The organism is Streptomyces sp. NPDC090108, assembly GCF_044747185.1.
GTDB lineage: Bacteria > Actinomycetota > Actinomycetes > Streptomycetales > Streptomycetaceae > Streptomyces.
This window is the reverse complement of sequence record NZ_JBIVDQ010000005.1, coordinates 400,591-630,086: the sequence shown is the minus strand read 5'-3', so window position 1 is coordinate 630,086 and position 229,496 is coordinate 400,591. Positions and strand designations below refer to the sequence as shown.

Here is a 229,496-nt window from a genome sequence, read left to right as displayed (position 1 = left end):
TGGCGGCGGCGAGGTCTGCCGCGGCGGCGACGGCGAGGGGCGGGCAGTGGAGGTGGGCGGCGCAGAGCGGGTCGGCGGGGTCGGCGGCACCTTCGGCGAGGGCGTGGACCAGGGTGCGCAGGGCGTCGGGGTCGCCGTGTTCGGGGAGGAGGTCGCCGAGGGCGCCGGTGAGTCGCGCGGTGACGACGTCGGGGCCGCCGGCGGGGAGGGGGCCGCCCCGGGCATGGGTGCCGGTGGTGAGTGCGTCGAGGACAGTGTCGAGCAGTGGCCGGAGCGCGTGGGGGCCGTGGGGTCCCGAGGCGAGGGGCGGGGTGGTCATGGGCTCTCCTCCGTGGCGCGGGGCGTGGGGGTCTCCATGGGGGTGGTGCGGGTGCGGGGCGGGTGCTGTCCGGCGGGTTCCCGGTGGGGCGTGTGCGGATGTTTCCGTAGGTTTCTTCCGTGTTGCGGTGGAAGGTCGCTGTGCGTCCGGAAAGCCCAACGACGGTAGCCCGTTGGGGGCACTGCCGTGCGGGGAAAACCCGCTCGAAGGGGGCGAGCGGGTATGGGTGCGGCCGGTCCGCCGCGGGACGGCGGACCGGCCGTGGGGTCGGACCGGCCGTGGGGTCGGACCGGCCGTGGGGTCGGACCGGCCGTGAGGTGACGGACCGATCGTGGAGTGACGGACCGGCCCCCGACCGGTGGTGGACCGCTGGTCGGGGGTGGTGAGCGGGGGGCGGACCGGTGGTGTCAGGCGCCGCGTACCCGCAGGGCCCGCGCGAGGTCGTCGAGTTCGTCGCCGAGGGTGCGGCGCAGGGCGGGTACGGGGTCGGACGCGTCGAGGCAGGTGCGGCCGAGGGTGAGGTGTGCGCCGTCGACGGCGTGACGGGGGAACGCCCAGCGGCCGGCGGCCATGGCGATGGCGGGGCCGCGGCGGGCGGCGACGGGGAGGGCGTCCTCGTAGTAGCGGGGCACGTACTCCGCGACGAGGTCGGCCTGTTCGGGCTGCCAGAAGCCCTTGGCGGTGGCGGCGAAGAGGTAGTTGGAGAGGTCGTCGCCGTGGAACATGGCGTCCCAGGCGGCGCGCTTGGCCTCGGGGTCGGGCAGGGCGGCGCGGCAGTGGGCGGCGCCTTCCTGGCCGCTGGCGGAGGGGTCGCGGGCGAGTTCGGCGGCGATGGCGGCCTCGTCGGCGGCGCCGAGGACGGCGAGCCGGGCGAGGATGCGCCAGCGCAGTTCGGGGTCGAGTTCGGGCCCGCCGGGCACGGTGCCGTCGGCGAGCCAGGCGGCGATGGTGTCGGGGTGGGCGGCGACGTCGATGAAGTGGCGTACGGCGATGAGGCGCAGGCCGGGGTTGTCGCCGTCCTCGGTGCGGCGCAGGAGGTCGCGGCAGAGGTCGCTGAGGGTGGCGAGGGCGGCCGGGCGGTCCTCGGGGGTGAGGTAGCGGTCGGCGATGTGGGCGGAGGCGAAGGCGAGGACGCCCTGGACGAGGGCGAGGTCCGTTTCGAGCGGCAGGTGGGCGCGGGCGGTGTCCAGGTAGGCGGCGGGCGGGAGTTCGCCGTCGCGGACGGCGTCCCGGAGGGCGTTCCAGACCACGGCGCGGGTGAGCGGGTCGGGCAGTGCGGACAGTCCGGTGCGGATCGCCTCGGAGGAGTCGGCGTCGAAGCGGATCTTGGCGTAGGTGAGGTCGCCGTCGTTGAGCAGGAGGAGGGCGGGGCGCTTGCCGAGGGGCTGGGGGGCGGCCTGGGGGATGTCGAGGTCGATGCGCTCGCGCAGGGTGAGGCGGCCGTCGTCGGTGAGGTCGCGGTCGTAGAGGCCGGCGGTGACGCGGTGGGGGCGGCTGCCGGCGCGGTCGACGGTGAGGGTGCGGGTGCCGTCGGTGCCGTCCGCGGTGAGGACGGGGGTGAGAGTGTCGACGCCGGTGGTGCGCAGCCAGGCGTCGGCCCAGGCGTGGACGTCGCGTTCGGTGGCGGCGGCGAGGGAGTCGATGAAGTCGGCGAGGGTCGCGTTGCCGAAGCGGTGGCGCTGGAAGTGGATGTTGATGCCCGCGAGGAAGTCCTTCTCGCCGAGCCAGGCGACGAGCTGGCGCAGGGCGGAGGCGCCCTTGGCGTAGGAGATCCCGTCGAAGTTGAGGAGGGCGGAGGCGGTGTCGTCGACTGCTTCGGGTGCGACGGGGTGGGTGGTGGGGCGCTGGTCGGCGTCGTAGCCCCAGGCCTTGCGGGTGACGCCGAACTCGACCCAGGGCTGGGTGAAGCGGGTGGCTTCGAGGGTGGTCTGGTAGCCCATGTACTCGGCGAAGGACTCGTTGAGCCAGATGTCGTCCCACCACTGGAGGGTGACGAGGTCGCCGAACCACATGTGGGCCATCTCGTGGGCGATGACCATGGCGCGGGTCTGGCGCTCGGTGTCGGTGACGGCGGAGCGGTAGACGAAGTCGTCGCGGAAGGTGACGAGTCCGGGGTTCTCCATGGCGCCGGCGTTGAACTCGGGGACGAACGCCTGGTCGTAGGAGTCGAAGGGGTACGGCTCCTCGAACTTCTCGTGGTAGCGGTCGAAGCAGGCGCGGGTGATGTCGAGGATCTCGTCGACGTCGGCGTCGAGGTGGGGGGCCAGCGAGCGGCGGCAGTGGATGCCGAAGGGCAGGCCGCGGTGTTCGGTGGTCACGGAGTGCCAGGGGCCGGCGGCGACGGCGACGAGGTAGGTGGAGATGAGCGGGGTGGTGGCGGCGCGCCAGCGGCCCTGTCCGAGGTGTTCGGTGACGCCGTTGGCGAGGACGGTCCAGCCTTCGGGCGCGGTGACGGAGAGGTCGAAGACGGCCTTGAGGTCGGGCTGGTCGAAGGCGGCGAAGACGCGCTGGACGTCGTCCATGAACATCTGGGTGTAGACGTAGGTCTCGCCGTCGGTGGGGTCGGTGAAGCGGTGCATGCCCTCGCCGGTGCGGGAGTAGCGCATGCGGGCGTCGACGCGCAGTTCGTGCTCGCCGGCGGTGAGGCCGTCCAGGGCGAGCCGGCCGTCGTGGAGGGCGGCGGGGTCGAGGGGGTGTCCGTCGAGCGTGACGGTGCGCAGCTCGGCCGGCTTCAGCTCGACGAACGTGTTCCCGTCGGTCCGTGCGGTGAACCGGATCGTGGTGCGGGAGTCGAAGGTCTCGTCGCCGGTGGTGAGGTCGAGTTCGACCGTGTAGCGGTGGACGTCGAGGAGCTGTGCTCGGAGCTGCGCTTCGTCGCGCGTCAGTACGGACATGCACGCCATGCTGCCTGATCAGGGCGATGGCGGACAGGGGTGGACCGGTAGTTGCCGTATGTCCGGTTGTGCGGGTGTCTGGGCGGGGCGCGGGCCGGGCGCCGGCTCAGTCGGTCTGCGCGGGCTGCCCGTTGGCGGTGTCCTCGGCGATGCGCTCGTGGTGGCGGATGACCTCGGCGACGATGAAGTTCAGGAACTTCTCGGCGAAGGCGGGGTCGAGCCGGGCGTTCTCGGCGAGGTCGCGCAGGCGGGCGATCTGGCGGGCCTCGCGGGCGGGGTCGGCGGGCGGGAGCCGGTGGAGGGCCTTGAGGCGGCCGACCTGCTGGGTGGCCTTGAACCGTTCGGCCAGCATGTGGACGACGGCCGCGTCGATGTTGTCGATGCTCGCGCGCAGCCGTTCGAGTTCCTGGCGCACCGCGGGGTCGACGTCACCGGTACCGGTGTTGCTGTGGGTCATGGGCCTCAACCCTACGGGGCCGGGGGCGCCCTTTCACCGGCGGCTCCGGCGGCCGCCCCGGCGGGGGGCGGTGTGCCGCGCGGGGCGGGGCGGGGCAGTCATACAGTGGACGGGGACTCCGGCGTCTTTGGGGGTGCGGGCGTGGCGAACGGCGGACCGGTCGAGCACGGCTTCCCGCATCTGGAGACGGTGCGGGCCGCGGTCACGGCGCTGTACCGGCGGCTGTCGTACGACGTGCTGCGGACGTTCTCCACGAGTGTGGCCCCGGCCGACGTGGCGTTCGGCGACGCGGACGATCTTCATCTGGGCGCGCAGCGGGTGGCCCGGGAGATCGTGGGGCACTTCCGGCTGCCGGATGCCCGGCTGATCGTCGGTTTCCGGGAGATGACGCACGCGGCGCATGTGGAGCTGGCATCGGGGCCGGAGTACTTCGTCGAGCTGAACGACCGGTTCCGGGAGCATCGCCGGGACATCGGGGCGGCGCTCGCGCACGAGGTGGCACATGTGTATCTGCACCGTCTGGGGCTCGCGTTCCCGACGACGGCGGAGAACGAGATCCTCACGGACACGGTGACGGCGTACCTCGGCGCGGGCTGGCTGCTGCTGGACGCCTACCGCGAGCAGGGGGGTGCTTCGCAGAAACTGGGTTATCTCACCCCGGAGGAGTTCGGCTACGTGCTGGCCAAGCGCGCCCTGTTCTTCGGTGAGGATCCGTCGGTGTGGTTCACCAGTGCCCAGGCGTACACGGCGTACGGCAAGGGCATGGAGCGGGCGCGGCGGGACGGGCGGCAGCCTCCGCTGACGGCGGCGGGCTGGGCGGGGCGGCGCCGGTACGCCCACGACCGCCGGCAGGCGCAGGGGCCGGCGGAGGGTGCGGGGAGCACTGGGGGTGCGGGGAGCGCGGCTTACGGCTTCTCGTCGGCTCCCGGGGGCGCCCTGCGGGTGGACTTCCCCTGCCCCACCTGCCATCAGCGCATCCGGGTACCGGTACGGGGGCGGGTGCGGGCGCGGTGCGGGCTGTGTACCTCGGTCCTGGAGTGCGACACGTAGGTGTCCGGCGGATCGGCCGGCCGGTGTTGCCGGTGCGGCCGATCCTGCGGGTGTTGCCGGTGCGGCCGATGCTGCCGGTGCGGGCGGTCCTGCCGGTGTTGCCGGTGCCGCCGGCCTGCGGTGCCTGCGGTGGCCCTCCTTGCCCCGCTGTCACCGCCGTTCGCTATTTTGTTCGCCGCCGCCCCCACCGGCTCTCCCCCCGTTCTCCGTCCCACTCTCCAGAGGAGCCGGCCGTGACCGCCGAGTCCGCCGTGACCACGTGCTTCCGTCATCCCAAGGTGGAGTCGCACGTCCGCTGCACCCGCTGCGACCGCTACATCTGCCCCGACTGCATGCGCGAGGCGGCCGTCGGCCACCAGTGCGTGGAGTGCGTGAAGGAGGGGGCGCGGACGGTACGGCAGGCGCGGACGGCGTTCGGCGGCCGGATCTCCACGGTGCCGCTGGTGACGTACGTCCTGGTCGCGCTGAACGCGCTCGCCTATCTCGCACAGCTGGTCCGGCCGTCGGTCACGGACCGGTTCGAGATGCTGGGCGCGGGCCTCAAGGGCCCTGACGGCGGGCACTACTTGTGGCAGTACCCGTACGACCCGGTCCTGCGGCCCGAGGGGCTGGCGGGCGGTGAGTGGGAGCGGCTGCTGACCGGAGCGTTCCTGCACATGCCGCCGGGCGACGGCATAGGGGTGCTGCACATCGTGATGAACATGGCGTCGCTGCTGAGCATCGGCAAGGTGGTGGAGACCCAGCTGGGCCGGGTGCGCTACCTCGCGCTGTATCTGCTGTCGGCGCTCGGCGGTTCGGTGCTGGTCCTGCTGATCGCGCCGGACCAGCCGACGCTCGGCGCGTCCGGGGCCGTGTTCGGTCTGGGCGCGGCGTACTGGGTGATGGGGCGCCGCCTCGGCTACGACATGCGGGCGGTCAACCAGTACATGACGGGTCTGCTGCTGTGGCTGGTGATCTCCGCGTGGATGACGTCCTGGGAGGGGCATCTCGGCGGTCTGCTGGCGGGCGGCGTCGTCACGCTGGCCTACGCCTACGCGCCCCGCGACGGACGCCGGGCGCTGGTCCAGGCCGGAGCGTGCGCGGCACTGCTGGCGCTGCTGGTGGTCCTGGCCGTGGTGAAGGTGTCGTCGTTCACGGGCGGTCCGGCCGCCTAGACGGGTCACGGCCCGGCCGTGCGGTCCGGCCATGGCCCGGCGGCCTCGCGCGCCCGGCGGGTCGCGGGTGTGCGACGGCACCTGCCCGGGCGTCCGGTCGGGGACTGTGGGGCAGGTGCCGTCGGTGTTCGTCCGTACGCCGTTGTACGGAACGTGCGGGGGGAGCCGCGGGGCTCCCGGGCGGGTCAGACCGCGAGGGCGCGGTCGGTCGGGCGGATCGGCGCCGGCAGGTCGCTGGAGCCGGTCAGGTGGCGGTCGACGCCGCGGGCGGCGGAGCGGCCCTCGGCGATCGCCCAGACGATGAGGGACTGGCCGCGGCCCGCGTCGCCGGCGACGTACACGCCGGGGACGCTGGTGCGGAAGTCGGCGTCGCGGGCGATGTTGCCGCGCTCGTCGAGTTCCAGACCGAACTGCTCGACCAGGCCGTTGTCGCGGTCGGTGCCGGTGAAGCCCATGGCGAGGGTGACCAGCTGGGCGGGGATCTTCCGCTCGGTACCGGGCTTCTGGGTGAGCCGGCCGTCCACGAACTCGACCTCGGCGAGGTGCAGCCACTGCACGTTGCCGTCCTCGTCGCCCTCGAAGTGGGTGGTGGAGACGGAGTAGACCCGCTCGCCGCCCTCCTCGTGGGCGCTGGTGACCTTGTAGAGCATCGGGAAGGTCGGCCAGGGCTGGTTCACCGGGTGCCGCTCGTCGTTCGGGCGGGGCATGATCTCCAGCTGGGTGACGGAGGCCGCGCCCTGGCGGTGGGCGGTGCCCACGCAGTCGGCGCCGGTGTCGCCGCCGCCGATGACGACGACGTGCTTGCCCTCGGCCGAGACGGGCGGCGCCACGAAGTCGCCCTCCTGGACCTTGTTGGACAGCGGGAGGTACTCCATCGCCTGGTAGATGCCGGACAGTTCGCGCCCGGGGACGGGGAGATCGCGGGCGGTGGTGGCGCCGACGGCCAGGACCACGGCGTCGTACCGCTTCTTCAGGTCGGTCGCCTTCAGGTCGCGGCCGATCTCGACGCCGGTGCGGAAGCGGGTGCCCTCCGCGCGCATCTGCTCGATGCGGCGGTTGATGTGCCGCTTCTCCATCTTGAACTCGGGGATGCCGTACCGGAGAAGACCTCCGACGCGGTCCGCGCGCTCGTAGACGGCGACCGTGTGGCCGGCCCGGGTGAGCTGCTGGGCGGCGGCGAGGCCGGCGGGGCCGGAACCGACGACCGCGACCGTCTTGCCGGAGAGGCGCTCGGGGATGCGCGGGGCGACGTCCCCGGTCTCCCACGCCTTGTCGATGATGGAGACCTCGACGTTCTTGATGGTGACCGCGGGCTGGCTGATGCCGAGCACGCACGCCGACTCGCAGGGCGCGGGGCACAGCCGGCCGGTGAACTCCGGGAAGTTGTTCGTCGCGTGCAGGCGCTCGGAGGCGGCGGCCCAGTCCTCGCGGTAGGCGTAGTCGTTCCACTCGGGGATGAGGTTCCCGAGCGGACAGCCGTTGTGGCAGAACGGGATGCCGCAGTCCATGCACCGGCCGGCCTGCTTGCTGATGATCGGCAGCAGGGAGCCGGGGACGTAGACCTCGTTCCAGTCCTTGACGCGCTCACCGACGGGACGGGTCTTGGCGACCTCGCGGCCGTGGTTCAGGAAGCCCTTCGGGTCAGCCATTGATCGCCGCCTCCATCATCTTCTCGGTGATCTCGGTCTCGGAGAGACCGGCTCGCTCGGCGGCGTCCTTGGCGGCGAGCACTGCCTGGTAGGTGCTGGGGATGATCTTGCTGAAGCGGGCCGCGGCCGCGTCCCAGTCGGCGAGCAGCTTCTCGGCGACGGTCGAGCCGGTCTCGTCGGCGTGGCGGCGCACCGTGTCGTGCAGCCACTGCCGGTCGGTGTCGTCCAGGGGCTGGACGGCACCGGCGTTGCCGGCGTTGACGTGGTCGGGGTCCAGGTCGATGACGTACGCGATGCCGCCGGACATGCCCGCCGCGAAGTTGCGGCCGGTGGGTCCGAGGACGACCGCGCGGCCGCCGGTCATGTACTCGCAGCCGTGGTCGCCGACGCCCTCGGAGACGACCGTGGCGCCCGAGTTGCGGACGCAGAACCGCTCTCCGGTACGGCCGCGCAGGAACAGTTCGCCGCCGGTGGCGCCGTAGGCGATGGTGTTGCCCGCGATCGTCGAGTACTCGGCGAGGTGGTCGGCGGCGCGGTCGGGGCGGACGGCGATCCGGCCGCCCGACAGGCCCTTGCCGACGTAGTCGTTGGCGTCGCCCTCCAGGCGCAGGGTGATGCCGCGCGGGAGGAAGGCGCCGAAGGACTGGCCCGCGGAGCCGGTGAAGGTGATGTCGATGGTGTCGTCGGGCAGGCCGGCGCCGCCGAACTTCTTCGTCACCTCGTGGCCGAGCATGGTGCCGACCGTGCGGTTGATGTTGCGGATGGCGACCTGGGCGCGCACGGGGTGCGCCTCGGTGGCGTCGGACGCGGCGAGCGCGTCGGCGGCGAGCTTGATCAGCTCGTTGTCCAGGGCCTTCTCCAGGCCGTGGTCCTGGGCGACGAGCTGGTGGCGGACGGCGCCCTCGGGCAGATCGGGCACGTGGAGCAGGGGCTGCAGGTCCAGGCCCTGTGCCTTCCAGTGGTCGACGGCGCGGGCCACGTCGAGCACCTCGGCGTGCCCGACGGCCTCCTCGATGGAGCGGAAGCCCAGCTCGGCGAGGAGCTCGCGGACCTCTTCGGCGATGAACCGGAAGAAGTTGACGATGTGCTCGGCCTTGCCGGTGTAGCGCTCGCGCAGGGCCGGGTTCTGGGTGGCGATGCCGACCGGACAGGTGTCCAGGTGGCAGACGCGCATCATGACGCAGCCGGAGACGACGAGCGGGGCGGTGGCGAAGCCGAACTCCTCGGCGCCGAGGAGCGCGGCGATGACGACGTCACGGCCGGTCTTGAGCTGGCCGTCGGTCTGGACGACGATGCGGTCGCGCAGGCCGTTGAGGAGCAGGGTCTGCTGGGTCTCGGCCAGGCCGAGCTCCCAGGGGCCGCCCGCGTGCTTGAGCGAGGTGAGCGGGGAGGCGCCGGTGCCGCCGTCGTGGCCGGAGATCAGGACGACGTCGGCGTGCGCCTTGGAGACGCCCGCGGCGACCGTGCCGACACCGACCTCGGACACCAGCTTCACGTGGACGCGGGCGGCCGGGTTGGCGTTCTTGAGGTCGTGGATCAGCTGGGCGAGATCCTCGATGGAGTAGATGTCGTGGTGCGGCGGCGGGGAGATGAGGCCGACGCCGGGCGTGGAGTGCCGCGTCTTCGCGACCCACGGGTAGACCTTGGGTCCGGGCAGCTGGCCGCCCTCGCCGGGCTTGGCGCCCTGGGCCATCTTGATCTGGATGTCGTCCGCGTTGACGAGGTACTCGCTCGTCACGCCGAAGCGGCCGGAGGCGACCTGCTTGATCGCCGAGCGGCGTGCGGGGTCGTACAGCCGCTCGGGGTCCTCGCCGCCCTCACCGGTGTTGGACTTGCCGCCCAGCTGGTTCATGGCGATGGCGAGGGTCTCGTGCGCCTCCTGGGAGATGGAGCCGTACGACATGGCGCCGGTGGAGAACCGCTTGACGATCTCGGAGACCGGCTCGACCTCCTCCACCGGGACCGGCTGCCGGCCGGAGTCGAGGCCGAACAGGCCGCGCAGCGTCATCAGGCGCTCGGACTGCTCGTTCACGCGCTCGGTGTACTTCTTGAAGATGTCGAAGCGGCCGGAGCGGGTGGAGTGCTGGAGGCGGAAGACCGTCTCGGGGTCGAACAGGTGCGGTTCGCCCTCGCGGCGCCACTGGTACTCGCCGCCGATGTCGAGGGCGCGGTGGGCGGGCGCGATGCCGCTGGCCGGGTAGGCCTTGGCGTGGCGGGCGGCGACCTCGCGGGCGATGACGTCGATACCGACGCCGCCGATCTTGGTGGTGGTGCCGTTGAAGTACTTCTCGACGAAGGCGTCGTCCAGGCCGACGGCCTCGAAGACCTGGGCGCCGCGGTAGGAGGCGACGGTGGAGATGCCCATCTTCGACATGACCTTGAGGACGCCCTTGCCGAGGGCGTGGATCAGGTTGCGGATGGCCTTCTCGGGCTCGATGCCGTTGATGAAGGTGCTGGCGCGCAGCAGGTCCTCGACGGACTCCATGGCGAGGTAGGGGTTCACGGCGGCCGCGCCGAAGCCGATGAGCAGGGCGACGTGGTGGACCTCGCGGACGTCGCCGGCCTCGACCAGCAGGCCCACGTGGGTGCGCTGCTTGGTGCGGATGAGGTGGTGGTGGACGGCCGCGGTGAGCAGCAGCGAGGGGATCGGCGCGTGCTCGGCGTCGGAGTGCCGGTCGGACAGGACGATCAGGCGGGCGCCGTTGCCGATGGCCGCGTCGGCCTCGGCGCAGATCTCCTCGATGCGCGCGGCGAGGGAGTCGCCCCCGCCGCCGACCCGGTACAGGCCGGACAGGGTCGCGGCCTTGAAGCCGGGCATGTCGCCGTCGGCGTTGATGTGGATGAGCTTGGCGAGCTCGTCGTTGTCGATGACGGGGAAGGGCAGCACGACGGACCGGCAGGAGGCGGCGGTCGGGTCGAGGAGGTTGCCCTGCGGGCCCAGCGAGCTGCGCAGCGAGGTGACCAGTTCCTCGCGGATGGCGTCCAGCGGCGGGTTGGTGACCTGCGCGAACAGCTGGGTGAAGTAGTCGAAGAGCAGCCGGGGGCGCTCGGACAGCGCGGCGATGGGCGAGTCGGTGCCCATCGAGCCGATCGGCTCGGCGGCGGACTTGGCCATCGGCGCGAGGATGACGCGCAGCTCTTCCTCGGTGTAGCCGAAGGTCTGCTGGCGGCGGGTGACCGAGGCGTGGGTGTGGACGATGTGCTCGCGCTCGGGCAGGTCGCCCAGCTCGATCTCGCCCGCCTCCAGCCATTCGGCGTACGGCTGCTCGGCGGCGAGGGACGCCTTGATCTCGTCGTCCTCGATGATGCGGCCCTCGGCGGTGTCGACGAGGAACATCCGGCCGGGCTGGAGGCGGCCCTTGCGGACGACCCGGGCGGGGTCGATGTCCAGGACGCCGACCTCGGAGCCGAGGACGACGAGGCCGTCGTCGGTGACCCAGTAGCGGCCGGGGCGCAGTCCGTTGCGGTCGAGGACGGCGCCGACCTGGGTGCCGTCGGTGAAGGTGACGCAGGCGGGTCCGTCCCACGGTTCGATCATCGTGGAGTGGAACTGGTAGAAGGCGCGCCGGGCCGAGTCCTTGACGGTCATCGACTCGTGGTTCTCCCAGGCCTCCGGGATCATCATCAGCACCGCGTGGGGCAGGGAGCGGCCGCCGAGGTGCAGGAGTTCCAGGACCTCGTCGAAGGAGGCGGAGTCGGAGGCGTCCGGGGTGCAGACGGGGAAGGTCCGCTCCAGGGAGCCCGGTCCGAAGAGGCCGGAGGCGAGCTGGGACTCGCGGGCGCGCATCCAGTTGCGGTTGCCCTTGACGGTGTTGATCTCACCGTTGTGGGCGACGAACCGGTAGGGGTGCGCGAGGGGCCACGACGGGAAGGTGTTCGTGGAGAACCGGGAGTGCACGAGCGCGATCGCGGAGGCGAAGCGGCGGTCGGACAGGTCCGGGAAGAAGGGTTCCAGCTGGCCGGTGGTCAGCATGCCCTTGTAGACGATGGTGCGGGCGGACAGCGACGGGAAGTACACGCCGCCCTCGCGCTCGGCGCGCTTGCGCAGCGCGAAGGCCTTGCGGTCGAGGGCGATGCCCTCGCTCGTGCCGTCCGCGACGAAGATCTGCCGGAAGGCCGGCATGGTGGAGCGGGCGGTGGCGCCGAGCAGTTCCGGGGCGACCGGGACCTCGCGCCAGCCGAGGACGTTCAGTCCTTCCTCGGCCGCGATCGCCTCGATCGCGGAGACGGCTTCGCCGGTGCCCTCGGGGGGCAGGAAGGCGATGCCCACGGCGTACGACCCGGCGGCCGGGAGGCCGAATCCGGCGACCTCGCGGAAGAAGGTGTCGGGGACCTGGGAGAGCAGACCCGCGCCGTCCCCGGAGTCCGGCTCGGAACCGGTGGCGCCGCGGTGTTCGAGATTGCGCAGAACGGTCAGCGCCTGCTCGACCAGCGCATGGCTCGCCTCACCGGTGAGGGTGGCCACGAAACCGACACCGCAGGCGTCGTGCTCGTCGCGGGGGTCGTACATACCCTGCGCGGCAGGGCGAGCATCCATGAACGACCAGTTCTGGCCATTCGCGGAATGCTGGGACGGCTGGCGCGTCGTACGCATCGGCTCTCCCGTCGTCGTCAACAAGTGGCATATGGGGGTGCCGAGGGACGACGCTGGCCCTCTGCGGGGTGCAAAATTTCGTGCAGGTTACATGATGGGGCGGTTCTCGGAAACTGGATACAGCGTTCCAATATGCGGACACCGCAGGGGTTGTCGCGGGTGCCCCGAAGAGACGGCGAGGGCCGTCCACCGGTGGCTGGAAATCATTGAAGATCATGGGGCCCGAGGCGGACGCGATCGGTCTGACCGTCGCCCTGTCGGGCCGTGAAAGCAGGCGGGGGAGCGTCTTCGCCCGTCCCGCGGGTGCGCCACAGGCGTCATTGCCCGCAGCGCTTACGGCTCATGCCCGTTCATCGAGCATTCGAAACCAGCGAGTAACGGGAACTTATACGGTCGATTGCATAAATTCCATACCCAGGCCCGATCATCCTAGAGCGGTTCCGAACAGCGCGCCCAGGGCGTACGTCACACCGGCCGCCGCGCCGCCCAGCGCGAGCTGACGGAGCCCGCTGAACCACCAGCTCCGCGCGGTCACCTTGGCCACCACGGCGCCGCAGCCGAAGAGCCCGGCGAGCGCGAGCAGCAGGGCGGGCCACAGGACGGTCGCACCGAGCAGGTACGGCAGGACGGGCAGCAGGGCGCCCAGCGCGAAGGAGCCGAACGAGGAGACGGCGGCGACCAGCGGGGACGGCAGGTCGCCGGGGTCGATGCCGAGCTCCTCGCGGGCGTGTATCTCCAGGGCCTGCTCGGGGTCTCTGGAGAGCTGCCGGGCGACCTCCTTGGCCAGCGCGGGCTCGACACCGCGGGCCGTATACAGCGCCGCGAGCTCGTCCTGCTCGTCCTGCGGGTGCTTGCGCAGCTCCCGGCGCTCCACGTCGAGCTCGGCCTCGACGAGCTCCCGCTGGGAGGCGACGGAGGTGTACTCGCCGGCCGCCATGGAGAAGGCTCCGGCGGCGAGCCCGGCCAGCCCGGTGATCACGATCGTCTGGTGGCTGACGGCGCCGCCCGCGACACCGGTCATCAGGGCGAGATTGGAGACCAGGCCATCCATCGCGCCGAACACGGCGGGGCGCAGCCAGCCGCCGTTCACGTCGCGGTGCGTGTGGTTGTCGCGGTGCGCCTCGTGCAGCGCGGCCTCGGTTTCGATGATGGCCATACGGACCCCCAGGGAAGCTTAGCCAAAGCTAACTTTGGACCAGTTCTATTTTTCGACGTACCCAAACGTACGCCGTGTCCTTCTACCCCGCCAGCAAGGAAAGGCTCCACTAACCTGCGGCTTTACCTTTTCTTGCTCATTCGTGCTTGTATCCGCTCAGATGCCGAGCGGGTGATGCTGGGCTCTCGCAGGCTGGTGCGGGGCCGTCCCGTGGGACACATCCGCAAAGGGGCCCGGTGGCCCCGCTGAAGGAGAGGCCCCATGGCATCGATCGCCTGCACTCCCCCGGTCCCGGCTCCCGGGGACGTTGCCGGACCGCGCGAGCGGGCGCGCGGCGCGCTGCTCGGCCTGGCGGTCGGCGACGCGCTCGGGGCGCCCGCGGAGAACCTCAAGCCCTCCGAGATCCGCGCCCGCTGGGGCCGCATCACCGGGTACGTCAGCGAGAACCCCTCGGGCACCGACGACACCGAGTACGCGATCTTCTCGGGACTGCTGCTGGCCCGGCACGGCTCGGCGCTCACCCCGGCGCATGTCGAGGCGGCCTGGCACCGATGGATCGCCGGTCACGCCGACGGCCCCTTCCGGGGCGCCGGGTTCAGCGAGCGCGGCACGCTGGAGAACCTCCGCCGCGGGCTGGCCGCCCCCATCTCCGCCCAGCACCGGCACGCCTGGAGCGACGGCCTGGCGATGCGCGCGGCCCCCTTCGGGGTCTTCGCCGCGGGGCGCCCCGCGGAGGCGGCCCGGCTGGTGGCGATCGACGGCTCGGTCAGCCACGAGGGCGAGGGCATCTACGGCGGCCAGGCGGTCGCGGCGGGAGTGGCGGCGGCGATGGCGGGCGCGGCGCCCGCGGTGGTGGTCGCCGCCGCGCTCGCCGCGGTCCCCGACGACTCCTGGACCGCCCGCTCCCTGCGCCGCGCGGTCACCGTCGCCCACCGCGGCGAACGCGCGGTCCGCTCCGCGGTGGTCATCGGCGGCTACCCCTGGACCGACCTCGCCCCCGAGGCCGTCGCCCTCGCCTTCGGGGCGTACGCGGCGGCCGACGGCGACTTCCGCGAGGCCGTCCTCACCGCCGTCAACATGGGCCGCGACGCGGACACGACGGCGGCGGTCGCGGGCGCCCTGGCCGGCGCCACCCAGGGCGCCGGGGCGATCCCCGCGGAGTGGGCCGCCGCGATCGGCCCCGCCCGGGGCCGCTGCCTGCCCTCCATGACCGGCCACCACATCCTCGACGTGGCGGAACTCCTGGTCCCGGAGGAGGGCGGCAAATGGGGCGCGGGCGTGGTCACCCCGGACTTCCTGCCCCTCAAGGCCACCGCGGAGATCCTCCCCACGGCCGGCCCCGGCAACGACCAGCCCCCACTCCCCCAACCGAGTGACACACCCCCCATCCCCCCGGGTGGCACACCCCCCATCCCCCTCCCCCCGTCACCGGCCATCCCCCTCCCCCCAGCCACCCCACAACCACCCCCGCCCCCCGCCCTCCCCAAACGACCGACGGATCCGACCCAACCCCCTGCCCCGGCCTCCCAGCCGACGGACCCGACCCAACCCCCTGCCCTCACCTCCCAGCCGACCGAACCACCCCGCCCCCCTGCGCCCCACCCCGTTGCCGTGACCTCACAGCCGACGGATCCGGCCCAACCCCCTGCCCTCACCTCACAGCCGACCGAGCCACCCCGCCCTCCTGCGCCCCACCCCGTTGCCGCGACCTCACAGCCGACGGATCCGGCCCAGCCCCCTGCCCTCACCTCACAGCCGACAGTTTCGGGTGGTGGGTGGGCAAAGGAGCGGGGGTCCAGGGGGCGCAGCCCCCTGGTGGACGCGGCGGACCCCGGGCAAGGACCCGGCGAAGGCCCCCTGCAGGGCCCAGGGAACCCCGGGTACGGAGACAGCACAGGCCCACTGCAAGGCCCAGGGAACCCCGGGTACGAACCCAACGCAGGCCCCCACCCCCAAAGCGCCGCAGGCACCCGCCTCGGACAAGAAGAGGCCCCCCAGTGACCCGCCGCATCGAGGGACTCCTCCTCGGCCTGGCCGCAGGCGACGCCGCCGGCTGGCCCGCCGCCCGCCACCGAGCCGCCCGCATGCCCGAGTGGACCCGCCGCCTCACCCGCGAACTGGACACCTTCGCCGAGCACAACGCCACCACCACCCTCCCCGTACCGATCGCCCTGAACCAGCCCCCCGAGCCCCTGCGCCTCGGCCCCTCGGACGACGCCGAGTGGGCGGCCTTCGCCGCGGAGGCGGTGCTGCGGGCCGGCGACGACGACGTCCTCGGCGACCTCAGCCGCGACCGCCGCATGCGCGCCGCGATCGACCTCACCTGGACCGCCGTGGCCGCCGAGGTCTCCGCCGCCGCGGACCGCGCCCCCGAGATCGAGTCCGCCGTACTCCCCCTGCGCGCCCGCATCTCGGTCCGCGCCGGCCTCGGCAACCTCGCCGCCGGACTGCGCCCGCCCGCCACCGGGCACGACAACCCGCACTACTTCGACGACGCCGCCTGCGTCCGCGCCTGCGTCCTCGCGGTGGCCCACCCCGGCGACCCCCGGTGCGCCGCGGACCTCGCCGAGTTCGACGCCCGCTACACCCAGGACGGCGACGGCGTGCACGGCGCCCGCGCCATGGCGGCGGCCCTCTCCCTCGCCCTCGACGGGTCGGACCCGGACGCGTGCGTGGCGGCCGCGCTGGCCGAACTCCCCGCGGAGACGGAGATCGGCCGTAACGCACGCCACGCGCTGGCCCTGGCCGAGCACGCCGGCCCGGCGTTCGCGCTGGTCCCCCTCCTGGAACACCAGATCGTCGACCACGTCTACAGCTACGGCATCGCCGCCGCCGAGACGGTCCCGGTCGCGCTCGCGCTGACCGCCGCCGCCGGCGGCCGGATCGCGGAGGCGGTGCCGGCCGCCGCCTGTCTGTCCCGGGTAGCCGACTCCGCCCCCGCCCTCGCCGGCGCCCTCACCGGGGCGCTGGGCGGCGGCGACTGCGTCCCCGCGGCCTGGCGGGAGGCCTGCCGCACCCTGTCCGGCTGCGCGCTGCCCCGCCTCACCGGCACCGATCTGGTGGAACTCGCCGGACTCCTGGAAACCGCGCAACGGGCCCGACCAGGAGGATGATTCGGGGCATGACGCCCACAAGAGAAGAAAGCGGCGAAACGTGCCCGACCGGTCTCGGTGAACGGATCGCCGGGGCCCTGGTCGGGGCCGCCGTCGGCGACGCGCTCGGCGGCCCCGTCGAGGGGTACTCCCCCGAGCAGATCACCGAGCGGCACGGTGGCCGCGTGCACGGCGTCGTCGGCCCCTGGCACGGCGACGCCTGGCGCACCGCCCGCCCCATCGCCCCGTACCACAAGGGCGACGGCCACGTCACCGACGACACCTTGATGACCCACGCGCTGGTCCGGGTCTACTCCCGCGTCCGCGACCACCTCGACGCCTACGCCGTCGCCGAGCACCTGGTCCCGGACCTGATGACGACCCCGCGCTGGATCCCCGAGCTGGAGGCGGAGGCGCTGCCGCTGCAGCGCCTCTTCCTCGCCGAGAAGTGGCTGGTCGCCCGGCTGGCCTACGGCCACGCCGACCCCCGGGAAGCGGGCACCGGCAACATCGTCAACTGCGGTGCGGCGATGTACATGGCGCCGGTCGGCCTGGTCAACGCGGCGAACCCGGCGGCCGCGTACGCCGAGGCCCTGGACGTCGCGGGCGCGCACCAGTCGTCGTACGGCCGGGAGGCTGCCGGGGTGTTCGCCGCGGCCGTCGCCGCCGCCGCGACCCCTGGCGCGACCCCGGACTCGGTGGTGACGGAGTGCCTCGCCCTGGCCAAGGACGGCACGCGCGAGGCGATCGAGAAGGTCTGCGAAGCGGCCGTGTCCTTCGGCGACTTCGAGTCGGCGCTGGTCCCGCTCAGGGAGGCGGTGGCCCCGTACGACACGGTCGGCCCCGACTACCGCGCCCCCTCGCTCGGCGCCCGGCGCCCCTCCCGGCTGCACTCCATCGAGGAACTCCCCGTCGCGCTCGGCATGTTGCTGGTGTCCGGGGGCGACTTCCGGCACGCGGTCCTCGGCTCGGTCAACTACGGCCGCGACTGCGACTCCATCGCCACCATGGCCGGGGCCCTCGCGGGCGCCCTCGGCTCGCCCGTGCCGGAGGAGTGGTCGAAGACGGTGGCCGAGGCCAGCCGTCTGGACCTGTGGGCACCGGCCCGCGAGCTGACCGAGGTGACCGTCGAGATCTTCGCCCGGGACGTGCGGCGCCACCGCGCCCACGAGCGGGCCTTCGCACGACTGGGAGGCACGGCATGCTCCGACTGACCTGGGTCCAGCCCGAGGACCTGCTCGGCCACGAACTCCGCCAGGCCCTGCTGGACGGCCGGGAACCGTCGCGCATCGCGGCGCGCTGGCGCGCGGCCGGCGGACTGGACGCCCCGGAGCGGGCCGGCGCCTCCCCCGACCGGGCCTCGCGCTATCTGCGGCTGCTGGCGGAGGACCTCCTGGACGAACTCGCCGACCTGCCCAGCACGCTGGCCGACGACGAGCCCGCGGACCTGACGGGGATCAGGGCCGCCTGCCCGGACTGGCCTGCCGCCCTCACCCCGGCGACCGCCCCGCACCCCGGCACCGCCGACGGCACCTCCGCCGCCCCGCACGCCTGCGCGGAGCACACCGCCGCGCCCTCCTCCGCACGGACGACCCCGCGCGCCCTGGAGGCGGCCTGGCTCGGCCGGGCCGCCGGCTGCCTGCTGGGCAAGCCGGTGGAGAAACTCCCGCTGGACGCCATCCGAGAGCTGGCCCGGGCGACCGGCAACTGGCCCCTCACCACGTGGTTCACCGCGAAGGGCGTCCCCGCGGACCTGCTCGCCCGGCACCCGTGGAACCGCCGCTCGGCAGCCACCTCGCTCGCCGAGAACATCGACGGCATGCCCGAGGACGACGACCTCAACTACCCGCTGCTCAACCTCCTGCTGCTCCAGCGCCACGGCCGCGCCTTCACCACCGACGACGTGGCACGGCTCTGGCTCGACGAGCTTCCGCCCGGCCGGACCTTCACCGCCGAGCGCGTCGCCCACCGCAATCTCCTCAACGGCGTCGAACCCCCGCAGACCGCCCGCCACCGCAACCCCTTCCGCGAGTGGATCGGCGCCCTGATCCGGGCCGACGTGCACGGCTGGACCAACCCCGGCGACCCGGCGGCCGCGGCCGAGCAGGCGTACCGCGACGCGACCCTCACCCACACCGGCAACGGCGTGTACGCGGCGATGTTCACGGCCGCGGTCATCGCCGCGGCGGCCACCGGCACCGCGGACGTCCACGCCTGCCTGCGCGCCGGACGCGCGGTGGTCCCGGCGCGCTCCCGGCTGGCCGGGGCCCTCGGTCACGCCCTCGAACTGGCCTCCCGGCACACGGACTTCGACGACGTGGTGGACGGGCTCCACGCCGTCTACTCCGCCACCCACCACTGGGTGCACGCCCTGCCCAACACCGCCCTCACCGTCGCCGCCCTCGCCCACGCGGACGGCGACTTCACCGGCTCTGTCTGCCGTGCGGTGTCGGGCGGCTGGGACACGGACTCCAACGGCGCGACCGCCGGCAGCGTCGCCGGTCTGCTCGCGGGCTCCCCGGACGCGCTGCCCGAGCGCTGGCGTGCCCCGCTGAAGAACCGGCTCGCCACCTCCGTCGCGGACTTCGACGGCAGCGGCTTCGACACCCTCGCCCACCTCACCCACCTGGAGGCGACCCGCCCATGACCCACATCGCCGTCCTCGGCAGCACGAACATGGACCTCGTCACCTTCGTCGCCAAGGCCCCGCAGCGCGGTGAGACGGTGACGGGACGGGAGTTCCGTACGATCCCCGGCGGCAAGGGCGCCAACCAGGCGATCGCGGCGGCCCGCGCCGGCGCCACCGTGTCGATGATCGGCGCGGTCGGCAACGACGCCTACGGCGTGCGCCTGCGCGACACCCTCGAACACTCCGGCGTGGACACCGACTCCCTGCGGACGGTCGAGGGCCAGTCGGGCACCGCGCACATCGTGGTGGACGACGAGGGCGGCAACGCGATCGTCGTCGTCCCCGGCGCGAACGGCACCGTCGACCACCTCTCCCCGGGCGACGAGGGCGTCATCTCCTCCGCCGACGCCCTGCTGCTGCAGCTGGAGATCCCGCTCGACGCGGTCGTCGCGGGCGCGGAGGCGGCCCGCAGGCACGGGGTCCGTACGATCCTGACGCCCGCCCCCGCCCAGCCGCTGCCGCCCGAGCTGTTCGCGGCGGCCGACCTGCTGGTCCCCAACGAGTACGAGGCGGTCACCCTCACCGGGCGCACCGACCCGCGCGAGGCGGCCGCCGCCCTGCTGGAGGTGGTCCCGGCGGTCGTGGTCACCCTGGGCGAGGCCGGAGTCCTGTACGTCGCCCGGGGCGCCGAACCGCTGGCCGTCCCCGCGCCGCGGGTCACCGCGCTGGACACGACCGGCGCGGGCGACACCTTCGTGGGCGCGCTCGCGGTCGCCTTCGCCGAGGAGAAGCCGGTGCGCGAGGCACTGACCTGGGCCGCCGCCGCGGCCGCGGTGTCCGTGCAACGGGAGGGGGCGTCGGCGTCGATGCCGTACCGCCCGGAGATCGAGGCGCAGTACACCGCATGAACACGAGCCCGCTCCCCGGGGACACCCCCCGCACTCCCCCGTCCCCCGCCGCTCCCGCGCACCCCCTCTCCTCCGCGCGCCCCTCTCCTCCGTCCCCCGTCTCCCCCGCGCGCCCCTCTTCTCCGTCCCCCGTCTCCCCCGCGCGCCCCTCTTCTCCGTCCTCCGTCTCCCCCGCGCATCCCGCTTCTCCGCACCCCGTCTCCTCCGCACACCCCACTTCTCCGTCCCCGAGTACCTCCGCCTCCTCCGCCTCCGTCCCCTCTGCTTCCCCGGCGCCCCCTGCTTCCCCGGCATCCCCTGCTTCTCCGGCGCCCCGCCCCGCCGCCGCTCCGGCGGGATCCGCGCCCGTCCGGCCTCTGGACGGGCTGCGGGTGCTCGACCTGGCCACGCTCTTCGCCGGTCCGATGGCGGCCACGCTCCTCGGTGACTTCGGCGCCGAGGTGATCAAGGTGGAGCATCCGGGGCGGCCCGACCCCTCGCGCGGCCACGGCCCGTCCAAGGACGGGGTGGGCCTGTGGTGGAAGGTGCTCGGCCGCAACAAACGGACGATCACCCTCGATCTGTCCAGGCCCGGCGGCCGGGCCACCCTGCTGCGGCTCGCCGCCACCGCCGACGTGGTGATCGAGAACTTCCGCCCCGGCACCCTGGAGAAGTGGGACCTGGGCTGGCCGGAGCTGTCCGCCGTCAATCCACGGCTGGTCCTCGCCCGGGTCACGGCGTTCGGGCAGTTCGGCCCGTACGCGCACCGGCCCGGCTTCGGCACCCTCGCCGAGGCGATGAGCGGCTTCGCGGCCCTCACCGGCGAACCGGACGCGCCCCCGACGCTCCCGCCGTTCGGGCTCGCCGACTCGATCGCGGGCCTGACGACCGCCTACGCCGTCATGACGGCGCTGGCGGCGCGGGAGCGGACCGGCGAGGGCCAGGTCGTGGACATGGCGATCATCGAGCCGATGCTCGCGGTCGTCGGACCCCAGCCGACCTGGTACGACCAGCTCGGCTACGTCCAGGAACGCACCGGCAACCGCTCGGCGAACAACGCCCCGCGCAACACCTACCGCACCGCCGACGGCTCCTGGGTCGCCGTCTCCACCTCCGCGCAGTCGGTGGCGGAGCGGGTCGTACGGCTGGTGGGCCGGCCGGAGCTGGCCGAGGAGCCGTGGTTCGCCACCGGCGCGGAGCGCGCCGCGCACGCGGACGTGCTCGACGGGGCGGTCGCCCCGTGGATCGCGGCCCGCACCCGCGAGGAGGTCCTGGCGGCCTTCGAGAAGGCGGAGGCCGCGGTGGCCCCCGTCCAGGACGTCCGGGACGTGCTGGACGACCCGCAGTACCAGGCGCTGGACACGGTCACCACCGTGCCCGACCCGGAGCTGGGGCCGCTGCGCATGCAGAACGTCCTCTTCCGGCTCTCCGCCACCCCCGGCGCGATCCGCTGGGCCGGCCGTCCGCACGGCGCCGACACCGAGGCCGTCCTCACGGAGCTGGGCCTGACCCCGTCCGACCTGCACGCCCTGCGCGAGGAGGGTGCCCTGTGACCGAGCTCCCGAAGTCCCCCCTCACCTGGCTGTACGTCCCCGGGGACCGCCCGCACGTGGTGACCAAGGCGCTGGCCGCGGGCGCCGACGTGGTGGTGATCGACCTGGAGGACGCGGTCGGCCCGGACCGCAAGGAGTACGCCCGCGCCGCCACCGCCGAGCGCCTCGCCGATCCGCAGCAGGTCCCCGTGCACGTCCGCCTCAACGCCCTGGACAGCGAGCGGGCGGCGGCGGACCTCGCCGCGCTGGCCGGGCTGCCGGGAGTGGCCGGGCTGCGGCTGCCCAAGGTGTCGTCGGCGGCCGAGATCCGGCAGATCGCCGTGGCCACCCCGCTGCCGCTGTACGCGCTGCTGGAGTCGGCCCTCGGCATCGAGCACGCCTACGCGATCGCGACCGCCCACCCGTCGCTGCGGGGCATCTCGCTGGGGGAGGCCGATCTCCGGGCCGATCTCGGGGTGCGGGCCGACGCGGGGCTCGACTGGTCGCGCTCCCGGGTGGTCGTCGCCGCCCGCGCGGCCGGCCTGGCGCCGCCGGCCCAGTCCGTCCACCCCGACATCCGCGACCTGGACGGCCTCGCCGCCTCCTGCGCCCACGGCCGCACCCTCGGCTTCCTGGGCCGCGCGGCGATCCACCCCCGCCAGCTCCCCGTGATCGAACGCGCCTACCTCCCGACCTCCTACGAGATCGAGGAGGCCGAGACGGTCCTGAAGGCGGCGGCCGCGGACCAGGGCGCCCAGGCGCTGCCCGACGGGCGTTTCATCGACGCGGCGGCGGTCGCGCAGGCTCAGCGGATCCTGTCCCTGACCCGGAGGGGCTGAGGCGTCCCGGCGGCGGGGCCGCCGTTCACGCGCCGCACACGCCGAAGGGCGCCCGGTACGGTTCCGGGCGCCCTTCGGCAGATGTACGACGGGGTCGTCAGCTCTTCTTCGCCGGCTCCGCGGCGTCCTTCGCCGCCACGGGAGCGGTCCCGGAGCCGGCCTCGGCGTCGTTCGCCGCGTCCGTCTCGTCCGTGCCGCCCTCGGGCGCGGCGTGGTCGGCGGCCTTGCCGGTGTCCACGGTCCCGGCCCTGCCCTCGGACTTCGTCCCGGCCTTGGTCCCGGTCTTGTCCTCGGACTTTGTCCCGGCCTTGGTCTCGGCCTTGGTCTCGGACTCGGTTCCGCTCTCGGCCTCGGCCGCGGTCTCGTCCTCGGCGCGCTCGGCCCCGGCGTCGGAGGCGTCCTCCGTGCCGGCGTCGGGGCCGGCCGGTTCGACCTCGGCCTCGATGCCGGGCCGCAGCCTCGCGGACAGCACCATGTAGACGACCGCCAGCAGGAAGACGATCAGGGCGGTCCAGTCGTTGAGGCGCAGGCCCAGGATGTGGTGGGCGTCGTCGACGCGCATGTACTCGATCCAGCCGCGGCCCACGCAGTAGGCGGCGACGTACAGGGCGAAGGTCCGCCCGTGACCGAGCTGGAAGCGGCGGCCGGCCCAGATGGTGAGGAAGCCGACGCCGATGCACCACAGGGACTCGTACAGGAAGGTCGGGTGGTAGTAGCCCGGCACCCGGCCGCCCTCGGAGGAGGTGATGTGCAGCGCCCACGGGACGTGGGTCGGGCGGCCGTACAGCTCCTGGTTGAACCAGTTGCCCCAGCGGCCCATGGCCTGCGCGAACGCGATGCCGGGGGCGATGGCGTCGGCGTAGGCGGGCAGCGGGATGCCCCGGCGGCGGCAGCCGATCCAGGCGCCGACCGCGCCGAGGGCGATCGCGCCCCAGATGCCCAGGCCGCCCTCCCACACCTTGAAGGCGTTCACCCAGTCACGGCCCTCGCTGAAGTACAGCTCGTAGTCCGTGATCACGTGGTAGAGGCGGCCGCCGACGAGACCGAACGGCACGGCCCAGACCGCGATGTCGGCCACCGTGCCGGGGCGGCCGCCACGGGCGATCCAGCGCTTGTTGCCGAGCCATACGGCGATGAAGACGCCGATGATGATGCAGAAGGCGTAACCGCGCAGCGGAACGGGGCCGAGGTACAGCACCCCGTGCGACGGGCTGGGAATGTAGGCAAGTTCCATGGCAGGGTCGACGCTACCGTGCCGGGCCGGGTGGACGGCAGGCGGACCGGCTACGGCTCCATAACGGGCGCGTGAGAAAACACGCTTACCCTCGGTCGGCCTCCTCCACCATCTGCTTGAGCTTGTCGGGCGTCATGGTCTGGTCCGCGTAGATGTTCTTCCCGCCGAACAGCACGGTCGGTGTCCCGGTGAAGCCGCCGGCCTGGAAGGCCGCGTGGGACTTGTCGACCCAGCTGTTGTGCGTGCCGTTCTTCACACACGCCCGGAAGGCGGGGGTGTCCAGGCCCGGCACCTTGCCGGCCAGCTGGATCAGCTTCGCGTCGTCGAAGGCGTCGCTGCTCTCCGGGGGCTGGTTGGCGTACAGCACGTCGTGGTACTCGCGGAACTTCCCGGCGTCCTGGGCGCAGGCCGCCGCGTTGCCTGCGCGCAGCGAGCCGGTGCCGCCGAGGTTGCCGTCGATCAGCCGGACCAGGTGGTAGTCGATCCGGAGCTTGCCCGCGTCGGTCAGTTCGTGCAGGACCGGGCGGTAGCGCGTCTCGAAGTCCTGGCAGGCCGGGCAGCGGAAGTCCTCCCAGACCGTGAGCGTGGCCTTGGCCCCGTCCTTGCCGACCGGGATCGCGAGGCTGTCCTTGCCCTGCGCCCCGGAGGGCGCGACGACGGGCCCGGAGCCGGTGCTCGCCTTCTTCTTGCCCGCGTTCGCGGCGACCACGCCGATCACCGCCGCGAGCCCGAGGACGCAGACCACGCTCGCGCCCACGATCAGCGCGCGCCGGCGCTTCTCCGCGGACTTCTGCTTCTCGCGCTCGACCGCCAGCCGCTCGCGGGCGGTCCGCTTTCCGTCACGGTTCTTCTCGCTCACACCCCCAGAACGAACCGGGGAGGCGCAGCGCGCCTCCCCGGCCGGAGGTCCACCCGTTCGAGTGACCGGGCACACGGAGTGACGGAGCGCCGGGCGCTCCCGTACGGCTACGCCCGGCGGCGCACGCCCTTCGCCAGATCGGCGGCGAGCTCGCGGACCGCCTCGACACCGGCGGCGTCGTCGGGCGCGTCCAGCATCCGCTTGACGAACGCCGAGCCGACGATGACGCCGTCGGCGAAGCCCGCGACCTCGGCGGCCTGGGTGGCATCGGAGACGCCGAGGCCGACGCAGACCGGGAGGCCGCTGCCGGTGGCCCGGGTGCGGTCCACCAGGTCGTGGGCCTGCGCGCCGACGGACTCACGGGTGCCGGTGACGCCCATCAGCGAGGCGGCGTAGACGAAGCCGCTGCCCGCCGCGGTGATCTCGGCGAGCCGTGCGTCCCTGCTGCTGGGGGCGACGACGAAGACCGTGCCGAGACCGTGCTTCTCGGCATGCTCGCGCCACAGCGCCGACTCCTGGACGGGGAGGTCGGGCAGGATGCAGCCCGCGCCGCCCGCCTCGGCCAGCTCGGCGGTGAAGCGCTCCACGCCGTAGCGGTCGATGGGGTTCCAGTAGGTCATGATCAGCACCGGCTTGCCGGTGGCCTCGTGGGCCTCGCGGACGGTGCGCATGACGTCGGCGATCTTCACGCCGCCGCGCAGCGCGATGTCGTCGGCGGTCTGGATGACCGGGCCGTCGAGGACCGGGTCGCTGTGCGGCAGGCCGACCTCGACGACGTCGGCGCCGCCGTCGAAGGCGGCCTTGATCGCCTCGATGCCGCCGTCCACGGTCGGGAACCCGGCCGGGAGGTAGGCGATGAGCGCGGCGCGCCCCTCCGCCTTCGCGGCGGCGAGGGTGTCCGACAGCAGCTGGATGTTCCCGCTCACTTGGCGTCTCCCTCGATCTCGGCGGTGCCGGCTTCGTCGGCGGGTACCTCGGCGTCGGTGTCGTAGAGGCCGAAGTAGCGGGCGGCGGTGTCCATGTCCTTGTCACCGCGGCCCGAGAGGTTGACGACGATCAGGCCGTCCGGGCCCAGCTCCCTGCCGACCTCCAGGGCGCCGGCGAGGGCGTGGGCGCTCTCGATGGCCGGGATGATGCCCTCGGTGCGCGACAGCAGGCGCAGGGCCTGCATGGCGGCGTCGTCGGTGACCGCGCGGTACTCGCCGCGGCCGGAGTCCTTGAGGTAGGCGTGCTCGGGGCCGATGCCGGGGTAGTCCAGGCCGGCCGAGATCGAGTACGGCTCGGTGATCTGGCCCTCCTCGTCCTGCAGGACGTAGGAGCGGGAGCCGTGCAGGATGCCGGGCTCGCCCGCGGTCAGGGTGGCCGCGTGCTCGCCGGTCTCCACGCCGTGTCCGGCGGGCTCGCAGCCGATCAGGCGGACGTCCGCGTCGGGGATGAAGGCGTGGAAGAGGCCGATGGCGTTGGAGCCGCCGCCGACGCAGGCGATGGCGGCGTCGGGCAGCCGGCCGGCCTGTTCGAGGATCTGGCGGCGGGCCTCCACGCCGATGACGCGGTGGAAGTCGCGGACCATCGCCGGGAACGGGTGAGGTCCCGCGACGGTGCCGAACAGGTAGTGGGTGCTGTCGACGTTGGCGACCCAGTCGCGGAAGGCCTCGTTGATGGCGTCCTTCAGCGTGCGGCTGCCGGACTTCACCGCGACGACCTCGGCGCCGAGCATGCGCATGCGGGCCACGTTGAGGGCCTGGCGCTGGGTGTCGATCTCGCCCATGTAGATGGTGCATTCGAGGCCGAACAGGGCGCAGGCGGTGGCGGTGGCGACGCCGTGCTGGCCGGCGCCGGTCTCCGCGATGACGCGGGTCTTGCCCATGCGCTTGGTGAGCAGGGCCTGCCCGAGCACGTTGTTGATCTTGTGGGATCCGGTGTGGTTGAGGTCCTCGCGCTTGAGGAACACCCGTGCGCCACCGGCGTGTTCGGCGAACCGCGGCACCTCGGTGAGGGAGCTGGGGCGGCCGGTGTAGTGGACGAGCAGGTCGTCGAGCTCGCGGGCGAACTCGGGGTCGGCCTTCGCCTTGTCGTACTCGACGGCGACCTCGTCCACGGCGGCGACCAGGGCCTCCGGGATGAACTTGCCGCCGAACGCGCCGAAGTAGCCCTCGGCGGTGGGGACGTGACCTTCCGGGTCAGGGAAGAAGTAGTTGCTGGGCATGCCAGTACCTCACGGTGAGTGTGTGGAAAGAACACTGTTCGCCGTGGGGGCGGGGTGTGGTGTGTCGGCCGCGGACCGTCAGTGGGCGATCGCGCGGTTCCCCGCGCCCCTGAAGGGCGACCGCTGCCATCGCATGCCGTTGATCTGACCGGGCTCGGCGCCGATGTGGTACCGGACCCTGCGGCCGTGGACCCTGCGGGCCGGGGCACGGCAGCCCCGCGGCCGGCAGCCGCGCGCGAGGCGGGCGTGCCGGTCGACGGTGGTGAGGGTCCGGTTCATCGGCGTCAGCTTACCGGCTGGTCAGCTGCGGCCGTGCCGGAGCGCGGGGTGCTCCCCGGCCGCGACCAGGTCGGCGACGGCCGTCTTGGGGTCGCGTCCGGTGACGAGGGACTCGCCGACCAGGACCGCGTCGGCGCCCGCGTTCGCGTAGGCGATCAGGTCGTGCGGTCCGCGCACGCCGGACTCGGCCACCTTGACGATGTGGTCGGGGATCTCCGGGGCGACCCGCTCGAACGTGCCGCGGTCGACCTCCAGGGTCTTGAGGTTGCGCGCGTTGACGCCGATGATCTTCGCGCCCGCGTCCACGGCCCGCTCGACCTCGTCCTCGTCGTGCACCTCGACCAGCGGGGTGAGGCCGATGGAGACGGCACGCTCGATCAGCGACTCCAGGGCGGGCTGCTCCAGGGCGGCCACGATCAGCAGCGCGAGGTCGGCGCCGTACGCGCGGGCCTCCCACAGCTGGTACGACGTGACGATGAAGTCCTTGCGCAGCACCGGGATGTCGACCCGGGCGCGGACGGCCTCCAGGTCGGCCAGCGAGCCGCCGAAGCGGCGCTGTTCGGTGAGGACGGAGATGACGGCGGCGCCGCCCGCCTCGTAGTCGGCGGCGAGGCCGGCCGGGTCGGCGATGGCGGCGAGCGCGCCCTTCGACGGGCTGGAGCGCTTGACCTCGCAGATGACCTTGACGCCGTCGCCCTTCAGGGCGGCCACGCCGTCCTTGGCCGCCGGCGCCTTGGCCGCGCGCTCCTTGAGCTCGTCGAGGCTGACGCGTGCCTGCCGCTCCGCGAGGTCGGCCCGGACTCCGTCGATGATCTCGTCGAGCACACTCACGCGAGCGGCCCCCTTTCAGACGGTGGTACCTACGGTGGTTCCTGACGGGTTCGAAAACCCGTGGTCACTGCGATGGTATCCGGAGCGGGGCCGAGGGTTCACCTTCACGGTCTTCGCTCCCTATACCCGGACACGCCCGGTTCGATCAAGGGTGGAGCCAGCCACCGAACGGCAGGTTCCGGACAACCGTGAAGACCAGCAGCAACGCGCCGGCGACGGCGGCCGGTACCCGTCCCGGATCCAGCCGCACGGGCCTGCCGCGCACCTCCTGGACCACCCAGGCGGTCCACAGCGCCGCGAAGGCCACATAGGCGGCCACGCCACCCGCGTTGTCGTGGAGGGCGGTGAGGAGGTCTCCGTGGACGAACGCGTGCGCGCTGCGCAGGCCGCCGCAGCCCGGGCAGTACAGGCCGGTGAACCGGTACAGGGGGCACACCGGATAGTGGCCCGGCTCGTTCGGGTCGACGGCACCGACGTAGGCGAACGCCGCGGCCACGGCCGCGAGGGTGGCGGCGGGAACGGCGAGACGCCGCCACAGCGGGCGGGGCGGGGCGGCCGCCCCCGGTGCGGCGGGCGGGGCGGGCTGGACGGGCACGGGACCGCGGTCGGCGTTCACGCGGGCATTCTGCCCGGCCGGGCCCCGTGACGCGCGCGAGGGGCGGCCCGGCACCGGTGGGGTGCGCGGGCCGCCCCTCGCGGGACGTGCGGGGCGGTCGCTCAGCTCTCGGCGCCGGCCGGCTCGCGGACCGCGGCCGGGGTGGCCGGGGCGGCCTGGTAGGTGAGGATGCCGGCCTGCTTCGGCATGCCGAGGCCCATGGCCCGCATGACGGCGCCCACGACGCCGCCGAGGGCCACGATCACCATGCCGGCCCAGAAGCCGAGCGGCTGGGCCATCACCATGAAGGCGCCCGCGACGCAGAACCCGATGAAGGCGATGGTGACGCCGGTCCAGGCGGCCGGGGTGTGACCGTGGCTGCTGCCCGCCATGACATGCTCCTCGTTGCTGTGTACGTGTCGTAGTTGGCGACGTACGTGTCGTACGTTTCCGAGCCCGTCCGTCACTGTCCGAGCCGGACGCTCGCCGTCCATTGTCCCGTACGCGTGCGGGTGCCGGACGCGGGGGTGGGGTCTGCTTCGCCACACTCCGCGCGGCCTGCCGCGGAGGGCCGGACCTGGGCCGCGGGAAGGCACCGGGGACGGCGGCCACAGGGCGGGTGCGGGGCGGGCAGCGGACGGCTGCGAGGCGGACACCGGGCGGCTGCGGGACGGGCGGCGGGGCCCGGCGGGCGGGCCCCGGGGCTCAGGCTCCGGTGGGGTCCTCGCCGCGGTCCAGGGCCTTCCAGATCTCCTCGGGACGCTCGGGGTCGACGGGCCGGGCCGTGCGCCGCGGACGCTCGCCGCCGCGCTCGTAGCGCCCGGACATCGCGGGCCACAGGCTGCCGTAGCGCAGGGCGAGCAGTCCGGCGAGCAGGATCAGCACACCGCCGGCGGCCGCGACGTACGGCCAGCCGGTGTGGGTGAGCGCGGCCACGGTGGCGGAGGCGTCGCCGGTGGCCTCGGCGGCCTTGTCGTCCAGCGCGGTGCTGTCCGAGGCGCCGGAGAGCGCGGCGGCGACGATGCCGGCGCCGGAGAGCGCGAGCAGGGCGGCGACGAGGAGGCGGCCCGCCCGGCGCACGGCGAACACGGCGACGAGCGCGGCGAGGCCGACGACGGCGAGGGCGGCGGGGACGCCGGTGACGTCGCTGCCCTTGGCGATCAGCGGGAACGCTCCGCCGGCCACCGTCGTGGTGCCCTCCGACCAGCGCTGCCGGGTCGCGAGCAGGGAGACGGCCGCGCCGAGCGCACCGAACAGCAGGGCCAGGGCGAGGCTGCGCCGGCCGGACCGGACGGGTGCGGCGGCCGTCGAGGAGTCTGCACGGGGGTGGGGTACGGCAGTAGTCACGCCCTCCACTATCGCCTGAACCCCGGGCGAAGTGTCACCCGGGGTTCGTCACGGCTCCGCTCAAGGCCGTCCCAGCCGGTTGGCGGTGTGCACCGCGCGCAGCACGGCGGCCGCCTTGTTGCGGCACTCGTTGTCCTCGGCGACCGGGTCGGAGTCGGCGACGATCCCGGCGCCGGCCTGCACGTACGCGGTGCCGTCCCGGAGCAGGGCGGTGCGGATGGCGATGGCGGTGTCGGAGTCGCCGGCGAAGTCGAGGTAGCCGACGCAGCCGCCGTACAGGCCGCGGCGGGAGGGTTCGAGTTCGTCGATGATCTGCATGGCGCGGGGCTTGGGGGCGCCGGAGAGGGTGCCCGCCGGGAAGCAGGCGGTGAGCACGTCGAAGGCGGTGCGGCCGTCGGCGACCTTGCCGGTGACCGTCGAGACGATGTGCATCACGTGGGAGTAGCGCTCGATCGACATGAAGTCGACGACCTCCACCGAGCCGGGTTCGCAGACCCGGCCGAGGTCGTTGCGGCCGAGGTCGACGAGCATGAGGTGCTCGGCGCGCTCCTTGGGGTCGGCGAGCAGTTCCTCGGCGAGCGCCTGGTCCTCCTGCGGTCCGGCCCCGCGGTGCCGGGTGCCGGCGATGGGGTGGACCATCGCGCGCCCGTCCTCGACCTTGACCAGCGCCTCGGGCGAGGAGCCGACGACGTCGAAGCCGTCGAAGCGGAACAGGTACATGTACGGGGAGGGGTTGGTGGCCCGCAGGACCCGGTACACGTCCAGCGCGCTCGCGGTGACCGGGGTCTCGAAGCGCTGCGAGGGCACGACCTGGAAGGCCTCGCCGGCGCGGATGCGCTCCTTGACGTCCTCGACGGCCTGCTGGAAGTCGGGGCCGCCCCACAGCGCGGTGTAGTCGGGCAGTTCGGAGGGCGGCAGGACGGCCGGGGGCTGGGCGACCGGGCGGGCCAGGTCGGCCTCCATGGCGTCCAGGCGGGCGACGGCGTCGGCCCAGGCCTCGTCGACGCCGGTGTCGAGGTCGTTGTGGTTGATCGCGTTGGCGATCAGCAGGACCGAGCCCTCCCAGTGGTCCATCACGGCGAGGTCGCTGGTGAGGAGCATGGTCAGCTCGGGCAGCTTCAGGTCGTCGCGCTCGCCGGGGCCGATCTTCTCCAGGCGGCGGACGATGTCGTAGCCGAGGTAGCCGACCATGCCGCCGGTGAAGGGGGGCAGGTCCTCCTGGTGCGGGGTGTGCAGGGCCTGGAGGGTGGCGCGCAGGGCGGCGAGCGGGTCGCCGTCGACGGGGACGCCGACGGGCGGCGTGCCGAGCCAGTGGGCCTGGCCGTCGCGCTCGGTCAGGGTCCCGGCGGACCGGACACCGACGAAGGAGTAGCGGGACCAGGAGCGGCCGTTCTCGGCGGACTCCAGCAGGAACGTGCCGGTGCGCTCGGCGGCGAGCTTGCGGTAGAGGGCGACCGGGGTGTCGCCGTCGGCGAGGAGCTTGCGGGTGACCGGGACGACGCGCCGGTCGGCGGCGAGCTTGCGGAAGGTCTCGAGATCCATGGCGGCAGACCTTACTGATCCGAGGCGGGGGTGCCGGGAACGCCGGAGGCGCTGCCGTCCTTCAGCAGGACGTCGGCGTCGAAGCAGGTGCGGTCGCCGGTGTGGCAGGCAGCGTCCACCTGGTCCACCTTGACCAGCAGGGTGTCGGCGTCGCAGTCCAGGGCGACGGACCTGACCCACTGGTAGTGCCCGGAGGTGTCGCCCTTGACCCAGTACTCCTGCCGGCTGCGGGACCAGTACGTGCAGCGGCCGGTGGTCAGGGTGCGGTGCAGTGCCTCGTCGTCCATCCAGCCGAGCATGAGCACCTCGCCGGTGTCGTACTGCTGGGCGATGGCGGGGACGAGTCCGTCGGCGTCGCGCTTGAGGCGGGCGGCGATCTCGGGATCGAGGCTGGTGGGGCGGGGGCTGCCGGTCGTACGGGTCATGGGTGCCATTGTGCCGCGTGAGAGCGGCGGTCACGGTGCGTGTCCGCTGGGCAGACGTTTTGTATGGTCGTACGCTGGCCCCATGTCGACCTTCGCCAAGCGTGAACGGCTGCTGCTCGCCGACCTTTTGGAAACCGTCGGACCAAACGCCCCGACCCTGTGCGAGGGGTGGCGCACGCGGGACCTGGCCGCGCACGTGGTGGTGCGCGAGCGGCGCCCGGACGCGGCCGGCGGCCTCGTCATCAAGCAGCTCGCGCCGCGGCTGGACCGGGTGATGGCGGAGTACGCGGAGAAGCCGTACGAGGAACTGGTGCAGCTGATCCGCACGGGGCCGCCGCGGTTCTCACCGTTCAAGCTGAAGCAGATCGACGAGGCGGCGAACACGGTCGAGTTCTACGTCCACACCGAGGACGTCCGCCGGGCGCAGCCCGACTGGAGCCCGCGCGAGCTGGACCCGGTGTTCCAGGACGCCCTGTGGTCGGCGCTGGAGCGTTCGGCCCGGATGATGGACCGGGGCGCGCCCACCGGCCTGGTGCTGCGCTGCCCGGACGGCCGCACGGCGGTGGCGCACCGGGGCACCCCGGTGGTCACGGTGACCGGCGAGCCCTCGGAGCTGCTGATGTACGCGTACGGCAGGCAGGGCGTCGCCCGGGTGGCCCTGGAGGGGGACGCGGACGCGGTCGAGAAGATGAACGAGTCCAGGCAGCTGGGCATCTGAGAGCCCCGGGAACGGCGCCGCCATGATCAAGGTCGCGATGACCCATGTGTACGTGGAGGACGTGGCGAAGGCGCACGCCTTCTACACCGAGGTCCTGGGGTTCGAGACGCGGCTGCACATGGACCTCGGCGACGGCACGCTGTTCGTCACGGTCGGCGCGCCGCACGGGGCCCAGCGGGACGTGCAGTTGCTGCTGGAGCCGGGCCAGGGACCCGTCGCCGAGCCGTACCGGACGGCGCTGTACGACGCCGGGATCCCCTGCATCGTCTTCTCGGTGACCGACCTGCCCGGGGAGTACGAGCGGCTGCGCGGCCTGGGCGTCCGCTTCACGCATCCCCCGCAGGCGCAGGGGCCGGTACTGGCGGCGGTGTTCGACGACACGGTCGGCAACCTGGTCCAGCTGACGGAGCCGCTGGGCTGAACACCGGCGTGCGGACGGGGAGTCCGGCCGCGCCCGCGGACGGCCGCCGTGTCCGTGCTGACGGACGGCCGCCGTGGCCGTGCTCGCGGACGGCCGCCGTCGCCGTGCTCGCGGACGGCCGCCGTCGCCGTGCTCGCGGACAGCCGCCGTCGCCGTGCTCGCGGACGGTCCGTCAGGCCGGGAGTTCGGCGCGGCGCAGGGCCGGGAAGCACAGGAAGACGAGTCCGCCGAGCCCGCAGACGGCCGCGCTGACGGCGTACACCGGGCCGAGTCCCCAGGCCCCGATCGCGGCGGCGGCGAACGGCATGCTCAGCGGGGCGAAGCCGAGGCTGACCAGGCCGGCGACGGAGCTGACCCGGCCCAGGTAGGCGGGGTCGCCCTGGGTCTGGAGCAGGGCGCCGCACATGGCGCCGCTGAGTCCGGTGGCCAGCCCGATAAGCAGGGCGGTGCCGACGGCGGCGGGGAGACTGCCGGCCTGGCCGAGGAAGCCGACGGCGACGGCGCCGGTGGTGCAGGCGCACCCGGCCACGAGTCCGGCGCGCGGCAGTCTGCCCCGCACGGTCAGCAGCAGCGAGACCGCGCCCGCTCCCACGCCGAACCCGGCGAGCACCCAGCCCATTCCGGTGGCTCCCCAGCCGCGGTGGTCGGCGAGCAGGGTCAGGCCGACGTTGAGGGGTCCGACGAAACCGAGGTCGCCGAGGGCTATGGCCAGCATCAGCGGGGCGAGGACGCGGTGGCCTCGGATGTAGGAGAGCCCGGCCTTCAGATCCCGCCAGGCCCCCGCGGCGAGACGCTCCCCTGCGGGAGCGGAGGGCGCAGTGGGCGCGGCGGGAGTGGCGGGAGTGGCGGGAGCCTCGGAGGCCGAGGGAGCGGGGGAAGCCGCGGGACCGGCAGGAGCGGCCGCCACGGCGTCGGCGGAAGCGGCGGAGACGGCCGCCACGACGTCGGCGGAAGCGGCGAGGTCCGCCGCCACGGCCTCGGCGGCTCCGGCGGCCCCCGCCGGGACGGCCGGGCCGACCCCGCCGGACAGCCCCTCCAGGGCCTCCGCGGAGCCCGCCCCGGAGACCTGCCCGGAAGCCTCCTCGCCGGGCAGGTCCCGCATCGGTACCGAGATCAGCAGCGGCAGCGACACCGCGATGAGCAGTCCGGCCAGGCCGAACGCGGCCGCCGCGCCGCCCGCCGCCACGCCGAGCCCGCCGAGCGGGGCGCCGACCACACTGGCGAAGCGGATGGAGAGGCCCCGCATGCCCTGGACCCGGGCGAGCTGGTCCGGGCCGGTGATCCGGGCGGGCAGCGCGCCCACCGCGGGCATGAACACGGCGTCGACGGTGCCGAAGAGCAGCGCCAGCAGCGCGAGCGGCCACAGCCCGGGACGGGTGAGGAGGAGCAGGGCGGCCACCGCGAGCACCGCCGCGCAGCGCACGGCGTCGCTGGCTATGACGACCCGGCGCGGACCGAACCGGTCGGCGATCACGCCTCCGCCGAGCATCAGCACGGCCCTCGGCAGCGCGCTGACCGACAGCACGAGCCCGGCCTGCGCGGGGGTGCCCGCCTGGACGGCGGCCCAGGACAGGGCGAGGTAGTAGACGTTGTCGCCGAGCATCGAGGACGTGTAGGCGCCCAGCCAGCGCAGGACACGGGGGTCACGGTGGGCGTGCCGCTGCGCGACGGATGCGGCGGTGACGGTGGTCAAGTCAGCAGTCCTTCTCAGACACGGGACGGGAAGCCGTACACGTGCGGCGCGACGTGCGCGCGTCCTCGGGCGGGAGCCGGCGGCCGGGGCACGCCGGCTCGCCGCGTCGTACCTCCCCGCCGGCGCGGGCCGGTTCCTCACATGGCCGGCAGGTCCGGCCGCACCGGGAGCTCCCCGGCCGGTACGGCGGAACGCCGCCGGGCGCGGCGCACCACGCCCGGCGGCGTCACATACGGTGCGGTGCACGCACGGCGCGGCGCACCGCACCCGGCGATGCCACCGCGCCGGACGGCGTCAGCGCACCGGGTGGCCCGCTTCCCGCAGGGTCCGCTTCACGTCGCCGATGCGCAGGTCGCCGAAGTGGAAGACGGAGGCGGCCAGGACCGCGTCCGCTCCGGCGGCGACGGCCGGCGGGAAGTCGGTCAGCCGGCCCGCGCCGCCGGAGGCGATCACGGGGACGGACACGTGCGCCCGGACGGCGGCGATCATCTCCAGGTCGTAGCCGTCCTTGGTGCCGTCGGCGTCCATGGAGTTCAGCAGGATCTCCCCGGCGCCCAGTTCGGCGGCCCGGTGCGCCCACTCGACGGCGTCGATGCCGGTGCCCCTGCGGCCGCCGTGCGTCGTCACCTCGAACGAGCCCGAGTCCGTACGACGCGCGTCCACCGACAGCACCAGCACCTGGCGGCCGAAGCGCTCGGCGATCTCCTGGATCAGCTCGGGACGGGCGATGGCCGCGGTGTTGACCCCGACCTTGTCGGCGCCGGCGCGCAGCAGCTTGTCCACGTCCCCGGCGGTGCGGACGCCGCCGCCGACCGTGAGCGGGATGAACACCTGCTCGGCGGTGCGGCGCACCACGTCGTAGGTGGTCTCCCGGTCGCCCGAGGAGGCGGTGATGTCCAGGAACGTCAGCTCGTCGGCGCCCTCGGCGTCGTACACCTTGGCCATCTCGACGGGGTCGCCCGCGTCGCGCAGGTTCTGGAAGTTGACGCCCTTGACGACCCGGCCGTTGTCCACGTCCAGGCAGGGGATGACTCGTACGGCCAGGGTCATGCGGGTGCTCCTCGGAACGCCTCGACCTCGATCTCGACGACCAGACCGGGGTCCACGAAACCGGAGACGATGATCATCGTTGCGGCGGGCCGGACGCTGTCGAACAGCTCCTTGTGGGCGCGCCCGACCTCCTCCACGTCCCGTGCGTGGGTGATGTACATGCGGGTCCGCACGACGTCGTCGCGGCCGAGGCCCAACTGCTGGAGCGCGTCCAGCGCGACGTTGAAGGCGTTCACCGCCTGCTCGTACGGGCCGCCCCCGGCGATCTGCCCGTCCACGACGGACGTGCAGCCCGAGACCAGCACCAGGCCGCCGGGCAGTTCCACCGCGCGGGAGTAGCCGAACTGCTCCTCCCAGGGCGCGCCCGTGCTCACGCGTCGTACGTCGCTCACCGGGCCACAGCCTCCAGCGCCTCTTCCAGCGTGAACGCCTCGGCGTAGAGGGCCTTGCCGACGATGGAGCCCTCGACACCGAGGGGGACCAGTTCGGCGATGGCGCGCAGGTCGTCCAGCGAGGACACGCCGCCGGAGGCCACGACCGGGCGGTCGGTGGCGGCGCAGACGCCGCGCAGCAGCTCCAGGTTGGGGCCCTGGAGGGTGCCGTCCTTGGCGATGTCGGTGACGACGTAGCGAGCGCAGCCCTCCTTGTTCAGGCGCTCCAGCGTCTCGTAGAGGTCGCCGCCGTCGCGGGTCCAGCCGCGGCCGCGCAGGGTGGTGCCGCGCACGTCGAGGCCGACGGCGATCTTGTCGCCGTGCTCGGCGATGACCTTGGCGACCCACTCCGGGGTCTCCAGCGCGGCGGTGCCGAGGTTGACGCGGGTGCAGCCGGTGGCGAGGGCGGCGGCGAGGGTGTCGTCGTCGCGGATGCCGCCGGACAGCTCCACCTTGATGTCCATCGCCCCGGTGACCTCGGCGATCAGGTCCCGGTTGTCACCGGTGCCGAACGCGGCGTCCAGGTCGACCAGGTGCAGCCACTCGGCGCCGGCGCGCTGCCAGGCGAGGGCGGCCTCCAGCGGGGAGCCGTAGGACGTCTCGGTGCCGGACTCGCCGTGCACGAGGCGGACGGCCTGGCCGTCGCGGACGTCGACGGCGGGGAGCAGTTCGAGCTTGGCCATGGTCTACAGGGTTCCGATCCAGTTGGTGAGGAGCTGGGCGCCGGCGTCGCCGGACTTCTCGGGGTGGAACTGGGTGGCCGACAGGGCGCCGTTCTCCACCGCGGCCACGAAGGGCTTCCCGTACGTCGACCAGGTGACCTTCGGCGGCACCATGGCCGCGTTGAGCTGCTCGAAGGCCCAGTCCTGGACGGCGTAGGAGTGCACGAAGTAGAAGCGGTCGTCCGGGGCGAGGCCGGCGAACAGTTCCGAGTCGGCGGGCGCGTCCACGGTGTTCCAGCCCATGTGGGGGACGACGGGGGCGTCGAGCGGGCCGACCGTGCCGGGCCACTCGTCCAGGCCCTCGGTCTCCACGCCGTGCTCGATGCCGCGCTCGAACAGGATCTGCATGCCGACGCAGATGCCCATCACGGGCCGGCCGCCGGCCAGCCGGCGGTCCACGATCCAGTCGCCGCGGGCCGCGCGCAGGCCCTCCATGCAGGCCGCGAACGCGCCGACGCCGGGCACCAGCAGGCCGTCGGCGTTCATCGCCGCCTCGAAGTCACGGGTGATCTCGACGTCCGCGCCGACGCGGGCGAGGGCGCGCTCGGCGGAACGGACGTTGCCGAAGCCGTAGTCGAAGACGACGACCTTCTTCGCGCCGCTCAACTCCACACCCCCAGCCGCATGACGCCCGCGACCAGGCACATGCCGGCGCCGATCGAGAGCAGGACGACGAGGCTCCTCGGCATGCCCTGCTTGACGAAGGAGATGATGCCGCCGACCAGGAAGAGGCCGACGACGATGAGAACGGTGGACAGACCGGTCATGGGTTACAGCGCGCCCTTCGTGGAGGGGAGGATTCCGGCCGCGCGCGGGTCGCGCTCGCTGGCGTAGCGCAGCGCCCGGGCGAGCGCCTTGAACTGGCACTCCACGATGTGGTGGGCGTTGCGCCCGTAGGGCACGTGGACGTGCAGCGCGATCTGCGCCTGGGCGACGAAGGACTCCAGGATGTGCCGGGTCATCGTGGTGTCGTACTCGCCGATCATCGGCGCCATCTTCTCGGGCTCGGTGTGCACGAGGTAGGGGCGGCCGGAGAGGTCGACGGTGACCTGGGCGAGGGACTCGTCCAGCGGGACGGTGCAGTTGCCGAAGCGGTAGATGCCCACCTTGTCGCCGAGCGCCTGCTTGAAGGCGGCGCCGAGCGCGAGGGCGGTGTCCTCGATGGTGTGGTGGGAGTCGATGTGCAGGTCGCCGTCGGTCTTCACGGTGAGGTCGAACAGACCGTGCCGGCCGAGCTGGTCGAGCATGTGGTCGTAGAAGCCGACGCCGGTGGCGATGTCGGTCTTCCCCGTGCCGTCGAGGTCGATCTCGACCAGGACGGAGGTCTCCTTGGTGGTGCGCTCCACGCGCCCGACGCGGCTCATGCGTCCAGCTCCTTCTTCAGTGCCCGTACCGCGTCCAGGAACGCGTCGTTCTCTTCGGGGGTCCCGGCGGACACCCGCAGCCAGCCGGGCACGCCGTTGTCCCGGACGAGGACGCCTCGGTCGAGGATCCTCCGCCAGGCCCCATGGGTGTCGTCGAACCGCCCGAACTGCACGAAGTTCGCGTCGGACTCGACGACGTCGTAGCCGGCCGCGCGCAGTTCGGCGACCAGCCGGTCCCGCTCCGCCTTGAGCTGCTCGACGTACTTCAGCAGCGTGCCGGTGTGCTCCAGCGCGGCCAGGGCGGTCGCCTGGGTGATCGCGGAGAGGTGGTACGGCAGCCGTACGAGCTGTACGGCGTCCACGACCGCCGGGTGCGCGGCGAGGTAGCCGAGCCTGAGGCCGGCCGCGCCGAACGCCTTGGACATCGTCCGCGAGACCACCAGGTGCGGGCGGCCTTCGAGGAGCGGCAGCAGCGAGTCGCCGTGGCTGAACTCGACGTACGCCTCGTCCACGACGACCATCGACGGCTTCGCCGCCTGGGCGGCGTCGTACAGCGCGCGGACCGTCTCGGGCGGGACCGCGTTGCCGGTGGGGTTGTTGGGGGTGGTGATGAAGACGACGTCGGGCCGGTGCTCGGCGATGGCGCGCTCGGCCGCGGCGAGGTCGATGTCGAAGTCCTGGTCGCGCGGCCCGGAGATCCAGCCGGTCCCGGTGCCGCGCGCGATGAGCGCGTGCATCGAGTACGACGGCTCGAAGCCGATGGCGGTGCGGCCGGGTCCGCCGAAGGTCTGCAGCAGCTGCTGGATGACCTCGTTGGAGCCGTTGGCCGCCCAGACGTTCTCGATGCCGAGCGGGTACTTGCCCGTCTTCGTCAGGTACGCGGCCAGCTCGGTGCGCAGCTGGACCGCGTCCCGGTCGGGGTAGCGGTTCAGGTCGCGGGCGGCCTCGCGCACCCGCTCCGCGATCCGCTCGACGAGCGGCTCGGGCAGCGGGTAGGGGTTCTCGTTGGTGTTCAGCCGTACGGGGACGTCCAGCTGGGGCGCGCCGTACGGGGACTTGCCGCGCAGCTCGTCGCGGATGGGGAGCTCGTCCCAGGGGGACGGGGAGGAGTTGCCGCTCACTTGCTCGTCGGTACCTTCCAGCCGAACCTCGCCTTGACCGCCGCGCCGTGCGCGGGCAGGTCCTCCGCCTCCGCCAGCGTCACCACGTGGTGCGCGACGTCGGCCAGCGCCTCCCGGGTGTAGTCGACGATGTGGATGCCCCGCAGGAAGGACTGCACGGACAGGCCCGAGGAGTGGCACGCGCAGCCGCCGGTGGGCAGCACGTGATTGGATCCGGCCGCGTAGTCGCCCAGCGAGACGGGCGCCCAGGGGCCGATGAAGACCGCGCCCGCGTTCTTCACGCGGTCGGCCACGGCGGCGGCGTCGGCGGTCTGGATCTCCAGGTGCTCGGCGCCGTAGGCGTCGACGACCCTGAGGCCCTCGTCGATACCGTCCACGAGGACGATCGCGGACTGCCGGCCGGCCAGCGCCGGGCGGATGCGGTCCTCGATGTGCTTGGTGGCCGCGATCTGCGGCTCCAGCTCCTTCTCCACCGCGTCGGCCAGTTCCGCCGAGTCGGTGACGAGGACGGCCGCCGCGAGCGGGTCGTGCTCGGCCTGGCTGATGAGGTCGGCGGCGATGTGCACCGGGTCGGCGGTGTCGTCGGCGAGGACCGCGATCTCGGTCGGGCCGGCCTCGGCGTCGATGCCGATCTTGCCGGTGAAGTAGCGCTTGGCCGCGGCCACCCAGATGTTGCCGGGGCCGGTGACCATGTTCGCGGGCGGGCAGGACTCGGTGCCGTGGGCGAACATCGCGACGGCGGTGGCGCCGCCGGCGGCGTAGACCTCGTCCACGCCGAGCAGCGCGCACGCGGCGAGGATCGTGGGGTGCGGCAGTCCGCCGAACTCGGCCTGCGCCGGGGAGGCGAGGGCGATCGACTCGACACCGGCCTCCTGCGCGGGCACCACGTTCATGATCACGGAGGACGGGTAGACGGAGCGGCCGCCGGGGGCGTAGAGCCCGACCCGCTCGACCGGCACCCACTTCTCGGTAACCGTGCCGCCGGGCACGACCTGGGTGGTGTGCGTCGTACGGCGCTGGGCGCGGTGGACCAGGCGGGCCCGGCGGATGGACTCCTCCAGGGCCGCGCGGACGGCCGGGTCCAGCGTCTCGAGGGCGTCGGTGAGCGCCCGGGCCGGGACACGGACGGATTCCAGCCGTACTCCGTCGAACTTCTCGGCGAAGTCGATCAGCGCCGCGTCGCCACGATGATGCACGGCCTCGCAGATCGGACGCACCTTCTCGAGGGCGGCCGAGACGTCGAAGTCGGCTCGGGGCAGCAGGTCGCGCAGGGCGGGGCCCTCGGGGAGGGTGTCGCCGCGCAGATCGATTCGGGAGATCACAGTCCCAATTCTCTCAGACCGGCCGCGGGACCCGTCCGCACGTATCAGTGGCTGATACAGAACGTGGGACAACGGACGGCACAGAGGGTGGCCGGAACCCGGAAGATCGCGTTCACGTCTTGTGTTGCGGAAGTCACTCAGCGGGCATGACCGGCTGTACCGGGGCGGTGACCGGCGAGTAGCCGGGTCACGAGCGCGCCGAGCGGCCCAAGGGCCCGGAAGAGCGAGAGACACGCGAGAGACGAGAGAGAAGGACTGCGGTGACCGAGGGGACCGGCATCCACGCCGGGGACCTGCCGGACGACCTGACCGCGGCCGAGGCGGGCATGTGGCAGGCCTTCCGCAACGGCAGCGTGTACGACCTGAGCAGCGGGGACCGGGTCGTGGACGATCCGCACGGCGGGCACCCGTGGGGGCCCGGGCGCAGTGTCCGGGCCCGTATCGTCTGCTGGCTGCTGCTGGACGGGCCGCCGGCGCTCGCCGGCCGGGTGCCCGCGCTGAAGCTGGCCGGCGTCCGCGTCACCGGCGTCCTGGACCTGGCGGGCGGCACCGTCACGCCGTACGCGGAGCTGCGCGGCTGCCGCTTCGACGCGCAGGTCCTGGTGCCGGAGGCCCGCTTCACGACCCTGCGCCTGGTGGACTGCGCGGTGCCGCGCCTGGAGGCGGCCCGGGTGCACACCGAGGGCGATCTGCATCTGCCGCGCTGCCGTTTCCAGAACGGGGTGCGGCTGACCGACGCGCACATCGGCACGGACCTGCTGCTCAACCAGGCGGTCGTGTACCGCGACCGCAGCGGCCGCTCCATCGCCGCGGACGGCCTGACCGTCGGGCAGGACCTCCAGGCGGAACTGCTGGAGTCGCACGGGGAACTGAGCCTGCGCAGCGCCAAGGTCGGGGTCTCGCTGAGCCTGCGCGGCGCGCGGCTGGCCAACCCCTACGCGCGCCTCGCGCTGAACGCCCCGCAGCTGACGGTGGGGCGGACGCTGTACCTGACCCCGGCCGCCGTGGGCAGTCCGCAGCTGAGCGGGACCACGCCCGCGCGCGGGACGCGGATCCGGCGGTTCGAGTGCCGGGGCGGGATGCGGCTGGACGACGGGCGGTTCGGGGACGCCGTGGACCTGGAGCGGGCCCGGTTCGCCCTCTCGGACGACCAGGAGCTGTCGCTGCGCCGGATCCAGACCCCGGAGCTGCGCTTCCTCGGGGACAGGCCGCAGCGCGGCAAGGTGGTGCTGTCGGGCGCCCGGATCGTCAACCTGGTGGACCACGCGGGCAGCTGGCCGGAGCCCGGGAACCTGCACATGGGCGGCTTCGCGTACGAGAGCCTGGTGCCGCAGGGCCCGTTCCCGCTGACCCGGCGCCTGGACTGGGTCGCGGCGGCCACCGCCGAGTACCACCCGGAGCCGTACGAGCGGCTGGCCGCGGTGCTGCGGGCGGCCGGGGAGGACGAGGACGCCCGCGAGGTGCTGCTCGCCAAGCAGCGCCGGCGCCGCGAGACCCTGCCGCTGGCCGCCAAGCTCTGGGGGTACGCCCAGGACTGGACGGTCGCGTACGGCTACCGGCCGGGCCGGGCCGCGGTGTGGATGGCGGTGCTGTGGGCGGCGGGCACGCTGGCGTTCGCGCACGCCGCGCATCCTCCGGTGAACGCGAGCGGCCATCCGGCCTGGAGCCCGGCCCTGTTCACGCTGGACCTCCTGCTGCCGGTGATCGACCTCGGCCAGGTGGGCCAGTGGCAGCTGCGCGGAGGGTGGCAGTGGCTCGCGGCGGTGCTGATCCTGCTCGGCTGGATCCTCGCCACGACGGTGGCGGCGGGAGCGACCCGGCTGCTGCGGCGCGGGTGAGCCGCGTCGGCGGCGGACGGGCACGGCACGGGTGGGGCGCCGGGGGCCCGAGGGGCGGTCGCGCCCGCCGGGCCCCCGAGGGGCGATACCGCCCGCCGGGGGCCCGAGGGGCGGTACCGGCCGCGGGGGGCCAGAGGGGCGGTGCAGCGGGGTCTCCGCGGGGCCGGCGGCGGGGGTGTGGCCCGTGATGCCGGGGTTGCCGTGTCCGGCCGCCGATGCCCGAGTGGCGACAGCTGCCCGACAATGATTGAACAATCAAGCTTTACGCTGTCTTGACCACCCGCCGTACAACTTTCCACAACTTGGCCGGACCCTCTGGCGCAGCCCCGACCTGCGGACTTTCAATGGTCGACACCATGGCATTGCTGTCCGCGCTTCTCCGCACCGCCCGGATGACACGACGCGCCTCGCTCCCCGACGCACCCCCGCCGGCCGACGACGAGGCCGTCCTCGACGCGCCCGACGACCGGCTGGCCCCGGCACTGGTCGCGGCGGCCCGCGGTGAGTACACCGCCGCCCGCGATCTGCTCGACGCCACCCGCGCGGCCGCCGAGTGGGAGGACCGCGACCGGTACGTGACCGGCCTCGCCGCCTTCGCCCGGTCGCGCCCCGGGTGGCTGGACGCGTGGCGGGCCGCGGCCCCGGAGGACCAGGGCGCGCTGCTCGTGGCGGCCCAGCTGGCCGTGGACCGCGCCTGGCCCTCGCCGGCCAGGTCCGAGCTGCTGCGCGAGGCCAGCCCGCTGATCACGGCGGCCGCCCGCGCCGACGACCGGGACCCGGTGCCGTGGCGGATAGCCCTGGACCACGCGCGCGGCTCCAGCGCGGGCCACCGGTACTTCGAGGAACTGTGGGAGGCGGCCGTCCGCCGCGCCCCCCATCACCACGGCTGCCATGTCGCCGCCCTGCGCTACCTGGCGACCTTCTGGCACGGCTCGCACCACGAGTGCTTCGACTTCGCCGAGCTGGCCGCGCAGGACGCCGCGCCGGAATCGCTGGTCCAGGGCCTGCCGGTCCGGGCGGCCTTCGGCTACCTGGCGGACGTCTGCGGGCCCGACGTGCCGCGCGAGCGCCTGGACGCGGCGGCGGACCGGGCCGTGGCGCTCTCCGGCCGGCTCCCGGCGGCCGACCCCCGGGCCGCCGAGTTCCGCAACCAGCTGCTCTACGTCCTGCTGCGCCTGGAGCGCTGGGAGGACGCCCGCGCCCAGCTGCCCCTGATCGGCCCGTACGCCACGTCCTCGCCCTGGAGCCGGATGTCCGAGGACGCGCTCGGCCTCTTCCTGGGGCTGCGCGAGAGCCTGCGCGGACAGGCCCCGAAAGCCGCCGTGGCGCGGCTGCTGCCGGCCCCGCCACGGCCGGGCGGCGATCTCCGCGGGCGCGGCACCGCCCCCGACCATTAGGCTGGGGCGCCGTGACCACCGTCCGTCTGCCTCTCTTCCCGCTGAACTCGGCGCTGTTCCCGGGCCTCGTGCTGCCGCTGAACATCTTCGAGGAGCGCTATCGCGCCATGATGCGCGAGCTTCTGAAGACCCCCGAGGACGAACCGCGCCGCTTCGCCGTCGTGGCGATCCGTGACGGCCACGAGGTGGCGCCGAGCGCCCCGGGCATGCCGGACCCGACGGCGCGGCCCGAACACGGCCCGTCCGCCGGTTTCGGTCCCGACCCGCGCAAGGCCCTCCACGGGGTGGGCTGCGTGGCCGACGCGGCGAGCATCCGCGAGCGGGACAACGGCACCTTCGAGGTGCTGGCGACCGGGACGACGCGGGTGCGGCTGGTCTCGGTGGACGCCTCGGGGCCGTTCCTCGTGGCGGAGCTGGAGGAGCTGACGGAGGAGCCCGGCGACGAGGCGGGCGCGCTGGCGGAGGGCGTCCTGCGGTCCTTCCGCCAGTACCAGAAGCGGCTGGCGGGGGCGCGCGAGCGGTCCCTGTCCACCGGCGCGGACCTGCCGGACGACCCCAGCGTGGTCTCCTACCTGGTCGCGGCCGCCATGGTCCTGGACACCCCGACCAAGCAGCGGCTGCTGCAGGCCCCGGACACCGCCTCCCGGCTGCGGGACGAGCTGAAGCTCCTCCGCTCGGAGACGTCCATCATCCGCAGCCTGCCGTCGCTGCCCGCGTTCGAGCTGACGCGGACCCCGACCAGTCTCAACTGAGGAACCGAGGCAGACACCTTCCGATGGCGAAGAAGTCCGGCAAGAAGCAGCAGGCGGGCGGTACGCCCGCGACGGTCGCCCTCACGGCGGCCGGCATGGACCACACGGTCCACGCCTACGAGCACGACCCGGCCCACCCGTCGTACGGCGAGGAGGCGGCCGAGGCGATGGGCGTCTCCCCCGACCGCGTCTTCAAGACCCTCGTGGCCGACGTCGACGGCGCGCTGACGGTGGCGGTGGTCCCGGTCTCGGGCAGCCTCGACCTCAAGGCGCTCGCCACCGCCGTGGGCGGCAAGCGTGCCGCCATGGCCGACCCGGTGCTCGCCGAGCGCACCACGGGCTACGTCCGGGGCGGCATCTCCCCGCTCGGCCAGCGCAAGCGGCTGCGCACCGTGCTCGACGACTCGGCGGCCGCCCACACCACGATCTGCGTCTCCGCGGGACGCCGTGGCCTGGAGGTCGAGCTCTCCCCGGGAGACCTCGCGAAGCTGACGGACGCGGTCCTGGCGCCGATCGGGCGGGGCTGAGAACCCCCTTCCAGGCCCAGGTCGGGCACAGCCTCCCAGGTCCAGGTCGGGCACAGCTGAGAGACCCCGTCCCCACCGGTCGGGCACGGCTGAGGCACCCCGTCCCCGGCCCCGGTCGGGCGGAGGGCCACGGAAAGGCCCCCGGTCAGGCCTGCGGTGCCCCGAACCCGTCGCCGGGCAGCTGCTCGTGCGGGTACGGCGGCTCGGGGTCGCGGGGCCCGAACAGCGCCGTGAGACCGAGGTGCACCACCAGCGCGGCCAGCGGCCACGCCAGCAGCGCGCCCTTCGCGCCCAGCTTCAGCGGCGCCGCGAAGGTGACCCCCTTGCCCACCGCCCTGGCGTGAGCGATCACGTCGGAGGTGGGTCCGAGCCACACCCCGAGCCGCCACGCCAGCAGGGAACCGAGCAGGCCGCCGACGCCGAGGGCGACGACCAGCGGCACGCCGCCGCGCCTGCGCCACAGGAAGACGGGCACCGCGGTGAGCAGGCCGAAGCCGAGACCCAGCAGAGTGAACGTTCCGTCGACACCCGCCGACTGCTCGCCCTCGGAGTCCTTGAGGTAGACCACCCAGCTCCGGTCGACCTCGTCCCCCACCAGCGGCACGTGCGGCGCCAGCCACCACCACAGCACCCCGAGCAGCAGCCCGAGCACCGTCAGACCCAGCGTGACCACGACGGCTTCCCGCACCTCGGTCCTCATCCCGGGGCCGTCCTGTTCCTGGCCGTCCGCGGTCTCCCCGGCGGGCGGAACCCGCCGGACCTGGTGCGCGGAGTCGTCGTGCGGCGGCGGGGGCGGCGTCAGCGGTGCGGTCACCCTGACATCGTGCCAGGTCGCGCCGCGCGCCGCGTCACCGGACGGCGGCCCTGCGGTACGCCCGGGCCGCGGCGGCCAGCGAGACCACCCCGACGCCGGCGCAGACCCCCAGGTCACCGAGGACGGCGGCCCAGTCCGGGTGCGCCGCGAAGGTGCGCGCGTACGCCTCCACGCCGTAGGTGGAGGGCAGCAGATCCCGGGCCAGCCGGATGATCCCCGGCATCCGGTCGGCCGGCAGCACGCCCAGCAGCAGCGCCGCCGACATGCCCAGCTGCCCGAGGAGCGTGGCCAGTTCGGGCCGGGGCGCGAGCAGTCCGAAGGCGGCGCCGAGCCCGGACAGCGCGGCCCCGGCGAGCGGGATCACGGCGAGCAGGACCCACAGGTTGGCCAGCGGCAGGCCGAACAGCACACAGCCGAAGACGGCGGTCACCAGCGTCCCGGGCACGGTGAAGGAGGCGTACGCCGCGGCCGCGCCCAGCACCACCGCCGCCGGGGGCACCGGCAGGGTGGCGTAGTGGTCGAGGCCGCCGCTGGCCCGCAGCTGCCCGAAGTACTGGGAGAGCAGGTTCAGCGCGACGTACGCGACCACCAGCACCGACGATCCGGCCACCACGGACCGGGCCTCGCCGCCGCTGTCGACGACGCCCCGCATCATCACGGTGATGCCGACGGACTGGAAGGTCGCCACGAAGAGCAGCGGGATGCGCGCCACCCGGGCCCGGGACAGCTGCGCCCGGTAGACGGCCGCCAGGGACGGCCACAGCCGCGCGGGCGGCCCGAGTTCGGCCGCGGCCAGGGCCTGTCCCGGCACGGTCCGGCCGGCGTCCGCCGCGGCCTGCGCGGGTACGACACTCACGACGAGCTGCTCCTCTTGCCGACGGCGGCCGGGCCGCCGTTCCTCGGGGACCACGGGGTCCGGACGCGCGGGGAACGGGAGGGCCCCGCGGCCGCGCTGGACCGTTCCCTCACGCCTTCACCAGTCCCTGCCGCGCCGCGCCGCCCAGCGCCAGGTACACGTCCTCCAGGCTGGGCGTGGTGAGGGTGAAGTCGTCCAGGGCGGCGAACGCGGCGCCGCCGGTCACCGTGGCGACGGCGGCGCGGGCCTCCTCGGGCACGAGCCGCAGCGTCCAGCGCCGGCCGGACTCCACGGCCCGCTCGCGCAGCGCGGCGACCTCGGGCACCTCCAGCGGCGCCCGTTCCCGCCAGACCAGTTCCACCCGCACCTCGCCGGACACCCGTTCCTTGAGTCCGGCCGGGGTGTCGCAGGCGATGACCCGGCCCCGGTCGAGGACGGCGACCCGGTCGAGGACGGCCTCGGCCTCGATGACGTTGTGGGTGACCAGCAGCACGGTCGTCCCGCGCTCGGCACGCCTGCGGTCCACGGCCGCCCAGACCGCGCGCCTGGCCACCGGGTCCATGCCGGTGGTCGGCTCGTCCAGCACGAGCAGCGGGCGCTCCCCGACGAGCGCGGCGGCGAAGCAGGCGAGCCGGCGCTGTCCGCCGGACAGCCTCTTCAGGGCGCGCCCGGCTATCTCCGTGAGCCCCAGTTCCTCCAGGACCGCGTCCCGTTCGGCCCGCGCCCGCCTGACGTCCAGGCCGCGCAGGCGTCCGGTGGTCTCGGCGGCGAGCGCCACGGTCAGCTCGTCCAGGGCGGAGGACTCCTGGCCCAGGTAGGCCAGCAGCCGCGCGGCCCGCTCGGGGTGGCGCACGATGTCGTGGCCGAGGATCTCGACGCTGCCGGTGTCCGGGCGCTGCAGTCCGGTGAGCTGGCGCACGAGGGTGGACTTGCCGGCGCCGTTCGGCCCGAGCAGCCCGAAGATCTCTCCGCGCCGCACCTGGAGGGTCACGTCGTCGGTGGCGCGCACCTCGGGTGTGCCGGGGGTGCCGCGCCGCTGCCCGACGGGGGGATAGGTCTTGCTGAGCCCGCGTACGCGGACGGCCTCGCTCTGCCGAAGTGCCTGTCCCGCGCCCGTACTCACAAGGGACGAGGGTACGGGGTGCGAACCCTCCGCTCGCCCTCGGGGCCGCTTCTCACGTCCCGGGGGTCACGGCCGGCGGGGCGGTGTCCGGCGTGCCGTGTCCCGCCCGCCTCCGCGTTCCGGCCGGGTGCGCGTCTCACTCCCCCGCGGAGACGTTCTCGGCGGCCGCGGGTACGTCGACCTCACGCCAGAAACCCGCCCGGATGGCGTAGCGGTCGTGCTCGTCGATCTGGTCGTCCTTGTGGGCCAGCAGCCCGAAGCGCGCGGCGTAGCGCAGCAGCTCGCCGTCGATGCGGTGCGGGATGCGCGGGTACATCGTGGACAGCCGCTGGAGCTGGCCCTGGTCGGCGAGCCGGGAGATCCAGCGGCGGGCGAAGACCTGCCCCACCTCGTAGGGGTCGCCGCCGACGGTGGTGATGTCCTCCTCGCGGTCGGCCCACCGCTGTTCGGCGGTGGTGAGCTGGGCCAGCGTCGGCATCGCGGCGACCTCGGGCGGCTCGGACACCGCGCCGGGGCGGTCCACCCAGCCCTTGTCGGACGACCAGCGCAGGGTCGCCGTCGCGGGATGCTGGGCGGGCGGCGCGCCGGGCGCGCGCAGCCCGGCGAGGTCCTTGGGGGTCGGGACGCCCTTGGGGGCGGGCAGCCGCTCCGGGACGCCGGCGTCGGCGGGGGCGGGCGCCGGACCCGCGCTCTCCTGGGCGCCCTGCTCGGCGGCGGCCGCGAGCGCGGAGTCGGGCAGCGGCGCGGAGAGGATCGCCGCGATCTCGGGGCGGGGCACGGGCGGCGGCGCGCAGACGCCGGTCAGCTCCTTGGCGCGGACGGCCTGGGTGATCCAGGCCCGGTCCAGCACGCGCCGCTCGTCGGCCTCGGCGACCAGGTCCTCGGACTGGTTGTAGTCGCCGTCGGCGGCCTGGACGGCCCACAGGTGGACGGCGACGCCGTGCTCCTTGGCGGCCATCATGCCGGGCAGCAGGTCGCCGTCGCCGGTGACGAGGACGACGTCGGAGCAGGCGCGGTTGCGGGCCAGCTCGGTCAGCTCGGCGTGCATGGCGGCGTCCACGCCCTTCTGCGCCCAGCGGCCGTCGCTGCGGGTCAGGGCGCCGAGGCGGACCGTGACCCGGGGCATCACGCGCAGCCGGCGATGCTCCGGCTGGGGGACCCGGTCGGGGGCGCCGTCGAACCAGTAGATGCGCAGCAGGGGGCGCTCGGTGTCCGACTCGGCGCGCTCGCGCAGGGCCTGGATCAGGGCGGCGTGGTCGACGGTGATCCGGGACCGCGAGGGCTCACCGGCGAGGAGGCTGGCGGCGGCCCCCAGCAGATATCCGGCGTCCACCAGGACGATGCAACGGTCCACGCGACTCACCCTCTTCCCGGGAGGTTTTGCTTCGGACTTCCTTCGAGTCTGCCCGACCGCGCGGGGGTTAACGGCCGGAACTCGATCTTCGGCGTGGCGTTTGCGCGTTCTCCGCGCCCAGTTCCCCTGTCACAGACGGTAATTATCCGACATGCGCCTGTTGTCGGCGTATGTGAATCTGAATCCGGCCCTGGCCCCTAGATCCCCCTCAGGAGGCAGATCACCATGGCCAAGAACAAGAACCAGAACCGTAAGCAGAGTGGTGCCCCGCAGAGCCGCGCTTCCCAGGCCGAGTCCCCGGAGCAGCGCTCCGGGGAGTCGCACGAGACCCCGGCACACGTTCCGGGCAGCCCGTCCGACGTGGCCCGCAAGAAGCAGAAGAGCTTCGGGCACAACTAAAGGGCAGTTGAGGCCCAGGCACGCGGAAGGGGCGCACCCGCCCGGGGTGCGCCCCTTCCCGCGTCATCGGCTCAGCCCGCCAGGCAGGACGGGCCGAGCAGCACCTTCAGATCGCCGAAGAGCGCGGGATCGGGCTTGACCCGGTGCCGGTCCAGGCGGAGCACGGTGGTCTTGCGCGGGCCCTGGAGCCTGATGCGGACCTCGCTGTCGCCCTTGTGGTGGCTGAGGATCTCGCCGAGGCGGCTGATCATGGGCGGGGTGACCCTGGTGGCCGGGATGGTGAGGATCACCGGGGCGTTGGTGCCCGCGTTGGACAGGTCGGGGACCATCAGCTCCATGGCGACGAGCCGGGGCACGTCCTCGCGCTTGTCGAGGCGGCCCTTGACGAACACCACTGCGTCCTCGACGAGTTGGGTCGAGATCAGCTGGTAGGTGGCCGGGAAGAACATGCACTCGATGGAGCCGGCGAGGTCCTCGACGGTGGCGATGGCCCAGGCGTTGCCCTGCTTGGTCATCTTGCGCTGGAGGCCGGAGATGATGCCGCCGATGGTGACGACCGCGCCGTCGGCGTGCTCGCCTCCGGTGAGCTGGGAGATGCCCGCGTCCGCCTTGTCGGACAGCACGTGCTCCAGTCCGAAGAGCGGATGGTCGGACACATACAGACCGAGCATCTCGCGCTCCTGGGCGAGCAGATAGGTCTTGTCCCACTCCTCGGTGGTGAACTCCACGTCGAGTCCGAAGCCGGGCTCGTCGCCGCTCTCCTCGCCCATGCCGCCGAAGAGGTCGAACTGCCCCTCCGCCTCCTTGCGCTTGACCGCGACCACGTTGTCGATCATCGGCTCGTACTGCGCGGTGAGGCCCTTGCGGGTGTGGCCCATGGTGTCGAAGGCGCCGGCCTTGATCAGCGATTCCGTGGTGCGCTTGTTGCAGACCACCGCCTCGACCTTGTCGAGGTAGTCGGGGAAGGAGGCGTACTTCCCCTTGGCCTTGCGGCTGCGGATGATCGCCTCGACCACGTTGGTGCCGACGTTGCGGACGGCGGAGAGGCCGAAGAGGATCACGTCGTCGCCCTGGGCGGCGAAGTTGGACTGGGACTCGTTGACGTTCGGCGGGAGCACCTTGATGCCCATGCGGCGGCACTCGTTGAGGTAGACCGCCGACTTGTCCTTGTCGTCCTTGACGGAGGTGAGCAGTCCGGCCATGTACTCGGCCGGGTAGTTCGCCTTCAGGTACGCGGTCCAGTACGAGACCAGGCCGTACGCGGCCGAGTGCGCCTTGTTGAACGCGTAGCCGGCGAACGGGACCAGCACGTCCCACAGGGCCTGGATGGCCTCGTCGCTGTAGCCCTTGTCCCGCGCGCCCTTCTGGAAGAGGACGAAGTTCTTCGCCAGTTCCTCGGGCTTCTTCTTGCCCATCACGCGGCGGAGGATGTCGGCCTCGCCGAGCGAGTAGCCGGCGATGATCTGGGCGGCCTTCTGCACCTGCTCCTGGTAGACGATCAGGCCGTAGGTGACGGCCAGGACCTCTTCCAGGGGCTCCTCCAGCTCCTTGTGGATCGGGGTGATCTCCTGGAGCTTGTTCTTGCGCAGCGCGTAGTTGGTGTGCGAGTCCATGCCCATGGGGCCGGGACGGTAGAGCGCCGACACGGCGGAGATGTCTTCGAAGTTGTCGGGCTTCATCAGGCGCAGCAGGGAGCGCATGGGGCCGCCGTCGAACTGGAAGACGCCGAGGGTGTCGCCGCGCTGGAGGAGTTCGAAGGTCTTCGGGTCGTCCAGCGGGAGGCTCAGGAGATCGATGTCGATCCCCTTGTTGGACTTCACCATCTTGACGGCGTCGTCCATGATCGTCAGGTTGCGCAGGCCGAGGAAGTCCATCTTCAGCAGGCCGAGCGACTCGCACTGCGGGTAGTCCCACTGCGTGATGGTCACGCCGTCCGTGTGCCGGACCCAGATCGGGGCGTGGTCGACGATGGGCTCGCTGGACATGATCACGCCGGCGGCGTGCACACCCATCTGCCGCACCAGGCCCTCCACACCGCGCGCGGTGTCGATGACCTTCTTCACGTCCGGCTCGTTCTCGTACATCGCGCGGATCTCGCCCGCCTCGCTGTAGCGCGGGTGCGAGGAGTCGGTGATGCCGTTGAGGTCGATGCCCTTGCCCAGGACGTCGGCGGGCATGGCCTTGGTGAGGCGGTCGCCCATGGCGTACGGGTAGCCCAGCACGCGCGCGGAGTCCTTGATCGCGTTCTTGGCCTTGATCTTGCCGTAGGTGCCGATCATGGCGACCTTGTCGGCGCCGTACTTCTCGGTCACGTACCGGATCACCTCGACGCGCCTGCGCTCGTCGAAGTCGATGTCGACATCGGGCATGGAGACGCGCTCGGGGTTGAGGAAGCGCTCGAAGATCAGGCCGTGCGGGATCGGGTCGAGGTCGGTGATGCCCATGGCGTAGGCGACGATCGAGCCGGCCGCGGAGCCTCGGCCGGGGCCGACGGCGATGCCGTTGTTCTTGGCCCACATGATGAAGTCGGCGACGACGAGGAAGTAGCCCGGGAACCCCATCTGGATGATGACGTCCATCTCGTACTCGACCTGCTTCTGGCGGTCGTCGGGGACGCCGCCGGGGAAGCGGCGCTCCATGCCGCGGCGCACCTCCTCCTTGAACCAGGTGATCTCCGTGTAGCCGTCGGGGATGTCGAACTTCGGCATGAGGTTCTTGGCCTCGAACATGCCGGCGGTGTCGACCATCTCGGCGACCAGGAGGGTGTTGGCGCAGCCCTCCTGCCAGGCGTCCGAGGAGTCGATGGCGTACATCTCGTCCGTGGACTTCAGGTAGTAGCCGGTGCCGTCGAACCTGAAGCGGTCGGGGTCGGAGAGGTTCTTGCCGGTCTGGATGCACAGCAGCGCGTCGTGGGCCTGCGCCTCGTGGGCGTAGGTGTAGTGCGAGTCGTTGGTGACCAGCGGGGGGATGCCGAGCTTCTTGCCGATGTCGAGCAGGCCCTCGCGGACCCGGTGCTCGATCTCGATGCCGTGGTCCATCAGCTCCAGGAAGTACCGGTCCTTGCCGAAGATGTCCTGGTAGTCGGCGGCCGCCTTCAGGGCCTCGTCGTACTGGCCGAGGCGCAGCCGGGTCTGCAGCTCGCCCGAGGGGCAGCCGGTGGAGGCGACGATGCCCTCCGACCACTGGGCGATGGTCTCCTTGTCCATCCGGGGCCACTTCTGCAGCCAGCCCTCGGCGTAGGCGTCCGAGGAGAGCCGGAAGAGGTTGTGCAGGCCGGTGCTGTTCACGGCCCACATCGTCTTGTGGGTGTAACCGCCGGAGCCGGAGACGTCGTCGCGCTTCTGGTGCGGCTGGCCCCACTGGATCTTGCGCTTGTTGCGCCGGGACTCGGGGGCGACATACGCCTCGATCCCGATGATCGGGGTGACTCCGGCCTTCTTCGCGGTGTGGAAGAAGTCGTACGCCCCGTGGAGGTTGCCGTGGTCGGACATGGCAATGTGCGTCATGCCCATTTCATTGCAGGCATTGAACATGTCCTTGAGCCGCGCGGCACCGTCCAGCAGCGAGTACTGGGTGTGGACGTGCAGGTGCGTGAAGGGCGGCTTGGACACGGTTTCGGCCTCCTGGGAGAACGGCGGACAGCGGGCGTGCGACCGGCTGCGGACCGTTCGGCGGCGGGCGGGGGGACAGCTCGGAAGTCTATGCCCCGCCACTGACACCCGAGGGCTCTGGCCACTGACACCGGAGGGCTTTGGCCGCGTACCTTCATGCGGGAACCGGGCACTCCCGCGTGGCGTCGCCCGTTGGAGACGGCGGACGTGCCGCCGTGCACGGTCCCGCACATCCACGCACCACTCCAGCACCACTCCAGCACCAGGAGGCACCCCGCGATGCCGGTCCCCCAGCTCAGCGACGAGCAGCGCGGCGAGGAGATCCTCGCCGTCTTCGACACCGCCTTCGGCCGGCTCCTGGCCGCCGACCCCGCCGCCTTCCGGGTGAAGTTCCGCAAGATGGCGGCGTCGGCGTTCGCGTTCTACCGGGGCACGGCGGCCCTCTTCTACCACGACCTGGACGCCGAGAAGCGCGGCGGCCCGTACCTGGACGAGCGCACCTCGCGGGTGTGGATCCACGGCGATCTGCACGCCGAGAACTTCGGCACCTACATGGACTCCAACGGCCGCCTGGTCTTCAACGTGAACGACTTCGACGAGGCCTACGTCGGCCCGTTCACCTGGGACCTCAAGCGCTTCGCCGCCTCCGTCGCGCTGATCGGGTACGCGAAGGCACTCGGCGACGAGCAGATCACCGAGCTGGTGACGGTCTACGCGGAGGCCTACCGCGAGCGCATCCACGCCCTGGCCACCGGCGCCAAGCGCGACGAGGTGCCCCCGTTCACCCTGGACTCCGCGCAGGGCCCGCTGCTGGACGCGCTGCGCGACGCCCGCGCGCTGACCCGCTTCGAGCTGCTGGACTCGATGACCGAGATCCGCGACTTCGAGCGCCGCTTCGCGGCCGGCGGCGGCTCGATCGAGCTGGACGCGGCCACCCGCTACAAGGTCCTCGCCGCCTTCGACGGCTACCTGGAGACGCTGCCCGACTCCTCGCTGGCCCGCCCGGACTCCTACCGGGTCAAGGACGTCGTCGGCCGCCGCGGCATCGGCATCGGCTCGGCGGGGCTGCCGTCGTACAACATCCTGCTGGAGGGCGCCACCGACGCCCTGGAGAACGATGTCGTGATCTACATCAAGCAGGCCCAGACGCCGGCCGTGTCCCGGCACGTCACCGACCCGGAGATCGCCGGATACTTCCAGCACGAGGGCCACCGCACGGTGATCTCCCAGCGCGCCCTGCAGGCGCACGCCGACCCGTGGCTGGGCTGGACCGAGCTGGACGGCGCGGGCCAGCTGGTCGCCGAGGTCTCCCCGTACGCCGTCGACCTGGACTGGGGCGACATCGACGACCCGGAGGAGATCGCGGCGGTCGTCGCCGACCTCGGCCGGGCCACGGCCACGATGCACGCGGCCGCCGACGAGACCTCCGGCGAGTCCCTGGTGCCGTTCTCCACCGAGCGGGCCATCGACGCGGCGCTCGCGGCCGACGAGGAGGGCTTCGCGCCGGTGCTGGTGGAGTTCGCGCACGCCTACGGCGCACGCGCGCGTGCCGACCACCAGATCTTCGTGGACCTGTTCCGCAACGGCCGCATCCCGGGCCTGTGAGCGCGGGCGGACCCACAGCGACCCTTTAGGGGTTCTTTACTCGCGTACGTGACAGACTCTCGTCTCGCTATGGACATATCCGGGATCCCGCTCAGAGCCGCGCGCGCGGTGCTGTTCACGGCCTTCGTCGTGACGCTCGGCACCGCGTCGCACGTGCTGCTGTCGCGGGCCCCGCTGCCGGCGGCGACCGTGCTCACGGTCGCCGCCGGGGTGTTCGTCACCGCGTACGCGCTGGCGGGCCGCGAGCGCGGCTTCGGCCGGATCGCGGCCCTGCTGATCCCGCTGGAACTGGCCGCGGACACGGTGTTCACCACCGGCCAGCACACCTGCTACGGCCCGGCGGGCGGCCCGGTCACCGGACCGCTGCGCGCGGTCGGCCTGGACCTGCTGTGCCAGGGCGGCTCCGTGGGCGCCCCGCTCGCCCCGCTCGCCCGGGTGGCGGGCGGCACCGGCCGCACCGGCGCCCTGCTCGCGCCCGCGCACCCGGCCGCCGTCTGGCTGCTGCTCGCCGCGCACGTCGGGGTGGGGCTGCTGGCCGCGGCCTGGCTGCGGCGGGGCGAGCGGGCGCTGGCCGAGCTGCTGCGCGCGGTCGCCACGACCACCTTCCGGCCGCTGCTGCTGGCCGTCTCCGCGGTCACCGCCGGGCTGTCCCCGGCCCGCCGGCTGCCGCGGCCGGCCCCGCGCCCGGCCGCCGTCCGCGACCTGCTGCGCACGCACTCCCTGGGACGCCGCGGACCGCCGCGCCCGTCCGTCCTCGCCTCCGCCTGACCGACGGCACCGGCCCTCGCCGGGCGGCGGACCGCGCACGACCGGTCCGTACCCGCACGTCCCCACACACGTCCCGCGCACGACAGATGCGCGTCCCACAGGGAGATCACCAGCATGAGCCAGCGCAACAGCCAGTCGGCGAAGACGGCGGCCCGGGAGCGGCTGCGCGAGGAGCGCGAGCGGCAGGCCAGGCGCGACAAGACCAAGCGCCAGCTCGTCGTGGCCGCCTCGGTCGTCGCCGTGCTGGCCGCGGCCGGCGGCATCGGCTACGCCGTCGTCCAGGCCAACAAGCCCAGCCACTGGGAGGCCATGAAGAAGGCGAAGGTCGTCGCCCCGGCCAACACCACGGGCACGAACGGCACCACCGTCGTCATCGGCAAGGACACCGCCAAGAAGACCCTCAAGGTCTACGAGGACCCGCGCTGCCCGATCTGCGCCCAGTTCGAGCAGACGGTCGGCTCGACGGTGAAGAAGGACCTGGACGCCGGCAAGTTCAAGATCCAGTACGTCGGCGCCACGTTCATCGACAGCCACGACAACGGCGAGGGCTCCAAGAACGCGCTGAGCGCCCTGGGCGCCGCGCTGAACGTCAGCCCCGAGGCGTTCGCCGAGTACAAGACCGCGCTGTACTCGACGAAGTGGCACCCGGACGAGACGACCGACAAGTTCAAGGACGACAGCTACCTGCTCAAGGCGGCCGACACCGTCCCCGCCCTCAAGAACAACGCCACGTTCAAGAACGCGGTCGAGAAGGGCACCTACGACGCCTGGGCGATGGCCATGTCGAAGACCTTCGACGACAACAAGGACGGCGTGAGCGGCACCCCGAGCTTCGTCATGGACGGCAAGAAGCTCAGCGCCGACGCCCAGGGCAACCCGCCCATGACGGTGGCCGACTTCGAGAAGGTGGTGGGCGCGGCCCTCAAGGGCTGACGGCCCGTCCGGACACCGGCCGACGTCGCGGGACCGGTCACCGCGTGAAGAGCGGGCGAACTTTCGGAGTTCGCCCGCTCTCGTGCGTACCGATCAGTAACCTGATCGCTCGTGACCAGTCGACAGCATTCGCCCCGGGCTTCCCAGGGGCTCAACCCGCCTGCCCCCAGCCGCCGTACGGTCGTGAAGGCCGCGGCGGCCACCGCGGCCCTGGCCGGACCGCTGGCCGCCGCGCTCCCGGCCCGCGCGGCCGCGGACGCCCCCGCGTTCCTGCACGGTGTGGCCTCCGGCGACCCCCTTCCCGACGGCGTCCTGCTGTGGACGCGGGTGACCCCCACCCCCGATGCCACCCCCGGCTCCGGGACCGGCCCGGACACCGAGGTGACCTGGACCGTCGCCCGGGACAGGGCGCTGACGAACGTCGTGGCCCAGGGCTCCACCACCGCCACGGCCGCCGCCGACCACACCGTGAAGGCGGACATCCGCGGCCTGCAGCCGGCCAGCGACTACTACTTCCGCTTCTCGGCCGGCACCGCCGTCTCCCCGGTGGCGCGCACCCGCACCGCGCCGGCGGCCGACGCGGCCGTGCCCGGCCTGCGCTTCGGCGTGGTCTCCTGCGCCAACTGGGAGGCGGGCTGGTTCTCCGCCTACCGCCACCTCGCGGCCCGCGGCGACCTCGACGCCTGGCTCCACCTGGGCGACTACATCTACGAGTACAAGTCCGGCGAGTACGCGGCCCGGGGCAAGGTCGTCCGCCCGCACGCCCCGGCCCACGAGATCCTCACGCTCGCCGACTACCGGATCCGGCACGCCACGCACAAGACCGACCCCGACCTCCAGGCGCTCCACCTGAAGGCCCCGGTCGTCGCGATCTGGGACGACCACGAGTTCGCCGACAACGCCTGGTCGGGCGGCGCGGTCAACCACACCGAGGGCGCCGAGGGCACCTGGACGGCCCGTCAGGCCGCCGCCAAGCAGGCCTACTTCGAGTGGATGCCGGTCCGCCCCGCGATCGCCGGCACCACCTACCGCCGGCTGCGCTTCGGCAAGCTCGCCGATCTGTCCCTGCTGGACCTGCGTTCCTTCCGCTCCCAGCAGGCCGCCACGGCCAGCGGCGCGGTGGACGACCCGGACCGCACGATCACCGGGCGCGCCCAGCTCGACTGGCTCAAGGCGGGTCTGAAGGCCTCCGACACCCGGTGGCGGCTGGTCGGCAACTCGGTGATGATCTCGCCGGTCGCCTTCGGCTCGCTCTCCGCGGACCTGCTGAAGCCGCTGGCCAAGCTGCTGGGGCTGCCGCAGGAGGGCATCGCCGTCAACACCGACCAGTGGGACGGCTACACCGACGACCGCCGCGAACTGCTGGACCACCTGCGCGCCAACGCCATCGGCAACACCGTCTTCCTGACCGGTGACATCCACATGGCGTGGGCCAACGACGTGCCCTACGACGCGGGCACCTACCCGCTGTCGGCCTCGGCGGCCACCGAGTTCGTCGTCACCTCGGTGACCTCCGACAACCTCGACGACATCGTGAAGGTCCCCGAGGGCACGGTCTCGGCGGTCGCCTCGCCGGTCATCAGGGCGGCGAACCGGCACGTCCACTGGCTGGACACCGACCGTCACGGCTACGGCGTCCTGGACATCACGGCCGACCGGGCGCAGATGGACTACTACGTGCTGTCCGACCGCACCGACCCCGCCGCGACCTCGGCCTGGGTCCGGTCGTACCGCACCGCGAGCGGCAGCCAGCGCGTCGAGCGGACCTACGACCCGGTGTGAGGCGCCGGTCCGGCCTGCCGGGTCAGTCCAGGCTGTCGAGGAAGCCGAGCGCCACCCGCCAGGTGGCCTCGGCGGCCTCCCGGTCGTAGTCCGGCAGCTCGGGGTCGGTGTAGAGGTGGCCGGCCCCCGGGTAGCGGTAGACCTCCACGTCGGCGCCGGTCCGGCCCATCTGCAGGTACCAGGCGCTCAGCCAGTCGTCCGTCTCGAACGGGTCGGGCTCCGCCACGTGCAACTGCACCGGCAGGTCCTCGGCCTGCGCGTTCGGCGCGATGTCCGAGGTGCCGTGCAGGAGCAGCAGACCCTTCGCCTTCTCGTCGCCGAGGGCCAGGGTCTGGGCGACGGAGGCGCCGACCGAGAGGCCCGCGTAGACCAGTCCCCGGTCCGAGTAGGGCGCGGCGGCCAGCACCGCGCGCTTCAGCAGTTCCTCCTTGCCGAGCTGCTCCTTGAACTCCATGCCCTCCTCGGCCGTGCCGAAGGTGCGCCCCTCGAAGAGGTCCGGCGTCCACACCTCGTGCCCGGCCGCACGCAGCCGCTCGGCGGCCTCGCGCACGGCAGGGGTGAGCCCGTAGACGGAGTGAAAGAGCATGATGTTCATGGACCCATGGTGCCAGCAGCCTCCGCCGCCCGGGCACCTCGGCCCCGTGTGGACGGGTGTGTCGCCCGGCCGCCGACATGCGCGGATGCCGGGGCGGGCCGTCAGCGCAGGCTGCGTACGTCGAGGTGGCGCAGGACCCGGTCCACGATCTCCGGGTCCGCTCCCGGCTCGCTGCGGGCGGCCAGCACCTCGTGCCGGGCCGCGCTCATCAGCTCCCCCTGGATCTTCCGCACCCGCTTCAGCCGCAGCGCCCTCTTCTCATGGGCCTCCCGCCGTTCCTCCTCCCCGAGTTCCGGGCTGATCCGGATCCCGATGTCGTAGGCCCGCCGCAGCATCTGCTCGGACAGTTCCTCCGGCAGCTCCTCCACCTGCTCGATCTCGCGCAGCTTCTGCCGGGCGGCCTTCATCGCCCGGCCGGCCAGCTCCTTCTCGAACTCCTTCTCGCGCTCGGAGTCGGCCCTGACCCCCAGGCGCTTCACCAGCCACGGCAGGGTCATCCCCTGGAGCACCAGCGTCGCGGCGATCACCCCGAACGCGATGAACACGATCTCGTTCCGGTCGGGGAAGGGCGTCCCGGCGTCGGTCTCCAGCGGGATGGCCAGCGCGAGCGCCACCGAGGCCACCCCGCGCATCCCGGACCACCACATCACCAGGGTCTCCCGCCAGCCCAGCGGGATCTCCTCCTCGTAGTCCCGGCTGGCGTGCAGCCGCCTGGTCAGCCAGGTCGCGGGCATCAGCCACACCAGGCGTACGACGACGACCACGGCCGCGACCGCCGCCGCGTAGCCGAGGAGCGTGCCCCAGCGTCCGGGCGCGGTGGTGATCGCGTTGTGCAGTTCGAGGCCGATCAGCCCGAAGGCCACCCCGGTGACGAGCGTGTCGACGATGTCCCAGAAGGTGTAACCGGCCAGCCGGGTCAGCACGTCGTCGGCGTCGGTGGCGTACTCGGCGAGGTAGAGGGAGACGACGAGCACGCTGAGCACCCCGGAGCCGTGCAGTTCCTCCGCGAGCACGTAGGAGGCGTACGGAACCAGCAGGGTCAGCCCGATCTGCAGGGTCGCGTCGCCGAGCAGGTCCAGCAGCCGGTTCGCGCCCCAGCCCAGGGCGAGTCCGACGACGACGGCGACCACGGCCGACAGCACCAGGTCCAGGCCCGCGCGCCAGGCCGAGAACTCGCCGCTGACGGCGGCGGCGATGGCCACGTGGTAGAGCACGATCGCCGTGACGTCGTTGAAGAGGCCCTCGCCCTCCAGGATGGACACCAGGCGGCGCGGCAGCCCGAGCTGTCCGGCCACGGCGGTCACGGCGACCGGGTCGGGCGGGGCGATCAGGGCGCCCAGCGCCACCGCGGCGGCGACCGGCAGGCCCGGCACCATGGCGTGGGCGGCCGCCGCCACGCACACCGTGGTGACGAACACCAGGGCGACGGCCAGCAGGAAGATCGGGCGTACGTTCGCCGCGAACTGCCGCCAGGAGGTGCGGCGCACGGCGGCGTAGAGGAGCGGCGGCAGCACCGTGGGCAGGATCAGCGAGGGCGGAACCGTCACCTCGGGCACGAAGTCGGCCACCGCGAGGACCCCGCCGAACAGGGTCATCAGCACCGGCGCCGGAAGCCCGAACCGGTCTCCCACCGGAACGCTCACCACGGCCCCGAGCAGCAGCAAGAACAACAGGCCCAACTGATCCACGGCCGGCACTTTCGGAGTCGACGATCACGCAGGGGCCCCAGCCTGCCATGCGACCGTGCCGACCGGTCCGCTCCGCGCCCGGGGCGCGGAGCGTGCCGCGGCGGACCTACAGCGTGCGGCGCATCCCCTGGTGCGGGATGCCGGCCTCGGGGTATTCCGGGCCGTACGGCTCGTAGCCGAGGCGCTCGTAGAAGCCGAGGGCGTGCGTCTGGGCGTGCAGGTCGACGGTCTTCAGCCCCAGCGCGCGGGCCGCGTCCTCGATGGCCCGCACCAGGGCCACCCCGACGCCCAGGCCGCGTGCCTCCCGGGCGACGGCAAGCCGCCCGAGGGAGCCGACGGCAGGGTCGCCGCCGGTCTTCCCGGCCGCGGCCTCGCCGTACAGCAGGCGCCCGGTGCCCAGCGGCACACCGTCCTCGCGGACCGCCAGCACGTGCAGGGCGACGGCGTCGTACACGTCGTACTCGATGTCCTCGGGGACGCGCTGCTCGGCGACGAAGACCTCCTTGCGCAGGCCGAAGCAGGCCTCGCGGTCGGCGGGGTCCTCGGCGACGCGGACCGTGTACGGCGCGCTCACGCGTAGGTCTCCTCGCGGACCTGGTCGAGCGCCTGCCGGAGGTCCTCGGGGTACTCGCTCTCGAACTCGACCCACTCGCCGTCCGCGGGGTGCTCGAAGCCGAGCCGTACGGCGTGCAGCCACTGGCGCTGCAGGCCCAGCCGCTTGGCGAGCGTGGGGTCGGCGCCGTAGGTCAGGTCGCCGACGCAGGGGTGGCGGTGGGCCGACATGTGGACGCGGATCTGGTGGGTGCGGCCGGTCTCCAGCTTCACGTCGAGCAGGGAGGCGGCGCGGAAGGCCTCGATGAGGTCGTAGTGGGTCACGGAGGGCTTGCCCTCGGCGATGACCGCCCACTTGTAGTCGTGGTTCGGGTGGCGGCCGATGGGCGCGTCGATCGTGCCGCTCGTCGGGTCGGGGTGGCCCTGGACGAGGGTGTGGTAGCGCTTGTCGACCGTGCGCTCCTTGAACTGGCGCTTGAGCGAGGTGTACGCGCGCTCCGACTTGGCGACGACCATCAGGCCGGAGGTGCCGACGTCGAGGCGGTGCACGATGCCCTGGCGCTCGGCGGCGCCGGAGGTGGAGATCCGGTAGCCGGCGGCGGCCAGGCCGCCGATGACGGTCGTGCCGGTCCAGCCCGGAGAGGGGTGCGCGGCCACGCCGACCGGCTTGACGATGACGACCACGTCGTCGTCGTCGTACACGATCTCCATGCCCTCGACCGGCTCGGCCACGATCTGCACGGGCGCGGGCGCCTGCGGCATCTCGACCTCGAGCCAGGCACCGCCGTGCACCCGCTCGGACTTGCCGACCACGGCACCGTCGACCTGGACCTTGCCGGCCGCGGCCAGCTCCGCCGCCTTCGTGCGGGAGAAGCCGAACATGCGGGAGATGGCGGCGTCGACGCGCTCGCCCTCCAGGCCGTCCGGCACGGGCAGGGTACGGATCTCGGGAATCGTGCTCACCCGTCGAGTATGACGGACGGCCCCGACCGCGCCGAACGAGCCTGTGGACAACCCGGTCCGCCGGGCCCGCGCCGGGCCGGCGGCGGCCGTCGCGGGCCCGTCGTCAGTCCTTGTGGACGGTGCCGTCCGGGTCGAGGCCGCGGAAGGACAGCAGCACGATCAGGATGCCGCCGCACACGATGGCCGAGTCGGCGAGGTTGAAGACGGCGAAGCCCTTGGGCGCGATGAAGTCCACGACCTTGCCCTCGAAGAGGCCGGGCGAGCGGAAGACGCGGTCGGTGAGGTTGCCGAGCGCGCCGCCGAGCAGCAGGCCGAGCGCGATGGCCCAGGGCGTGCTGTAGAGCTTGCGGGCCAGCCGGATGATCACCACGATCACGATGGCGGCGATCAGGGTGAAGATGACCGTGAAGGCCGCGCCGAAGCCGAAGGCGGCGCCCGGGTTCCGGATGGCGTTCAGCTCCAGCAGGTCGCCGATCACCTTGATCGGCGCGTGGTTCTCCAGCTTGGCGACCACGAGCATCTTGCTGATCAGGTCGAGGGCGTAGGCGAACGCGGCCACCGCGAACAGCACGGCGATCCGGCGCCCGCGCCGGCCCTTGCGCTGCGGCTCCGGACCCTGCTCCCCCGCGCCTGGCGTGCCGGATCCCTGGGGCGCGCCGGACCCGGCGGGCACTCCGGCCGCCCCCGTCCGCTCGCCGCCGTCCCCCGGGATGTCCGGCGTACCGATGATGCGCTCCGCCTCTGTCACGTGAGTCCCTCAACCTAGGTGCCTGACTGGGGACGAGACTACGGCACGCCCCGTCGGTCACTCCTGCTCAGGAGCGACGTTCCTGCTTCTGTTTGCACTCCACGCACAGGGTGGCCCGCGGGAACGCCTGCATGCGGGCCTTGCCGATGGGATTGCCGCAGTTCTCGCACAGGCCGTAGGTGCCGGCGTCCAGCCGTTCCAGGGCGCGCTCGGTCTGGGTCAGCATCTCGCGCGCGTTGGCGGCCAGCGCCATCTCGTGCTCGCGCGTGATGTTCTTGGTCCCGGTGTCGGCCTGGTCGTCGCCGGCTCCGTCCCCGGAGTCCCGCATCAGACCCACCAGGGACGCCTCGGAGGAACTGATCTCCTCCGACAGGCGCTCGGCCTCGGCCGTCAGCTCCGCACGGGCCTCCTCGACCTCCTCGGTGGTCCAGGGGTCCTCGCCGGGGCGCACCGCGAGTTCGCCGGGCTCCACCGCGGCGGCGCGCGCCTTGGGTACGGCGGTCTGCGCCGCCGTGGCCGTGCCAGGAGTCTTCTTCGCAACCACTGTCGTGGCTCCCGTCTGCTCCGCGGCCCGCGCCGCGCCCGCCTTGTCGCCCGTGCTCTTCGCCGCGCTCGCGGCCGCCTTCTTACCGGCCGCGGTCCTGGCGGCGACCGGCGTCTTCGTGGCTGCGCCCTTCTTCTCGGCGGCCGTCTTCCCGGTGTCCTTGTGGCCGGCGGCTCTCTTCGCGGCGGCCGTCTCAGCGGCGGCCGTCTTAGCAGCGGCCGTCTTCGCGGTGGCCTTCCGGCCGGTGGTCTTCTCCGCGGATGCCTTCCGGGGGGTGCTCTTCTCCCCGGGGGCCTTCTCCTCGGGGGCCTTCTCCCCAGGGGCCTGCTGGGAGGTGGCCTTCTCCGCGGCGGTCTTGCGGGCAGCGGTTTTCCTCGCGGCCGTCTTCGTCCCGGCCGTAGTCCCGGCCGCCGTCTTCGTCGCCGCCGTCTTCGGTGCCGCCTTCGTCGCCGTCGACTTCTTCGGCGCCGTCTTCTTCGCGTCTCCCGCGGCCGCCGCCTTCCCGGCCGCCGCCTTGCCGCCCGCCGCCTTCTTCGCCGCCGCCGTCCCGGCCGTCGTCGTCCCGGCCGCGCGGCCGGCCGCTCGTCCGGCGGAACCCGCACGCGCGCGCGTGGTCTTCGTGCCGTCGGCCTCACCGGCCTCGGCGACGGCGGGACCGGAGCCCGTGGCAGAGGCGACCGCGCCCCTGGACCGGCCGGTCGCCGGGTGCTCCGGGTGCTGTACGGCGGTCTTCTTCGCCACCATGGCCGCGGCCCCTTCACATACTGTGATCTTGCTCGCGAATCGTGCTGGGACGATAAATCGACTTGAGTCCCGCGGCAACGGGGCACGCCGCCCGATCCGGTCGTCCCGCACCCCCCGCGCAGCGGACCTGCATCCGTTGTGCCCAGCTCCCCGCCGGGTAATCCGCCCGTGCGGCCCGCTCCCGGACGAAACCCACCGCCACCCTCGCCATTCGGGTCACTCCCGCCCCTTCCCGGCACCGGTCCGGAGCCTTGCGGCGCCGGGCGGAAATGCGGTCGGCCGCTGTCCGCGTGGCGCCGTACACTGGGCGGAGCGAAAAGCATGGATGGGGACGAGTAGCGTCGTACGCAGCCAAGAGCGACCCGGGGACGGTGTGAGCCCGGGGGCCAGCGCGAGGTGAAGATCACCCCGGAGCCGCCGGAAGAAAGCCGTGAGGGGCCGCGAGGAGCCTCACGGGGAGTAGAACCGGATTCGCGACCCCAATGAGGGGGCTCACCGGCGTGTACGGCGCGGCGGGGGGCCAAGGAGGGTGGTACCGCGGGAGCGCGCCGCACAAGGCGTCCGCAGATGGAAGGCTCTCGTCCCTCCGACGGAAGGCAGCCAGTTCCGTTGGAGGATGCTCGCAGATGACAGAGCCGACGTACCGCCAGGTGCCCGCCCAGGTCGACCTGCCCGCGCTGGAGCACGCGGTGCTCGACTTCTGGCGCGACCAGAAGATCTTCGCCAAGACCCTGGAGCAGTCCGAGGGCCGCCCCGAGTGGGTGTTCTACGAGGGCCCGCCCACCGCCAACGGCATGCCCGGCGCCCACCACATCGAGGCACGCGTCTTCAAGGACGTCTTCCCCCGCTTCCGCACCATGCGCGGCTACCACGTGGGCCGCAAGGCCGGCTGGGACTGCCACGGCCTGCCCGTGGAGCTGGCGGTCGAGAAGGAGCTGGGCTTCTCCGGCAAGCAGGACATCGAGGAGTACGGCATCGCGGCGTTCAACGCCAAGTGCCGCGAGTCGGTGACCCGGCACACGGACGCCTTCGCCGAGCTCACGACCCGCATGGGCTACTGGACCGACCTCGACGACCCGTACCGCACGATGGACCCCGAGTACATCGAGTCGGTCTGGTGGTCGCTGAAGGAGATCTTCGGCAAGGGCCTACTGGTCCAGGACCACCGCGTCGCCCCGTGGTGCCCGCGCTGCGGCACCGGCCTGTCCGACCACGAGCTGGCGCAGGGCTACGAGACGGTCGTCGACCCCTCGGTCTACGTCCGCTTCCCGCTCACCTCCGGCCCGCTGGCCGGCGAGGCCTCGCTGCTGGTGTGGACGACGACCCCGTGGACCCTCGTGTCCAACACGGCGGTCGCCGCGCACCCGGACGTCACCTACGTCGTGGCGACGAACGGCGAGGAGAAGATCGTCGTCGCCGAGCCGCTGCTCGCCAAGGCGCTCGGCGAGGGCTGGGAGACCACCGGCCAGAGCTTCACCGGCGCCGAGATGGAGCGCTGGACCTACCAGCGCCCGTTCGAGCTGGTCGAGTTCCCGGAGCCGGCGCACTACGTGGTGAACGCCGACTACGTCACCACCGAGGACGGTACGGGTCTGGTCCACCAGTCCCCCGCCTTCGGTGCGGACGACCTCCTGGTCTGCCGCGCCTACGGCCTGCCCGTGGTCAACCCGGTCCGCCCCGACGGCACCTTCGAGGAGGACGTCCCGCTGGTCGGCGGCGTCTTCTTCAAGAAGGCCGACGAGAAGCTCACCGAGGACCTCCAGGAGCGCGGCCTGCTCTTCCGGCACCTGCCGTACGAGCACAGCTACCCGCACTGCTGGCGCTGCCACACCGCGCTGCTCTACTACGCGCAGCCGTCCTGGTACATCCGCACCACGGCCGTCAAGGACCGGATGCTCGCGGAGAACGAGAAGACCAACTGGTTCCCGGAGACCGTCAAGCACGGCCGCTTCGGCGACTGGCTGAGCAACAACATCGACTGGGCGCTCTCCCGCAACCGCTACTGGGGCACCCCGCTGCCCATCTGGCGCTGCGACGACGACCACCTCACGGTCGTCGGCTCCCGTGCGGAGCTGACCGCGCTGACCGGCACCGACCAGTCGGAGCTGGACCCGCACCGCCCGTTCATCGACGAGGTCACCTTCCCGTGCCCGGAGTGCGGCGACACCGCCACGCGCGTGCCCGAGGTGATCGACGCCTGGTACGACTCGGGCTCGATGCCGTTCGCGCAGTGGGGCTACCCGCACAAGAACAAGGAGCTGTTCGAGAGCCGTTACCCGGCGCAGTTCATCTCCGAGGCGATCGACCAGACCCGCGGCTGGTTCTACACGCTGATGGCCGTCGGCACGCTCGTCTTCGACGAGTCGTCGTACGAGAACGTGGTCTGCCTCGGTCACATCCTGGCCGAGGACGGCCGGAAGATGTCCAAGCACCTGGGCAACACCCTGGAGCCCATCCCGCTCATGGACCAGCACGGCGCGGACGCGGTGCGCTGGTTCATGGCGGCCGGCGGTTCCCCCTGGGCGGCCCGCCGCGTCGGTCACGGCACCATCCAGGAGGTCGTGCGCAAGACGCTGCTGACCTACTGGAACACGGTCGCCTTCCAGGCGCTGTACGCCCGTACGGCGGACTGGGCGCCCAGCGCGGCGGACCCGGCCCCGGCCGACCGCCCGGTCCTGGACCGCTGGCTGCTGTCCGAGCTGCACGCCCTCACCGACCAGGTGACCGAGGCCCTGGAGTCGTACGACACCCAGCGCGCCGGCAAGCTGCTGTCCGCGTTCGTCGACGACCTGTCGAACTGGTACGTGCGCCGCTCGCGCCGCCGGTTCTGGCAGGGCGACAAGGCCGCGCTGCGCACCCTGCACGAGGTGGTGGAGACGGTCACCAAGCTGATGGCCCCGATCACCCCGTTCATCTCCGAGCGGGTCTGGCAGGACCTGGTGGTGCCGGTGACCCCGGGCGCCCCGGAGTCCGTCCACCTGTCCTCCTGGCCCGAGGCGGACCTGTCCGCGATCGACCCGGAGCTGTCGAAGCAGATGGTCCTGGTGCGCCGGCTGGTGGAGCTGGGCCGTGCCACGCGCGCGGAGTCGGGCGTCAAGACGCGCCAGCCGCTCTCCCGCGCCCTGGTCGCCGCGAACGGCTTCGACAGGCTCGACCCCGAACTGCACGCGCAGATCACGGAGGAGCTGAACGTCGAGGCGCTGGCGTCGCTGTCCGAGGTCGGCGGCTCGCTGGTCGACACCACGGCCAAGGCCAACTTCCGCGCCCTCGGCAAGCGGTTCGGCAAGCGGGTGCAGGACGTGGCGAAGGCCGTCGCCGCCGCCGACGCGGCCGCGCTATCCCTCGCGCTGCGCGAGGGCACGGCGTCGGTCGAGGTCGACGGGGAGACCGTCACCCTCGCCCCGGACGAGGTGATCATCACCGAGACGCCGCGCGAGGGCTGGTCGGTGGCCTCGGACTCCGGTGCCACGGTGGCGCTGGACCTGGAGATCACCGACGAGCTGCGGCAGGCGGGCCTCGCCCGTGACGCGATCCGGCTGATCCAGGAGGCCCGCAAGAACAGCGGCCTGGACGTCGCCGACCGCATCGCGCTGCGCTGGTCCTCCGCGGACCCGGCGGTCACCGCCGCCCTGTCCGAGCACGCCGGCCTGATCGCCGAGGAGGTCCTCGCGACCGACTTCGGCCAGGGCGACGCGGACGGCACCTACGGGGACGCCTTCACCGACGAGGGGCTGTCGCTGACGTTCCGCCTACGCAAGGCGTAGTCCTCACCGGACGCCAAACGGCGGCCGCCCACGGGCCTGAGGCTCGCGGGCGGCCGCCGTCGCGTTTCCCGCCCCCGGTCCGCCCCCTGTCCGCCCCTCGTCCGTTCCCCCGTCCGGACAACCCGTCCGGACAACCCGTCACGGGCCGCCGGACCGCTCCGCCTTCGGCACACGGCCCCACGGGCCCGTCGGCGGGCCGGGCGGCCGTCCTCTCACCGGCGACCGGACACGAGCCACCACGGGCGTCGGCCCCGCACATCCCACGCCCGCCTCTGTCAACACGCGTAAATAGGGCGGGGCCCCGGATCAGGAGATCCGGGGCCCCGCCCCTCAGCGCTGCCGACGCCTATGGCGTACTGCTCAGTTGTCGTCCTCGTCGATCAGGAACCCGCGCATCGGCGAGGGAGCCTGGCCCATCGGGGACGGACCCTGCGGACGGACCGGAGCCATCGGCTGGGTCATGGCCGGGGTCATCTGCTGCTGGCCGCCGTAGGACGGGCCCGCAGGGGCCGGGCCGCCGCCCATGCCCTGGTTGCCGCCGTACGACGGGGCTCCCGCACCGGCCGGCGCCATGGACGGCGACGGGGACGGCGGAAGGGACGCGGCGGCCGGGGTGCGCGGCGGAGCGAGCGAGTCGTCGGCCTGGGTCTCCAGCTGACGCAGCTGGGACTCGAGGTACGACTTCAGACGCGTGCGGTACTCGCGCTCGAAGCCGCGCAGGTCCTCGACCTTGCGCTCCAGCGTGGCGCGGGCGGACTCCAGGGAGCCCATCGCGACGCGGTGCTTCTCCTGCGCGTCCCGCTCCAGGGCGTCGGCCTTGGCACGGGCGTCACGCTCCAGACCCTCGGCGCGGCTGCGGGCCTCGCCGACGATCTTGTTGGCCTCGGAACGGGCCTCGGCGATCGCCTGGTCGGCGGTCTGCTGGGCCAGCGAGAGGACGCGGGCGGCGCTGTCGCCACCGGGACCCTGACCGGGGCCGCCCATCGGACCGCCCATGGGGCCGCCCATCGGGCCACCCATCTGCTGCGGCATGGGGGGCTGACCACCCATAGGACCCTGGCCCATCGGACCCTGACCCATCGGACCCTGGCCCATCGGACCCTGACCCATCGGACCCTGGCCCATGGGGCCCTGGCCCATCGGACCGGGACCCATGGGGCCCTGGCCCATCTGACCCTGACCCATCGGACCGGGACCCTGCGGACCACCCTGACCACCGGGACCGGCGGGCAGCTGCGGGGCGCCGCTCGGCAGCTGCGGCGGGCCGCCCATGGGGCCGCCCATCTGCTGCTGCGGCGGGCCCGATATGCCGGCGGGCACGGGGGCGCCCGGGCCTCGCATGCCCTGCTGCTGCGGCGGCTGCTGCTGCTGGTCCTGCTGCTCCGGGGGCTTGCGCATGTTCTGCTGGTTCTGGGCAGCAGCGCGCGTGGCCGCGGCCAGCTTGGCGCGCAGGTCCTCGTTCTCGCGGAGCAGTCGCGTCAGTTCGGCTTCGACCTCGTCGAGGAAGGCATCGACCTCGTCCTCGTCATAGCCTTCTCGGAGGCGGACGGTCGTGAACTGCTTGTTCCGCACGTCCTCGGGGGTCAACGGCATCTCTTCACCTCAACGTAGTCATCGGCAGTCGGCAAGACCGTATCGTCCACTGTCATCTCGCGAAGTTCTGCGCGACGGTGATGAGAATGTAGACGATGATCATCAGTACGAAGAAGGACAGGTCGAGTGCCACTCCCCCGAGACGCAACGGCGGGATGAAACGCCGCAGAAGCTTCAACGGTGGATCGGTGACAGTGTAGGTGGCCTCCAGTACGACCACCATCGCCTTGCCGGGTTGCCACGAGCGGGCGAACTGGAAGACGTAGTCCATGACCAACCGGAAGATCAGCACGACGAGGAACACCATCAGCGCGATGTAGATCACCTGCGCGAACACGCTCATGGTCTGCGCTTCCCTCTCCCCTGTTTCGTGCTTCCTACCGGTGGAACGTCTCAGCTCTGGTTGAAGAACCCGCCCTCTGCGATGCGGGCCTTGTCCTCCGCCGTGACATCGACGTTAGCAGGAGACAACAGGAACACCTTCTGCGTCACCCGCTCGATGCTGCCGTGGAGACCGAAGACCAAACCGGCCGCAAAGTCGACAAGTCGCTTGGCGTCGGTGTCGTCCATCTCCGTGAGATTCATGATCACCGGAGTGCCCTCACGGAAGTGTTCCCCGATGGTACGGGCCTCGTTGTAGGTCCGCGGGTGGAGGGTGGTGATCCGGTACGGCTCTCGTTCGGACACGACCTTGGGCATGATCACCGGCGCGTTCTTCTCCAGGGGCTGACGTTCTTGTGTGATGGACGCCACGGGCGCGATCCGCGCCGGGCGCCCCGATTCGGCGCCCAGTGAGGCGGAATGGGAGACCGGGTCACGAGGCGCGGGGGGCTGAACCACTCGCACCGATTCGTCCCTTTGGGGCTGATGTGCACTGTGCGACTGGTGCGACGGCTCGTGCCGCCGGTGGTCCCGCTCGGGTTCCGGGTCCAGTTCGGGCTCGAAGTCGTCGTCGGGATCGAATCCCCGGCCGTCGTACCCATCGTCCTCCACGAGGCCGAGGTAGACCGCCATCTTGCGCATCGCGCCGGCCATGCTCTGAGTCCTCCGCTCTGTGGTGGATCGGGTGACGACTGCCAAGTTCCCGCGATCCACGTGGTCGTTGTGCCCGTCTTCGGTGGCACTGACCATATTTTCTGCTGTGGTCCGACTTCCTGGCGACGTTACCCGAGCCTGGGGCGGACTCCGAGTACCGCAGTGCCGACGCGCACATGTGTCGCTCCGGCCGCCACGGCCTGCTCGAGGTCCGCACTCATCCCTGCCGACACCATGGTTGCAGTCGGATGGGCTCGGCGCAGGTCAGTCGACAAATCCATGAGCCGTTCGAACGAGGCCCGTTCGTCTCCCGCGTACTCCCCGGTCAGGGGTGCGACGGTCATCAGTCCGTCGAGCCGCAGTCCGGGTGCCCCGGCGACGAGCGCGGCCAACTCCTCGATCCCGGCGGGAGCCACGCCGCCCCGCTCGCCGCGCGCGCTCTCGCCCGCGTCGAGGGCGACCTGGACGAGGCATCCCACCTCGCGCCCGGCCCGCACGGCCTCCCGGGAGAGCGCCGACACGAGCCGGTCCCGGTCGACCGACTGCACGAAGTCGGCGTAACCGACCACGGAACGGACCTTGTTGGTCTGCAACTGCCCCACGAAATGCCAGTTCAGCGACAGGTCCGCGCAGGCGGCGGCCTTCGGCGCCGCGTCCTGGTCGCGGTTCTCGGCGACATCGCGCACGCCGAGTTCGGCCAGGATCCGCACATCACTCGCCGGGTAGGTCTTGGTGACCACGATCAGGGTCACGTCCCCCCGGTCGCGCCCCGCCGCCGCACAGGCGGCCGAGATGCGCTCCTCCACGCTCGCCAGGTTCGCGGCGAGTTCGGTCCTACGGTCCGTCATACCCCATCAGTCCAGCCACACATAGCTCGCGAGGCGCCCGGTGGCGCGGTCGCGGCGGTAAGAGAAATGATCGTCCGACTCCAGCGTGCACACCGGGGACTGCGCCCGGTCGTCCACCCCGAGCCGTTCGAGCTGCGCGTGCACTCCGGCGCTCACGTCGACCGCCGGTGTGCCCCAGCTCGTCACCGCGTGCGCCGCGGGCTCCACGGCCGCCACCTCGGCGCGCATCGGTTCCGGGACCTCGTAGCACCGGCCGCACACGCAGGGTCCGGTCCGGGCGACGATCCGCCCCGGCTCGGCCCCGAGCGCGGCCATCGCCTCGACGGCGGCGGGGACGACGCCCGCGACCATCCCGGGCCGTCCGGCGTGCGCCGCCGCGACGACACCGGCGACCGGGTCGGCGAGGAGCACGGGGACGCAGTCGGCGGTGAGCACGGCGAGGGCGAGACCGCGGCGGGCGGTGACGAGCGCGTCGACCTCCGGCACCGGCTTCTCGCCCCAGGGCCCGTCCACCACGGCGACACCCGCGCCGTGCACCTGGTTCATCCACACGACCCGCTCCGGGTCCAGGCCCAGGGAGCCCGCCGCGATGTCGCGGTTGGCACGCACCGCGGCGGGGTCGTCGCCGACCGCGCCGCCGAGGTTGAGCTGAGCGTACGGAGCGGCGCTCACCCCGCCCCACCTGTCGGTGAAGGCGAAGTGCGCGCCGCTCGCGCTTTCGCGCTGTCCTATCACTTCAGGAAGTCCGGCACGTCCAGCTCCTCGATCCCGCTGTCCGCGTAGGAGCGGGACTGCGGCACCGGCGGGGCGACCGGGATCTCGGCCGCCGGCTCGGGGACCGGGGCGGGTGCCGGCTCCTCCTTGGGCGTCACGCTGCCGAGCGAGCCGAACGACGGGCGCTCGGGCTGGTGCCGGGCCGGAGCGGGCTCCTCGCGCCGCGCGGACGCCGAGGACCCGGAGGACGAACCGGAGGCCGAGCCGAGGACGTTGTCCCGGCGGGCCGGCGGCTGGCCGCCGTCGAAGCCGGCCGCGATGACGGTGACCCGCACCTCGTCACCGAGGGCGTCGTCGATGACGGCGCCGAAGATGATGTTGGCCTCGGGGTGGGCGGCCTCGCTGACCAGCTGGGCGGCCTCGTTGATCTCGAACAGGCCGAGGTCGGAGCCGCCGGAGATGGAGAGCAGGACGCCCCGGGCGCCGTCGATGGACGCCTCGAGCAGCGGCGAGGAGATCGCCATCTCGGCGGCGGCCACCGCGCGGTCGTCGCCGCGGGCGGAGCCGATGCCCATCAGGGCCGAACCGGCCTCGGACATGACCGACTTGACGTCGGCGAAGTCGAGGTTGATCAGACCGGGGGTGGTGATGAGGTCGGTGATGCCCTGGACACCGGAGAGCAGGACCTGGTCGGCGGACTTGAAGGCGTCCAGGACCGAGACCTGGCGGTCCGAGATGGACAGCAGCCGGTCGTTGGGGATCACGATGAGGGTGTCGACCTCTTCGCGCAGCTCGGCGATGCCGTCCTCGGCCTGGTTCGCGCGGCGCCGTCCCTCGAAGGTGAACGGGCGCGTGACCACGCCGATGGTCAGGGCGCCGAGGGAGCGCGCGATGTTGGCCACGACGGGCGCGCCGCCCGTTCCGGTGCCGCCACCCTCGCCGGCCGTCACGAAGACCATGTCGGCCCCCTTGAGGACCTCCTCGATCTCTTCGCGGTGGTCCTCGGCGGCCTTCCGGCCGACGGCCGGGTTGGCGCCGGCACCGAGTCCGCGGGTGAGTTCACGGCCGACGTCGAGCTTGACGTCGGCGTCGCTCATCAACAGCGCCTGAGCGTCGGTGTTGATGGCGATGAACTCGACACCCTTGAGACCGACTTCGATCATCCGGTTGATGGCATTGACACCACCGCCGCCGACACCGATGACCTTGATGACTGCGAGGTAGTTCTGCGGTGCTGCCACGTCGAAGGCCTCTCGCCTCGAATTACGTTGTCGTCGCCGGGCGGTTGCCCGTACCGGGACGACGGATGCCGAATGGGACGGTCCGAACGCCGACCCGAACCCTGAACCTGAAGTTTAGGGTTACCAGTGTGTCTGTTCCCTGGAGTCTTCTGAACAGGACACTAAGTCGACAAGCGGCGCCCGTTCAACGAACACGCCGAACCTCCCGTTTTTCTTTTCACCCTATGTGATCAGCCGTAGCAGTGCCCAACCAGGGTGCTGGCCTGCGCTGATGTGCGTCAACTCCCGGCTGACGCAGGGGCGGTGGGAACGCTGACATCGAAGTGCCGTGCGCCGGGAGATGCTTTCATGAGAGCTGTGAGGGCCCGTGCCTTGGCACGGCCGTCCTCGCCGCTCCCCCACGCCACCGTGCGGCCGTCGCCGAGCTCCAGTGAGATGTCGTCGTAGGAACGGACCTTGACGGCCCGTGCGCTCTTCGCGACCGCCGCCGGCAGGTCTCCGGCGACCCGTACGGCCTCCCGCACCAGCCGGTCGGTGCCGAAGCGCCGGAAGCTCGCGGCGCCCGGACCGGACCGGGACGCGGCCATCTCCAGCGCGGGCACGCCGGCGGGCGCCCGGACGACCGTGGCGAACCGGACGCCGTCGTGGTCGACTTCGGTGAAACCGCCGCCCCGGCGTACGAGGAGCACCGGGGTGCGCTCGGTGACCTTCAGGGTGATGGCACGCGGCCAGGACCGGACGACATCGACCGTGTCGACCCGGTGCAACGTGCGCCGGACACGGGCCGCGACGGCGTCGGTGTCGACGGAGACCAGGGGCGCGCCGACCGGTACGGCGGCGGCCGCGCGCACCTCGGCCGGGGTGAGCACGCGGGTGCCCGACACCGGGACGTGCCGCACCCGCAGCCACTCGGAGCCGTACAACACCCAGACGGAACCGGCTCCGAGGAGGACGAGCGCCACGGCCAGGACGACGATCCCGCGAAGGCGCGGCCGTAGCGGGCGCCGGACCGGCGGGGGTCCGGACGACTCCTGCTGGCGTTCACCGCGCTCGGCGGTCGTCGGTCCGGCCACGCGTGCTCCCTTTCCTGGCCGGGGCCGCCTCCGGGGCGCCCCGGCCGGTGCCGGGAGCCCGGCGGCGCGCGGCGCTCCGTGCCTTCGCGCTCCCCGGGCTCCTCGTTGCGTCCGAGCGGGAAAGGCGCGGCCGCGGCCTTCCGGCCGCGGCGCGCTCCTCCGGCTCATCCGCCGATGCTAGTGCCGGTTGGCGGCGATCGCCTCGTACACCATGCCGACGAGCAGGTCGTCGGCGTCCCGGCGGCCGAACTCACCGGCGGCACGGGACATCTCGTACAGCCGGTGCGGGTCGGCGAGGACGGGCAGCACGTTCTGCTGAAGCCACTCGGGGGTGAGTTCGGCGTCGTCGACGAGGAGTCCGCCGCCGGCCTTGACCAGCGGCTGGGCGTTGAGCCGCTGTTCGCCGTTGCCGATGGGCAGCGGGACGTAGGCGGCCGGGAGTCCGACGGCGGAGAGCTCGGCGACGGTCATCGCGCCGGCGCGGCAGAGCATCATGTCGGCCGCGGCGTAGGCGAGATCCATCCGGTCCAGGTAGCTCACCGGGATGTACGGGGGCATCCCCGGCATCTGGTGCACCTGCGGCAGCTCGTTCTTCGGGCCGACCGCGTGCAGGATCTGGATGCCGGCCTGCTGGAGCCAGGGGGCGACCTGCTGGACGACCTCGTTGAGGCGCCGGGCGCCCTGGGAGCCGCCGGAGACCAGCAGCGTGGGCAGGTTGGGGTCGAGGCCGAAGCGGGCGCGTGCCTCCTGGCGGACCGCGGCACGGTCCAGGGTGGCGATGGAGCGGCGCAGCGGGATGCCGATGTAGCGGGCGTCGCGCAGCTTGCTGTCCGGCGTGGAGACGGCGACCCGGGCGGCGTACCGCGAGCCGATCTTGTTGGCCAGGCCGGGGCGGGCGTTCGCCTCGTGGATGACGATGGGCACACCGAGGCGCTTGGCGGCCAGGTAGCCGGGCAGGGCGACGTAGCCGCCGAAGCCGACCACGGCGTCCGCCTTGGTGCGCTCCAGGATCTGCTCAGCGGCCTTGATCGTGCCGCGCAGCCGGCCCGGGACGGTGATCAGCTCAGGCGTGGGCTTGCGGGGCAGCGGCACCGCGGGGATGAGCGCCAGATCGTAGCCGCGCTCCGGCACGAGCCTGGTCTCCAGCCCCCGTTCCGTGCCCAGGGCCGTGATCCCCACGGTCGGGTCCTGCCTGCGCAGGGCGTCCGCGAGGGCGAGCGCGGGCTCGATGTGGCCCGCGGTTCCCCCGCCGGCGAGTACGACATGCACCGAAATTCACCGCTCTCCGGACGAGCGCGCCGCCGAGGCACGCCGTCGCATCGTGTTCCATCTCCGGGACCCCGTGGGGCCCCCGGCACTCCGCTTTCTACCAAAGCGGGGTTGCCGCATCGCAAGCGCCGCCCGCGCAGCGGGCTCGTCGCGTGCGAAGGCGATCAGCAGCCCGATGGCGAACATGGTCGGCAGCAGGGCTGACCCTCCGTAGGAGAACAGCGGGAGCGGGACCCCGGCGATCGGCAGCAGGCCGAGCACCGCACCGATGTTGATCACCGCCTGGGCGGTGATCCACGTGGTCACGCCTCCCGCGGCGTACCTCACGAAGGGGTCCTCCGTGCGTCCGGCCACGCGGATACCCGCATAGCCTAGAGCCGCGAACAGGGCGAGCACCGACAGCGTCCCCGCGAGGCCCAGTTCCTCACCGGTGACCGCGAAGATGAAGTCGGTGTGGGCTTCCGGGAGTTGGCCCCATTTTTCCACACTGGCACCGAGGCCGGATCCGAACAGTCCGCCGGATGCCAGCGCGTAGATCCCGTGCACGGCCTGCCAGCAGTCGGTGACTCCGGCCTTGGGTTCGGTGGCCCCGATGCAGGCCAGGCGCGCCATCCGGTTGGGGCTGGTCTTGATGAGGATCACACCGATCGCGGCCGCGATCGACAGCACGCCGACGAACAGCCGGGTCGGGGCGCCGGCCAGCCACAGCAGGCCGAACAGGATCGCCGTGAGGATGATCGCGGTGCCCATGTCGCCGCCGAGCATGATCAGTCCGAGCAGCAGGAAGGCCACCGGCACCAGCGGCACGAGCATGTGCTTCCACTGGGCCAGCAGCCGCTTCTCCTGTTTGCGGGCGATCAGGTCCGCGCCCCACAGCACCAGCGCGAGCTTGCCGAACTCGCTGGGCTGGACCAGGAAGGAGCCGCCGAGGGAGATCCAGTTCTGGTTGCCGTTGATCGACACGCCTATCCCCGGGACCTGGACCAGGGCCATCATGAAGACGGCGCCGGCCAGGATCGGATAGGCCAGGGCGCGGTGCAGCTTCACCGGCATGCGGGCGGCGGCGAACATCAGGGCGCCGCCCATGAGCGCGGCCAGGAACTGTTTGCGGAAGAAGAACGAGCCGGGCAGGGAGAGCTGCAGCGCGGTGATCTGGGAGGCCGAGTAGACCATCACCAGCCCCAGCACGGTGATCAGCAGGCTGCCGCCGAGGATCAGGTAGTAGGCGGTCAGCGGGCGGTCCCAGGCCTTCTGCGCACGCGTGTGGAGCCGGCGCAGGGGGTTGTCCCGCACCGGCCGGGCGGCGGGCCGGCGGGGCGCCCGCTGCACGGGTGGCCCGCCGGTTCGGCTACCGGGCATCAACGCCTCCACTGAACGTCGACCGTCCCACGCGTCCCTCCCAAGATCCGCCCGGCGGGCGGCCGGGGTCAGGCGCCGAGTCCGCGGACCGCCTCCGCGAACGCGTCACCGCGCTGGTTGTAGTTGGTGAACATGTCCATGGAGGCACAGGCCGGGGCCAGCAGCACCGTGTCGCCGGGCCGGGCCAGCCGCCGCGCCTCCGTCACCGCCTGGAGCATCGCCTCAGTGTCGGTCCGGTCGAGGTCGACGACGGGTACTTCCGGGGCGTGTCGCGCCAGGGCCTCGCGGATCAGCCCGCGGTCGGCGCCGATCAGGACGACACCGCGCAGCCGCTTCGCGGACCTCGCGACCAGCTCGTCGAACTCGGCGCCCTTCGCCAGACCGCCGGCAATCCATACGATCTGCTCATAGGACGCCAACGAGGCTTCCGCGGCATGGGTGTTGGTCGCCTTGGAGTCGTCGACGTACGCCACGCCGTCGATGTCGGCGACGTGCGCGATGCGGTGCGCGTCGGGCCGGAAGGCCCGCAGACCGTCGCGTACGGCGCTCGCGGGCACCCCGAAGGAGCGCGCGAGGGCCGCCGCGGCAAGGGCGTTGGCGATGTTGTGCGGGGCCGGCGGGTCGACGTCGGAGACCTCGGCCAGTTCCTGCGCGTTCTTGTGCCGCATCTCCACGAAGGCCCGGTCGATCAGGAGGCCTTCCACCACGCCGAGTTGGGACGGTCCCGGAGTGCCGAGGGTGAACCCGACGGCCCGGCAGCCCTCTTCGACGTCGGCCTCGCGCACCAGGTCCTCGGTGCGCCCGTCGGCGACGTTGTAGACGCAGGCGACCTTGTTGCCCTCGTAGATGCGGCCCTTGTCGGCGGCGTAGGCCTCCATCGAGCCGTGCCAGTCGAGGTGGTCGGGCGCGAGGTTGAGGACGGCCGCGGAGTACGCCCGTACCGAGGGCGCCCAGTGGAGCTGGTAGCTGGACAGCTCCACGGCGAGGACGTCGTACTCCTCCTCGCCGAGGACCGCGTCCAGCAGGGAGACGCCGATGTTGCCCACCGCGGCCGTGCGCAGGCCCGCCGCCTTCAGGATGGAGGCGAGCATCTGCACGGTCGTGGTCTTGCCGTTGGTGCCCGTGACGGCCAGCCAGGGGGCCGCGCCGGGACCCCTGAGGCGCCAGGCCAGCTCGACGTCGCCCCAGACCGGCACGTCCGCTTCCGCGGCCGCGAGGAACAGGGGCTTGTCGGGCTTCCAGCCGGGCGCGGTGACGATCAGCTCGGTGCCGTCGGGCAGGGTGTCGCCGTCGCCGAGGCGCACGGTGATGCCGAGCGCCTCCAGCTGTGCGGCCTGCTCGCGGGCGCGGGCGTCGTCGCCGTCGTTGACGACGGTGACGATCGCGCCGCGCTCGTGCAGCGCCCTGGCGGCCGGGACGCCGGAGACGCCCAGACCCGCGACGGTGATGTGCTTGCCCTGGAAGTCGGAAGACCCAGCCGGCACCGAGGAGGTCACTTGTCCGCTGCCCATCCTGCGTAGAAGAGGCCCAGTCCGACGATGACGCAGATGCCCTGGATGATCCAGAAGCGGACCACGACAAGGACTTCGGACCAGCCCTTGAGTTCGAAGTGGTGCTGGAGCGGTGCCATCCGGAAGACGCGCTTCCCGGTGAGCCGGAAGGAGCCGACCTGGATGACCACCGACATGGTGATGAGGACGAACAGGCCGCCCATGATGGCCACCAGCAGCTCCGTGCGGGAGAGGATGGCCAGGCCGGTGAGGACACCGCCGAGGGCGAGTGAACCGGTGTCGCCCATGAAGATCTTCGCCGGCGAGGTGTTCCACCACAGGAAGCCCAGGCAGGCGCCCATCAGCGCGGAGGCGACCACGGCGAGGTCGAGCGGGTCGCGGACCTCGTAGCAGGCGGCCGGGTTGGTCAGGGTCTGCGCGTTGGCGCAGGACTCCTGGAACTGCCAGACGCCGATGAACGTGTAGGCGCCGAAGACGAGGACGGAGGCGCCGGTGGCGAGGCCGTCCAGACCGTCGGTCAGGTTCACGCCGTTCGACATCGCGAGGATCATGAACAGCGCCCAGACGACGAACAGCACCGGGCCGATCGACCAGCCGAAGTCCGTGATGAACGACAGCTTGGTGGAGGCCGGGGTGTTGCCGCGGTTGTCGGCGAACATCAGCGACAGCACCGCGAAGGAGATGCCGACGATCAGCTGGCCGGCCATCTTCGCCTTGGCCCGCAGACCCAGCGACCGCCGCTTGACGATCTTGATGTAGTCGTCCAGGAAGCCGACCAGGCCCATGCCGAACATCAGGCCCAGGACCAGCAGTCCGGAGTAGGTCGGGGGGTAGCCGGTGATGAGCTTGCTCAGGAAGTACGCCGCGATCGTCGCCAGGATGAAGGCGATGCCGCCCATGGTCGGCGTACCGCGCTTGCTGGCGTGCTCGCGCGGGCCGTCGTCACGGATGTACTGGCCGTAGCCCTTGCGGGCCAGGAGCTTGATCAGCAACGGGGTGCCGATCAGGGTCAGGAAGAGACCGATGACTCCTGAGAACAGGATCTGCTTCATCATCGGGCGGCAACCTCACCCTCGGTACCGTTCTCGACCAGCGCCTGCGCCACGCTCTCGAGCCCGATCGACCGGGACGCCTTCACGAGTACGACGTCTCCCGGGCGCAACTCGCTGCGCAACAGGTCGACCGCCGCCTGTGCGTCGGACACGTGCACCGACTCCTCACCCCACGAACCCTCGTTATATGCGCCCAGTTGCAGCCAGGAGGCCTCGATGCCCCCGACCGCGACGAGCTTGCTGACGTTGAGCCGGACGGCGAGCCGTCCGACGGCGTCGTGCTCGGCGAGCGCCTCGTCCCCCAGCTCGGCCATCTTGCCGAGCACGGCCCACGTGCGGCGCCCCTTGCCCATGGCCGCGAGTGCCCTGAGGGCGGCCCGCATGGACTCGGGGTTGGCGTTGTAGGCGTCGTTGACGATGGTCACGCCGTCCGGTCGCTCGGTGACCTCCATGCGCCAGCGGGAGAGGGAGCCCGCCTCGGAGAGCGCGGTGGCGATCTCGTCCACGGGCATGCCCAGCTCATGGGCGACGGCGGCCGCGGCGAGCGCGTTCGACACGTGATGCTCACCGTACAGGCGCATGGTCACATCGCTTGCACCGGAGGGTGTGTGAAGCCTGAAGGAAGGCTGTCCGCTGTCCGTGAGTCGCACGTTCTCGGCCCGAACGTCCGCTTCGGCCGACTCTCCGAAAAGGACCACCTTCGCCTTGGTACGGGAGGCCATCGCGCGGACCAGCGGGTCGTCGGCGTTGAGGATCGCCGCCCCGTCCGCGGGGAGCGACTCGACGAGCTCGCCCTTGGCCTGGGCGATCTGCTCGCGGCCGCCGAACTCGCCGATGTGGGCGGAGCCGACGTTGAGCACCAGGCCGATCCTCGGCGGGGTGAGGCCGGTGAGGTAGCGGATGTGCCCGATGCCGCGGGCGCCCATCTCCAGCACGAGGAACTTCGTCTCCTCGGTGGCGGACAGGGCGGTCAGCGGCAGCCCGATCTCGTTGTTGAGCGAGCCGGGCGTGAACACGGTCGGCGCGTGCCGCTGGAGCACCTGGGCGATGAGGTCCTTGGTGCTGGTCTTGCCGGCCGAGCCGGTCAGCGCCACGAGGGTCGCGCCGAGCCGCTGGACGACATGGCGGGCGAGGGCGCCGAGCGCGCTCTGCACGTCGTCGACGACGATCGCGGGCACGCCGACGGGGCGCGACGCCAGTACGGCGGCCGCGCCCGCGTCCACGACGGCGCGCGCGTAGTCGTGGCCGTCCACGCGCTCACCGGTGAACGCGGCGAACAGGCTGCCGGGCACCACCTCACGTGAGTCCCGGACGACGGGTCCCGTGACCTGCGCGGACGGATCCGGTATGTCGTGTGTCTGCCCGCCGACGACAGCTGCGATCTCGGCGAGGGAGAGGGCGATCACAAGTTCATCCCTGGGTCTTCTGGATAGCTTCGCGAAGCACCTGGCGGTCGTCGAAGGGACGGATCACGCCGGCGATGTCCTGGCCCTGCTCGTGACCCTTGCCCGCGATCAGCACGGTGTCGCCGGGAGCGGCCCGGCCCACGACGGCGGCGATGGCGGCGGCGCGGTCCTCGAAGAGGAGCACCTCGCCACGCTCGTGCGCGGGCACGTAGGCCGCGCCCTGGAGCATCGTCGCGAGGATCGCGAGGGGGTCCTCGGAGCGGGGGTTGTCGGAGGTGAGCACGGCCGTGTCGGCGAGCCGGGCCGCGGCGGCGCCCATCGGGGCGCGCTTGGTCTGGTCGCGGTCGCCGCCGCAGCCCAGCACGATGTGCAGCCGGCCCTTGGTCACCTTGCGCAGCGCCTTGAGCACCGACTCGACCGCGTCGGTCTTGTGGGCGTAGTCCACGACCGCGAGGTAGGGCTGCCCCGCGTCCACGCGCTCCAGACGGCCCGGGACACCGGGGACGGCGGCGATGCCGTCGGCGGCGGCCTGCGGGTCGAGCCCGGCGACGGCGAGGGCGACCAGCGCGGCGAGGGTGTTCGCCACGTTGAACGGGCCCGCCAGCGGCGATCTGGCGTGCACGCGCTCGCCGTTCGGGCCGAGCGCGGTGAACGTCGAGTCCATGGGCCCGATCTGGACGTCCTCGGCGCGCCAGTCGGCGTCCGGGTGGCCCTCGGCGGAGAAGGTGACGACGGGGACGGTCGCCTCCTTCGCGAGCCTGCGGCCGTACTCGTCGTCCGCGTTGACGACGCCGAGCCTGCTGCGCCGCGGTGTGAACAGCTGCGCCTTGGCCTGGTAGTAGTCCTCCATCCCGGAGTGGAACTCCATGTGTTCCGGGCTGAGGTTGTTGAACACGGCGATGTCGAAGACGCAGCCGTCGACGCGGCCGAGGACCAGGGCGTGGCTGGAGACCTCCATGGCGACCGCCTCGGTGCCGCGCTCGCGCATGACCGCGAACAGGGCCTGGAGGTCGGTGGCCTCGGGGGTGGTGCGCTCGGACTTGATGCGCTCCTCGCCGATGCGCATCTCGACGGTGCCGACGAGGCCGGTGGCGCGGGTGGTCTTCAGACCTCCCTCGACCAGGTAGGCGGTGGTGGTCTTGCCGGAGGTTCCGGTGATGCCGATCTGGAGCAGATCGCGGCCGGGCCGGCCGTAGATCGTGGCGGCCAGCTCGCCCATCACCGCGCGCGGGTCGGCGGCCACGAGGACCGGCAGTCCGGTCGCCCCGGCGCGCTCGGCGCCCGCCGGGTCGGTGAGCACGGCGACCGCGCCGAGGCCGGCGGCCTGGGTGACGAAGTCGGCGCCGTGCGCGCGGGCGCCCGGCAGGGCGGCGTACAGGTCACCGGGCCGGACGGCGCGCGAGTCGTGGGTGATCCCCGTGACGTCGGCGGATCCGGCAGGAGCGGCGGCACCCAGCTGATCGGCCAGTTCCGCGAGGGGGGTGGCGGAGACCTGAACCGGTCGCGGCGGTCCCGGATATGTCACGGAAGCGCCCTTCTGGGTGGTTTGGGACTGATCAGCGTGTGGCACGGCGGTGAGCGTACCGGGCGCACCCGCCTGCGAGCGAAGCGAGGGGCTCGGGGCGCCCTGGTTCCCGGGGTCCGGGGTGATCGTTGTCACGGGTTCGTTCCTGGGTCTCTCAGGGGGCGCTGATCAGGGCTTGTAGTCGACGGGGAGGTTGGCGGCCTTCGCGCCGGTCGGCGGGATCTGGAGGGTCTTGAGCGCGAACTCCATCACCTGCTTGTAGATCGGGCCGCAGATCTGGCCGCCGTAGTAGCTGCCGCTGGTGGCGTTCTGGATGGCGCAGTAGACGGTGATGCGCGGCTTGTCCGCGGGGGCGAATCCGGCGAACGAGGAGGTGTAGCCGTGGTAGCGGCCGGTGGCCGGATCCACCCGGTTGGCGGTGCCGGTCTTTCCCGCGACCCGGTACCCGGGGATGCGGGCCTTGATGCCGGTGCCCTGCTCGTCGTCGACGACCGACTCCAGCATCTGGGCCAGGGTCCGGGCCGTCTTCGCGCTGACCACGCGGGTGCCGGCGGGCCGGGGCGCGGGGGTGAAGCGGCCGTCGGCGCCCTTGGTGCCGCGCACCAGGGTCGGCGCGACGCGCACGCCGCCGTTGGCGATCGTCGAGTAGACGGAGGCGGCCTGCATGGCGTTGATGGAGAAGCCCTGGCCGAAAGGGATCGTGTACTGCTGCGAGGTGGACCACTTGCCGGGGGCGGCGAGGATGCCGGGGGTCTCGCCGGGGAAGTGGAGCCCGGTGTAGCCGCCGATGCCGAACTTGCGCAGGTAGGAGTAGAGGACCTTGTTGGCCTCGGGCTGGGTCCTGCCGAGCTGGCCGGTGGCGAGGATGGTGCCGATGTTGCTGGACTTGGCGAGCACCCCGTTGAGGGTGAGGTGCCAGGTGCCGTGGTCGACGTCGTCCTGGAAGAGCCGGTCGCCGCGGTGCAGCCGGTTGGGTACGACGACATGGGTGAGCGGGGTGGCCGCGTTCTCCTCCAGTACGGCCGCCATCGACATCACCTTGGCGGTGGAGCCGGGTTCGTAGGCGTCCTGGAGGGCCGCGTTGCCCATGGCGTCGGCGTGCGCCTTGGTCAGGTCGTTGGGGTCGAAGCCGGGCGAGTTGGCCATGGCCAGGATCTGGCCGGTGCGGGTGTCCTGGACGACGACGTAGCCGCGGTCGGCCCTGGACTTCTTCACCTGCTCGGAGATGGCGCTCTGCGCGGCCCACTGGATGTCGCGGTCGATGGTCAGCTCGATGTCCGAGCCGGGCACGGCCGGTGTCTCGGTGGAGCCCGCGGTGGGCACCTCGCGGCCGCCGGACTGGGCGTAGCGGATCTTGCCGTTCTTGCCGGACAGCTGCTTGTCCAGCTCCTGCTCGATGCCGCCGCCGCCCTGACCCTCGGAGTTGACCCAGCCGAGCAGTCCCGCGGCCAGTTCGCCGCCCGGGTACACGCGCTGGCTGCTGGGGTCGGCGAAGACCCCGGCGAGCACGTTGGCCGACGCGGGGTCCTGCTCGGCCTTCTTGGCGAGCGCGGCCTTGAGGTCCTTGATCTGCTTCCAGACCTGCGGGGTGCGCCGGGTGGCGAGCCGGGCGTAGCGGGAGGCCGTGTTGGCGGGCCTGAGCTTGCGCACGAGGTCGGCCTGGTCCTGGTCCAGGATCGGCGCGAGCAGCGCGGCGGCCTGCTCCGGACCGTCGGCGATCTTCAGCTGCTCCTTGGAGAACATCATCGGGTCGGCCGTGATGTCGTACGCGTCCTCGCTGACGGCGAGCGCGACGCCGTCGCGGTCGGTGATCCCGCCGCGCTCGGCGGTCAGGGTGTGCACCACGTACCGGTTCTGCTCGGCCTTGGCCGCGTAGGTGCTCGCGTCGACCGCCTGCACCTGGAGCAGCCGTACGACGAAGGCGAGCATCACCAGGGTGAGCGCGAGGCCGACCAGCCGCAGCCGGGGCCGGGGGCTGCCCAGCCGGAGGGTGCGCTGCGCCGGGGGCCTGGGGCCGGACGGGCGGCGGGCGGGGCGGGCCCCGGGGCCGGGCTGCCGCCGCACGGCGTTGCGCGGCCGGGGAGGCCGGGCGGGCCCGGGCACGCGGCGGCGCGGCGCTTGCCTGTCGGACACTTCCGTCACCTGCCGGGGGTCGTCGGGGTGGAGGCGGGCTTGAGCGTGGCGGGCGGTGCCGCCGGGGCGGCGCCCGGCGCGGAGGCCGCGGGCCGCTCGGCCCGGGGGGCCTGCGGGGCCGCGGGCCGCGGGAGCCTCGGGGAGGCGGACCCCGGCGCGGCGGGTGCGGCAGGGGCGGCGGGGCCGCTCGGTGATCCCGGCGCCGGGGAGGCCGGCGGTGGTGCGGTGGCGGAGCCCGGGGCCGGGGAGGCGGCGGCGTGGCCGGCGCCGGGGGTGAGCGCCTCGGGGGCGAGCGGGCCGGTGAGGGCGGCGGACTCGGGGGCGGCGCTGGGCACGCCCTTGACGGTGCCGCCGGGGCCGAGGAACGCGGGGTCGCCGCCGGGGACCATGCCGAGTTCCCGGGCGCGGCGCTGGAGGGCGTCGGGGGACGAGTAGGCGTCGATGTCCCGCTGGAGCGCCTGTTCCTCGTCGGTCAGGCTCTTCGTCCGCCGCTGGAGGTCGTCCAGCCGGAACGAGCCTTCGCTGAGCGCGGAGTTGAGCACGAGCAGGCCGATGAGACCGCCGCCGAGGAGCAGGACGACGAGGAGCACGAACGGGGTGCGGGCCGCCCGGGCGCGGCCGGCCGGCAGGAGCCGGGCCAGCCGGGCCGCCCTCCCCTTCAGCGCGGGTTTCCTGCTCACTGGCCCTCCGGCGGGTCGCACGGGCCCCTCCGGAGGGTTCGGTCGTCCAGCAGGCACCGTTCGCTCACTCGGCGTCCTCCCTGATCCGCTCGGCCCCGCGCAGTCGCGCGGGGGCGGCCCGGCGGTTCTCGGCGATCTCTTCCTCGGTGGGAAGTTCGGCACCGCGGGTGAGCAGCTTGAGCCGGGGCTGGTAGCGCTCGGGCACGACGGGCAGCCCGGGCGGCGCGGTGTTGGCGGCGCCGGCCGCGAACACCTGCTTCACCAGCCGGTCCTCCAGCGAGTGGTACGACAGCACGGCCACGCGGCCGCCGACGGAGACCGCCTTCACCGCGGCCGGAATGGCCCGCTCCAGGACGGACAGCTCGCCGTTGACCTCGATGCGCAGCGCCTGGAAGGTGCGCTTGGCCGGGTTGCCGCCGGTGCGCTTGGCGGCCTGCGGCAGGGCGTCCCGGATCAGCTCGACGAGCCGCGCGCTGTTGCTGAACGGCTCCTTGTCACGCTCACGGACGATCGCGGAGACGATCCGCTTGGCCTGCTTCTCCTCGCCGTAGGCGCGCAGGATCCGTACCAGCTCACCGGCCGGATAGGTGTTGAGGACCTCGGCGGCGCCGATACCGGACGTCTGGTCCATGCGCATGTCGAGGGGGGCGTCCTGGGCGTAGGCGAACCCGCGGTCGGCCTCGTCCAGTTGCATGGAGGAGACACCGAGGTCGAACAGGATGCCCTGCACACGGGGGATGCCGAGGCGGTCCAGGACCTCGGGCAGTTCGTCGTAGACGGCGTGCACGAGGGTGGCGCGCTCGCCGAAGGGGGCGAGCCGCTCGCCGGAGAGCCGCAGGGCCTCCTTGTCGCGGTCGAGGCCGATCAGCCGGACCTCGGGGAACCGGGTCAGCAGTGCCTCGCTGTGCCCGCCGAGACCGAGGGTGCAGTCGACGACCACGGCTCCCGGCTCGCCGAGGGCGGGCGCCAACATGTCCAGGCACCGCTGGAGCATCACCGGGACGTGTCGACTCTGGCTCAAGGGGGCCTCTCAGTTCCGGCGGGCCGGACGTACCGCCGGGTCCCCGCCCTCCCGGCCGACGCCGGGGTGCCCCCGGTGAAGGGGAGGCGGCCGGCGCCGGAAGCGTCAGCCGACCGGGAGCGGCAGGAGGCCGAGCCGTACGTACGCGCCGCGCACGCGGGGAGACACCGGGCGGGTGCCGGGTCTCCATGGGTTTCACCAGCAGGGAAGACGGGCCTCCCGCTTCGCGTCACTTTAGTCCACCCTGTCTCGCGGTCAATCAACCGGCCTGCGCGTCGCGTAGCGCATCCGGACCGGAGCCGCAATCCGGCGTGATTCACCCGCCCGGCTCTGTTTTGCCCTCCGTATGGGTTAGCTCACAACAAGCCGCAATGACGTTCTTTGTCCCCTCTCACAGCGGGCCGGGACCGTAGGCGACCAGTAACGTCTTGTGTATGTCGACTTCCGCAGCAGTTCCCACTGGATCCGAAGGCGCCATAACGGGCAGCCACTCGGTGACCGACCGCCTTGTCGAGGCCAACCAGAAGTACGCGGCCGCGTTCACCGACCCGGGCATGGACGCCCGGCCCGTCCTCCAGGTCGCGGTCGTGGCCTGCATGGACGCCCGGCTCGACCTGCACGCCGCGCTCGGCCTCCAGCTCGGCGACTGCCACACGATCCGCAACGCCGGCGGCGTCGTCACCGACGACGTGATCCGCTCGCTGACCATCAGCCAGCGGGCGCTCGGCACCCGCAGCGTGGTGCTGATCCACCACACCGGGTGCGGTCTGGAATCGCTCACCGAGGAGTTCCGGCACGAGCTGGAGATGGAGGTCGGCCAGCGCCCGGCGTGGGCGGTGGAGTCCTTCCGCGACGTGGACCAGGACGTGCGGCAGTCCATGCAGCGGGTGCGTACCTCGCCGTTCCTGCTGCACACCGACGACGTGCGCGGCTTCGTCTTCGACGTGCGCACCGGTCTGCTGCGCGAGGTCGACCCGGCCTGACCCCGGCCGCCGGCGCGCCCGGCCCGGCCGCCCGTCCGGGTGCCGCCCCGCACGAGGGGCGACGCCCGGACGGACCCGATCCGGACGGAACTCCGCGCTCCCGGGCTCGAATACACCGTCGAAAAGCCGTAAGACCGACATCGTGCGCGCAGTTGTCCACAGGCGAGTGACACGAATCGGTAACGGCGGCAAGAATGCGGGGGTGGCGTCGCGCGGAACTGATCCGTTCCGCGCGGTGTCCGTGTTTCGGGGTGGGCCGGATTCGCATCGCAGAGCGCCGGCCCGGGCAAAAAACGGGCCGAGGAGTGCCGGGTGACGATCTATGACGATCAGGCGAGCCACGGGGGTCCCCCCGCTCGGGTGGAACCGGGTACGGGGGCGGCGGACCTGACCGCCACCGTGGAGCGTGTCCGCGGTTCGGTGGAGAGTGTGATCGAGGGCAAGCCCGAGGTCGTACGGCTCGCGCTGACCGTGCTGCTCGCCGAGGGGCACCTGCTCATCGAGGACGTGCCCGGCGTGGGCAAGACCATGCTCGCCAAGGCGCTGGCCCGGTCCATCGACTGCTCGGTGCGGCGCATCCAGTTCACACCCGACCTGCTCCCGTCGGACATCACCGGCGTGTCCATCTGGGACCAGCAGCGCCGCGACTTCGAGTTCAAACCGGGCGCCGTGTTCGCGCAGATCGTGATCGGCGACGAGATCAACCGCGCCTCGCCCAAGACCCAGTCGGCGCTCCTGGAGTCGATGGAGGAACGGCAGGTCACCATCGACGGGCAGACCTACGAACTGCCCAGCCCCTTCATGGTGGTGGCCACCCAGAACCCGGTCGAGATGGAGGGCACCTACCCGCTCCCCGAGGCCCAGCGCGACCGCTTCATGGCCCGGGTCTCGGTCGGCTACCCGAGCATCGAGGCCGAGCTGCAGATGCTGGACATCCACGGCGGGGCCTCCCCGCTGGACGACCTCCAGCCGGTGGCGCACGCCCACGAGATCGTGAAGCTGGTCGAGGCGGTGCGCGGGGTGTACGTCGCCGAGGCCGTCCGCAGATACGCGGTGGAACTGGTGGCGGCCACCCGCAGCCACCCCGATCTGAGACTCGGCGCCTCGCCGCGCGCGACGCTGCACCTGCTGCGCGCGGCGAAGGCCTCCGCGGCCCTGAGCGGCCGGGACTACGCGCTGCCGGACGACGTGCAGGCGCTCGCCGCCGCCGTCCTCGCCCACCGCCTGCTGCCCACCGCCCAGGCCCAGCTGAACCGCCGTACGGCCGAGCAGGTCGTGCTGGAGATCATCCAGCGCACCCCGGTCCCCTCGGCCCCGCAGACGGGGACCGGCTCGGGCGGCTCCGCGGGATCCGCTCCGGCGTATCCGCAGCGGCCCCCGCGGAGCCGCTGATGAACACCGGGGGGACGGACGGGGCGGACACCGGCCAGGGGGAGACGGGCGGTGTGCGGACCGCCCTGGCGGGCCTCACCACCCGCGGGAGGTCCTTCCTGGCCGCCGGGATCGCCGCGGCCGTGTGCGCCTACGTGCTGGGCCAGAGCGACCTGCTGCGGGTCGGCCTGCTGCTCGCCGTACTGCCCCTGATCTGCGCGGCCGTGCTGTACCGCACCCGCTACCGGGTGGCCGCGGACCGCCGCCTCTCCCCCGCGCGCGTGCCCGCCGCGTCCGAGGCCCGTGTGCACCTGCGGATGGACAACGTCTCCCGGATGCCCACGGGCCTGCTGATGCTCCAGGACCGGGTGCCCTACGTCCTCGGGCCCCGGCCCCGCTTCGTCCTGGACCGGGTCGAACCGGGCGGCCGGCGCGAGGTGTCCTACCGGGTCCGCTCCGACCTGCGCGGCCGCTATCCGCTCGGCCCGCTCCAGCTGCGGCTGAGCGATCCGTTCGGGATGTGCGAACTGACCCGGTCCTTCGCGGCGTACGACACCCTCACGGTCGTACCGCGCGTGGAGCCGCTGACGCCGGTCCGGTTCGGCGGCGAGGCCTCCGGGTACGGCGACGGGCGGCAGCGCTCGCTGGCGCTGGCCGGGGAGGACGACGTGATCCCGCGCGGCTACCGCTACGGCGACGACCTGCGCCGGGTCCACTGGCGCTCCACCGCCCGCCACGGCGAGCTGATGGTGCGCCGCGAGGAGCAGCCGCGCCGCTCCCGCTGCACCGTGCTGCTCGACACCCGCAGCCTCGCCTACCGGGGCGCGGGCCCCGACTCGGCGTTCGAGTGGGCCGTCTCCGGCGCCGCCTCGGTCCTGGCGCACATGCTCGAACGCGGCTTCTCGGTGCGGCTGCTGACGGACAGCGGCAGCGCGGTGCCCGGCGAGGGCGCGGACGGCTGGTCGGGCACCGGCCAGGAGGCCGCGGACGCGGCCGGGCTGATGATGGACACCCTCGCCGTGATCGGCCACTCGGACGGCGCGGGCCTGTCCCGGGCGTACGACGTGCTGCGCGGCGGGAACGAGGGACTGCTGATCGCCTTCCTCGGCGACCTCGACGAGGAGCAGGCGACGCTGGCGGCCCGGATGTGCCGGTCCGGCGGCGGAGCGGTCGCCTTCGCGCTGGACCCGGACACCTGGGTGCGGGAGACGGCCGACGGCCCCGCTCCCGGCGGCGGCCGGCACGAGGACCGGCTGCGGATGCTGCGCGAGGCCGGCTGGACGGCGATGAGCGTGCCGCGCGGGTCCTCGCTGGACGGACTGTGGCGGCAGGCGGACCGTGAGCGGTCGGGCCTGACCGTGGCGAGCGGGGAGGCACGGGGATGAGCGGGCGGGCACGACTGGCGCTGTGCGCCGCGGCGGCGACGCTGATGGCCGCCTGCGCGCTGCTGCCCCTGGTCGCCGAGCCCATGTGGCTGCTCCAGGCGGCGCTGCTGGTGGCCGCCCAGACCGGGGTGGGCGCGGCGGCCCGGCGGGTGCCGCTGGCGCGGCCGCTGACCGTGGCCGTCCAGGCCCTGGTCTCGGTGATGCTGCTGACCCTGTTCTTCGCCCGGGAGCACGCGCTCGCCGGGCTGGTCCCGGGTCCGGACGCCGCGCAGCACTTCGCCCTGCTGCTCCGGCAGGGCTCGCACGACGTGAGCAGGTACGCGGCGCCCGCGCCGGTCACCGACGGCATCCGGCTGATGCTGATCGGCGGCGTGCTGGCCGTGCACCTGCTGGTGGACACCCTCGCGGTGACCTTCCGCGGCGCGGCCCCCGCCGGGCTTCCCCTGCTCGCGCTGTACTCGGTGGCCGCCGGGCTGTCCGACGGCGCGGCGGACTGGCTGTGGTTCCTGGTGGCGGCGGCCGGCTATCTGATGCTGCTGCTCGCGGAGGGCCGGGACCGGCTGGCGCAGTGGGGCCGGGTCTTCGCGGGCGCGCCCCGCGTTCCGGGCGCCCCCGAGAGCGGCGCGGTGGCCCCGGTGCGCACCGGGCGGCGCATCGGCGCGGTGGCGCTCGGCGTCGCCCTGGTGGTGCCCATGGCGCTGCCCACGATGCGGGAGGGTCTGCTGGGGCCCGCCGGGGCGGGGGCCGGCGCGGGCGACGGCGGCGGCACGATCTCCGCGGTCAATCCGCTGGTGTCCCTGCGGGACAGCCTGAACGCGGACAGCGACCGGCAGGTCCTGTCCCTGCGGACCAGCGCGGACGACCTCTCGGACCTGTACGTGCGGATCGTCTCCCTGGACGATTTCGACGGCACCACCTGGAAGCCGGCCCAGCGGCGGATCGTGGGCGTGCCGGACGTCTTCCCGGCGCCGCCCGGACTGGCCCCGGACGTCAGGCACACCACGGTCAGGACCACGGTGAACGCCGCCGACTGGTACGCGCAGGACTGGCTGCCGATGCCGTACCCGCCGAGCGGTGTGCGCATCGGCGGGCACTGGCGGTACGAGCCCGCGGGGATGACGCTGGTGGGCGACCACGGCCAGACCACGCGGGGCGCGGCCTACGTGGTGGACAGCCTGGAGGTGCGGCCGACGTCGGAGCAGCTGGCCGGGGCCCCGGCGCCGCCGGCCGCGCTGGAGCGGGACTACACCCGGGTCCCCGGCCGGCTGCCGAAGGTGGTGGCCCGCACGGCCAGGGAGGTCACCGCGGGCGCGGCGAACCACTACGAGGAGGCCGTCAGGCTGCAGGACTGGTTCGCGGTCGACGGGGGCTTCACCTACGACACCCGGGTCGAGGTCGGGCACGGTCCGGACGCCATCGCCAACTTCCTGCGGGACAAGCAGGGTTTCTGCGTCCACTTCTCCTTCACGATGGCCGCGATGGCCCGCACCCTCGGCATCCCGGCCCGGGTGGCGGTCGGCTTCGCGCCGGGCACTCCGCAGGCGGACGGCTCGGTGTCGGTGAGCCTGAAGGACGCGCACGCGTGGCCCGAGCTGTACTTCCAGGGGGTGGGCTGGACCCGCTTCGAGCCCACCCCGAGCCGGGGGACCGTGCCGTCGTACACGCGGTCCGAGAAGCCGGGCACCGCCCAGCCGGACCCGGAGCTGCCGTCCCGCGGGGCGTCCTCGGCGCCGTCGGCGGCGGCCTCGGAGGCCGCGCGCTGCGCGGGTGTGGCCCACCGGCCGGACGACTGCGGCGGCCCGACCGCCGCGGTGGCGGTTCCGGGCGGGGGCGGCGGTCCCTGGACCGGGCTGTGGGCCGCGCTGATCGCGCTGGGCGCGCTGGCGGTCCTCGCGGTGCCGCTGTCGCCGATGCTGTGGCGGCTCCGGGCGCGTTCCCTGCGGCTGGGCGGGCGCGACCGGTCCGAGGAGGGCGCGGCGGCGCACACGCTGGCGGCCTGGCGGGAGCTGACCGACAGCGCCTGGGACCTGGGGATCGTGCCGGACGAGTCGCAGACCCCGCGCGGGGCGGCGGCCCGGATCGTGCGGCTCGGGCGGCTCGACCCGGAGGCGGGGGCCGCGGTGCACCGGGTGGCGGAGGCGCTGGAGCAGGTGCTGTACGCGCCCCGGCCGCGTCCGGTGACGGGGCTGGCCCAGGACGTGCGCCGGGTGGTCACCGCGCTGAACGGCGCGGCGGACCGCAGGACCCGGCTGCGCGCACGGTTCGCGCCGCGCTCCGCGGTACGCGCGCTGTGGTCGCTCCGGGCCCGCTGGACGGCCCTCGGCACCCGCGTCACCAGCGCCCTCCCGCCCCTGCGCCCACGACCGACAGGCCCCCGCGGCTGACACCGGGCCACGCCGGGCGGCCTGACTGCGAGCCGCCCGGCGCGGCGCGGGCCTGTCGGCGCGGCGCGGGTCGCCCGGCGCGGCGCGGGCCTGTCGGCTCGGGGCCGCCGGCTCGGCTCAGCCCTGTCGGCCTCACCGGACTGACCTGCTGGGCCCCGGCCTGCGGGCCTTCGGGCAGGCCGACGGGTCCGGTGAGGGCGGCGGCACGGGGGGTGCGCCGGGACCGGTGGGTCCTGTCGGGGCGGTGGTGGGTGGAGGCATGCGTGAGGGGTGGTCCACCGGCTGGTGGGCCACCCCTCACGCATGTCCGCTGTGGTCCGCGTCCGGCGCGGACGGGGTCAGTACCCCTGTTCGTCCCGGCGGCGCTGCCAGCGCTGCTCGATCCGGTCCATCATGGAGCGCTTCTGCCGGGGATGGCGCACCCCTCGGCGCGCGGCACCCGAGGGACCGCCGCGGCCGGCACGGCCCACGTGTCCCGCGGGGTGCTCGCCGGGCTTGGGCGCCTTGCGCCAGCCGGTGACGGCCAGCACGGCGCAGCCGAGCATGACGAGGAAGCCCACCACGCTGATCCAGATCTGCTGGGCGACCATCCCGGCCATGAGGAGCGCGATACCCACGAGGAAGCCCGCGACCGCCTGGTAGACCCGCCGCCGGGTGTACGTCCGCAGCCCGTTTCCCTCAAGCGCTGACGCGAACTTGGGATCTTCGGCGTACAGCGCTCGCTCCATCTGCTCGAGCATGCGCTGCTCGTGCTCCGAGAGCGGCACGGAGTCCTCCTCATCGTGCAGTCGCCGGGGCGACCCGGGGGGTCCCTTCAGGATAGGCAGGGAATCGCCCCCGAGAAACCCGCCCCTCTACGCCAATCGGCCAACCGGAGCCCGCCATGACCGGCCCGGCTCGCTGAGGCTTGCATTCCCCGGCGGCCGACCCGTCATGCCGGACGGTGTACCTCGATCATACGGCGCAAACCCCTCGATCGGGGGGCTTGTGGCGTACTCCATCTGCCGTCGCGCCCCTGATCAGCGGCGCGCCGCGGGTGACGCTCAGGCCTCCGCGGCCCCCCGCGGCACGCCGAGTACGTGGATCTGGGTGGCGACGGAGTGGAAGGCGGGCAGTTCGGCCGCGGCGGCCTCCAGCCTGAGCAGGGCGTCGAGGGCGCCGGGTTCGGTGTCGACGAGGACGCCGGGCACCAGGTCGGCGAAGACCCGTACGCCGTGCACGGCGCCCGCGGCGAGGCCCGCGCCCTCGACGAGCGCGGTGAGCTGCTCGGCGGTGAAGCGGTGCGGGACCGGGTCCCCGGCGCCCCAGCGGCCTTCGGGGTCGGTGAGCGCGTGCCTGGCCTCCGTGAAGTGGCCGGCGAGGGCACGGGCGAAGACGGCACCGCCGAGTCCGGCGGCGAGCAGGCTGAGCACACCGTCGGGGCGCAGCGCGGCGACGACGTTGCGCACGCCCTCCGCGGGGTCGTCGACGTACTCCAGGACCCCGTGGCAGAGCACGGCGTCGTAGTCGCCGCGCCCGACCACGTCGAACAGGCCCTGGGTGTCCCCCTGGACGCCCGTGACCCGGTCGGCCACCCCGGCCTCGGCGGCGCGGCGCTCCAGCGCGAACAGGGCGTTGGGGCTGGGGTCGACGACGGTGACGTGGTGGCCCAGGCGGGCGACGGGGACGGCGAACTTGCCGCTGCCTCCCCCGGTGTCGAGCACGTCCAGCGCGTCCCGTCCCGTGGCCTTGACCCGCCGGTCGAGGGCGTCCTGGAGGACCTCCCAGACCACGGCGGTACGGGCGGAGGCGCGGGGGCGCATCGGGTCCGGCACGGCAGTTGACTCCTCGGCGCGGCACCGCCTGTTGCCCGGCGGCGCGATCGGGGTTCCCCTCCGGTCCCGGTGCGGGGGGACGGGAGGTCTCAGGGCCTCACCCTATTGCCTGGGCCGCCGCCCCCGGCCACCTGGGACGGGCGCGTCTCGCAGGTCGGACGGGTCGCCGGCCGCGTTCCCGCGGGGCGGGGGCAGCGCGGGGCGGAGGAGCATGCGTTCGACGAGGCGGAGGAACATCGCCACGTCGCGCAGGAGGTCGTCGGCGTCGCGCGGCGAGGCCGCGCCCCGTATGCCCGCCTCGGCGCGGGCGCGGCGGGCGGCGCCGGAGGCGAACAGGGCGCTCCACTCGGTCAGTTCGGGGGCGACCTCGGGGAGCACCTCCCAGGCGCTGCGGATCCGGGCCCGGCGGCGCGGGGAGGTCTCGGGCCGGCCGCGGGCGGCGAGCACGGCGGCGGCGGTGCGCAGGGCGGCGAGGTGGGCCGTGGCGTACCGCTCGTCGGGGTTCTCCAGGACGGCGGCCTCGTCGAGTCCGGCGTGGGCCTGGGCGAGCAGGCCGAGGGCGGCGGGCGGGACGGGGGCACGGTGGGGCACGGGGTGCGCGTCGCCCGGCGGGCCGGCCGGTGAGGGGGCGCCGGCGCGGCGCAGGGGGGAGGCGGCTGCGGAGGGGTTGGCCATGACGAACCTCCTGTCGTCCGGGTCACGGCACGTCCCGGTACGGGGGTGCCGTATGCGCCCATCGTGGGGTATGGCACTGACAATCCGTTCTGACCTGCTGTTTCCCGCTGTCTCCCGCTGCTCCGGGCTCGCGTCCCGCAGGATCCGGCGCCGCCCGCCCACGGTCTCTCTCCGTGAACGCCCGGCCGGTTGTCAGTGGGGTGTGGCAGGCTCGTTCGCGTGACCACCCCACCTTCCGAAGCCCAGCGTCTGCGCGACCTCGCCCGGCTGCGCCGCGTCCGCGACCGCATGGACCGGGAGTACGCGAAGCCGCTGGACGTCGAGGCGCTCGCCCGCGGGGTGCACATGTCGGCCGGACACCTCAGCCGCGAGTTCCGGCGCGCCTACGGCGAGTCGCCCTACGGCTATCTGATGACGCGGCGGATCGAGCGCGCGATGGCGCTGCTGCGCCGCGGCGATCTCAGCGTCACCGAGGTCTGCTTCGCGGTCGGCTGCCAGTCGCTGGGCACGTTCAGCACCCGCTTCGCCGAACTGGTCGGCATTCCGCCCAGCGCCTACCGGCAGCAGGCGGCGCGGGCGACGGCCGGGATGCCGTCGTGCGTGGTGAAGCAGGTCACGAGACCGGTCAGGAATCGAGAAGCACGGCCGTCGGGCCGCGGTTAGCGTGGCCGCCATGAACCTGGACATCCACGCGGCCTTCCTGCCGCACGACGACCCGGAGGCCTCCCTGGCCTTCTACCGCGACATCCTGGGCTTCGAGGTCCGCAACGACGTGGGGTACGGCGGAATGCGCTGGATCACGGTCGGGCCGCCCGGCGGGGCCGGCACGGCGCTCGTGCTGCATCCGCCGGCCGCGGATCCCGGGGTCACGGAGGAGGAGCGGCGGACCATCGCCGAGATGATGGCCAAGGGGACGTACGCCATCGTCACCCTGGCCACCGACGACCTGGACGGCACCTTCGACCGGATCCAGGCGGCCGGCGCCGAGGTCGTGCAGGAGCCGACCGAGCAGCCGTACGGGATCCGTGACTGCGCCTTCCGGGACCCCGCGGGCAACCTGATCCGCGTCAACGAGGTGCGCTGAGCGGTCCGGAGCCCCGGACGGACAGAGGGAGCCGCAGACCCGGACCGATGCGGCCACAGGCTGATGCAGCCCCGGACAGATGGAGACACGATGACCACGGCCACGGGCCAGGACCCGCAGTCGCCCGCGCCGCACGCCGCCGACGGCCATGACCTGATCCGCGTGCACGGCGCGCGCGTGAACAACCTCAGGGACGTCAGCGTCGAGATCCCCAAGCGCCGGCTGACCGTCTTCACCGGCGTCTCCGGCTCGGGCAAGAGCTCGCTGGTGTTCGGCACGGTCGCGGCGGAGTCGCAGCGGCTGATCAACGAGACGTACAGCGCGTTCGTGCAGGGCTTCATGCCCTCGCTCGCGCGCCCCGACGTCGACGTGCTGGACGGGCTGACGACGGCGATCATCGTCGACCAGCAGCGGCTGGGCGCCGATCCGCGTTCCACGGTGGGCACCGCCACCGACGCCAACGCGATGCTGCGCATCCTCTTCAGCCGGCTCGCGGCGCCGCACATCGGGCCGCCGAGCGCGTACGCGTTCAACGTCCCCTCGGTCCGGGCGAGCGGCGCGATCACCGTCGAGCGGGGCGCCCGGAAGGCGGTGAAGGCGACCTTCACCCGCACCGGCGGCATGTGTGTGCGCTGCGAGGGCCGGGGCGCGGTCACGGACATCGACCTGACGCAGCTGTACGACGCGGACAAGTCGCTCAACGAGGGCGCGCTGACGATCCCCGGCTACAGCATGGACGGCTGGTACGGCCGCATCTTCGGCGGCTGCGGCTTCTTCGACCCGGACAAGCCGATCAGCAGGTTCACGAAGCGGGAGCTGCACGACCTTCTCCACAAGGAGCCGGTCAAGATCAAGGTCGACGGCGTCAACCTGACGTACGAGGGTCTGATCCCGAAGATCCAGAAGTCGATGCTGTCCAAGGACGTCGACGCGCTGCAGCCGCATGTGCGGGCCTTCGTGGAGCGGGCGGTCACCTTCACCACGTGCCCGGAGTGCGAGGGGACGCGGCTGAGCGAGGCGGCCCGGACGTCACGGATCGACGGGGTGAGCATCGCCGACGCGTGCGCGATGCAGATCAGCGACCTGGCCGACTGGGTCCGCGGTCTCGACGAGCCGTCGGTGGCGCCGCTGCTGACGGCGCTGCGGCAGTCGCTCGACTCGTTCTCGGAGATCGGCCTCGGCTATCTCTCGCTGGACCGGCCCGCGGGCACCCTGTCGGGCGGCGAGGCGCAGCGCGTGAAGATGATCCGCCATCTCGGCTCCTCGCTCACGGACGTCACGTACGTCTTCGACGAGCCCACGACGGGTCTGCACCCGCACGACATCCAGCGGATGAACGGCCTGCTGCTGCGGCTGCGGGACAAGGGCAACACGGTGCTCGTCGTGGAGCACAAGCCGGAGGTCATCGCGATCGCCGACCATGTGGTGGACCTCGGTCCGGGCGCCGGCACGGCGGGCGGCACCATCTGCTTCGAGGGCACCGTCGAGGAGCTGCGCGCCGGCGACACGGTGACCGGGCGTCATCTGGACGACCGCGCCAAGGTCAAGGAGGCGGTGCGCAGGCCCACCGGGGCGCTGGAGATCCGCGGCGCGAGGACGCACAACCTGCGCGATGTCGACGTGGACATCCCGCTCGGGGTGCTGACCGTCGTGACGGGTGTGGCGGGCTCCGGGAAGAGTTCGCTGGTGCACGGTTCGATCCCGGCGGGCGCGGGCGTGGTGTCCGTGGACCAGAGCGCGATCCGGGGTTCGCGGCGGAGCAACCCGGCGACGTACACCGGTCTGCTGGACCCGGTCCGCAAGGCCTTCGCCAAGGCCAACGGCGTCAAGCCCGCGCTGTTCAGCGCCAACTCCGAGGGCGCCTGCCCGACCTGCAACGGCGCCGGGGTCGTCTTCACCGACCTGGCCATGATGGCGGGCGTGGCCTCCACCTGCGAGGAGTGCGAGGGCAGGCGGTTCGAGGCCTCGGTGCTCGAATACCGCCTCGGGGGGCGGGACATCAGCGAGGTGCTGGCGATGCCGGTGGCCGAGGCCGAGGAGTTCTTCGCCGACGGCGAGGCGCGCGTCCCGGCCGCCCACCGGATCCTGCGGCGGCTGTCCGACGTGGGGCTCGGCTATCTCACCCTGGGGCAGCCGCTGACCACCCTGTCCGGCGGCGAGCGGCAGCGGCTGAAGCTGGCCACGCACATGGCGGACAAGGGCGGGAGCCCGGCCGTCCTCGTACTCGACGAGCCGACCGCCGGCCTGCACCTGGCCGACGTCGAGCAGTTGCTCGGGCTGCTCGACCGGCTCGTGGACTCCGGCAGGTCGGTCGTCGTCGTGGAGCACCACCAGGCGGTCATGGCGCACGCCGACTGGATCATCGACCTCGGCCCCGGCGCCGGTCACGACGGTGGCTCGGTCGTCTTCGAGGGCACCCCGGCCGACCTGGTCGCCGCCCGTTCCACCCGCACGGGCGAGCATCTCGCCCTGTACGTGGGCGGCTGAACTCCCCCGGGACCGGCCGCTCGTGGGCCCCGGCAGGCGTGGGCCCCGCGTCGCACCCACGGTGTGACGCGGGGCCCACGCCTGTCTTCTTGCCCCGCCCGCCGGTTCGGGCATACTTTTGTACTGACCAGTCAGTTCAAAAGGTGGGGGAAGCCTGTGCACGGCGTCGACGTCGTGGCCGAGGGGCTCGGCCTCAAGGGGCCACAGGGGTGGGTGTTCCGCGAGGTGACGGTCCGGGCGGAGCCCGGCTCGCTGATCGCGGTGGAGGGAGCCTCCGGCGAGGGACGCACCTGTCTGCTGCTCGCGCTCACGGGGCGGATGAAGCCGACGGCGGGGACGGCCTCGGTCGGCGGCCTCGCGCTGCCGCGCCGCATGGCGGCCGTGCGGCGGACCAGCGCGGTGGCCAACGTGGCCGGTGTCACCGACCTGGAGCCGGCCCTGACCGTCGGCGAGCACCTGCGGGAACGGGCCCTGCTGCAGCGCCGGTTCGGCGACTCGCTGCGCGAGGCGCTGCAGCCCCGCCCGGACCGGACGCACGAGGCGCGGCTGCGCGCGGACGCGGCCCTGGCCGCCGCCGGGCTGGACCTGGAGTCGCTGCCCAAGGGCTCCCGCACGGCGGTGCGGGACCTGGAGCGGCTGGAGGCGCTGCGGCTGTCCGTGGCCCTGGCCCTGATCGGCCGGCCCCGGCTGCTCGCGGTGGACGACGTCGAGCTGAAGCTCTCGGCGGACGAGCGCGCCGAGGTGTGGAAGCTGCTGCGCTCGCTCACACGCGCGGGGACAACGGTCGTGGCGGTGTGCCGTACCGCCCCGGAGGACTGCGTCGCCGTACCCACCCGCCCCCGTGACCGGAAGGAGCAGGCCGATGCGCTCACCCCGACTGGCCGCGCTTGAGCTGAGGCGGTTCACCCGGGGCAGGCTGCCCCGCGCCGCCCTGGCCGCGCTGCTCCTGCTGCCGCTCCTCTACGGCGCCCTGTACCTGTGGTCGTTCTGGGACCCGTACGGCAGGCTGGACCGCGTCCCGGTGGCCCTGGTGAACGACGACAAGGGGGCCACCGTCGACGGGAAGCGGGTCGCCGCCGGGGACGGCATCACGGCCGCCCTGCGCGGGAGCCGCACCTTCGACTGGCACGAGGTCGACGACGCCGAGGCCCGCCGGGGCGTCGAGGACGGCACCTACTACCTGTCCCTGACGATGCCGGCCGACTTCAGCGAGCGGATCGCGTCGAGTTCGGGCGGCTCCCCCGAGACGGGCGCGCTCCAGGTGCGCACGAACGACGCGAACAACTACATCGTCGGCCAGATCTCCCGGACGGTCTTCAACGAGGTCCGCTCGGCCGCCTCCGCCAGGACCTCCCGCACCTTCCTGGACCGGATCTTCGTCTCCTTCTCCACCCTCCACGACCGGACGGAGACGGCCGCCCGGGGCGCCGACCGGCTGGAACGCGGCCTGGACAAGGCGGAGAAGGGGTCCAAGGACCTCGCCGACGGACTGAAGGACGCGAGGAGCGGCAGCGCCAGGCTCTCCAAGGGACTGACGAAGCTCACCAAGGGCGCGGGGACGCTGGAGGACGGCTCACGGCAGGTCGCCGCGGGCACGCAGACCCTCGCGGACAAGGTCGACGGGGTCTACGGCAAGGCCGGCCCCTACCTGAAGGACAACCAGAAGACCATCGGGGACTCCGCCCGGCTGGTCGCCGACTCGGCAGCCACGGTCCAGGACAATCTCGACGTCCTGGTGAAGCTCGCCCCCGGCGCGGCCAGGACGGCCCACGCCTCCGCCGCCGTCCTCGACGGCGTCTACCGGGCGCGCTGCGCGAGCGCCGCCCCGTCCACCCCCGTCCTCCCCGACCCCGTGTGCCCGGACCTCAAGAGGGCCAGGCAGGCGGCCGACGACGTGGCGAAGGTCGGGGACGACCTGAACACCCTGATCGCCGACCAGAACGGCGATCTGACGACCATGCGGAACAACCTGGGCACCCTCCAGAAGCAGGCCCGGGCCCTGGCCGCCCGCGCGCCGCATCTGTCCGAGGACGTCGCCGACGCCGTCGAGAAGATCGACAAGCTGAACGACGGCGCGGCCCGGGTGGCCGCGGGCGCGCAGAGGCTGCACGCCGGACTCGGCACCGCCCGGACCGGCGCGGACCGGCTGGACAAGGGCATCGGCACCGCCGCCTCGGGCGCGAAGACCCTGCACAGCGGCCTGTACCGGCTGACCGGCGGCTCCGGGGAGCTCGCCACGGGCCTGCACGACGGCGCGCGGCGGATCCCCGACTACGACAAGCCGGACCGCGACCGGCGCACCGGCGTGATGGCCGACCCGGTCCGGCTGTCCGCGCAGGACCTGCACAAGGCGCCGAACTACGGCACCGGGTTCGCCCCGTACTTCATCCCGCTGTCGCTGTGGGTGGGCGCGATGGTCGCCTACATGCTGATCCCGCCGCTCAACCGGCGTGCCCTCGCGGCCGGTTCCTCCGCCGTGCGGATCGCGCTCGCCGGCTGGCTGCCGGTGGTCGCGCTGGGCGTGCTCCAGACGGCGGCCCTGATGTCGGTCCTGCACTGGGGCCTCGGGCTGCGGATGGCCCGGGCGGCGGGAACGGTCGGCTTCCTGTTCCTGGTCACGGCGTGCTTCGCGGCGATCGTGCAGTGGCTGAACGCCCGCTTCGGCGCGGCGGGCCGGATCCTCGTCCTGGCGCTGCTGATGCTCCAGCTGACCTCCGCGGGCGGCACCTACCCGGTGCAGACCAGCCCGCGCTTCTTCAACGTGCTCCACCCGCTGCTGCCGATGAGCTACGTCGTGGCGGCGCTGCGCCGGCTGATCACCGGCGGCGGGACCGGCCCGGTGTGGCAGGCGTGCGCCGTGCTCGCCGCGTTCACCGCGGGCGCCCTCGCGCTGACCGCGCTGGCGGCCCGGCGCCGCCAGGTGTGGACGCTGTCCCGGCTGCACCCCGAGCTGAGCCTGTGATCCCCAAGCAGACCCCGGGGGCCCGCGCACCTGTGAGAATCGGGTCCATGGAAAGCACCAGCAGCGCGTCCGGCGCCAGCACGCGCCGCGAGGCGACCCGGCAGAGGCTGTACGAGGCGGCCGTCACCCTCATCGCCGAACAGGGCTTCTCCGCCACCACGGTGGACGAGATCGCCGAGCGGGCCGGGGTGGCGAAGGGCACGGTCTACTACAACTTCGCGAGCAAGTCGGTCCTCTTCGAGGAGCTGCTGCGGCACGGTGTGGGCCTGCTCACCGCTTCGCTGCGCGAGGCGGCCGAGCGGACGGCGGCCGGGGGCGGGAGCCGGGTGGACGCCCTGGACGCGATGGTCCGCGCGGGCCTGGTCTTCATCGACCGCTACCCGGCCTTCACCCAGCTGTACGTCGCGGAGCTGTGGCGCACCAACCGCGCCTGGCAGTCGACCTTGATGGTGGTGCGCCAGGACGCCGTCGCGGTCGTCGAGGGCGTGCTGCGCGAGGGCGTGGCGGCGGGCGAGTTCAGCGAGGAGATCGACGTCCAGCTGACGGCGGCGGCGCTGGTCGGGATGGTCCTGGTCGCCGCGCTGGACTGGAAGGCCTTCCAGCCGGAGCGTTCCCTGGACGACGTCCACGCGGCGCTGTCCCGGCTGCTCCAGGGCCGCGTGAGCGGCAAGGGCTGAACCGGGCGGAGGGCAAGGGCTGAACCGGGCGGAGGACAGGGGCCGAGCCCGGCGGAGGGCGACGGCCGGGCCGGGCGGAGGGCGACGGCCGGGCCCGGGGAGCGGGCGGCACGACACGGCGGGAGGCGCCGGTCCCCTCAAGGACCGGCGCCTCCCGGCTTCCCCGTGTTCCCCCGTGCTTCCCCGTGTTCCCCCGGGTCCCCGTGCGGGAGCGGCAGGCGGGCGGGCACCGTTCCGCCGCCCCGTGTCGGCGGTGCCGGGGCCGCGCCCTCTTGCCGTGCTCCACTCTGCCGTTTCCGCAGGCCGCGGCCCATCCGCGCGGATACTCATCTCGCCGGGTAGGTACGGATACTCAGTTCTCCGTGCGCGTGCCCGCCCCATCGCGCCGCGGCCTGGTTACCATCGCGTCCGTGGATGTACTCCCCCTGGTCTTCACGAGCGGCTGGGCGAGCGGTGTCAACGCCTACGTGGTGGTGCTGCTGCTCGGCCTCTTCGGCAGGACGGGGGTGAGCGACGACATCCCCCAGGCGCTCCAGCGCCCCGAGGTGCTGATCACCGCCGGCGTGCTCTTCCTGTGCGAGGCGGTCGCCGACAAGATCCCGTACGTCGACTCGGTGTGGGACTCCGTGCACACGGTGGTCCGGCCGCTCGCCGGCGCCTGGATCGGGGCCCTGCTCGCCGGACAGAGCGGCTCGCTCCCGGACGTGGCCGCCGGTCTGCTCGGCGGTTCGACCGCGCTGGCCAGCCACACCGTGAAGGCCGGCACCCGCATGGCCGTCAACACCTCGCCCGAGCCGGTCAGCAACTTCGTGCTGAGCTTCGCCGAGGACCTCGGGGTCGGCGGCATCGTCTCGCTGGCAATGTTCCACCCGGAGGCGGCGGCGATCATCGCGGGCGTGGCTCTCCTCGCCGGGCTGGCGGTCCTGTGGTTCCTGGCCTCCCGGGTCCGGCGCTTCCTGCGGCGCCGGGCGCAGCGGCGGGAGGAACGGCGGCTGGCCGCGCGGGAGGCCGGCCACCACGGCCACCGGGACCGGCAGGAGACACCCGGACCGCCCGACGCGCCGGGAACCCCCGGAGCGCCGGGAGCGCCCGCGCCGCCAGGGCCTTCCGGCCCGCCCGGACCGCCCCGCTGAGGCCGCTCGCCGGGCCGCCCGCGCGCCGGGCCGCCGGCGGCGGTCGATAAAGTCGCGGTCATGGCACGGATTGCGGTGATCGGCGCCGGGATGGGCGCGATGGCGGCCGCTGCCCGGCTGGCCGTCGCGGGCCACCGGGTGGCGGTGTACGAGCGTACGGAGACGTACGGCGGCGCGGTGCGCCGTTTCGAGCGGGACGGGTTCTCCTTCGACACCGGGCCCGGGCTGCTGACGCTGCCCGCCGTCTACCGCGACCTGTTCGTGAAGACCGGCAAGCGGCCGCTGGAGGACGTGGTCGAGCTGGTCCAGGTCGACCCCTCCGCGCGGCACGTCTTCGCGGACGGCACCCGGGTGTCCCTGCCCAACGCCTCGCGGGCGGGTGTCGTCACCGCTCTGGACGAGGCCCTGGGCGCGGGAGCCGGACAGCGCTGGGGCGACTTCCTGGTGCGGGCCCGCGAGGCCTGGGACCGTACCCGCCGGCCGCTGCTGGAGGAGCCCCTGTGGCCGAACTGGCAGGTCCTGGCCGAGCAGGAGCCGTATCCGGCCGTACCCCACAAGCGCCTGCTGCGCACGCGCCGGGCCCGCACCCTCGCCGAGGTCGGCGCCTGGGAGCTGCGCGACGAGCGCCTGGCGGACCTGCTGGGCGGCCACGCGCTCGCGTACGGCCTCGACCCCCGCCGCGCACCGGCGAGCGCGGCCGTGCTGCCGTACATGGAGCACGCCTTCGGCACCTGGTACGTGCGCGGCGGACTGCGGGAGCTGGCACGCGCGGTGTACGAGCGGTGCGTGGAGCGCCGCGTCGAGTTCGTCTTCGGTGCCGAGGTCACCGGGATCGTGGAGAAGGACGGCCGGGCCGCCGGGGTGGAGCTGGCCGGGGGCACGGTGGCGGAGGCGGACCACGTCGTCGCGGACCTGGACCCGGCGGGGCTGCGGGCGCTGACGGAGCGTCCGCTGGACGCGGAGAGTGACGTGCGGCCCGATCCGGTCGCGCCGCCGGCCGGCCGGTTCGGTCTGCTCCTGGCGCTGCGCGGCGGACGCGAGGCGGACGCGGCGCACCGTACGGTCGTGCACGCGCCGGACACCCGAAGGGAGTTGGACCTCCTGGTCTCCGCGGGCGGCGACGCGCCCGTGTGCCCCACGGTGACGGTGCTGCGCCCCGACGACGCCGCCCTGCGGCCGGACGACGCCCATGAGTCGGTGGTGGTGTCCGCGACGGTGCCGGCGCGGGCCGGCTGGGAGTCGCGGGACACGGTCCGCGCCTACACGGACTTCCTTCTGGAGGCCGCCGGGCGGGCGGTGCCCGGTCTGCGCGAGCGTCTGCTGTGGCACGAGGCGCGCACTCCGGCGGACACCGGGGCCGAGACGGGCAGCGGCGCGGGTTCCGTGCCCGCTCCGGCGCTCGCGGCGGGCGGGGGCCGTTTCCTGCACCCGGCGAACACCACCCGGCTGCCCGGTCTGTACCGGGTGGGCGGCTGGTCCCACCCGGGCGGCGGGCTGGCGCACGCCGGGATGTCGGGTGCGCTGGTGGCCGGACTGATCGTGGAGGGACCGGACTTCCGCGGCTCGCAGTGAACCGCGGCCGCTGTCAGTAGCGGTACTGCTCGTCGTACCCGTTCCCCGGCTGCTGCGCGTGGCCCTGGTACGGGTACGCCTGCTGCTCCTGCGGGAGTTCGCCGCCGTAGGTCTCGTCGGTGCGCTGCTGCGGCACCCAGACCCCGCCGGCCGGCGTCTCGCCGTAGCCGCCGGTGCCGTACGCCTCCTGGCCGTAGCCCTGCTGGGCGTAGTTCTGCTGGCCGTAGCCGGCGTCGTAGGAGCCGTCGCCGTAGGACTGGCTGCCGACGTACGGGTCGGAGTAGTTGGCGTAGCCCTGCTGGCCGGAGGCGTCGTAGCCGTACTGCTGTTGCTGCCCGTAGCCGGAGTAGTCGTAGGCGTAGGCCTGGTCGGCGCCCTGGGGCTGGGGCTGGGCGGCGCCCGCGTGGGCGGGGTCGCCGTAGACGCCGTAGGAGCCGGTGTCCTCGGGCATGGGCTGGGGTTCGTAGACCGCGGTGGTCTCGGCGGCGGCCGCCTCGGGGGCGCGGGCCGGGGTGAACACGTCGTCGGAGTCGAACTCGTCGCGCGCGTAGGCCTCCTGGCCGTAGCCGCGGCCCGCGTCGGCCCGGTCGTCCTGGCCGTAGCCGGGTTCCCCGCCCGCGGCGTCCTCGGCGTGACCGAGGTCGCCCTCGTCGTCGGGACCGTGGTCCTCGCGGTCCGCCTTGCCGCGGCGACGCTTGGTGACGGCGCCGCCCTCGTCACCGTCCTCGTCGGGACGCTTGACCGCCCAGCCGGCCGAGAAGCCGCGCCGGAAGGACAGCGTGACGTAGGTCTGGCCGATCGCGAACGCGATCGCGCCCAGGCCGATGACGACGACTGACGGGATCAGCACACCGAGCACGACGCCGAGGAAGCCGCCGAACGCCAGCAGCCGCCAGCGCAGTCGCGCCTTGTACTGAAGCAGAACCTCGCCGAGCAACCACAGCGCGACGATGCCGAACGCGATGTAGAGGACCGTCCAGCCCATGTACGCCCCTCTCCCAGTGACCGCTACGCAGTGTGTCGTATGACCGTGCGGCCGGTCTAGGCCTGCGGGGGGTGGTGCAGGCCCAGGTTCTCGTAGATTTCCAGGGTCGCCGTGGAGTTGTTGAGCGTGATGAAGTGCAGTCCGGGCACTCCCTCGGACAGCAGCCGTGCGCAGAACTCCGTGGCGAAGTCGATGCCAATGGAGCGTACAGCCGCCGGATCCTCCTTCGCTGCGAGGATCCGCTCTTTGAGCTCCCGCGGGAAAGCCGCATTGCTGAGTTTGGGCAACCTTTCCAGCATCTTCACACTGGTGACGGGCAGCACCTCGGGGATGACCGGGGTCTCGCAGCCCGCGGCGGCGACCCGGTCGCGCAGGCGCAGATACGACTCCGGCTGGAAGAACATCTGCGTGATGGCGTAGTCGGCGCCCGCACGGCACTTGTCGACGAAGTGCGCGACGTCGGTGTCCCAGTCGGCGGAGCGCGGATGCATCTCCGGGAAGGCGGCGACACCGACGCAGAAGTCGCCCGACTCCTTGATGAGGCGCACGAGTTCGGCCGCGTAGGCCAGGCCGCGGGGGTGCGCCACCCACTCGCCCATCGGGTCGCCGGGCGGGTCGCCGCGCACGGCGAGCATGTTGCGGATGCCGGCGTCGGCGTACTGGCCGATGATGTTGCGCAGCTCGGCGACGGAGTGGTCGACGGCGGTCAGGTGGGCGACCGGGGTGAGCGTCGTGTCGACGACGATCTGCTGGGTCTCCTTGACGGTGGTCGCGCGCGTGGAACCGCCGGCACCGTAGGTGACGGACACGAAGTCCGGCGCCACGGCCTCCACCCGGCGCAGCGCGTCCCACAGACCGCGCTCGCCCTTGGGGGTCTTCGGCGCGTAGAACTCGAACGAGTACGTCGTCTTGCCGGTGGCCAGGATCTCGCGCACGGTGCGCGCGCGATCGGTCCTGGTCGATGCGGTTCCAAGGGCCATACCCGCAGGTTAGCCACGGGCGGGCCGACTCCCAACCGGGCATCGGCGAATTGACCGAATTACCGGCTTCCTGTCCACCCCTTGGGACGCCGGGCCGCGCGGGGTCCGGGGAGACCCTCCGTGACCGGCCCCGCGGTGACGGCGGGAAAAGCCCCGCTCACGCCCCGGTCGAGCCCGCTCCGACCCCGCTCACGCTCCGGGTAAGCCCGCTCCGGCCTCGCTCACGCTCAGGTCGAGCCCTGCTCCGGCCCCGCTCACCCCCCGCCGGAGTCCCGCTCAGGCCTGGCGCAGCCGCTTCGCGAACTCCGCCGCCGCGGCGCCGGGGTCGTCGGCCTCGGTGAGGGCGCGGACCACGACCACCCGGCGGGCGCCCGCGTCGAGCACCTCGTCGAGGTTGTCCAGGCCGATGCCGCCGATGGCGAACCAGGGGCGGTCGGTGCGGAGCGCGGCGGTGGCGCGGACCAGGCCGAGTCCGGGCGCGGCCCTGCCCGGCTTGGTCGGGGTGGGCCAGCACGGGCCGGTGCAGAAGTAGTCCACGCCCTCCTGGACGGCGGCGGCCGCCGCCTCCGCCTCGGTGTGCGTGGAGCGGCCGATCAGGACGTCATCGCCGAGGATCGCGCGGGCCGCGGGGACCGGGAGGTCGCCCTGCCCGAGGTGCAGCACGGCGGCGCCGGCCGCGTGGGCGACGTCGGCCCGGTCGTTGACCGCGAGCAGCTTGCCGTGCCGGGCGCAGGCGTCGGCGACGACCTCGAGGTGCTCCAGCTCCTCGGCGGCCTCCATGCCCTTGTCGCGCAGCTGCACGACGTCGACGCCGCCGGCCAGGACCGCGTCCAGGAATCCGGCGAGGTCGCCCTGCCGCCGGCGGGCGTCCGTGCACAGGTAGAGCCGGGCGTCGGCGAGCGCGGTACGGGCGGTGCGGGCGGCGTCGGTCATGCGTGGGTCCCCCGGGTTCGGCGCGCTGGGCGCGGTCGGCGCCCGGCGACTGCGGGCGTACGAGCGGGTGGCGTACGGGCCGGGCCCGGTACGCCACCCGTGGTGCGGATCAGGATGGTTCAGACGGCGAGCGCCTGGGCGCGGCGCTTCACCTCCGTGCCGCGATTCTCGTTCAGGGCCTGCGCGGGCGTGCCGGGCAGGGAGGGGTCGGGGGTGAAGAGCCATTCGATCATCTCTTCGACCGTGAAGCCGTCGTCCCGCAGCAGCGTCAGGGTGCCGGTCAGGCCCTTGACGATCTTGTCCCCGTCGATGAAGGCGGCGGGGACGTACAGCGCCCGGTTCTCACCTCGGCGTACGGCGATGAGCTGGTTCTCCTTGACCAGCTGCCGTACGCGCGTCACCTCGACGCCGAGCTGTTCGGCGATGTCGGGGAGGGTGAGCCAGGCGGGGACGAGAGTTTCGAGTTTTGCGTCAATCTCGGTCACGGGACCAAGCCTAGGCGCTCCGCCCGTTTGACCGCGACGTGTCGCCATTCGTCCGAGGTGCCGCCGCACCCGCTCGCGCGCTCCCCCCGCGCCCCTGCCGCGTTCCCGGGGGAGGCGCCGGTCAGCCGGCCGTGGCCTCTTTCATCAGCCGGCCGTGGCCTCTTTCAGGGGGCGGGCCGGGTCGGCCAGGGCGCTGGGGTCCATCGGCCTGGCCGACTCGATCAGCCGTCGTCCCTGGGCCAGATCGCGCGGCCGGCCCACGGCCAGCAGGGCGACCAGCCGGTCCCCGCGCAGCCAGCACACCGACCAGGAGGGGCCCGCGGGGTCGCCGCGCCACACCGCGCGGTCGTCCGGGCCGTGGTGGCCCGCGTACTGGACGAACCGGCCGAACTGCTCGGACCAGAAGTAGGGCACCGGGTCGTAGACCGGCGTCTCCTCGCCCAGGATGTGCGCGGCCACCGTGCGCGGGCCCTGGAGGGCGTTGTCCCAGTGGTGGATCAGCAGCCGGGTGCCGTAGCGGGCCGAGGGGAAGGAGGCGCAGTCGCCGACCGCGTACACGTCCTCGGCGGAGGTGCGCAGGTGGGCGTCGGCCAGGACCGCGCCGTCCGGGCCGAGCTCGATCCCGGACCCGGCCAGCCAGCCGGTGGCGGGGCGGGCGCCGATCCCGACGACGACGGCGTCGGCGGGCAGCCGGGAGCCGTCGGTGAGCACCACCGCGCCCGGCTCGACCCGCTCCACGCGCGCGTGGGTGCGCAGCTCGGTGCCGCTGTCGGCGTACCAGGCGGCCATCGGCGCGGCGACCTCGGCGGGCAGCGCGCCCGGCAGCGGCCGGTCCGCGGCCTCGACGACGGTCACCGCGCACCCGGCCTCGCGGGCGGCCGTGGCGAACTCGGCGCCGATCCATCCGGCGCCGACCACCACGATGTCGTGCCGCCGGGCGAGGACGGGCCGCAGCCGTTCGGCGTCGTCCAGGGTGCGCAGCAGATGCACGCCGGGAACGCCCTCGGTGCCGGGCAGCAGGAGCGGTTCGGCGCCGGTGGCGAGGACCAGGACGTCGTACGGCAGGGGGCCGGACGCGGTGTCCACCTCGTGGTCGGCCGGGCGCACGGCCAGTGCCTCGCAGCCGAGGCGCAGGTCGATGCCGAGGGAGTCGAAGTCGACCTCGAAGGCGGAGCCCTCGGAGGTGCCGAGCAGCACCGCCTTGGAGAGCGGCGGCCTGTCGTACGGCTGATGGGGTTCGGCCCCGATGACGGTCACCGTTCCGGTGAATCCCTGTTCCCGCAGGGCGACCGCGGTCTGCACCCCGGCCATGCCCGCGCCGACGACGACCACGCGCCGTTCCTTCGGGGTGCCTTCTCGCACTGTCTGCTCGCTCACCCGGTCACCATAGTCACCTGACGTCCCGTCAGCCATCGGCGCGCTCCGGGTCCCGTGGCCGCCCGGCCGGGGACGCGCCGGTGACTCGCCGGTGACTGACCCGGGTCGCCGCACGGGGCGGGGCGGCGCGGGCTAGGGCCTGTCCGGCGGATCGTGGTGCAGGAGAGCGGCGGCGCGGGCCGACGAGGGTGAGCGGGGTCTGGTGCGTCCAGGTGCAAGGCGGAGGAGGGCGTCGACGCGGCGCGTCGACAACCGACGACAACGCCGCAGATGGGCGTGCCAGACCCCGCGTCTGCGCCATGAACCGCCGGACAGGCCCTAGGCTGACCGCCGTACACGCACTCGCGGGAGCCCGGACGCACCGGGCTGAGAGGGAGGCTGGACGGCCTCCGACCGTACGAACCTGATCCGGGTCATGCCGGCGAAGGGAGGGGCTGGACGCCCATGCCGTCACGTACACCGGACGTCCTCGTCGTCGGAGGCGGGATCATCGGCCTGGTCACCGCCTGGCGCGCCGCGCGGGAGGGGCTCGCCACGGCCGTGGTGGACCCCGCGCCCGGCGGCGGGGCCGCGCGGGTCGCCGCGGGGATGCTGGCCGCCGTCACCGAACTGCACTACGGCGAGGAGAAGCTGCTCGCCCTCGGCGTGGAGTCGGCCCGCCGCTACCCGGACTTCGCGGCCGAGCTGACCGAGCTGACCGGCCAGGACCTCGGCTACCGCCGCTGCGGCACCCTCGCGGTCGCGCTGGACGCCGACGACCGTGCCCAGCTGCGCGAGCTGCACGCGCTCCAGCGGCGCTGCGGACTGGAGTCGGAGTGGCTGTCCGGGCGGGACTGCCGCCGCCTGGAGCCGATGCTTGCGCCGGGGGTGCGCGGCGGGCTGCGGGCCGACGGCGACCACCAGATCGACCCGCGCAGACTGGCGTCGGCCCTGGTCACCGCGTGCGAGCGGACCGGGGTGGAGTTCCACCGGACGTGGGCCGCGCGCCTGGACGTCGCGGGGGACCGGGCCGCCGGGGTCACCACCGCCGACGGCACGGCGCTGGGCGCGGGCCGGGTGGTGCTCGCTGGCGGCGGCATGAGCGGCCGGCTGGCGGGCGTGCCGGACGCGGTACGGCCTCCGGTGCGGCCGGTGAAGGGGCAGGTGCTGCGGCTGACCGTGCCGCCCCGGTACGCCCCGTTCCTGAGCCGTACCGTGCGGGCCGTGGTGCGCGGCAGCCACGTCTATCTGGTGCCCCGGGAGAACGGCGAGCTGGTCGTCGGGGCGACCAGCGAGGAGCTGGGCTGGGACACGACGGTGACCGCGGGCGGCGTGTACGAGCTGCTGCGCGACGCCCACGAGCTGGTCCCGGGCATCACCGAGCTGCCGCTGACCGAGACCGGGGCCGGGCTGCGTCCCGGTTCCCCCGACAACGCGCCGCTGCTCGGGCCGTCCGGTCTGGACGGCCTGCTGCTGGCGACCGGGCACCACCGCAACGGTGTGCTGCTCACCCCGGTCACCGGGGACGCCATGGCGCATCTGCTGGTCCACGGCCGCCTTCCGGAGGAGGCCCTCCCCTTCACCCCTCGGCGTTTCGGAGCCGCACCGCCCATGACGGCCACCACAGGCACCACGGACACCACCGGCACCACCGGCACCACCGGCACCGCACGGACGGAGCAGCCCGCGTGAACATCTCCGTCAACGGACAGCGCCGGGAGCTCGCCCCGGGCACCGCTCTCGACAGCGTCGTACGGGAGCTGACCGCCGCGCCCTCCGGGGTGGCGGCGGCCGTCAACGAGACCGTCGTCCCGCGCACGCGGTGGGCCGCGACGGCCCTCGCCGAGGGCGACCGGGTCGAGATCCTCACCGCGGTCCAGGGAGGCTGAGCGTGGACGGCGACGACTTCGTCCTCGGCGGGATGCCGCTCGGCTCCCGGCTGATCATGGGCACCGGCGGCGCGCCCAGCCTGGACGTGCTGGAGAAGGCGCTGGTCGCCTCGGGCACCGCGCTGACCACCGTGGCGATGCGGCGGGTGGACCCCTCCGCGCACGGCTCGGTGCTGTCGGTGCTGGAGCGGCTGGGGATCGCCGTGCTGCCGAACACGGCCGGCTGTTTCACCGCCGGGGAGGCCGTGCTGACCGCCCGGCTGGCCCGGGAGGCGCTCGGCACCGACCTGGTCAAGCTGGAGGTCGTCGCCGACGAGCGGACGCTGCTGCCCGATCCCGTGGAGCTGCTGGACGCGGCGGAGACGCTGGTCGACGACGGTTTCACCGTGCTGCCGTACACCAGCGACGACCCGGTGCTCGCCCGGCGGCTGGAGGACGTGGGCTGCGCGGCGGTGATGCCGCTGGGCTCGCCGATCGGCTCCGGGCTCGGCATCCGCAACCCGCACAACTTCCAGCTGATCGTGGAGCAGGCGCGCGTGCCGGTGATCCTGGACGCGGGGGCCGGCACGGCGTCGGACGTGGCGCTGGCGATGGAACTGGGGTGCGCGGGTGTGATGCTCGCCTCGGCGGTGACGCGGGCGCAGCACCCGGAGGCGATGGCCGCGGCGATGCGGCACGCGGTGCGGGCGGGGCGGCTGGCCCGGCTGGCGGGCCGGATCCCCCGCCGGCACTTCGCCGAGGCCTCCTCGCCCGCCGAGGGCCTCGCCCGCCTGGACCCCGAACGCCCCGCTTTCCAGGACGCCCCCTGACAGCGCCCGGTCCGCCCGGCCGGGGCCGGACAGGGCGCCGTACGCCCGGAGGACGGGGCCGGTACGGGTACCGGCGGGCCGCCCCGGCACAGTCACAGCTCTGCTGCATTACGCCCGGCGGACCGCTCGGGGCGCGGCACGTCCGGCGGCCCCTCGTAGACTCGCTGCGTGGATACGACCCTTCAGGACCCCCTCGTCGGGCAGACGCTCGACGGCCGCTATCGCGTCGAGGCGCGGATCGCCGTCGGCGGGATGGCCACGGTCTACCGGGCGCTGGACATGCGCCTGGACCGCGTGCTCGCGCTCAAGGTGATGCACCCGGCGCTGGCCGCGGACGGGGCGTTCGTGGAGCGGTTCATCCGGGAGGCCAGGTCGGTCGCCCGGCTGGCCCACCCCAACGTGGTGCAGGTCTTCGACCAGGGCACCGACCGGTCGTACGTGTACCTGGCGATGGAGTACGTCGCCGGGTGCACCCTGCGGGACGTGCTGCGCGAGCGCGGCGCGCTCCAGCCGCGGGCCGCGCTGGACATCCTCGAACCGGTGCTGGCCGCGCTGGGCGCCGCGCACCGGGCCGGGTTCGTGCACCGGGACATGAAGCCCGAGAACGTGCTGATAGGGGACGACGGCCGGGTCAAGGTCGCCGACTTCGGCCTGGTGCGTTCCGTGGACACCGTGACCAGCACCACCGGTGCCGTCCTCGGCACGGTGTCGTACCTGGCGCCCGAGCAGATCGAGCGGGGCACCGCCGACCCGCGCGTCGACGTGTACGCGTGCGGTGTCGTGCTGTACGAGATGCTGACCGGCGCCAGACCGCACTCCGGGGACTCCCCCGCCCAGGTGCTCTACCAGCACCTGCACGAGGACGTGCCGCCGCCCTCGGCGCTGGTGCCGGGGCTGCCGTACGGGCTGGACGAACTGGTGGCCTCCGCCACCGCGCGCACGCCGGACGTCCGGCCCGCGGACGCGGCGGCGCTGCTCGGCCACGTCCTGGAGGCCCGCGCCGCGCTGAGCGACGCGCAGCTGGACGCGCTGCCGCCGCGGGCGCTGACCGCCGGGCACGACAACGCCGAGGACCGTACGAGCGTGATCCCGCGCTCGCTGACCGTGCCCCGGCGGCTGCCGGCCGGCGCGGACGGCGACGGCGACGGTGTGCAGCGCACCAGCAGGCTCCAGGCTCCGCCGGTGCCCCCGCCCGGGCCGGGCCGGCGGAGCCGGCGGCCGGTGCTGACGCTGGTGGCCGCCGTGCTGGCGGTCCTCTGTCTGGGCGCCGGGGTCTGGTACATCAACGCCGGGCAGTTCACCCGGGTCCCGCCGCTGCTGTCGCGGACCGAGGCGCAGGCCGAGCAGCGGCTGAAGGCGGCCGGCCTCGAGGTCAAGGGCGTCGAGCGCGCGTACAGCGACACCGTCGCGCGGGGCACGGTCATCGGCTCCGACCCCGCGTCCGGCGCCCGGATCCGGGACCACGACTCGGTGCGGCTGACCGTGTCGCTCGGCCCGCAGACGGTCCGCGTGCCCGGGCTGCGGGGCGTGGCACTGGACAAGGCGCGCGCCCGCCTGAAGGCGGCCGGCCTGGAGCAGGGCATGATCACGCGCGAGTTCAGCGACGACGTCCCCCGGGGCGCGGTGATCGTCTCGACCCCGCCGGCGGGCACCGACCGGCACGCGGGCTCGGCGATCTCGCTGGTCGTCAGCAAGGGCAGCCCGGTCGACGTGCCGGACGTCACCGACGAGGACCTGGCGACGGCCCGGGAGGACCTGACGGACGCCGGGCTGAAGGTGAAGGTCGCCGCCGAGCGGGTCACTTCCGAGTACGACAAGGGGCAGGTCGCGCGGCAGACCCCGGACGAGGGCAGCCGTGCCGCCGAGGGCGACACCGTCACGCTGACGCTGTCCAAGGGCCCGGAGACGATCGAGGTGCCCGATGTGACCGGGTCGAACGTGGACGACGCCAAGCAGCGGCTGGAGCGGGCGGGCTTCCAGGTCGAGGAGGACCGCGGGCTGCTCGGCCTGTTCGGCGACACCGTGAAGAAGCAGTCGGTGCGCGGCGGCGACCGGGCGCCCAAGGGGTCGACGATCACCCTGACCATCCGGTGACGCGCGCGCCCCGGTGACCTCGGCTCCCGGAGCGCGTGCCCGGTGACCGGGGTCACCGGGCACGCGGTCCGGGCGGCCCATCAGGCATGACACCCTGAACAGGTGACCAGCGCGCAGTCCCCCTCCCCCGTTCTCCCCGCCCCCTCCGCCGCGGCGGGCCGTTCCCGCAACCCCGTCGGCGGCCATGTGCCGGTGGCGGGCGGACTGCACACGGTGGGGCTGTCGTACGCCCGTGAGCTGAAGGCGGAGACCGTGCAGGTCTTCGTCGCCAACCCGCGCGGGTGGGCCACCCCGGCCGGGAACCCGCGGCAGGACGAGGCGTTCCGCCAGGCGTGCGCCGAGGAGGCGCTGCCGGCCTATGTGCACGCGCCCTATCTGATCAATTTCGGCTCGCACACCGAGGCGACCGTGGAGAAGTCGGTGGAGTCCCTGCGGCACTCGCTGCGGCGGGGGCGGGAGATCGGCGCGCTCGGCGTGGTCGTGCACACCGGCAGCGCGACCGGCGGCCGGGCGCGCGAGGTGGCGCTGCGGCAGGTGCGCGAGCACATGCTGCCGCTGCTGGACGAGCTGACCCACGACGACGACCCGTTCCTGCTGCTGGAGTCGACCGCCGGGCAGGGCGCCTCGCTGTGCTCGCGCACCTGGGACTTCGGCCCGTACTTCGAGGCGCTGGACGCCCACCCGAAGCTGGGCGTCTGCCTGGACACCTGCCACATCTTCGCCGCCGGCCACGACCTGACCGGCCCGGACGGCATGCACCGGACCCTGGACCTGCTGGTGGACACGGTCGGCGAGGGCCGGCTGAAGCTGATCCACGCCAACGACTCCAAGGACGTGGCGGGCGCCCACAAGGACCGGCACGAGAACATCGGCGCCGGGCACATCGGCGAGGACCCCTTCCGCGCCCTGATGACCCATCCGGCGACCGCGGGCGTCCCGCTGGTCATCGAGACCCCGGGCGGCCCGGAAGGGCACGCGGCGGACGTGGAGCGGCTGAAGAAGCTCCGCGACGGCTGAGCCCCGGCTCGACGGCCGAGCCCACTCGACGCCCGAGTTCACTCGACGCCCGAGTCCGCTCGGCGGCCGGGTCCGGGCTCGCCCGGCCGGTCCCCCGCCGGGCGGCCGGCCGCGGGGCGGGGCGGCCGCAGGCCGGGCGGCTGCGGGGCGTCAGAGCCCGGGAAGCCCGGGGCCGTCCCCGGGGACCTCCTGGTAGGAGTAGCGCTGTTCCTTCCAGGGGTCGCCGATGTTGTGGTACCCGCGCTCCTCCCAGAAGCCCCGGCGGTCGGCGGTCATGTACTCCACGCCGCGCACCCACTTGGGGCCCTTCCAGGCGTACAGGTGCGGCACGACCAGACGCACCGGGAAGCCGTGCTCCGCAGTGAGCAGCTCGCCGTCCTTGTGGGTGGCGAAGACCGCGGCGTCGGAGGCGAAGTCCGACAGGCGCAGGTTGGCGCTGAAGCCGTACTCGGCCCACACCATCACATGGGTGACGTCCGGCGCGGGCGGCACGAGGTCCAGGAACGACCGGGCGGGGATGCCGCCCCATTCGGCGCCGCGCATGCTGAACTTCGTCACGCAGTGCATGTCGGCCACCACGGTGGCGTACGGCAGGGCCGTGAACTCCTCGTGCTTCCAGGTGCGCTCGCCGCCGTCGGCGGTGGCCCCGAAGACCTTGAACTCCCAGCGCTCCGGCCGGAATCTCGGCACGGGCCCGTAGTGCATGACCGGCCAGCCCCGCTGGAGCCGCTGCCCCGGTGGAAGTTCAGATTCCGCTTCCGCTCCAGACGTACGCTCCACCGGCTGACCCATGTCTCCATCCTGACAGACCCCGGGCGGTGCCCCGACCACCCGGCCACGAAACGGACAACTGCTGAGAACTCAGCACATACTTACTAAGCGCGCACTTACTGGACGATCTTCTCTGCCGGTGCAATCATGCCGCCGCATGCCTCACCCGTCCCTCCGTGTGGAAGGAGCCGCTGCGATGCAGGGCGACCCCGAGGTCATCGAGTTCCTCAACGAGCAGCTCACCGGCGAGCTGACCGCGATCAACCAGTACTTCCTGCACGCCAAGATGCAGGAGAACTTCGGCTGGACGAAGCTCGCGAAGTACACGCGCCACGAGTCGTTCGACGAGATGAAGCACGCCGAGGTGCTCACCGACCGGATCCTGTTCCTGGACGGGCTGCCCAACTACCAGCGGCTGTTCCACGTGCGGGTGGGCCAGACGGTCAGGGAGATGTTCGAGGCCGACCGGCAGGTCGAGGTGGAGGCGATCGACCGGCTCACGCGCGGCGCGAAGGTGATGCGGGAGAAGGGCGACATCACGTCCGCCAACATCTTCGAGGACATCCTCGCCGACGAGGAGCACCACATCGACTACCTGGACACCCAGCTGGAGCTGCTGGACAAGCTCGGCGAGGCGCTCTACCTCGCGCAGCTGATCGAGCAGCCGGAGGGCTAGCGGGCCGGCCGGAGCCGTCGGGGGCGTCCCCTAGGCCGCTTCCGGGAGCCCCGGCACTCCCGGGTGGTCCTGGGCGCCGGAAAGGGCGGGGACCTCCGGGATGTCGGACAGGACCGGCCTGCCCTGGTCGGCCAGCTCGCGGCGCGGGCAGGCGCCCCGGCCGAGGATGGCCTGGATGCGGCGCACGCACGAACCGCAGTCCGTGCCCGCCTTGCAGGCGGAGGCTATCTGGCGGGGGGTGCAGGCACCGTCCTCCGCGTGCTTCATGACCTGCTGCTCGGTGATGCCGAAGCAACTGCAGACGTACACGCGGGTCACCTCCCGACCGGATCGCTGGTCCGACTGCCGCCCCCTTCTCAGTGAGGCAAACCTAACCTTACCCACGAGCCGGGACGGGCGACAGCGCGAGGGGCGCGGATCCTCTGTGATCCGCGCCCCACTTGCCCCTTCGGACCCGTTTCCGGGCCGGACCGTCACTGGTCCCGGTACATCTCCGCGACGAGGAACGCCAGGTCCAGCGACTGGCTGCGGTTCAGCCGCGGGTCGCAGGCCGTCTCGTAGCGCTGGTGCAGGTCGTCGACGAAGATCTCGTCGCCGCCGCCCACGCACTCGGTGACGTCGTCGCCGGTGAGCTCCACGTGGATGCCGCCCGGGTGGGTGCCCAGCGCCTTGTGGACCTCGAAGAAGCCCTTGACCTCGTCGAGCACGTCGTCGAAGCGGCGGGTCTTGTGGCCGGAGGCCGCCTCGAAGGTGTTGCCGTGCATCGGGTCGGTCACCCAGGCGACGGTCGCACCGGACGCGGTGACCTTCTCGACCAGCTCGGGGAGCCGGTCGCGGATCTTGTCGGCGCCCATGCGGACGATGAACGTCAGCCGGCCCGGCTCCCGCTCGGGGTCGAGGCGCTCGATGTACTCCAGCGCCTGCTCGGCCGTGGTGGTCGGGCCGAGCTTGATCCCGATCGGGTTGCGGATCTTCGAGGCGAACTCGATGTGCGCGCCGTCCATCTGGCGGGTGCGCTCACCGATCCACACCATGTGGCCGGCGGTGTCGTACAGCTTGCCGGTGCGCGAGTCGACCCTGGTCAGGGCGGACTCGTAGTCGAGCAGCAGCGCCTCGTGCGAGGCGTAGAACTCGACGGTCTTGAACTCCTCCGGCTCGGCGCCGCAGGCCCGCATGAAGTTCAGCGCGTTGTCGATCTCGCGGGCGAGCTGCTCGTAGCGCTGGCCCGACGGGGACGACTTCACGAAGTCCTGGTTCCAGGCGTGTACCTGGCGCAGGTCGGCGTAGCCGCCGGTGGTGAAGGCGCGCACCAGGTTCAGCGTCGAGGCGGAGGCGTTGTACATCCGCTTCAGGCGCTGCGGGTCCGGGATGCGGCTCGCCTCGGTGAAGTCGAAGCCGTTGACGGAGTCGCCCCGGTACACCGGCAGGGTGATGCCGTCGCGGGTCTCGGTCGGCTTGGAGCGCGGCTTGGAGTACTGGCCGGCGATCCGGCCGACCTTCACGACCGGCACGGAGGCGGCGTAGGTGAGGACGGCGCCCATCTGGAGCAGCGTCTTGAGCTTGGCACGGATCTGGTCGGCACCCACGGCGTCGAAGGACTCGGCGCAGTCGCCGCCCTGGAGCAGGAACGCCTCCCCCTTGGCGACGGCCGCCATGCGGGCACGCAGCTGGTCGCACTCACCGGCGAAGACGAGGGGCGGATACGACTCGAGGTCCGCGATCACTTCGCGCAGAGCCTCGGCATCCGGGTACTCGGGCTGCTGCGCCGCGGGCAGGTCTCGCCAGCTCGCCTTGGCGGCGAGGGCGTGGGTATCAGCGTTCACGGTCACCTTGTAAACATTACGGGGTCGCATCGGATGGTCTGCCCCACCGACCGGCTGATGAGACGCGATGTCCACTTCCGGCGGTCCGGCATCCGGTAGGGTTCACGCCATGTTCGCGCTTTCGATCCAGAACTGGTGGTGGACCGCTTCTCCGGCGGCCCGCTGACTGCGCGTACTCGAAAAGACTTCGCGAAGGCCGCCCGAGGGGCGGCCTTCGGTGTGTCCGGGGCCGTTCCTCACCGAACGACGGAAGAGGACCCGCCCCATGGACCTGGCACAGGACCTGACACAGCTGCTCGACGACCCCCGCCCCTTCGCGCTGCTCCGCCGCCGCACCCCGGGCCGCGCCGAGGACACGGTGGAGGTGCTGATCGGCCCGGTCACCGCCCGTGAGCGGCTGGCCGACCTGCCCGGCGAGGGCCTGGCGCTGATCCCGTTCCGGCAGATCCGCGAGCGCGGCTTCGACGTCCGCGACGACGGCACCCCGCTGCTGGTGCTGACGCCCGAGGAGTCGTACGAGATCCCGCTGGAGGCCGCCCTGCGGTCGCTGCCCGGCCACGACGTGCGGGTCGAGGGCGGCGGCTTCGACGTCGGCGACGAGGAGTACGGCGAGATCGTCGCCCGGGTGCTGCGGGACGAGATCGGCCGGGGCGAGGGCGCGAACTTCGTGATCCGGCGGACGTACGAGGGCTCCGTGCCGGGGTTCGGGCGCGCGGACGCCCTCGCGCTGTTCCGGCGGCTGCTGGAGGGTGAGCGCGGCGCGTACTGGACCTTCGTCGTGCACACCGGGGACCGGGCGGGCGGGCGGACACTGGTGGGGGCCAGTCCGGAGGTGCATGTCCGGATGTCCGGCGGCACGGTCGTCATGAACCCCATCAGCGGCACCTACCGCTATCCGGACGGCGGGCCGACGCCGGAGCACCTGCTGGACTTCCTCGCCGACGGCAAGGAGACGGAGGAGCTCTCCATGGTCGTCGACGAGGAACTGAAGATGATGTGCACCGTCGGCGACCGGGGCGGCGTGGTCGTCGGACCGCGGCTGAAGGAGATGGCGCACCTCGCGCACACCGAGTACGAGCTGCGCGGGAGGTCCTCCCTGGACGTGCGGGAGGTGCTCAGGGAGACCATGTTCGCGGCGACGGTCACCGGCTCGCCGGTGCAGAACGCCTGCCGGGTCATCGAGCGGTACGAGCCCGCCGGGCCGGACGGCTCCGGGCGCGGCTACTACGCGGGCGCGCTGGCTCTGCTCGGGCGGGACGGCGGGGGCGCGCAGACCCTGGACTCCCCCATCCTGATCCGCACCGCCGACATCTCGGCGGACGGCCGGCTGCGGGTGCCGGTCGGGGCGACCCTGGTCCGCGGCTCGGACCCGGCGGGCGAGGTGGCGGAGACCCACGCCAAGGCGGCGGGCGTGCTGGCCGCCCTCGGGGTGCGGCCCGCCCGGCCGCGCGGCGAGGAGGCCAGGCCCCGGCTCGCCGACGACCCGCGTGTGCGGGCCGCGCTGGACGGGCGCCGCTCGGCGCTGGCGCCGTTCTGGCTGCGGATGCGGGAGCCGGCCGCGGCCGGCGGTGAGCACGCGCTGGTGGTGGACGCCGAGGACACCTTCACGGCGATGCTGGCGCACGTGCTGCGCTCGGGCGGCCTGGAGGTGACCGCGCGGCGCCACGACGAGCCGGGGCTGCGCGAGGCCGTGCGCGCGCACGAGGGGCCGGTCGTCCTCGGTCCGGGCCCGGGGAACCCCGCCGACCCGTCCGACCCGAGGATGCGGTTCCTGCGGGACCTGACGGCCACCGTGCTGCGGGAGCACCGGCACGGGGTGCTCGGCGTCTGCCTCGGGCACGAGCTGATCGCGGCCGCCCTGGGGCTGGACCTCGTGCGCAAGCAGGTGCCGTACCAGGGCGCGCAGACCACGGTCGACCTGTTCGGACGGCCGCAGACGGTCGGTTTCTACAACAGCTTCACCGCGTACTGCGACGACGGGGCGGCACGGGAGCTGGCCGCGCACGGTGTGGAGGTGAGCCGGGCGGAGAACGGCGAGGTGCACGCGCTCAGGGGTCCCGGGTTCGCCGGGGTGCAGTTCCATCCGGAGTCGGTGCTGAGCCTGGACGGCGCGGCGGTGCTGCGGGAGCTGATCGCCGGCCTGCGCACGACGGACACGCCCGCGGCACGGTGAGGCGGGGTGGGCGCGGTGGGGCGGGCGCGGTGAGGTGGGCGCGGCGGGCCGCCCGGGGTCGCGGACCCCGGGCGGCCCGTCCGGCCGGTCAGCCGAAGAACACCCCGACCTCCTCGTACAGCGTGGGGTCGACCGTCTTCAGCTTCGCCGTCGCCTCGGCGATCGGGACGCGCACGATGTCGGTGCCGCGCAGGGCGACCATCTTGCCGAAGTCCCCGTCGCGCACGCAGTCGATGGCGTGCAGTCCGAAGCGGGTGGCGAGCCAGCGGTCGAAGGCGCTGGGGGTGCCGCCGCGCTGGATGTGCCCGAGCACGGTGGTGCGCGCCTCCTTGCCGGTGCGCTTCTGGATCTCCTTGGCCAGCCACTCGCCGACCCCGGACAGCCGTACGTGCCCGAAGGAGTCGAGCGTCCCGTCCTTGAGGACCACGTCCCCGTCCTTGGGCATGGCGCCCTCGGCGACGACGACGATCGGCGCGTACGACGCCTTGAAGCGGGAGGCGATCCAGTCGCACACCTGGTCGAGGTCGAAGCGCTGCTCGGGGATGAGGATGACGTTGGCGCCGCCGGCGAGGCCCGAGTGCAGGGCGATCCAGCCCGCGTGCCGGCCCATCACCTCGCACACCAGCACCCGCATGTGGGACTCGGCGGTGGTGTGCAGCCGGTCGATGGCCTCGGTGGCGATGCCGACGGCGGTGTCGAAGCCGAAGGTGTAGTCGGTGGCGGACAGGTCGTTGTCGATGGTCTTGGGCACGCCGACGCAGGGCACCCCGTACTCGTCGGAGAGCCGGGCGGCGACGCCCAGGGTGTCCTCGCCGCCGATCGCGATGAGCGCCTCGACCTCCTGCTTGGCCAGGTTCTCCTTGATGCGGCGGATGCCGTTCTCCAGCTTGAGCGGGTTGGTCCGCGAGGAGCCGAGGATGGTGCCGCCGCGGGGCAGGATGCCGCGCACCGCGGGGATGTCGAGACGGATGGCGTCGCCTTCGAGCGGCCCGCGCCAGCCGTCCCGGAAACCGACGAAGTCGTAGCCGTACTCCTGCACGCCCTTGCGGACGACGCCCCGGATGACGGCGTTGAGCCCGGGGCAGTCGCCGCCTCCGGTCAGTACTCCGACCCGCATGGAAATGTCCCTTCGCAGCGATGGCCTGACGCTCAGTCACGGTAGTGGTGATGTGCGTCACACGGCGAGAGGCCGGAAGGGCGATTCCGGTGAATTGTCGGGAAGCGGATCGGTCGCCCGCTTCACTCGTCGTCGAGGCCCCGCTCGATGGCGTAGCGCACCAGCTCCACCCTGTTGTGCAGCTGGAGCTTGCCGAGGGTGTTCTGGACGTGGTTCTGCACGGTGCGGTGGGAGATGACGAGGCGTTCGGCGATCTGCTTGTAGCTCAGGCCCTTGGCGACCAGCCTCAGCACCTCGGTCTCCCGGTCCGTCAGACGGGGCGCGTCCGGGGCGCCGGCGTCCCGGGCCGGCGCCGGCTCGGAGGCGAGCCGGCGGTACTCGCCGAGCACCAGTCCGGCGAGGCCCGGGGTGAACACCGGATCGCCGACGGCGGTCCGCCGCACCGCGTCCAGGAGTTCGCCGGTGGAGGCCGACTTGAGCAGGTAGCCGGTCGCGCCGGACTTCACGGCCTCCAGGACGTCGGCGTGCTCCCCGCTGGCGGACAGCACGAGGACGCGCAGGGCCGGGTTGTGGGCGACGAGCTCCTTGCACACCTGGACACCGGGCTTGGCGGGCAGGTTGAGGTCCAGGACGAGGACGTCGGGCCCGGCCGCCTTGGCGCGGCGGACGGCCTGTTCGCCGTCCCCGGCGGTGGCGACCACCTCGAAGCCGGACTCGGCCAGGTCGCGGGCGACCGCGTCGCGCCACATGGGGTGGTCGTCGACCACCATGACCCTGAGCGGTCCCCGCCCTCCGTGCTGTTCCTGCTGGTCCCCCCGTCCGTGCTGGTCCTGCTGACCGTGCTGGTCCTGCTGCCGCGTCATCGCTTCTCCGCCTTCCCCCGCGCCTTCCCGGCGTCCTTCGGTACTTTCAGCTCGACTTCCGTGCCCTGCCCGGGGACCGAGATCAGCTCGGCGCCGCCGCCCAGGTCGCGCAGCCGTCCCCGGATCGACTGGGCCACCCCGAGCCGCCCCTCCCCCTCGGCCTGGGCGAGCCGGCCCTCGGGGATGCCGGGGCCGTCGTCCCGGACGGTGACGACGATCTCGCCGGGCTCGTCCTCCAGCAGGATCCAGGCGCGCGCCTCCGCGCCGGCGTGCGCGCGCACGTTGTCCAGGGCCGCGCCCACCGCGGCGGCCAGCTCCCGTGCCGCGGCCGGGGGCAGCGGCACCGGGGCGCCGGGCTCGGCGAGGCTGACGCGGGCTCCGGCGTACGGGGCGAGCAGGGTGCGCAGGTCGACGGGGCCGTCGTCGTCCGGCTCCTCGACCGCGTGGACCAGCGCGCCGTCCGCCGCGTCCCGCGAGACGCGGGAGACGGGCAGCAGACCGCCGGAGACCAGGGTGCGCAGCGCGACCTCCTGCTCGCCGGCGAGCCGGCCCAGCTCGGCCGCCTCGCCGCCGACCACCGCGCCCCGCCGCTGCACCATCGCCAGCACCTGGAGCACGCCGTCGTGGATGTCCCGGGCCAGCCGTTCCCGCTCGCGGGTGGCGGCCTCGATCTCCAGGGCGCGGGCGAGGGTGCGCTCGGAGGCGCGGGCGACCTCCACGACGTAGCCGATGGCGAGGGCGGCGACCCAGACCAGGACCACGTTGTGCACGGTGTCCCGGGTCGGGGCGCCCCGCTCGATCAGGTTGGCGGCGGCGACGGGCGTGGAGGCGAGGGCGGCCCAGCGCCAGCCGCCCTTGAGGGCGAAGGCGAGCACCGAGCCCGCGGTCCATATCGACGGCAGGGTCGGGCCGTCGCCCGCGATCCGCTCGTGGCTGTCGACGAGCGGGGTGAGCAGGATGCCGGACAGGGCGACGGTCAGGTCGGCGGCCAGGAACCGCCGCGTGCAGCGGGCCGCGCCCGACACCAGGGGCAGCGTGGCGAGGGTCCAGACGGCGAGGACCGCGTAGTAGACGAGGGCGATCCAGGGGCGCACGAAATGGCTGTAGCCGGTGGCCGCCAGACCGGTCGCGTACAGCATCGCCAGCACGCGGTAGCCGGACAGGGCACGCCACAGGGGCAGCTCCACCGACATCCGCATGACCCGTTCACGCCTGGGCATGCCCCCGCCCCCCTGGTTCCCCGTGTGTCCGGCTACCCCTCGGTGCCGTGTGCCTTGTCGGCCTTCCCGGCCTTCTCCGCCTGCTCGGCTTCCTTCGCCGCCTTCGCGGCCTCCGCGATCTGCCGCTTGGCGACGGTCGCGTAGACGTCGACGTACTCCTGGCCGGAGAGCTTCATGATCTCGTACATGACCTCGTCGGTCACCGCGCGCAGCACGAACCGGTCGTGGTCCATGCCGTGGTAGCGGCTGAAGTCCAGGGGCTTGCCGATGCGGATGCCGGGACGCATCAGCTTCGGCATCACCTGGCCGGGCGGCTGGATCTTCTCGGTGTCGATCATCGCCACCGGGATGACCGGGGCGCCGGTGGCGAGCGCCACGCGCGCGAGGCCGCCGGGCTTGCCCCGGTACAGACGGCCGTCGGGCGAGCGGGTGCCCTCCGGGTAGATGCCGAACAGCTCGCCGCGCCTGAGCACCTCGATGCCGCTCTTGATCGCCGCCTCGCCGGCGCCGCGCGCCCCGGAGCGGTCCACCGGGAGCTGTCCGACGCCCTTGAAGAAGGCAGCGGTCAGGCGCCCCTTCACGCCGGGGGTGGTGAAGTACTCGGCCTTCGCGATGAAGGTGACCTTGCGGTCGAGCATGGTGGGCAGGAAGAACGAGTCCGAGAAGGACAGGTGATTGCTCGCCAGGATGGCGGGGCCTTCGTCCGGAATGTTCTCCAGACCCTCCACCCAGGGCCTGAAGGCGAGCTTCAGCGGTCCCCCGATGGCGACCTTCATCGTGCCGTACAACACCCGTGTGCCTCCTGTTTGCGTCGGTCAGACCTTAACCCGGTCCGCGGCCAATGACGCCGACGACCCTGGTCGGTGTCAGTGCGGTCGCGTACGGTGAGGCACATCCGCCAGTTCTTCACGCCTCTTTCAGGAATGGAGTCCGTCAGGTGCCGGTCCTTCCCGGAGCCGAGCCGTACCGCCACGAAGGCGGGGAGGTGGGTGTCCTCCTCTGCCACGGCTTCACCGGCTCGCCTCAGTCATTGCGCCCCTGGGCGGAGCATCACGCGGCACACGGCCTGACCGTGTCGCTGCCGCTGCTGCCCGGACACGGCACCCGCTGGGAGGACCTCGCGGTCACGGGCTGGCAGGACTGGTACGCGGAGGTGGACCGCGCGCTGCGGCTGCTCTCCGACCGGTGCTCCACGGTGTTCGTCGCGGGTCTGTCGATGGGCGGCGCCCTGGCCCTCAGGCTGGCGGCCCGGCACGGCGAGAGCGTCGCCGGGGTGATCGTGGTCAATCCCGCGAACCGTGTGCACGGCCTCGCCGCGTACGCCCTCCCGGTGGCCCGGCATCTGGTGCGCTCCACGAAGGGCATCGCGAGCGACATCGCCGCCGAGGGCGTCCAGGAGCTGGGCTACGACCGGGTGCCGCTCGCGGCGGCGCACTCGCTGCGGGAGTTCCTGCGCCGCACGGACGGCGAGCTGCCCCAGGTCACGCAGCCGCTGCTGCTGCTGCACAGCGCCCAGGACCACGTGGTTCCGCCGGCCGACTCGGCCCGGGTGCTGAGCCGGGTGTCGTCCGCGGACGTCACCGAGAGTGTGCTGGAACAGAGCTTCCACGTCGCGACGTTGGACCATGACGCGGACCGGATCTTCGAGGAGAGTCTTGCTTTCATCGGCCGGCTCGCACCCGGTGCCGGAACGAGCAAGGAAGGGACGGCCGCAGTTGGCTGAGCACGGCTCCGACCGCGAGGGCCGCGAGGAACGCGACCCCGACGACCAGGGGGTGCCCTTCGACGAGGACGCCGCCTGGAAGGCGATCGTGGCGGGATACGGCGAGGAGCCGCCGGACCCGCCGGGTTCCCGGCCGTTCCGGCCGGTGGAGGATCTCGCGCTGCTGGAGAACGATCTCCCGGCGAAGGGCGCGGAGAGCGGCAAGGGCCCCGAGGGCGCCCGGAGCGGCGAGAGCGCCGAGAGGACGAAGAAGACCGAGAACGCCGAGCACACGGAGCACGCCGGGAACACCGGGAGCGCCGGGAGCACCGGGAGCACCGGGAAGACGGAGAGCACCGAGGGTGCCGAGGGCGCCGCGAGCCCGGGGCGCGCCGACGGCGGCGAGGAGCCGGCGCCGGTACGGCCGCTGGGCGGCTCGGTGTCCTTCGCGCCCGGTGTCGGCCCGCGCGACCACATCGCGCCGGAGGGGTCCGAGGACGACTTCGACGAGGACGACGAGGGGCACTTCGTGCCGCCCGAGCCGCCGCCGCTGCCGTCGGCCGACACGACGGCCAGGTTCGCCTGGCTCGGGGTGGTCGGCGGGCCCGTCCTGCTGCTGCTCGCCGTGCTGCTCGGCTGGGAGATGACCTGGTGGCTCGCCACCGCCGGCATCGGCGGCTTCCTCGGCGGGTTCGTCACGCTCGTGACGCGCATGCGGACGGACGACGACGATGACGACGACCCGGGGCGCGGGGCCGTGGTCTGAGGGCGGGAACCGGGGCTCGGGGCCGGCGCCCCGGAAGGGCGCTCCGGCTCCGGCCCGGCTGCGGCTCCGGGCCGGGCCCGCGGGGTTCCCGCCCGGCGCCCCGGACCCCGGACCCCGAGGGGCCTAGCGGGCCGGGATCCTGAGGGCGGCGAGGACCGGAAGGTGGTCCGTGGCCGCCCTCAGGTCCGTCTCCGTGACGCCGGGCAGCCCCAGGGGCACCCCGCAGCCGAGGACCTCGACGCCCTTGGTGGCGAAGAGGGCGTCGATGCGCCGGTGGGGGCGCCCTGAGTCCCAGGTGTGCTCACCGCCCCAGGGGGCCGTGGCCCGGCAGTCCTGGAGGTTCCCGGCGAGGAGGCGGAACGTACGGCCCTCGGGGCCGTCGTTGAGATCGCCACCGGCCACGGCGTGCTCGACGCCGAGCCCCGCGAGCCGGTCGAGGACCGCGCCGCCCTGCTCCAGGCGCTCGTCGCTCCGGAGGCTGAGGTGGCAGCTGATCACGCCCAGCCGGACGCCCCCGAACCGTACGACGGCGGTGGCGAGGCCCCTGCGGTGCAGACCGGGGGTGAGCGGGAGCAGCACGTCCTCGGTCCGCTCGACGGTGGCCCGCAGCGAACAGAGGATCGCCGGGCCTGCGGCGGTGGCTCCGCCGGTCAGGACGACGAGGCCGGAGGCGGCGGCGAGGCGGGTGAGCTTCTTGCGCCAGCGGAAGAAGCGCGGCGCCTCCTGGACGAGGACCAGGTCGGGGGCGCAGGCGGTGATCACCCTGGCCAGGGCGTCGGTGTCGTCGCGCATCGAGCGGATGTTGTAGCCCATGACCCTGATGACCGCGGAACCGTCGGGCTCCGTGCGGGAGTTGGGGAGCAGTGGGGTTGCCATGCGGTCAATGTACGTCGCGCGGCGGCGGGGGACGGATACGACTCGGGGCGCGAGGTACGTGCGCGATGCCGGCCGGGTGAGGCCGGTCGCGCGGTTCCCCGCGCCCCTTCGGTCGGCCGTGCGGCCGTGTACCGAGCGTCGGACGTCACATGATCGGGTCGGGCTCCCGGGCCAGGTCGGCCGCGCCCACCAGGCCGGCCTTGTTGCCGAGCTGGGCCGCGATGACGTCGGCCACCGGGCGCCAGTTGCCGCCGACCAGCCAGCGCTTGTAGGACTTGCGGATCGGGTCCAGGACCAGCTCGCCCTCGTCGGAGAGGCCGCCGCCGACGATGAAGGCGGACGGGTCGAAGAGCGAGGCGAGGTCGGCCAGACCGGCGCCGGCCCAGCGGGCCAGCTCGCGGTAGGAGTCCACGGCCACCGGGTCGCCCTGGCGGGCGGCCATCGAGATGTGCTTGCCCTCGATGCCGTCGGGGGTGCCGTCGCCGAGGCCGAGCAGCACCTCGGCGTTCTCCGGGGTGGCGTTGGCGCGCTGCTTGGCGTAGCGGACCAGGGCGCGGCCGGAGGCGTACTGCTCCCAGCAGCCCTGCGAGCCGCAGCCGCACAGCAGGCCGTCCGGGACCATCCGGATGTGGCCGAACTCGGCGGCCACGCCGAAGTGGCCGCGGCGCAGCTTGTTGCCGATGATGATGCCGCCGCCCAGGCCCGTACCGAGCGTGATGCAGATCACGTTGCGGTGGCCCTTGCCGGCGCCGAACTTGTACTCGCCCCAGGCCGCGGCGTTGGCGTCGTTCTCGACCACGACGGGGAGGCCCACACGGGCCTCGACCTTCTCCTTGAGCGGTTCCTGGCGCCAGTCGATGTTGGGCGCGAAGTACACGGTGGAGCGCTGCCGGTTCACGTATCCGGCGGCGCCGATGCCCACACCGACGATCTCGTGCCCGGCGCGCGCGCCCTCCACGGCCGAGGCGATGGCGTCCACGATGCCCTCGGGCGTGGTGGGGGTCGGCACCTTGAAGGTCGAGAGGATGTTGCCTTCCTCGTCGACCACGCCGGCCGCGATCTTCGTGCCGCCGATGTCGACGCCGATGGTGAGTCCCATAAATCCCTCAGTTCCGGTCGAGCCCCGCTATGGCCAACCGTACCCGAGGCCCTGCCGGTACAGACCTTCAGTCCAGGTCGATGCGCTCTCCCGGTCCCGTGCCCTCGCCCCGGTCGCGGTGCGGGCCGGGGCCGTCGCCGTCCTCGGCGCGCGGTCCGGCGGGGCCGGCGCTCCAGCGGTGCTCCTGGGCCTGGACGGCCGAACGGTAGGCGGCCAGCAGTTCACCGCCGGCCGCGGCGAGATGGCCGAAGACGTCCGGGTTGCGCTCTATGACGGGCTCGACGGCGGCCTTCGCCTGCTGGACGACCTGCCGCACCACCTGCTGGGCGGCGGGTCCGGCCACGGCTCCGAGGAGCGGGGAGTTCAGGCCGGACAGCTTGTCGGCCACCGTGTCCATGAGCTTCTTCAGCTCTTCGGCGGCGGAGCCGGGGGGCGGCCCGTAGGCGTCGCGGCGGCGGTTCTTCTCCTCCGCGAGGTCCTCGGCGCAGGCCGTGGCCCAGGCGTCGGCGTCGGTCGCCCGCGCCTGCTCTTCCTCGGGGGGACCGGATGCGGGGCGCTCTTCGCTCATGGCGGACTCCTGACTACGGTTCGCACCTCCGACGTTACCCGAACGGCGGTACGCGGTTCACCGTCCGCGGGCGGGCCACAGCGCGGGATCGGGGGCGAAGCGGACCCGCAGCTCCCCCTCCAGCAGCCCGGCGCCCGCGACGGTGCAGCGCCGCAGGGCGGACGGCAGGGACACGATCCGGCGGAAGGGACCGGCGGTGATCACCAGTTCGTCGCCGCGCCGTACGAGATCGAGTTCGTCCCGTATCGCGCCGGGCAGCGGGATGTGCCAGACGAGCACGCCGTCGTCGGCGAGCCGGTCGGCGACGGGCCACTCGACCGGGGCGGGCGCGGGGTTGACGCCGGGCACGGCGAGGGCGGCCAGGTCGTCGGCGCCGTGCGGGTCGCGGCCGAGGTGCGCGGCGGTGTGCAGGGCGTACGGCAGGTGCGGGTCCGCCCAGTCGTCCAGGGCCTTGCGCTGCTGGGCGAGGGGCCCGGACAGCCAGGAGTCGGCGGCGGCCTCGGGCAGGACGCGGTTGGCCACGAGGGTCTCGGTGCGCAGGCCGCGCAGGGCGAGGCCGAGGACCGCGGTACGGACGGCCTCGGTGCCGGCCGGGCCGGGTTCGGCGACCAGGGTCACGGCGGTGTGCGGGTCGGTGAGGACGGCCTCGACGGCGGCCAGCTCGACGTCCCAGCGCGCCGCGGTCTCGTAGAGCCAGTCGGCGGGCATGGGGACGCCCGCGAGGCGGCCGAGGACGGGGCGCAGGGAGCGGGCGACCTGCCGCTCGGGCGGGAGCAGGCGGCGCAGGTAGCGGCGCAGTTCCTCCGGCAGGGCGAGCAGGGCCAGGGCCTGCGGCAGGGCCGGCAGGTCGACGACGAGGACGTCGTAGCGCTCGCAGAGGGCGGCGTCCCTGAGCGCCCGCAGGAAGGACAGCTCCTCGGCGCCGGGCAGCGGGGTGACCTCCTCGGCGTCCAGGCGTGCGGCGCCGAGCAGTTCGAGGACGTTCGCGGCGCGGCCCTGGAAGGCCGTGAGGTCCTGCTGGAAGCGCTCGGCCGCGTCGGGCCGCCAGGCGGTCAGCCGCTCACCGGCCTCGGTGGGCGTGGCTCCCGTGGCGGTGCCCAGCGCCGCGCCGAGCGTGTCGGCGCGGTCGGCGCTGAGGACGAGCGTGCGAAGGCCCTCGCGGGCCGCGGCCAGCGCGGTGCCGGCGGCCACTGTCGTACGGCCGCCGCCGCCCGGGCCCGTGATCAGGATGGTGCGCATGAGGGTGAACGGTAACGGAGGCGGGGCGGCGCCCCGTGCCGCCTTCTCCGCGTCCGGCCCGGGCCGGGGGGCGAGGGGGCCGGACTAGCTGTCCGACTCCACGCGCTTCTTCAGGCCGGCCAGGGCGCGGTCGATGATGACCTTCTCCGCCTTGCGCTTGATCATGCCGAGCATGGGGATCTTGACGTCGACGGTGAGGCGGTAGGTGACCTCGGTGGCGCCCGGGCCCGCGGGCCGCAGCAGGTAGGTGCCGTCCAGCGAGCGCAGCATCTGCGACTTCACCAGGGTCCAGGAGACCTCGTGCTCGCCGGTCCAGGTGTAGGCGAGGGTCTGGTCGTCCTTGATGGCGCCGGCGTCCATGACGAGCCGGACCTGCTCGGCGCGGCCCTGCGCGTCGGCGGCGAGGACCTCCGCCTCCTTGACCTCGCCGGTCCAGTCCGGGTAGCGGGCGAAGTCGGCGATCACCGCCATGACGTCGGCCGGGGCCGCCTCGATCGTGATGCTCGAACTGGTGTGTTCCGCCATCGCCGTGGCTCCTCCAGAGGCTGACCGAAGAGACGTCATTCTCGCGCGCGGGCTGCGCACGTGTGTGCAGCGTGAAGGCTACCGCGCCGCCGGCCCGCCCCCTTCACCCGCGTCCGGCTTCACCACTCGAGGACCCACGGTGTGCCCGAGCCGGCGAAGTGCCCCACGTTCACGCACTCGGTCGAGCCGATCCGCATCCGCCGCGCCAGCGGCTGGTGGACGTGGCCGAAGAGGGAGTACCGGGGCCGGGTGCGGCGGATCGCCTCCAGCAGGGCCCGGCTGCCGCGCTCGAAACGGCGCGCGACGGTGTCGTAGACCAGTTCCGGCACCTCCGGCGGGATGTGCGTGCACAGCACGTCGACCTCGCCGACCGCCTCGATCTTCGCGGCGTATTCCTCGTCGTCGATCTCGTACGGCGTCCGCATCGGCGTGCGCAGGCCGCCGCCGACGAAACCGAAGGTCCAGCCGCCGATCTCGACCCGTTCGCCGTCCAGCACGGTGGTGCCGGGGCCCGCGTACTCCCGCCACAGCGGCGGCATGTCGACGTTGCCGTAGGTGGCATAGGTGGGGACGGGGAACGCGGCGAACAGCTCGGCGTACTGCCGGCGCACCGCCTCCTCGATCGCCGTACGGCGGTCGGTGCCGAGGCCCGCCCACAGCCGGGCGCCGAACTCCCGGGCCTCCTCGAAGCGGCGCGCGGTGCGCAGTTCCACGATGCGGTGGGCGTTCTCCTCGCCGAAGAGCTCGGGGAAGATGCCGCGCGAGTGGTCGTGGTAGTCGAGGAAGAGGACGAGATCGCCCAGACAGAGCAGGGCGTCCGCGCCCTCGCCGGCCCGTGCCAGATCGCGGGCGTTGCCGTGCACGTCGCTGACCACATGGACACGGTTCGTGCGTCCGCCGTCGCGTGTGAATGCCATGGTGATCAAGGGTAGGCGTGTGCGGTGTACGTGAACAGTGGCGGTCCGGCCTGCGGTTACTCGCCGGTCGGTCAGGTCGTGGACTACTGTGCGGCTGGGAAGCCCAAGCTGTGTGACGCAGCGAACATCTCGCCCGGAACCCCTGTCGTGGGGGCCATACCGGCGGGTAACGTCCGGGCAGTCCACTCGTGCTCTGGATTTCGACAAGTGAAGTTCCGGGCACCAGCCCCGAGCCTTGGACCGCACCGTCGCATCACACACCGTCGTGGCGCCGGCGCCCTATGAGGAGCAGCAGTCTTGCGCGAGTTCAGCCTTCCGGCTTTGTACGAGGTCCCTGCGGACGGAAATCTGACCGACATCGTCCGCAGAAACGCCGCGCAGCACCCTGACGTCGCCGTGATCGCCCGCAAGGCGGGAGGCGCCTGGCAGGATGTGACGGCCCGCCAGTTCCTGGCCGAGGTGCACTCCGCCGCCAAGGGTCTGATCGCCGCCGGTGTGCAGCCCGGCGACCGTATCGGCCTGATGTCGCGTACCCGTTACGAGTGGACGCTGCTGGACTTCGCGATCTGGAGCGCGGGCGCGGTCACCGTGCCGGTGTACGAGACCAGCTCGCCGGAGCAGGTGCAGTGGATCCTGTCCGACTCGGGCGCGACCGCCTGCGTCGTGGAGCTGGACGGCCACGCGGCCGCCGTGGAGTCGGTGCGCGAGTCGCTGCCCGCCCTCAAGCACGTCTGGCAGATCGAGGCCGGCGGCATCGAGGAGCTGGGCCGGCTCGGCCAGGACGTGTCGGACGCGACCGTGAACGAGCGCAGCTCGCTCGCCAAGGCCGACGACGCGGCGACGATCGTCTACACGAGCGGCACCACCGGGCGCCCCAAGGGATGTGTGCTCACCCACCGCAGCTTCCTCGCCGAGTGCGGGAACATCGTGGAGCGGCTGCGGCCGCTGTTCCGCACCGGGGAGTGCTCCATCCTGCTCTTCCTGCCGCTCGCGCACGTCTTCGGGCGGGTGGTGGAGATCGCCCCGATGATGGCGCCGATCAAGCTCGGCTGCGTCCCGGACATCAAGAACCTCACCGACGAGCTGTCGGCGTTCCGCCCGACGATGATCCTCGGCGTCCCGCGCGTTTTCGAGAAGGTCTACAACTCGGCGCGGGCCAAGGCCCAGGCGGACGGCAAGGGCGCGATCTTCGACAAGGCGGCGGACACCGCGATCGCCTACAGCAGGGCGCTGGACACCCCGGCGGGCCCGTCGCTGAAGCTGCGGCTGAAGCACAGGGTCTTCGACAAGCTGGTCTACGGCAAGCTGCGCGCGGTGCTCGGCGGCCGGGGCGAGTACGCCATCTCCGGCGGTGCCCCCCTCGGCGAGCGGCTCGGCCACTTCTTCCGCGGCATCGGCTTCACCGTGCTGGAGGGCTACGGCCTGACCGAGTCCTGCGCGGCGACCACGTTCAACCCCTGGGACCGGCAGAAGATCGGCACGGTCGGCCAGCCGCTGCCCGGCTCGGTGGTGCGCATAGCGGACGACGGCGAGGTGCTGCTGCACGGCGAGCACCTGTTCCGGGAGTACTGGAACAACCCGGCCGCCACCGCCGAGGCGCTCGCCGACGGCTGGTTCCACACCGGTGACATCGGCACCCTCGACGAGGACGGCTATCTGCGGATCACCGGCCGCAAGAAGGAGATCATCGTCACCGCGGGCGGCAAGAACGTGGCCCCGGCCGTGATCGAGGACCGCATCCGGGCGCACGCGCTGGTCGCGGAGTGCATGGTGGTGGGCGACGGGCGGCCGTTCGTCGGCGCGCTGGTCACCATCGACGACGAGTTCCTCGGCCGCTGGGCCGCGGACCACGGCAAGCCGTCCGGCTCCACGGCGGCGGCGCTGCGGGACGACCCGGACCTGCTCGCGGCGATCCAGACGGCGATCGACGACGGCAACGCTGCGGTGTCGAAGGCCGAGTCGGTGCGCAAGTTCCGTGTCCTCGCCTCGCAGTTCTCGGAGGAGTCGGGCCATCTCACGCCGTCGCTGAAGCTGAAGCGGAACGTGGTGGCGAAGGACTACGCGGACGAGATCGAGGCGCTGTACACGAAGTAGCCTCCCGGCGCCCGCGGTTGCCCGCACGCGAAAAGGAGCGGCCCCCTCACGACGAGGGGGCCGCTCCTTTCGCGCGTACGGCGGGACGGGCGCCGCGCCGGGCTGGGCCGGGCTGGGCTGGGCGGCGAAGGCGGCAGAGGCGGCGGCGGAGACCCGCACCGACCGCCGGCCACCAGCGGCGGACCGCCGACCGCGGACCGCCGTTCTACAGCAGCGTCCTGAGCTTCTCCGCGAGCAGGTCCCAGCGCCACTTCTCCTCGACCCAGCGGCGGCCCCGCTCGCCCATCCGGCGGCGCAGCCCGGCGTCGCCGAGGAGGACGGTGATGCGCTCGGCGGTGTCGGCGGGCTCGCCGCCCCTGACCACCCAGCCGGTCTCGCCGTCGAGCACGGCGTCGGGCGCGCCGCCCGAGTCGCCGGCGACGACGGGGAGCCCGGTGGCGGACGCTTCCAGGTAGACGATGCCGAGGCCCTCGACGTCGAGGCCGCCGCGCCGGGTGCGGCAGGGCATGGCGAAGACGTCACCGGCGCCGTAGTGCGCGGGCAGTTCGGACCAGGGCACCGCGCCGGTGAAGCGCACGGAGGCCTCGACGCCGGTCTCCCGGGCGAGCCGGCGCAGGTCGCGCTCGTAGGGTCCGCCGCCGACGACCAGCAGCACGGCGTCGGGCTCGGCGGCCAGGATGCGGGGCATCGCCAGGATCAGGGTGTCCTGCCCCTTCCTCGGCACCAGCCGGGAGACGCACACGACGACCGGGCGGTCGGTGAGCCCGAGCCGCGCGCGGACCTCGTCGCCGCCCGAGCCGGGGTGGAAGGTCTTCTCGTCGACCCCGGGCGGCAGCTGAGTCATCCGGGCGGCGGCCGCGGGGCTCAGCGCGCCGGCGATCCGGGAGCGGGTGTACTCGCCGAGGTAGGTGATCGTGTCGGTGGAGTCCCCGATCCGGCGCAGCAGCCCGCGCGCGGCGGGCAGCTGGGCCCAGCCGGCCTCGTGCCCGTGGGTGGTCGCCACGAGCCGTTCGGCGCCGGCCCGGCGCAGCGCGGGTGCCATGAGGCCGAGCGGCGCGGCGGCGCCGAACCACACGGAGGTGCAGCCGTGCTCGCGCAGCAGCCCGGCCGCCCGCCGGGTCGCCGCGGGCGTGGGCAGCAGCATCGTCGTACGGTCGCGTACGACGGTGAAGGGCTGCTCGGCGTCGAAGGCGGCCGTGGCCCGGGCGCCCTCCTCGCCGCGCTTCCAGGTGGAGGCGTAGACGACCAGCCGGTCCGGGTCCAGGCGCAGCGCCATGTTGTGCAGGAAGGCCTGGATGCCGCCGGGGCGGGGCGGGAAGTCGTTGGTCACGATCAGGGTCTTGTGCATCGCCGCCGACCCTACCGAACCGGGCGCCCCGCACCCGGAGCGAGCGACCCGGTGGCACGCCCGGGGGCGGGCAGGACATCATGTGACCGGCGGCGCGGAACCGGACGGCGGGGGAACACGTGGAGACGAGGACCTCCGGGCGGTCCTGGGCATGGCTGCTCGTGACCTGGGCGGTGACCCGTGCGGTGCTGCTGCTCCTGGTGTTCCGGGTGTACGTCGTCCCGGGCCCCGACGTCACCTCGGACGTGTCGGTGATCTACCGGCAGTGGTACGACGTCCTGCGCCAAGGAACGTTTCCGCTGGACGACGAGACCTGGCAGTACCCGCCCGTCGCCGCGCTCGCGATCCTCTCCCCCGCCGTGCTGCCGTTCCTGAGCTACCCGCACGCCTTCTACGTGCTGGCGTTCCTCGCGGACGCCGCCGTGCTGGCCCTGCTGGTGTACACGGGCCGGCGTCCGGGCCGCTCCGCGCGCGGGGCCTGGGTGTGGACGGCGGGCGTCCCGCTGCTCGGCCCGACGGTGTACGCCCGGTACGACGTGATGGTGACCGCCGTGGCGGTGGCTGCGCTGCTCGCCGGGGTGGGGCGTCCCCGGGTGCTGGGCGCGCTGGCCGCGGCCGGGGCCCTGCTGAAGGTGTGGCCGGCGCTGCTGCTGGCGGGCGCCTTCCGGCGCCGGCCGTGGGCGTCGGCGGTGGTGGTGGCGGCCGGGCTGACGGCGCTGTCCGCGGTGTCGATGCCGGGCGCGTTCGCCTTCCTGTCCTTCCAGCAGGAGCGCGGCACCGAGGTGGAGTCGCTGGGCGCGCTGGTCTTCCATGTGGCCCGGCACTTCGGCTGGCAGGGGCAGACGCTGCTGAACTACGGGTCGATCGAGTTCCTCGGCCCGTACGTCGGCGTGGTCAGCACCGCCGCGCTGGCGCTGACCGGAGGGGCGTTCGGCTGGCTGCTGCTGTGGCGGCTGCGGGCGACCCGCACGACCCCGCACACGCTCGCCGACGCCGCGTTCACCGCGGTGCTGCTGTTCACGGTCACCAGCCGGGTGATCAGCCCGCAGTACCTGGTGTGGCTGATCGGCCTGGCCGCGGTGTGCCTGTGCTTCCGGGCGAGCCGGATGGCGCCGCCGGCCGTCATGGTGGTCGTGGCGTCGCTGGTGACGGTCCTGGAGTTCCCGCTGGGCTTCATCCACGTGGTGACGAGCGACTGGTACGGCATCGCCCTGCTGGCCGTGCGCAACGGCCTCCTGGTCGCGGCCTCCCTCTCGGCCGCCCGCCGCCTCTGGGCGTCCACGGTCGCCCCGCTGACGCCCCCCACGATCCCCCCTCAGGCCACCCGGGCGAAGAACACCCCGGTCTCCTCCTGAACCCGGGCCGGAGGGCTCAGGTCAGTTCGGCGCGCAGGTAGGCGTGCCATCGGTCGGTGAAGGCGGCCGGGGTGGTGTGGAGGGTCCGGGCCAGGGCGTTCTCCAGGGCGCCCGGGCGTCCGGCGTGGTCGCCGACCGCGCGGTAGAAGGCGCCGAGGCGGGCGTCGCCCCAGTGGCCGGCGATCATCCGGCAGGCCAGCCAGCCGCTCTCGTAGGCCTGGGCGAGCCGGGTCGGGTCGCTGGTGAAGCCGAAGTCCTTGTCGGTGGGGAGCGCGGCCGGGGCGTGGCCGTCCTTGACCGCGCGGGCGAGTTCCGGCGCGGCCTCGGCGGGAGTGCGGCCGGTGCCGAGGTAGCCGATCCAGTCGGCGTAGCCCTCGGAGAGCCACAGCGGGGTGGCGGCGGTGGTGTGCGCGCGGGTGGCCACATGGGTCGTCTCGTGGGTGAGCACGACCTGTTTGCCGAGGTCGCCGAGGACCGCGTACGCCTCCGGGTTGACGACCACCCGGTCGGCGGGGGCCCGGCCCGATCCGCCCGCCTCGCCGGTGGTGACGGCGGCGATGCCCCGGTAGTCGGCGGCGGAGGAGCCGAGGAGGCCGCCCATGTCCTTCAGGGAGCGCGGGACGAGGACCACGACCCGGCGGCTCCAGTCGGTGCCCCACGCGCCGGAGACGGCCGGCACGGCCCGGTCGGCGAGCCCTGCGTAGGCGCGCAGCGCCGCGGCGCCCTGTCCGGTGCCGAGGACCAGGCTGTGGGTGCCGCGCACGGCGGTGACGCCGCCCTGGTCCCACAGCTGCTGTCCGGCGTCGCGGGCGGGCCGGTCGGCGGCGACGTACCAGGTGCCGTCGGCGGCACGGCCGAGGGTGAGGACGCGGCGGACGCCGATGGGGGCCCGGTCGTAGCCGGCGATGCGGTAGCGCAGTTCGGCGTCGGCGGTGGCGCCCGGGCCGGAGCGGTGCAGGGCGGTGACCCGGTAGGTCCAGGAGGCCAGCGGCAGCGCGCGCAGCCGGGTGTACTCGGCGGCGGCGCCGGTCGTGTCGTACGCCTTCTCGTCGTGCCGGAGCAGGGCGGCCGACCGCCGGTCGAGCACCCGCTGCACCTCGGCCTTCGCCGCGTCGCCCGGGGCCTTTCCGGCGCAGCCGGACAGGGGCGCGGCGAGCAGCAGGGACAGGGCCGCCGCCAGCGCGGGCCACGTCCGCCGCACCCGCGGCGTCCGCCGCGCCTGTCCGAGAACCGCCATTTTCCGATCGTACGGCGTGGCGCGGGAGGTCAGGGCCGGGTCACCGAGGAGACGGGCATCATCCCGACCGGGTCGTAGCGCACCGGGGCCCCCGGGTAGGGCGCGTGGATGACACGGCCGTTCCCGGCGTACATCGCCACGTGGCCGGCGTCGGAGCGGTAGACGATCAGGTCGCCGGGGCGGGCCTGGGAGAGCGGGACGCGGCGGCCGGCGTTGCGCTGCTCCTGGGAGGTGCGCGGCAGATGGATGCCCGCGTGCGCGTACGACCACTGCATCAGGCCCGAGCAGTCGAAGCCGGAGGGCCCGTTCGCGCCCCACACGTAGGGGCGGCCGAGCGCGGAGCGGGCGGCGGCGAGCGCGGCCGCGGCGCGGGAGCCGGGCGCGGCGTCCCCGGCGAGGCCGGCGAGGCCGACCGGGCCGAGGCCGGCGCGGCCGGAGCGGGAGGCGCGGTCGTAGGCGGCGCGCTGCGCGGCGGGCAGGGCGTTGAGCAGCCGCCGGGCCTCGGCGAGCTTCTTCTCCACGGCCCGTTTGTGCCGGGCGACCGCCGTGCGGCTGCGCTCCAGGTCGGCGAGCTTCCCGGAGGCCTCGGCCCGCTCCTGGGCGAGTTCGCGCAGCGCGTCGCTCAACTCCCTGAGCTGTCCGGCCTGCTGGGTGTGGATCCGGTCGAGGGTGGTGGCCTTGTCGAGGTAGTCGGCGGGGTCGTCGGAGAAGAGCAGGGCGACGGCCGGGTCGACGCCGCCGGACCGGTACTGGGCGCCGGCCAGCGAACCGAGCCGCTCCCGCACGGTGTTGACGTAGGCCTGGCGGCGCGCGATGTGGTCCTGGGCGTCGCGGATCTCCCGGCGCAGGAGGTCGGCGCGCTCGTCGGCCCGGTCGTAGTCCTGGGTCGCCTTCTCGGCCTCCTCGTAGAGCCGGTCGACCTCGGCACGGGCGTCCTCGTGCGGCGAGGCGTGCGCGGGTACGGCGCCGAGCGCGGCGGCCGCGGCCGAGAGCGCGCAGAGGGCGGCGGAGCCCCGGTCGAATCCGGAGGCGGCAAGGCGGCGATGGGACCCCACGGCAGTCCTTCTGCTGGCGGACAGGTGTCGCCTCCCCGGCGCCGGGCACGGGGTGGCCCGGGTGCCGGGGAAACGGGGCAGACAGTAGCCGTGCGGAAGCGCCCGGGCCAAAGACCCGGGGGCGCGGGGAAACGCGGCGCCCCGCCGCTGACGCAGGTCACCGGCGGGGCGTGGAGTCAGTTCCGGTCGCCGGGATTCGCCCGTTCGGGCGCCTGGCGTGTCCGGTCGTGCGGGCCTGGGCGGCCGGTCAGACGTGGACGCCGAACTGGAACGGCATGTCGCTCATGGCCTCGTAGCGGACCACGGCGCCGGTGTGCGGGGCGTGCAGCACCTGGCCGTTGCCGGCGTAGAGGCCGACGTGGTGGAGGTCGCCGTAGAAGAACACCAGGTCGCCGACCTGGAGCTGGCTCATGCCCAGGTGGGGGCCGAGGGTGGTCTGCGCCTCGGAGGTGCGCGGGATGGAGACACCGGCCTGCCCGTAGGCCCACGAGGTGAGGCCCGAGCAGTCGAAGGTGGCCATGCCGGCGGTGCCGTAGGAGTACGGCTTGCCGATCTGGCTCCGGGCGGCGTTGAACGCCGCGGCGGCGCGGCCGGAGGAGGTGGCGGGGGCGCCGAGGTCGACCCGCTCGGTGGACGAGCGGCTGGCGCGCTCCTGGTCCGCGGCGAGCTTGGCCTTCTCCTTGGCGGTCAGGGTGTTGAGCAGTCGCTGGGCCTCGGCGAGCTTCGCCTTGACCTCGGACTTCTTCTTGCCCAGCTCGGTGCGGGTGGCCGAGAGGTCCTTGAGCTTCTCCGTGGCCTCGGCGCGCACCTGGGCCAGTTCGCGCTGCTTGTCCTGGACCTTCTGCAGGGCCTCGACCTGCTGGCTGCTCAACTGGTCGAGCGTGGAGGCCTTGTCGAGGTAGTCGTCCGGGTTGGAGGACAGGAAGAGCTGCACCGAGGGGTCGATGCCGCCGGAGCGGTACTGGGCCGTGGCCATCGAACCCAGGCCGTCGCGCAGCGCGTTGAGGTCCTGCTGACCGCGCGCGACGTTGTCCTGGATGGTGGAGATCTCCTTCTGCAGCTTGTGCTGCTTCTCCTGCGCCCCGTCCAGCTTCTCGGTGGCCTGTTCCGCCTGCTCGTAGAGCTCGTCGACCTTGGACTTCACCTGGTCCTTGCTGAGCTTCTCGCTCGGCGCGGCGTTCGCGGCGTTCGCACTGAGTACGACGGCGGCGGCTGCTGCGGTGGTCAGCACGGTGACTCGCGTGCGACTCGGCTTCTTGGGTCGACGATGGGACGCCACGGAGGATGAACTCCTTCTTCTGAGTGATCACCCGTTCGGAGGTTCGAGACACGACCCTAGTGACCTGGTTGTGATCAGTTCAAATCCTGACCGCAAAAAAACCGGTCACGCAATGCATTCTTTGCACACAACTCACGTGCGGTGATGCGCGGTTGACGCTACGTTGCGTGAAGATGTGTTCAATTCGGGCAATGCATATGCCTGTCGAACCTTCAGGACAGTCGCTTCAGAAGTACCGCAGAGGCGACCGGTCGGGCACCGGCGCGGGCGACCCCGTCCGCCACCTCCCGGTCGGTGGAGGCGACGATGACCGGCCGGCCCGGCGGCTCGGCGCGCACCAGCTGGCGGATCAGCTCGTCGGCCGTCACCCCCGGCTTGGAGAACAGCACCCGCACCCCGCGCGGCGGCGCGAGCAGCACCGGCGCCGCCAGTTCCGCGCCGTCGAAGACACAGGTGACCTCGGCGCCGGTCTGCGCGGCGAGCGCCGAGAGCTGCCCCAGCAGCCTCAGCCGCTGCTTCTCCAGCGGCATCTGCGGATAGCCGGTCTTGGTGACGTTGTAGCCGTCGACGACCAGATGCGCCTGCGGCAGGGCCAGCAACTGGTCGAGGATCGCCGGGTCGTTCTCGGACAGGGCGCGGGCCGCGATGTCCTTGGGGGTCATCCGGCCCGGCTCGACCGCGTCCACGGTCTCGGCGGGGCGCACCGAGACCGGCGGCAGCGCCAGCTCCCGGCGCAGCCCCTGCGCGGCTTCCAGCACGGTGTCGAGCAGCAGCCGTACCCGCATGTCCTCGACGCTGCGCCCCTCGCGCGCGGACCTGCGGGTGGCCTCGAGGGCCGCCTCGACCTCGCCGAGGCGGCCCTTGAGCCGCCGGGACTCGCTCTCCGCGGCCGACACCTGCGTGTGCCCCTCGGCGCGCGCCGCCTCGACCTCGCCCTGCACCTTGCGCAGCGCGGCCTCACCGCGCTTGACGTCGCTGAGGGCGGAACGCAGCTTGCGGTGCAGCGACTCGGCCTCGCGCTTGGCGGCGTCCAGCTCGGCCCGCAGCCGTTCGTTCTCCGTACGGGTCAGCTCGCGGGCGTGCGCCAGTTCCTCGCGCAGCCGCTCCAGCTCGGCCCGGCTCTCCTCGTCCGCGCGCTCGGCGTCGGCGCGCTGGGCCTCCTCGCCGGCCGCGGCGACCAGCTTCACCCAGCCCGCCGGACGCAGCACATAGGCCGCGGCCGCCACGTCGAGCGGGTCCGCGGCCGGGGGCGGCGAGCCGGAGTCCAGGGCGCCGGACAGCTCCGGCTGCGCCTCTCTGAACTTCTCCCCGATGCGCTGCCGGAACAGGGGGTCGGTCTCCAGCGCCGCGGCCATCGCGTTCCCGGCGAACTTGGCCCGCCGGTTCGGGGCGAACCGGGCGTACTGCCTCAGCTGGGCGGGCAGTTCCGTCACGGTCAGGCCGCCGAATCCGTCCGCGACGATCTGCACGACCCGCCGGCGCACGCCGTCGGGCAGCGGACGGTCAAGCACCTCAGCGGTGCCGTCGCCCGGCCCCCCGCCTGCGGTCTCCACCATCCGTCACACCCCAATACCCTTGCGGGGCCCGCTCCGTTCAGGAGCCGGCGCCCGGCCTGTCCACGAGTTCCACCTGGTCCACCGCGTTGCACCAGCGGCAGCGGACCGACTCGATGGTCTCACTGACCACCTCTCGCTCCTCCACGGTGGGCTCACCGGCGAGGTCGAGATGCACGTACTCGACGGCCTTGGACGAACGGGTGACGTCGAAACGCGTGAGGTTGCCGCAGAGCGTGCAGCGCCAACGCGTGGTGGCGGTCGGCAGGGGAACCGTCATCGTGGCTGTCCGCTTCCTTCTCGGTTTCCTTCGGGCATCGCTCCCGGGAACCGCTCGGCGGGACGACTCCCCGAAGCGCTTCTCGGGCCGGTCCGCGCCGTCGCCCGACGCGTGTGGGTGGTAACCCTAAGGCCTGGCGGGTCCTCGTCGCCCGTCCATCCACGGCGGCGAGGCGGTCTGCACCACTGCGTCCGGTTACGTCATGCTCTGTATTCATGATCAGCGACTCGAGCACGACGGCCTGCCGGACCAGCAGAGGGGTCCGGGACATCTCGGCACCGATGACGTACACCCTCATCGTCCTGTGCTGCCTGATCTTCGTCCTGGGCCCGGCCTCCGGGCTCACCCCGGCGTACGGCTCCGGGGACGCGCTGTCCGCCGCGCAGCGGGCGTACTTCCGGCACTGGGGCGTGATCCCGGCGGACCTCTTCCAGGCGCCCCTGGACCACCTCCTCGCCCCGGCCACCGCGCTGTTCGTGCACGGCAGCTGGGTGCATCTGCTCGGCAACATGCTGTTCCTCTTCGTCTTCGGGGTGATGACCGAGGAGCGGATGGGCCGGGTGGAGTTCACCCTGTTCTACGCGGGCTGCGGATACCTGGCCCTGCTCGGCTACGCGGCCGCCAACACCGGCTCCGGGCAGTCCCTGGTGGGCGCCTCCGGGGCGATCTCCGCGGTGCTCGGAGCGTTCCTGTACTTGTTCCCGCGCGCCCGTGTGACCAGTCTCCTCCCCTTTCTGTTCTTCCTCCCGCTGCGCTTTCCCGCCTGGGTCGTGTTGCCGTTCTGGGCCGCCCTGCAGTGGCTGGCGGCGAGCCGGGCGAGCGAGGGGCCGGGGGTGGCCTACCTCGCCCACGTCGTCGGCTTCTGCCTCGGCTTCGGCTACGCCTGGATGCGGTACGGCAGGCCGTGGGCGGGACGGGGGAAGAGCGCGCAGGACGGCCCCGGCACGGCGGCGGCGGCGGACGGGCGGGCGACTAGAGTGAAGGCCGCCCCAGCCCCGGCACCCAAGGGAGAGAACCAGCCGTGATCACCGCGATCGTCCTGATCAAGACCAGCGTGGACCGGATCCCCGAGATCGCGGAGGAGATCGCCGCACTGGACAGCGTCAGCGAGGTCTTCTCGGTCACCGGCACCTACGACCTCATCGCGATGGTCCGCGTCAGCCGCCACGAGGACCTCGCCGAGGTCATCCCGGGCCGCATCAGCAAGATCCCGGGTGTCGAGGGCACCGACACCCACGTCGCCTTCCGCACCTACTCCCAGCACGACCTGGAGGCGGCGTTCGCGATCGGCCTGGACAACTAGGCCGTGTCCCCGGGCCGGGGCGGCGGACGCGGCCCCGGCGGTCGCGGCGTGCCTCAGGCCACCGGGACGCAGCGGCCGTTCTCCGTGCGGTAGGACCACTTCGCGCCGTCCCGGACGAGTTCCCCTACGGCGCCGACGAACCGGTCGACGTGCTCGTCGGGGGTGCCCGCGCCGAAGCTGACGCGGACGGCGTTCAGGGACCTCTCCCCGGGCGCGTCCCCGGCGGCGCCGCACTCGCCCTGGTCCTGCGGGGTCCCGCCGAGCAGGGTGCGCACCAGCGGGTGGGCGCAGAAGAGGCCGTCGCGCACGCCGATGCCGTACTCCGCGGACAGGGCGGCGGCGAGGTGGGAGCTGTTCCAGCCCTCGACCACGAAGGACAGGACGCCGACGCGCGGGGCGTCCTCGCCGAAGAGCGAGAGCACGCGCACGCCGGGGACGTCCGCGAGGCCCGTCCGTACCCGGGCGATCAGGTGCCGCTCGCGGGCGACCAGCGCGTCGAAGCCCGCCTCGGTGAGGGCCTTGCAGGCCGAGGCGAGGGAGTAGGCGCCGATCACGTTCGGGGAGCCGGCCTCGTGGCGGGCGGTGCCCTCGTGCCACTCCACCTCGACCCCGCCGTCCTCCCGCCGGGCCACCGTACGGCTGGCGCCGCCGCCCGCGAGGTAGGGCTCGGCCGCGTCCAGCCAGTCGGCGCGTCCGGCCAGCACCCCGGCGCCGAAGGGGGCGTACAGCTTGTGGCCGGAGAGCGCGATCCAGTCGACGTCCAGCTCCGTCACGCTCACCGGGTGGTGCGGGGCCAGCTGGGCGGCGTCGAGGACGATCCGGGCGCCGTGCGCGTGCGCGGCGGCGGCCAGTTCGCGCACCGGCCACAGTTCGCCGGTGACGTTGGAGGCGCCGGTGACGCAGACCAGGGCCGGGGCACCGGCGTCGCGGCCGGCGAGGGCCCGCTCCAGGGTCCGTACGGCCTGCTCCGGGGTGCGGGGGGCGTCCAGCCAGGTCACCTCGGCGCCCCGCCAGGGCAGCAGGGCCGCGTGGTGCTCGGTGGCGAAGACGAAGACCTGGCAGCCGGCGGGCAGGGCGTGGGCCAGCAGGTTCAGGGAGTCGGTGGTCGACCGGGTGAAGACGACCTGGTCGTCCTCCCGGCAGCCGAGGAACCCCGCCACCGTGCGGCGGGCGTCCTCGAACAGGCCGGTGGAGAGCTGCGAGAGGTGACCGGCGCCCCGGTGGACGCTGCCGTAGTACGGGGCGTACGCGGCGACGTCGTCCCAGACCCGCTGGAGGGCCGGGGCGCTGGCGGCGTAGTCGAGGGCGGCGTACCCGGCCTCGCCGCCGGTGACGAGCGGAACGGTGACGTCCCGGCCCAGAACGGGCAGCGGGGCGAGGACGGTGGCGGCGGCAGCGGTGTGCACGGACATGGCGGGACTCCCGTGAGGCAGGACGCGGTGACGGTGAAGGGGTGTGCGGTGGGGCGCTGCGGCCCCGGGTCCTGCCGCCGGACTCCCGCCGTCCGCCGCGGTGGGCGGACTCCGCGGCGTCGGGTGCGTGCTCCCCGGTACGCCGGGCCGTGGCCCTCGTACGGGAGGTACGCGGGACGCGGGGGCCGTGCGGCGGGGCGCGTGGGTGACGTCGTGGAGCGGGCGGGGTCCTGACGGCAGGACCGAGGGGGTGTCTCCGCGGTCGTCGTGGATCGGGCCGCGCGTCCGGTGCGGTGCCTCGGCGTGCGGCCGGATCACCCTCGTACGGGGCGTACAGGGGTGGTTCGGCCGTGCGGCGAGGTGGCGTGCCGGGCGTCGGGGGTCCACGAAGACCGGGGAGACGCCCCCTAGCGCATTCGCTGGCTCACAGAAGGCTCCCTCGGGCGACCAGGACCCCTGGGCCCACGCCGGCGGAGCGGCGCGCGAGGGGTCCGCGCTTGCCGTGGGCCTTGTGGTCCACGGCCTGGTCCTCACCCGGGGCACCCCGCCACGGACGGAGGGTTGCCGGACAGCCGGCCGGGGCCGTGTGACTGTCGCTCATGACCTGATCGAAAAGCTAGCGGGGCCTGTCCGCGGGACGCAACCGCTGTCCGGATGCCGGGACATGCGCGGTGAGGATGCGGCGCCCGGCGGACCGGGACGATCGCGGCCGCGACGGACCGGTCGGGCCGGGGGGCGCCGGGCGGACCGGGGGTGCCGGGTACGGCGAAGGGCCGGCGCCCCGTCGGGGTGCCGGCCCTTCGTGCCGTGCGCGGCTACCGGTTGGTCGCGGCCACCCAGCGCTCCAGCGCCCGCTTGGCCGACCCGGAGTCGATCGACTCGGCCGCCCGCGCCATGCCGTCGGCGATCTGCCCGGCCAGCGGGCCGCCCGTCGGCCGCAGCGCGGCGAGCGCCGCCGCGGAGTTCAGCAGGACGGCGTCGCGCACCGGCCCCGTCTCGCCGTCCAGCAGCCTGCGGGCGACCTCCGCGTTGTACGACGGGTCGCCGCCGCGCAGGGCCTCCACGGGGACCAGCTCGATGCCGACGTCACGCGGATCGAAGGTCTCCTCGGTCACCTTGCCGTCGCGCACCGTCCATACCCGGGAGGTGGACGTCGTCGTCAGTTCGTCGAGGCCGTCGTCGCCGCGGAAGACGAGGGAGGAGTTGCCGCGCTCGGCGAAGACACCGGCCACGATGGGGGCCATGGCCGCGTTCGCCACGCCGACCGCCTGCGAGGTCACCCGGGCCGGGTTGGTCAGCGGGCCGAGCACGTTGAAGGTCGTACGGATGCCCAGCTGGCCGCGGGCCGCGGCGACATGCCGCAGCGACGGGTGGAACTTCACCGCGAAGCAGATGGTGATGCCCGCCTCTTCGGCGACCTCGGCGACCCGCCGCGGGGTCAGGTTCAGGTTGATGCCGAGCTTCTCCAGGACGTCGGAGGACCCGGAGGCGGAGGACGCGGCACGGTTGCCGTGCTTGACGACCCGCTCCCCCGTGCCCGCCACGACGATCGAGGACATGGTGGAGATGTTGACGGTCCTGGCGCCGTCACCGCCGGTGCCGACGATGTCGACGGCCGGACCGGGGACCTCGATCACGTTGGCGTGCTCGTACATGGTCCGTACGAGGCCGGTGATCTCCTCCACGGTCTCGCCCTTGGCGCGCAGCGCCACCATGAACCCGGCGATCTGGGCGTCGGTCGCCTCGCCGCGCATGATCAGGTCCATCGCCCAGGCGGTGTCGTCCGCGGACAGGTTCCGGCCGTCCAGCAGACCGTTCAGCAGGGCGGGCCAGGAACGGACCGCCGCGGTGTCGCCTCCGGCGGGGGTCACAGCGCTCATCAGCCGCTCCTGGGTGTGTTCGGGAACCGTGTGTTCCCACCCCCCACCCTATCCAGCCCGCAGACCCCCCAGGGCCGCGTCCGCCGCTCGTGGGGCCCGGGGGGCCGATGGGGCCCGCCGGGGTCCGCCGGAACGGGGAAGGGCCCCCTCCGCACCGGAGGGGGCCCTTCTGCCGTGGCGTGGCGACGCTGGGATCAGTGGTGGCCGTGGCCGCTCGTGATCTCCTTGTACTCGTCGACGGTCGGCTTCGGGATCTGGTTGTCCTCGCCGTAGTAGGCACCGGAGAGCTTGACGCGCAGCCGCTCCGTGGCCTTCACCTTGCGCTCGACACCGTTCTCGTCCACCGTCGCGCCGATCTCGGCCGGCTCGTACTGGTGGTGCGCCGTCAGCGTGTGCAGCTGCTCCTGGCTGAGCGGCTCGTGCACCTCGATGAACTCACCGTGCGGCAGGCGCTTGATGATGCCGGTCTCGCGACCGTGCAGCACCTTGTCCTTGTCACGGCGCTGGAGGCCGAGGCAGATCCGCTTGGTGATGATGAACGCGAGGACCGGACCGGCGAAGAAGCCGATGCGGACGAACCACGTCACCTGGTTGATCGACAGGTGGAAGTGGGTGGCCCACAGGTCGTTGCCACCGCCGACCAGACCGATCAGGTACACGGTCACCCAGGCGACACCGAAGCCGGTACGGGTCGGGGCGTTGCGCGGGCGGTCCAGGATGTGGTGCTCGCTCTTGTCGCCGGTGACCCAGGACTCGATGAAGGGGTAGACCGCGATGGCCATCAGCACCAGGCCGAAGAGCACCAGCGGGATGAACACGCCCAGGACGAGCGTGTGACCCCAGAAGTTGATCTCCCAGCCCGGCATGTAGCGGATCAGGCCCTCGGCGAAGCCCATGTACCAGTCGGGCTGGGCGCCGGTGGACACCTGGTCGGGCCGGTAGGGGCCCATGGCCCAGATCGGGTTGATCTGCGCGATCGCGGCGATGGCGGCGATGGTGCCGAAGACCAGGAAGAAGAAGCCTCCGGCCTTGGCCATGTACACCGGCAGCAGCGGCATGCCGACGACGTTGGTCTCGGTCTTCCCCGGGCCCGCGAACTGCGTGTGCTTGTGGTAGAAGACCAGGATCAGGTGCGCCACCATCAGGCCGAGCATGATGCCCGGCAGCAGCAGGATGTGGATCGAGTAGAACCGGGCCACGAAGTCGTGTCCGGGGAACTGACCGCCGAAGAGGAAGAACGAGATGTACGTGCCGACGATCGGCATGGACAGGATCGCGCCCTCGGTGAAGCGGACACCGGTGCCGGAGAGCAGGTCGTCGGGGAGCGAGTAACCGGTGAAACCGGTGAACATGCCCAGGACGAACAGCAGGAAGCCGAACAGCCAGTTGATCTCACGCGGCTTGCGGAACGCGCCGGTGAAGAACACGCGCATCATGTGCACGAACATGCCGGCGAGGAAGATCAGCGCGGCCCAGTGGTGGATCTGCCGGATGAGCAGACCACCGCGCACGTCGAAGGAGATGTGCAGGGTCGAGTTGAACGCTTCCGACATCAGCTGCCCCTGGAGCGGGACATAGCTGCCGTGGTACTCCACCTCGTTCATCGACGGGTGGAAGAACAGCGTCAGATAGACACCGGTCAGGATGATGATGAGGAAGCTGTACATGCAGACTTCGCCCAGCATGAACGACCAGTGGTCGGGGAAGATCTTCCGCATGTTGGCCTTGGCCAGGGAGAAGATCCCGAGCCGGCCGTCGGCCCAGTCGGCGACGCGCTCGCCGGCCGGGGCCTTCCCGCGAGAGCGGGGTGCTTCGTTCGCTGCAGTACTCATCCGCGCTCCCAGAATGCAGGACCGACGGGCTCCTCGAAGTCGCCGAGCGCCTGGAGGTAACCCTCGTCGTTCACGCCGATGCGGAGCTGCGGCAGGGCGTGACCGGCGGGACCGAAGATCACTCGGGCACCGTCGGAGAGGTCGAAGGTGGACTGGTGGCACGGGCACAGCACGTGGTGCGTCTGCTGCTCGTACAGGGAGATCGGGCAACCGACGTGGGTGCAGATCTTCGAGAAGGCGACGATGCCCTCGTGCGACCAGTCGAGCTCGCGCTTGTCCTTGATGTTGCTCGGCTGGAGCCGGACGATCATCAGGGCGGCCTTGGCGATCTCGTTCTGGAAGTCCTCGTCGGTCTCCTCCAGGCCCTCGGGCCGGGCGAAGGTGAGCGAACCGACGGCGACGTCCTCGGGACGCAGCGGCTCACCCGTGTTCACGTTCACGAGGAGCTTGCCCTTCGCCCACAGCGTGTGCCGGAGCGAGTTGTGGGGCAGCGGGCCCAGGTCGCGCAGCAGCATGACGCCGGAGAGCGGCACCAGGGCCAGCGCGCCGAACATCGTGTTGCGGATCAGGTTCCGGCGGCCGAGGCCCGACTCACGGGCACCGTCGCGGAAGTCCTCGAAGACCTTCGCGCGGACCTCGGGGGCCGCGGCGATCGGGTGACGCTCGGCGGCGACCTCCACGTCGGACATCAGGGTGCGCGCCCAGTGGACGGCGCCCGCGCCGATGCAGAACAGCGCCGTGCCGAGGGTCAGACCCAGCGCGAAGTTCAGCGCGCTGAGGTGCCCGATCGGGAAGACGAAGATCGACTTGTCGCGCGGGATCGTCACGTACGACGCGATGAAGCCGAGGGTGGCCAGCATCGAGATCGTGAACAGCAGGGCGACGACGCGCTCGGACCGCTTGGCGGCCCGCTCGTCGATGTCCTGGATCCGGTGCTCATGGGGCGGCAGCCCCGGGTCGGCGAACGGGTTCTCCTCGTCCGCGACGCTCACCGCGCCGTGCGCGTGGCCCGCTTCGGCGGGCAGGTTCTCTTCTGGAATGTCTTGGCTACTCATGACTTCTTGGCCTTTGCGGTCCGAGCGGCGACCCAGACGGCGACCGCGATCAGCGCGCCGAGGCCGAAGATCCAGGCGAACAGACCCTCACTGACCGGCCCCAGGCCGCCCAGGGAGAGACCGCCCGGGTTCTCCGTCTCGCTGCCGTTGACCGCGTTCAGGTACGCGATGATGTCCTTCTTGTTCTTCTCCGTCAGCGTGGTGTCGGGGAAGGACGGCATGTTCTGCGGGCCCGTCTGCATGGCCTCGTAGATGTGCTTCGGCGCGACGCCTTCGAGGCTCGGCGCGAACTTGCCCTCGGTGAGGGCACCGCCCTTGCCCACGAAGTTGTGGCACTGGGCGCAGTTCGTGCGGAACAGCTCGCCACCCTTGGCGATGTCCGCGCCCTCGGGGCCGAACTGCGACTTCGTCGGCACGCTCGGACCGGCGCCCAGCGACGCGATGTACGCGGCGAGCTGGTCGATCTGGTCCTGCGTGTAGATGGTCTTCTTGCTCGGGATCTGGGCCATCTGCGAGGAGGAGGCCGGCATACGGCCGGTACCCACCTGGAAGTCGACCGCGGCCGCGCCGACGCCGACCAGGCTCGGCCCGTCGGAGGAGCCCTGGCCACCGGTGCCGTGGCAGCTGGCGCAGCCGACCTCGTAGAGCTTCTTGCCCTCTGTGATGGTCAGGGACTGGGAGGTTTCATCGGCCTGCGCCTTGCTCGCGGGTGCGAACGCGGCGTACAGCCCCCCGGTGGCCGCCAGCGCGAGGAGTAGGACGACGACCGCCGCCAGCGGATGGCGTCGTCGTGCGGAGAGCTTTTTCACGGATTACCCCGGTGTCAGGATCTTCTGCGTCGGTGCTTCTGGATGTGCGGGAGCGGTCCCGGCTACTTGATCAGGTAGATCGTGGCGAAAAGGCCGATCCAGACGACATCGACGAAGTGCCAGTAGTAGGACACGACGATGGCGGCGGTCGCCTGCTCGTGCGTGAACCTCTTCGCCGCGTAGGTGCGGCCGAGGACCAGCAGGAAGGCGATGAGACCACCCGTCACGTGCAGGCCGTGGAAGCCGGTGGTCAGGTAGAACACCGAGCCGTACGGGTCGGAGGACAGGGAGATCCCGTCCTCCTTCACCAGCGAGGTGTACTCGTAGATCTGGCCGCCGATGAAGATCGCACCCATGACGAAGGTGATGATGAACCAGGCACGGAGCTTCTTCACGTCGCCTCGCTCGGCGGCGAACACGCCGAGCTGGCACGTGAGCGAGGAGAGCACCAGGATCGTGGTGTTCGTCGCCGAGAAGGGCACATTGAGCGCGTCGGCCATGTGCTTCCAGTGAGCTGGTCCAGTCACCGATCGAAGGGTGAAGTACATCGCGAAGAGGGCCGCGAAGAACATCAGCTCGGAACTCAGCCAGATGATGGTTCCGACGCTGGTGAGGTTCGGCCGGTTGACCGACGGGTGCGCGTGCCCGGTTTCTACTGTCGTTGCTGTCGCCACGACCGACATTATGTCGGTCGCTTATCTCGCGCTCACTCCGGGGGGTGCCGTTCGGAGTGTTGCCGCCCGCCGAACCGGTGTTGACGTGGTGTTCAGGGGAGTAGCATCCGGCCCCACGGACCCTGTCCGTGCTGTCCGTACGACGCTGACGTCTCCGGAGGAACAATGCAGCCGACCGCCACCGTGCTGGTCTACAGCGACGACTCCAACACCCGCGAACAAGTACGGCTGGCCGCGGGGCGCAGGCCCGCTCCGGACGGGCCCCTGCTGGAGTTCGTGGAGTGTGCGACACCTCAGGCCGTTCTGCGCGAGATGGACAAGGGCGGCATCGACGTCTGCGTGCTGGACGGCGAGGCCGTACCGCTGGGCGGCATGGGGCTGTGCCGGCAGATCAAGGACGAGGTGTTCGACTGCCCGCCCGTGCTGCTGCTGATGGGCCGGCCCCAGGACGCCTGGCTGGCCACGTGGAGCCGCGCGGACGCGGCCGCCACGCTGCCGGTGGACCCGGTGGAGTTCGCCGCCTCGCTGGCCTCCCTGCTGCGCCGCAAGCGGCTGCTGAGCGCGTAGGGGCCGTCCGGCGGTTCCGCGGGGCGGGCGTCACCCGCCCCGCGCGCCGTGTCCCCCGAAGGGGTGTCACACGGCCGTGGGCTTCAGCCGCAGGGCGTCCTGGGGCGCGGGGCCGTCCGGGGCGCCGCCGCCCAGGGCGCTGCCCGCGAGCCACTTCTTCCAGTCGACGTTCCAGTCGCCGTAGCCGTTGCCGAAGGGCTCCATCGGGTCGCCGTTGGAGTTCACGACCTTAACGACGTCGCCCTCGCGGACGTGCTCGAAGAACCAGGCCGCGTTGCTGGTGCTCATGCCGGTGCAGCCGTGGCTGACGTTCGCGTAGCCCTGGGAGCCCACGGACCAGGGGGCGGCGTGGACGTACTCGCCGGACCAGGAGACCCGGGTCGCGTAGTAGACCGGGAGGTCGTAGGAGTCGGAACTGCCCTCGGCGATGCCGACGGTGGTGCCGCGCATGCGTACGAAGTACTGCTTCTCCAGGACCACCTTGACGCCGTTGCGGGTCTCGAAGCCGGGCTTGCCCGTGGTGACCGGGATCTGGTTGATCACCTGGCCGTTCTTGTAGAAGGTCAGCTGGTGCGCGGCGGCGTCCGTGACCGCCTCGATCCGGTCGCCCGTGGTGATCTTCAGGGGCGCGGCCGTGCCGCCCCAGAGGCTGTCGCTGATCCTGACGCCGTCGAGGTTGCTGTGCACCTGGATGGTGGCGTGCGCGGGCCAGTAGTCCTTGGGGCGGTAGTGGAGCTCCTTGTCGCTGACCCAGTACCAGGAACCCTGCACGGCCGGTACGGAGTCCACTCTGAGGGCGCGCTCCACGACGGCCCGCTGCGCCTTGTCCTTGATCTCCTGGCCGAGCTGGGCGGTGATGGGCTGGCCGACGCCGTACTCGCCCGACTTCGGCCCGAAGAGGACGGCCAGCCGCTTCTTGCCGGCGGGCTTGGTGGTGTCGAACTCCAGGACCTTGCGCCCGGGGGCGCCGTGGGCGTCCTCGGTGCTGACACGGACCGTGTAGTGGGCGCTGGCGGCCAGCGGAGAGGTGCTGTGCCAGCGGCTGCCGTCCGCGGCCAGTTCGCCCGCGACGTAGCGTCCTGTGGCGTCCTGGGCGGTGACGTCCGTGATGCGGCCCTCGCCGCTCTTGACGGTCACTTCCAGGGGCTTGCCCGGATCGGCCCGCTTCCCGTCTCCGGTGGGGCTGCTGAAGGAGATCTGGCCCGCTGCGTCGTACGGCGTGGCCGACAGGGCGCTGCCGTTCGAACCGCAGGCCGTGACGCCCGCGCCGAGGGCGGTCACCAGCAAGGTGCAGCTGACGACGGTGCGGGTCCGCGCAGTGTGGTTCATATGATCACGCTATGGGGTGAAGACCCTATAAGCGCGGTACGTCCCTCGTACGAGGGACAGACACTGCGGCAAAAGCAGGAGCCCGGACCCTCCTGAGGGAGTGTCCGGGCTCTTGACCAGCTCGGTGCGTGCTACTGGGTGCGGTTCTCACCGCGGTAGTACTCGAAGACCCAGCCGAACAGACCGACCATGATGATCGGCGCCGAGAAGTACAGCAGCCACCAGCCGACCGCGATACCGAGGAAGGCGAGGGCACCGCCGACCGCCAGGGCGAGCGGCTGCCAGCTGTGCGGGCTGAAGAAGCCCAGCTCGCCCGCGTCGTCCGCGACGTCGGCCTCCTTGTCGTCCTGCGCGCCCGCGTCGACCCGCCGGGCGGTGAAGCCCAGGTAGAAGCCGATCATGATGCACAGGCCGAAGGCCAGGAAGAGTGCCGTGGTACCGGCCGGATCCTTCGACCACACGCCGTACACGACGGCCATGATCAGGATGAAGAAGCTCAGCCAGATGAACATCCGGCCCTGGATCTTCACTTGCCGGCCTCCTTGGTGTCCGCGATGGCGCCACCGTGACCGGCGTGCTCAAGCTGCTCGAGGGCCGCGATCTCGGGGTGGTGCAGGTCGAACGCCGGGGATTCGCTGCGGATCCGCGGCAGGGTGAGGAAGTTGTGCCGCGGCGGCGGGCAGGAGGTCGCCCACTCGAGCGAACGTCCGTAGCCCCACGGGTCGTCGACGCCGACCGGCTTGCCGTACTTGGCCGTCTTCCACACGTTGTAGAGGAACGGCAGGATCGACAGGCCCAGCAGGAAGGAGCTGATCGTCGAGATCGTGTTCAGGGCGGTGAAGCCGTCGGCCGCCAGGTAGTCGGCGTACCGGCGCGGCATGCCCTCGGCACCCAGCCAGTGCTGGACCAGGAAGGTGCCGTGGAAGCCGATGAACAGCGTCCAGAACGTGATCTTGCCGAGGCGCTCGTCCAGCATCTTGCCGGTGAACTTCGGCCACCAGAAGTGGAAGCCGGAGAACATCGCGAAGACGACCGTGCCGAACACGACGTAGTGGAAGTGCGCCACCACGAAGTACGAGTCCGAGACGTGGAAGTCCATCGGCGGCGCGGCCAGGATGACACCGGTCAGACCACCGAAGGTGAAGGTGATCAGGAAGCCGACCGCCCAGAGCATCGGGGTCTCGAAGGACAGCGAACCCTTCCACATCGTTCCGATCCAGTTGAAGAACTTCACACCCGTCGGAACGGCGATGAGGAACGTCATGAAGGAGAAGAACGGGAGCAGGACACCGCCGGTGACGTACATGTGGTGGGCCCACACCGTCACGGAGAGACCGGCGATCGAGATCGTCGCGGCGATCAGACCCATGTAGCCGAACATCGGCTTGCGGGAGAAGACCGGGATGACTTCGCTGATGATGCCGAAGAACGGCAGGGCGATGATGTACACCTCTGGGTGTCCGAAGAACCAGAAGAGGTGTTGCCAGAGCAGTGCTCCGCCGTTGGCCGCGTCGAAGACATGGGCGCCGAACTTGCGGTCCGCCTCCAGGGCGAACAGCGCGGCGGCCAGGACCGGGAAGGCGAGCAGGACCAGGACACCGGTCAGCAGCACGTTCCACACGAAGATCGGCATGCGGAACATCGTCATGCCAGGGGCGCGCATGCAGATGATCGTGGTGATGAAGTTGACCGAGCCGAGGATGGTGCCGAAGCCGGAGAAGGCCAGACCCATGATCCACATGTCGGCGCCGATGCCCGGGCTGCGGACCGCGTCCGACAGCGGGGAGTAGGCGAACCAGCCGAAGTCGGCCGCACCCTGCGGGGTGAGGAAGCCGCCGACGGCGATGGTCGAGCCGAACAGGTAGAGCCAGTAGGCGAACATGTTCAGCCGCGGGAACGCCACGTCGGGCGCGCCGATCTGCAGCGGCATGATCCAGTTCGCGAAACCGGCGAACAGCGGCGTCGCGAACATCAGCAGCATGATCGTGCCGTGCATCGTGAACGCCTGGTTGAACTGCTCGTTCGACATGATCTGCAGGCCCGGGCGCGCCAGCTCGGCGCGCATGAGCAGCGCCATCACGCCGCCGATCAGGAAGAACACGAACGACGTCGCCAGATACAGCGTGCCGATCGTCTTGTGGTCGGTGGTCGTCAGCCACTTCACCACGGAATTGCCGGGCTGCTTGCGCCTGACCGGAAGCTCGTTCTCGTACGAGTCCTCAGCCGCCGCGGCACCCTGGGGTTCGTTGAGGATGCTCACAGGTTGTTCGTCTCCCGGTTCTTCTCGTGGCTCGTCTGCGCGATGCCGGCGGGAATGTAACCGGTCTGCCCCTTCTTGGCGAGGTCCTTGAGGTGCTGCTCGTAGCGCTCGGGGGAGACGACCTTCACGTTGAACAGCATCCGGGAGTGGTCGACGCCGCAGAGCTCCGCGCACTTGCCGAGGAAGGTGCCCTCCTTGTTGGGAGTCACCTGGAAGGCGTTGGTGTGGCCCGGGATGACGTCCTGCTTCATCAGGAACGGCACCACCCAGAAGGAGTGGATGACGTCACGCGAGGTGAGGATGAAGCGGACGGTCTCGCCCTTGGGCAGCCACAGCGTCGGACCCGGGTTGTTGGTCTGCGGGTTCCGCGTGCCGGGCGTACCGACGTCGTAGACACCGCCGGCGTTCGCCGGGAACTGCTTGACGAACCGGTCCGGAATCGCTTCCAGGTTCGGGTCCGTCTTGGCGTCACCCGTCGAACCGGGGACGTTCTCGATGTAGTTGAAGCCCCAGCTCCACTGGAAGCCGACCACGTTGACCGTGACGTCGGGCTTCTTGTCGAGGCTGAGGAGCTTCGATTCGTCCCGGGCCGTGAAGTAGAAGAGCACCGAGATGATGATGATCGGGACCACCGTGTACAGGGCCTCGATCGGCATGTTGTACCGGGTCTGCGGAGGAACCTCGACCTTGGTGCGGCTGCGCCGGTGGAAGAAAGCACTCCACAGGATCAGGCCCCACACCAGCACGCCGACGGCGAGCGCGGCAGCCCAGGAGCCCTGCCACAGGGAGAGGATCCGCGGAGCCTCTTCCGTGGTCGGGGTGGGCATACCAAGGCGGGGGAAGTCCTTGTATGTGCAACCGGTTGCGGTCGCCAGGACCAGGCCCGCGGTCATTGCCATCAGCAGCTTCCGCCGCATCGGGCGCCGCGGCGAGCGGTCGGAGCCGTTGGGACTCACGTAGCGCCTTCCCGAGAGTCTCGCCCGCGCGGTCGGCTGCGGCCTTCTCGCTGGTCGGTCGCCGCCCTGCGTCGGGCAGGGGTTTGGATGTTTATGCGGACCAAACCCTAGCCCACCCCTTCCAGGGGTTCGCGGGGAGGGGGGCATACGCGCCGCCGGTCACTCCGAAGGGGTGGGATCGGGCACCTAATCGCTGCGGGTTGGGGCGTTTTGGGCAGGGCGGCGGACACGTCGTGCCTGGTCGCCCGGCCCGTCCGCCCGCGCGCGGCCGCGCGGTGAGCCGCCCGGCCCCCGGGCGGGACCGGCCCCGCCCGCCCGTTTTTCACACGGCGTTCTAACGTTGCCCTGTGTCCTACTTCGACGCCGCTTCCACCGCCCCCCTGCACCCCGTGGCCCGTCAGGCGCTGCTGGCCTCCCTCGACGACGGGTGGGCCGACCCCGCCCGCCTGTACCGGGAGGGCCGGAAGGCGCGGATGCTGCTGGACGCGGCCCGGGAGGCGGCCGCCGAGGCGGTGGGGTGCCGGGCCGACGAGGTGGTGTTCACCGCGTCCGGGACCCGGGCCGTACACACCGGTGTCGCGGGGGCGTTGGCCGGACGGCGACGCGTGGGACGTCACCTGATCGTGTCTGCCGTCGAACACTCTTGCGTCCTCCATTCGGCGGAATCGTTCGAGGCGGACGGGGGTTCCGTCACCCATGTGGGGGTCGGCCGGACGGGAGCGGTCGATCCGTCCGCCTACGCGGCGGCGCTCCGTCCGGACACCGCGCTGGCGTGTCTGCAGTCGGCCAACCACGAGGTCGGGACCGTGCAGCCGGTGGCAGAGGTGGCCGAGGCCTGCCGGGCGGCGGGGGTGCCGCTGCTGGTGGACGCCGCCCAGTCGCTGGGCTGGGGGCCGGTCGAGGGCGGCTGGTCGCTGCTGACGGGCAGCGCGCACAAGTGGGGCGGCCCGGCGGGGGTGGGCCTGCTCGTCGTGCGCAAGGGGGTCCGGTTCGCCCCCCAAGGGCCCGTGGACGAAAGGGAGTCGGGGCGTTCGGCCGGCTTCGAGAACATCCCGGCGATCGTGGCGGCCGTGGCCTCCCTGCGCGCGGTACGGGCCGGCGCGGAGCGGGAGGCGGTACGGCTGCGGGAGCTGACGGGGCGGATCCGGGCCCTGGTGCCCGGGCTGGTGCCGGACGCGCAGGTGGTGGGTGACGCCGAGCGGCGGCTGCCCGGGATCGTCACCTTCTCCTGTCTGTACGTCGACGGGGAGGCCCTGCTGCACGGGCTGGACCGCGAGGGCTTCGCCGTGTCGTCCGGCTCCTCCTGCACGAGCAGCACGCTGACGCCCAGCCATGTGCTCCGGGCGATGGGGGTGCTGAGCGAGGGGAACGTGCGCGTCTCGCTCCCGGCGGGGACCGCCGAGGAGGACGTGGAGCGCTTCCTGCGGGTGCTGCCCGAGGTGGTCGCGGACGTACGGCAGGACGTGCGGGAGCGGTCCGCCCCGCATGCGGCGGTGACCGCCGGGGCCGGTGAGGACGCCCTCGTCGTCGACTCCCTCGGCAAGCGGTGCCCGATCCCGGTCATCGAGTTGGCCAAGGTCATCGGGGACGTCCCGGTGGGCGGCACGGTCCGCGTCCTCTCGGACGACGAGGCGGCCCGCCTGGACATCCCCGCGTGGTGCGAGATGCGCGGGCAGGAGTACGTCGGCGAGGAACCGGCGGACCGGGGCTCGGCGTACGTCGTCCGCCGCGTCGCCTGAACGGCGGCGGCACGGGCCCTGCCGGAGGGGCGGGGCACCGGGTCCCGCGGGGCCGCGCGCGGCGGGGCGGAGCAGCACCCCGTTCCGGCGCGGGGCGGAGTACCCGTGCCGGGGCGAGGCGGAGCAGGACCCCGTACCGGCGCTGGGCGGAGTACCCCGTGCCGGGCAGGGGCGCGGCGTCGGTGCTCCGCGCCCGCGCCCCGCCCGGAGGGTTCTACCGTCAGGCCAGGTGGGCCTGGACCTCCTCGGCGGCCTCCTGGCCGTACGCCTTGGTGAAGCGGTCCATGAAGTGCGCCCGGCGCAGCTGGTACTCCTGCGTGCCGACCGTCTCGATGACGAGCGTCGCGAGCATGCAGCCGATCTGGGCGGCGCGCTCCAGGGAGACGCCCCAGGCCAGGCCGGACAGGAAGCCCGCGCGGAAGGCGTCGCCGACGCCCGTGGGGTCGGCCTTCAGCTCCTCGTCGGGGCAGCCGACCTCGACCGGGTCCTCGCCGACCCGCTCGATGCGCACGCCGCGCGAGCCGAGCGTGGTGACGCGGTGGCCGACCTTGGCGAGGATCTCCTCGTCGCTCCAGCCGGTCTTGGCCTCGATGAGGCCCTTCTCGTACTCGTTGGAGAACAGGTACGTCGCGCCCTCCAGCAGTATCCGGATCTCCTCGCCCTCCATGCGGGCGATCTGCTGGGAGAAGTCGGCGGCGAATGGGATGTTCCGGGAGCGGCACTCCTCCGTGTGGCGGAGCATGCCCTCCGGGTCGTCGGCGCCGATGAGGACCAGGTCGAGGCCGCCCACGCGGTCGGCGACGGTCTTCAGCTCGATGAGGCGGGCCTCGCTCATGGCGCCGGTGTAGAAGGAGCCGATCTGGTTGTGGTCGGCGTCCGTGGTGCACACGAAGCGGGCGGTGTGCAGGGTCTCGGAGATGCGGACCGACTCGGTGTCCACGCCGTGCCGGTCCAGCCAGGCGCGGTACTCGTCGAAGTCGAAGCCGGCGGCGCCGACCAGGACCGGCCGGGTGCCGAGCTGGCCCATGCCGAAGGCGATGTTGGCCCCGACGCCGCCCCGGCGGACGTCGAGGTTGTCGACCAGGAAGGAGAGCGAGACCGTGTGCAGCTGGTCCGCGACGAACTGGTCGGCGAATCGGCCGGGGAAGGTCATGAGGTGGTCGGTGGCGATGGAGCCGGTGACTGCGATGCGCACGGCGGGGGTCTCCTGCGGGAGGTGGGGTTGACGGTTCACGCTACCCGTTCGAGGGCAGCCGCTGAAGTCGGCGAAACTACCCGATAGTAGATCTTTCTTCACGGCGGTCCGCATGTCTACGGTGCCGTCATGACGAACCTCAAGTTCGCTTCCCCCGCCCCGGCCGACCCGGAGGGCGATCTCGCGTCCCTGCGCGGCGAGGCCGCCCGGATGGCCCCGCACTGGACGGCTCCCGCGTCCCCCGGCTCCCCTCCGGTCCCGCTGTCCCTGATCCACGGTGTGTCCGTGCCGGCCCGGTCGGCCCGGCTGCTGGACGCCATGTCGGACTACGGCGACTGATCCCAGAGGCGCACGCACGGGAACCGTGCGCTCCCCTCGCGCGTCCCATCGCCGTCCCCCGTGCCGGGGACGACGGGACACGATCCAGCGAGGAGCGATGCGGTGAACACCGAGCGGCCGGAGAACCCCGAGAGTCCCGAGGAACCGGAGGACACCGCGGTCCCCCCGGCCGCCGACGCCGGAACCTCCCCCGAGACATCGAAGGTCCCTGAGGCCGCCGAGACCCCCGAGGCTCCGCACGTCGCCGAGGCCCCCGAGACCCCGGAGGCCGCCGAGGCCCCTGAGGTGTCCGGCACACCCGAGGCGTCCGGGACCACCGGTCCGGCCGGTGCCGATCTGCCGGGTGCGGCGCGTCCGGCGGACGGGGGTGGCGCAGGATCTGCCGGTGAGGACCGGGCCGACGGTCCGTCCGGGCGGCGCCGCAGCCCCCTGGTCGTCGCCTCCGTGGCCGCCGCCGTGCTGCTGGCCGGGGGCGGCGGGGCGTACCTGGCCGCGGCCGACGGCCAGGGCGGCGGCCGTACGGCACCCGGCGCCGCCGGGGCCGGGGCCACTCCCCCGCCGCTGGCCCTGGACGGCGTGCCGCGGGGCGGCACGGGCGGCATCGCGCCCGGGGAGCCGGATCCGTCGGGGGTGACGTACACGGCGGCGGGAAAGCTGCCCGACGGCCCCCGCACCGCGCCGGTGTACGCGCCGGGGCACGCGGTCGGCAAGGCGGCGGTGGCGCGGCTCGCCAAGGCGCTCGGGCTCACGGACGCCCCCGTGGCCGACGGCGGCGGCTGGCGGGTCGGCCGGGGCGGCGACCCGTCCGGGCCGGTGCTGCGGGTGAGCGGGGACGCGCAGGGCAGCTGGACGTACAGCCGGTACGCGCCCGGCACCGACGACTGCCGGAAGATCGTCGTGTGCGCGCAGGATCCCGGCGCCCCGGCGGCGGAGCCGGTGAGCGAGGCGGCGGCGCTGCGGACGGCCGCGCCGGTGCTGAAGGCGCTCGGTGAGGACGACGCGAAGACCGACGCGAGCCAGGTCATGGGGGCGCGGCGGGTGGTGGACGCCGACCCCGTGGTGGGCGGGCTCCCGACGTACGGCTGGACGACCGGGCTGACCGTGGACGTCCAGGGGGAGATCGTCGGCGGCCACGGGCTGCTGGCGGCGCCGGCCGAGGGCGCCACGTACCCGGTGCTGGACGCGCGGCGGACGCTGGACCGGATGAACGCGGCCGCGGAGCCGGCGGAGCCGGACGGCCACCGGATGGGCATCGGCGGCTGCCCGAGCCCCGTGGCCCCGAAGGACCGGCTGGAGCGGCCCTGCGGCCGGTCCGCTCCGGCGCCCGGCGCGGGCACCGGGGGCGGGAGGAACAGCGTCACGGTGGACAAGGCGGAGTTCGGGCTGGCCTCGTACGGGGTCGCGGGCCGGCGGACGCTGGTGCCGTCCTGGCTGTTCCAGGTGCACGGCACGGCCGCCCGGGGCGCCTTCACGGTGACCTGGCCCGCGGTCGACCCGGCGTACCTGGCCCCGCCGTCGGCCGGCTCGCCGTCGGCGGTCTCCCCCGCGCCGGAGCCGACCTCGGGCACGACGACACGGGACGTGCGGGCGGAGGTCTGGACGGCCGACGGCCGGAATCTCTCCGTGGGCTTCACGGGCGGGGTGTGCGCCACCTACAGCGTGTCGGCGAAGGAGAGCGCGGACCGGGTGACGGTGAGGGTGACCGAGCGGTCCCGCCCGCACACCGTGTGCGTGGCCATGGCCAGGTCGTACGTGCACACCGTACGGCTGGACACGGCACTGGCCGGCCGGAAGGTGACCGGGACCGACGGCCGGCCGGTTCCCGAGGGCAGGCCGGGCGTGCCGGCCGGGGGCGCCCGCTAGAGACACCCGCCAGGGGCACCTCTGAGGACACCCGGACGAGCCCGCGCCCGCGACGGAGCGGGCCCGGGACGCACGAAGGCGGCGGCTCCGCGAGGGAGTCCGCCGCCTTTGTCGTCAGGCCGTGGCCCGATCAGCTGAAGGAGTCGCCACAGGCGCAGGAGCCGGTCGCGTTCGGGTTGTCGATCGTGAAGCCCTGCTTCTCGATGGTGTCCACGAAGTCGACGGTGGCGCCGCCCAGGTAGGGGGCGCTCATGCGGTCGGTGACGACCTTGACGCCGTCGAAGTCCTTCACCACGTCGCCGTCGAGCGAGCGCTCGTCGAAGAAGAGCTGGTAACGCAGGCCGGAGCAGCCGCCGGGCTGGACGGCGACGCGCAGGGCGAGGTCGTCGCGGCCCTCCTGGTCGAGCAGGGCCTTGACCTTGGACGCGGCGGCGTCGGTCAGGATGATGCCGTCGGTGACGGTGGTGGTCTCGTCCGATACGGACATCTACATCTCTCCCGGGTTGTACGGAGACTGCTTTCAGACGAGTGCAACCGGTGCGTCCGCGGATTCATTCCGGGCCGGGCATTCGCGTGGTCGCGCTTCTGCTTCTTTCTCATGCTCGCACATGCCCGGGGGCACGCACAGCGGCACCGGTCCCGGGTCCTCGCGGTGCTCCCCGAGCGGGATTCACGTCACATGGACGCTATGGACATCGTCAAAGTGACGTGAAGCGATTATGATAGATAGCGTCAGTTAGACGAAAAATAGAAAGGGTGCGTGTCGTGACCACCGCCCAGACCCCGGAACTCGACGTACAGCCGTCGCCGCTCGCCCTGCTGCTCCTCGGCCGCGAGGCCGACCCCAAGAGCGAGCGTGGCGTCGAGTGCCCCGGCGACCTGCCCTCGCCGTCCGACCCGGACCTGGTGAAGCGCGCCCGCGCGGCCAAGGAGAAGCTCGGTGACAAGGTCTTCGTGCTCGGCCACCACTACCAGCGCGACGAGGTCATCCAGTTCGCCGACGTCACGGGCGACTCCTTCAAGCTGGCCCGCGACGCGGCCGCGCGCCCGGAGGCCGAGTACATCGTCTTCTGCGGTGTGCACTTCATGGCCGAGTCCGCGGACATCCTGACCTCCGACGCCCAGAAGGTCGTCCTGCCGGACCTGGCCGCGGGCTGCTCCATGGCGGACATGGCGACGGCCGAACAGGTCGCCGAGTGCTGGGACGTGCTGACCGAGGCGGGGATCGCCGAACAGGTCGTGCCCGTCTCGTACATGAACTCCTCCGCCGACATCAAGGCCTTCACCGGCAAGCACGGCGGCACGATCTGCACCTCGTCGAACGCCGAGCGCGCCCTGGAGTGGGCCTTCGAGCAGGGCGAGAAGGTGCTGTTCCTGCCCGACCAGCACCTGGGCCGCAACACCGCGGTGCGGGACATGGGCATGTCGCTGGAGGACTGCGTCCTCTACAACCCGCACAAGCCGAACGGCGGTCTGACGGCCGAGGAGCTGCGCGCCGCGAAGATGATCCTGTGGCGGGGCCACTGCTCCGTCCACGGCCGCTTCAGCCTCGACTCCGTCAACGACGTGCGCGAGCGCATCCCCGGCGTGAACGTCCTGGTGCACCCCGAGTGCCGGCACGAGGTCGTCGCCGCGGCGGACTACGTCGGCTCGACCGAGTACATCATCAAGGCGCTGGAGGCGGCTCCGGCCGGCTCCAAGTGGGCGATCGGTACGGAGCTGAACCTGGTCCGCCGCCTGGCGAACCGATTCGCCCCCGAGGGCAAGGAGATCGTCTTCCTCGACAGGACGGTCTGCTTCTGCTCCACCATGAACCGCATCGACCTCCCCCACCTGGTCTGGACCCTGGAGTCCCTCGCCGAGGGCACCCTGGTCAACCGCATCGAGGTGGACGAGGAGACGGAGACGTTCGCCAAGCTGGCGCTGGAGCGGATGCTGGCGCTGCCGTAAAGCACCCGTTGCCGACGCTGCCGCAAGGCACCGTTGCCGACGCTGCCGCAAGGCACCCGTCCCGGCCGCCGCACCGCGGCACCCGGGAACGGCCGAGGCCCGGCCCCCGACGCGTCGCCGTCGGGGGCCGGGCCTCGTTCACCGGTGCTCAGACGCCCGCGGGCTCCGGCACCTCCTTCGTGTCCGTCGCCGCCGTCTCCTTCGCCTGCCGCTTGTCGGCGCGCTTCTTCGCCCGGCGCTCCTTGCGGAGTTCCACCATGGCGTAGAGCGTGGGGACCAGGAGCAGGGTGAGCAGGGTCGACGTGACGAGACCGCCGATCACCACGACCGCGAGCGGCTGCGCGATGAAGCCGCCCTCTCCGGTGACCCCGAGGGCCATCGGCAACAGGGCGAAGATCGTCGCCAGTGCCGTCATGAGGATCGGGCGGAGCCGGTGACGGCCACCCTCCACCACGGCCTCGACGACGCCGTGGCCCTGCGCGCGGTACTGGTTGATCAGGTCGATCAGCACGATCGCGTTGGTCACCACGATGCCGATCAGCATCAGCATGCCGATCATCGCCGGGACGCCCATCGGGGTGCCGGTGATCACCAGCAGGCCGATGGCGCCGGTCGCCGCGAACGGGATGGACACCAGCAGGATCAGCGGCTGGACCAGCGAGCGGAACGTCGCGACCAGCAGCATGAAGACGATCGCGATGGCCGCCAGCATGGCGAGGCCCAGGTTCTTGAAGGCGTCGCTCTGGTCGGACGAGACGCCGCCGATCTGGGCGGTGGCACCGGCCGGCAGCTTCAGGGCCTTGATCTTCGTCTGGAGCTCGGCGCTGACCGCGCCGGTGTTCTCACCGGTCGGCCGGGCCTTGACGGTCGCGGCGCGGCGGCCGTCGATGCGGGTCATCGACACCGGCCCGTCGACCACCTTGACGGTCGCGATGTCCCCCAGCTTCACCGGGCCGAGGCGCAGGTTCTTCAGCTGGGCCAGGGTCGTGGCCGGCTTCGCGGACCGTACGACGACGTCGCGCTCGGTGTCGTCGAGGACGGCCTTGGCGACGGTCGTGCCGCGGACGGCCTGGGCGACGGCGGCGCCGAGCTTCTGGTCGTCGAACCCGGCGGCGGCCGCCTTGGCATTGGCCCTGACGGAGATCCGCGGCACGCTCTGCGCGAGGTCGCTGGAGACGTCGGTGACGTCGTCGAGGCCGGCCACCGCGGAGCGCACCCGCTCGGTGGCGGTGCTCAGGGCCTTCGGGTCGGCCGCCTTGACGGTGACACTGAGGTCCTGGTTGCCGAAGGCGGCACCGGCGGACACGGTGGCCGTGCCGACGCCGTCCAGCTTCTTCAGCCCGTCCTCCAGGTGCTTCTGCACGTCGGTGGAGGACGCCGAGTCCTTCAGCATGACCTGGTACGACGCCTGGTTGGTGTCGGTGCCGCCGCCGAAGGCCGCCATGAAGCCGGAGGAGCCGACGGTGACCTGGTAGTCCTTCACGCCCGGGGTGGCGGCGAGCAGGTGCTCGACCTTGCGGGCCTGGGCGTCGGTGGCCGCGAGGCTCGTGCCGGGCTTCAGCTGCTGCTTGACCGTGAGGACCTCCTGCTCGCCCTGGTCGAAGAAGTTCGTCTTGAGCAGACCGCCCAGGCCGAACGTGCCGAGGAGCACGGCCACCGCGATCAGCACGCTGGTGAGACGGCGGCGGGTGGCGAAGCGCAGGACGGGGACGTAGGCGCGCTGGAGGCGGCTGTTCGCCTCCTTCTCCTCGGCCCGGCGCCGGGCCTCCTCGGCGTCCTCGGGGGTGCCCTTCGGGGCGCGCAGGAACCAGTACGACAGGACCGGCACGACCGTCAGCGACACCAGCAGGGAGGCGAGCAGGGCCGCCGTCACGGTGATGCTGAAGGAGCCGAACAGGGCGCCCACCATGCCGCCGACCAGGCCGATCGGCAGGAACACGGCGACCGTGGTGAGGGTGGAGGAGGTGACGGCGCCCGCCACCTCGCGCACGGCGCCGATGATGGCCTCCCCGCGCTCCTCGCCGTAGCCGAGGTGGCGCTTGATGTTCTCCAGGACCACGATCGAGTCGTCGACGACCCGGCCGATGGCGATGGTGAGCGCGCCCAGGGTGAGCATGTTCAGGGACAGACCGCGGGTCCACAGCACGATCAGCGCGAGCACGACGGACAGCGGGATCGACACCGCGGTGACCAGCGTGGAGCGGACCGAGGCCAGGAAGACCAGGATGATCAGGACCGCGAAGAGCAGGCCGAGCGCGCCCTCCGTGGTCAGGCCCTTGATGGACTTCGACACGGCCGGGCCCTGGTCGCTGACGACCGTGAGCTTCGCGCCGGCGCCGAGGTCCTTGCGCAGGCCCGGCAGCTTGTCCTTGACGGCGTCCGAGATGGAGACGGCGCTGCCGTCGTGGTCCATGGTGACGTTGACGGCGAGGCTGGGCCGGCCGTCGGTGCGGGTGATCGAGTCGGCCGGGGCGGGCCGCTGCGCGACGGTGGCCACGGAGCCGAGACGCACGGGCTTCCGGACGCCCTCACCGGTGACCATCACGTCGCGGACCTGCTGGAGCGAGGTGAAGCCGCCGCCGACCTGGACGGTGCGGTTGGCGCCGCCCTCGTCGAAGGAGCCGGCCGGGACGGTGGCGCCGCCGGCCTGGAGGGCCTGGCCGAGGGCGGCGGGGGTGAGGCCGGCCTTGGCGAGCTTGGCGTTGTCCGGGGTGACGGCGACCTGGACGTCGCGGACGCCCATGACCTGGACGCGGCCGACGCCGTCGACGTCCTTCAGGGCGGGGACGACGGTGGTGTCGATCTGGTCGGCGAGCGCCTGCTGGTCCTTGTCCGAGGCGACGGCGAGGACCACGGTCGGCATGTCGTCCGTGGAGCCGGACACCACCTGCGGGTCGACGCCGTCCGGGAGCTGGGAGCGGGCCCGGTTGACGGCCTGCTGGACGTCGGTGACCAGGCGCTTGGTGTCGTTGCCGTAGTCGAAGGACGCCATGATGACGGCGTTGCCCTCGGAGGCGGTGGAGGTCACTCCGGTGATGCCGTCGACGCCCTGGAGGCCGTTCTCGATGGGCTCGACGACCTGCTTCTCCACGACGTCGGGAGAGGCGCCCTGGAACGGTGCGACGACCGACACCATGGGGAGGTCGATGGTGGGCAGCAGCTGCTGCTTGATCTGGGGTATCGCGATCAGTCCGAAGACGAGCGCGATGAGGGACACCAGGCCGACGAGGGCCCGTTGCCCGAGGCTGAATCGGGACAGCCAGGACATGTTGTTTTGGTCTTCCTTCTTCTGTGAGCGGCAGAAGCTCGCCAGGACGCACAGGTGCGCGCCCACCCCACAACCCTGAGCCATCCCGGAGGACGATTCCGTAGGCCCCAGGTCCATTTCCTCGCCCGGCGCCTACTCCCCGCGCAGTACGTCCGGGTGGAGACGCGCGGCGGGGCCGGGTGGAGGTCAGTCCGTCCGCGGGCGGACCAGGCCGGACTCGTACGCGATGACGACCAGCTGGGCCCGGTCCCGGGCACCGAGCTTGGCCATGGCCCGGTTGACGTGCGTCTTCACCGTGAGCGGGCTGACCTCGAGGCGTTCGGCGATCTCGTCGTTGGAGAGACCGCCGGCGACCTGGACGAGCACCTCGCGTTCCCGTGAGGTGAGGGTGTCCAGGCGTTCGAAGCGTACGGGGTCCGCGGCGGGGTCGGCGCCGCCCTGCGCCAGGAAGCGGGCGATCAGGCCCTTGGTGGCGGCCGGGGACAGCAGCGACTCGCCGTCGGCGGCGAGCCGGATGGCGCTGAGGAGCTCCTCGGGCTCGCTGCCCTTGCCGAGGAAGCCGGAGGCGCCGGCGCGCAGGGCGCCGACGACGTAGTCGTCCACCTCGAAGGTGGTCAGGATGACCACGCGGACGTGGGCGAGGGCGGGGTCGGCGCTGATCAGGCGGGTGGCGGCGAGTCCGTCGGTGCCGGGCATCCGGATGTCCATGAGGACGACGTCGGCCCGCTCCTCCTTGGCCAGGCGTACCGCCTCGGCGCCGTCGGAGGCCTCCCCCACCACCGCCATGTCGGGCTCGGACTCGACGAGCACCCGGAAGGCGCTGCGCAGCAGTGCCTGGTCGTCGGCGAGCAGGACACGGATCGTCATGCGGGCTCCCCCTCGGCCGTCGCGGGCGTCTGACGGTTCTGGAGGGGCAGGATCGCATGGACGCGGAAGCCGCCGCCGTAGCGGGGGCCGGTGGTCAGGGTGCCGCCGAGGGCGGTGACGCGCTCGCGCATGCCGAGCAGCCCGTGTCCGCCGCCGTCCGCGTGTCCGCCGCCGTCCGCGGGGCGGGGGACGGTTCCGGCGGCCGTCCCGGAGCCGTCGTCGAGGACGGTGACCTCGATGCCGTTCGCCACGCGGACGACGCTGACCTCGGCCCTCGCGCCGGCCCCCGCGTGCTTGCGGACGTTGGTCAGCGCCTCCTGGATGATCCGGTAGGCGGCGAGGTCGACGGCCGAGGGCAGTTCGGTGTCCTGGTCGGCGCCGACCACCTCGACGGGCAGTCCGGCGCTGTGGAAGGTGCCGGCGAGGTCGTCCAGGCGGCTGAGGCCAGGTGCCGGTTCGGTGGGCGCCTCGGGGTCGCCGGACTGGCGGAGCAGGCCGACGGTGGCACGGAGTTCGTCGAGCGCGGAGCGGCCGGCCGCGCGGACGTGCGCGAGGGCCTCCTTGGCCTGGTCGGGCCGCTTGTCCATGACGTGGGCGGCGACACCGGCCTGCACGTTGACCAGGGCGATGTGGTGGGCGACGACGTCGTGCAGGTCGCGGGCGATGCGCAGGCGCTCCTCGGCGACGCGGCGGCGCGCCTCCTCCTCGCGGGTGCGTTCGGCGCGCTCGGCGCGTTCGCGGATGGCCTGGACGAAGGCGCGGCGACTGCGGACGGCGTCCCCGGCGGTGGCGCCGATGCCGGTCCAGGCGACGATGGCGAGGTTCTCCTGGGCGTACCAGGGCAGCGGTCCGCCGAGCATCGCGGCGGCGGTCAGCACGGCCATGGTGGGCAGGCCGACCCGCCAGGTGGTGGCGCGGTCGGTGGCGGCGGCGACGGTGAACAGGGCGATCACGGCGGACATCGCGACGGGGGCGCGGGGGTCCCCGGTGAGGCACTCGATCACGGAGAGACCGCCGGTGACGGCGAGGACGGTCGCGGGGGCGCGGCGGCGCAGCACGAGCGCGGCGGCGCCGAGGACCATCAGCAGCAGACCGAGCGGGTCCGGGGCGCGCCGGCCCCAGACCATGCCGTGCGCCCCGTGCGGGGCCACGAAGGCTCCGGCGATCATGCACAGCAGCACGACCGCGGCGAGGGCGGCGTCCAGTGCGAGGGGGTGCGCCCGGAGACGGCACCAGACGCTTTCCAGAGTGCTCACCCGAAAACAGTACGGGGGCGGCTCCGGGGCCGGAATCGCCCGGGCGCCCCTGCCGTGCCCGCGCGCCCGGACCGGGTGGGCCGGCCCGGAGTCCGGGGGCCGGTACCCGGTGGGTCAGCCCGGGATCAGGCCGTCGTCGCTGAGCATCTCCCGGACCTCGTCCAGCGTGGCGTCCGAGGCCGGGAGGATCAGCTCCGAGGGTTCCAGCGCGTCGTCCGGCAGCGGGGTGCCGAGCCGGCGGACGGCGTCGAGGAGGCCGGCGAGGGTGCGGCCGAAGCCCTCCTCGTCACCGCTCTCCACTTCGGCGAGCAGCTCGTCGTCGAGCTTGTTCAGTTCGGCGAAGTGGGAGTCGTCCAGTCTCACCTGGCCCTCCCCCATGATCCGTACGATCACGTCGGCCTCCTCGGCTCGGTCCCGGCGCGGGCTACTGCTTGTCGAAGCGCGGGGTGTCCTGCGGCTGCTGCTGGGACCGGTCCTGACCGCCGCCGCCCTCGATGGCCTGCTGCGGGGCGCCCCCGGCCAGCTCGGCCTTCATGCGCTGAAGCTCCAGCTCTACATCCGTACCACCGGAGAGCCGGTCCAGCTCGGCGGCGATGTCGTCCTTCGCCATGCCGGTCGGGTCGTCGAGGGCACCGGAGGCGAGCAGTTCGTCGATGGCGCCGGCGCGGGCCTGGAGCTGCTGCGTCTTGTCCTCGGCCCGCTGGATGGCGAGGCCGACGTCGCCCATCTCCTCGGAGATGCCGGAGAAGGCCTCGCCGATGCGGGTCTGGGCCTGGGCGGCGGTGTAGGTGGCCTTGATGGTCTCCTTCTTCGTGCGGAAGGCGTCCACCTTGGCCTGGAGGCGCTGGGCCGCGAGGGTGAGCTTCTCCTCCTCGCCCTGGAGGGTCGCGTGCTGCGTCTCCAGGTCCGTGACCTGCTGCTGGAGGGCGGCGCGGCGGGACAGCGCCTCACGGGCCAGGTCCTCCCGGCCGAGCGAGAGCGCCTTGCGGCCCTGCTCCTCCAGCTTGCCGGACTGGCTCTGGAGCTGGTTGAGCTGCAGTTCCAGGCGCTTGCGGGAGGTCGCCACGTCGGCGACGCCGCGGCGGACCTTCTGGAGCAGCTCCAGCTGCTTCTGGTACGAGTAGTCGAGCGTCTCGCGCGGATCCTCGGCCCGGTCCAGGGCCTTGTTCGCCTTCGCGCGGAAGATCATCCCCATACGCTTCATGACACCGCTCATGGGCTTCGCGCGCCCCCTTCTGACGGACTCCAGCTCACAGATCCTGCGACAGAACCCACAGTACGGGCCCCGCATCCATTACCGCACCGTTAGGGGAGTGATGCGCTCATCCCCAAGGACGACTGCGGTCGCCGCCGCTCCGGCGTGAGGAGTAGGTGGCCCCCGGGGGTGATCCCTGGCGGGCCCCTGGGTGACCGCCGGGTGGAGCGCCGGCGACGTCCCCGTGTTTCTGTCTGTCCTTCTACAGACGTCGGGTGTTGCCGGATCGTTCCCCGCCGGACTGGGGTCCATGCGGGTGAAGCCCGTACCCTTGGGTTTTGTGTTCCGAAGCCGTGCCAAGGATGAGAAGGCCCCCGCCGACAAGGCCCAGGTGACCGACTCCAAGCAGACCCGCGACCCGCAGGCCCCCAAGGGCAGGCCCACGCCGAAACGCAGTGAGGCCCAGTCCCAGCGCCGCAGTGTCGCCAGTACCCCCACGTCCCGCAAGGACGCGGGCAAGCGTCAGCGCGAGGAGCGCCGACTGGTCATGGAGCGCCAGCGCCAGGCCCTGGCCAACGGCGACGAGCGCTATCTGCCGGCCCGTGACAAGGGCCCGGTCCGCAAGTTCGCCCGCGACTGGGTCGACTCGCGGCTCAACGTCGCGGAGTTCTTCCTGCCGATGGCCTTCGTGATCCTCGTGCTCACCGTGATCCGGGTGCCCTCGCTGCAGACCATCGCGCTGCTGCTGTGGCTCATCGTGATCGTGGCGATCGTGCTGGACTCCGTCTTCAGCGGCTTCCGTCTGAAGAAGAAGCTGGCCGAGCGCTTCCCCGGCCAGAACACGCGGGGCGCGGTCGCCTACGGCCTGATGCGTTCTCTCCAGATGCGCCGGCTCCGGCTGCCGAAGCCGCAGGTCAAGCGCGGAGAGCGGCCCTGAGCGCAGACGCGTTCACCGGGGGGGCGGCCGAGGCCTGGCTGGACAAGCTGGGCGGGCTGCGTGACGTCGTGCGCCAGGAACTCGTGTCCCGGCAGCTCGACGAGCAGATGGCCGGGCACTTCGCGGTGGGCCGGCGGCTGCGGGTGCTCGACGTGGGCATGGGCCAGGGCACGCAGGCCCTGCGGCTGGCCAGGCTGGGCCACCAGGTGACAGGGGTCGAGCGGGACGCGACGATGATCGACGCCGCCCGCCGGTTCCTCGCCCTGGAGCCTGAGGGCATCCGCGAGCGGGTCCGGCTGGTGGAGGGCGACGGGCAGGACACCGGCGTCCACTTCCTGCCCGGCACCTTCGACGTCGTGCTGTGCCACGGCGTACTGATGTACGTGGAGGAGCCCGATCCGCTGGTGGCCGGGCTGGCCCGGATGCTCGCGCCGGGCGGCATGCTGTCGCTGCTGGTGCGCAACGGCGACGGCCTCGCGATGCGCGCGGGCCTGTCCGGGGACTGGGCGGCCGCGCTGGCCGCGTTCGACTCCACCTCCTACCGCAACCGCCTCGGCCTGGACGTACGGGCCGACCGGCTCGCGACGCTCACCGCGACCCTCGCCGGGATCGCCGCCCCGCTGCGCGCCTGGTACGGCGTGCGGGTCTTCACGGACACGGCGGCGGACGGCGCGGAACCACCGCAGGACCTGGAGACGCTGCTGGCGCTGGAGGAACGCGCCGGGCGCACGGACCCCTACCGCGGCGTCGCGGCGCTGCTGCACCTGTGCGGCGTACGGGGCTGACACCGGGCAAGTGATCCGGCGGGGCCGTTCGGCGTACCGGGCGGGCCCCGGCGTTCCCCGCGAAGCGACACTCGGGGCATGGACGCTTCCCGTACCCGTTCCCTCACCCGGGGTGCCCCGCTCGCCGCGCTCACGTGTGCCGCCGTCCTCCTCGCCTCCTGCTCGGAGCCGGCGCCGTCCGCGAAGAAGGACACGGCGGCGACGCGCGCGGTGCTCCCGGCGGCCGCGGAGGACCTGCAGAACCGGTACCAGAAGGTGATCAAGGAGGTCCTGCCGTCGGTCGTGCAGATCCAGGCGAGCCACGACCTGGGCTCCGGCGTGGTCTTCGACGGGCAGGGCCACATCGTCACCAACGCGCACGTGGTCGGCCAGGAGAAGACGTTCAGGGTGACCACGGCCAACAGCGAGGAGCCGCTCGGCGCGCGCCTGGTCTTCTCCTACCCGGACCAGGACCTCGCGGTGATCAAGCTGGACCGGGTCCCGCCCGGACTGCGGCCCGCGGTGTTCGCGGACTCCGGGAAGGTGGCGGTCGGCCAGATCGTGCTGGCCATGGGCTCGCCGCTCGGGCTGTCGTCCAGCGTGACGCAGGGCATCGTGTCGGCGACCGGACGGACCGTCAGCGAGGGCGACACCGGCGGCGGCACGGGCGCCACCATCCCCAACATGGTGCAGACCTCGGCGGCCATCAACCCCGGCAACAGCGGGGGCGCCCTCGTCGATCTCGACGGCCGGGTCATCGGCATCCCGACGCTGGCCGCGGCGGATCCGGTCCTCGGCGGCAACGCGGCGCCCGGCATCGGGTTCGCCATCCCGGCGTCGATGGTGCGCACGGTCGCCGAACAGATCATCAGGAGCGGCAAGGTCACCGACTCGGGCCGGGCCGCGCTCGGCATCACCGCGCGGACGGTCGTCGACGCCGCCTACCACCCGGCGGGTGCCGCGGTGGTCACCGTCTCGCCCGGCGGCCCGGCCGACAAGGCGGGGCTGCGGCCGGGCGACGTGATCACCGGGCTGGACGGCGACGAGGTCACCACGACCACGAGCCTCGCCGAGACGCTCGCCGAGGCCGCGCCCGGACAGCGGAAGCGGCTGACGTACCTGCGCGACGACCATGAGCAGTCGGCCGAGGTGACGCTGGGCGAGCAGTGAGCGCGCGGGCGCGGTCACCGGGTTCGCGGGCGCGGGGTGAGGAGGGCCGGCCCTTCTCACCCCGCGCCCGCGGCCCCGTGCCGTCTGCCCTCCGGGGTGGTGGCGGCCGCCGACGAGACCGTCGTCCCGCGCACGCGGTGGGCCGCGGCGGCCCTCGCCGAGCCGTCGGGGCTACTCCGCCTCGGCGTGCAGGCTCATCGGGCCGTAGATCTCGGTGCCGTCGTCGAACAGCCGCACCTGGTCCGCGCCGCCCTCCAGGAGTTCCTTCCACACCTCGCCGATCCAGGACTCGGCGTCTCCCTGCGTGGTGAACTCCTCGGGCTGCACCGCGGGCTGGACCTCCGTCCCGTCGGCCTTCTCGAACCGCCACGTCCATGCCGTCATGTGGGCCTCCTTCGATCCAACGCCTGTGCGCAGGGTATTGCCTCGACCCGTTCGCCCGTCAGAGGTGTGGATCAATCCCCTGCGGGCGGGTCCCGGGCGCGCCCGAGGGGGTGGCAGAGGAGCGGGGCCCGCGGGGAGGGGTGAAAATCGGTCCGTGGAAGTGACTCTGCTCGGTACCGGTGCCCCTCTCGGACTGCCCCGCCCCGGCTGTCCCTGTGCTGTCTGCGCGACCGCGCTCGGGCCCGACGCCCGGGCGGCCACCGCGCTGCTCGTGGACGGCACGCTGCTGCTCGACCTGACGCCCGGGGTGGCGTTCGCCGCCGCGCGGGCCGGTCACTCGCTGGGCGGAGTGCGCCAGGTGCTGCTCTCGCATCCGCACGACGGCCCTCCCGTGGAGGTGCCCGCGGGCCTGCCGCAGCCCGTACGGGTGCCGGACGGACGGGAGCTGACGCTGCTGACCGGACACCGGGTGCGGGCGGTGGCGATGGACGCGGGCGGCACCGGGTACGCGGTGACCGGGCCGGACGGGCAGCGGCTGCTGTACCTGCCGCCGGGCGGCGCGCCCGCGGGCCTGGAGAACGGGACCGCCGAGTCGTACGACATGGTGCTCGCCGACGTCGAGGGGCGTCCGGACGCGCTGGCCCGGCTGCGGGCGGTCGGTTCCGCCGGGCCGGCCACGGACGTCGTCGCGGTCCATCTCGACCACGGCGTCCCGCAGGGCGCGGAGTCGCGGCGCCGGCTCGCCGCCGCGGGCGCCCGGGCGGTCCCGGACGGTACGACGCTGGTGGTGGGGGCGTACGACGAGGTGCCGGACGTGCCGCGGCGGACGCTGGTGCTGGGCGGCGCCCGGTCGGGGAAGTCGGTCGAGGCCGAACGGCGCCTCGCGGCCTTCCCTGACGTGCTGTACGTGGCGACCGGCGGGACGCGGGGCGGGGACACGGAGTGGGCGGCCCGGGTGTCCGTGCACCGGGAGCGGCGGCCGGGGTCGTGGCGCACGGCGGAGACGACCGACCTGGTGCCGCTGCTGGCCGAGGAGGGGCCGCCGGTGCTGATCGACTGTCTGTCCCTGTGGCTGACCGACGCGATGGACTCCGTCGGGGCGTGGGACGACGCGGAGTGGGCGGGCGGCGGGGAGAAGGCGCTGCGCGAGCGGGTGCGGGAGCTGACGTCCGCGGTGCGGTCCGCGCGGCGGACGGTGGTGGCCGTGTCCAACGAGGTCGGCTCCGGGATCGTCCCGGCGACCGCGTCGGGGCGGCGCTACCGGGACGAACTGGGGCGCCTGAACGCGGCGTTCGCGGACGAGTGCGAGCAGGTTGTCCTGGTGGTGTCCGGCCAGGCGGCCGTCCTACGGGGCTAGGGGCTCGCGCCGCGGGGGGGTGCGGTTCGTATCCAGGTGCGGGTACCTGGTGGACCCTTCGCGCAGTTCCCCGCGCCCCCGAGATGTCCGGCCAGGCGGTCGTCCTGCGCAGCAAGGGGGCTCGCGCCGCGGGGGTGCGGTGCGCGTCCGGGTGCGGGTCCCTCGTGGCTGGTCGCGCAGTTCCCCGCGCCCCTGGGGAGACCCAGGCACCCCTCCCGGTCATCCTGCGGAGCAAGGGGGCTCGCGCCGCGGGGGTGCGGTACGTGTCCGGGTGCGGGTACCCGGTGGGCTGGTCGCGCAGTTCCCCGCGCCCCTGGGGAGATCCAGGCACCCGTCACTGAACAGCAAACGGGGTCGCAACCCCCTAAGGGGCGCGGGGAACTGCGCGGTCAGCCACCGCGGACCCGCACCCACACACGGACCGGACCACCCCCAGGGGCGCGGGGAACTGCGCGACCGGACGGCCCGGACCCCGACGGGGTTAGACCTCCCGACGCGCCACGAGGCGATACGCGTTGGAGAGACGCGTCCTCCGCGACAGCGGAGCCAGGCCGCGGTCGACCGCGGACGCCACCGCCAGGGCGGGCACCGCGGTCCGGTGCAGCGCGGCCGGGACCCCGTCCAGGACGAGCCCCAGCGCCGCCGCGAGGTCCCGAGGCACGTGCGCCACCCCCCGCTCGGCGGACAGCACCGTGCACCCCCGCGACTCCAGCTCCACACGGAGATTGCCGAGCGGCATCAGCTGAAGGTGCCGCGACCGCCCGTGCGGCAGCCACCACCTGCCGAGCAGCGCGGCGAACGCACACCGCGGGTCCGCGACTTCGACGACGAGATGCCCGCCGGGCCGCAGCACACGCAGCGCCGCGTCGAGTTCGGCGCGCGGATCGGGCACGTGCTCCAGGTGATGGAACATGCTGAGCACGTCGTAGCGGGAGCGCAGCCGCTCGGCCGTCCCCGGCGTGGTCAGCAGACCGCGGTGGGCCTCCTCGACGCGGCCCTCGACCAGCGCCCGCACCACCCGGGCCGACGGGTCCAGCCCGTCGAAGCTGGTGTACGGGAAGTACTCCCTGGCCGCCTCGGGGAACAGCGCGTCCCCGGTGCCCACGTCGAGCCAGCTCTCCGGGTCGGGCAGCAACCCCGTCAGCGCCCGCGCGGCGGCCCGGTGCCGGCGCCGGACCGCGCGGACGGACGGCAGCCGTCCGGTGAGGCGCTCCGGGTGCCCCTCGCGGACGTCGTCCCGCCGGTGGAGGGCGAGTCCCTCCGCGGTGGGCCGGGGGTTGCGGAAGACGTGTCCGCAGTCGTCGCACTCGTCGAGCGCGGCGGCATCGGGCCGGGCCCCCGGCGGGTCCGGCGCCCGCAGCCGGGTGCGCAGCCGCGGGGAACCGCACCAGGGGCACTGCGCCCGGCGGGGTTCCAGGTACGGGTCGGTGGCCTGTGGGACGAGGGCCGAGGGCGGCATGGGCGGCTCCCTGTGCGACATTCCGCTGCGAACCGGAACGTATGGGATACCGATCTTGGGTGCAAAGACGTGGTGCGGGTGGGCTGCCGGTGTGGCGCGGCCGCGCCCGGACGCTGGCGGTACTGTTCCGCGAATGAGCAGGATTGATCTCGACGACTTCTCCGATCTGATCGAGCGCCCGGACGGCGGTGTGCGCCGTGAGGCCGAGGCCCGGCGGGAGCGCCTGGTCGTGCCGCCCGGGTCGCTGGGACGCCTGGACGAACTGGGCGAGTGGCTGTCCGCCGCGCAGGGCGTCGTACCGGTGCGGCCGGTCGAACGGCCGCGGGTGATCCTCTTCGCCGGTGACCACGGGGTCGCCGGGCTCGGCGTCTCCGCGCGGCCCGCGGGCGGCGCGACGGAGCTGGTGCGGGCGGTGCTGGAGGGCGGCAGCCCGGTGTCGGTGCTCGCGCGCCGGCTCGACGTGCCGGTGCGGGTGGTGGACATGGCCCTGGACTGCGCGCCGGACACCTTCCCCGAGGACGTCGTGCGGCACCGGGTGCGGCGCGGCAGCGGCCGTGTCGACATCGAGGACGCGCTGACCCTGGAGGAGGCCGAGGCCGCCTTCCTGGCGGGTGTCGCCGTCGCCGACGAGGAGGCCGACTCCGGTACGGACCTGGTGGTGCTCGGCGATGTGAGCGTGGGCGGGACGACGGCCGCCTCGGTGCTGGTGGCCGCGCTGTGCGGGACCGACGCCTCGGTGGTGACCGGGCGCGGCGGGCAGCCGATCGACGACCTGGCGTGGATGCGCAAGTGCGCGGCGGTCCGGGACGCGCTGCGCCGGGCCCGCCCGGTGCTCGGGGACCAGATGCAGCTGCTCGCCACCGTGGGCGGGGCGGACCTCGCGGCGATGACCGGGTTCCTGCTCCAGTGCGCGGTGCGGAAGCTGCCGGTGATCCTCGACGGCGTCGTGGCCGCCGCGTGCGCGCTGGTCGGCCAGCGGGTCGCCTTCCGGGCGCCGGACTGGTGGCTGGCGGGGCACGGCAGCGGGGAGCCGGGACAGGCCAAGGCGCTGGACCGGATGGCTCTGGAACCGCTGCTGGAGCAGGGCGTGAAGGCCGGCGAGGGTGTGGGGGCGCTGCTCGCGCTCCCCCTGGTCCGGGCCGCGGCCGCGCTGGCCGCGGAACTCCCCGAGAAGCCCGCCGCGGGGAAGGAGTCCGGCGACGAGGCCCCCGAGGCCGGACAGGACGCTGGACAGGACGCCGGGCAGGACACGGCGGAGGCGTAGACCGCACAGGGCCGCAAGCCGCGAGCCGCAAGCCGCACACACCGCCTCCGCGAAGACACCCGAACGTCCCGCGGGGCACGACACCCCGGCACCCCGGCACCCCGGCACCCCGGCACCCCGGCACCCCGGAGGGAAACGGCCGGGTGCGGGAAACGGCCGGGCGTGGCGGGGGTGTTCGCCCGGCAGGCCCGCCGTCCGGAATAGCACGGTTCGCGGCCGGGGCGCCCATATGATCCTCCCCCATGGGAGATGCCCGAATTGCCATGGAAGCGCAGACCGTACCGGGGCGGCGGTCCAGCGGAGCCTCCCGCCGGAGCGCCGCGTTCGCCGTCTGGTATCTGCGGGCCGTCGCGTTCGTCAACTTCCTCAGCGCGGTGTGGGTGTCGCTGGGCCAGGACGTGCGCCGGCACAACCAGGAGGATCTCTTCACCCCGTACCTGCTCACCGCGGGCTTCGCCTCGGGCGTGTTCACCGCCTTCCTGGCGATCACCATGCGGCGGCGCAAGCGGGCCGCGTGGATCCTCAACCTGGTACTGAGCGGGCTGTTCCTGGCGCTGTTCGCCTTCGCCATGGCGTTCCCGGAGATCCGGCGCTACGCGCAGAACTGGATCTCGCTGGTGCTGACGGCCGCGTTCGTGGCCGCGCTGCTGGTGGGACGCCGGGAGTTCTACGCCAAGGGCGACCGGTCCAACCCGCGCCTGGCCGCGACCGTGGCCGTCGGCGGCGGTCTCGCCGCCTCACTGCTGGCCGCACTGGTGGTGACGGTCACCAACCAGGCGCCGGACGCGGCCCGTTCGACGTTCACCGAGCGCTGGCACTACGGCACGCTCCGCCTGGTGTCGGTGGCCGCCGACGAGTCCCGCTTCCCCGGGATCGACCCGCCCAACTGGGCCAACGTGGCCGTCAACGTGCTCAGCACGCTCCTGCTCCTCGCCGTCCTGTACGCCGCCTTCCGCTCCCGGCGTGCCGTCGACCCGCTCACCGAGGAGGACGAGAAGCGGCTGCGGGAGCTGCTGGACGGGCACGGCGAGCGGGACTCCCTCGGCTACTTCGCGCTGCGCCGGGAGAAGAGCGTGGTGTGGTCGCCGACCGGCAAGGCGGCGGTCGCCTACCGGGTGGTCGGCGGGGTGAGCCTGGCCTCCGGCGACCCGCTGGGCGATCCGGAGGCGTGGCCCGGCGCGATCGTGCCGTGGCTGGCCGAGGCGCGGGCGCACGGGTGGATCCCGGCGGTGATGGGCGCCGGGGAGGAGGCGGGCACCGTCTACGCCCGGCACGGCCTGGACGCGCTGGAGCTCGGTGACGAGGCGATCGTGGAGGTCGCCGAGTTCACGCTGGAGGGGCGGGCGATGCGCACCGTCCGGCAGGCGTACAACCGGGTGCGGCGGGCCGGGTACCAGGTGCGCGTGCGGCGCCACGCGGACATCCCCGCCGAGGAGATGGCGTACCTGGTGCGGCGCGCGGACGACTGGCGGGACGGGGCGACCGAGCGCGGGTTCAGCATGGCGCTCGGCCGGCTCGGGGACCCGGCGGACGGGCAGTGCGTGATGCTGGAGTGCACCGACGCCGACGGCAGGCTGCGGGCGCTGCTGTCCTTCGTGCCGTGGGGGCCGCACGGGCTGTCCCTGGACCTGATGCGGCGGGACCGGGACTCCGAGAACGGGCTGATGGAGTTCATGGTCCTCGACCTGCTGCGGCGCGCCGGCGAGATCGGTGTCACGCAGGTCTCGCTCAACTTCGCGATGTTCCGGTCCGTCTTCGAACGCGGGGCGCGTCTCGGCGCGGGCCCGGTACTGCGGCTGTGGCGGTCCCTGCTGAGTTTCTTCTCGCGCTGGTGGCAGATCGAGTCGCTGTACCGGGCCAACGCCAAGTACCGGCCCATCTGGGAGCCGCGGTTCCTGCTCTTCGAGAAGAGCGCGGACCTGCCGCGCATCGGGCTCGCCTCGGCGCGCGCCGAGGGCTTCCTGACGACAGGACCCGTGGCACCGGGGCTGCCGAAGTGGCTGCACCGCAGACATCTGGACACGCACCGATAGGGACGGCCCGATGAACAGGTTCGCCCGGTGGGCCCGCGAGGAGTGGGGACCCCTGTACACCGCCTTACGCGGGCCGCTTGGGGAGCGGGGTCCGGCGGCGGTTCCCATGACGCTGGCGGCGGTGTGCCTGACCGCGGTCCTGCAGTACGTGCAGAACCAGCCGTGGGGGTTCTCCCTCGTGCAGGAGGCGGGTTCCGTGCGCGCCCAGGACCCGTTGTGGCCGGCGCTGCTGCGCACCCCGCTCTCCCTGTACGTGCCGGCGCTGGACCTGCCGGTGTGGGGCGCGCTGGCGCAGATCCTGTTCGTGTTCGGCATCGCGGAGGCGTGCCTGGGCTGGTGGCGGACCCTGGGCATCGCCTACGTCGCCACGCTGGCCGGGACGCTGTACGCGCGCCTCGGCGTCGGGCTCGGTCCGCACGCCCCGTTCGGGCTGCCCGTCACCGACACGCAGGTGGTCGACACGGGGCCGTCCGCGGCCGTGGTGGGCCTCGCGGTGTTCGTGGCCTGGCGGTACGGCGCCTATGTCACCGCGGGGGGCGTGACCGCGGCGATGGTGGCGGAGCTGCTGTTCAAGGACAACCTGGCGGGCAAGGAGCACCTGGCCGCGCTGATGGCCGTCGGGGCGCTGTGCCTGGTGGCGGCGGTGCGGCAGCGCCGGCGCGCGGACCGGCCGGGGACGGCGGCCGGCCGCGGGGCCCCGCGCTCATCCGCGGCCGGACAGCCGGGCGGGGCGCGGGTCGGGCCTGCCGCCGATCCAGTCCTGGACGGCGCGCCGGGGCCGGGCCCAGCGGCGGTCGTGGCGGTAGGCGCGCAGGGCGGCACGGGCGCGGGCGCGGGGGCGGCGGCCGTAGAAGCGGCGGGCCCACAGGGAGCCGGGGCGGGCGAGGCGGACCGCGCCGGCGAGCGCGAGCAGGGGGACGACCGTCCCGAGCAGCGCGACGCGGACCTTGCCCTTGCTCAGGGCGACGAGTGAGAAGAGGAAGTTCATGACGAGGGTGAGGATGACGCCGCCCCGGTCCTGGAGTTCCTCGTGGGTCAGGTCGTTGACGCCGAACGGGGAGAAGCCGGCCAGCAGCAGGCCGACCAGGGCGGCGGTGAGCGCGACGACCTCGACGCTCTTGCGGCCCTCCTCGCTCCAGTAGACGTCGTCCAGATGCAGGATCAGCGCGAACTCGTCCAGGACCAGTCCCGCGCCGATGCCGAAGACGACCGCGGCGATCGCCCCGCCGGCGCCGTGCCGGTCACTGGCGACCGCGCCGAAGCCGCCGACGATCGTGAGGACGACCCCCGGCACCACGTGGTGGATGTGCAGCCCGCCCGCCTTGACGTTGCCGAACGGGCCCTTGCCGGCCCGGATCAGACGGGTGATGACCCGGGTGACGACGAAGGTGAGCACGAACGCGGCGAGCGCCAGCAGCAGCGGGAGTTTGCCCGGCTCCAGGATGTTCCGCTCCCACCAGTGCCCCATGTGCGCACTTTATCCCCGGGCGGCGGAGGGGGCCTCGCGAGCGCCGGATAGCCTGCGCCGATGCTCAGGACCTCCCCTCTCGACGGACTCCGCTTCGCCTTCGGCACGCTCACGGTGCTGCCCGTACGGGTGCGCCGCTGGGACCGTGAGGCGGCGCGCGGTGGCATGCTGACCGCTCCGCTGGCCGGGCTGGCCGTCGGCTGCGCGGCCGCGGGACTCGGACTGCTCCTGCTCCTGCTGGGCGCCGGCCCGCTGCTCGCCGCCGTCGCCTCGGCCGCCGTCCCCGCCCTGCTCACCCGGGGCCTGCACCTCGACGGGCTCGCCGACACCGCGGACGGCCTGGGCAGCGGCAGACCCGCCGAGGACGCGCTGCGGATCATGAAGCAGTCGGACATCGGCCCGTTCGGGGTGATCACGCTGCTGCTGACCCTGCTGGCCCAGGTCGCGGTGCTGGCGCAGCTGTACGAGGCCTCCTGGGCGCGGGGCGCGTTCGCGGCGGTGCTCTCCGCCCTCGCGGCCCGGCTGGCGCTCACCCTGGCCGCGCGCGCCGGGGTGCCGCCCGCCCGTCCGGAGGGTCTGGGGGCGGCGGTCGCCGGGGTGGTGCCGGTGCCGGGCGCGCTGGCCGCCGCGGCCGTCGTGACCCTGGCCGCGGCCGCCGGGGGCACGGTCCTCGGCCGGTACGGCCCCGTGCACGCGGCGGCCGCGGTGCTGGGCGCCCTCGCCGCGGCCGAACTGCTGCTGCGCCGCTGCGTCCGGCGCTTCGGCGGGGTCACCGGCGACGTCTTCGGCGCCCTCGCGGAGACGGCGGCGACGACGGCGCTGGTGGTGCTGGCGCTGGGGGGCTAGGGGGCATCCCCTGGAGGTGCGGGGGGTGTCGCGGGGGCCACGCCGTGGGGCAGGGTGCCCCACGGGTGGGTGCCCGTTCCCGGGACCGCGCAGTGCACGGCCGCGCCCCGGGCCCTCGCGCCGTCCGCCACGTCGGCGCCGGAGGGGACGCCGTACACCAGGTGGCACTGGCGTACGCCCGGCGCGTAGCGGCGGGGCCGCGCGGGGGTGCGCCGGTAGTCCGTCCAGGGTCCCTCGAAGGTGACCAGGAGGTCCGCGAGGGCCGCCCAGGCCGGATGCGGCGCGGTGCCGTGGTTGAGCGCGAGCGTGCCGCAGCCGAGGGTGCGGGCGGCCGTGGTCAGCCACTCGTAGGGCCGTGACTCGCCCGCCCCGGACGGCACCTGGTCCAGGAAGGCGCCCTGCGCGCCGTACCACTCGCGGTGCCGGCGCAGTTCGCGTACGACATCGCCGTACGGCCGCGCGCCGTAGCCGGTGTCGACGTAGCCGAGGACGGTGACGCCCGCGCGGCGCAGCCGGGCGGCGGCCGCGGCGAAGCCCTCGTCGGGGCGGTCGCCGGGGCCGCTGGCCGGATTGAGGACGACGCCGTACAGGCGTGGCGCGGCCGCGAGGATCGCCGCCCACTCGGCGGGCCGGACCGACGGATGCTCGTAGTACGGGACCAGCAGTCTGCTCATCGGTGCGCGGTCGCCCTTCCCAGCAGGCCGCGGACCAGGCCGAGCTGGACGGCGGCCGCCGCCGTGTACACCGCGAGGGCGACGAGGTGCGGCTCACCGGCGCCGGTGAGCAGCGCCAGGGTCTGGGTGAGGGCGGCGGCGCAGCAGACGGCCGTGGCGCCGAGCACCGCGCCGAAGGACTGGAGCAGCAGCCCCGCCCACAGCACCACGCCGAGCGCGAGCAGCCCGGCCAGGCGGACACCGGCCGGTACGGCGGGCGCCGCTTCGGCGTACGGCGGCGGCAGCTCCATGGACCGCGGCCAGGCCGCGGCGACGACGACGGCCAGCGCGGCCAGCGCCGCCAGATAGCCGAGGAGGCAGCGGACCAGCGTGCGGCCGAGGGTCCGGCGGAACATCCGTGACGTCCCGCTCGCCCTCAGCGCGGTCAGGCCGCCGCTGCGGAACCGGTACAGCAGCCATTCGGCGGGCCCCATGCTGAGCGTGAGCGCCACGGCCTCCGGCGCGGCGACCGCGCCGCGCTCGGCCCCGCTCAGGACGTCGCCGAGCCCCGCGTACAGCACGAGGACACCGCTGCCGAGCCCGAAGAGCGCGTACGGGAGGGAGTCCCGCAGCCGCGGACCGGAGGTTCGGGCCCGTGGCACGGAGCCGCGGGCGGGGAGCGCCACGGGGCGGCTCGCGCCGGGGGCGTCACGGCCGTCGCGGGTGCCGTCGTCGCGGGTGCCGTCGTCACGGGCACTGCCGTCGCGGGCACTGCCGTCGCGGGTGGCCACGGGGCCGTGGGGGCCGAAGGGCAGCGGGGCGGCGAGGGCGGCGGTCCAGTTCCGCGCGGACGGCAGCACGGCGAGGCGGATCGCACGGACCGAGGGCCACAGGTCGCGCGCTGCCGGGGCGACTTCGAGGAAGCCGAGGGTGGCCACGGCGGAGGCGGAGGTCACCAGGAGGAGCAGCCGGGCCGCGTCCGGGAGCGGGTGGGCCAGCGCGACGAGGGCGCCCGCGGTGAGCGGGGTCAGGGCGGCGAGGAGGGCCCGTTCCCGGCCCATGACCAGCAGGACCCCGGAGGCGCCCAGATAGCAGGACTGCCCGGCGGCGAACGCCGCGGCGGCCGGGTGGGCGGCGCCCGCCACGGGGAGGGCGGCCAGGGCGCCGAGCAGCATGCCGGCCGGTGTGCCGACGAGCAGGCAGCGGCGGGCCGCCGGGCGGTCGCCGAGGCCCAGCCAGGCGTAGGCGCGGTGGGCCAGCCCCTGGTTCCAGACCCAGCCGCACAGCGCGCTCGTCAGCAGGGTGAGCGTCCCGGCCGGCAGGCCGAAGGAATCGCGCGGACCGGCGAGCAGCGGGGCACCCAGCACATAGGCGAAGCCGGGCAGCGCGAAGACCAGGCCGCGCAGCAGACAGCTCAGCAGCCCGGCCCGCCAGGGGTCGGCGGGGACGCTCTCGGGCTCGGGATGGCGGCGCGGGGTGCGGTCGTACAGCTCCTCGGCGAGCGCGAAGGAGTCGAGGACGCCGTACCGCTCGCGTATCCGGTCGTCGGAGAGGCCGTCGGACTCCAGCAGGGCCGCCACCTCGTCGGGGTGGACGGCGGCGGCTATGAACCCGTCGAGTTCCAGGGCGAGTTCGTCGATCGGGTCGGGCCGCTCCGGGTCCGGGCGGCGGCGCTGCCGCGGGATGCCCGGCAGGGCGGCGGGCGCGCGCAGTTCCTCGCTCACCAGTCGGTCCCGTCCGTCGCGACGGCCGCGTACCAGGGGTCGCGGAGTTCGGCGGTCCAGTCGGCGACCGTCTCCACGGCGGGCTCGTAGACCTCGGGGAGGCCGGCGAGTTCCTGGTAGATGGTGTGGAAGTTGTCGACCGAGCGGCGCAGGGTGAACCGGTCGATCACCCGCTGGCGTGCCGACTCCCCCAGCGCCAGGCGCCGTTCGTCGTCCCGGAGCAGGGCCAGGGCGGCCGCGGCCATCTTCTCCGGTTCGCGGGGCGGGACGACGAGACCGGTGTCGCCCACGGCCTCGCGGACCCCGCCGACGTCCGTGGAGACGGTCGTACGGCCGCAGGACATGGCCTCGATGATCGAGAAGGGGAACCCTTCCGAGATGGAGGAGAGCATCACGAGGTGTCCGGCCGCGTAGGCGCGCCAGACCTCGGTGACGCGGCCCTCGAAGGAGACGCCGTCGGCGATCCCGAGTTCGGCGGCGAGCTTCTCCAGGCGGGTGCGGTAGGCCTCGCCGCCCGGCGGCACCGGGCCGAACAGCCGCAGCCTGGTCTCGGGGATCTCGGCGCGCACGAGGGCGTAGGCGCGCAGCAGGGTCTCCAGGTCCTTGATGGGGTCGACGCGTCCGCACCAGGTGAGGGTGGGTACGCCGGGTTCCGGGCCGGCGTGCGGGAAGGCGTGCGGGTCGACGCCGTTGTAGACCGTGCGGATGCGGCCGGCGTCGGCGCCGCCGCGCTCCTCCCAGCGGCGGTTGTACTGGTTGCAGGGGGTGATCAGGTCGGCGGCGCGGTAGCCGTGGGAGTTCAGCGCGCGGTAGAAGCCGAGCAGGAACGCCTTCACGGGCCAGCGGTGTCCCGCGCCCTGCTGGCCCAGATAACGCTCGCGCAGGTAGATGCCGTGCTCGGTGAGCAGGAACGGCACCCCGTCGAGATGGCGCGCGGCGAGCGCGGGCAGGGTCGCCAGACCGCTGCTGACCGCGTGCGCCACCGAGTCCGCGGGGATGCGCACACCCAGCGGGCGCAGGGCGTGTTCGAGCAGGTCGCAGGCGGTGAGGGCGTCGTGCACGGTCGGGCGGGCGGCCGCCGTCGGCAGGTGCGGCATCGTCCAGATCCACTGGAGCGAGCGCAGCGCCCCCTCGGTGCGCAGGGCCGCCGCCAGCCATCCCTCGCGGGCGAAGCGGGCCAGGTCGCACAGCGCGCCGCCGAAGTCGCAGCGGGAGCCGGGGTCCAGGAAGGACAGCAGGAACCGCTCGTAGGCGTCGGTGAAGCGGTGCCGGGCCCGGCCGTAGGGGACGCGGGCGCGTCCGGGGCGCGGGCCCCAGGTGGGCACGGTGACGTGCCGGCGGACGTTCGCCGGCAGCTCCCAGGTCACGGGTTCACGGCCGTTCCCGGTGAGCGAGACGAGGTGGAAGGCGACGTCGGGCATGCCTTTGACGAGCTGGTCGCACCAGGTGCTGACCCCGCCGTGGACGTGCGGATAGGTGCCTTCGGTGAGCATGGTGACAAGACGGCCGGTGCGCATCGCTGCCCGGCTCCCCCCTGATGTGCGGATGAGAGGGGGGAACTGCGGACCGGACCCCGGCTGCGGGTCCGTGGTGACTGGTCGCGCAGTTCCCCGCGCCCCTTCGGGCGCTCTCGCTTACGGCAGCTTGAGCGTGAGTGCGGACTGCAGCGTGCCCGGCGCCCCCCAGGCCGAGCGCAGACCCGCGTACGCGGTCCCGAAGGTGCTGGTGCTCAGGAGGAGTTGCTGCTTGGTTCCCTCGGGAACCGTGACCGGGATCTGGGTGCCGGACGGCGCGGTGACCGTGACGGTCTTGCCGATCCGGTACGCGGTGACCTTCCCGCCGTCCAGCGCGGCCTGCCACTTGGCCCGGCTCTGCAGCTCGGCGCCGATGGCGCTCTGGCGCAGGTTGACGATCGGGGTGTTGGCGGCGAACAGCGCCTGGTAGTCGGCGAGGACGCGGTCCATCACCGGGTACAGGAGGCGGTCCTCGGCCAGGTTGGACTGGTGCGCGTAGTGCGGCCGCGGGTCGTTGCCCAGCACGTGCCCGAGGTCGGTGTGGGCCTCGGCGGGCACGATGTACCCGGTGAAGCCGGTGGCCGTGTCCAGCGGTGCGCCGAGGCAGGTCGAGCTCGCGTTGTTCTCGCAGATCCCGCTGCCGCCGTCGGCCTTGGAGGTGTAGATCCAGTTGTACTCGTCGGCCATCTCGGCCTTGGTGCCCACGTTGTAGTACACGTTCATCGGGTAGCGCGGCACGGTGAGGGTGCTGCTGCCGACCGTCCGCTGCTCGGACTCGCGGGAGTTGTCCGAGGCGGTCCACTTCACGCCGTTCGAGGCGAGGGCCGGTCCCAGGTTGGGGTTGTCCTGCGGCTGCTGCGGCAGGGTCTTCAGGCCGGAGTGCTCACCGGTGACCAGCTCGGTGCGGTCCAGGGAGAGTCCGTGCTGGGAGGCCCAGGTGTTGTTGTCCGCGATCTCCCCGGAGATGTCCGCGCGGCTCACCCACTTCGTCGAGCCGTCGGTGTTCTTCGCACACGCCCACGGCACGGTCGAGGTGTCCTGGACGCAGCCGAGGAACAGGTGGGTGTAGGTGTGGTTCACCCAGCGGTACTTGGCCTTGTCCTTCAGCAGCTGGGTGGCCAGCGCGTCGGTGCCGCCGTTCTCGCTCTTCCACTCCTCGCCGGCGCCCGCGTTGAAGACCATGTCCAGGGTGAAGCCGTGGCTCTGCTGCCACGCGGCCGCGTACTGGGCGTCGGCCGCCGTCATCCGGATCGGGGTCTCGGTGTCGTCGCCGCCGCCCGCGCAGTCGATGTCGCCGGGCGTGCAGTTGCGGGCGGTGTCCCAGCGGGCGTCGGGGGCGAAGACGTCGTCCACGTGGACGGCGAAGTAGTTGCGGGCCTGCCCCAGGTGCACGCCCTGGGTCAGCCACTCCACGATGCCGCGGGCCAGCACCCGGAACTGCTGCTGGTACTGGTTGTAGGCGAAGGTCACGACGAGTTCGCGGCGTCCGTCGTGCGCGTACTCGCCGAGCAGGCTGCCGTTGCCGGTGCCGCCCGGGACGGGGGCGTCGACATAGCTGGTGTAGCCGGTGCGGGGCTGGGCTATGAAGCCGTAACTCTCCTGCACCGAGGGCGAGTTGTCCTCGAAGGAGAAGCCGCCCGCCAGGTACCCGAAGGGACCCGCCTTCCCGGCCGTGGTGACGGTGGCCGGACGTCCGTCGAGGCCGCCCGCGTAGCCGTTGCTGTCGGTGTAGTCGAGGCCGACCTCGGGGTGCGCCCAGGTGTAGGCGTCGACCTGCGGGATGCCGTAGGTCTTCTCGTACGCCTCCAGGGCGGTCTGCTCGGCGGACCCGGCGCCGAACGGGGCCTCGTTCGGCAGCACCACGCCCTGGTACTTGGCGCGGGGGCGGCCGTCGACCGTGTCGCTCAGGAAGGCGGCGTCGATCCTGGGGCGGCCGGAGTCGGCGAGGCCGACCCGGGTGTAGGGGATGCCCTCGCTGCGGAGCTGCGCGGTGATCGCGCCGACGGAGCCGCCGTCGTCGTCGACCACGAGAACCCTGAGGTCGACGCGCGGGTCCGTCGCGGCCGAGGCCGCGGGCGCGGACAGTCCCAGGGTGATCAGAGCGGCCGCCGTCGCCGTGACGGTCACGGTTCTCCGGCGGTGCGCGCGTTGGTTCATGTCTGGTTCCTCCCCCCAGAAGACCCTCTGTGGTGAATCCACGGAGGATCTGTGGAAATCATGCGTTTCGGCGGACAACGGGCCCACCGGAACCCGATGAGTGTGGCTCAGGTCACCGGGACCCAGGGGGCGGAAGTGGCCACGACTCCACGCACAGGTGAACGTCCGCAGGAATGAGCGAACGGGCGCACGCGCGTACTCTCGTCCCGGGTGTTCGCCGACACGGTGAAGGCCCCGGTTGCCACCTGCCCCAAGGCCTGGACCTAGGGTCGGCTCTCGGGCCCGGTCGACCCACCCCGCGCGGACCCGTCCGTCCCGCCAGGGCGGCCGAGGTCCACATCGGCCACAGCAACTTCACATCGGAAGCGAGATTTCACCACCGTGACTGCTCTGACTCTCAGCACCGCCGCGGCGCCCGGCCTGCGGGCCGACGCGATCGTCGTCGGCGTCGCCAAGGGCGCTGGTCCCAGGTCCGGGGACCTCGTCGTCGCGCCGGGCGCCGAGGCCGTGGACAACGCGTACGACGGCAAGCTCGCCGGCGTCCTGGAGACCCTCGGCGCCTCGGGTGCCGAGGGCGAGCTGACGAAGCTGCCCGCCCCGGCCGGCTTCAAGGCACCGCTCGTGGTGGCGGTGGGCCTGGGCACCGAGCCCGGCGAGGACGCCGACTACGACGCCGAGGCGCTGCGCAGGGCCGCCGGTGTGGCCGCGCGCGCCCTGGCCGGCTCGAAGAAGGCCGCGTTCGCGCTGCCCGTCGAGGACTCCGGCGCCGTCGGCGCGGTCGCCGAGGGCGTGCTGCTCGGCGCCTACGCCTTCGACGCCTACAAGGAGGGCGCGGCCGACGGCAAGAACGGCAAGGCTCCGCTCGCCGAGGCCGCGCTGCTCGGCGGCAAGCCGCGCGACGCCGCCCACAAGGACGCCCTGGCCCGCGCCGTCGCGGTCTCCGAGGAGCTCAACCGCGCCCGCGACCTCGTCAACACCCCGCCGAACGACCTCACCCCCGAGGCCTTCGCCGCCGTCGCCCAGGCCGCGGCCAAGGAGCACGGCATCAAGGTGCAGGTGCTCGACGACAAGGCGCTGACCAAGGGCGGCTACGGCGGCATCCTCGGTGTCGGCGGCGGCTCCGAGGCCACCCCGCGCCTGGTCAAGCTGTCGTACACGCACCCGGAGGCCGACAAGCACCTCGCCTACGTCGGCAAGGGCATCACCTACGACTCGGGCGGCATCTCCCTGAAGCCGGCCGGCCACAACGAGACGATGAAGTGCGACATGGCCGGTGCCGCCGCCGTGTTCGCCGCGGTCGTCTCCGCCGCCCGCCTCGGCCTGAAGGTGAACGTCACCGGCTGGCTGGCGCTGGCCGAGAACATGCCGTCCGGCTCGGCCGTGCGTCCGGGCGACGTGCTGCGCATGTTCAGCGGCAAGACCGTCGAGGTGCTCAACACCGACGCCGAGGGCCGGCTGGTCCTCGCCGACGCGCTGTGGGCCGCCTCGCAGGAGGAGCCGGACGCCATCGTGGACGTCGCGACGCTGACCGGCGCGATGATGCTGGCGCTGGGCAGCCGGACCTTCGGCGTCATGGCGAACGACGACGCCTTCCGCACCGCCCTGCACGAGGCGGCCGAGGAGGTCGGCGAGCCGGCCTGGCCGATGCCGCTGCCGCAGCACCTGCGCAAGGGCATGGACTCCACCGTCGCCGACATCGCGAACATGGGTGAGCGGATGGGCGGCGGCCTGGTCGCCGGTCTGTTCCTCCAGGAGTTCGTCGCCGACGGCATCACCTGGGCGCACCTGGACATCGCCGGGCCCGCCTTCAACGAGGGCGGCGCCTTCGGCTACACGCCCAAGGGCGGTACGGGCACGGCCGTGCGCACCCTGGTGCGCCTCGCGGAGCTGACGGCCGAGGGCGAGCTGGGCTGACCCCGGCCCGTCCCGGGCCGGTCACGGACCGGCGGGGGCACGGGAGACCGAGTGACCGGCTCCCGCGCCCCCGCCGGTCCGCCGCACGCCCGCCTGCGCCGCAGGTGGGCGTGGACGGCGTCCCCGTGAGGTTCCGCGCTCCGCGGACGTGGGACGCGTCTCACACCCCAGCCCGGCGTCTCGCACCCCTCGAACAAGTGCAAAGATGGAGCCCGGCAGGACAGGGCCCCACCTGAGGGCCGAAGCATCAAGCGGCCGGACACCAGCCGCCGGCCGGTCATCGGAGACCGGCGGCGCACATGCATGGAGGACGTGACGTGGCGAACGACGCCAGCACCGTTTTCGACCTAGTGATCCTCGGCGGTGGTAGCGGTGGTTACGCCGCGGCCCTGCGCGGAGCGCAGCTGGGCCTGGACGTCGCCCTGATCGAGAAGGACAAGGTCGGCGGCACCTGCCTGCACAAGGGGTGCATCCCCACCAAGGCCCTGCTGCACGCGGGCGAGATCGCCGACCAGGCCCGCGAGAGCGAGCAGTTCGGTGTGAAGGCCACCTTCGAGGGCATCGACGTCCCGGCCGTCCAGAAGTACAAGGACGACGTGATCTCCGGCCTGTACAAGGGCCTCCAGGGTCTGATCGCGTCCCGCAAGGTCACGTACATCGAGGGCGAGGGCCGGCTGTCCTCCCCCACCTCCGTGGACGTGAACGGTCAGCGCGTCCAGGGCCGTCACGTCCTGCTGGCGACCGGTTCGGTGCCGAAGTCCCTGCCCGGCCTGGCGATCGACGGCGATCGCATCATCTCCTCCGACCACGCCCTCGTGCTGGACCGCGTGCCGAAGTCCGCGATCATCCTGGGCGGAGGCGTCATCGGCGTCGAGTTCGCCTCGGCGTGGAAGTCCTTCGGCTCGGACGTCACGGTCATCGAGGGTCTGAAGCACCTCGTGCCGGTCGAGGACGAGAACTCCTCCAAGCTGCTGGAGCGCGCCTTCCGCAAGCGCGGCATCAAGTTCAACCTGGGCACCTTCTTCGAGAAGGCCGAGTACACCCAGGACGGCGTGAAGGTCACCCTGGCCGACGGCAAGGAGTTCGAGGCCGAGGTCCTGCTGGTGGCCGTCGGCCGCGGCCCGGTCTCGCAGGGCCTGGGCTACGAGGAGGCCGGGGTCGCGATGGACCGCGGCTACGTCCTCGTCGACGAGTACATGCGCACCAACGTTCCGACCATCTCCGCCGTCGGTGACCTCGTCCCGACCCTCCAGCTCGCGCACGTCGGCTTCGCCGAGGGCATCCTGGTGGCGGAGCGTCTGGCCGGTCTGAAGACCGTCCCGATCGACTACGACGGTGTCCCGCGGGTGACGTACTGCCACCCCGAGGTCGCCTCCGTGGGCATCTCCGAGGCCAAGGCCAAGGAGATCTACGGCGCGGACAAGGTCGTCGCTCTGAAGTACAACCTCGCGGGCAACGGCAAGAGCAAGATCCTGAAGACCACGGGCGAGATCAAGCTCGTCCAGGTCAAGGACGGTGCCGTGGTCGGCGTCCACATGGTCGGCGACCGCATGGGCGAGCAGGTCGGCGAAGCCCAGCTGATCTACAACTGGGAGGCGCTGCCGGCCGAGGTCGCGCAGCTCATCCACGCCCACCCGACGCAGAACGAGGCGCTCGGCGAGGCCCACCTGGCTCTGGCCGGCAAGCCGCTGCACTCGCACGACTGACCTCCGGTCACGGGCGCGACGACACAGACTTCCGCAATTTCGTAAGGAGCAACCGAAACCATGCCGGTTTCCGTAACCCTTCCGGCGCTCGGTGAGAGCGTCACCGAGGGCACCGTCACCCGCTGGCTGAAGGCCGAGGGCGAGCGCGTCGAGGCCGACGAGCCGCTGCTCGAGGTCTCGACCGACAAGGTCGACACCGAGATCCCCTCCCCCGCCGCCGGTGTGCTGGCCTCCATCAAGGTCGCCGAGGACGAGACCGTCGAGGTCGGCGCCGAGCTGGCGATCATCGACGACGGCACGGGCTCGCCCGCCGCCGCCCCGGCCCCCGCCGCCGAGGCCCCCGCTGCCCCGGCTCCGGCCGCCGAGCCCGCCCCGGTCGCCGAGGCCCCCGCGGCTCCGGCCCCCGCCGCCGAGACCCCGGCCGCCCCGGCCGGTGGCGCCCAGGGCACGGACGTGGTCCTGCCCGCGCTCGGTGAGTCCGTCACCGAGGGCACCGTCACCCGCTGGCTGAAGTCGGTCGGCGACTCCGTCGAGGCCGACGAGCCGCTGCTCGAGGTCTCCACGGACAAGGTCGACACCGAGATCCCGGCGCCCGCCTCCGGCGTGCTGCTCGAGATCGTCGTCAACGAGGACGAGACCGCCGAGGTCGGCGCCAAGCTCGCCGTCATCGGTGCCGCCGGTGCCGCTCCGGCCGCCGCCCCGGCTCCGGCCGCCCCGGCCCCCGCCGCCGAGACCCCGGCCGCCCCGGCCGCTCCGGCGCCCGCCGCCCCGGCCCCGGCCCCCGCGCCCGCTCCGGTCGCCGCCGCTCCGGTCGCCGCCGCGCCGGCTCCGGCCGCTCCGGCCGCCCCGGCTCCGGTCGCCCCGGCCGCTCCGGCCGCCCCCGCGCCGGCCGCCGCCCAGGCGACCGACGAGGGCGCCTACGTCACCCCGCTGGTGCGCAAGCTCGCCGCGGAGAACGGCGTCGACCTGGCCGGCGTCACCGGCACGGGCGTCGGCGGCCGCATCCGCAAGCAGGACGTCATCGCCGCCGCCGAGGCCGCGAAGGCCGCCGCCGCGCCGGCTCCGGCCGCCCCGGCCGCCGCGCCCGCCGCCGCGAAGAAGGCCCCGAAGCTCGAGGTCTCCCCGCTGCGTGGCCAGACCGTCAAGATGACCCGCATCCGCAAGGTCATCGGCGACAACATGGTCAAGGCGCTGACCGAGCAGGCCCAGCTGTCGTCGGTCGTCGAGGTCGACGTCACGCGCCTGATGCGCCTGCGCAACCAGGCGAAGGACTCCTTCGCCGCGCGCGAGGGCGTCAAGCTCTCCCCGATGCCGTTCTTCGTGAAGGCCGCGGCCCAGGCGCTGAAGGCCCACCCGGTCATCAACGCCAAGATCAACGAGGCCGAGGGCACGATCACCTACTTCGACACCGAGAACGTCGGTATCGCGGTGGACTCCGAGAAGGGCCTGATGACCCCGGTCATCAAGCACGCGGGCGACCTCAACATCGCCGGCATCGCGAAGGCCACGGCGGAGCTGGCCGGCAAGGTCCGCGCCAACAAGATCACCCCGGACGAGCTGACCGGCGGGACCTTCACCATCTCCAACACCGGTTCGCGCGGTGCCCTGTTCGACACGATCATCGTGCCGCCGGGCCAGGTCGCGATCCTCGGTATCGGTGCCACGGTCAAGCGTCCGGCCGTCATCGAGACCGAGGAGGGCACGGTCATCGGCGTCCGCGACATGACGTACCTGACCCTGTCCTACGACCACCGTCTGGTCGACGGCGCCGACGCGGCCCGTTACCTGACCGCGGTCAAGGAGATCCTCGAGGCCGGCGAGTTCGAGGTCGAGCTCGGCCTCTGATCCACCCGATCGGGCTGTACGACGGAGCCCCCGTCCGGAGTTCTCCTCCGGACGGGGGCTCCGTCGTACCGGTGGCGCCCGCGGCGGCGACGTGAGCCGCGCGGTGCCCGGGGTCCCCGGCCGGGAGGCTCCGCCGGGGCGTGGCGGAATGCCGCCGGTGCCGGGCGGGCACCTCTGCGTGTAACAGGCATCACCTGTGGTGAGAGCGACCGCACCCTGTCCGTCCAGGGCCGCGGCCGTATTGTCTAAGGGTCCCGCCGACCCGCCGGGTCCGCACTGCCGAGGAGCTCAAATGACCGCGCCCGTCGTCCACTCGCTGCGCGAACAGATCCGCGAGCACATCGTGGAGGGGATCGTCAGCGGGCGCTGGCAGCCGGGCGAGAGGATCGTGGAGCGGCGGATCGCGACCGAGCTGGAGGTCAGCCAGACCCCGGTGCGGGAGGCGCTGCGCGAGCTGGAGACGCTCCGCCTCATCGAGTCGGCCCCGAACAAGGGCGTACGGGTGCGGAACCTGACCGCGGCCGACCTGGAGGAGAGCTACCCGGTACGGGCGGGCCTGGAGGCCATCGCCGCGGAGCTGGCGGCCGACCGCCTCGCGACCGACTGCTCGGCCCTGGAACCGCACGTCACGGCCCTGTACGAGGCCGACCGCGAGGCCGACGGCACGGGCCAGGTACGGCACACGGTGGGGTTCCACCGCGAACTGGTGCGCGCTGCGGGCAACTCGGTGCTGCTGCACACCTGGGAGGGCCTCGGCATCGAGGTGTTCACGGCCCTGTCGATCCGCTGGCTGGGCACGGTGCAGCAGTCGTACGCGGAGGAGCACGAGGAGCTGGTGCAGGCCTTCAAGCGCCGGGACCCCCGGATCGCCGAGCTGGTGAAGGCGCACGTGCTGGGCTGCGCGCCGCGCGCCTGAGGCCTGACTCCTGAGTCCGACACCTGACGCCTGACGGCTGAGTCCGACACCTGACGCCTGACGGCTGAGTCCGACGCCTGACGGCCGACACCCGGCACCCGGCACCCGGCACCGACGCTCGCCGCCCGACGCCCGACGCCCGACGCAGGCGAGCGTCTCTTTGCTCACCTGCGAAAACCCTGGTCGACCACGGCACCGGGTGCCCATTTCGAAGGCACCGGGTGCCGACTTTCCGCCGAACGGCAGATTTTGCCCCTGTTCCCTTTGATCGATCATCGATCAGGGAGTTACAGTCGCCGACGGACCCGCGACGGAGTCACACCTCGACGCCGCCATCGAAGTCCGCTGCCCTGTCCTGCCAAAGACCAAGGGCAACCCCGAACCCTTAACGATGAGGGAACCCCCTTCGACTGAGGAAGGCGGCGGCATGACCGACCCCAACGCCATCCAGCCGAGCGCGCTGGACCAGCTCCCGGACCGCGACCCGGAGGAGACCGCCGAGTGGCAGGCCTCCCTGGACGCCGTCGCCAGGGAAGCCGGGCCGCACCGCGCCGCGTATCTGATGCGGCGCACGCTGGAGCGGGCCGAGGCGGGCGGCGTCGCGCTGCCGAAGCTCCTCGAGACCGACTACGTCAACACCATCCCCACCGCCGCCGAGACGGCGGTTCCCGGTGACGAGGCCATGGAGGCCCGGATCACCGCGTGGAACCGCTGGAACGCGGCCGCGATGGTGACCCGCGGCAGCAAGCACGGCGTCGGCGGCCACATCGCCACCTTCGCCTCGGCGGCCTGGCTCTACGAGACCGGGTTCAACCACTTCTTCAAGGGCAAGGAGTCCCCGGAGGCCGACGGCTCCGGCGACCAGCTCTACATCCAGGGCCACGCCTCCCCCGGCATCTACGCCCGCGCCTTCCTCGACGGCCGGCTGAACGAGTCCCACCTGGACAACTTCCGCCAGGAGTCGGGCGGCAGCGGCCTGCCTTCGTACCCGCACCCGCGCCGGCTGCCCTGGCTGTGGGAGTTCCCGACGGTGTCGATGGGCCTCGGCCCGCTCTCCGCGATCTACCAGGCGCGGTTCAACCGCTACCTGACCAACCGCGGCATCAAGGACGTCTCCGCCTCGCACGTGTGGGCGTTCCTCGGCGACGGCGAGATGGACGAGCCGGAGTCGACGGCGGCCCTCGCGCTCGCCGCCCGTGAGGAGCTGGACAACCTCACCTTCGTCATCAACTGCAACCTGCAGCGCCTCGACGGCCCGGTCCGCGCCAACTTCAAGATCGTGCAGGAGCTGGAGGCCCAGTTCCGCGGCGCCGGCTGGAACGTCATCAAGACCCTGTGGGGCTCCGCCTGGGACGAGCTGTTCCAGCTGGACACCACCGGTGCGCTCGTGCGCCGTCTGCGCCAGGTGCCGGACGCGCAGATCCAGACGTACCAGACGCGTGACGCGGCCTACATCCGCCAGGACTTCTTCGGTGCCGACCCGGCGCTCGTGGAGATGGCGAAGCTGATCGGCGACGACAAGATCTTCGAGTGCTTCCACCTCTCGCGCGGTGGTCACGAGGCCCGCAAGGTCTACGCCGCCTACAAGGCCGCCGTCGAGCACAAGGGCGCGCCGACCGTGATCCTGGCCCAGACGGTCAAGGGCCACACCCTGGGCGACGGCTTCGCGTCGAAGAACGCCAACCACCAGATGAAGAAGCTCTCGGTGGACGAGTTCAAGGCGATGCGCGACCTGCTCGACCTGCCGATCGCCGACAGCGCGTTCGCCGACGGCCAGGTGCCCTACGGCCACCCGGGCGCCGGCTCCGCCGAGGTCCGCTACCTCCAGGAGCGCCGCGCGGCCCTCGGCGGCCCGGCCCCGGCCCGCCGCGTGCACCCGCTCGCGCCGCTGCCGGCTCCGGCCGAGAAGGCCTTCGCCGCCTTCGACAAGGGCTCCGGCTCGCAGAACGTGGCGACCACGATGGCCTTCGTCCGCCTGATCAAGGACCTGGTCCGCGACAAGGAGACCGGCAAGCGCTGGGTGCCGATCGTCCCCGACGAGGCGCGCACCTTCGGCATGGAGTCGCTCTTCCCGTCCCTCGGTATCTACTCGCCCAAGGGCCAGACGTACGAGCCGGTCGACCGCGACCAGCTGATGTACTACAAGGAAGCCAAGAACGGCCAGATCCTCAACGAGGGGATCACCGAGGCCGGCTCGATGGCCGACTTCATCGCCGCGTCCACCGCGTACGCCACGCACGGCGAAGCGATGATCCCGTTCTACATCTTCTACTCGATGTTCGGCTGGCAGCGCACCGCCGACCAGATGTGGCAGCTCGGCGACCAGCTCGGCCGCGGCTTCCTCGTCGGCGCGACGGCGGGCCGTACGACGCTGACGGGCGAGGGCCTGCAGCACGCCGACGGCCACTCCCCGGTGATCGCGGCCACCAACCCGGCCGCCCTCACCTACGACCCGGCGTTCGCCTACGAGATCGGCACGATCGTCCGCGAGGGTCTGCGCCGGATGTACGGCGAGGCCAAGCCGGGCGAGGACCAGGACGTCTTCTACTACCTGACGGTCTACAACGAGCCGCTGCCGCAGCCGGCCAAGCCGGCCGGTCTCGGTATCGACGAGGGCATCGTCAAGGGTCTGTACCGCTTCAACACGGCCGAGTCGGCGGGCGTCAGCCCGGCCGCCAACGCCCCGCGCATCCAGCTGCTGGGCTCCGGCACGGCGATCCACTGGGCGCTGGACGCGCAGAAGCTGCTCGCCGAGGACTGGGGCGTGGCCGCCGACGTGTGGTCCGCGACCTCGTGGTCGGAGCTGCGCCGCGACGCGATGGAGGCCGACGCGGCCCTCCTGCGCGGCGAGGAGCGTGTGCCGTACGTCCGCCAGGCCCTGCAGGGCGCCGAGGGCCCGGTCCTCGCCGTCTCCGACTACATGCGCCAGGTCCCGGACCAGATCGCGCAGTGGGTCGAGCAGGACTGGTCCTCGCTGGGCGCCGACGGCTTCGGTCTGTCGGACACCCGCGACGCCGCCCGCCGCCACTTCGGCGTCGACGCCCAGTCGATCGTCGTCGCCGCCCTGGCCCAGCTCGCCCGCCGCGGCGAGGTCCAGGCGACCGCGGTGAAGGAAGCCCGGGACAAGTACGGGCTGTAGGCACGGCCTTCGGGACCTCCAGGTCCCGTGGAGAAGGGGTACGGCGGTCGCCGTACCCCTTCTTCGTGTGTGCTGTCGGTGGCTCCCGGCATCATGAGGGCATGCGTGCGGCCCGGCTCATCAAGATGGTGCTCCTTCTGCAGTCCCGCCCCTCCATGACCGCCGCCGAGCTGGCGCGGGAGCTGGAGGTGTCGGAGCGGACGGTGACCCGGGACGCGCAGGCGCTGTCGGAGGCCGGGGTGCCGGTGTACGCGGACCGGGGGCGCACCGGCGGCTACCGGCTGGTCGGCGGCTACCGTACGCGGCTGACGGGCCTGGCGCGCGGCGAGGCCGAGGCGCTGTTCCTGAGCGGGGTGCCGGGGGCGCTGCGGGAGATGGGGCTGGAGGACGCCGCCTCGGTGGCCCGGCTGAAGGTGTCGGCCGCGCTGCTGCCGTCCCTGCGGGACGCCCCGGAATGTGCCGCCCAGCGGTTCCACCTGGACGCGCCCGCCTGGTTCCGGGAGCCCGGGACGCCCGCGCTGCTGCCGGTGATCGCCGGTGCGGTGTGGGAGGACCGCACGCTCCGTGCCGGGTACCGGCGGGCGGACGGTGTCGTGCAGCGGGAGCTGGAGCCGTACGGGCTCGTGCTGAAGGCGGGCGTCTGGTACCTGTGCGCGCGCCTGGCCGGCGACGGGGTGTTCCGGACCTACCGGATCGACCGGTTCGCCTCGGTGACGCCCGGGGAGGCGCGCTTCGCGCGTGATCCGGACTTCGACCTGCCCGCCCACTGGGCCGAGCGGGCGGAGGGCTTCGCGCGCTCGATCCTGCGCGACGAGGCCGTCGTACGGCTCTCCCCCGAAGGGGTGCGCGCGCTCCCGTACGCCGTCGGCCCGCTCTCGGCGGACGAGGCCCTGGCGGGCGCGGGCGAGCCGGACGCCGGGGGGTGGGTGACGGTGACCGTGCCGGTGGAGTCGCAGGAGGTCGCGCACACGCAGTTCAGGGCGCTGGGGCCGGAGGCGGAGGTGCTGGCGCCGGCCGCGCTGCGGGAGCGGTTCGCCCGGGACGCGGCGCGGACGGCGGCGCTGTACGGGAACCCGGCCGTCTGACGGCGGCGGGGCAGCCGGCCCCGGCGGGGCGGCGGGTCCGGCGGCGAGGCGGCGAGTCCCGGCGGCGGGGCGGCGAGTCCCGGCGGCGGGGCGGGTCCGACGGCGGGGCGGGTCCGACGGCGGGGCGGCGGGTCCCGACGGGGCGGGTCCGGCGGCGGGGCGGGTCCGACGGCGGGGCGGCAGGGCTGCCGGGCCGACGACGGCGACGGGGTGGCCGTGGCCGACGGACTGGCCGCCGGGCGGCCGACCGCGACGGGGTGGGCGCGGCCGACGGCGACAGGGTGCGCGCGGCCGACGGGTGGCCGGCCGACGGCAACAATGCGCCGCACTCCGCGTGCGGCGGATCGGCTCAGGCCCGATGCTGGACCCGTGATGGACGAGACGGAGTTCTGGGAGCTCATCGACGCCACCCGCGAGGCCGCCGAGGGCGACCCCGAGGAACAGGCCGACCTGCTCGTGGACCGGCTGCTCCAGCTGGACCCGGAGATGGTCCTGGACTTCGCCCGTCACTTCGAGGCCCGCTACAACCGCGCGTACCGCTGGGACCTGTGGGGTGCCGCCTGGGCGCTGCTGGACGGGGCGAGCGACGACGCGTTCGACTTCTTCCGGTGCTGGCTGATCGGCCAGGGCCGGGAGGTCTTCGAGGGCGCCCTGCACGACCCGGACGCCCTGGCCGACCTGCTGGGCGACTTCGACGAGGAGATCGACGGCGACGGCGAGGAGCTGGGCTACGCGGCCGACGAGGCCTACGAGCAGCTGACCGGTGCCGTCGCCCCGGACCTCGGGATCGCCCCGGCCCCGTCCGAGCCGGCCGGGGCCCCCGTCGACTTCGAGGACGACACGGTCCTCGCCGGCCGCTATCCCCGGCTGTGGGAGCGGTTCAAGTGATGACCCCGGCCCCGCGGCGTCCTGGCCCCGGCGCCGCCGCGGGGCGGGAGACGTCCCCCGGGAGGACGCCCTCTACCGCTTGCCGGCCGGGGGCCGGCCCTGGAGACGGGCCGCCGTCTGTCTGATCTCGGGCAGGCGGGCGGTCAGGGCGGCGCCCGGGCAGCTGGTCATGAAGCCCTGGTCGTGCCCGGCCACCACGGGGAGGCTGGCGGCGCTGCCCGCGTGGTAGCGGCTGAGCCCGTTGCTGGACACCAGCCGGACCCGGGCCCGCGGGTCGACCCCGGCGAGGCCGAGCTTCCACGCGGCGACGGCGGCGATCGAGTCGGTCATCGCCTTGGGCACGGCGACCCCGGCGGTGAAGGTGCCGAGCGCCGCGATGCCCGCGGTGCGGTGGTTGAAGCCCTGGGTGTGGGCGCCGATGACGGCCCGCTCGGCGCCTCCCGCGCGTCCCTCGTAGATGGTGCCGCAGCGGTCGACGAGGAAGTTGTAGCCGATGTCGTCCCAGGCGCGGGCGCCGGTCTGGCCCGCGTACAGGTCGCGGATGATCCGCGGGGCGTCGGCGCAGGCGTAGCCGTTGGGCGAGTCCGTGTGGTGGATGAAGACGGCGACCACCTTGTCGTCGTACCGCGGGGGCGGCTGGGTGCGTCCCGTGCGGCCGTCCAGCCAGGCGGAGCGGGGCACGATGGCCGGCCGGGACGCCCGGTGGGCCGCCGCGGCGCGGACCGGGGCCTGCCGGCCGAGCGGGACCGCGGTGGTGCGCTCCACGCTCTGGGCGCACAGGAGCAGCGCGAGGACGGCGGCGGCCGGGGGCAGCGAACCGAGCAGGACCAGGACACCGCCGGGCAGGGACGCGGCTCGCCGCTTCCACGCCCGTGGCACACGGAGACGGAGGAAACGCATGGTGTCACTGTCGATCCGGTCCGCACTGTCCGCGACGTGTGTTGTGCCACCTGGCGGAACCATCGTCCCGGTCCGGGACGTTTCTGGTGGTACACGCCCGGCGCGTGGCCCGCCCGTCCCGGGTGGCCGCGTCCGCGCGTGTGACCGATCATCGGGCCTGTCCCGGCCGTGGGACTGATCACCGGGCCCGTCCCGCCCGTATGACCCGTATCGAGACCTGGAGAAAGGCGGCTTCGTGGATCTGCTCGACATCGTGCTCGTGCTGGTGGCCCTCGCCTACGCGGCGGCCGGGTACCGGCGCGGACTGGTGGCCGGATGCGTGTCGCTGGCCGGGTTCGTGGGCGGCGCGGTCGTCGGCGTGTGGGCGCTGCCCTGGGTGACCGGGCTGGTGGCACGCGGTTCGGCGGCGGCGACGGTGCTGGCGATCCTGACGGTGCTGGTGCCCGGCATGGTGGGGCACGAGCTGGCCGGGCGGCTGGCGCTGCGGCTGCGCAGCGAGCTGGACCGCGAGGGCCGGGGCCCGCTGCGGGTGGCGGACGGCATCGGGGGCGCGGCGGCCAACGCGGCGGCGGTGCTGATCGTGGCCTGGGTCGCGGCGAGCGTGCTGGGCGCGGCCCCCTCGCAGACCCTGACCACACAGATCCGGAACTCGGCGCTGCTGGGCGCGGTGCAGGAGCGGATGCCGCAGACGACGCCCGCGTGGTTCTCCCGGGCCACGTCGGCGCTGACCGAGGCGGGGTTCCCGCAGGTCTTCAACCCGTTCGAGAACGAGTCGACGGCCCAGGTGGCGGAGCCGTCCGGGGACAGCGTCACGGCGGACGCGAAACGGGCGGCCCAGCGCAGCACGGTGAAGATCGAGGGTGCCTCCGGCAGCGAGGGCCGCGAGGGCAGCGGTTTCGTGTACGCGCCGGGGCATGTGATGACGAACGCGCACGTGGTGGCCGGCATCGACAGCCCGAGCGTGCGGGTCGGCGGCGTCGGCAGGTCGTACGGGGCGCGCGTGGTGCTCTTCGACCCGGACCGGGACGTCGCGGTGCTGTACGTGCCCGGGCTGCGCGCGCCGGTGCTGCGCTTCGACGGCGGCGCGCGGCGCGGGGACACGGCGGTGGTCGCGGGCTATCCGCAGGACGGCAACCTGAACCTCCAGGCGGCGACGGTGGCCAACCGGGTGCGGGCGACCGGCCAGAACATCTACAACGACCGGTCGGTCACGCGGGAGATCTACGCCATCCGTTCGAAGGTGCTGCCCGGCAACTCGGGCGGGCCGCTGCTGACCACGAAGGGCCGGGTGTTCGGCGTGGTCTTCGCCCGCTCCACCTCGGACACGGAGACGGGGTACGCGCTGACCGCGCAGGAGGTCGAGGACGACGCCTCGCGGGGCGCCAGGGCGACGACGGCGGTGGACACGGGCGAACTGGCGACCTCGTAGCGCCGGCCCGCGCGGGAGCGGGTGCGGGTGGAGCGCCCGGGAACACCTCGGCCGCTTTACCCGCTTCACGGGCCCGGGACCCGCATCCTGGGATCATGGAACATTCCCGAATCGCCGTGGCCGGCGCGTCCGGCCTGATCGGCAGTGCACTCGTACGGTCCCTGCGCGCGGACGGGCACGAGGTGGTCCGCCTGGTCCGGCGCGAGCCCCGCGGCGGGGACGAGGTCCGCTGGGACCCCGAGCGGGGCCGCGTGGACGCGCCGGGGCTGACCGGCTGCGACGTGGTGGTCAATCTGGCCGGGGCCGGGGTGGGCGACCGGCGCTGGACACCCGAGTACAAGCGGCTGATCCGCAGCAGCCGGGTGCTCGGCACCCGGACGCTGGCGGAGGCGGCGGCCTCGCTGCCCGAGCCGCCGCGGGTCTTCGTGAACGGCAGCGCGATCGGCTACTACGGCGACACCGGCGACCGGATCACGGACGAGGACTCCCCGGCCGGAGAGGGGTTCCTGCCCTCGGTGTGCGTGGAGTGGGAGGCGGCCGCGGCGCCGGTGCGGGAGGCGGGCGTGCGGACGGTGTTCGCGCGGACCGGGCTGGTGGTGGCCCGTGAGGGCGGCGCCTGGGGGCGGATGTTCCCGCTGTTCAAGGCGGGGCTCGGGGGACGGCTGGGCGACGGCCGGCAGTACTGGTCGTACATCTCCCTGGCCGACGAGGTCGCCGCGATCCGGCATCTCATCGAGCACGACACCCTGGTCGGGCCGTTCGACCTGACCGCCCCGGAGCCGCTGACCAACAGCGCGATCACCGAGGCGATGGGGAGGGTGCTGCACCGGCCGACGCCGTTCCCGGTGCCGGCCGCGGTGCTGCGGATGGCGCTGGGCGAGATGGCGGAGGACGTGCTGGGCAGCCAGCGGGTGGTGCCGAAGCGGCTGCTGGAGTCGGGGTTCGTCTTCACCCACCCCGGGATCGACCAGGCGATCCGCGCGGCCCTGGACTGAGCGCGCCGCCGCGCCCCCGCCGCACGGGCGGCGGGCGGCGGGCGGCGGCCGGCGCGGGAGGGGGTGGGCCGGGTGTGATGTGGCGAAGTACGAGGCGTAACTGAGAGACCGGCGAACACATGTGACCGTATGCGACCTCCATGCGACCGTGCTCTGTCGATGCGCGACTGTTACTGCCCGATCACCGACCTACCCTCGTGCCGAACCCGGGTATCCCCGGAGCCTGTTGGGGGCATGACGTCTCCACCGGCCGCGCAACCACAGGAGGGGCCTCGTGCTTGAGCCCGCGAACCAGGTGGACGTCGTCATCGTGGGAGCCGGGATCGCCGGACTCTCGGCGGCTCATCGGCTCACCAGCGCAGGAGTAACGACCGCAGTCCTGGAAGCCGCCCCTTACGCGGGCGGCCGCATGTCGACCGAGAAGGTGGACGGCTTCCGGCTCGACCGCATCGGACAGCTCATGTCCACGTCCTATCCCGAACTCCGCCTGACCCCGGGGCTCGGCTCACTCGCCCTGCGCCGCTTCGCGCCGGGCGTCCTGCTGCACCGCGACGGACGCAGGCACCGCACGGGCGCCCCGGCGGCCGGAGGGAGCGCGAGGGGCGCACTCCATGTGGCGCGCGCCTTGGCGAGCGCCCCCAGGGTCCCGGCCGGCTCCCCCGGGCGCGCGGGCGCGCCGGTGGGCGGCGCGCTGGACCACGCCCGGCTCGGCGCCGCGCTGGGCCGGATCGCCGCCACCCCGGTCGAACGGCTGCTGGCCCGCCCGGAGTCGCCCGCCGCGGAGGCCCTCGCGGCCCGCGGGGTGCCCGCCCGTACCATCGACGGCTTCCTGCGCCCGCTGCTCGCCGCGCTGCTGTGCGACCCCGGGCTGACCACGTCCAGCCGGTGCGCCGATCTGGCGCTGCACGCGTTCGCGAGCGGGCGGCTGTGCGTGCCGGAGGGGGGCGCCGAGGCGCTGCCCGAGCTGCTGGCCGCCTCGCTGCCGCCCGGCACCGTGCACACCGGGGTGCGGGTCACCTCGGTGTCGACGACCGCGGTGACCACCGCCGAGCACGGCGAGATCCGCTGCCGCGCGGTGCTGCTGGCGACCGACGCGCGGGCGGCGGCGGAGCTGCTGCCGGGCCTGCGGGTGCCGGACTTCCACCCCGTGACCGTGGTGCACCACACCACGGACGACGCGGGGCCCGCCCTCTCCACCGGCACCTCGCTGCTGCTCGACGCCGACCGGGGCGGTCCGGTCGCGCACACGGCGGTGCTCAGCAACGTCGACCCGAGCCGGGCGCCCGGCGGGCGCGTGCTGATCTCCTCGACGGTGCTGGGCACCCCGCCCGACGAGGTGGACACCGCCGTCCGCATCCATCTCTCCCGCCTCTACGGCACCTCCACGCGCCGCTGGGAGACCCTCGCCGTGCACCACACCCCGGAGGCCGTGCCCGCCATGCGGCCCCCGCACGATCTGCGCCGCCCGGTGCGGCTCCTGGCCGGGCTGTACGTCTGCGGCGACCACCGCGACACCAGCACCGTCCAGGGCGCCCTGCACTCGGCCCACCGCGCCGCCTCGGCCGTTCTGCGGGACCTGGGCGCGACGGGCTCGACGCACAGGTCCGACCCGCCCCAGAGGCTGCCCCGGGCCGCCTGACCCCGGCGCCCCCGCACAGGGGTCCGCCCGGCCGGCGGCCCCCCGCGGGTCCCGGCCGGCGGCACACACGAGACGTGCCGCCGGCCGGACAGCGGCGGGACCGGCCCGGGCACGGCACCGGCACCCGCACCCGCACCGGTCCAGGCGTCCCGGTCCAGGGACCGACCCAGGTACCGACCCAGGCGCCCGCCCAGGCGTCCGCTCAGGTCCGGGTGCCGGCGCGGGCGTCCGCGCTCAGCCCAGCGCGGCCACCTTGTCGCGGTATCCCCGCGCCGGGGCGGCGTCCTTGTAGGGCTCCAGCCGGCGCTCGAAGTCCCTGACGTACTCGACCGCGCGGACCGAGCGCATCTCGGCGGCCTGCGCGGCGGCCTCGGCCGCGAGGGCGCAGGCCTGGTCGAGCTCGCCGAGGCCGAGGCGGGCGGTGGCGAGCACGACGCGGCAGAAGAGACGGCTGCGGGCGTGGACCGGGGCGCGCAGTTGCAGGGAGCGCTCCGCGTGCTGGGCGGCGGCCCGGTACTGCTGGAGGTCCCGGTGGCAGTGCCCGAGCTCGTCGGCGAGCTGCCCCTCGTCGAAGAAGCGGGCCCAGTACGGCACCTCGTCCCCGGGCCGGGCCGCCTCCAGCGCGCGCTCGGCCCGCACCAGGGCGCCGGTGCACGCGCGGACCTCGCCGAGGACGCCGTGCGCCCGCGCCTCGGCCGCGTGCAGCAGCGCCTGCACGGCGGGCGGCGCGCCGGTGCCGATGCCCTGCTGCGCGACCCGGGCGAGCTGTACGGCCTCCCTGCCGTGCCCGAGGTAGACGGCCTGGCGGCTCATGGTGACCAGGACGTAGGAGCCGTAGGCCCGGTCCGCGGCGGCCTGCGCGAGCCGCAGGGCCTGGACGAAGTAGCGCTGGGCGAGCCCGTGCGCGGCGATGTCGTACGACGTCCACCCGGCGAGCCGGGTGAGGTCGGCGGCCGCGGCGAACAGGCGGCGGCCGGTCTGCTCGCCGTAGACGCCGCGCAGCATCGGCTCGCACTCGTGCTCCAGGTAGCGCACGAGGGCCTGGCGCGCGTGACCGCCGCCGTACTGGTCGTCGAGGGTGCGGAACAGCTCCCCGACCGAGCGCAGCGCGGCGATGTCGCCGCCGGTGACCCGGTGTCCCGGCACGCGCTGGGCGTGGCCTCCGGGGCGCGGCGGGAGCACCCCGGCGGGCGGGAACCGGTCCCCGGCCCCGGGCACCCCGGGCACCGGGCGGCCGGGCACGGGGCCGGCGCTCTCCCCGGGGGTGCCGGGGCGCCCCTGCGCGGGCACCCGGTTCAGGGCCTCGCGGGCCACCTTGTCGTCGGGCCGGCCGATCAGCCAGTCGCGGCTGGGCACCACGAGGCCCGCCGGGGTGAAGGCGATCTTGCGCAGCTCGGCGTGGCTGCCGGAGTCCTTGCGCCACAGCCCGCCGACGATGTCGACGGCCTCCTCCGGGGTGGCCGCGAACTCCAGCCCGGCGTACACCGGCGCGCACGCGTCCAGCCCGAGGTCCTGCGCCGTGAGCCGGCGTCCCAGCCTGCGGGTGAAGACCTCGGCGATGAGGGCGGGGGTGGTCCCCCGCGGCTGCTGCCCGCGCAGCCAGCGGGTGACGGATGTCTTGTCGTATCTGAGGTCCAGGCCGTGCTCCAGACCGAGCTGGTCGACGCGACGGGCCAGTCCCGCGTTGGAGAAACCCGCCTCTGCGATGAGCACGGCGAGCTGGCGATTGGGGGTGCGCTGCGCGGGTCGGTCCGTCATCTGCGGTGCGGTCTCCTGCCTACCAGGCCTCTGAGGTGCCGGGATTGCCTGTGAGCAGCCCTTTTGGCCTCACGAACGGCGCGAATGTAGCGGAGAGTGAGCAGGCCGTCGCAGGCTTCGACATGCATTCATCCGATCGTGTGAGGATTGCCCGCGCGGCTGACGTACTCCGGTCGGACGTACAGTGGCGTGGGCGCGCGACGCGCCTGACACGCCCGTCCCGGGGCGACCGGGGGCGGACACGGATGCCAAGGGAGGCGCTTGCCGTGAGTGAGCTGCGGTTCGTCCGTATGGGGTTCGGCGCGGACGCCGTCGAGTACCAGCAGGCGTGGGACGAACAGCGCCGGGTGCACGCGGCCCGGTTCACCGACGAGGTCCCCGACACCGTGCTGCTCCTGGAGCACCCCCCGGTGTACACGGCGGGCCGGCGTACCGCGGACAGCGAGCGGCCCCTGGACGGGACCCCCGTCGTCGACGTGGACCGCGGCGGCAAGATCACCTGGCACGGCCCCGGCCAGCTCGTCGGCTACCCGATCCAGAAGCTCCCGCGCCCGGTGGACGTCGTCGCGCACGTGCGCCGCCTGGAGGAGGCGCTGATCCGCACCTGTGCGGAGTTCGGCCTGGAGACCACCCGGGTCGAGGGCCGCAGCGGCGTCTGGGTGCTCGGCGACCCGGTCGAGACGCGTCCGGCGCTCGGCGGTCTGTCCCTGGACCTCGACCCGCGGCTGCACGACGAGGAGTTCGACCCCCGGATGAACGGTCCGGAGTACGCCCCCTCCAACGCCGGCCAGCGCCGCGAGGACCGCAAGATCGCCGCGATCGGCATCCGGGTCGCCAAGGGCGTCACCATGCACGGCTTCGCGCTGAACGTGAACCCGGACAACCGCTGGTTCGACCGGATCATCCCGTGCGGCATCCGTGACGCGGGCGTCGCCTCCCTGGCCGGCGAGCTGGGCCGGGACGTCACGATCGAGGAGGTCCTGCCGGTGATCGAGCGGCACCTGCGGGACGTGCTGGAGAACGCGGAGCCCAAGCCGCGTGTGATCGAGAAGACCTCCGCCTGATCCGGGGAATGCGCCCTGCGTCTGTGGGGTTGGCCTCCTCGGCAGAGCTCAGTCAGCACGGGCGTACCCTGGTGTACGCCGAAGAATCGAAGAGTACGCAACGCACTCAGCAGGGAGCCGGTCGTGTCCGCAGTCGCACCCGACGGACGCAAGATGCTGCGCCTGGAGGTCCGCAACAGCCAGACCCCCATCGAGCGCAAGCCCGAGTGGATCAAGACCCGGGCGAAAATGGGTCCCGAGTACACGAAGATGCAGAACCTCGTGAAGGGCGAGGGCCTGCACACGGTGTGCCAGGAGGCCGGCTGCCCCAACATCTACGAGTGCTGGGAGGACCGCGAGGCCACCTTCCTCATCGGCGGCGACCAGTGCACCCGGCGCTGTGACTTCTGCCAGATCGACACCGGCAAGCCCGAGGCGCTGGACCGCGACGAGCCGCGCCGCGTCGGCGAGTCCGTGGTCACCATGGACCTGAACTACGCCACCATCACCGGCGTCGCCCGCGACGACCTGGAGGACGGCGGCGCCTGGCTGTACGCCGAGACCGTCCGCCAGATCCACGCGCAGACGGCGGGCCGCGAGGGCGGCCGTACCAAGGTGGAGCTGCTGGCCCCCGACTTCAACGCGGTCCCCGAGCAGCTGGCCGAGGTCTTCGGCTCCCGCCCCGAGGTCTTCGCCCACAACGTCGAGACGGTGCCCCGGATCTTCAAGCGGATCCGCCCCGGCTTCCGCTACGAGCGTTCGCTGAAGGTCATCACCGACGCCCGCGACTTCGGCCTGGTCACCAAGTCCAACCTGATCCTCGGCATGGGCGAGACCCGCGAGGAGGTCAGCGAGGCGCTCCAGCAGCTGCACGACGCGGGCTGCGAGCTGATCACCATCACGCAGTACCTGCGCCCCTCGCTGCGCCACCACCCCGTAGAGCGCTGGGTGAAGCCGCACGAGTTCGTGGAGCTGAAGGAGGAGGCCGAGGAGATCGGCTTCTCCGGTGTGATGTCGGGCCCGCTGGTGCGGTCCTCCTACCGCGCCGGCCGCCTCTACCAGATGGCCGTCGAGAAGCGCGGCGACTACATCGCCTCCCAGGCGGTCTGAACCGGCGCCAGCCAAGCGTGTGAATTCACGCACAAGTCACTACCGGCCGGTATTGGCCGAGTTCGCGCGGTCCTGACCGTCGCCCCTGATGAGGGCGACCGTCAGGGCCGCGTCCGCGTCCGGGGGTGCCACGTCAGGGCTTCATCGACGTTTGACCGGTCGGTCACGCACTGGTAACACCGAACAGTGAGGCTGGAATCACGTCCCGCACACCCTTACCTGGGGAGGTCCACGACCATGCAGGCCGCGCCCGTTCGCGCCACCGCCATCCCGTCCTTCACCGACGCCGTCCGCGCCGTCGAGTCGCTGCTGATGAGCGGCGGCCAGCGCACCGCCCGCCGCAACGCCTGGACCTCCGTACTGGAGGACCGCCGCCGCGCCAAGGACCGGGTCGAGGCGCAGCACGTCCTCGACCGGGCCGCCCGGGCCGCCACGCGCCCCTGACCCGGCTCCGCCCTCGTCCCCCGTCTCCGCCCTTCTCCAGCCGCCTCGAACCGGCTCCTTCGGCCGCCCGCTCCGCTCCGCCGGCCCGACCGGGCACTGCCGTCGTCGGCGCTCCCGGGGGCACGTAGACTTCCAGACATGGCGAGGAAGGAAACAGCGGCGGACGCCGCTAACGCAGGGCGACTGAAGCAGATCGCTCTCACGTACAAGATGACCCGGAAGGCCGACAAGACGATCGGTCTTGTTCTCGCGGCCGTCGGCATCGGCACGTTCGGTGTCTTCCTCGCGATCGGCTTCTTGATCGGTCACCCGTGGTACCTCGGCGTCCTGGGCGTGCTGCTCGGTCTGCTGGCCACGGCGATCGTGTTCGGCCGCAGGGCCGAGCGGGCCGCGTTCGGTCAGATGGAGGGCCAGCCGGGCGCAGCCGCGGCCGTGCTCGACAACATCGGCCGGGGCTGGACCACCACCCCCGCGGTCGCGATGAACCGCAGCCAGGACGTGGTGCACCGCGCGGTCGGCAAGGCCGGCATCGTGCTGGTCGCCGAGGGCAACCCGAACCGGGTGAAGAGCCTGCTGGCGGCCGAGAAGAAGAAGATGAGCCGCATCGTGACGGACGTGCCCGTGCACGACGTCATCGTGGGCGACGGCGACGGCCAGATCGCGCTGAAGAAGCTGCGCACCACCATGCTGAAGTACCCGCGCGTGCTGACCGGCCCGCAGGTGACCACGACCAACGACCGGCTGCGCGCCCTGGGCGACCTGATGAGCAACATGCCGGTGCCGAAGGGCCCGATGCCCAAGGGCATGCGGATGCCGAAGGGCGGCGGCAAGGCCCGCTGACCCGCTCCGCGCACATACGACGACGGGGCGCCCGGATTCCTGATCCGGGCGCCCCGTCGTCGTATGTGCGGTCGGCGTCGCCGTGGGCGCGGCCGTCCACGCCGCTCCGTACGCGGGGCGCCACCCGCGAGCGGGTCCACCGGGGTGAATGCCGGAGGCCCACCGGAGGGTGAACGTCAGATACGGACCTCGACGGTCTTCGCGAGCCGGTCGTGCAGGCCGCGGCCGTCCCGGTCCCAGACCAGGGCGGGGATGGCGAGGCAGAGCAGCACCGTGCGCAGCAGGGCGCGGGCGGGGTTCACGACGCCGGTCCGCAGGTCCACGACCCGGACGCCGAAGAGGCGCTTGCCCGGGGTGAAGCCGAGGGTGCCGACCGTCAGGACGCTCATCACGAAGAAGACGAGCAGCGCCCAGTTGCTGGTGGCGGGGCTGTTGCCGTGCGTGATCAGGCCGTATGCGATCAGGACGCACAGCCCCCAGTCCACGGCGAGCGCGCCGAGCCGCCGGCCGGGGCGGGCGATCGAGTTCGGGCCCTCCTCCGGCAGACCGAGCTGCTCGCCCCGGTAGCCGAAGTCCGCACCCGCGTCTTCCATGGCCGCGCGCGGCCCGGAGAGCCATGATCCGATTGCTTGCCTGTTGTCCACCGCTCCACGGTACTGCGCCCGGTTTCGGGCGAAGCGCGGAGGGGTGTGTCGGAGCTAGGGTGGACGGGTAGCCGGTTAACTTCTGCGAAACAAACGGGTCACGCTCGAGAAACCACCCGTCCCTAGGGTCGGGCACGAGCGTGTGCCACCGCACTGGCCGCACGAACGATCTACCACCCCGGCGCCGACGGTCGGGAGTAGGAGGAGCTGGATGTTCCAGAACGCCGACGAGGCCAAGAAGTTCATCGCGGACGAGGACGTCAAGTTCGTCGACGTCAGGTTCTGCGACCTGCCGGGCGTCATGCAGCACTTCACGGTGCCCGTCGATGCGTTCGACCCGGACGAGGAGCTGGCCTTCGACGGATCCTCGATCCGCGGTTTCCAGGCCATCCACGAGTCCGACATGGCGCTGCGCGCCGACCTGTCGACGGCCCGGATCGACCCGTTCCGTCGCGACAAGACGCTGAACATCAACTTCTTCATCCACGACCCGATCACGGGCGAGCAGTACTCCCGTGACCCGCGCAACGTGGCCCGGAAGGCGGAGGCGTACCTCGCGTCCACCGGTATCGCCGACACCGCGTACTTCGGCCCCGAGGCCGAGTTCTACGTGTTCGACAGCGTGCGCTTCAAGACCGCCGAGAACGAGGCGTTCTACCACATCGACTCCGAGGCCGGCGCCTGGAACACCGGCGCGCTCGAGGACAACCGCGGTTACAAGGTCCGCTACAAGGGCGGCTACTTCCCGGTCCCGCCGGTCGACCACTTCGCCGACCTGCGCGCCGAGATCTCCCTGGAGCTTGAGCGGTCCGGCCTGAAGGTCGAGCGCCAGCACCACGAGGTGGGCACCGCCGGCCAGGCCGAGATCAACTACAAGTTCAACACGCTGCTCGCCGCGGCCGACGACCTCCAGCTCTTCAAGTACATCGTGAAGAACGTGGCCTGGCGCAACGGCAAGACCGCGACCTTCATGCCGAAGCCGATCTTCGGCGACAACGGCTCGGGCATGCACGTCCACCAGTCGCTGTGGGCGGGCGGCGCGCCGCTCTTCTACGACGAGGCCGGTTACGCGGGCCTGTCGGACATGGCCCGCTACTACATCGGCGGCATCCTCAAGCACGCCCCGTCGCTGCTGGCGTTCACCAACCCGACGGTGAACTCCTACCACCGTCTGGTGCCGGGCTTCGAGGCGCCGATCAACCTGGTGTACTCGCAGCGCAACCGCTCCGCGGCCATGCGTATCCCGATCACCGGCTCGAACCCGAAGGCCAAGCGCGTCGAGTTCCGCGCCCCGGACTCCTCCGGCAACCCGTACCTGGCCTTCTCCGCGCTGCTCCTCGCGGGCCTGGACGGCGTCAAGAACAAGATCGAGCCGGCCGAGCCGATCGACAAGGACCTGTACGAGCTGGCTCCGGAGGAGCACGCGAACGTCGCCCAGGTCCCGACCTCCCTCGGCGCGGTCCTCGACCGCCTGGAGGGCGACCACGAGTTCCTCCTCCAGGGCGACGTCTTCACGCCCGACCTGATCGAGACGTGGATCGACTACAAGCGCAGCAACGAGATCGCCCCCCTCCAGCTGCGCCCGCACCCGCACGAGTTCGAGCTGTACTACGACGTGTGACGAAGCCGCCCGGCTCGGTGCCGGGCGGTAGGTGGCATGGCGGAGGGCCGTCACCCGGATCCGATCCGGGTGACGGCCCTCCGGCCTTCTTCCGCGCTCCGGCATGCCGCTTCGCGGCTGTCAGGGCACCACGACGACCACCACGGGGCTGCTGTTGAAGCCGTAGCCGTAGTTGAAGCCGGTGTTGAAGCCGTAGCCGCCGAAGCCGTAGCCGTAGCCGCCGAAGCCGCGGCCGCAGTTCCAGCCGCCGCCGTAGCATCCGCGGTTGGTGCTGACCTGGTTCGGCGTGGACGCCGAGGCCGTGGCGGCCGTGGCGACGGTGGCGCCGCCCGCCAGCAGCACGCCGACGGCGGAGAGCGCCGCGAGGCGCCTAGCACGCTGTGCGTTCATGGACGTACCTTCCTTCCACCCCTCGTGCGGTTGGCCCTGCACGATTCGGATGGCCGCGACCTCGGAGTGAGAAGTCCGGCGCGGTCACAGGTCTGGCCGCCTGGATCACCAGGAGCGGAGCTGTCGGAGCTGTCGGTCGATTTCCATGGTGGGCGGGGGTGGCGTCCGGCTCTGGGCGCACCCTCGCACTGCGGCTCTCCTCCGATGCTAGGTGACCCCCGCCCGCTCAGCATCCGGAGCGGATCAGGCCCCCGGGGAGCCCGTACGGTCAGGGGTGCAACCTTCCGAGCCCGTCGGGCTTCCTATTCTCGGGAGACCGTCGTCACCGTGCTGTGCCGGACCGGGAGAGGCCGACAGGGAATGACTGAACAGAACGACTGGGAGCGGGAGTTCGACCACAGGTGGGCGGCGTCCGCGACACACAAGGAGCCTTCCGCGCGGGCCCGCATGCTCGCCGCCCGCTGGCGGGAGAACCCGCCGGACCCCCTGCCTTTCCGGGCCGACCCGGACCGGGTCGCGTCCCGCAGGTCCCGGTGGGTGTCGGTGGCCGTCGTCATCGGCTGCGTGGCCGTCGTCATCCTCCTCCTCGGCTGGACACGACTGGGCCCCCAGCGCTGACCACGCCTCGGCTCCGCCCGGCCCGGCCCGCCGTGTGCCGGGTCCGCCGTGTGCCGGGTCCGCCGCGTGCCGGGTCCGCCGCGTGCCGGGTCCGCCGCGTGCCCGGCCCGCCGCGTGCCCGGCCCGCCGCGTGCCGGGTCCGCCCGGCTCGACCCAGCCCGGCCCGGCCCGGCCCGGCCCGGCGAGTGGAGCACACCCGCCGGCGCACCCCCGCCGCGTCCGCGCACACGGTGGACTCGGCAGGATTCTGCCGGAGACCTCGGCGAGGGGCCGGCGGCGGCGGTGGGAGCGGATGTGGAAGAGGACCTCAGGCAGGGAGCGGGGGCGGCGCTGCGGCTCGCGGAGGGCGCGGCCCTGGACGAAGCGATCGACACGGACGACCCGGCCTCCTGGCCGGCGTTCGACGAGGGGGTGCGATGCGGGTGGTCCGTCCCTCCGTACGACGGACCGGCGTGGGAGCGGACGGAGGGCGGCCGCGCGCTGATGCGCACCCTGCGCGACGGCGCCCCGCTCACCGGGGCGTGGCTCGCCCTGGCCCTGTGCCACAGCAACGGCCGGATCCGGGGCGCGGCGCTGGAGCGGGCGGCCGGGCGGCCGGCGCTGCTGCCGCTGATCGTCCTGCGATGTGCGGACTGGGCGCGGCCGGTACGGGAACGTGCCCGTGAGCTGCTCGTCGCCTCGCTGGACGTGGAGGCGGCCGTCCGGGTCGCCCCGCTGCTGCTGCGCGTCGGGGGGCGGAGCCGTGGCGGCTTCGGGGTCGCTCTCCTGACCGGCCTGCTGTCGGGCGCCTCCCCCGAGCGGGCGGCGCCGCTGCTGACCGACCGGGACCGGACGGTACGGCGTTTCGCGTACCGTCTGGCCATGGCGCGCGGGAGTCTCTCCCCCGCCGAACTGGCCCGGGCCGCCGCCCGTGACGACGACGCCGTCGTGCAGATGCTGTGCGCGGACGCCGCGCTCGCCGCCGTGGACGAGGAGAGCGCGCCCGAGGTGCTCCGGGCGCTGCTCGGTGCCCGGAGTCCCCGGGCCCGTTCGGCCGGGGTGACCGCGCTGCGCCGTTTCGGGGGGCCGGAGGGAGCCTCGCCTGACGCGGCGGCGGGCGCCGGGGAACGGGCGCCGGATTTCCTGGCGGACCGGTCCGCGCCGGTGCGGGCGTGCGCGCGCTACGTCGTACGGCAGCACGGGGCGGATCCGCTGCTCTGGTACCGGGAGCGGTGCGCGGACCCCGCGGATCCGGCGCTGCCGCCGGGTGCCGTCATCGGGCTGGCCGAGTGCGGGCAGCGCGCGGACGCCGACGTGCTCCGGCCGCTGCTGGACCACCAGGTGCCGGGGGTGCGGGCGAAGGCGGTGGCCGGACTGCGCGCGCTGGACGTGACGGACGTGGCGCGACTGCGGCGGCTGCTGGACGATCCGGCGCCCGGGGTGGTCGGGGAGGCGACGCTCTCGCTGCTGCCGTCTGCCGGGGTGCTGCCGGAGGACTGGCTGCTGCGGCGGCTGGACCCGGAACGGCCGCGGTGGGTGCGGGTGTCGGCATGCAGGCTGCTGCACGCGCACGGTGACATCGCCGGGCTGCGGGCGGCCGTCGTCCTGCTCGGTGACGCCGACGAACGGCTGCGGACCCGGGCCGCGCTGACCGTACGGCGGGTGCGGGTGTGGGGGTCGGCGAGCTGGTCCGATCCCCGCATCACGGAACTCCTCGCGGAGGCGGACCGGGCGGAGGCGGACCGGGCCGCGGCGGACCGGGTGGAGGCGGACAGGGCCCAGGCGGACCGCGCCGAGCTGAACCGGGCCTAGGCGGACCGGGCGCGGGCGGACCGGGCCGAGGCTGCCGATACGGCCGACGCGGGTCGGCGCGGGTCGGCGCGGCGGGCTGCCGGGAGCCGGGTGCGAGGCGCGCGGGGTGCCCCAGCCGACGGGGGTCGGCGCGACGGACTGCCGGGAGCCGGGCGCGGGGCGCGCGGGGCGCCCCAGCCGACGGGGGTCGGCGCGACGGCCGCCGTGGTGGAGCCGGGCGCGGGGCGGGCGGGGCGCGGGGGGTGTTTTACCGGGGCCAGGGCGGTTCGGGGGGTGTTCATGGGGGTCGGGGAGCTGTTCGCCGGAGTCGGCGGGTGCACACTGGACAGCGGGACGAGTGCGTGACTGCGGGGTGATGCGAGATGCAGAGCCGCTTGAGGAGCGACCGGCGGCTGACCGTGCGGATGACGGTCACCATGTTTCTGCTCGGGCTGCTGTACGTGGCCTTCGTCGCGGCGCTGATCGTGCTGCTGAAGTCCTGGCTGCTGGTCGTGATCCTGGTGGGCGCCATGTTCGTGGCGCAGTTCTGGTTCTCCGACCGGATCGCCATGTTCGCCATGCACGGGCGGGTCGTGGAGCGGGAGGAGTACCCCGAACTGCACGCGGTGGTCGACCGGCTGTGCGCGATCGCCGACATGCCCAAGCCGGTGGTCGCCGTGTCCACCATGGACATGCCGAACGCGTTCGCGACCGGCCGCAATCCCGACCACGCCGTGGTCTGCGTGACCACGGGCCTGCTGCGGCGCCTGGACCCGGCGGAGCTGGAGGGCGTGCTCGCGCACGAGCTGTCGCACGTGGCGCACAAGGACGTCGCGGTGATCACGGTCGCCTCGTTCCTGGGAGTGATCGCCGGGCTGATCGTCCGGTTCGCCTTCTACTCGCAGCTCCTCGGCGGCGGCCGCCGCGACCAGAACACCGCGGCGGTCTTCGCCATCGTGATCGGCGTCTCCGCGGCCGTGTACGCGATCAGCTTCCTGCTGATCAGGGCGCTGTCGCGGTACCGGGAGCTGGCGGCGGACCGGGCCGCGGCGCATCTGACGGGACGGCCCTCGGCGCTGGCGTCCGCGCTGACCAAGGTCACCGGGGAGATCGCCCGGATCCCCACCAAGGACCTGCGCACCGCGCAGGCCTTCAACGCCTTCTACTTCACCCCGGCGACCGGCAAGGAGCCCGGCATCGAGCGGTTCTTCTCCACCCACCCGACCCTCCAGCAGCGGCTCGACCAGCTGGGGCGGATCTCGGCGGAGCTGGGCGAGGCGGCGCGGCCGGGGAAGGCGGACTGAACATGGGGCTGCTGGACATCCTGCTGGGCAGGACGAAGCCGGTCGCGCCCGATCTGGACCAGCTGTTCGCGCTGCCCTCGGCGGCGATCACCCTCCAGGCGGCGGCCGGCTTCACCCCGACCGGGGTGGGCGCGGTGTGCTTCGCCACGGTCGAGGGCGCGGCCTTCGAGCAGACCCACCGGGAGGTCCAGGCCCTGCTGGACGCCGACGCCGAACGCACCGGCCCGCCGGTGGAACTGTGCCAGGACGGCTACGGCTACTCCTGGCTGGTCTCCCGGCGGACCCCGGAGCAACTGCCCCAGCTGGTCAACGATCTGCACGCGGTGAACAGTTCGATGGAGGTCAACGGGTTCGGCCCGCAGCTGCTGTGCTCGCTGGCGGCCTTCGAGGACGAGCGGGGACGGCACCTGGGGCTCGTGTACCTGTACAAGAGGGGTACGTTCTACCCCTTCGCCCCGCTGTCCGGCACGGGCGAGCGGCGGGACAACCCGCTGGAGCTCCAGGTGCAGTCGATGCTGGCGAGCGACCTCAGGATCGAGCAGGACCTCGGCCGCTGGTTCCCCGTGTGGGGCGCCCCCGGCCTGTGACCCCGGGGCTCCGGGAACAGGCGCGGAGGTCCGGGCACGGAACGTACCCGGACCCCCCCCGCGCCTCACCCGCCCTTCCCTCGCTCCTGCCGCCGCGCCTCGTGGGGACGCTCGCGCCGGTAGCGGCGTTCCCACCGGGCCTGGCGGTCCCGGCGCTCGCGGTAGGCCCGGTAGGAGTCGGGCGCGGCTCCCGGTCCGGGGGCCGGAGGCGGGGGCGCGGGTGGCCCGGCGGGCGAGCCCCGGCCGTGTTCCGCGTACAGGTAGAGCAGCGCGCCGGCGGCGAGCCACCAGAGGTGGTGCCCGAATCCGAGGATCACCAGGACGACGGTCCCGGTGAAGGCGATGCCACGCATGACGGACCTCCGTCGAGTGATGTCGAGTGATGGGGTGCGGAAGAATGAAGGGCCTGCTCGCTCACCGTAGGGGTACGGTCACCCTGAGTGCATCGCATTTTCCGGCGCGGCTCCGGCTGTGAATGAATGGCCGCATGGGTGAACTCTCCTGCGCGTACGACGACTTCACGCACGTCCACGACGGCGAGCGGCTCAGCGCGGTGAGCGCCGGCCCGCGCGGACGGGCCACGGTCGTCCTGCTGCACGGCGCCGGCATCGGCAGCAAGGCCCGACTGCGGCCGCTGCTCGGCGAGTTCGCCGCCCAGGGCTGCCACGCCCTGGCCCTCGACTTCTCGGGGCACGGCGAAAGCACCGGAGAACTGGCCGAGTTGAGCCTGCGCAGACGGTTCGAGCAGGCGGTCGCGGTCATCGACGCGTACGCCCCGGCGGAGGATCCGCTGGTCCTGGCCGGGTTCAGCATGAGCGGGCAGACGGTGGCGGATCTCGCGGGGCACTACGGGCGGCGGGTGATCGCGCTGGGCCTGTGCGCGCCCGCGGTGTACGCGCCGGAGGCCTGGGACGTGCCCTTCGGCGACGGTGACGGACGGTTCAGCGAGATCATCCGCACGCCAGGCGGCTGGCGGGACTCGGCCGCGCTGGCGACGCTGCGGTCGTACGAGGGCCGGGCGGTGCTGGCGGTGCCGGGCACGGACGCGGTCGTCCCGCCGGAGGTGACGGAGGCCGTCGAGGACGCGCTGTCGGCGCGCGCACAGTACACGCGCCACGAAGTCCCCGCCGCGGACCACCGGTTGGGCGAATGGTTCCGTGAACACGCCGACGACCGCCGGGAGTGGGTCACGGCCCTGCTGGACGGGCTGGAGGACGACGGCTGGGCGGCCACCGGCCGCTGGGTGGCCGGACAGCTCCCGCCGGGCCGTACGGTCGCCCGGTCCCGATTCCTGAGCGGGGGCTGGTCGTCGCAGATGCGTGGGCTCACCCTCGACGACGGGGAGGAACTGGTGCTGCGCATGTTCGTGAAGCCGTTCTTCCGCCGGCACGCCCCGGGGCTGCTGGCCCGGGAGGCGTCCGTGCTGAGACTGCTCGCGGAGCGGGACGGCGTACCCGCACCGGCACTGGTCGCCGTGGACGCGGACGGCGGACACGGCGACCGTCCCGGCCTGTTGATGACCAGGCTGCCGGGCCGGGTGCGCGTGGACGAGGAGGACCCCGGAACACTCGGCCGGCGCCTGGACCTGCTGGCCGCCCAGCTGGTCCGGATCCACGCGGTCGACCCCGCACGGGAACGCCCGCGCGTGTACGAGGCGTGGACGTCGCCCGAGCGGGTGCGCACCGCGCCGGGGCGCCTGTGGGAGCGGGCGGTGGCGGTGATCCGCCGCGACCCGCCGCCGTACCGGGGCCGCTTCCTGCACCGGGACTACCACCCGGGGAACGTGCTGTTCACCGGGGCGGGCGACGGGCTGCGGATCAGCGGGGTCGTCGACTGGGTCGAGACGTCCTGGGGTCCGGCCGACCTCGACGTCGCCCACTGCGCCACCGCGCTGGCCCTGCTGCACGGCCCCGGACACGGTCTGGCCTTCCGGGACCGGTACGAGGAACAGGGCGGCCGGGGGCTCGCGGACGGCCGGGACCACCTGTACTGGCGGCTGCTCGACACCCTGGCCTACTGCCCCGACGCCGACCGGCTGGCCGGCCCCTGGCGCGAGCTGGGCCGCACGGACCTGACACCGCGGGTGCTGGCGGACCGCCTGGAGGCTTACGTGGCCGGGCTGCTGGAGCGGTACGACCACGCGTGAGGGCCGGAGCGGCCCGGTGGCCGGAGGGGCGGCGCGAGCCCGGCACCCCGCACCGGGCGCCCCGCACCTGCCACCGAGCCACCGAGCCACCGAGCCACCGAGCCACCGAGCCAGGATCGCGGCCCCGTTCAGGGCCGGCGCGGGGGCCCGGGGTGCGGCAGCCCCCGGACAGAGCCCGAGCGCGGCGCCGGACACCCGCACCACACCCCGGACCCCGCGCCGCGCCGGCGCGTCCCCCCGCCGGCGCCTCCGCTCAGCGCGAGTACCGCATCAGCGCCCGCACCATGTGGCAGGTGGTGCGGGACGGCGGGTGGATGCCGACCTCCTCGGCCGCGCCGCGGATCGCCTCGTCGTGGGCCTGGTCGGGCAGGTAGATCCCCGAGTCGAGCAGGGCTATGGCCAGGCGCATGGCCTTCAGCCGCCGGTTGTGCGTGACGTACCACTCGCGCGGTCGCCCGGCGGGCAGCCGGCGCTTCACCGCCGGTGTGTAGGGGGAGTCGGACGGCACGGATCGCTTGGCGGTCGACTGGGTCGGCAACGGCTTGTTCTTCAGGGCGGCAGCGGGCACGGGCATCCTCCTGTCGCGGTCAGGGCGTCCACCGGAAGCCCCGGCGACACCCTCGAACACTGCTCCCAGTCTACCGCCGGGCACTGACATCCAGACAGTGCGCGCGACCCTCGAATGCCCAGGTGGGACAGGGAATTCGCCGCCCGGCACAGCAGTCGCAGGAGGGGCGTGTGAGGCGGCGGAAAATCGAACAGCCGGCCTCGCGCGCCGGACCGCCCGCTACCGTGGGCGGCATGGAAATCTGGATCAACCCGGCGTGTTCGAAGTGCCGCAGCGCCATCAGCCTCCTGGACGCCGAGGGCGCCGAGTACACCGTCCGCCGCTACCTGGAGGACGTACCGAGCGAGGCGGAGATCAGGGCCGTACTGGAACGGCTCGGACTGGAGCCGTGGGACATCACCCGGACCCGGGAGGCGGACGCCGAGGAGCTCGGCCTGAGGGAATGGGCGCGGGACGCCGGCGCCAGGGACCGCTGGATCACGGCCCTCGCCGAGCACCCCCGGCTCATCCAGCGCCCCATCATCACCGCCGAGGACGGAACGGCCCTGGTGGCCCGCACCGACGAGGCGGTGACGGAGGCGATCGCCCGCGGCAAGAACTGAACGGGCGCCGGACCAAGGTCAACTCGACTGTGACACAGGTTACTTGGATGTTGCGGGCGAACCACTGAGCAACCTTGTTCGGCTCCTCGTACATAGCGGCGTACGCTCCCCTACCTCTTCAGGAGGCGCGCATGTCGCGCAGGCGAACCCTCGGCACGAAGAAGAAGGTCGCGCTGTTCGTGACCGCCGCGGCGGTGGCGGGCGGCGGGGCCTTCGCACTGGCCGCCACCTCGAACGCCGCGCCGAGTCCGCAGAACGCGAAGACGCTGTCGGCCGCGGACTCGACCGTCTGCCAGGGGCTGGCGACGGCCCTCGGCAACAACCAGAAGTTCATCGCGGACCAGAAGGCGAACCCGGACGCGCAGTCGTCGGCGCGGATCGCCAACCGCGAGGCGGTCATCGCCCAGATCAAGGTCCAGCAGCAGGCGTCCGGCTGCGCCGTTGGGGAGTCGGCTCAGGGCTCCCAGGCGGCACAGGGCGGCGCCGGACAGCAGGGCAACGCGCAGGGCAACCAGCAGGGCAACGCCCAGGCCGGTGCCCAGCAGGGCAACCAGCAGGCGGGAGGCGGCAAGCAGGCCGGAGGCGCCCAGCAGGGTGCGCCGGCGGGCAACGCCGGCGGCGCCGCCGCGGCCTCCGGGCAGCAGGTGTGCAACGGCTCGACCGTCACGCTCTCCGGCGAGGCCGGCGCACCGGCCGCGTCCAGCAACCAGTTCCCGGCCGGCACCACGCTGAAGGTCACCAACCTGGACAACAACAAGTCCACGACGGTCAAGGTCACCTCGGTCTCCGGCAGTTGTGTCCTGCTCAACAACGCGGCCTTCGAACAGGTCCGCGAGCCGGGCAAGTTCCTCATCCGCCGAGCCGTGATCGAGAAGGTGGGGTGAGGCCAGGGAAACCGACGGAGAACCGGTGAGAGAGCGGACCGGTCCGACGGACGGGTCCGCACCCCCCTGACGGGGTCTTGCGGTCCTGCTGTTCGCGGCCACGAACGGCAGGACCGGCGCGGCCGGGCACGCCGCCTTGCACCCGGCGCGACACGGGACCGGATGCAGGAGGAACAGGCGGCGCGCCCGGCCGTACGGCTGCCGAGTGAGACGCGCCACAGAACCCCCAGGTAACACGGCGTTCACATAAGGGCAACGACCGGGAAATTGCAGGTTGGGACTCTGCCGGGCAGATCGACGCGGCGCCCGGCGCCGCGGCCGCCCCACCCGGAGGATGAGACCGCGTGACCTTCAAGGCCGAGTACATCTGGATCGACGGCACCCGGCCGACGGCCAAGCTCCGTTCCAAGACGAAGATCATCACGGACGCTCCGGCCGGTCTCGACGCGCTTCCCGTCTGGGGCTTCGACGGCTCCTCCACCAGCCAGGCCGAGGGCCACGCCTCGGACCGCGTGCTCAAGCCGGTCTTCACCTGCCCGGACCCGATCCGCGGCGGCGACGACATCCTGGTGCTCTGCGAGGTCCTGGACATCGACATGACGCCGCACGCGTCCAACACGCGTGCCGCGCTGGCCGAGGTCTCCGAGCGGTTCGCCGCCCAGGAGTCGATCTTCGGCATCGAGCAGGAGTACACCTTCTTCGACGGCCCCCGCCCGCTCGGCTTCCCCGAGGGCGGCTTCCCGGCCCCGCAGGGCGGCTACTACTGCGGTGTCGGCGCCGACGAGATCTTCGGCCGCGAGATCGTCGAGGCCCACCTCGACAACTGCCTGAAGGCGGGCCTGGGCATCTCCGGCATCAACGCCGAGGTCATGCCCGGCCAGTGGGAGTTCCAGGTCGGCCCGCTCTCCCCGCTGGAGGTCTCCGACCAGCTGTGGGTGGCCCGCTGGCTGCTGTACCGCACCGCCGAGGACTTCGGCATCTCCGCCACCCTCGACCCCAAGCCGGTCAAGGGCGACTGGAACGGCGCGGGCGCGCACACCAACTTCTCCACCAAGGCCATGCGTGAGGGCTACGACGCCATCATCACCGCCTGCGAGTCCCTCGGTGAGGGCTCCAAGCCGATGGACCACGTCAAGAACTACGGCGCCGGCATCGACGACCGCCTGACCGGCCTGCACGAGACCGCCCCGTGGAACGAGTACTCCTACGGCGTCTCCGACCGCGGCGCCTCGGTGCGTATCCCGTGGCAGGTCGAGAAGGACGGCAAGGGCTACATCGAGGACCGCCGTCCGAACGCCAACGTCGACCCCTACGTCGTGACCCGTCTCATCGTCGACACCTGCTGCTCCGCCCTGGAGAAGGCCGGCCAGGTCTGATCCGCGCCGCGGCTCACCGTGAGGGGGCGTCCACCGTCGGGGTGGGCGCCCCCTCGCGTCGTCGGCGGAGCATGGCAAGGTGAGGCCATGGAGAACGACGAGGCCCTGGCCGTCAAGGTTCTGACGGAGTACGGGCAGATGTACGAGCACCCCTCGGCGCGGACGCTGGCGGAGCTGACGGAGCGGATCGGGGACACCTTCGACCGCATGCTGATACTCCAGCGGATCCCCGACGTGCCGGACGTGTTCGCGCAGGTCTGGCACGAGGAGGGCGGTGACTACCGGCTGGAGCACCGCCGCGGCGACGAGGAGTTCTCCGGCGCGAACCTCACCGACCCCGCCCGGGTGGCGGAGCTGCTGGCCGGCTGGGCGGGCGGGCGGGACGGCTGGGACCGCGGCGTGGCCTGGAGGCCGGTGGACCTCGGTCCGCGCCCGGAGGTGCCGCCGCTCCCCGACGACGTGCGCGAGCAGGTCGAGGAGCGGGTCCGGCTGGTGCTGCGCTGCGGGTACGACACCCGGAGCACGGCGACGGAGGCCGCGGTCGACCACCTCGCCGACGGGGACGAGCGGCCCGTCTCGCCGGAGCAGGCGCGGGAGCTGGTGGACCGGCTGTGGCGGGAGCGGCTGGCCGAGCAGGAGACCTGGCAGGGGGTCACCGATCCGGAGCGGCTCGCGCTCGCCTTCGGGGCGCTGCGGGAGACCGGCATCCGGGCCCGGGAGGACTTCACCTGCTGCAGCGCCTGCGGGATGGCGGAGATCGGCGCGGAGCGCGGGGACCTCAGGGGCTTCGTGTTCTTCCACCGGGAGGGCACGGAGGCCGCCGCCGACGGTCACGGACTGCGCCTGTACTACGGCGCGTTCGACGGGCTGGGCGAGACGACCACGGCCGTCGGGCAGGAGACCGTCGCCGCTCTGGAGGCGGCCGGTCTGTCCGCGATGTGGGACGGAAATCCGGCCAGGGCGATCGAGCTCACGCCGCTGACCTGGCACCGGCGCCTGGTGGGCTGAGCCGGGGCGCGGCGGTTTCACGCCGCGGGAGCGTCCGAGCAGTGAGAGGAGACTGCTGCCGGGGGCCCGTGTCTGCTTCAATGGGCGTATGGCCAGCTTCCAGAACCTCACCTCGGCAGGTCGCCATGACCTCGAGCCGTTCTGGCCTTCCCGTCAGCACCACGACTTCGACCGGGTGTGTTGCCGCGCGAGGAACGCGCGGGCCCTCTAAAGCCGTACACCCCCGGCCTTCGGCCAGCGCGAACGACGAACGTCCCGGCGTTCCCGACCACGAGTCAGGGCCGTCGCCCCGCCCGACGAACTCCTCGCGCGAAAGAGCTGACCTCTCATGGCGACCACTCGTTCCCTCTCCCCCGTTCCCGCCGCCTCCACCTCCCCGCTCCCGGCCGCGGCTCCGGCCGCCGGTGCCCGGCACCGGCTGCGCGCCGTCGACCGGGACGAGGAGTGGGCCGTCCCCCGCCCCGGCACGGCCGGGGGCCCGGGTCACGAGGTGACGGGCTTCCTCCCGCCGGGCGCCACCTGGCTCCCGGCGCCCCAGCACACCGTGCCCGTCCTGCCCGGCCGCCCGCCGATGGTCGGTTACCTGGTGCTGGTGCCGGCCGGCCAGCAGCCCCCGTTCCTCGCGCCCCCGGGCCCGGACCGGGTTCCCGGCCGGGACCCGGAAGCGGAGCACCCGGTGGCCGCGGCGGACCCCGCGGCCGCGCCGGCCGACGGCACCCCGCCGCTGGTGCGGATCGACCCCGTGCGGCGCACCGCCGACGTCGACGGCCGCGAACTCGACCTCACCTACCTGGAGTTCGAGCTGCTCTCCCATCTGGTCGCCCACCCCCACCGGGTGCACACCCGGGACCAGCTGGTCTCCACGGTGTGGGGCTACGGCCACGTCGGCGACGGCCGTACCGTCGACGTCCACATCGCCCGGCTGCGCCGCAAGCTGGGTGCCCCGTACCGGCAGACGATCCAGACCGTGCGCCGCGTCGGCTACAAGTACACGCCTCCGACCGCGCGTTGACGGCTCTGCCCTGAGCAGATCCCCGTGCCGCGCGCGCCCGGACGGGGCACGATCACCGGCATGAGACTTCTTGTTCTGGGCGGTACGGAGTTCGTGGGGCGGTCCGTCGTCGAGGCGGCGCTCGGGCGCGGCTGGGAGGTGACCGTCTTCAACCGGGGACGGACCGGGCCGCCGGCGGGGGTGCGGTCGCTGCACGGCGACCGCACCGCCCCGGACGGTCTCGCGGCGCTCGCCGCCGACGACGGGGTCTGGGACGCGGTGGTGGACACCTGGTCGGCCGCGCCGCGCGCGGTCCGGGAGACGGCACGGCTGCTGCGCGGCCGCGCCGGGCGGTACGTGTACGTCTCCAGCCGGTCGGTGTACGCCTGGCCCTGGCCGACGGCGGGCGGGGCCGCGGAGGAGGGACCGCTGGTCGAGGGCGCCGACGCCGGCGCGGAGGCGACGGACTACGAGCGGGACAAGCGGGGCGGCGAGCTGGCCGCCGTCGAGTCCTTCGGCGCGGACGGCTCGCTGCTGGTCCGGGCGGGGATGATCCTCGGACCGTACGAGAACGTCGGCCGGCTGCCCTGGTGGCTGACCCGGATCGCGCGCGGCGGTCCGGTCCTGGCGCCGGGGCCGCGGGACCTGGCACTGCAGTACATCGACGCGCGGGACCTGGCCGAGTGGGTCCTGGGGGCGGTGGAGCGCGGGCTGGGCGGGGCGTACGACCTGGTGGGGCCGTCCGGTCACACCACCATGGGCGAGCTGCTGGAGACCTGCGCCGAGGTCACCGGGTCGGCGGCGGAACTGCGCTGGACCGACCCGCGGGTGATCCTGGACGCGGGCGTCGAGCCGTGGACCCAGCTGCCGGTCTGGACGCCCCCGGACACCGAGCTGTCCCGCTCCGCGCACGGCGGTGACGTGTCCCGCGCGCTGGCCACGGGGCTGGTGTGCCGGCCGGTGGCGGAGACCGTCGCCGATACCTGGCGGTGGCTGACCGCGATCGGCGGCAGCGCGCCGCGGCGGCCGGACCGTACGCCCCCGGGGCTGGACCCGGAGGTGGAGGCGAAGGTGCTCGCCGTGGCGGAGAGTGCGGCCGGAGGCACGGCGGAGGACGCGGCCGGGGGTGTACCCGGCACCACCCCCTGAGAGGGGGGCTCGGGCCAGTGCCGGGCGCGTGCGGGTCGGCCAGACTTGCCGCATGACCACCGACCTGAAGAGCGCGGGCGTCCGCGCCCGCTTCCGGGACGCCGCGCTCGCCGCCGTACGGGGGCTCGTGCTGGCCCTGGTGATGCCTCCCCTGTCCGCGCTGTGCCTCACCCTGGCCGTCGCCTCCGTCGCCCTCGTCCCGTTCGGGCTCGGCATCTTCACGACCCCTCAGATCCTCGACGCGGTACGGGACTTCGCGGACACGCGGCGCCGGCTGGCGGCCGAGTGGTGCGGGGTGCGGATCCCGGCGCCGGCGCACCGGCGGATCCCCGGGGACGCCCACGCCTGGACCCGTACCGTCCTGATGCTGTCCGACCGCGCGACCTGGCGGGACCTGTGGTGGCTGGTGGTCGACATGACGGCCGGGTGTCTCACGGCGGCGCTCCCGGCGGTCCTGTTCTTCTATCCCTTCGAGGGGTTCGCGGTGGCGGCCGGGCTGTGGCGGGTCCTCGCGGACGGCCGGACGTACTGGTACGGCTTCGTGCCGGTCACCGGCCAGCCGTCGGCGCTCGGCGCGGCGGCCACCGCGGCGGTCCTGCTGGTCGCCGCCTACCACCTCGCCCCGGGTCTGCTGAGGTCCCACTTCACGCTCACCCGGGCCGCTCTCGGCTCCGGCCGGGGCGAACTGACCGAGCGGGTCAAGGTGCTGACCGAGACCCGGCGCGACGCGGTCGGCACCTCGGCGGCCGAACTGCGCCGTATCGAGCGGGATCTGCACGACGGGGCGCAGGCCCGGCTGGTCGCGATGGGCATGGACCTCTCCGTCATCGAGATGCTGGTGGAGAAGGACCCGGCCCAGGCGAAGCTGCTCCTCGCGCGGGCCCGCCGCAACTCCGCCGAGACCCTGGAGGAACTGCGCGACCTGGTCCGTGGCATCCATCCTCCGGTGCTCGCCGAACGCGGACTGGGTGACGCCGTACGGGCGTTGGCGCTGCGGCTGCCGCTGGCGGCCGAGGTGACCGTGGAGCTGTCCGGACGCGCGGAGGCGCCGGTGGAGTCCGCCGCCTACTTCGCGGTCAGCGAGGTGCTGACCAACGCGGTCAAGCACTCCGGCGCCGACCGCCTGTGGGTGGACCTGCACCACACCGAGGGGATGCTGCGGATCGCGGTCGGCGACAACGGCCGGGGCGGCGCCGTGGCCGGGGGCGGTACGGGGCTCACCGGGATCGAGCGGCGGCTCGGTACATTCGACGGCGTCCTGGCCGTCAGCAGCCCGGCGGGCGGCCCCACCCTGGTCACTCTGGAGATACCGTGCGCGTTGTCCTAGCCGAGGACCTCTTCCTGCTGCGCGACGGCCTGGTCCGGCTGCTGGAGGCCCACGGCTTCGAGATCGCCGCCGCCGTGGAGTCCGGACCCGAACTCACCCGGGCGCTGGCCGAGCTGGAGCCGGACGTGGCGGTGGTCGACGTGCGCCTGCCGCCCACGCACACCGACGAGGGCCTGCAGTGCGCGCTGCACGCCCGCCGGGAGCGCCCCGGGCTGCCGGTGCTGGTCCTCTCCCAGCACGTCGAGCAGCTGTACGCGCGCGAGCTGCTGGCCGACGGCAGCGGCGGGGTGGGCTATCTGCTGAAGGACCGGGTGTTCGACGCGGAGCAGTTCACCGACGCCGTACGACGGGTCGCGGCGGGCGGTACGGCGATGGACCCGCAGGTGATCCAGCAGCTGCTGGCGCGCGGGAGTTCCGCGGACCGGCCTCTGGGCCGGCTCACGCCGCGCGAGCGGGAGGTGCTGGAGCTGATGGCGCAGGGCCGGTCGAACGCGGCGATCGCCGGGCAGCTGGTGGTGACGGAACGGGCCATCGCGAAGCACACCTCCAACATCTTCGCCAAACTGGGGCTGGAGGTGTCGGACGACGACAACCGGCGCGTCCTGGCCGTCCTCGCGCATCTGAACCGCGAACAGTGACCTGAACAGCAACTTCGGTTGCCCGAACGGCATTTGAAACCTGCTGACGAAGAAATCCTGTGACGAATCCGTGTGACGGCTGAACACCTCTGGGGCCGTGTGCGTATGGAAGGACGCCGCTTCACTCCTGTCGGGCGCCTCGATGCTGCCCCGCAAGGAAGTCAGAGGAGTTCCATGGGACGCAACACACGTAAACGTCGTTCGCCGCTGGCCGTCAAGGTCACTGCCGCATCGGCGGCCCTAGCGCTCGGTGGGGGCGGGCTGCTCTGGGCGAACTTCTACGCCTCGGCGCACGAGTCGGGCCATCAGTCGTGGGGAGGCAACCAGACCAAGGCCGCCACGGCGCAGGTCGCGACGATCACGTGCCCGGACGTGGGCCAGAAGCTCACCAACGTGCCGAACCAGGCGCGCACCGACGTCGCGGGCGAACTGGCCAACCTGGACCGCCAGATCACCGAGGCCTACCAGCGTCTGGCGACCACGCGCGACGCGCAGGCCCGCGACGCGAGCTTCGTGCAGAACACCATCCTGACCCCGCTCCAGCAGCGGCGCCAGGTGATCCTGGACCGCATCAAGCTGGAGATCACCCGCGTGGGGGGCACCGCGCCCGGTGATCTGGACACCCTCGCCAACTGCACCGGCACCCCCGCCAACCAGACGGCCGGCGGGCAGAACGGCGGCCAGAACGGCGGCGGTCAGCAGAACGGCGGCGGTCAGCAGCAGGGCGGCGGCCAGCAGGGCAGCGCCCAGCCGTCCGCGGGCACCAGCCAGCCGCCGGCGGGCGGCGGTCAGCAGGGCGGCGGTCAGCAGGCGAACAACGGCGGGCAGGCCGGCAACGGTCCGGCCGCGGCCGACTTCGTCGACATCACCAAGGTCCAGCCGAACGTCAAGGGCAAGCCGCGCAACGTCCGGGGCGCCTCGACCGGCACGTTCACCACGCGCTGCGGTGTGAACGCCAACAAGAACCACAACACCGACAACGTCATCGTGGCGCCCGGTGTGGCCAACGGCGCGCACCACCTGCACGACTACGTCGGCAACCAGAAGATCAACGCCTTCGCCAGCAACGACACGTTCCTGCAGGGCGGCACCAGCTGCCAGAACAAGAACGACCTGTCGTCGTACTACTGGCCCGTGGTCCGCGTCCAGGACGGCAGCCAGGACTTCGACCAGAACTCCGACGGCGGCGGCAAGGAAGGCAACGTCGGCAAGATCCTGGTCCCGGCCCAGGCGCAGATCAAGTACGTGGGCAGCCCCACCGGCAAGGTCGTCGCGATGCCGCAGTTCCTGCGGATCATCACCGGTGACGCCAAGACCACGACCAACGGTCTGGCCAACGCCAACGCCCACTGGAGCTGCACCGGGTTCGAGAACAAGGTCCAGCTGACCACGCAGTACCCGATCTGCCCGCAGGGCAGCAAGGTCGTGCGCACGTTCGCCTTCCAGAGCTGCTGGGACGGCCAGAACATCGACAGCGCCAACCACCGCACGCACGTGGCCTTCGCGGACGCCAACGGGGCCTGCCAGAACGGCTTCAAGGCCATCCCGCAGCTCACGATGCGCCTCGTCTACAACATCACCCCGCCGGCCCTGCAGAACGGCCAGGTGAAGAACGCCTACGCGGTGGACGGTTTCCCGGAGCAGCTCCACAAGCCGGCGACCGACCACGACGACTTCATCGCCATCACCACCGGCGGACTCGCCAACAAGATCGCGAACTGTGTGAACCGCGGTCAGAACTGCTCGTGATCCCCTGAACCCCCCCTCCGGGGGATCATGAAAGAAGGCCGGTGGCGGCCCCTCCCGCCACCGGCCTTCGCCTTGTGCGCGCCTCCCGGCCGGCGTCAGCCGCCGTGCGCGTGGTGGTCGGCGCCGGCCTCGACGTCGCCGCCGAGCGTGCCGCGCAGCGACCGGACCACACCGTCGTCGGCGACGGCGACCCACTTGCGGCCGACGAGGTAGTGACCGCCGTAGTCCTTCGCGTCGTTGATCCACTCGCGCTGGCCGCGGTCGGTGGTGAAGGTGGCGAGGACGAACTTGCCGGCGCCGTTCTTGCAGAGCGCCTGGCGCAGCTCGTCGGCGTCGATCTGCATGTCCGGCTTGCACTTCACCTCGGCGGCGAGGCTCTCCAGACTGCCGGTCGCCGTGGCCGGCACCTTCGCCGCCGCGCCGCCGGACCCGCCGGAGGACCCCGCCCCGCAGCCCGCCAGCGCCAGTACGGCCGTCACGGCGAGTGCCGCGGATGCCACCTTCATCTGTTCCTCCGGTCCCGATGGGCCAAGCATGCCGTGCGGGCCCCGGCGCGGGGCCCGCCCTCCGATACGGCTCCCGGGCACGCAGCGCTCAATTCCGGTGACGCGGCGGGCACACGTGTGCGAGGGTGCCCCGGTGAACCAAGACTGGGAAGACCGTGTCACCGCCGCCTGGGCCTCCTTCGACGAGTATCCCGAGGAGCGTGCGGCCGAGTTCCGCGCGCTGATCGGGGGCCTTGTCGCGGAACTGCCCGGGGAGAGTCCGCTCGGCCCGTTCGAACTGGCCTGCGCCTGGGACTCCACCGGGCACTCCGACAAGGCGGTGCCGCTGTACCAGGAGGCGCTGGCACGCGGTCTCGGCGGGGTGAGCCAGTACAAGGGACGGCGGGCGAAGATCCAGCTGTCGAGCTCCCTGCGCAACACCGGCGATCCCGAGGCGGGCGTCAAGCTCCTCCTCCCGGAACTCGACGGACCGCCGGACGAGTTGGACGACGCCGTGCGCGCCTGCCTCGCGCTGTGCCTGGCCGACCTCGGACGCGAGCGCGAGGGGCTGTCCCTCGTCCTCGGCGCCCTGGCCCCTCATCTGCCGCGCTACCAGCGGTCGATGGCCAACTACGCGCGTCTGCTGGTCGCTCCCGAGGCCTGAGCCCG

The 229,496-nt window shown here is 73.1% G+C and carries 200 protein-coding genes and 2 riboswitches (1 of these 202 running past the window's edge); of the genes, 89 read left to right on the top strand and 111 right to left on the bottom strand.

What is annotated here, in order from left to right; genetic code table 11:
• The 3 genes from ACIPRD_RS21030 to ACIPRD_RS21020 form a co-directional block, all read right to left on the bottom strand.
• Positions 1–319, bottom strand: the 5' end (the start) of a protein-coding gene (locus ACIPRD_RS21030) for a pyridoxal phosphate-dependent decarboxylase family protein (RefSeq protein ID WP_401564954.1). The gene continues 1,040 nt to the left of window position 1, outside the view; only the first 319 of its 1,359 coding nucleotides appear in the window; its start codon is at positions 317–319; its stop codon lies beyond the left edge, outside the window.
• A gap of 407 nt (positions 320–726) precedes the next feature.
• Complete coding sequence (pepN, locus tag ACIPRD_RS21025) at positions 727–3,213, bottom strand: aminopeptidase N (protein WP_401564953.1); 2,487 nt, start codon at positions 3,211–3,213, stop codon at positions 727–729.
• A 106-nt stretch (positions 3,214–3,319) separates the two neighbouring features.
• A complete protein-coding gene (locus ACIPRD_RS21020) occupies positions 3,320–3,670 on the bottom strand; it encodes a chorismate mutase (RefSeq protein WP_401564950.1) in 351 nt (116 codons plus the stop codon).
• Between the two features lie 141 nt (positions 3,671–3,811).
• Here ACIPRD_RS21020 and ACIPRD_RS21015 point away from each other — a divergent pair, with 141 nt between their 5' ends.
• Positions 3,812–4,720 carry a hypothetical protein gene (locus ACIPRD_RS21015; RefSeq protein WP_401564948.1) on the top strand — a complete coding sequence of 303 codons (909 nt, stop codon included), beginning with the start codon at positions 3,812–3,814 and terminating at the stop codon, positions 4,718–4,720.
• Positions 4,721–4,953: 233 nt separating this feature from the next.
• A complete protein-coding gene (locus tag ACIPRD_RS21010) occupies positions 4,954–5,874 on the top strand; it encodes a rhomboid family intramembrane serine protease (RefSeq protein ID WP_401564945.1) in 921 nt (306 codons plus the stop codon).
• A 185-nt stretch (positions 5,875–6,059) separates the two neighbouring features.
• Here the strand turns inward: ACIPRD_RS21010 and ACIPRD_RS21005 are convergent, their stop codons facing one another.
• The 3 genes from ACIPRD_RS21005 to ACIPRD_RS20995 all read right to left on the bottom strand — a co-directional run bounded on the left by ACIPRD_RS21005 (position 6,060) and on the right by ACIPRD_RS20995 (position 13,273).
• Positions 6,060–7,523 carry a glutamate synthase subunit beta gene (locus ACIPRD_RS21005; protein ID WP_356398650.1) on the bottom strand — a complete coding sequence of 488 codons (1,464 nt, stop codon included), beginning with the start codon at positions 7,521–7,523 and terminating at the stop codon, positions 6,060–6,062.
• Positions 7,516–12,033 carry a glutamate synthase large subunit gene (gene gltB / locus ACIPRD_RS21000; RefSeq protein WP_401565167.1) on the bottom strand — a complete coding sequence of 1,506 codons (4,518 nt, stop codon included), beginning with the start codon at positions 12,031–12,033 and terminating at the stop codon, positions 7,516–7,518. The genes ACIPRD_RS21005 and gltB overlap by 8 nt, the downstream gene beginning before the upstream one ends.
• Positions 12,034–12,541: 508 nt before the next feature.
• On the bottom strand, positions 12,542–13,273 hold the full coding sequence (locus tag ACIPRD_RS20995) for a VIT1/CCC1 transporter family protein (protein ID WP_401564943.1): 732 nt from the start codon (positions 13,271–13,273) through the stop codon (positions 12,542–12,544).
• A gap of 261 nt (positions 13,274–13,534) precedes the next feature.
• Here ACIPRD_RS20995 and ACIPRD_RS20990 point away from each other — a divergent pair, with 261 nt between their 5' ends.
• From ACIPRD_RS20990 to ACIPRD_RS20960, 7 genes are all read left to right on the top strand, one after another.
• Entirely contained in the window at positions 13,535–15,274 is a 1,740-nt protein-coding gene (locus ACIPRD_RS20990) for an ADP-ribosylglycohydrolase family protein (protein ID WP_401564941.1), read from the top strand.
• A complete protein-coding gene (locus ACIPRD_RS20985; protein ID WP_401564939.1) occupies positions 15,271–16,386 on the top strand; it encodes an ADP-ribosylglycohydrolase family protein in 1,116 nt (371 codons plus the stop codon). The genes ACIPRD_RS20990 and ACIPRD_RS20985 overlap by 4 nt, the downstream gene beginning before the upstream one ends.
• Before the next feature lie 8 nt (positions 16,387–16,394).
• Positions 16,395–17,579 (top strand): ADP-ribosylglycohydrolase family protein, encoded by a 1,185-nt coding sequence (locus ACIPRD_RS20980; protein ID WP_356398643.1) that lies wholly within the window; start codon positions 16,395–16,397, stop codon positions 17,577–17,579.
• Positions 17,567–19,012, top strand: a complete 1,446-nt coding sequence (locus tag ACIPRD_RS20975) for an ADP-ribosylglycohydrolase family protein (protein ID WP_401564936.1) — start codon at positions 17,567–17,569, stop codon at positions 19,010–19,012. Before ACIPRD_RS20980 ends, ACIPRD_RS20975 begins: the two co-directional genes overlap by 13 nt.
• Complete coding sequence (rbsK, locus tag ACIPRD_RS20970; RefSeq protein ID WP_356398640.1) at positions 19,009–19,902, top strand: ribokinase; 894 nt, start codon at positions 19,009–19,011, stop codon at positions 19,900–19,902. Before ACIPRD_RS20975 ends, rbsK begins: the two co-directional genes overlap by 4 nt.
• A gap of 356 nt (positions 19,903–20,258) precedes the next feature.
• Positions 20,259–21,434: a CoA transferase gene (locus ACIPRD_RS20965; protein ID WP_356399114.1), complete on the top strand. Its 1,176-nt coding sequence runs from the start codon at positions 20,259–20,261 to the stop codon at positions 21,432–21,434.
• Positions 21,431–22,252, top strand: coding sequence for a CoA ester lyase (locus ACIPRD_RS20960; RefSeq protein WP_356398638.1), 822 nt, complete (start codon positions 21,431–21,433; stop codon positions 22,250–22,252). Before ACIPRD_RS20965 ends, ACIPRD_RS20960 begins: the two co-directional genes overlap by 4 nt.
• Before the next feature lie 97 nt (positions 22,253–22,349).
• On the opposite strand, the gene lgt is transcribed toward ACIPRD_RS20960, so the two are convergent.
• The 11 genes from lgt to hisI form a co-directional block, all read right to left on the bottom strand.
• Positions 22,350–23,486 (bottom strand): prolipoprotein diacylglyceryl transferase, encoded by a 1,137-nt coding sequence (lgt, locus tag ACIPRD_RS20955; protein ID WP_401564933.1) that lies wholly within the window; start codon positions 23,484–23,486, stop codon positions 22,350–22,352.
• Between the two features lie 85 nt (positions 23,487–23,571).
• On the bottom strand, positions 23,572–24,345 hold the full coding sequence (locus ACIPRD_RS20950; RefSeq protein WP_356398634.1) for a thioredoxin domain-containing protein: 774 nt from the start codon (positions 24,343–24,345) through the stop codon (positions 23,572–23,574).
• A 107-nt stretch (positions 24,346–24,452) separates the two neighbouring features.
• Entirely contained in the window at positions 24,453–25,271 is an 819-nt protein-coding gene (gene trpA / locus ACIPRD_RS20945) for a tryptophan synthase subunit alpha (protein ID WP_356398633.1), read from the bottom strand.
• Positions 25,268–26,551: a tryptophan synthase subunit beta gene (gene trpB / locus ACIPRD_RS20940; protein WP_356398631.1), complete on the bottom strand. Its 1,284-nt coding sequence runs from the start codon at positions 26,549–26,551 to the stop codon at positions 25,268–25,270. Before trpB ends, trpA begins: the two co-directional genes overlap by 4 nt.
• Positions 26,552–26,629: 78 nt before the next feature.
• Positions 26,630–26,830, bottom strand: a complete 201-nt coding sequence (trpM, locus tag ACIPRD_RS20935; protein WP_356398629.1) for a tryptophan biosynthesis modulator TrpM — start codon at positions 26,828–26,830, stop codon at positions 26,630–26,632.
• Positions 26,831–26,851: 21 nt separating this feature from the next.
• Positions 26,852–27,661, bottom strand: coding sequence for an indole-3-glycerol phosphate synthase TrpC (gene trpC, locus ACIPRD_RS20930; RefSeq protein WP_356398627.1), 810 nt, complete (start codon positions 27,659–27,661; stop codon positions 26,852–26,854).
• Positions 27,662–27,806: 145 nt separating this feature from the next.
• Positions 27,807–28,277, bottom strand: coding sequence for a DUF2752 domain-containing protein (locus tag ACIPRD_RS20925; RefSeq protein WP_401564928.1), 471 nt, complete (start codon positions 28,275–28,277; stop codon positions 27,807–27,809).
• A 101-nt stretch (positions 28,278–28,378) separates the two neighbouring features.
• Complete coding sequence (locus ACIPRD_RS20920; protein WP_356398625.1) at positions 28,379–28,648, bottom strand: HGxxPAAW family protein; 270 nt, start codon at positions 28,646–28,648, stop codon at positions 28,379–28,381.
• Positions 28,649–28,961: 313 nt separating this feature from the next.
• A complete protein-coding gene (locus ACIPRD_RS20915) occupies positions 28,962–29,603 on the bottom strand; it encodes a TIGR02234 family membrane protein (protein WP_401564925.1) in 642 nt (213 codons plus the stop codon).
• A gap of 60 nt (positions 29,604–29,663) precedes the next feature.
• A complete protein-coding gene (locus tag ACIPRD_RS20910; RefSeq protein WP_356398621.1) occupies positions 29,664–31,145 on the bottom strand; it encodes an anthranilate synthase component I in 1,482 nt (493 codons plus the stop codon).
• An 11-nt stretch (positions 31,146–31,156) separates the two neighbouring features.
• A complete protein-coding gene (hisI, locus tag ACIPRD_RS20905) occupies positions 31,157–31,570 on the bottom strand; it encodes a phosphoribosyl-AMP cyclohydrolase (protein WP_356398619.1) in 414 nt (137 codons plus the stop codon).
• A gap of 82 nt (positions 31,571–31,652) precedes the next feature.
• Between hisI and ACIPRD_RS20900 the strand changes: the two genes are divergently transcribed.
• Positions 31,653–32,288 carry a TIGR03085 family metal-binding protein gene (locus tag ACIPRD_RS20900; protein WP_356398617.1) on the top strand — a complete coding sequence of 212 codons (636 nt, stop codon included), beginning with the start codon at positions 31,653–31,655 and terminating at the stop codon, positions 32,286–32,288.
• A gap of 22 nt (positions 32,289–32,310) precedes the next feature.
• Complete coding sequence (locus ACIPRD_RS20895) at positions 32,311–32,709, top strand: VOC family protein (RefSeq protein WP_356398615.1); 399 nt, start codon at positions 32,311–32,313, stop codon at positions 32,707–32,709.
• A 172-nt stretch (positions 32,710–32,881) separates the two neighbouring features.
• Here ACIPRD_RS20895 and ACIPRD_RS20890 read toward each other — a convergent pair whose 3' ends face one another.
• The 9 genes from ACIPRD_RS20890 to hisD all read right to left on the bottom strand — a co-directional run bounded on the left by ACIPRD_RS20890 (position 32,882) and on the right by hisD (position 40,412).
• Entirely contained in the window at positions 32,882–34,402 is a 1,521-nt protein-coding gene (locus tag ACIPRD_RS20890) for an MFS transporter (RefSeq protein WP_401564921.1), read from the bottom strand.
• A 294-nt stretch (positions 34,403–34,696) separates the two neighbouring features.
• Positions 34,697–35,452, bottom strand: coding sequence for an imidazole glycerol phosphate synthase subunit HisF (gene hisF, locus ACIPRD_RS20885; protein ID WP_356398611.1), 756 nt, complete (start codon positions 35,450–35,452; stop codon positions 34,697–34,699).
• Positions 35,449–35,844 carry a RidA family protein gene (locus tag ACIPRD_RS20880; protein ID WP_401564918.1) on the bottom strand — a complete coding sequence of 132 codons (396 nt, stop codon included), beginning with the start codon at positions 35,842–35,844 and terminating at the stop codon, positions 35,449–35,451. The genes hisF and ACIPRD_RS20880 overlap by 4 nt, the downstream gene beginning before the upstream one ends.
• Positions 35,841–36,566: a bifunctional 1-(5-phosphoribosyl)-5-((5-phosphoribosylamino)methylideneamino)imidazole-4-carboxamide isomerase/phosphoribosylanthranilate isomerase PriA gene (gene priA / locus ACIPRD_RS20875; RefSeq protein ID WP_356398607.1), complete on the bottom strand. Its 726-nt coding sequence runs from the start codon at positions 36,564–36,566 to the stop codon at positions 35,841–35,843. Before priA ends, ACIPRD_RS20880 begins: the two co-directional genes overlap by 4 nt.
• 3 nt (positions 36,567–36,569) lie before the next feature.
• Positions 36,570–37,217 (bottom strand): imidazole glycerol phosphate synthase subunit HisH, encoded by a 648-nt coding sequence (hisH, locus tag ACIPRD_RS20870; RefSeq protein WP_356398606.1) that lies wholly within the window; start codon positions 37,215–37,217, stop codon positions 36,570–36,572.
• Positions 37,208–37,372, bottom strand: coding sequence for a hypothetical protein (locus ACIPRD_RS20865; protein WP_356398604.1), 165 nt, complete (start codon positions 37,370–37,372; stop codon positions 37,208–37,210). The genes hisH and ACIPRD_RS20865 overlap by 10 nt, the downstream gene beginning before the upstream one ends.
• 3 nt (positions 37,373–37,375) lie before the next feature.
• Entirely contained in the window at positions 37,376–37,969 is a 594-nt protein-coding gene (gene hisB / locus ACIPRD_RS20860) for an imidazoleglycerol-phosphate dehydratase HisB (protein WP_019328035.1), read from the bottom strand.
• The gene (locus ACIPRD_RS20855; protein WP_401564915.1) at positions 37,966–39,090 is read right to left on the bottom strand and encodes a histidinol-phosphate transaminase; all 1,125 of its coding nucleotides are present in this window, start codon (positions 39,088–39,090) and stop codon (positions 37,966–37,968) included. Before ACIPRD_RS20855 ends, hisB begins: the two co-directional genes overlap by 4 nt.
• On the bottom strand, positions 39,087–40,412 hold the full coding sequence (gene hisD / locus ACIPRD_RS20850) for a histidinol dehydrogenase (RefSeq protein ID WP_401564912.1): 1,326 nt from the start codon (positions 40,410–40,412) through the stop codon (positions 39,087–39,089). The genes ACIPRD_RS20855 and hisD overlap by 4 nt, the downstream gene beginning before the upstream one ends.
• 260 nt (positions 40,413–40,672) lie before the next feature.
• Here hisD and ACIPRD_RS20845 point away from each other — a divergent pair, with 260 nt between their 5' ends.
• From ACIPRD_RS20845 to ybaK, 4 genes are all read left to right on the top strand, one after another.
• A complete protein-coding gene (locus ACIPRD_RS20845) occupies positions 40,673–42,250 on the top strand; it encodes an oxidoreductase (protein ID WP_356398598.1) in 1,578 nt (525 codons plus the stop codon).
• A gap of 344 nt (positions 42,251–42,594) precedes the next feature.
• Positions 42,595–43,647, top strand: coding sequence for a hypothetical protein (locus ACIPRD_RS20840; RefSeq protein WP_401564909.1), 1,053 nt, complete (start codon positions 42,595–42,597; stop codon positions 43,645–43,647).
• An 11-nt stretch (positions 43,648–43,658) separates the two neighbouring features.
• On the top strand, positions 43,659–44,399 hold the full coding sequence (locus ACIPRD_RS20835) for an LON peptidase substrate-binding domain-containing protein (RefSeq protein ID WP_401564906.1): 741 nt from the start codon (positions 43,659–43,661) through the stop codon (positions 44,397–44,399).
• A 23-nt stretch (positions 44,400–44,422) separates the two neighbouring features.
• Positions 44,423–44,926 (top strand): Cys-tRNA(Pro) deacylase, encoded by a 504-nt coding sequence (gene ybaK / locus ACIPRD_RS20830; protein ID WP_401564904.1) that lies wholly within the window; start codon positions 44,423–44,425, stop codon positions 44,924–44,926.
• Positions 44,927–45,071: 145 nt separating this feature from the next.
• On the opposite strand, the gene ACIPRD_RS20825 is transcribed toward ybaK, so the two are convergent.
• The 4 genes from ACIPRD_RS20825 to ACIPRD_RS20810 all read right to left on the bottom strand — a co-directional run bounded on the left by ACIPRD_RS20825 (position 45,072) and on the right by ACIPRD_RS20810 (position 49,073).
• Positions 45,072–45,740, bottom strand: coding sequence for an AAA family ATPase (locus tag ACIPRD_RS20825; RefSeq protein ID WP_356398590.1), 669 nt, complete (start codon positions 45,738–45,740; stop codon positions 45,072–45,074).
• A 34-nt stretch (positions 45,741–45,774) separates the two neighbouring features.
• A complete protein-coding gene (locus ACIPRD_RS20820; protein ID WP_401564901.1) occupies positions 45,775–46,596 on the bottom strand; it encodes an ABC transporter permease in 822 nt (273 codons plus the stop codon).
• 109 nt (positions 46,597–46,705) lie between these two features.
• Positions 46,706–47,719: an ABC transporter ATP-binding protein gene (locus ACIPRD_RS20815; RefSeq protein ID WP_356398588.1), complete on the bottom strand. Its 1,014-nt coding sequence runs from the start codon at positions 47,717–47,719 to the stop codon at positions 46,706–46,708.
• Between the two features lie 136 nt (positions 47,720–47,855).
• Entirely contained in the window at positions 47,856–49,073 is a 1,218-nt protein-coding gene (locus ACIPRD_RS20810; protein ID WP_401564898.1) for an NYN domain-containing protein, read from the bottom strand.
• Between the two features lie 225 nt (positions 49,074–49,298).
• Here ACIPRD_RS20810 and ACIPRD_RS20805 point away from each other — a divergent pair, with 225 nt between their 5' ends.
• Positions 49,299–49,472 carry a hypothetical protein gene (locus tag ACIPRD_RS20805; protein ID WP_356398584.1) on the top strand — a complete coding sequence of 58 codons (174 nt, stop codon included), beginning with the start codon at positions 49,299–49,301 and terminating at the stop codon, positions 49,470–49,472.
• A 71-nt stretch (positions 49,473–49,543) separates the two neighbouring features.
• Here ACIPRD_RS20805 and dnaE read toward each other — a convergent pair whose 3' ends face one another.
• Positions 49,544–53,083, bottom strand: a complete 3,540-nt coding sequence (gene dnaE / locus ACIPRD_RS20800) for a DNA polymerase III subunit alpha (protein ID WP_401564895.1) — start codon at positions 53,081–53,083, stop codon at positions 49,544–49,546.
• A gap of 279 nt (positions 53,084–53,362) precedes the next feature.
• On the opposite strand from dnaE, the gene ACIPRD_RS20795 reads away from it, so the two are divergent.
• From ACIPRD_RS20795 to ACIPRD_RS20780, 4 genes are all read left to right on the top strand, one after another.
• Positions 53,363–54,688 (top strand): DUF2252 domain-containing protein, encoded by a 1,326-nt coding sequence (locus ACIPRD_RS20795; protein ID WP_356398580.1) that lies wholly within the window; start codon positions 53,363–53,365, stop codon positions 54,686–54,688.
• Positions 54,689–54,757: 69 nt separating this feature from the next.
• On the top strand, positions 54,758–55,456 hold the full coding sequence (locus ACIPRD_RS20790) for a hypothetical protein (protein ID WP_401565164.1): 699 nt from the start codon (positions 54,758–54,760) through the stop codon (positions 55,454–55,456).
• A 114-nt stretch (positions 55,457–55,570) separates the two neighbouring features.
• Complete coding sequence (locus ACIPRD_RS20785; RefSeq protein ID WP_356398578.1) at positions 55,571–56,389, top strand: thioredoxin domain-containing protein; 819 nt, start codon at positions 55,571–55,573, stop codon at positions 56,387–56,389.
• A 111-nt stretch (positions 56,390–56,500) separates the two neighbouring features.
• Positions 56,501–58,171, top strand: coding sequence for an alkaline phosphatase D family protein (locus ACIPRD_RS20780; protein WP_401564892.1), 1,671 nt, complete (start codon positions 56,501–56,503; stop codon positions 58,169–58,171).
• A 22-nt stretch (positions 58,172–58,193) separates the two neighbouring features.
• Here ACIPRD_RS20780 and ACIPRD_RS20775 read toward each other — a convergent pair whose 3' ends face one another.
• The 6 genes from ACIPRD_RS20775 to ACIPRD_RS20750 all read right to left on the bottom strand — a co-directional run bounded on the left by ACIPRD_RS20775 (position 58,194) and on the right by ACIPRD_RS20750 (position 64,005).
• A complete protein-coding gene (locus ACIPRD_RS20775) occupies positions 58,194–58,766 on the bottom strand; it encodes a dienelactone hydrolase family protein (RefSeq protein WP_356398574.1) in 573 nt (190 codons plus the stop codon).
• A 101-nt stretch (positions 58,767–58,867) separates the two neighbouring features.
• Positions 58,868–60,454, bottom strand: a complete 1,587-nt coding sequence (locus tag ACIPRD_RS20770; RefSeq protein ID WP_401564890.1) for a Na+/H+ antiporter — start codon at positions 60,452–60,454, stop codon at positions 58,868–58,870.
• A 106-nt stretch (positions 60,455–60,560) separates the two neighbouring features.
• Positions 60,561–61,028 carry a GNAT family N-acetyltransferase gene (locus ACIPRD_RS20765; protein ID WP_356398570.1) on the bottom strand — a complete coding sequence of 156 codons (468 nt, stop codon included), beginning with the start codon at positions 61,026–61,028 and terminating at the stop codon, positions 60,561–60,563.
• Positions 61,025–61,969 carry an RluA family pseudouridine synthase gene (locus tag ACIPRD_RS20760; protein WP_356398568.1) on the bottom strand — a complete coding sequence of 315 codons (945 nt, stop codon included), beginning with the start codon at positions 61,967–61,969 and terminating at the stop codon, positions 61,025–61,027. The genes ACIPRD_RS20765 and ACIPRD_RS20760 overlap by 4 nt, the downstream gene beginning before the upstream one ends.
• Positions 61,970–62,072: 103 nt before the next feature.
• Positions 62,073–62,717: a signal peptidase II gene (lspA, locus tag ACIPRD_RS20755; protein WP_356398566.1), complete on the bottom strand. Its 645-nt coding sequence runs from the start codon at positions 62,715–62,717 to the stop codon at positions 62,073–62,075.
• A gap of 67 nt (positions 62,718–62,784) precedes the next feature.
• Positions 62,785–64,005, bottom strand: coding sequence for a TraR/DksA family transcriptional regulator (locus tag ACIPRD_RS20750; protein ID WP_401564887.1), 1,221 nt, complete (start codon positions 64,003–64,005; stop codon positions 62,785–62,787).
• Positions 64,006–64,631: 626 nt separating this feature from the next.
• Here ACIPRD_RS20750 and ileS point away from each other — a divergent pair.
• Positions 64,632–67,769: an isoleucine--tRNA ligase gene (gene ileS, locus ACIPRD_RS20745; protein WP_401564884.1), complete on the top strand. Its 3,138-nt coding sequence runs from the start codon at positions 64,632–64,634 to the stop codon at positions 67,767–67,769.
• A 360-nt stretch (positions 67,770–68,129) separates the two neighbouring features.
• On the opposite strand, the gene ACIPRD_RS20740 is transcribed toward ileS, so the two are convergent.
• The 16 genes from ACIPRD_RS20740 to rsmH all read right to left on the bottom strand — a co-directional run bounded on the left by ACIPRD_RS20740 (position 68,130) and on the right by rsmH (position 86,229).
• Complete coding sequence (locus ACIPRD_RS20740) at positions 68,130–69,362, bottom strand: DivIVA domain-containing protein (RefSeq protein ID WP_401564882.1); 1,233 nt, start codon at positions 69,360–69,362, stop codon at positions 68,130–68,132.
• A 52-nt stretch (positions 69,363–69,414) separates the two neighbouring features.
• A complete protein-coding gene (locus ACIPRD_RS20735) occupies positions 69,415–69,705 on the bottom strand; it encodes a YggT family protein (RefSeq protein ID WP_356398558.1) in 291 nt (96 codons plus the stop codon).
• A gap of 50 nt (positions 69,706–69,755) precedes the next feature.
• A complete protein-coding gene (locus ACIPRD_RS20730; protein ID WP_356398556.1) occupies positions 69,756–70,397 on the bottom strand; it encodes a cell division protein SepF in 642 nt (213 codons plus the stop codon).
• A 128-nt stretch (positions 70,398–70,525) separates the two neighbouring features.
• Entirely contained in the window at positions 70,526–71,245 is a 720-nt protein-coding gene (locus ACIPRD_RS20725; RefSeq protein ID WP_356398554.1) for a YggS family pyridoxal phosphate-dependent enzyme, read from the bottom strand.
• Between the two features lie 6 nt (positions 71,246–71,251).
• Positions 71,252–71,980, bottom strand: coding sequence for a peptidoglycan editing factor PgeF (gene pgeF / locus ACIPRD_RS20720; protein ID WP_401564879.1), 729 nt, complete (start codon positions 71,978–71,980; stop codon positions 71,252–71,254).
• On the bottom strand, positions 71,977–73,200 hold the full coding sequence (ftsZ, locus tag ACIPRD_RS20715; protein ID WP_401564876.1) for a cell division protein FtsZ: 1,224 nt from the start codon (positions 73,198–73,200) through the stop codon (positions 71,977–71,979). The genes pgeF and ftsZ overlap by 4 nt, the downstream gene beginning before the upstream one ends.
• A gap of 278 nt (positions 73,201–73,478) precedes the next feature.
• On the bottom strand, positions 73,479–74,273 hold the full coding sequence (locus tag ACIPRD_RS20710) for a cell division protein FtsQ/DivIB (RefSeq protein ID WP_401564873.1): 795 nt from the start codon (positions 74,271–74,273) through the stop codon (positions 73,479–73,481).
• Between the two features lie 177 nt (positions 74,274–74,450).
• Complete coding sequence (gene murG, locus ACIPRD_RS20705; protein WP_356398546.1) at positions 74,451–75,542, bottom strand: undecaprenyldiphospho-muramoylpentapeptide beta-N-acetylglucosaminyltransferase; 1,092 nt, start codon at positions 75,540–75,542, stop codon at positions 74,451–74,453.
• A 6-nt stretch (positions 75,543–75,548) separates the two neighbouring features.
• Positions 75,549–76,901 (bottom strand): putative lipid II flippase FtsW, encoded by a 1,353-nt coding sequence (ftsW, locus tag ACIPRD_RS20700; RefSeq protein WP_356398544.1) that lies wholly within the window; start codon positions 76,899–76,901, stop codon positions 75,549–75,551.
• Positions 76,902–76,969: 68 nt separating this feature from the next.
• Entirely contained in the window at positions 76,970–78,412 is a 1,443-nt protein-coding gene (murD, locus tag ACIPRD_RS20695; RefSeq protein WP_401564869.1) for a UDP-N-acetylmuramoyl-L-alanine--D-glutamate ligase, read from the bottom strand.
• On the bottom strand, positions 78,394–79,464 hold the full coding sequence (mraY, locus tag ACIPRD_RS20690; protein ID WP_356399106.1) for a phospho-N-acetylmuramoyl-pentapeptide-transferase: 1,071 nt from the start codon (positions 79,462–79,464) through the stop codon (positions 78,394–78,396). Before mraY ends, murD begins: the two co-directional genes overlap by 19 nt.
• Positions 79,464–80,870, bottom strand: coding sequence for a UDP-N-acetylmuramoyl-tripeptide--D-alanyl-D-alanine ligase (gene murF / locus ACIPRD_RS20685; RefSeq protein WP_356398540.1), 1,407 nt, complete (start codon positions 80,868–80,870; stop codon positions 79,464–79,466). The genes mraY and murF overlap by 1 nt, the downstream gene beginning before the upstream one ends.
• 4 nt (positions 80,871–80,874) lie before the next feature.
• On the bottom strand, positions 80,875–82,395 hold the full coding sequence (locus ACIPRD_RS20680; protein ID WP_401564867.1) for a UDP-N-acetylmuramoyl-L-alanyl-D-glutamate--2,6-diaminopimelate ligase: 1,521 nt from the start codon (positions 82,393–82,395) through the stop codon (positions 80,875–80,877).
• Positions 82,396–82,563: 168 nt separating this feature from the next.
• On the bottom strand, positions 82,564–84,528 hold the full coding sequence (locus tag ACIPRD_RS20675) for a penicillin-binding protein 2 (RefSeq protein WP_356398538.1): 1,965 nt from the start codon (positions 84,526–84,528) through the stop codon (positions 82,564–82,566).
• 5 nt (positions 84,529–84,533) lie between these two features.
• A complete protein-coding gene (locus ACIPRD_RS20670) occupies positions 84,534–85,208 on the bottom strand; it encodes a septum formation initiator family protein (protein ID WP_356398536.1) in 675 nt (224 codons plus the stop codon).
• Positions 85,209–85,272: 64 nt separating this feature from the next.
• Complete coding sequence (gene rsmH / locus ACIPRD_RS20665; protein WP_356398534.1) at positions 85,273–86,229, bottom strand: 16S rRNA (cytosine(1402)-N(4))-methyltransferase RsmH; 957 nt, start codon at positions 86,227–86,229, stop codon at positions 85,273–85,275.
• A 434-nt stretch (positions 86,230–86,663) separates the two neighbouring features.
• On the opposite strand from rsmH, the gene ACIPRD_RS20660 reads away from it, so the two are divergent.
• The 4 genes from ACIPRD_RS20660 (at position 86,664) to ACIPRD_RS20645 (ending at position 92,352) form a co-directional block, all read left to right on the top strand.
• Positions 86,664–87,212 carry a carbonic anhydrase gene (locus ACIPRD_RS20660; RefSeq protein ID WP_356398532.1) on the top strand — a complete coding sequence of 183 codons (549 nt, stop codon included), beginning with the start codon at positions 86,664–86,666 and terminating at the stop codon, positions 87,210–87,212.
• Between the two features lie 312 nt (positions 87,213–87,524).
• Positions 87,525–88,604: an AAA family ATPase gene (locus ACIPRD_RS20655; protein WP_401564861.1), complete on the top strand. Its 1,080-nt coding sequence runs from the start codon at positions 87,525–87,527 to the stop codon at positions 88,602–88,604.
• Entirely contained in the window at positions 88,604–89,968 is a 1,365-nt protein-coding gene (locus ACIPRD_RS20650) for a DUF58 domain-containing protein (RefSeq protein WP_356398530.1), read from the top strand. Before ACIPRD_RS20655 ends, ACIPRD_RS20650 begins: the two co-directional genes overlap by 1 nt.
• Positions 89,965–92,352, top strand: coding sequence for a DUF3488 and DUF4129 domain-containing transglutaminase family protein (locus ACIPRD_RS20645; RefSeq protein WP_401564858.1), 2,388 nt, complete (start codon positions 89,965–89,967; stop codon positions 92,350–92,352). The genes ACIPRD_RS20650 and ACIPRD_RS20645 overlap by 4 nt, the downstream gene beginning before the upstream one ends.
• Positions 92,353–92,690: 338 nt before the next feature.
• Here the strand turns inward: ACIPRD_RS20645 and ACIPRD_RS20640 are convergent, their stop codons facing one another.
• The 3 genes from ACIPRD_RS20640 to ACIPRD_RS20630 all read right to left on the bottom strand — a co-directional run bounded on the left by ACIPRD_RS20640 (position 92,691) and on the right by ACIPRD_RS20630 (position 94,841).
• Complete coding sequence (locus ACIPRD_RS20640) at positions 92,691–93,119, bottom strand: DUF3040 domain-containing protein (RefSeq protein ID WP_356398527.1); 429 nt, start codon at positions 93,117–93,119, stop codon at positions 92,691–92,693.
• A 276-nt stretch (positions 93,120–93,395) separates the two neighbouring features.
• A complete protein-coding gene (locus ACIPRD_RS20635) occupies positions 93,396–94,166 on the bottom strand; it encodes a methyltransferase (protein WP_401564855.1) in 771 nt (256 codons plus the stop codon).
• Positions 94,167–94,268: 102 nt separating this feature from the next.
• A complete protein-coding gene (locus ACIPRD_RS20630; RefSeq protein WP_356398523.1) occupies positions 94,269–94,841 on the bottom strand; it encodes an SAV_6107 family HEPN domain-containing protein in 573 nt (190 codons plus the stop codon).
• A gap of 288 nt (positions 94,842–95,129) precedes the next feature.
• Between ACIPRD_RS20630 and ACIPRD_RS20625 the strand changes: the two genes are divergently transcribed.
• The 8 genes from ACIPRD_RS20625 (at position 95,130) to ACIPRD_RS20590 (ending at position 104,756) form a co-directional block, all read left to right on the top strand.
• A complete protein-coding gene (locus ACIPRD_RS20625; RefSeq protein ID WP_401565162.1) occupies positions 95,130–95,504 on the top strand; it encodes a helix-turn-helix transcriptional regulator in 375 nt (124 codons plus the stop codon).
• 10 nt (positions 95,505–95,514) lie between these two features.
• Positions 95,515–95,925 (top strand): VOC family protein, encoded by a 411-nt coding sequence (locus tag ACIPRD_RS20620; RefSeq protein WP_356398518.1) that lies wholly within the window; start codon positions 95,515–95,517, stop codon positions 95,923–95,925.
• Between the two features lie 90 nt (positions 95,926–96,015).
• Positions 96,016–98,412: an ATP-binding cassette domain-containing protein gene (locus tag ACIPRD_RS20615; RefSeq protein WP_401564853.1), complete on the top strand. Its 2,397-nt coding sequence runs from the start codon at positions 96,016–96,018 to the stop codon at positions 98,410–98,412.
• A gap of 156 nt (positions 98,413–98,568) precedes the next feature.
• Positions 98,569–99,303, top strand: coding sequence for an ATP-binding cassette domain-containing protein (locus ACIPRD_RS20610; RefSeq protein WP_356398512.1), 735 nt, complete (start codon positions 98,569–98,571; stop codon positions 99,301–99,303).
• A complete protein-coding gene (locus tag ACIPRD_RS20605) occupies positions 99,275–101,374 on the top strand; it encodes a YhgE/Pip family protein (RefSeq protein WP_401564850.1) in 2,100 nt (699 codons plus the stop codon). The genes ACIPRD_RS20610 and ACIPRD_RS20605 overlap by 29 nt, the downstream gene beginning before the upstream one ends.
• A gap of 47 nt (positions 101,375–101,421) precedes the next feature.
• A complete protein-coding gene (locus tag ACIPRD_RS20600; RefSeq protein WP_356398506.1) occupies positions 101,422–102,051 on the top strand; it encodes a TetR/AcrR family transcriptional regulator in 630 nt (209 codons plus the stop codon).
• A gap of 410 nt (positions 102,052–102,461) precedes the next feature.
• Positions 102,462–103,184, top strand: coding sequence for a DUF4126 domain-containing protein (locus tag ACIPRD_RS20595; RefSeq protein ID WP_401564846.1), 723 nt, complete (start codon positions 102,462–102,464; stop codon positions 103,182–103,184).
• Between the two features lie 60 nt (positions 103,185–103,244).
• The gene (locus ACIPRD_RS20590) at positions 103,245–104,756 is read left to right on the top strand and encodes an NAD(P)/FAD-dependent oxidoreductase (RefSeq protein ID WP_356398500.1); all 1,512 of its coding nucleotides are present in this window, start codon (positions 103,245–103,247) and stop codon (positions 104,754–104,756) included.
• 13 nt (positions 104,757–104,769) lie between these two features.
• Here ACIPRD_RS20590 and ACIPRD_RS20585 read toward each other — a convergent pair whose 3' ends face one another.
• From ACIPRD_RS20585 to ACIPRD_RS20565, 5 genes are all read right to left on the bottom strand, one after another.
• Positions 104,770–105,741, bottom strand: a complete 972-nt coding sequence (locus ACIPRD_RS20585) for a hypothetical protein (RefSeq protein ID WP_401564843.1) — start codon at positions 105,739–105,741, stop codon at positions 104,770–104,772.
• A 56-nt stretch (positions 105,742–105,797) separates the two neighbouring features.
• The gene (metF, locus tag ACIPRD_RS20580; protein WP_356398494.1) at positions 105,798–106,721 is read right to left on the bottom strand and encodes a methylenetetrahydrofolate reductase [NAD(P)H]; all 924 of its coding nucleotides are present in this window, start codon (positions 106,719–106,721) and stop codon (positions 105,798–105,800) included.
• Positions 106,722–106,997: 276 nt separating this feature from the next.
• Complete coding sequence (gene thiE, locus ACIPRD_RS20575; RefSeq protein ID WP_401564840.1) at positions 106,998–107,654, bottom strand: thiamine phosphate synthase; 657 nt, start codon at positions 107,652–107,654, stop codon at positions 106,998–107,000.
• A gap of 119 nt (positions 107,655–107,773) precedes the next feature.
• On the bottom strand, positions 107,774–108,139 hold the full coding sequence (locus tag ACIPRD_RS20570; RefSeq protein ID WP_356398488.1) for an Rv2175c family DNA-binding protein: 366 nt from the start codon (positions 108,137–108,139) through the stop codon (positions 107,774–107,776).
• Positions 108,140–108,283: 144 nt separating this feature from the next.
• Entirely contained in the window at positions 108,284–109,516 is a 1,233-nt protein-coding gene (locus ACIPRD_RS20565) for an NAD(P)/FAD-dependent oxidoreductase (RefSeq protein WP_401564837.1), read from the bottom strand.
• Between the two features lie 334 nt (positions 109,517–109,850).
• Positions 109,851–109,963, top strand: a riboswitch (TPP riboswitch).
• On the opposite strand from ACIPRD_RS20565, the gene thiO reads away from it, so the two are divergent.
• The 5 genes from thiO to ACIPRD_RS20540 all read left to right on the top strand — a co-directional run bounded on the left by thiO (position 109,961) and on the right by ACIPRD_RS20540 (position 115,304).
• The gene (thiO, locus tag ACIPRD_RS20560; protein ID WP_401564835.1) at positions 109,961–111,187 is read left to right on the top strand and encodes a glycine oxidase ThiO; all 1,227 of its coding nucleotides are present in this window, start codon (positions 109,961–109,963) and stop codon (positions 111,185–111,187) included. Its footprint overlaps the riboswitch before it by 3 nt.
• Positions 111,184–111,384: a sulfur carrier protein ThiS gene (gene thiS, locus ACIPRD_RS20555; protein WP_356398479.1), complete on the top strand. Its 201-nt coding sequence runs from the start codon at positions 111,184–111,186 to the stop codon at positions 111,382–111,384. The genes thiO and thiS overlap by 4 nt, the downstream gene beginning before the upstream one ends.
• Positions 111,385–111,416: 32 nt before the next feature.
• Entirely contained in the window at positions 111,417–112,193 is a 777-nt protein-coding gene (locus tag ACIPRD_RS20550) for a thiazole synthase (RefSeq protein WP_356399100.1), read from the top strand.
• 168 nt (positions 112,194–112,361) lie between these two features.
• Positions 112,362–114,287 carry a Stk1 family PASTA domain-containing Ser/Thr kinase gene (gene pknB / locus ACIPRD_RS20545; RefSeq protein WP_401564832.1) on the top strand — a complete coding sequence of 642 codons (1,926 nt, stop codon included), beginning with the start codon at positions 112,362–112,364 and terminating at the stop codon, positions 114,285–114,287.
• Between the two features lie 102 nt (positions 114,288–114,389).
• Positions 114,390–115,304, top strand: coding sequence for a deoxyribonuclease IV (locus ACIPRD_RS20540; RefSeq protein WP_401564830.1), 915 nt, complete (start codon positions 114,390–114,392; stop codon positions 115,302–115,304).
• Between the two features lie 150 nt (positions 115,305–115,454).
• On the opposite strand, the gene ACIPRD_RS20535 is transcribed toward ACIPRD_RS20540, so the two are convergent.
• Positions 115,455–116,096 carry a sulfite oxidase-like oxidoreductase gene (locus ACIPRD_RS20535; RefSeq protein WP_401564828.1) on the bottom strand — a complete coding sequence of 214 codons (642 nt, stop codon included), beginning with the start codon at positions 116,094–116,096 and terminating at the stop codon, positions 115,455–115,457.
• Between the two features lie 175 nt (positions 116,097–116,271).
• On the opposite strand from ACIPRD_RS20535, the gene bfr reads away from it, so the two are divergent.
• Positions 116,272–116,751 carry a bacterioferritin gene (bfr, locus tag ACIPRD_RS20530; RefSeq protein ID WP_356398467.1) on the top strand — a complete coding sequence of 160 codons (480 nt, stop codon included), beginning with the start codon at positions 116,272–116,274 and terminating at the stop codon, positions 116,749–116,751.
• 30 nt (positions 116,752–116,781) lie between these two features.
• Here bfr and ACIPRD_RS20525 read toward each other — a convergent pair whose 3' ends face one another.
• Positions 116,782–117,069, bottom strand: a complete 288-nt coding sequence (locus ACIPRD_RS20525) for a (2Fe-2S)-binding protein (protein ID WP_356398464.1) — start codon at positions 117,067–117,069, stop codon at positions 116,782–116,784.
• Positions 117,070–117,224: 155 nt separating this feature from the next.
• Positions 117,225–118,580 carry a class II 3-deoxy-7-phosphoheptulonate synthase gene (locus ACIPRD_RS20520; RefSeq protein ID WP_356398461.1) on the bottom strand — a complete coding sequence of 452 codons (1,356 nt, stop codon included), beginning with the start codon at positions 118,578–118,580 and terminating at the stop codon, positions 117,225–117,227.
• 61 nt (positions 118,581–118,641) lie between these two features.
• On the opposite strand from ACIPRD_RS20520, the gene ACIPRD_RS20515 reads away from it, so the two are divergent.
• A complete protein-coding gene (locus ACIPRD_RS20515) occupies positions 118,642–118,740 on the top strand; it encodes a trp operon leader peptide (RefSeq protein ID WP_356398458.1) in 99 nt (32 codons plus the stop codon).
• Positions 118,741–118,839: 99 nt separating this feature from the next.
• Positions 118,840–120,747: an anthranilate synthase family protein gene (locus ACIPRD_RS20510; RefSeq protein ID WP_401564823.1), complete on the top strand. Its 1,908-nt coding sequence runs from the start codon at positions 118,840–118,842 to the stop codon at positions 120,745–120,747.
• 88 nt (positions 120,748–120,835) lie between these two features.
• On the opposite strand, the gene ACIPRD_RS20505 is transcribed toward ACIPRD_RS20510, so the two are convergent.
• From ACIPRD_RS20505 to ACIPRD_RS20490, 4 genes are all read right to left on the bottom strand, one after another.
• Positions 120,836–121,864, bottom strand: coding sequence for a 6-phosphofructokinase (locus tag ACIPRD_RS20505; RefSeq protein ID WP_356398451.1), 1,029 nt, complete (start codon positions 121,862–121,864; stop codon positions 120,836–120,838).
• 122 nt (positions 121,865–121,986) lie between these two features.
• Entirely contained in the window at positions 121,987–122,634 is a 648-nt protein-coding gene (locus ACIPRD_RS20500) for a response regulator transcription factor (RefSeq protein WP_356399098.1), read from the bottom strand.
• Positions 122,635–122,723: 89 nt separating this feature from the next.
• Positions 122,724–123,947 (bottom strand): MacS family sensor histidine kinase, encoded by a 1,224-nt coding sequence (gene macS / locus ACIPRD_RS20495; RefSeq protein ID WP_356398448.1) that lies wholly within the window; start codon positions 123,945–123,947, stop codon positions 122,724–122,726.
• A 32-nt stretch (positions 123,948–123,979) separates the two neighbouring features.
• Entirely contained in the window at positions 123,980–124,735 is a 756-nt protein-coding gene (locus tag ACIPRD_RS20490; RefSeq protein WP_356398445.1) for a lysophospholipid acyltransferase family protein, read from the bottom strand.
• Positions 124,736–124,884: 149 nt separating this feature from the next.
• Here ACIPRD_RS20490 and ACIPRD_RS20485 point away from each other — a divergent pair, with 149 nt between their 5' ends.
• Both ACIPRD_RS20485 and ACIPRD_RS20480 read left to right on the top strand, forming a co-directional pair.
• Positions 124,885–125,670: an alpha/beta fold hydrolase gene (locus ACIPRD_RS20485; RefSeq protein ID WP_356398442.1), complete on the top strand. Its 786-nt coding sequence runs from the start codon at positions 124,885–124,887 to the stop codon at positions 125,668–125,670.
• Positions 125,663–126,415 (top strand): hypothetical protein, encoded by a 753-nt coding sequence (locus tag ACIPRD_RS20480; RefSeq protein WP_401564819.1) that lies wholly within the window; start codon positions 125,663–125,665, stop codon positions 126,413–126,415. Before ACIPRD_RS20485 ends, ACIPRD_RS20480 begins: the two co-directional genes overlap by 8 nt.
• Before the next feature lie 123 nt (positions 126,416–126,538).
• Here ACIPRD_RS20480 and ACIPRD_RS20475 read toward each other — a convergent pair whose 3' ends face one another.
• The 6 genes from ACIPRD_RS20475 to ACIPRD_RS20450 all read right to left on the bottom strand — a co-directional run bounded on the left by ACIPRD_RS20475 (position 126,539) and on the right by ACIPRD_RS20450 (position 131,639).
• Positions 126,539–127,291 carry an endonuclease/exonuclease/phosphatase family protein gene (locus ACIPRD_RS20475; RefSeq protein WP_356398436.1) on the bottom strand — a complete coding sequence of 251 codons (753 nt, stop codon included), beginning with the start codon at positions 127,289–127,291 and terminating at the stop codon, positions 126,539–126,541.
• A gap of 145 nt (positions 127,292–127,436) precedes the next feature.
• Positions 127,437–128,390 (bottom strand): ROK family glucokinase, encoded by a 954-nt coding sequence (locus ACIPRD_RS20470; protein ID WP_356398433.1) that lies wholly within the window; start codon positions 128,388–128,390, stop codon positions 127,437–127,439.
• Positions 128,391–128,457: 67 nt separating this feature from the next.
• Positions 128,458–128,958: a DUF5304 domain-containing protein gene (locus ACIPRD_RS20465; RefSeq protein WP_401564816.1), complete on the bottom strand. Its 501-nt coding sequence runs from the start codon at positions 128,956–128,958 to the stop codon at positions 128,458–128,460.
• A gap of 57 nt (positions 128,959–129,015) precedes the next feature.
• Positions 129,016–130,197 (bottom strand): ArsA family ATPase, encoded by a 1,182-nt coding sequence (locus tag ACIPRD_RS20460; RefSeq protein ID WP_401564813.1) that lies wholly within the window; start codon positions 130,195–130,197, stop codon positions 129,016–129,018.
• 84 nt (positions 130,198–130,281) lie between these two features.
• Positions 130,282–130,722 (bottom strand): SRPBCC family protein, encoded by a 441-nt coding sequence (locus ACIPRD_RS20455; RefSeq protein WP_356398424.1) that lies wholly within the window; start codon positions 130,720–130,722, stop codon positions 130,282–130,284.
• A 119-nt stretch (positions 130,723–130,841) separates the two neighbouring features.
• Positions 130,842–131,639: a metallophosphoesterase gene (locus ACIPRD_RS20450; RefSeq protein ID WP_401564810.1), complete on the bottom strand. Its 798-nt coding sequence runs from the start codon at positions 131,637–131,639 to the stop codon at positions 130,842–130,844.
• 297 nt (positions 131,640–131,936) lie between these two features.
• Between ACIPRD_RS20450 and ACIPRD_RS20445 the strand changes: the two genes are divergently transcribed.
• A complete protein-coding gene (locus ACIPRD_RS20445; RefSeq protein ID WP_401564808.1) occupies positions 131,937–133,733 on the top strand; it encodes an AMP-dependent synthetase/ligase in 1,797 nt (598 codons plus the stop codon).
• 205 nt (positions 133,734–133,938) lie between these two features.
• On the opposite strand, the gene ACIPRD_RS20440 is transcribed toward ACIPRD_RS20445, so the two are convergent.
• Complete coding sequence (locus tag ACIPRD_RS20440) at positions 133,939–135,081, bottom strand: glycosyltransferase family 4 protein (protein WP_401564806.1); 1,143 nt, start codon at positions 135,079–135,081, stop codon at positions 133,939–133,941.
• A gap of 119 nt (positions 135,082–135,200) precedes the next feature.
• On the opposite strand from ACIPRD_RS20440, the gene ACIPRD_RS20435 reads away from it, so the two are divergent.
• Complete coding sequence (locus ACIPRD_RS20435) at positions 135,201–136,436, top strand: glycosyltransferase 87 family protein (RefSeq protein WP_401564803.1); 1,236 nt, start codon at positions 135,201–135,203, stop codon at positions 136,434–136,436.
• 16 nt (positions 136,437–136,452) lie between these two features.
• Here ACIPRD_RS20435 and ACIPRD_RS20430 read toward each other — a convergent pair whose 3' ends face one another.
• From ACIPRD_RS20430 to ACIPRD_RS20410, 5 genes are all read right to left on the bottom strand, one after another.
• A complete protein-coding gene (locus ACIPRD_RS20430) occupies positions 136,453–137,673 on the bottom strand; it encodes a hypothetical protein (protein WP_401564801.1) in 1,221 nt (406 codons plus the stop codon).
• Positions 137,674–137,702: 29 nt separating this feature from the next.
• Positions 137,703–138,728, bottom strand: a complete 1,026-nt coding sequence (locus ACIPRD_RS20425) for an NlpC/P60 family protein (protein WP_356398406.1) — start codon at positions 138,726–138,728, stop codon at positions 137,703–137,705.
• A gap of 247 nt (positions 138,729–138,975) precedes the next feature.
• A complete protein-coding gene (locus tag ACIPRD_RS20420; RefSeq protein ID WP_356398403.1) occupies positions 138,976–140,007 on the bottom strand; it encodes an NlpC/P60 family protein in 1,032 nt (343 codons plus the stop codon).
• 212 nt (positions 140,008–140,219) lie between these two features.
• Positions 140,220–141,563, bottom strand: coding sequence for an NYN domain-containing protein (locus ACIPRD_RS20415; RefSeq protein WP_356398400.1), 1,344 nt, complete (start codon positions 141,561–141,563; stop codon positions 140,220–140,222).
• A gap of 37 nt (positions 141,564–141,600) precedes the next feature.
• Complete coding sequence (locus tag ACIPRD_RS20410; RefSeq protein ID WP_330457313.1) at positions 141,601–141,840, bottom strand: hypothetical protein; 240 nt, start codon at positions 141,838–141,840, stop codon at positions 141,601–141,603.
• A 215-nt stretch (positions 141,841–142,055) separates the two neighbouring features.
• Between ACIPRD_RS20410 and ACIPRD_RS20405 the strand changes: the two genes are divergently transcribed.
• Together ACIPRD_RS20405 and ACIPRD_RS20400 are read left to right on the top strand one after the other, a co-directional pair.
• Positions 142,056–142,865 (top strand): rhomboid family intramembrane serine protease, encoded by an 810-nt coding sequence (locus ACIPRD_RS20405; protein ID WP_356398397.1) that lies wholly within the window; start codon positions 142,056–142,058, stop codon positions 142,863–142,865.
• Positions 142,862–143,143, top strand: a complete 282-nt coding sequence (locus ACIPRD_RS20400) for an Lrp/AsnC ligand binding domain-containing protein (RefSeq protein WP_356398394.1) — start codon at positions 142,862–142,864, stop codon at positions 143,141–143,143. The genes ACIPRD_RS20405 and ACIPRD_RS20400 overlap by 4 nt, the downstream gene beginning before the upstream one ends.
• Positions 143,144–143,196: 53 nt before the next feature.
• Here the strand turns inward: ACIPRD_RS20400 and ACIPRD_RS20395 are convergent, their stop codons facing one another.
• The 6 genes from ACIPRD_RS20395 to ACIPRD_RS20370 all read right to left on the bottom strand — a co-directional run bounded on the left by ACIPRD_RS20395 (position 143,197) and on the right by ACIPRD_RS20370 (position 150,814).
• Entirely contained in the window at positions 143,197–144,555 is a 1,359-nt protein-coding gene (locus ACIPRD_RS20395; protein ID WP_401564794.1) for an aminotransferase class V-fold PLP-dependent enzyme, read from the bottom strand.
• A 488-nt stretch (positions 144,556–145,043) separates the two neighbouring features.
• Positions 145,044–145,160, bottom strand: a riboswitch (SAM riboswitch).
• 210 nt (positions 145,161–145,370) lie between these two features.
• Positions 145,371–146,435 carry an anthranilate phosphoribosyltransferase gene (gene trpD, locus ACIPRD_RS20390; RefSeq protein ID WP_356398389.1) on the bottom strand — a complete coding sequence of 355 codons (1,065 nt, stop codon included), beginning with the start codon at positions 146,433–146,435 and terminating at the stop codon, positions 145,371–145,373.
• 194 nt (positions 146,436–146,629) lie between these two features.
• Entirely contained in the window at positions 146,630–148,267 is a 1,638-nt protein-coding gene (locus ACIPRD_RS20385) for a cytochrome bc complex cytochrome b subunit (protein WP_356398386.1), read from the bottom strand.
• On the bottom strand, positions 148,264–149,322 hold the full coding sequence (locus tag ACIPRD_RS20380; RefSeq protein WP_356398383.1) for a Rieske 2Fe-2S domain-containing protein: 1,059 nt from the start codon (positions 149,320–149,322) through the stop codon (positions 148,264–148,266). Before ACIPRD_RS20380 ends, ACIPRD_RS20385 begins: the two co-directional genes overlap by 4 nt.
• Positions 149,319–150,131, bottom strand: coding sequence for a c-type cytochrome (locus ACIPRD_RS20375; RefSeq protein WP_356398380.1), 813 nt, complete (start codon positions 150,129–150,131; stop codon positions 149,319–149,321). Before ACIPRD_RS20375 ends, ACIPRD_RS20380 begins: the two co-directional genes overlap by 4 nt.
• Positions 150,132–150,193: 62 nt before the next feature.
• Positions 150,194–150,814 carry a heme-copper oxidase subunit III gene (locus ACIPRD_RS20370; RefSeq protein WP_356398377.1) on the bottom strand — a complete coding sequence of 207 codons (621 nt, stop codon included), beginning with the start codon at positions 150,812–150,814 and terminating at the stop codon, positions 150,194–150,196.
• 156 nt (positions 150,815–150,970) lie between these two features.
• On the opposite strand from ACIPRD_RS20370, the gene ACIPRD_RS20365 reads away from it, so the two are divergent.
• Entirely contained in the window at positions 150,971–151,372 is a 402-nt protein-coding gene (locus ACIPRD_RS20365) for a hypothetical protein (RefSeq protein WP_356398374.1), read from the top strand.
• 66 nt (positions 151,373–151,438) lie between these two features.
• Here ACIPRD_RS20365 and ACIPRD_RS20360 read toward each other — a convergent pair whose 3' ends face one another.
• The 4 genes from ACIPRD_RS20360 to coxB all read right to left on the bottom strand — a co-directional run bounded on the left by ACIPRD_RS20360 (position 151,439) and on the right by coxB (position 155,917).
• The gene (locus tag ACIPRD_RS20360; RefSeq protein ID WP_356398371.1) at positions 151,439–152,701 is read right to left on the bottom strand and encodes an Ig-like domain-containing protein; all 1,263 of its coding nucleotides are present in this window, start codon (positions 152,699–152,701) and stop codon (positions 151,439–151,441) included.
• 131 nt (positions 152,702–152,832) lie between these two features.
• The gene (locus tag ACIPRD_RS20355; RefSeq protein ID WP_356398368.1) at positions 152,833–153,231 is read right to left on the bottom strand and encodes a cytochrome c oxidase subunit 4; all 399 of its coding nucleotides are present in this window, start codon (positions 153,229–153,231) and stop codon (positions 152,833–152,835) included.
• On the bottom strand, positions 153,228–154,961 hold the full coding sequence (gene ctaD / locus ACIPRD_RS20350) for a cytochrome c oxidase subunit I (protein ID WP_356398365.1): 1,734 nt from the start codon (positions 154,959–154,961) through the stop codon (positions 153,228–153,230). Before ctaD ends, ACIPRD_RS20355 begins: the two co-directional genes overlap by 4 nt.
• A complete protein-coding gene (gene coxB / locus ACIPRD_RS20345; protein ID WP_356398362.1) occupies positions 154,958–155,917 on the bottom strand; it encodes a cytochrome c oxidase subunit II in 960 nt (319 codons plus the stop codon). The genes ctaD and coxB overlap by 4 nt, the downstream gene beginning before the upstream one ends.
• A 347-nt stretch (positions 155,918–156,264) precedes the next feature.
• Here coxB and ACIPRD_RS20340 point away from each other — a divergent pair, with 347 nt between their 5' ends.
• Positions 156,265–157,656, top strand: a complete 1,392-nt coding sequence (locus ACIPRD_RS20340) for an aminotransferase class V-fold PLP-dependent enzyme (RefSeq protein ID WP_356398359.1) — start codon at positions 156,265–156,267, stop codon at positions 157,654–157,656.
• Between the two features lie 220 nt (positions 157,657–157,876).
• Here the strand turns inward: ACIPRD_RS20340 and ACIPRD_RS20335 are convergent, their stop codons facing one another.
• A complete protein-coding gene (locus ACIPRD_RS20335) occupies positions 157,877–158,851 on the bottom strand; it encodes a carbohydrate kinase family protein (RefSeq protein WP_356398356.1) in 975 nt (324 codons plus the stop codon).
• 129 nt (positions 158,852–158,980) lie between these two features.
• Here ACIPRD_RS20335 and ACIPRD_RS20330 point away from each other — a divergent pair, with 129 nt between their 5' ends.
• Positions 158,981–159,190, top strand: a complete 210-nt coding sequence (locus ACIPRD_RS20330; RefSeq protein ID WP_356398353.1) for a hypothetical protein — start codon at positions 158,981–158,983, stop codon at positions 159,188–159,190.
• Positions 159,191–159,292: 102 nt separating this feature from the next.
• The gene (locus tag ACIPRD_RS20325) at positions 159,293–161,053 is read left to right on the top strand and encodes a hypothetical protein (RefSeq protein WP_401564785.1); all 1,761 of its coding nucleotides are present in this window, start codon (positions 159,293–159,295) and stop codon (positions 161,051–161,053) included.
• 130 nt (positions 161,054–161,183) lie between these two features.
• Here the strand turns inward: ACIPRD_RS20325 and erpA are convergent, their stop codons facing one another.
• On the bottom strand, positions 161,184–161,540 hold the full coding sequence (gene erpA, locus ACIPRD_RS20320; protein WP_330457331.1) for an iron-sulfur cluster insertion protein ErpA: 357 nt from the start codon (positions 161,538–161,540) through the stop codon (positions 161,184–161,186).
• Positions 161,541–161,818: 278 nt separating this feature from the next.
• Between erpA and nadA the strand changes: the two genes are divergently transcribed.
• Positions 161,819–163,003 carry a quinolinate synthase NadA gene (gene nadA / locus ACIPRD_RS20315; RefSeq protein WP_356398346.1) on the top strand — a complete coding sequence of 395 codons (1,185 nt, stop codon included), beginning with the start codon at positions 161,819–161,821 and terminating at the stop codon, positions 163,001–163,003.
• A 148-nt stretch (positions 163,004–163,151) separates the two neighbouring features.
• On the opposite strand, the gene ACIPRD_RS20310 is transcribed toward nadA, so the two are convergent.
• From ACIPRD_RS20310 to ACIPRD_RS20290, 5 genes are all read right to left on the bottom strand, one after another.
• A complete protein-coding gene (locus ACIPRD_RS20310; RefSeq protein WP_356398343.1) occupies positions 163,152–166,271 on the bottom strand; it encodes an efflux RND transporter permease subunit in 3,120 nt (1,039 codons plus the stop codon).
• A gap of 186 nt (positions 166,272–166,457) precedes the next feature.
• Positions 166,458–167,138: a response regulator transcription factor gene (locus ACIPRD_RS20305; protein ID WP_356398340.1), complete on the bottom strand. Its 681-nt coding sequence runs from the start codon at positions 167,136–167,138 to the stop codon at positions 166,458–166,460.
• Positions 167,135–168,394, bottom strand: coding sequence for a sensor histidine kinase (locus ACIPRD_RS20300; RefSeq protein WP_401564779.1), 1,260 nt, complete (start codon positions 168,392–168,394; stop codon positions 167,135–167,137). The genes ACIPRD_RS20305 and ACIPRD_RS20300 overlap by 4 nt, the downstream gene beginning before the upstream one ends.
• 114 nt (positions 168,395–168,508) lie before the next feature.
• Complete coding sequence (locus ACIPRD_RS20295; RefSeq protein WP_401564778.1) at positions 168,509–168,787, bottom strand: hypothetical protein; 279 nt, start codon at positions 168,785–168,787, stop codon at positions 168,509–168,511.
• Positions 168,788–168,818: 31 nt separating this feature from the next.
• Positions 168,819–169,610, bottom strand: coding sequence for a PspA/IM30 family protein (locus ACIPRD_RS20290; RefSeq protein ID WP_356398331.1), 792 nt, complete (start codon positions 169,608–169,610; stop codon positions 168,819–168,821).
• A 289-nt stretch (positions 169,611–169,899) separates the two neighbouring features.
• Between ACIPRD_RS20290 and ACIPRD_RS20285 the strand changes: the two genes are divergently transcribed.
• The 3 genes from ACIPRD_RS20285 (at position 169,900) to ACIPRD_RS20275 (ending at position 172,460) form a co-directional block, all read left to right on the top strand.
• Positions 169,900–170,526, top strand: coding sequence for a DUF3043 domain-containing protein (locus tag ACIPRD_RS20285; RefSeq protein ID WP_356398328.1), 627 nt, complete (start codon positions 169,900–169,902; stop codon positions 170,524–170,526).
• Positions 170,527–170,609: 83 nt separating this feature from the next.
• Positions 170,610–171,311: a methyltransferase domain-containing protein gene (locus ACIPRD_RS20280; protein WP_356398325.1), complete on the top strand. Its 702-nt coding sequence runs from the start codon at positions 170,610–170,612 to the stop codon at positions 171,309–171,311.
• A 78-nt stretch (positions 171,312–171,389) separates the two neighbouring features.
• Complete coding sequence (locus ACIPRD_RS20275; RefSeq protein ID WP_401564773.1) at positions 171,390–172,460, top strand: S1C family serine protease; 1,071 nt, start codon at positions 171,390–171,392, stop codon at positions 172,458–172,460.
• A 171-nt stretch (positions 172,461–172,631) separates the two neighbouring features.
• Here the strand turns inward: ACIPRD_RS20275 and ACIPRD_RS20270 are convergent, their stop codons facing one another.
• Positions 172,632–172,844 carry a hypothetical protein gene (locus tag ACIPRD_RS20270; protein ID WP_356398319.1) on the bottom strand — a complete coding sequence of 71 codons (213 nt, stop codon included), beginning with the start codon at positions 172,842–172,844 and terminating at the stop codon, positions 172,632–172,634.
• A gap of 154 nt (positions 172,845–172,998) precedes the next feature.
• Between ACIPRD_RS20270 and ACIPRD_RS20265 the strand changes: the two genes are divergently transcribed.
• Positions 172,999–174,201: a bifunctional adenosylcobinamide kinase/adenosylcobinamide-phosphate guanylyltransferase gene (locus ACIPRD_RS20265; RefSeq protein ID WP_401564770.1), complete on the top strand. Its 1,203-nt coding sequence runs from the start codon at positions 172,999–173,001 to the stop codon at positions 174,199–174,201.
• A gap of 481 nt (positions 174,202–174,682) precedes the next feature.
• Here ACIPRD_RS20265 and ACIPRD_RS20260 read toward each other — a convergent pair whose 3' ends face one another.
• Positions 174,683–175,660, bottom strand: coding sequence for a class I SAM-dependent methyltransferase (locus ACIPRD_RS20260; RefSeq protein ID WP_401564767.1), 978 nt, complete (start codon positions 175,658–175,660; stop codon positions 174,683–174,685).
• A 133-nt stretch (positions 175,661–175,793) separates the two neighbouring features.
• Between ACIPRD_RS20260 and cobT the strand changes: the two genes are divergently transcribed.
• Positions 175,794–176,924: a nicotinate-nucleotide--dimethylbenzimidazole phosphoribosyltransferase gene (cobT, locus tag ACIPRD_RS20255; RefSeq protein ID WP_401564764.1), complete on the top strand. Its 1,131-nt coding sequence runs from the start codon at positions 175,794–175,796 to the stop codon at positions 176,922–176,924.
• A 242-nt stretch (positions 176,925–177,166) separates the two neighbouring features.
• Entirely contained in the window at positions 177,167–178,957 is a 1,791-nt protein-coding gene (locus tag ACIPRD_RS20250; protein ID WP_401564761.1) for a phosphatidylglycerol lysyltransferase domain-containing protein, read from the top strand.
• 703 nt (positions 178,958–179,660) lie between these two features.
• Here the strand turns inward: ACIPRD_RS20250 and ACIPRD_RS20245 are convergent.
• The gene (locus ACIPRD_RS20245) at positions 179,661–180,425 is read right to left on the bottom strand and encodes a hypothetical protein (RefSeq protein WP_356398303.1); all 765 of its coding nucleotides are present in this window, start codon (positions 180,423–180,425) and stop codon (positions 179,661–179,663) included.
• 60 nt (positions 180,426–180,485) lie between these two features.
• Between ACIPRD_RS20245 and ACIPRD_RS20240 the strand changes: the two genes are divergently transcribed.
• Entirely contained in the window at positions 180,486–181,271 is a 786-nt protein-coding gene (locus ACIPRD_RS20240; protein ID WP_356398300.1) for an adenosylcobinamide-GDP ribazoletransferase, read from the top strand.
• Here ACIPRD_RS20240 and ACIPRD_RS20235 read toward each other — a convergent pair.
• The 4 genes from ACIPRD_RS20235 to ACIPRD_RS20220 all read right to left on the bottom strand — a co-directional run bounded on the left by ACIPRD_RS20235 (position 181,268) and on the right by ACIPRD_RS20220 (position 187,319).
• A complete protein-coding gene (locus ACIPRD_RS20235) occupies positions 181,268–181,945 on the bottom strand; it encodes a spherulation-specific family 4 protein (RefSeq protein WP_401564757.1) in 678 nt (225 codons plus the stop codon). The two genes, ACIPRD_RS20240 and ACIPRD_RS20235, sit on opposite strands and share 4 nt — an antisense overlap.
• Positions 181,942–183,648 carry a hypothetical protein gene (locus ACIPRD_RS20230; RefSeq protein WP_401564754.1) on the bottom strand — a complete coding sequence of 569 codons (1,707 nt, stop codon included), beginning with the start codon at positions 183,646–183,648 and terminating at the stop codon, positions 181,942–181,944. Before ACIPRD_RS20230 ends, ACIPRD_RS20235 begins: the two co-directional genes overlap by 4 nt.
• The gene (gene pelF, locus ACIPRD_RS20225; protein WP_356398292.1) at positions 183,645–185,165 is read right to left on the bottom strand and encodes a GT4 family glycosyltransferase PelF; all 1,521 of its coding nucleotides are present in this window, start codon (positions 185,163–185,165) and stop codon (positions 183,645–183,647) included. Before pelF ends, ACIPRD_RS20230 begins: the two co-directional genes overlap by 4 nt.
• A 117-nt stretch (positions 185,166–185,282) precedes the next feature.
• Positions 185,283–187,319, bottom strand: a complete 2,037-nt coding sequence (locus tag ACIPRD_RS20220; protein ID WP_356398289.1) for a hypothetical protein — start codon at positions 187,317–187,319, stop codon at positions 185,283–185,285.
• Positions 187,320–187,700: 381 nt separating this feature from the next.
• Between ACIPRD_RS20220 and ACIPRD_RS20215 the strand changes: the two genes are divergently transcribed.
• The 7 genes from ACIPRD_RS20215 to ACIPRD_RS20185 all read left to right on the top strand — a co-directional run bounded on the left by ACIPRD_RS20215 (position 187,701) and on the right by ACIPRD_RS20185 (position 198,812).
• Positions 187,701–189,233 (top strand): leucyl aminopeptidase, encoded by a 1,533-nt coding sequence (locus ACIPRD_RS20215; RefSeq protein WP_401564750.1) that lies wholly within the window; start codon positions 187,701–187,703, stop codon positions 189,231–189,233.
• A 317-nt stretch (positions 189,234–189,550) separates the two neighbouring features.
• A complete protein-coding gene (gene lpdA, locus ACIPRD_RS20210) occupies positions 189,551–190,939 on the top strand; it encodes a dihydrolipoyl dehydrogenase (RefSeq protein ID WP_356398283.1) in 1,389 nt (462 codons plus the stop codon).
• Positions 190,940–190,999: 60 nt separating this feature from the next.
• The gene (gene sucB, locus ACIPRD_RS20205) at positions 191,000–192,784 is read left to right on the top strand and encodes a 2-oxoglutarate dehydrogenase, E2 component, dihydrolipoamide succinyltransferase (protein WP_401564747.1); all 1,785 of its coding nucleotides are present in this window, start codon (positions 191,000–191,002) and stop codon (positions 192,782–192,784) included.
• A 292-nt stretch (positions 192,785–193,076) separates the two neighbouring features.
• Positions 193,077–193,700: a GntR family transcriptional regulator gene (locus ACIPRD_RS20200; protein ID WP_356398277.1), complete on the top strand. Its 624-nt coding sequence runs from the start codon at positions 193,077–193,079 to the stop codon at positions 193,698–193,700.
• Between the two features lie 427 nt (positions 193,701–194,127).
• Positions 194,128–196,839 carry a pyruvate dehydrogenase (acetyl-transferring), homodimeric type gene (gene aceE, locus ACIPRD_RS20195; protein WP_356398274.1) on the top strand — a complete coding sequence of 904 codons (2,712 nt, stop codon included), beginning with the start codon at positions 194,128–194,130 and terminating at the stop codon, positions 196,837–196,839.
• 101 nt (positions 196,840–196,940) lie between these two features.
• Positions 196,941–197,924, top strand: a complete 984-nt coding sequence (locus tag ACIPRD_RS20190) for a WYL domain-containing protein (RefSeq protein WP_356398272.1) — start codon at positions 196,941–196,943, stop codon at positions 197,922–197,924.
• 372 nt (positions 197,925–198,296) lie between these two features.
• Positions 198,297–198,812, top strand: a complete 516-nt coding sequence (locus tag ACIPRD_RS20185) for a DUF4240 domain-containing protein (RefSeq protein WP_356399096.1) — start codon at positions 198,297–198,299, stop codon at positions 198,810–198,812.
• A 72-nt stretch (positions 198,813–198,884) separates the two neighbouring features.
• Here ACIPRD_RS20185 and ACIPRD_RS20180 read toward each other — a convergent pair whose 3' ends face one another.
• Entirely contained in the window at positions 198,885–199,712 is an 828-nt protein-coding gene (locus tag ACIPRD_RS20180; RefSeq protein WP_401564742.1) for a peptidoglycan recognition protein, read from the bottom strand.
• Positions 199,713–199,947: 235 nt separating this feature from the next.
• Here ACIPRD_RS20180 and ACIPRD_RS20175 point away from each other — a divergent pair, with 235 nt between their 5' ends.
• The 3 genes from ACIPRD_RS20175 (at position 199,948) to ACIPRD_RS20165 (ending at position 203,775) form a co-directional block, all read left to right on the top strand.
• Positions 199,948–201,141 carry a MarP family serine protease gene (locus ACIPRD_RS20175; protein ID WP_356398266.1) on the top strand — a complete coding sequence of 398 codons (1,194 nt, stop codon included), beginning with the start codon at positions 199,948–199,950 and terminating at the stop codon, positions 201,139–201,141.
• A 95-nt stretch (positions 201,142–201,236) separates the two neighbouring features.
• Positions 201,237–202,136 carry a TIGR01777 family oxidoreductase gene (locus tag ACIPRD_RS20170; protein ID WP_401564738.1) on the top strand — a complete coding sequence of 300 codons (900 nt, stop codon included), beginning with the start codon at positions 201,237–201,239 and terminating at the stop codon, positions 202,134–202,136.
• A gap of 274 nt (positions 202,137–202,410) precedes the next feature.
• Positions 202,411–203,775 (top strand): NAD(P)/FAD-dependent oxidoreductase, encoded by a 1,365-nt coding sequence (locus ACIPRD_RS20165; RefSeq protein WP_401564735.1) that lies wholly within the window; start codon positions 202,411–202,413, stop codon positions 203,773–203,775.
• Between the two features lie 234 nt (positions 203,776–204,009).
• Here ACIPRD_RS20165 and ACIPRD_RS20160 read toward each other — a convergent pair whose 3' ends face one another.
• Entirely contained in the window at positions 204,010–205,533 is a 1,524-nt protein-coding gene (locus tag ACIPRD_RS20160) for a regulator (RefSeq protein WP_356398257.1), read from the bottom strand.
• Positions 205,534–205,799: 266 nt separating this feature from the next.
• Between ACIPRD_RS20160 and lipB the strand changes: the two genes are divergently transcribed.
• The 4 genes from lipB (at position 205,800) to ACIPRD_RS20140 (ending at position 208,970) form a co-directional block, all read left to right on the top strand.
• Positions 205,800–206,597: a lipoyl(octanoyl) transferase LipB gene (gene lipB, locus ACIPRD_RS20155; RefSeq protein ID WP_401564732.1), complete on the top strand. Its 798-nt coding sequence runs from the start codon at positions 205,800–205,802 to the stop codon at positions 206,595–206,597.
• A 123-nt stretch (positions 206,598–206,720) separates the two neighbouring features.
• Positions 206,721–207,686: a lipoyl synthase gene (lipA, locus tag ACIPRD_RS20150; RefSeq protein ID WP_356398251.1), complete on the top strand. Its 966-nt coding sequence runs from the start codon at positions 206,721–206,723 to the stop codon at positions 207,684–207,686.
• 237 nt (positions 207,687–207,923) lie between these two features.
• Complete coding sequence (locus ACIPRD_RS20145; protein ID WP_356398248.1) at positions 207,924–208,130, top strand: hypothetical protein; 207 nt, start codon at positions 207,924–207,926, stop codon at positions 208,128–208,130.
• A gap of 138 nt (positions 208,131–208,268) precedes the next feature.
• Positions 208,269–208,970, top strand: a complete 702-nt coding sequence (locus ACIPRD_RS20140; protein WP_356398245.1) for a DUF4191 domain-containing protein — start codon at positions 208,269–208,271, stop codon at positions 208,968–208,970.
• Between the two features lie 176 nt (positions 208,971–209,146).
• On the opposite strand, the gene ACIPRD_RS20135 is transcribed toward ACIPRD_RS20140, so the two are convergent.
• Complete coding sequence (locus ACIPRD_RS20135) at positions 209,147–209,614, bottom strand: RDD family protein (protein WP_356398242.1); 468 nt, start codon at positions 209,612–209,614, stop codon at positions 209,147–209,149.
• A gap of 211 nt (positions 209,615–209,825) precedes the next feature.
• Between ACIPRD_RS20135 and glnA the strand changes: the two genes are divergently transcribed.
• Positions 209,826–211,235 carry a type I glutamate--ammonia ligase gene (gene glnA / locus ACIPRD_RS20130; RefSeq protein WP_356398241.1) on the top strand — a complete coding sequence of 470 codons (1,410 nt, stop codon included), beginning with the start codon at positions 209,826–209,828 and terminating at the stop codon, positions 211,233–211,235.
• Between the two features lie 120 nt (positions 211,236–211,355).
• Here glnA and ACIPRD_RS20125 read toward each other — a convergent pair whose 3' ends face one another.
• Positions 211,356–211,625 (bottom strand): hypothetical protein, encoded by a 270-nt coding sequence (locus ACIPRD_RS20125; protein ID WP_356398238.1) that lies wholly within the window; start codon positions 211,623–211,625, stop codon positions 211,356–211,358.
• A 360-nt stretch (positions 211,626–211,985) separates the two neighbouring features.
• Between ACIPRD_RS20125 and ACIPRD_RS20120 the strand changes: the two genes are divergently transcribed.
• The 4 genes from ACIPRD_RS20120 (at position 211,986) to ACIPRD_RS20105 (ending at position 215,904) form a co-directional block, all read left to right on the top strand.
• Entirely contained in the window at positions 211,986–212,243 is a 258-nt protein-coding gene (locus tag ACIPRD_RS20120; RefSeq protein ID WP_401564726.1) for a hypothetical protein, read from the top strand.
• 294 nt (positions 212,244–212,537) lie between these two features.
• The gene (locus tag ACIPRD_RS20115) at positions 212,538–214,034 is read left to right on the top strand and encodes a hypothetical protein (RefSeq protein WP_401564723.1); all 1,497 of its coding nucleotides are present in this window, start codon (positions 212,538–212,540) and stop codon (positions 214,032–214,034) included.
• A gap of 362 nt (positions 214,035–214,396) precedes the next feature.
• Entirely contained in the window at positions 214,397–215,317 is a 921-nt protein-coding gene (gene htpX, locus ACIPRD_RS20110) for a zinc metalloprotease HtpX (protein ID WP_356398229.1), read from the top strand.
• Between the two features lie 2 nt (positions 215,318–215,319).
• Positions 215,320–215,904, top strand: coding sequence for a hypothetical protein (locus ACIPRD_RS20105; RefSeq protein ID WP_401564720.1), 585 nt, complete (start codon positions 215,320–215,322; stop codon positions 215,902–215,904).
• Between the two features lie 65 nt (positions 215,905–215,969).
• Here the strand turns inward: ACIPRD_RS20105 and ACIPRD_RS20100 are convergent, their stop codons facing one another.
• Entirely contained in the window at positions 215,970–216,257 is a 288-nt protein-coding gene (locus ACIPRD_RS20100) for a hypothetical protein (RefSeq protein ID WP_401564718.1), read from the bottom strand.
• Positions 216,258–216,391: 134 nt separating this feature from the next.
• Here ACIPRD_RS20100 and ACIPRD_RS20095 point away from each other — a divergent pair, with 134 nt between their 5' ends.
• The gene (locus ACIPRD_RS20095; protein WP_401564716.1) at positions 216,392–218,050 is read left to right on the top strand and encodes a phosphotransferase; all 1,659 of its coding nucleotides are present in this window, start codon (positions 216,392–216,394) and stop codon (positions 218,048–218,050) included.
• 253 nt (positions 218,051–218,303) lie between these two features.
• On the opposite strand, the gene ACIPRD_RS20090 is transcribed toward ACIPRD_RS20095, so the two are convergent.
• The gene (locus tag ACIPRD_RS20090; protein WP_401564715.1) at positions 218,304–218,624 is read right to left on the bottom strand and encodes a hypothetical protein; all 321 of its coding nucleotides are present in this window, start codon (positions 218,622–218,624) and stop codon (positions 218,304–218,306) included.
• Positions 218,625–218,851: 227 nt separating this feature from the next.
• Here ACIPRD_RS20090 and ACIPRD_RS20085 point away from each other — a divergent pair, with 227 nt between their 5' ends.
• From ACIPRD_RS20085 to ACIPRD_RS20045, 9 genes are all read left to right on the top strand, one after another.
• Positions 218,852–219,220 carry an ArsC/Spx/MgsR family protein gene (locus tag ACIPRD_RS20085; protein ID WP_401564713.1) on the top strand — a complete coding sequence of 123 codons (369 nt, stop codon included), beginning with the start codon at positions 218,852–218,854 and terminating at the stop codon, positions 219,218–219,220.
• 131 nt (positions 219,221–219,351) lie between these two features.
• A complete protein-coding gene (locus tag ACIPRD_RS20080) occupies positions 219,352–220,104 on the top strand; it encodes a hypothetical protein (protein ID WP_356398213.1) in 753 nt (250 codons plus the stop codon).
• A gap of 344 nt (positions 220,105–220,448) precedes the next feature.
• Positions 220,449–221,480, top strand: a complete 1,032-nt coding sequence (glnII, locus tag ACIPRD_RS20075; RefSeq protein WP_356398210.1) for a glutamine synthetase — start codon at positions 220,449–220,451, stop codon at positions 221,478–221,480.
• 87 nt (positions 221,481–221,567) lie between these two features.
• Positions 221,568–222,488 carry a DUF6891 domain-containing protein gene (locus tag ACIPRD_RS20070; RefSeq protein ID WP_356398208.1) on the top strand — a complete coding sequence of 307 codons (921 nt, stop codon included), beginning with the start codon at positions 221,568–221,570 and terminating at the stop codon, positions 222,486–222,488.
• Positions 222,489–222,816: 328 nt separating this feature from the next.
• Positions 222,817–223,500, top strand: coding sequence for a winged helix-turn-helix domain-containing protein (locus tag ACIPRD_RS20065; protein ID WP_401564710.1), 684 nt, complete (start codon positions 222,817–222,819; stop codon positions 223,498–223,500).
• A 60-nt stretch (positions 223,501–223,560) separates the two neighbouring features.
• On the top strand, positions 223,561–224,628 hold the full coding sequence (locus ACIPRD_RS20060) for an SDR family oxidoreductase (RefSeq protein WP_401564709.1): 1,068 nt from the start codon (positions 223,561–223,563) through the stop codon (positions 224,626–224,628).
• 52 nt (positions 224,629–224,680) lie between these two features.
• A complete protein-coding gene (locus ACIPRD_RS20055; protein ID WP_401564706.1) occupies positions 224,681–225,955 on the top strand; it encodes a sensor histidine kinase in 1,275 nt (424 codons plus the stop codon).
• Positions 225,940–226,593, top strand: coding sequence for a LuxR C-terminal-related transcriptional regulator (locus tag ACIPRD_RS20050; protein ID WP_401564703.1), 654 nt, complete (start codon positions 225,940–225,942; stop codon positions 226,591–226,593). Before ACIPRD_RS20055 ends, ACIPRD_RS20050 begins: the two co-directional genes overlap by 16 nt.
• 174 nt (positions 226,594–226,767) lie before the next feature.
• A complete protein-coding gene (locus ACIPRD_RS20045) occupies positions 226,768–228,342 on the top strand; it encodes a DUF1996 domain-containing protein (RefSeq protein WP_401564700.1) in 1,575 nt (524 codons plus the stop codon).
• A 95-nt stretch (positions 228,343–228,437) separates the two neighbouring features.
• On the opposite strand, the gene ACIPRD_RS20040 is transcribed toward ACIPRD_RS20045, so the two are convergent.
• Complete coding sequence (locus ACIPRD_RS20040; protein ID WP_401564697.1) at positions 228,438–228,848, bottom strand: hypothetical protein; 411 nt, start codon at positions 228,846–228,848, stop codon at positions 228,438–228,440.
• Between the two features lie 115 nt (positions 228,849–228,963).
• On the opposite strand from ACIPRD_RS20040, the gene ACIPRD_RS20035 reads away from it, so the two are divergent.
• Positions 228,964–229,491 carry a tetratricopeptide repeat protein gene (locus ACIPRD_RS20035; protein WP_401564695.1) on the top strand — a complete coding sequence of 176 codons (528 nt, stop codon included), beginning with the start codon at positions 228,964–228,966 and terminating at the stop codon, positions 229,489–229,491.
• Positions 229,492–229,496: the final 5 nt, after the last annotated feature.

Coding starts and splice junctions, on each gene's coding strand:
- ACIPRD_RS20430 (WP_401564801.1), bottom strand. CDS start 137,673: ATGGCGGTTCTCGGACAGGCGCGGCGGACGCCGCGGGTGCGGCGGACG.
- ACIPRD_RS20200 (WP_356398277.1), top strand. CDS start 193,077: ATGACCGCGCCCGTCGTCCACTCGCTGCGCGAACAGATCCGCGAGCAC.
- ACIPRD_RS20805 (WP_356398584.1), top strand. CDS start 49,299: ATGGCCAAGAACAAGAACCAGAACCGTAAGCAGAGTGGTGCCCCGCAG.
- ACIPRD_RS21005 (WP_356398650.1), bottom strand. CDS start 7,523: ATGGCTGACCCGAAGGGCTTCCTGAACCACGGCCGCGAGGTCGCCAAG.
- ACIPRD_RS20750 (WP_401564887.1), bottom strand. CDS start 64,005: ATGGTGGCGAAGAAGACCGCCGTACAGCACCCGGAGCACCCGGCGACC.
- trpB (WP_356398631.1), bottom strand. CDS start 26,551: ATGCCCAGCAACTACTTCTTCCCTGACCCGGAAGGTCACGTCCCCACC.
- ACIPRD_RS20120 (WP_401564726.1), top strand. CDS start 211,986: ATGACTGAACAGAACGACTGGGAGCGGGAGTTCGACCACAGGTGGGCG.
- ACIPRD_RS20410 (WP_330457313.1), bottom strand. CDS start 141,840: ATGACGGTTCCCCTGCCGACCGCCACCACGCGTTGGCGCTGCACGCTC.
- ACIPRD_RS21020 (WP_401564950.1), bottom strand. CDS start 3,670: ATGACCCACAGCAACACCGGTACCGGTGACGTCGACCCCGCGGTGCGC.
- ACIPRD_RS20440 (WP_401564806.1), bottom strand. CDS start 135,081: ATGCACAAGACCCTGATCGTGACCAACGACTTCCCGCCCCGCCCCGGC.
- ACIPRD_RS20285 (WP_356398328.1), top strand. CDS start 169,900: ATGCGGGTGAAGCCCGTACCCTTGGGTTTTGTGTTCCGAAGCCGTGCC.
- pelF (WP_356398292.1), bottom strand. CDS start 185,165: ATGCGCACCGGCCGTCTTGTCACCATGCTCACCGAAGGCACCTATCCG.
- ACIPRD_RS20380 (WP_356398383.1), bottom strand. CDS start 149,322: ATGAGTAGCCAAGACATTCCAGAAGAGAACCTGCCCGCCGAAGCGGGC.
- ACIPRD_RS20615 (WP_401564853.1), top strand. CDS start 96,016: ATGACCACGGCCACGGGCCAGGACCCGCAGTCGCCCGCGCCGCACGCC.
- ACIPRD_RS20180 (WP_401564742.1), bottom strand. CDS start 199,712: ATGCGTTTCCTCCGTCTCCGTGTGCCACGGGCGTGGAAGCGGCGAGCC.
- aceE (WP_356398274.1), top strand. CDS start 194,128: ATGACCGACCCCAACGCCATCCAGCCGAGCGCGCTGGACCAGCTCCCG.
- ACIPRD_RS20515 (WP_356398458.1), top strand. CDS start 118,642: ATGTCCACTTCCGGCGGTCCGGCATCCGGTAGGGTTCACGCCATGTTC.
- ACIPRD_RS20785 (WP_356398578.1), top strand. CDS start 55,571: ATGAGCCAGCGCAACAGCCAGTCGGCGAAGACGGCGGCCCGGGAGCGG.
- ACIPRD_RS20980 (WP_356398643.1), top strand. CDS start 16,395: ATGACGCCCACAAGAGAAGAAAGCGGCGAAACGTGCCCGACCGGTCTC.
- trpD (WP_356398389.1), bottom strand. CDS start 146,435: ATGAGCGCTGTGACCCCCGCCGGAGGCGACACCGCGGCGGTCCGTTCC.
- ACIPRD_RS20385 (WP_356398386.1), bottom strand. CDS start 148,267: ATGAGTACTGCAGCGAACGAAGCACCCCGCTCTCGCGGGAAGGCCCCG.
- ACIPRD_RS20790 (WP_401565164.1), top strand. CDS start 54,758: ATGGACATATCCGGGATCCCGCTCAGAGCCGCGCGCGCGGTGCTGTTC.
- ACIPRD_RS20085 (WP_401564713.1), top strand. CDS start 218,852: ATGGAAATCTGGATCAACCCGGCGTGTTCGAAGTGCCGCAGCGCCATC.
- ACIPRD_RS20865 (WP_356398604.1), bottom strand. CDS start 37,372: ATGACCGGTCTGTCCACCGTTCTCATCGTCGTCGGCCTCTTCCTGGTC.
- ACIPRD_RS20405 (WP_356398397.1), top strand. CDS start 142,056: ATGATCAGCGACTCGAGCACGACGGCCTGCCGGACCAGCAGAGGGGTC.
- ACIPRD_RS20095 (WP_401564716.1), top strand. CDS start 216,392: ATGGGTGAACTCTCCTGCGCGTACGACGACTTCACGCACGTCCACGAC.
- ACIPRD_RS20730 (WP_356398556.1), bottom strand. CDS start 70,397: ATGGCCGGCGCGATGCGCAAGATGGCGGTCTACCTCGGCCTCGTGGAG.
- ACIPRD_RS20585 (WP_401564843.1), bottom strand. CDS start 105,741: ATGGGCTGGACGGTCCTCTACATCGCGTTCGGCATCGTCGCGCTGTGG.
- ACIPRD_RS20415 (WP_356398400.1), bottom strand. CDS start 141,563: ATGGTGGAGACCGCAGGCGGGGGGCCGGGCGACGGCACCGCTGAGGTG.
- ACIPRD_RS20895 (WP_356398615.1), top strand. CDS start 32,311: ATGATCAAGGTCGCGATGACCCATGTGTACGTGGAGGACGTGGCGAAG.
- ACIPRD_RS20920 (WP_356398625.1), bottom strand. CDS start 28,648: ATGGCGGGCAGCAGCCACGGTCACACCCCGGCCGCCTGGACCGGCGTC.
- ACIPRD_RS20840 (WP_401564909.1), top strand. CDS start 42,595: ATGGTCGACACCATGGCATTGCTGTCCGCGCTTCTCCGCACCGCCCGG.
- ACIPRD_RS20270 (WP_356398319.1), bottom strand. CDS start 172,844: ATGACGGCATGGACGTGGCGGTTCGAGAAGGCCGACGGGACGGAGGTC.
- ACIPRD_RS20305 (WP_356398340.1), bottom strand. CDS start 167,138: ATGACGATCCGTGTCCTGCTCGCCGACGACCAGGCACTGCTGCGCAGC.
- ACIPRD_RS20170 (WP_401564738.1), top strand. CDS start 201,237: ATGGAACATTCCCGAATCGCCGTGGCCGGCGCGTCCGGCCTGATCGGC.
- ACIPRD_RS20065 (WP_401564710.1), top strand. CDS start 222,817: ATGGCGACCACTCGTTCCCTCTCCCCCGTTCCCGCCGCCTCCACCTCC.
- ACIPRD_RS20550 (WP_356399100.1), top strand. CDS start 111,417: ATGCCGCTCGGCTCCCGGCTGATCATGGGCACCGGCGGCGCGCCCAGC.
- hisI (WP_356398619.1), bottom strand. CDS start 31,570: ATGACCCGTACGACCGGCAGCCCCCGCCCCACCAGCCTCGATCCCGAG.
- ACIPRD_RS20510 (WP_401564823.1), top strand. CDS start 118,840: ATGGACCTGGCACAGGACCTGACACAGCTGCTCGACGACCCCCGCCCC.
- pepN (WP_401564953.1), bottom strand. CDS start 3,213: ATGTCCGTACTGACGCGCGACGAAGCGCAGCTCCGAGCACAGCTCCTC.
- ACIPRD_RS20220 (WP_356398289.1), bottom strand. CDS start 187,319: ATGAACCAACGCGCGCACCGCCGGAGAACCGTGACCGTCACGGCGACG.
- ACIPRD_RS20310 (WP_356398343.1), bottom strand. CDS start 166,271: ATGTCCTGGCTGTCCCGATTCAGCCTCGGGCAACGGGCCCTCGTCGGC.
- ACIPRD_RS20630 (WP_356398523.1), bottom strand. CDS start 94,841: ATGGCCAACCCCTCCGCAGCCGCCTCCCCCCTGCGCCGCGCCGGCGCC.
- ACIPRD_RS20470 (WP_356398433.1), bottom strand. CDS start 128,390: ATGGGACTCACCATCGGCGTCGACATCGGCGGCACGAAGATCGCGGCC.
- ACIPRD_RS20395 (WP_401564794.1), bottom strand. CDS start 144,555: ATGTCCGTGCACACCGCTGCCGCCGCCACCGTCCTCGCCCCGCTGCCC.
- ACIPRD_RS20900 (WP_356398617.1), top strand. CDS start 31,653: ATGTCGACCTTCGCCAAGCGTGAACGGCTGCTGCTCGCCGACCTTTTG.
- ACIPRD_RS20465 (WP_401564816.1), bottom strand. CDS start 128,958: ATGAGCGAAGAGCGCCCCGCATCCGGTCCCCCCGAGGAAGAGCAGGCG.
- murD (WP_401564869.1), bottom strand. CDS start 78,412: ATGGGCAGCGGACAAGTGACCTCCTCGGTGCCGGCTGGGTCTTCCGAC.
- ACIPRD_RS20620 (WP_356398518.1), top strand. CDS start 95,515: ATGAACCTGGACATCCACGCGGCCTTCCTGCCGCACGACGACCCGGAG.
- ACIPRD_RS20105 (WP_401564720.1), top strand. CDS start 215,320: ATGGGGCTGCTGGACATCCTGCTGGGCAGGACGAAGCCGGTCGCGCCC.
- ACIPRD_RS20910 (WP_356398621.1), bottom strand. CDS start 31,145: ATGGATCTCGAGACCTTCCGCAAGCTCGCCGCCGACCGGCGCGTCGTC.
- ACIPRD_RS20360 (WP_356398371.1), bottom strand. CDS start 152,701: ATGAACCACACTGCGCGGACCCGCACCGTCGTCAGCTGCACCTTGCTG.
- ACIPRD_RS20145 (WP_356398248.1), top strand. CDS start 207,924: ATGCAGGCCGCGCCCGTTCGCGCCACCGCCATCCCGTCCTTCACCGAC.
- ACIPRD_RS20995 (WP_401564943.1), bottom strand. CDS start 13,273: ATGGCCATCATCGAAACCGAGGCCGCGCTGCACGAGGCGCACCGCGAC.
- ACIPRD_RS20475 (WP_356398436.1), bottom strand. CDS start 127,291: ATGGCAACCCCACTGCTCCCCAACTCCCGCACGGAGCCCGACGGTTCC.
- ACIPRD_RS20500 (WP_356399098.1), bottom strand. CDS start 122,634: ATGGTGGTCGACGACCACCCCATGTGGCGCGACGCGGTCGCCCGCGAC.
- ACIPRD_RS20505 (WP_356398451.1), bottom strand. CDS start 121,864: ATGCGGGTCGGAGTACTGACCGGAGGCGGCGACTGCCCCGGGCTCAAC.
- ACIPRD_RS20275 (WP_401564773.1), top strand. CDS start 171,390: ATGGACGCTTCCCGTACCCGTTCCCTCACCCGGGGTGCCCCGCTCGCC.
- ACIPRD_RS20140 (WP_356398245.1), top strand. CDS start 208,269: ATGGCGAGGAAGGAAACAGCGGCGGACGCCGCTAACGCAGGGCGACTG.
- ACIPRD_RS20125 (WP_356398238.1), bottom strand. CDS start 211,625: ATGAACGCACAGCGTGCTAGGCGCCTCGCGGCGCTCTCCGCCGTCGGC.
- ACIPRD_RS20290 (WP_356398331.1), bottom strand. CDS start 169,610: ATGAGCGGTGTCATGAAGCGTATGGGGATGATCTTCCGCGCGAAGGCG.
- ybaK (WP_401564904.1), top strand. CDS start 44,423: ATGGCGAAGAAGTCCGGCAAGAAGCAGCAGGCGGGCGGTACGCCCGCG.
- ACIPRD_RS20100 (WP_401564718.1), bottom strand. CDS start 216,257: ATGCGTGGCATCGCCTTCACCGGGACCGTCGTCCTGGTGATCCTCGGA.
- ACIPRD_RS20775 (WP_356398574.1), bottom strand. CDS start 58,766: ATGAACATCATGCTCTTTCACTCCGTCTACGGGCTCACCCCTGCCGTG.
- ACIPRD_RS20735 (WP_356398558.1), bottom strand. CDS start 69,705: ATGAGCGTGTTCGCGCAGGTGATCTACATCGCGCTGATGGTGTTCCTC.
- hisB (WP_019328035.1), bottom strand. CDS start 37,969: ATGAGCCGCGTCGGGCGCGTGGAGCGCACCACCAAGGAGACCTCCGTC.
- cobT (WP_401564764.1), top strand. CDS start 175,794: ATGAGCAGGATTGATCTCGACGACTTCTCCGATCTGATCGAGCGCCCG.
- mraY (WP_356399106.1), bottom strand. CDS start 79,464: ATGAAGCAGATCCTGTTCTCAGGAGTCATCGGTCTCTTCCTGACCCTG.
- ACIPRD_RS20625 (WP_401565162.1), top strand. CDS start 95,130: ATGGACCGGGAGTACGCGAAGCCGCTGGACGTCGAGGCGCTCGCCCGC.
- ACIPRD_RS20240 (WP_356398300.1), top strand. CDS start 180,486: ATGCTCAGGACCTCCCCTCTCGACGGACTCCGCTTCGCCTTCGGCACG.
- hisF (WP_356398611.1), bottom strand. CDS start 35,452: ATGACCCTGGCCGTACGAGTCATCCCCTGCCTGGACGTGGACAACGGC.
- ACIPRD_RS20990 (WP_401564941.1), top strand. CDS start 13,535: ATGGCATCGATCGCCTGCACTCCCCCGGTCCCGGCTCCCGGGGACGTT.
- ACIPRD_RS20055 (WP_401564706.1), top strand. CDS start 224,681: ATGACCACCGACCTGAAGAGCGCGGGCGTCCGCGCCCGCTTCCGGGAC.
- ftsW (WP_356398544.1), bottom strand. CDS start 76,901: ATGCCCGGTAGCCGAACCGGCGGGCCACCCGTGCAGCGGGCGCCCCGC.
- ACIPRD_RS20535 (WP_401564828.1), bottom strand. CDS start 116,096: ATGGGTCAGCCGGTGGAGCGTACGTCTGGAGCGGAAGCGGAATCTGAA.
- ACIPRD_RS20450 (WP_401564810.1), bottom strand. CDS start 131,639: ATGGCATTCACACGCGACGGCGGACGCACGAACCGTGTCCATGTGGTC.
- macS (WP_356398448.1), bottom strand. CDS start 123,947: ATGCCCAGGCGTGAACGGGTCATGCGGATGTCGGTGGAGCTGCCCCTG.
- ACIPRD_RS20740 (WP_401564882.1), bottom strand. CDS start 69,362: ATGCCGTTGACCCCCGAGGACGTGCGGAACAAGCAGTTCACGACCGTC.
- ACIPRD_RS20365 (WP_356398374.1), top strand. CDS start 150,971: ATGCAGCCGACCGCCACCGTGCTGGTCTACAGCGACGACTCCAACACC.
- metF (WP_356398494.1), bottom strand. CDS start 106,721: ATGGCCCTTGGAACCGCATCGACCAGGACCGATCGCGCGCGCACCGTG.
- priA (WP_356398607.1), bottom strand. CDS start 36,566: ATGGCCAAGCTCGAACTGCTCCCCGCCGTCGACGTCCGCGACGGCCAG.
- erpA (WP_330457331.1), bottom strand. CDS start 161,540: ATGTCCGTATCGGACGAGACCACCACCGTCACCGACGGCATCATCCTG.
- rbsK (WP_356398640.1), top strand. CDS start 19,009: ATGACCCACATCGCCGTCCTCGGCAGCACGAACATGGACCTCGTCACC.
- ACIPRD_RS20260 (WP_401564767.1), bottom strand. CDS start 175,660: ATGCCGCCCTCGGCCCTCGTCCCACAGGCCACCGACCCGTACCTGGAA.
- bfr (WP_356398467.1), top strand. CDS start 116,272: ATGCAGGGCGACCCCGAGGTCATCGAGTTCCTCAACGAGCAGCTCACC.
- ACIPRD_RS20245 (WP_356398303.1), bottom strand. CDS start 180,425: ATGGGGCACTGGTGGGAGCGGAACATCCTGGAGCCGGGCAAACTCCCG.
- ACIPRD_RS20160 (WP_356398257.1), bottom strand. CDS start 205,533: ATGACGGACCGACCCGCGCAGCGCACCCCCAATCGCCAGCTCGCCGTG.
- trpM (WP_356398629.1), bottom strand. CDS start 26,830: ATGAACCGGACCCTCACCACCGTCGACCGGCACGCCCGCCTCGCGCGC.
- ACIPRD_RS20045 (WP_401564700.1), top strand. CDS start 226,768: ATGGGACGCAACACACGTAAACGTCGTTCGCCGCTGGCCGTCAAGGTC.
- ACIPRD_RS20185 (WP_356399096.1), top strand. CDS start 198,297: ATGGACGAGACGGAGTTCTGGGAGCTCATCGACGCCACCCGCGAGGCC.
- ACIPRD_RS20795 (WP_356398580.1), top strand. CDS start 53,363: ATGCCGGTCCCCCAGCTCAGCGACGAGCAGCGCGGCGAGGAGATCCTC.
- glnA (WP_356398241.1), top strand. CDS start 209,826: ATGTTCCAGAACGCCGACGAGGCCAAGAAGTTCATCGCGGACGAGGAC.
- ACIPRD_RS20645 (WP_401564858.1), top strand. CDS start 89,965: ATGAGCGGGCGGGCACGACTGGCGCTGTGCGCCGCGGCGGCGACGCTG.
- thiE (WP_401564840.1), bottom strand. CDS start 107,654: ATGACCGACGCCGCCCGCACCGCCCGTACCGCGCTCGCCGACGCCCGG.
- ACIPRD_RS20370 (WP_356398377.1), bottom strand. CDS start 150,814: ATGTCGGTCGTGGCGACAGCAACGACAGTAGAAACCGGGCACGCGCAC.
- ACIPRD_RS20650 (WP_356398530.1), top strand. CDS start 88,604: ATGAACACCGGGGGGACGGACGGGGCGGACACCGGCCAGGGGGAGACG.
- ACIPRD_RS20330 (WP_356398353.1), top strand. CDS start 158,981: ATGACGAACCTCAAGTTCGCTTCCCCCGCCCCGGCCGACCCGGAGGGC.
- ACIPRD_RS20190 (WP_356398272.1), top strand. CDS start 196,941: ATGCGTGCGGCCCGGCTCATCAAGATGGTGCTCCTTCTGCAGTCCCGC.
- ileS (WP_401564884.1), top strand. CDS start 64,632: ATGACAGAGCCGACGTACCGCCAGGTGCCCGCCCAGGTCGACCTGCCC.
- ACIPRD_RS20660 (WP_356398532.1), top strand. CDS start 86,664: ATGTCGACTTCCGCAGCAGTTCCCACTGGATCCGAAGGCGCCATAACG.
- gltB (WP_401565167.1), bottom strand. CDS start 12,033: ATGTACGACCCCCGCGACGAGCACGACGCCTGCGGTGTCGGTTTCGTG.
- ACIPRD_RS20605 (WP_401564850.1), top strand. CDS start 99,275: ATGCGCTCACCCCGACTGGCCGCGCTTGAGCTGAGGCGGTTCACCCGG.
- ACIPRD_RS20975 (WP_401564936.1), top strand. CDS start 17,567: ATGCTCCGACTGACCTGGGTCCAGCCCGAGGACCTGCTCGGCCACGAA.
- ACIPRD_RS20080 (WP_356398213.1), top strand. CDS start 219,352: ATGTCGCGCAGGCGAACCCTCGGCACGAAGAAGAAGGTCGCGCTGTTC.
- ACIPRD_RS20090 (WP_401564715.1), bottom strand. CDS start 218,624: ATGCCCGTGCCCGCTGCCGCCCTGAAGAACAAGCCGTTGCCGACCCAG.
- ACIPRD_RS20040 (WP_401564697.1), bottom strand. CDS start 228,848: ATGAAGGTGGCATCCGCGGCACTCGCCGTGACGGCCGTACTGGCGCTG.
- ACIPRD_RS20455 (WP_356398424.1), bottom strand. CDS start 130,722: ATGGCGGAACACACCAGTTCGAGCATCACGATCGAGGCGGCCCCGGCC.
- ACIPRD_RS20460 (WP_401564813.1), bottom strand. CDS start 130,197: ATGCGCACCATCCTGATCACGGGCCCGGGCGGCGGCGGCCGTACGACA.
- ACIPRD_RS20060 (WP_401564709.1), top strand. CDS start 223,561: ATGAGACTTCTTGTTCTGGGCGGTACGGAGTTCGTGGGGCGGTCCGTC.
- sucB (WP_401564747.1), top strand. CDS start 191,000: ATGCCGGTTTCCGTAACCCTTCCGGCGCTCGGTGAGAGCGTCACCGAG.
- ACIPRD_RS20070 (WP_356398208.1), top strand. CDS start 221,568: ATGGAGAACGACGAGGCCCTGGCCGTCAAGGTTCTGACGGAGTACGGG.
- ACIPRD_RS20725 (WP_356398554.1), bottom strand. CDS start 71,245: ATGACGGACCGTAGGACCGAACTCGCCGCGAACCTGGCGAGCGTGGAG.
- ACIPRD_RS20235 (WP_401564757.1), bottom strand. CDS start 181,945: ATGAGCAGACTGCTGGTCCCGTACTACGAGCATCCGTCGGTCCGGCCC.
- lgt (WP_401564933.1), bottom strand. CDS start 23,486: ATGGAACTTGCCTACATTCCCAGCCCGTCGCACGGGGTGCTGTACCTC.
- ACIPRD_RS20250 (WP_401564761.1), top strand. CDS start 177,167: ATGGGAGATGCCCGAATTGCCATGGAAGCGCAGACCGTACCGGGGCGG.
- thiO (WP_401564835.1), top strand. CDS start 109,961: ATGCCGTCACGTACACCGGACGTCCTCGTCGTCGGAGGCGGGATCATC.
- htpX (WP_356398229.1), top strand. CDS start 214,397: ATGCAGAGCCGCTTGAGGAGCGACCGGCGGCTGACCGTGCGGATGACG.
- ACIPRD_RS20600 (WP_356398506.1), top strand. CDS start 101,422: ATGGAAAGCACCAGCAGCGCGTCCGGCGCCAGCACGCGCCGCGAGGCG.
- ACIPRD_RS20590 (WP_356398500.1), top strand. CDS start 103,245: ATGGCACGGATTGCGGTGATCGGCGCCGGGATGGGCGCGATGGCGGCC.